General features: G+C 66.1%; 219 protein-coding genes, 5 tRNA genes, 4 pseudogenes and 1 riboswitch (2 of these 229 running past the window's edge). Of the genes and pseudogenes, 104 read left to right on the top strand and 124 right to left on the bottom strand.

What is annotated here, in order from left to right; genetic code table 11:
* The 6 genes from AC1RNQ_RS18570 to AC1RNQ_RS18595 form a co-directional block, all read right to left on the bottom strand.
* Window positions 1–1,168 carry the 5' portion of a hypothetical protein gene (locus AC1RNQ_RS18570; RefSeq protein WP_493173528.1) on the bottom strand. The gene continues 86 nt to the left of window position 1, outside the view, so 1,168 of the gene's 1,254 nt are visible here — the first part of the coding sequence; it begins with the start codon at window positions 1,166–1,168; its stop codon lies beyond the left edge, outside the window.
* A complete protein-coding gene (locus AC1RNQ_RS18575) occupies window positions 1,161–3,383 on the bottom strand; it encodes a GumC family protein (RefSeq protein ID WP_493173530.1) in 2,223 nt (740 codons plus the stop codon). The genes AC1RNQ_RS18570 and AC1RNQ_RS18575 overlap by 8 nt, the downstream gene beginning before the upstream one ends.
* Window positions 3,384–3,409: 26 nt before the next feature.
* Complete coding sequence (locus AC1RNQ_RS18580; protein ID WP_493173532.1) at window positions 3,410–4,120, bottom strand: polysaccharide biosynthesis/export family protein; 711 nt, start codon at window positions 4,118–4,120, stop codon at window positions 3,410–3,412.
* A 105-nt stretch (window positions 4,121–4,225) separates the two neighbouring features.
* Window positions 4,226–5,635, bottom strand: a complete 1,410-nt coding sequence (locus tag AC1RNQ_RS18585) for an O-antigen ligase family protein (RefSeq protein WP_493173534.1) — start codon at window positions 5,633–5,635, stop codon at window positions 4,226–4,228.
* 69 nt (window positions 5,636–5,704) lie between these two features.
* The gene (locus tag AC1RNQ_RS18590) at window positions 5,705–6,973 is read right to left on the bottom strand and encodes a nucleotide sugar dehydrogenase (protein ID WP_493173536.1); all 1,269 of its coding nucleotides are present in this window, start codon (window positions 6,971–6,973) and stop codon (window positions 5,705–5,707) included.
* 36 nt (window positions 6,974–7,009) lie between these two features.
* A complete protein-coding gene (locus AC1RNQ_RS18595) occupies window positions 7,010–8,005 on the bottom strand; it encodes an SDR family NAD(P)-dependent oxidoreductase (RefSeq protein ID WP_493173538.1) in 996 nt (331 codons plus the stop codon).
* Between the two features lie 167 nt (window positions 8,006–8,172).
* Between AC1RNQ_RS18595 and gmd the strand changes: the two genes are divergently transcribed.
* From gmd to AC1RNQ_RS18670, 15 genes are all read left to right on the top strand, one after another.
* A complete protein-coding gene (gene gmd, locus AC1RNQ_RS18600) occupies window positions 8,173–9,258 on the top strand; it encodes a GDP-mannose 4,6-dehydratase (RefSeq protein ID WP_493173540.1) in 1,086 nt (361 codons plus the stop codon).
* On the top strand, window positions 9,251–10,192 hold the full coding sequence (gene fcl / locus AC1RNQ_RS18605; RefSeq protein ID WP_493173542.1) for a GDP-L-fucose synthase: 942 nt from the start codon (window positions 9,251–9,253) through the stop codon (window positions 10,190–10,192). The genes gmd and fcl overlap by 8 nt, the downstream gene beginning before the upstream one ends.
* A gap of 43 nt (window positions 10,193–10,235) precedes the next feature.
* The gene (locus AC1RNQ_RS18610) at window positions 10,236–11,699 is read left to right on the top strand and encodes a protein adenylyltransferase SelO (RefSeq protein ID WP_493173544.1); all 1,464 of its coding nucleotides are present in this window, start codon (window positions 10,236–10,238) and stop codon (window positions 11,697–11,699) included.
* A gap of 120 nt (window positions 11,700–11,819) precedes the next feature.
* A complete protein-coding gene (rfbF, locus tag AC1RNQ_RS18615) occupies window positions 11,820–12,605 on the top strand; it encodes a glucose-1-phosphate cytidylyltransferase (protein ID WP_493173546.1) in 786 nt (261 codons plus the stop codon).
* A gap of 8 nt (window positions 12,606–12,613) precedes the next feature.
* A complete protein-coding gene (gene rfbG, locus AC1RNQ_RS18620; protein WP_493173548.1) occupies window positions 12,614–13,726 on the top strand; it encodes a CDP-glucose 4,6-dehydratase in 1,113 nt (370 codons plus the stop codon).
* A gap of 23 nt (window positions 13,727–13,749) precedes the next feature.
* Window positions 13,750–14,199: a dTDP-4-dehydrorhamnose 3,5-epimerase family protein gene (locus tag AC1RNQ_RS18625; RefSeq protein ID WP_493173550.1), complete on the top strand. Its 450-nt coding sequence runs from the start codon at window positions 13,750–13,752 to the stop codon at window positions 14,197–14,199.
* The gene (locus tag AC1RNQ_RS18630; protein WP_493173552.1) at window positions 14,192–15,106 is read left to right on the top strand and encodes an NAD-dependent epimerase/dehydratase family protein; all 915 of its coding nucleotides are present in this window, start codon (window positions 14,192–14,194) and stop codon (window positions 15,104–15,106) included. Before AC1RNQ_RS18625 ends, AC1RNQ_RS18630 begins: the two co-directional genes overlap by 8 nt.
* Complete coding sequence (locus tag AC1RNQ_RS18635) at window positions 15,103–16,266, top strand: glycosyltransferase (protein ID WP_493173554.1); 1,164 nt, start codon at window positions 15,103–15,105, stop codon at window positions 16,264–16,266. Before AC1RNQ_RS18630 ends, AC1RNQ_RS18635 begins: the two co-directional genes overlap by 4 nt.
* A gap of 221 nt (window positions 16,267–16,487) precedes the next feature.
* Window positions 16,488–18,821, top strand: coding sequence for an autotransporter assembly complex protein TamA (locus tag AC1RNQ_RS18640; protein WP_493173556.1), 2,334 nt, complete (start codon window positions 16,488–16,490; stop codon window positions 18,819–18,821).
* Window positions 18,821–23,047 carry a translocation/assembly module TamB domain-containing protein gene (locus AC1RNQ_RS18645; RefSeq protein WP_493173558.1) on the top strand — a complete coding sequence of 1,409 codons (4,227 nt, stop codon included), beginning with the start codon at window positions 18,821–18,823 and terminating at the stop codon, window positions 23,045–23,047. Before AC1RNQ_RS18640 ends, AC1RNQ_RS18645 begins: the two co-directional genes overlap by 1 nt.
* Window positions 23,047–23,277 carry a hypothetical protein gene (locus AC1RNQ_RS18650; RefSeq protein ID WP_493173560.1) on the top strand — a complete coding sequence of 77 codons (231 nt, stop codon included), beginning with the start codon at window positions 23,047–23,049 and terminating at the stop codon, window positions 23,275–23,277. The genes AC1RNQ_RS18645 and AC1RNQ_RS18650 overlap by 1 nt, the downstream gene beginning before the upstream one ends.
* A riboswitch (yybP-ykoY riboswitch) is annotated at window positions 23,256–23,359 on the top strand. Its footprint overlaps the gene before it by 22 nt.
* A 95-nt stretch (window positions 23,360–23,454) precedes the next feature.
* Window positions 23,455–24,030 carry a TMEM165/GDT1 family protein gene (locus AC1RNQ_RS18655; protein ID WP_493173561.1) on the top strand — a complete coding sequence of 192 codons (576 nt, stop codon included), beginning with the start codon at window positions 23,455–23,457 and terminating at the stop codon, window positions 24,028–24,030.
* A gap of 258 nt (window positions 24,031–24,288) precedes the next feature.
* Window positions 24,289–25,308, top strand: coding sequence for a hypothetical protein (locus AC1RNQ_RS18660; protein WP_493173563.1), 1,020 nt, complete (start codon window positions 24,289–24,291; stop codon window positions 25,306–25,308).
* A complete protein-coding gene (locus tag AC1RNQ_RS18665; RefSeq protein ID WP_493173565.1) occupies window positions 25,305–25,931 on the top strand; it encodes a GTP pyrophosphokinase in 627 nt (208 codons plus the stop codon). Before AC1RNQ_RS18660 ends, AC1RNQ_RS18665 begins: the two co-directional genes overlap by 4 nt.
* 174 nt (window positions 25,932–26,105) lie before the next feature.
* On the top strand, window positions 26,106–26,774 hold the full coding sequence (locus AC1RNQ_RS18670; protein ID WP_493173568.1) for a hypothetical protein: 669 nt from the start codon (window positions 26,106–26,108) through the stop codon (window positions 26,772–26,774).
* Window positions 26,775–27,016: 242 nt separating this feature from the next.
* On the opposite strand, the gene AC1RNQ_RS18675 is transcribed toward AC1RNQ_RS18670, so the two are convergent.
* Window positions 27,017–27,106, bottom strand: a tRNA-Ser gene (locus AC1RNQ_RS18675).
* 87 nt (window positions 27,107–27,193) lie between these two features.
* The gene (locus AC1RNQ_RS18680) at window positions 27,194–28,069 is read right to left on the bottom strand and encodes an FkbM family methyltransferase (RefSeq protein ID WP_493173570.1); all 876 of its coding nucleotides are present in this window, start codon (window positions 28,067–28,069) and stop codon (window positions 27,194–27,196) included.
* Between the two features lie 185 nt (window positions 28,070–28,254).
* On the opposite strand from AC1RNQ_RS18680, the gene AC1RNQ_RS18685 reads away from it, so the two are divergent.
* From AC1RNQ_RS18685 to mazG, 10 genes are all read left to right on the top strand, one after another.
* The gene (locus AC1RNQ_RS18685) at window positions 28,255–29,319 is read left to right on the top strand and encodes a lytic murein transglycosylase (RefSeq protein WP_493173945.1); all 1,065 of its coding nucleotides are present in this window, start codon (window positions 28,255–28,257) and stop codon (window positions 29,317–29,319) included.
* Window positions 29,303–30,301, top strand: coding sequence for a septal ring lytic transglycosylase RlpA family protein (locus AC1RNQ_RS18690; RefSeq protein WP_493173572.1), 999 nt, complete (start codon window positions 29,303–29,305; stop codon window positions 30,299–30,301). Before AC1RNQ_RS18685 ends, AC1RNQ_RS18690 begins: the two co-directional genes overlap by 17 nt.
* A 5-nt stretch (window positions 30,302–30,306) precedes the next feature.
* Window positions 30,307–31,239 carry a D-alanyl-D-alanine carboxypeptidase family protein gene (locus AC1RNQ_RS18695; protein WP_493173574.1) on the top strand — a complete coding sequence of 311 codons (933 nt, stop codon included), beginning with the start codon at window positions 30,307–30,309 and terminating at the stop codon, window positions 31,237–31,239.
* On the top strand, window positions 31,236–31,859 hold the full coding sequence (gene tmk, locus AC1RNQ_RS18700; protein WP_493173576.1) for a dTMP kinase: 624 nt from the start codon (window positions 31,236–31,238) through the stop codon (window positions 31,857–31,859). The genes AC1RNQ_RS18695 and tmk overlap by 4 nt, the downstream gene beginning before the upstream one ends.
* Window positions 31,850–32,830: a DNA polymerase III subunit delta' gene (locus tag AC1RNQ_RS18705; protein ID WP_493173578.1), complete on the top strand. Its 981-nt coding sequence runs from the start codon at window positions 31,850–31,852 to the stop codon at window positions 32,828–32,830. The genes tmk and AC1RNQ_RS18705 overlap by 10 nt, the downstream gene beginning before the upstream one ends.
* Before the next feature lie 47 nt (window positions 32,831–32,877).
* Window positions 32,878–34,452 (top strand): methionine--tRNA ligase, encoded by a 1,575-nt coding sequence (metG, locus tag AC1RNQ_RS18710; RefSeq protein ID WP_493173579.1) that lies wholly within the window; start codon window positions 32,878–32,880, stop codon window positions 34,450–34,452.
* The gene (locus AC1RNQ_RS18715) at window positions 34,452–35,228 is read left to right on the top strand and encodes a TatD family hydrolase (RefSeq protein WP_493173581.1); all 777 of its coding nucleotides are present in this window, start codon (window positions 34,452–34,454) and stop codon (window positions 35,226–35,228) included. Before metG ends, AC1RNQ_RS18715 begins: the two co-directional genes overlap by 1 nt.
* A gap of 142 nt (window positions 35,229–35,370) precedes the next feature.
* Window positions 35,371–36,135, top strand: a complete 765-nt coding sequence (locus tag AC1RNQ_RS18720; protein WP_493173583.1) for an MBL fold metallo-hydrolase — start codon at window positions 35,371–35,373, stop codon at window positions 36,133–36,135.
* Window positions 36,132–36,305 carry a hypothetical protein gene (locus AC1RNQ_RS18725; protein WP_493173585.1) on the top strand — a complete coding sequence of 58 codons (174 nt, stop codon included), beginning with the start codon at window positions 36,132–36,134 and terminating at the stop codon, window positions 36,303–36,305. Before AC1RNQ_RS18720 ends, AC1RNQ_RS18725 begins: the two co-directional genes overlap by 4 nt.
* 138 nt (window positions 36,306–36,443) lie before the next feature.
* Window positions 36,444–37,163: a nucleoside triphosphate pyrophosphohydrolase gene (gene mazG / locus AC1RNQ_RS18730; protein ID WP_493173587.1), complete on the top strand. Its 720-nt coding sequence runs from the start codon at window positions 36,444–36,446 to the stop codon at window positions 37,161–37,163.
* Here the strand turns inward: mazG and hflX are convergent.
* The 8 genes from hflX to dusB all read right to left on the bottom strand — a co-directional run bounded on the left by hflX (window position 37,147) and on the right by dusB (window position 47,500).
* Window positions 37,147–38,451 (bottom strand): GTPase HflX, encoded by a 1,305-nt coding sequence (gene hflX, locus AC1RNQ_RS18735; protein ID WP_493173589.1) that lies wholly within the window; start codon window positions 38,449–38,451, stop codon window positions 37,147–37,149. The two genes, mazG and hflX, sit on opposite strands and share 17 nt — an antisense overlap.
* Before the next feature lie 47 nt (window positions 38,452–38,498).
* Entirely contained in the window at window positions 38,499–39,044 is a 546-nt protein-coding gene (gene hfq, locus AC1RNQ_RS18740; RefSeq protein WP_493173590.1) for an RNA chaperone Hfq, read from the bottom strand.
* A 68-nt stretch (window positions 39,045–39,112) separates the two neighbouring features.
* On the bottom strand, window positions 39,113–40,492 hold the full coding sequence (ntrX, locus tag AC1RNQ_RS18745; protein WP_493173592.1) for a nitrogen assimilation response regulator NtrX: 1,380 nt from the start codon (window positions 40,490–40,492) through the stop codon (window positions 39,113–39,115).
* Window positions 40,482–42,773, bottom strand: a complete 2,292-nt coding sequence (locus AC1RNQ_RS18750; RefSeq protein ID WP_493173594.1) for a sensor histidine kinase — start codon at window positions 42,771–42,773, stop codon at window positions 40,482–40,484. Before AC1RNQ_RS18750 ends, ntrX begins: the two co-directional genes overlap by 11 nt.
* Before the next feature lie 138 nt (window positions 42,774–42,911).
* A complete protein-coding gene (locus AC1RNQ_RS18755; protein WP_493173596.1) occupies window positions 42,912–43,799 on the bottom strand; it encodes an ATP-grasp domain-containing protein in 888 nt (295 codons plus the stop codon).
* A 202-nt stretch (window positions 43,800–44,001) separates the two neighbouring features.
* Entirely contained in the window at window positions 44,002–45,417 is a 1,416-nt protein-coding gene (ntrC, locus tag AC1RNQ_RS18760) for a nitrogen regulation protein NR(I) (RefSeq protein ID WP_493173598.1), read from the bottom strand.
* Window positions 45,414–46,505: a two-component system sensor histidine kinase NtrB gene (locus AC1RNQ_RS18765; RefSeq protein WP_493173599.1), complete on the bottom strand. Its 1,092-nt coding sequence runs from the start codon at window positions 46,503–46,505 to the stop codon at window positions 45,414–45,416. Before AC1RNQ_RS18765 ends, ntrC begins: the two co-directional genes overlap by 4 nt.
* Window positions 46,502–47,500: a tRNA dihydrouridine synthase DusB gene (dusB, locus tag AC1RNQ_RS18770; protein WP_493173601.1), complete on the bottom strand. Its 999-nt coding sequence runs from the start codon at window positions 47,498–47,500 to the stop codon at window positions 46,502–46,504. Before dusB ends, AC1RNQ_RS18765 begins: the two co-directional genes overlap by 4 nt.
* Before the next feature lie 96 nt (window positions 47,501–47,596).
* On the opposite strand from dusB, the gene ispF reads away from it, so the two are divergent.
* The 4 genes from ispF to AC1RNQ_RS18790 are packed head-to-tail and all read left to right on the top strand — an operon-like array spanning window position 47,597 to window position 50,677.
* Window positions 47,597–48,748 carry a 2-C-methyl-D-erythritol 2,4-cyclodiphosphate synthase gene (gene ispF / locus AC1RNQ_RS18775; RefSeq protein WP_493173603.1) on the top strand — a complete coding sequence of 384 codons (1,152 nt, stop codon included), beginning with the start codon at window positions 47,597–47,599 and terminating at the stop codon, window positions 48,746–48,748.
* Window position 48,749: 1 nt separating this feature from the next.
* Window positions 48,750–49,286 (top strand): hypothetical protein, encoded by a 537-nt coding sequence (locus tag AC1RNQ_RS18780; RefSeq protein WP_493173605.1) that lies wholly within the window; start codon window positions 48,750–48,752, stop codon window positions 49,284–49,286.
* Between the two features lie 8 nt (window positions 49,287–49,294).
* On the top strand, window positions 49,295–49,843 hold the full coding sequence (locus AC1RNQ_RS18785; protein ID WP_493173607.1) for a CinA family protein: 549 nt from the start codon (window positions 49,295–49,297) through the stop codon (window positions 49,841–49,843).
* Between the two features lie 21 nt (window positions 49,844–49,864).
* The gene (locus AC1RNQ_RS18790; RefSeq protein WP_493173609.1) at window positions 49,865–50,677 is read left to right on the top strand and encodes an SMI1/KNR4 family protein; all 813 of its coding nucleotides are present in this window, start codon (window positions 49,865–49,867) and stop codon (window positions 50,675–50,677) included.
* Here AC1RNQ_RS18790 and AC1RNQ_RS18795 read toward each other — a convergent pair.
* Window positions 50,648–51,121: a type II toxin-antitoxin system RatA family toxin gene (locus tag AC1RNQ_RS18795; protein ID WP_493173611.1), complete on the bottom strand. Its 474-nt coding sequence runs from the start codon at window positions 51,119–51,121 to the stop codon at window positions 50,648–50,650. The two genes, AC1RNQ_RS18790 and AC1RNQ_RS18795, sit on opposite strands and share 30 nt — an antisense overlap.
* A gap of 8 nt (window positions 51,122–51,129) precedes the next feature.
* On the bottom strand, window positions 51,130–52,065 hold the full coding sequence (lipA, locus tag AC1RNQ_RS18800) for a lipoyl synthase (RefSeq protein WP_493173613.1): 936 nt from the start codon (window positions 52,063–52,065) through the stop codon (window positions 51,130–51,132).
* 62 nt (window positions 52,066–52,127) lie between these two features.
* Between lipA and AC1RNQ_RS18805 the strand changes: the two genes are divergently transcribed.
* The 4 genes from AC1RNQ_RS18805 to AC1RNQ_RS18820 all read left to right on the top strand — a co-directional run bounded on the left by AC1RNQ_RS18805 (window position 52,128) and on the right by AC1RNQ_RS18820 (window position 55,452).
* The gene (locus AC1RNQ_RS18805; RefSeq protein ID WP_493173615.1) at window positions 52,128–52,766 is read left to right on the top strand and encodes a carbonic anhydrase; all 639 of its coding nucleotides are present in this window, start codon (window positions 52,128–52,130) and stop codon (window positions 52,764–52,766) included.
* Window positions 52,767–52,808: 42 nt separating this feature from the next.
* A complete protein-coding gene (locus tag AC1RNQ_RS18810) occupies window positions 52,809–53,387 on the top strand; it encodes a DUF2846 domain-containing protein (protein ID WP_493173617.1) in 579 nt (192 codons plus the stop codon).
* A 98-nt stretch (window positions 53,388–53,485) separates the two neighbouring features.
* Window positions 53,486–54,565 carry a phospholipase effector Tle1 domain-containing protein gene (locus AC1RNQ_RS18815; RefSeq protein ID WP_493173619.1) on the top strand — a complete coding sequence of 360 codons (1,080 nt, stop codon included), beginning with the start codon at window positions 53,486–53,488 and terminating at the stop codon, window positions 54,563–54,565.
* Window positions 54,566–54,747: 182 nt separating this feature from the next.
* Window positions 54,748–55,452, top strand: coding sequence for a DUF899 family protein (locus AC1RNQ_RS18820; RefSeq protein ID WP_493173621.1), 705 nt, complete (start codon window positions 54,748–54,750; stop codon window positions 55,450–55,452).
* Window positions 55,453–55,599: 147 nt separating this feature from the next.
* Here the strand turns inward: AC1RNQ_RS18820 and AC1RNQ_RS18825 are convergent, their stop codons facing one another.
* Together AC1RNQ_RS18825 and ettA are read right to left on the bottom strand one after the other, a co-directional pair.
* Window positions 55,600–56,040 carry a PaaI family thioesterase gene (locus AC1RNQ_RS18825; protein ID WP_493173623.1) on the bottom strand — a complete coding sequence of 147 codons (441 nt, stop codon included), beginning with the start codon at window positions 56,038–56,040 and terminating at the stop codon, window positions 55,600–55,602.
* 8 nt (window positions 56,041–56,048) lie between these two features.
* The gene (gene ettA / locus AC1RNQ_RS18830; protein ID WP_493173625.1) at window positions 56,049–57,728 is read right to left on the bottom strand and encodes an energy-dependent translational throttle protein EttA; all 1,680 of its coding nucleotides are present in this window, start codon (window positions 57,726–57,728) and stop codon (window positions 56,049–56,051) included.
* Window positions 57,729–57,857: 129 nt separating this feature from the next.
* Here ettA and AC1RNQ_RS18835 point away from each other — a divergent pair.
* Together AC1RNQ_RS18835 and AC1RNQ_RS18840 are read left to right on the top strand one after the other, a co-directional pair.
* Window positions 57,858–59,272 (top strand): annotated as a pseudogene (locus tag AC1RNQ_RS18835) (M28 family peptidase).
* 145 nt (window positions 59,273–59,417) lie between these two features.
* Window positions 59,418–59,705 (top strand): hypothetical protein, encoded by a 288-nt coding sequence (locus AC1RNQ_RS18840; protein WP_493173627.1) that lies wholly within the window; start codon window positions 59,418–59,420, stop codon window positions 59,703–59,705.
* Between the two features lie 255 nt (window positions 59,706–59,960).
* On the opposite strand, the gene AC1RNQ_RS18845 is transcribed toward AC1RNQ_RS18840, so the two are convergent.
* Together AC1RNQ_RS18845 and AC1RNQ_RS18850 are read right to left on the bottom strand one after the other, a co-directional pair.
* Window positions 59,961–61,298: a tetratricopeptide repeat protein gene (locus tag AC1RNQ_RS18845; RefSeq protein WP_493173629.1), complete on the bottom strand. Its 1,338-nt coding sequence runs from the start codon at window positions 61,296–61,298 to the stop codon at window positions 59,961–59,963.
* 167 nt (window positions 61,299–61,465) lie between these two features.
* Window positions 61,466–61,762 carry an Hpt domain-containing protein gene (locus tag AC1RNQ_RS18850; protein ID WP_493173631.1) on the bottom strand — a complete coding sequence of 99 codons (297 nt, stop codon included), beginning with the start codon at window positions 61,760–61,762 and terminating at the stop codon, window positions 61,466–61,468.
* A 68-nt stretch (window positions 61,763–61,830) separates the two neighbouring features.
* Between AC1RNQ_RS18850 and AC1RNQ_RS18855 the strand changes: the two genes are divergently transcribed.
* The gene (locus AC1RNQ_RS18855; RefSeq protein WP_493173633.1) at window positions 61,831–64,203 is read left to right on the top strand and encodes a hypothetical protein; all 2,373 of its coding nucleotides are present in this window, start codon (window positions 61,831–61,833) and stop codon (window positions 64,201–64,203) included.
* Window positions 64,204–64,344: 141 nt separating this feature from the next.
* Here AC1RNQ_RS18855 and AC1RNQ_RS18860 read toward each other — a convergent pair whose 3' ends face one another.
* The 25 genes from AC1RNQ_RS18860 to AC1RNQ_RS18980 form a co-directional block, all read right to left on the bottom strand.
* On the bottom strand, window positions 64,345–64,605 hold the full coding sequence (locus AC1RNQ_RS18860; protein WP_493173635.1) for a DUF1467 family protein: 261 nt from the start codon (window positions 64,603–64,605) through the stop codon (window positions 64,345–64,347).
* Window positions 64,606–64,616: 11 nt separating this feature from the next.
* Window positions 64,617–66,251 (bottom strand): ribonuclease J, encoded by a 1,635-nt coding sequence (locus AC1RNQ_RS18865; protein WP_493173637.1) that lies wholly within the window; start codon window positions 66,249–66,251, stop codon window positions 64,617–64,619.
* The gene (locus tag AC1RNQ_RS18870; protein WP_493173638.1) at window positions 66,248–67,030 is read right to left on the bottom strand and encodes a type III pantothenate kinase; all 783 of its coding nucleotides are present in this window, start codon (window positions 67,028–67,030) and stop codon (window positions 66,248–66,250) included. The genes AC1RNQ_RS18865 and AC1RNQ_RS18870 overlap by 4 nt, the downstream gene beginning before the upstream one ends.
* A 1-nt stretch (window position 67,031) precedes the next feature.
* Window positions 67,032–67,832, bottom strand: coding sequence for a biotin--[acetyl-CoA-carboxylase] ligase (locus tag AC1RNQ_RS18875; protein ID WP_493173640.1), 801 nt, complete (start codon window positions 67,830–67,832; stop codon window positions 67,032–67,034).
* Window positions 67,754–69,184 (bottom strand): NADH-quinone oxidoreductase subunit NuoN, encoded by a 1,431-nt coding sequence (gene nuoN / locus AC1RNQ_RS18880; protein WP_493173641.1) that lies wholly within the window; start codon window positions 69,182–69,184, stop codon window positions 67,754–67,756. The genes AC1RNQ_RS18875 and nuoN overlap by 79 nt, the downstream gene beginning before the upstream one ends.
* Window positions 69,181–70,752 (bottom strand): NADH-quinone oxidoreductase subunit M, encoded by a 1,572-nt coding sequence (locus AC1RNQ_RS18885; RefSeq protein ID WP_493173643.1) that lies wholly within the window; start codon window positions 70,750–70,752, stop codon window positions 69,181–69,183. Before AC1RNQ_RS18885 ends, nuoN begins: the two co-directional genes overlap by 4 nt.
* Window positions 70,749–72,800, bottom strand: coding sequence for an NADH-quinone oxidoreductase subunit L (gene nuoL / locus AC1RNQ_RS18890; RefSeq protein ID WP_493173645.1), 2,052 nt, complete (start codon window positions 72,798–72,800; stop codon window positions 70,749–70,751). Before nuoL ends, AC1RNQ_RS18885 begins: the two co-directional genes overlap by 4 nt.
* Before the next feature lie 4 nt (window positions 72,801–72,804).
* Window positions 72,805–73,110, bottom strand: coding sequence for an NADH-quinone oxidoreductase subunit NuoK (gene nuoK / locus AC1RNQ_RS18895; RefSeq protein WP_493173647.1), 306 nt, complete (start codon window positions 73,108–73,110; stop codon window positions 72,805–72,807).
* Window positions 73,107–73,718: an NADH-quinone oxidoreductase subunit J gene (locus tag AC1RNQ_RS18900; RefSeq protein WP_493173649.1), complete on the bottom strand. Its 612-nt coding sequence runs from the start codon at window positions 73,716–73,718 to the stop codon at window positions 73,107–73,109. The genes nuoK and AC1RNQ_RS18900 overlap by 4 nt, the downstream gene beginning before the upstream one ends.
* 168 nt (window positions 73,719–73,886) lie before the next feature.
* Window positions 73,887–74,372 (bottom strand): NADH-quinone oxidoreductase subunit NuoI, encoded by a 486-nt coding sequence (gene nuoI, locus AC1RNQ_RS18905; RefSeq protein ID WP_493173651.1) that lies wholly within the window; start codon window positions 74,370–74,372, stop codon window positions 73,887–73,889.
* On the bottom strand, window positions 74,369–74,851 hold the full coding sequence (locus AC1RNQ_RS18910) for a hypothetical protein (RefSeq protein ID WP_493173653.1): 483 nt from the start codon (window positions 74,849–74,851) through the stop codon (window positions 74,369–74,371). The genes nuoI and AC1RNQ_RS18910 overlap by 4 nt, the downstream gene beginning before the upstream one ends.
* Entirely contained in the window at window positions 74,848–75,900 is a 1,053-nt protein-coding gene (nuoH, locus tag AC1RNQ_RS18915) for an NADH-quinone oxidoreductase subunit NuoH (RefSeq protein ID WP_493173655.1), read from the bottom strand. Before nuoH ends, AC1RNQ_RS18910 begins: the two co-directional genes overlap by 4 nt.
* A complete protein-coding gene (locus tag AC1RNQ_RS18920; protein ID WP_493173657.1) occupies window positions 75,897–76,037 on the bottom strand; it encodes a hypothetical protein in 141 nt (46 codons plus the stop codon). Before AC1RNQ_RS18920 ends, nuoH begins: the two co-directional genes overlap by 4 nt.
* Complete coding sequence (gene nuoG / locus AC1RNQ_RS18925) at window positions 76,034–78,046, bottom strand: NADH-quinone oxidoreductase subunit NuoG (protein ID WP_493173658.1); 2,013 nt, start codon at window positions 78,044–78,046, stop codon at window positions 76,034–76,036. The genes AC1RNQ_RS18920 and nuoG overlap by 4 nt, the downstream gene beginning before the upstream one ends.
* Window positions 78,039–78,731, bottom strand: coding sequence for a hypothetical protein (locus tag AC1RNQ_RS18930; protein WP_493173660.1), 693 nt, complete (start codon window positions 78,729–78,731; stop codon window positions 78,039–78,041). Before AC1RNQ_RS18930 ends, nuoG begins: the two co-directional genes overlap by 8 nt.
* Window positions 78,728–79,429, bottom strand: coding sequence for a hypothetical protein (locus AC1RNQ_RS18935; RefSeq protein ID WP_493173662.1), 702 nt, complete (start codon window positions 79,427–79,429; stop codon window positions 78,728–78,730). The genes AC1RNQ_RS18930 and AC1RNQ_RS18935 overlap by 4 nt, the downstream gene beginning before the upstream one ends.
* Window positions 79,429–79,611, bottom strand: coding sequence for a hypothetical protein (locus tag AC1RNQ_RS18940; protein ID WP_493173664.1), 183 nt, complete (start codon window positions 79,609–79,611; stop codon window positions 79,429–79,431). The genes AC1RNQ_RS18935 and AC1RNQ_RS18940 overlap by 1 nt, the downstream gene beginning before the upstream one ends.
* On the bottom strand, window positions 79,608–80,897 hold the full coding sequence (nuoF, locus tag AC1RNQ_RS18945; protein WP_493173665.1) for an NADH-quinone oxidoreductase subunit NuoF: 1,290 nt from the start codon (window positions 80,895–80,897) through the stop codon (window positions 79,608–79,610). Before nuoF ends, AC1RNQ_RS18940 begins: the two co-directional genes overlap by 4 nt.
* On the bottom strand, window positions 80,898–81,059 hold the full coding sequence (locus AC1RNQ_RS18950; protein ID WP_493173667.1) for a hypothetical protein: 162 nt from the start codon (window positions 81,057–81,059) through the stop codon (window positions 80,898–80,900). It abuts the gene before it with no gap.
* Window position 81,060: 1 nt separating this feature from the next.
* On the bottom strand, window positions 81,061–81,729 hold the full coding sequence (locus AC1RNQ_RS18955) for a complex I 24 kDa subunit family protein (protein WP_493173669.1): 669 nt from the start codon (window positions 81,727–81,729) through the stop codon (window positions 81,061–81,063).
* Window positions 81,722–81,973 carry a hypothetical protein gene (locus tag AC1RNQ_RS18960; protein ID WP_493173671.1) on the bottom strand — a complete coding sequence of 84 codons (252 nt, stop codon included), beginning with the start codon at window positions 81,971–81,973 and terminating at the stop codon, window positions 81,722–81,724. Before AC1RNQ_RS18960 ends, AC1RNQ_RS18955 begins: the two co-directional genes overlap by 8 nt.
* The gene (locus AC1RNQ_RS18965) at window positions 81,970–83,187 is read right to left on the bottom strand and encodes an NADH-quinone oxidoreductase subunit D (RefSeq protein WP_493173947.1); all 1,218 of its coding nucleotides are present in this window, start codon (window positions 83,185–83,187) and stop codon (window positions 81,970–81,972) included. Before AC1RNQ_RS18965 ends, AC1RNQ_RS18960 begins: the two co-directional genes overlap by 4 nt.
* A 35-nt stretch (window positions 83,188–83,222) precedes the next feature.
* The gene (locus AC1RNQ_RS18970; RefSeq protein WP_493173673.1) at window positions 83,223–84,122 is read right to left on the bottom strand and encodes an NADH-quinone oxidoreductase subunit C; all 900 of its coding nucleotides are present in this window, start codon (window positions 84,120–84,122) and stop codon (window positions 83,223–83,225) included.
* The gene (locus tag AC1RNQ_RS18975; RefSeq protein ID WP_493173675.1) at window positions 84,122–84,676 is read right to left on the bottom strand and encodes a NuoB/complex I 20 kDa subunit family protein; all 555 of its coding nucleotides are present in this window, start codon (window positions 84,674–84,676) and stop codon (window positions 84,122–84,124) included. Before AC1RNQ_RS18975 ends, AC1RNQ_RS18970 begins: the two co-directional genes overlap by 1 nt.
* Window positions 84,673–85,047, bottom strand: coding sequence for an NADH-quinone oxidoreductase subunit A (locus AC1RNQ_RS18980; RefSeq protein WP_058809097.1), 375 nt, complete (start codon window positions 85,045–85,047; stop codon window positions 84,673–84,675). The genes AC1RNQ_RS18975 and AC1RNQ_RS18980 overlap by 4 nt, the downstream gene beginning before the upstream one ends.
* A gap of 224 nt (window positions 85,048–85,271) precedes the next feature.
* On the opposite strand from AC1RNQ_RS18980, the gene AC1RNQ_RS18985 reads away from it, so the two are divergent.
* On the top strand, window positions 85,272–85,736 hold the full coding sequence (locus AC1RNQ_RS18985; protein ID WP_493173677.1) for a YbjN domain-containing protein: 465 nt from the start codon (window positions 85,272–85,274) through the stop codon (window positions 85,734–85,736).
* Window positions 85,737–85,823: 87 nt separating this feature from the next.
* On the opposite strand, the gene AC1RNQ_RS18990 is transcribed toward AC1RNQ_RS18985, so the two are convergent.
* The 3 genes from AC1RNQ_RS18990 to AC1RNQ_RS19000 form a co-directional block, all read right to left on the bottom strand.
* Entirely contained in the window at window positions 85,824–86,642 is an 819-nt protein-coding gene (locus tag AC1RNQ_RS18990; protein ID WP_493173679.1) for an inositol monophosphatase family protein, read from the bottom strand.
* Between the two features lie 98 nt (window positions 86,643–86,740).
* A complete protein-coding gene (gene efp / locus AC1RNQ_RS18995; protein ID WP_493173680.1) occupies window positions 86,741–87,304 on the bottom strand; it encodes an elongation factor P in 564 nt (187 codons plus the stop codon).
* Window positions 87,305–87,404: 100 nt separating this feature from the next.
* Window positions 87,405–89,375 carry an OPT family oligopeptide transporter gene (locus tag AC1RNQ_RS19000; RefSeq protein ID WP_493173681.1) on the bottom strand — a complete coding sequence of 657 codons (1,971 nt, stop codon included), beginning with the start codon at window positions 89,373–89,375 and terminating at the stop codon, window positions 87,405–87,407.
* 161 nt (window positions 89,376–89,536) lie between these two features.
* On the opposite strand from AC1RNQ_RS19000, the gene AC1RNQ_RS19005 reads away from it, so the two are divergent.
* Window positions 89,537–89,704 (top strand): hypothetical protein, encoded by a 168-nt coding sequence (locus tag AC1RNQ_RS19005; protein ID WP_493173683.1) that lies wholly within the window; start codon window positions 89,537–89,539, stop codon window positions 89,702–89,704.
* Window positions 89,705–89,824: 120 nt separating this feature from the next.
* Here AC1RNQ_RS19005 and AC1RNQ_RS19010 read toward each other — a convergent pair whose 3' ends face one another.
* The 3 genes from AC1RNQ_RS19010 to thiE are packed head-to-tail and all read right to left on the bottom strand — an operon-like array spanning window position 89,825 to window position 92,239.
* Window positions 89,825–90,430, bottom strand: coding sequence for a M23 family metallopeptidase (locus tag AC1RNQ_RS19010; protein ID WP_493173685.1), 606 nt, complete (start codon window positions 90,428–90,430; stop codon window positions 89,825–89,827).
* Window positions 90,430–91,551, bottom strand: coding sequence for a L,D-transpeptidase family protein (locus AC1RNQ_RS19015; RefSeq protein ID WP_493173687.1), 1,122 nt, complete (start codon window positions 91,549–91,551; stop codon window positions 90,430–90,432). The genes AC1RNQ_RS19010 and AC1RNQ_RS19015 overlap by 1 nt, the downstream gene beginning before the upstream one ends.
* Before the next feature lie 52 nt (window positions 91,552–91,603).
* Window positions 91,604–92,239, bottom strand: a complete 636-nt coding sequence (thiE, locus tag AC1RNQ_RS19020; protein WP_493173688.1) for a thiamine phosphate synthase — start codon at window positions 92,237–92,239, stop codon at window positions 91,604–91,606.
* Window positions 92,240–92,274: 35 nt separating this feature from the next.
* Between thiE and AC1RNQ_RS19025 the strand changes: the two genes are divergently transcribed.
* Window positions 92,275–92,676, top strand: coding sequence for a hypothetical protein (locus tag AC1RNQ_RS19025; protein WP_493173690.1), 402 nt, complete (start codon window positions 92,275–92,277; stop codon window positions 92,674–92,676).
* 104 nt (window positions 92,677–92,780) lie between these two features.
* On the opposite strand, the gene AC1RNQ_RS19030 is transcribed toward AC1RNQ_RS19025, so the two are convergent.
* From AC1RNQ_RS19030 to tkt, 5 genes are all read right to left on the bottom strand, one after another.
* Complete coding sequence (locus tag AC1RNQ_RS19030; protein WP_493173691.1) at window positions 92,781–93,437, bottom strand: O-methyltransferase; 657 nt, start codon at window positions 93,435–93,437, stop codon at window positions 92,781–92,783.
* Window positions 93,438–93,441: 4 nt separating this feature from the next.
* On the bottom strand, window positions 93,442–94,332 hold the full coding sequence (locus AC1RNQ_RS19035; protein ID WP_493173693.1) for a fructose bisphosphate aldolase: 891 nt from the start codon (window positions 94,330–94,332) through the stop codon (window positions 93,442–93,444).
* Window positions 94,333–94,411: 79 nt separating this feature from the next.
* Window positions 94,412–95,608, bottom strand: coding sequence for a phosphoglycerate kinase (locus tag AC1RNQ_RS19040; RefSeq protein ID WP_493173694.1), 1,197 nt, complete (start codon window positions 95,606–95,608; stop codon window positions 94,412–94,414).
* A gap of 17 nt (window positions 95,609–95,625) precedes the next feature.
* Complete coding sequence (gene gap, locus AC1RNQ_RS19045) at window positions 95,626–96,633, bottom strand: type I glyceraldehyde-3-phosphate dehydrogenase (RefSeq protein WP_493173696.1); 1,008 nt, start codon at window positions 96,631–96,633, stop codon at window positions 95,626–95,628.
* 36 nt (window positions 96,634–96,669) lie between these two features.
* On the bottom strand, window positions 96,670–98,637 hold the full coding sequence (tkt, locus tag AC1RNQ_RS19050) for a transketolase (RefSeq protein WP_493173697.1): 1,968 nt from the start codon (window positions 98,635–98,637) through the stop codon (window positions 96,670–96,672).
* A 137-nt stretch (window positions 98,638–98,774) separates the two neighbouring features.
* On the opposite strand from tkt, the gene AC1RNQ_RS19055 reads away from it, so the two are divergent.
* The 4 genes from AC1RNQ_RS19055 to AC1RNQ_RS19070 all read left to right on the top strand — a co-directional run bounded on the left by AC1RNQ_RS19055 (window position 98,775) and on the right by AC1RNQ_RS19070 (window position 100,503).
* Complete coding sequence (locus AC1RNQ_RS19055; RefSeq protein ID WP_493173698.1) at window positions 98,775–98,990, top strand: hypothetical protein; 216 nt, start codon at window positions 98,775–98,777, stop codon at window positions 98,988–98,990.
* Window positions 98,983–99,471, top strand: coding sequence for a cell division protein ZapA (locus AC1RNQ_RS19060; protein ID WP_493173700.1), 489 nt, complete (start codon window positions 98,983–98,985; stop codon window positions 99,469–99,471). Before AC1RNQ_RS19055 ends, AC1RNQ_RS19060 begins: the two co-directional genes overlap by 8 nt.
* A gap of 220 nt (window positions 99,472–99,691) precedes the next feature.
* Window positions 99,692–100,285: a 5-formyltetrahydrofolate cyclo-ligase gene (locus tag AC1RNQ_RS19065; RefSeq protein ID WP_493173701.1), complete on the top strand. Its 594-nt coding sequence runs from the start codon at window positions 99,692–99,694 to the stop codon at window positions 100,283–100,285.
* Window positions 100,282–100,503 (top strand): DUF2842 domain-containing protein, encoded by a 222-nt coding sequence (locus AC1RNQ_RS19070; protein WP_493173702.1) that lies wholly within the window; start codon window positions 100,282–100,284, stop codon window positions 100,501–100,503. Before AC1RNQ_RS19065 ends, AC1RNQ_RS19070 begins: the two co-directional genes overlap by 4 nt.
* A gap of 80 nt (window positions 100,504–100,583) precedes the next feature.
* Here AC1RNQ_RS19070 and AC1RNQ_RS19075 read toward each other — a convergent pair.
* Window positions 100,584–100,660: transfer RNA gene (locus AC1RNQ_RS19075), tRNA-Asp, on the bottom strand.
* A 43-nt stretch (window positions 100,661–100,703) separates the two neighbouring features.
* Window positions 100,704–101,900: an AI-2E family transporter gene (locus AC1RNQ_RS19080; protein ID WP_493173704.1), complete on the bottom strand. Its 1,197-nt coding sequence runs from the start codon at window positions 101,898–101,900 to the stop codon at window positions 100,704–100,706.
* A gap of 286 nt (window positions 101,901–102,186) precedes the next feature.
* Here AC1RNQ_RS19080 and AC1RNQ_RS19085 point away from each other — a divergent pair, with 286 nt between their 5' ends.
* The 4 genes from AC1RNQ_RS19085 to AC1RNQ_RS19100 all read left to right on the top strand — a co-directional run bounded on the left by AC1RNQ_RS19085 (window position 102,187) and on the right by AC1RNQ_RS19100 (window position 109,878).
* Window positions 102,187–103,101 carry a hypothetical protein gene (locus tag AC1RNQ_RS19085; protein ID WP_493173705.1) on the top strand — a complete coding sequence of 305 codons (915 nt, stop codon included), beginning with the start codon at window positions 102,187–102,189 and terminating at the stop codon, window positions 103,099–103,101.
* A gap of 11 nt (window positions 103,102–103,112) precedes the next feature.
* Window positions 103,113–103,577, top strand: coding sequence for a hypothetical protein (locus AC1RNQ_RS19090; protein WP_493173706.1), 465 nt, complete (start codon window positions 103,113–103,115; stop codon window positions 103,575–103,577).
* Window positions 103,578–103,651: 74 nt separating this feature from the next.
* Window positions 103,652–104,707, top strand: coding sequence for a hypothetical protein (locus tag AC1RNQ_RS19095; protein ID WP_493173708.1), 1,056 nt, complete (start codon window positions 103,652–103,654; stop codon window positions 104,705–104,707).
* Between the two features lie 71 nt (window positions 104,708–104,778).
* Complete coding sequence (locus tag AC1RNQ_RS19100) at window positions 104,779–109,878, top strand: hypothetical protein (RefSeq protein WP_493173710.1); 5,100 nt, start codon at window positions 104,779–104,781, stop codon at window positions 109,876–109,878.
* Between the two features lie 100 nt (window positions 109,879–109,978).
* Here the strand turns inward: AC1RNQ_RS19100 and AC1RNQ_RS19105 are convergent, their stop codons facing one another.
* From AC1RNQ_RS19105 to thyA, 4 genes are all read right to left on the bottom strand, one after another.
* Window positions 109,979–111,238 (bottom strand): dihydrolipoamide acetyltransferase family protein, encoded by a 1,260-nt coding sequence (locus AC1RNQ_RS19105; protein ID WP_493173712.1) that lies wholly within the window; start codon window positions 111,236–111,238, stop codon window positions 109,979–109,981.
* Window positions 111,239–111,242: 4 nt separating this feature from the next.
* Window positions 111,243–112,247 (bottom strand): alpha-ketoacid dehydrogenase subunit beta, encoded by a 1,005-nt coding sequence (locus tag AC1RNQ_RS19110; protein WP_493173948.1) that lies wholly within the window; start codon window positions 112,245–112,247, stop codon window positions 111,243–111,245.
* Window positions 112,248–112,264: 17 nt separating this feature from the next.
* Window positions 112,265–113,560, bottom strand: a complete 1,296-nt coding sequence (locus AC1RNQ_RS19115; protein WP_493173714.1) for a 3-methyl-2-oxobutanoate dehydrogenase (2-methylpropanoyl-transferring) subunit alpha — start codon at window positions 113,558–113,560, stop codon at window positions 112,265–112,267.
* Window positions 113,561–113,655: 95 nt separating this feature from the next.
* Window positions 113,656–114,615 carry a thymidylate synthase gene (gene thyA / locus AC1RNQ_RS19120; protein ID WP_493173716.1) on the bottom strand — a complete coding sequence of 320 codons (960 nt, stop codon included), beginning with the start codon at window positions 114,613–114,615 and terminating at the stop codon, window positions 113,656–113,658.
* Window positions 114,616–114,718: 103 nt separating this feature from the next.
* On the opposite strand from thyA, the gene AC1RNQ_RS19125 reads away from it, so the two are divergent.
* Entirely contained in the window at window positions 114,719–115,147 is a 429-nt protein-coding gene (locus tag AC1RNQ_RS19125) for a JAB domain-containing protein (protein WP_493173718.1), read from the top strand.
* Between the two features lie 111 nt (window positions 115,148–115,258).
* A tRNA-Pro gene (locus AC1RNQ_RS19130) sits at window positions 115,259–115,335 on the top strand.
* A gap of 168 nt (window positions 115,336–115,503) precedes the next feature.
* Here the strand turns inward: AC1RNQ_RS19130 and AC1RNQ_RS19135 are convergent.
* Window positions 115,504–116,382 carry an N-formylglutamate amidohydrolase gene (locus AC1RNQ_RS19135; RefSeq protein ID WP_493173720.1) on the bottom strand — a complete coding sequence of 293 codons (879 nt, stop codon included), beginning with the start codon at window positions 116,380–116,382 and terminating at the stop codon, window positions 115,504–115,506.
* Between the two features lie 137 nt (window positions 116,383–116,519).
* Here AC1RNQ_RS19135 and cpdR point away from each other — a divergent pair, with 137 nt between their 5' ends.
* On the top strand, window positions 116,520–116,897 hold the full coding sequence (gene cpdR / locus AC1RNQ_RS19140) for a cell cycle two-component system response regulator CpdR (protein ID WP_493173721.1): 378 nt from the start codon (window positions 116,520–116,522) through the stop codon (window positions 116,895–116,897).
* Window positions 116,898–116,967: 70 nt separating this feature from the next.
* Window positions 116,968–117,042 (top strand) — tRNA-Val (locus AC1RNQ_RS19145).
* Between the two features lie 44 nt (window positions 117,043–117,086).
* On the opposite strand, the gene AC1RNQ_RS19150 is transcribed toward AC1RNQ_RS19145, so the two are convergent.
* Window positions 117,087–117,881, bottom strand: a complete 795-nt coding sequence (locus AC1RNQ_RS19150; protein WP_493173722.1) for an SDR family oxidoreductase — start codon at window positions 117,879–117,881, stop codon at window positions 117,087–117,089.
* A gap of 99 nt (window positions 117,882–117,980) precedes the next feature.
* Between AC1RNQ_RS19150 and AC1RNQ_RS19155 the strand changes: the two genes are divergently transcribed.
* The 4 genes from AC1RNQ_RS19155 (at window position 117,981) to AC1RNQ_RS19170 (ending at window position 122,996) form a co-directional block, all read left to right on the top strand.
* A complete protein-coding gene (locus AC1RNQ_RS19155) occupies window positions 117,981–118,850 on the top strand; it encodes an alpha/beta fold hydrolase (protein WP_493173724.1) in 870 nt (289 codons plus the stop codon).
* A 22-nt stretch (window positions 118,851–118,872) separates the two neighbouring features.
* On the top strand, window positions 118,873–119,619 hold the full coding sequence (locus AC1RNQ_RS19160; RefSeq protein ID WP_493173725.1) for an energy transducer TonB: 747 nt from the start codon (window positions 118,873–118,875) through the stop codon (window positions 119,617–119,619).
* A gap of 122 nt (window positions 119,620–119,741) precedes the next feature.
* Entirely contained in the window at window positions 119,742–122,255 is a 2,514-nt protein-coding gene (locus AC1RNQ_RS19165) for a TonB-dependent receptor (RefSeq protein WP_493173727.1), read from the top strand.
* A 57-nt stretch (window positions 122,256–122,312) separates the two neighbouring features.
* Entirely contained in the window at window positions 122,313–122,996 is a 684-nt protein-coding gene (locus tag AC1RNQ_RS19170) for a Fe2+-dependent dioxygenase (protein WP_493173728.1), read from the top strand.
* Window positions 122,997–123,003: 7 nt separating this feature from the next.
* On the opposite strand, the gene AC1RNQ_RS19175 is transcribed toward AC1RNQ_RS19170, so the two are convergent.
* The 8 genes from AC1RNQ_RS19175 to hutI form a co-directional block, all read right to left on the bottom strand.
* On the bottom strand, window positions 123,004–123,867 hold the full coding sequence (locus tag AC1RNQ_RS19175) for an FAD:protein FMN transferase (RefSeq protein WP_493173729.1): 864 nt from the start codon (window positions 123,865–123,867) through the stop codon (window positions 123,004–123,006).
* 92 nt (window positions 123,868–123,959) lie between these two features.
* The gene (locus AC1RNQ_RS19180; protein WP_493173731.1) at window positions 123,960–124,799 is read right to left on the bottom strand and encodes a DUF4198 domain-containing protein; all 840 of its coding nucleotides are present in this window, start codon (window positions 124,797–124,799) and stop codon (window positions 123,960–123,962) included.
* Between the two features lie 22 nt (window positions 124,800–124,821).
* Entirely contained in the window at window positions 124,822–125,346 is a 525-nt protein-coding gene (locus AC1RNQ_RS19185; protein ID WP_493173732.1) for a DUF2271 domain-containing protein, read from the bottom strand.
* Between the two features lie 10 nt (window positions 125,347–125,356).
* Window positions 125,357–126,004, bottom strand: a complete 648-nt coding sequence (locus tag AC1RNQ_RS19190) for a PepSY-associated TM helix domain-containing protein (RefSeq protein WP_493173734.1) — start codon at window positions 126,002–126,004, stop codon at window positions 125,357–125,359.
* 195 nt (window positions 126,005–126,199) lie between these two features.
* Window positions 126,200–127,855 (bottom strand): urocanate hydratase, encoded by a 1,656-nt coding sequence (gene hutU / locus AC1RNQ_RS19195; RefSeq protein ID WP_493173736.1) that lies wholly within the window; start codon window positions 127,853–127,855, stop codon window positions 126,200–126,202.
* Window positions 127,852–128,640, bottom strand: a complete 789-nt coding sequence (gene hutG, locus AC1RNQ_RS19200; RefSeq protein ID WP_493173738.1) for an N-formylglutamate deformylase — start codon at window positions 128,638–128,640, stop codon at window positions 127,852–127,854. Before hutG ends, hutU begins: the two co-directional genes overlap by 4 nt.
* Window positions 128,637–130,157: a histidine ammonia-lyase gene (gene hutH / locus AC1RNQ_RS19205; RefSeq protein ID WP_493173740.1), complete on the bottom strand. Its 1,521-nt coding sequence runs from the start codon at window positions 130,155–130,157 to the stop codon at window positions 128,637–128,639. The genes hutG and hutH overlap by 4 nt, the downstream gene beginning before the upstream one ends.
* Window positions 130,148–131,335: an imidazolonepropionase gene (gene hutI / locus AC1RNQ_RS19210; RefSeq protein WP_493173742.1), complete on the bottom strand. Its 1,188-nt coding sequence runs from the start codon at window positions 131,333–131,335 to the stop codon at window positions 130,148–130,150. Before hutI ends, hutH begins: the two co-directional genes overlap by 10 nt.
* A gap of 65 nt (window positions 131,336–131,400) precedes the next feature.
* Between hutI and AC1RNQ_RS19215 the strand changes: the two genes are divergently transcribed.
* Together AC1RNQ_RS19215 and hutC (AC1RNQ_RS19220) are read left to right on the top strand one after the other, a co-directional pair.
* On the top strand, window positions 131,401–132,750 hold the full coding sequence (locus AC1RNQ_RS19215) for a formimidoylglutamate deiminase (protein WP_493173744.1): 1,350 nt from the start codon (window positions 131,401–131,403) through the stop codon (window positions 132,748–132,750).
* A complete protein-coding gene (gene hutC, locus AC1RNQ_RS19220; protein WP_493173746.1) occupies window positions 132,747–133,406 on the top strand; it encodes a histidine utilization transcriptional repressor HutC in 660 nt (219 codons plus the stop codon). The genes AC1RNQ_RS19215 and hutC (AC1RNQ_RS19220) overlap by 4 nt, the downstream gene beginning before the upstream one ends.
* Window positions 133,407–133,759: 353 nt before the next feature.
* Here the strand turns inward: hutC (AC1RNQ_RS19220) and AC1RNQ_RS19225 are convergent, their stop codons facing one another.
* The gene (locus AC1RNQ_RS19225; RefSeq protein ID WP_493173748.1) at window positions 133,760–134,065 is read right to left on the bottom strand and encodes a helix-turn-helix transcriptional regulator; all 306 of its coding nucleotides are present in this window, start codon (window positions 134,063–134,065) and stop codon (window positions 133,760–133,762) included.
* 320 nt (window positions 134,066–134,385) lie between these two features.
* Between AC1RNQ_RS19225 and hutC (AC1RNQ_RS19230) the strand changes: the two genes are divergently transcribed.
* Window positions 134,386–135,186: a histidine utilization transcriptional repressor HutC gene (hutC, locus tag AC1RNQ_RS19230; RefSeq protein ID WP_493173750.1), complete on the top strand. Its 801-nt coding sequence runs from the start codon at window positions 134,386–134,388 to the stop codon at window positions 135,184–135,186.
* A gap of 11 nt (window positions 135,187–135,197) precedes the next feature.
* On the opposite strand, the gene AC1RNQ_RS19235 is transcribed toward hutC (AC1RNQ_RS19230), so the two are convergent.
* The 10 genes from AC1RNQ_RS19235 to AC1RNQ_RS19280 all read right to left on the bottom strand — a co-directional run bounded on the left by AC1RNQ_RS19235 (window position 135,198) and on the right by AC1RNQ_RS19280 (window position 144,936).
* Complete coding sequence (locus AC1RNQ_RS19235) at window positions 135,198–135,932, bottom strand: PepSY domain-containing protein (RefSeq protein ID WP_493173751.1); 735 nt, start codon at window positions 135,930–135,932, stop codon at window positions 135,198–135,200.
* Complete coding sequence (locus AC1RNQ_RS19240; RefSeq protein WP_493173753.1) at window positions 135,929–136,633, bottom strand: PepSY domain-containing protein; 705 nt, start codon at window positions 136,631–136,633, stop codon at window positions 135,929–135,931. Before AC1RNQ_RS19240 ends, AC1RNQ_RS19235 begins: the two co-directional genes overlap by 4 nt.
* An 11-nt stretch (window positions 136,634–136,644) precedes the next feature.
* Window positions 136,645–139,347 (bottom strand): TonB-dependent receptor domain-containing protein, encoded by a 2,703-nt coding sequence (locus AC1RNQ_RS19245; RefSeq protein ID WP_493173755.1) that lies wholly within the window; start codon window positions 139,345–139,347, stop codon window positions 136,645–136,647.
* Window positions 139,348–139,542: 195 nt separating this feature from the next.
* Complete coding sequence (locus AC1RNQ_RS19250) at window positions 139,543–140,055, bottom strand: DUF411 domain-containing protein (RefSeq protein WP_493173757.1); 513 nt, start codon at window positions 140,053–140,055, stop codon at window positions 139,543–139,545.
* 2 nt (window positions 140,056–140,057) lie between these two features.
* On the bottom strand, window positions 140,058–140,447 hold the full coding sequence (locus AC1RNQ_RS19255; protein ID WP_493173949.1) for a DUF305 domain-containing protein: 390 nt from the start codon (window positions 140,445–140,447) through the stop codon (window positions 140,058–140,060).
* An 87-nt stretch (window positions 140,448–140,534) separates the two neighbouring features.
* Window positions 140,535–141,722 (bottom strand): copper resistance protein B, encoded by a 1,188-nt coding sequence (locus tag AC1RNQ_RS19260; RefSeq protein ID WP_493173759.1) that lies wholly within the window; start codon window positions 141,720–141,722, stop codon window positions 140,535–140,537.
* Complete coding sequence (locus AC1RNQ_RS19265) at window positions 141,719–143,563, bottom strand: copper resistance system multicopper oxidase (protein WP_493173761.1); 1,845 nt, start codon at window positions 143,561–143,563, stop codon at window positions 141,719–141,721. Before AC1RNQ_RS19265 ends, AC1RNQ_RS19260 begins: the two co-directional genes overlap by 4 nt.
* 106 nt (window positions 143,564–143,669) lie before the next feature.
* The gene (locus AC1RNQ_RS19270) at window positions 143,670–144,254 is read right to left on the bottom strand and encodes an RNA polymerase sigma factor (RefSeq protein ID WP_493173763.1); all 585 of its coding nucleotides are present in this window, start codon (window positions 144,252–144,254) and stop codon (window positions 143,670–143,672) included.
* Window positions 144,251–144,688 carry a periplasmic heavy metal sensor gene (locus tag AC1RNQ_RS19275; protein ID WP_493173765.1) on the bottom strand — a complete coding sequence of 146 codons (438 nt, stop codon included), beginning with the start codon at window positions 144,686–144,688 and terminating at the stop codon, window positions 144,251–144,253. Before AC1RNQ_RS19275 ends, AC1RNQ_RS19270 begins: the two co-directional genes overlap by 4 nt.
* A 2-nt stretch (window positions 144,689–144,690) precedes the next feature.
* Window positions 144,691–144,936 carry a hypothetical protein gene (locus AC1RNQ_RS19280; protein WP_493173767.1) on the bottom strand — a complete coding sequence of 82 codons (246 nt, stop codon included), beginning with the start codon at window positions 144,934–144,936 and terminating at the stop codon, window positions 144,691–144,693.
* 151 nt (window positions 144,937–145,087) lie between these two features.
* Between AC1RNQ_RS19280 and copC (AC1RNQ_RS19285) the strand changes: the two genes are divergently transcribed.
* The 25 genes and pseudogenes from copC (AC1RNQ_RS19285) (at window position 145,088) to AC1RNQ_RS19405 (ending at window position 170,480) form a co-directional block, all read left to right on the top strand.
* Window positions 145,088–145,471: a copper homeostasis periplasmic binding protein CopC gene (gene copC, locus AC1RNQ_RS19285; RefSeq protein WP_493173769.1), complete on the top strand. Its 384-nt coding sequence runs from the start codon at window positions 145,088–145,090 to the stop codon at window positions 145,469–145,471.
* Between the two features lie 3 nt (window positions 145,472–145,474).
* On the top strand, window positions 145,475–146,431 hold the full coding sequence (gene copD, locus AC1RNQ_RS19290; protein WP_493173771.1) for a copper homeostasis membrane protein CopD: 957 nt from the start codon (window positions 145,475–145,477) through the stop codon (window positions 146,429–146,431).
* Window positions 146,432–146,460: 29 nt separating this feature from the next.
* Window positions 146,461–147,153: a helix-turn-helix domain-containing protein gene (locus AC1RNQ_RS19295; protein ID WP_493173773.1), complete on the top strand. Its 693-nt coding sequence runs from the start codon at window positions 146,461–146,463 to the stop codon at window positions 147,151–147,153.
* A gap of 136 nt (window positions 147,154–147,289) precedes the next feature.
* Window positions 147,290–147,967 (top strand): class I SAM-dependent methyltransferase, encoded by a 678-nt coding sequence (locus AC1RNQ_RS19300; protein WP_493173775.1) that lies wholly within the window; start codon window positions 147,290–147,292, stop codon window positions 147,965–147,967.
* 228 nt (window positions 147,968–148,195) lie between these two features.
* A pseudogene (locus AC1RNQ_RS19305) lies at window positions 148,196–148,393 on the top strand (YHS domain-containing protein); the annotation flags it as partial.
* 49 nt (window positions 148,394–148,442) lie between these two features.
* Window positions 148,443–149,534: pseudogene (locus tag AC1RNQ_RS19310) on the top strand (heavy metal translocating P-type ATPase); the annotation flags it as partial.
* A 233-nt stretch (window positions 149,535–149,767) separates the two neighbouring features.
* Window positions 149,768–150,523: a DUF4198 domain-containing protein gene (locus AC1RNQ_RS19315; RefSeq protein ID WP_493173777.1), complete on the top strand. Its 756-nt coding sequence runs from the start codon at window positions 149,768–149,770 to the stop codon at window positions 150,521–150,523.
* A 30-nt stretch (window positions 150,524–150,553) separates the two neighbouring features.
* On the top strand, window positions 150,554–150,934 hold the full coding sequence (locus tag AC1RNQ_RS19320; RefSeq protein WP_493173779.1) for a hypothetical protein: 381 nt from the start codon (window positions 150,554–150,556) through the stop codon (window positions 150,932–150,934).
* An 8-nt stretch (window positions 150,935–150,942) separates the two neighbouring features.
* Window positions 150,943–151,671, top strand: coding sequence for a HupE/UreJ family protein (locus AC1RNQ_RS19325; protein WP_493173781.1), 729 nt, complete (start codon window positions 150,943–150,945; stop codon window positions 151,669–151,671).
* 1 nt (window position 151,672) lies between these two features.
* Window positions 151,673–152,278 (top strand): hypothetical protein, encoded by a 606-nt coding sequence (locus AC1RNQ_RS19330; RefSeq protein ID WP_493173783.1) that lies wholly within the window; start codon window positions 151,673–151,675, stop codon window positions 152,276–152,278.
* A gap of 34 nt (window positions 152,279–152,312) precedes the next feature.
* Window positions 152,313–153,527 (top strand): acetyltransferase domain-containing protein, encoded by a 1,215-nt coding sequence (locus AC1RNQ_RS19335; RefSeq protein WP_493173785.1) that lies wholly within the window; start codon window positions 152,313–152,315, stop codon window positions 153,525–153,527.
* Window positions 153,528–153,841: 314 nt separating this feature from the next.
* Window positions 153,842–155,998 carry a TonB-dependent siderophore receptor gene (locus tag AC1RNQ_RS19340; protein WP_493173787.1) on the top strand — a complete coding sequence of 719 codons (2,157 nt, stop codon included), beginning with the start codon at window positions 153,842–153,844 and terminating at the stop codon, window positions 155,996–155,998.
* Window positions 155,999–156,063: 65 nt separating this feature from the next.
* Complete coding sequence (locus AC1RNQ_RS19345) at window positions 156,064–157,104, top strand: PepSY-associated TM helix domain-containing protein (protein ID WP_493173789.1); 1,041 nt, start codon at window positions 156,064–156,066, stop codon at window positions 157,102–157,104.
* Complete coding sequence (locus tag AC1RNQ_RS19350; protein ID WP_493173791.1) at window positions 157,104–158,030, top strand: 2-hydroxyacid dehydrogenase; 927 nt, start codon at window positions 157,104–157,106, stop codon at window positions 158,028–158,030. Before AC1RNQ_RS19345 ends, AC1RNQ_RS19350 begins: the two co-directional genes overlap by 1 nt.
* 128 nt (window positions 158,031–158,158) lie before the next feature.
* Window positions 158,159–159,547, top strand: a complete 1,389-nt coding sequence (locus tag AC1RNQ_RS19355) for an aspartate ammonia-lyase (protein WP_493173794.1) — start codon at window positions 158,159–158,161, stop codon at window positions 159,545–159,547.
* A 3-nt stretch (window positions 159,548–159,550) separates the two neighbouring features.
* The gene (locus AC1RNQ_RS19360; protein ID WP_493173796.1) at window positions 159,551–160,267 is read left to right on the top strand and encodes a cupin domain-containing protein; all 717 of its coding nucleotides are present in this window, start codon (window positions 159,551–159,553) and stop codon (window positions 160,265–160,267) included.
* A 274-nt stretch (window positions 160,268–160,541) separates the two neighbouring features.
* Complete coding sequence (locus AC1RNQ_RS19365; protein WP_493173798.1) at window positions 160,542–161,222, top strand: haloacid dehalogenase type II; 681 nt, start codon at window positions 160,542–160,544, stop codon at window positions 161,220–161,222.
* Between the two features lie 4 nt (window positions 161,223–161,226).
* Window positions 161,227–162,510 (top strand): NAD(P)/FAD-dependent oxidoreductase, encoded by a 1,284-nt coding sequence (locus tag AC1RNQ_RS19370; protein WP_493173800.1) that lies wholly within the window; start codon window positions 161,227–161,229, stop codon window positions 162,508–162,510.
* A 56-nt stretch (window positions 162,511–162,566) separates the two neighbouring features.
* Window positions 162,567–164,042 (top strand): ABC transporter substrate-binding protein, encoded by a 1,476-nt coding sequence (locus AC1RNQ_RS19375; protein WP_493173950.1) that lies wholly within the window; start codon window positions 162,567–162,569, stop codon window positions 164,040–164,042.
* A complete protein-coding gene (locus tag AC1RNQ_RS19380) occupies window positions 164,027–165,025 on the top strand; it encodes an ABC transporter permease (RefSeq protein ID WP_493173952.1) in 999 nt (332 codons plus the stop codon). The genes AC1RNQ_RS19375 and AC1RNQ_RS19380 overlap by 16 nt, the downstream gene beginning before the upstream one ends.
* A complete protein-coding gene (locus tag AC1RNQ_RS19385; protein ID WP_493173802.1) occupies window positions 165,022–165,846 on the top strand; it encodes an ABC transporter permease in 825 nt (274 codons plus the stop codon). Before AC1RNQ_RS19380 ends, AC1RNQ_RS19385 begins: the two co-directional genes overlap by 4 nt.
* Entirely contained in the window at window positions 165,843–167,657 is a 1,815-nt protein-coding gene (locus tag AC1RNQ_RS19390; protein ID WP_493173804.1) for an ABC transporter ATP-binding protein, read from the top strand. The genes AC1RNQ_RS19385 and AC1RNQ_RS19390 overlap by 4 nt, the downstream gene beginning before the upstream one ends.
* Window positions 167,654–167,962: a (2Fe-2S)-binding protein gene (locus AC1RNQ_RS19395; protein WP_493173806.1), complete on the top strand. Its 309-nt coding sequence runs from the start codon at window positions 167,654–167,656 to the stop codon at window positions 167,960–167,962. Before AC1RNQ_RS19390 ends, AC1RNQ_RS19395 begins: the two co-directional genes overlap by 4 nt.
* The gene (locus AC1RNQ_RS19400) at window positions 167,944–169,320 is read left to right on the top strand and encodes an FAD/NAD(P)-dependent oxidoreductase (protein WP_493173808.1); all 1,377 of its coding nucleotides are present in this window, start codon (window positions 167,944–167,946) and stop codon (window positions 169,318–169,320) included. The genes AC1RNQ_RS19395 and AC1RNQ_RS19400 overlap by 19 nt, the downstream gene beginning before the upstream one ends.
* Window positions 169,317–170,480, top strand: coding sequence for an NAD(P)/FAD-dependent oxidoreductase (locus tag AC1RNQ_RS19405; protein WP_493173810.1), 1,164 nt, complete (start codon window positions 169,317–169,319; stop codon window positions 170,478–170,480). Before AC1RNQ_RS19400 ends, AC1RNQ_RS19405 begins: the two co-directional genes overlap by 4 nt.
* Here the strand turns inward: AC1RNQ_RS19405 and AC1RNQ_RS19410 are convergent.
* Window positions 170,467–171,939 carry an aldehyde dehydrogenase family protein gene (locus AC1RNQ_RS19410; RefSeq protein WP_493173812.1) on the bottom strand — a complete coding sequence of 491 codons (1,473 nt, stop codon included), beginning with the start codon at window positions 171,937–171,939 and terminating at the stop codon, window positions 170,467–170,469. The two genes, AC1RNQ_RS19405 and AC1RNQ_RS19410, sit on opposite strands and share 14 nt — an antisense overlap.
* Window positions 171,940–172,154: 215 nt before the next feature.
* Between AC1RNQ_RS19410 and AC1RNQ_RS19415 the strand changes: the two genes are divergently transcribed.
* The 6 genes from AC1RNQ_RS19415 to AC1RNQ_RS19440 all read left to right on the top strand — a co-directional run bounded on the left by AC1RNQ_RS19415 (window position 172,155) and on the right by AC1RNQ_RS19440 (window position 178,731).
* Window positions 172,155–173,009 (top strand): GNAT family N-acetyltransferase, encoded by an 855-nt coding sequence (locus tag AC1RNQ_RS19415; protein ID WP_493173814.1) that lies wholly within the window; start codon window positions 172,155–172,157, stop codon window positions 173,007–173,009.
* Window positions 173,006–174,466 carry an NAD-dependent succinate-semialdehyde dehydrogenase gene (locus AC1RNQ_RS19420; RefSeq protein WP_493173815.1) on the top strand — a complete coding sequence of 487 codons (1,461 nt, stop codon included), beginning with the start codon at window positions 173,006–173,008 and terminating at the stop codon, window positions 174,464–174,466. The genes AC1RNQ_RS19415 and AC1RNQ_RS19420 overlap by 4 nt, the downstream gene beginning before the upstream one ends.
* A 10-nt stretch (window positions 174,467–174,476) precedes the next feature.
* Window positions 174,477–175,553, top strand: a complete 1,077-nt coding sequence (locus AC1RNQ_RS19425; protein ID WP_493173817.1) for a tartrate dehydrogenase — start codon at window positions 174,477–174,479, stop codon at window positions 175,551–175,553.
* A gap of 109 nt (window positions 175,554–175,662) precedes the next feature.
* On the top strand, window positions 175,663–177,072 hold the full coding sequence (locus AC1RNQ_RS19430) for an aspartate aminotransferase family protein (RefSeq protein ID WP_493173818.1): 1,410 nt from the start codon (window positions 175,663–175,665) through the stop codon (window positions 177,070–177,072).
* Between the two features lie 19 nt (window positions 177,073–177,091).
* Window positions 177,092–177,586 (top strand): Lrp/AsnC family transcriptional regulator, encoded by a 495-nt coding sequence (locus AC1RNQ_RS19435; RefSeq protein WP_493173819.1) that lies wholly within the window; start codon window positions 177,092–177,094, stop codon window positions 177,584–177,586.
* On the top strand, window positions 177,586–178,731 hold the full coding sequence (locus AC1RNQ_RS19440) for a M20 aminoacylase family protein (protein WP_493173820.1): 1,146 nt from the start codon (window positions 177,586–177,588) through the stop codon (window positions 178,729–178,731). Before AC1RNQ_RS19435 ends, AC1RNQ_RS19440 begins: the two co-directional genes overlap by 1 nt.
* Before the next feature lie 36 nt (window positions 178,732–178,767).
* Here AC1RNQ_RS19440 and AC1RNQ_RS19445 read toward each other — a convergent pair whose 3' ends face one another.
* On the bottom strand, window positions 178,768–179,442 hold the full coding sequence (locus AC1RNQ_RS19445; protein WP_493173821.1) for a copper resistance protein B: 675 nt from the start codon (window positions 179,440–179,442) through the stop codon (window positions 178,768–178,770).
* Window positions 179,443–179,648: 206 nt separating this feature from the next.
* Here AC1RNQ_RS19445 and copC (AC1RNQ_RS19450) point away from each other — a divergent pair, with 206 nt between their 5' ends.
* The 4 genes from copC (AC1RNQ_RS19450) to AC1RNQ_RS19465 all read left to right on the top strand — a co-directional run bounded on the left by copC (AC1RNQ_RS19450) (window position 179,649) and on the right by AC1RNQ_RS19465 (window position 183,610).
* The gene (gene copC / locus AC1RNQ_RS19450) at window positions 179,649–180,026 is read left to right on the top strand and encodes a copper homeostasis periplasmic binding protein CopC (RefSeq protein ID WP_493173822.1); all 378 of its coding nucleotides are present in this window, start codon (window positions 179,649–179,651) and stop codon (window positions 180,024–180,026) included.
* Window positions 180,027–180,030: 4 nt separating this feature from the next.
* The gene (copD, locus tag AC1RNQ_RS19455; RefSeq protein WP_493173824.1) at window positions 180,031–180,882 is read left to right on the top strand and encodes a copper homeostasis membrane protein CopD; all 852 of its coding nucleotides are present in this window, start codon (window positions 180,031–180,033) and stop codon (window positions 180,880–180,882) included.
* Between the two features lie 121 nt (window positions 180,883–181,003).
* On the top strand, window positions 181,004–182,971 hold the full coding sequence (gene acs, locus AC1RNQ_RS19460; protein ID WP_493173826.1) for an acetate--CoA ligase: 1,968 nt from the start codon (window positions 181,004–181,006) through the stop codon (window positions 182,969–182,971).
* A gap of 42 nt (window positions 182,972–183,013) precedes the next feature.
* Window positions 183,014–183,610, top strand: a complete 597-nt coding sequence (locus AC1RNQ_RS19465) for an FG-GAP repeat domain-containing protein (protein ID WP_493173828.1) — start codon at window positions 183,014–183,016, stop codon at window positions 183,608–183,610.
* Here the strand turns inward: AC1RNQ_RS19465 and AC1RNQ_RS19470 are convergent.
* A pseudogene (locus tag AC1RNQ_RS19470) lies at window positions 183,594–183,886 on the bottom strand (Arm DNA-binding domain-containing protein). The gene AC1RNQ_RS19465 and the pseudogene AC1RNQ_RS19470 overlap by 17 nt on opposite strands.
* 158 nt (window positions 183,887–184,044) lie before the next feature.
* Window positions 184,045–184,137 (bottom strand) — tRNA-Ser (locus tag AC1RNQ_RS19475).
* 250 nt (window positions 184,138–184,387) lie between these two features.
* On the opposite strand from AC1RNQ_RS19475, the gene AC1RNQ_RS19480 reads away from it, so the two are divergent.
* Window positions 184,388–185,152, top strand: coding sequence for a DUF1134 domain-containing protein (locus AC1RNQ_RS19480; protein WP_493173830.1), 765 nt, complete (start codon window positions 184,388–184,390; stop codon window positions 185,150–185,152).
* Window positions 185,153–185,656: 504 nt separating this feature from the next.
* On the opposite strand, the gene AC1RNQ_RS19485 is transcribed toward AC1RNQ_RS19480, so the two are convergent.
* From AC1RNQ_RS19485 to petA, 4 genes are read right to left on the bottom strand one after another with little or no spacing between them, the layout of a single operon-like run.
* Window positions 185,657–186,211 (bottom strand): adenine phosphoribosyltransferase, encoded by a 555-nt coding sequence (locus AC1RNQ_RS19485; RefSeq protein WP_493173831.1) that lies wholly within the window; start codon window positions 186,209–186,211, stop codon window positions 185,657–185,659.
* Window positions 186,212–186,236: 25 nt separating this feature from the next.
* Window positions 186,237–187,049: a cytochrome c1 gene (locus tag AC1RNQ_RS19490; RefSeq protein WP_493173832.1), complete on the bottom strand. Its 813-nt coding sequence runs from the start codon at window positions 187,047–187,049 to the stop codon at window positions 186,237–186,239.
* Between the two features lie 31 nt (window positions 187,050–187,080).
* On the bottom strand, window positions 187,081–188,361 hold the full coding sequence (locus AC1RNQ_RS19495; protein WP_493173834.1) for a cytochrome b: 1,281 nt from the start codon (window positions 188,359–188,361) through the stop codon (window positions 187,081–187,083).
* Between the two features lie 13 nt (window positions 188,362–188,374).
* Window positions 188,375–188,932, bottom strand: coding sequence for a ubiquinol-cytochrome c reductase iron-sulfur subunit (petA, locus tag AC1RNQ_RS19500; RefSeq protein ID WP_493173835.1), 558 nt, complete (start codon window positions 188,930–188,932; stop codon window positions 188,375–188,377).
* 220 nt (window positions 188,933–189,152) lie between these two features.
* On the opposite strand from petA, the gene AC1RNQ_RS19505 reads away from it, so the two are divergent.
* Window positions 189,153–189,611: a tRNA (cytidine(34)-2'-O)-methyltransferase gene (locus AC1RNQ_RS19505; RefSeq protein WP_493173836.1), complete on the top strand. Its 459-nt coding sequence runs from the start codon at window positions 189,153–189,155 to the stop codon at window positions 189,609–189,611.
* Complete coding sequence (hemF, locus tag AC1RNQ_RS19510) at window positions 189,608–190,468, top strand: oxygen-dependent coproporphyrinogen oxidase (protein WP_493173837.1); 861 nt, start codon at window positions 189,608–189,610, stop codon at window positions 190,466–190,468. Before AC1RNQ_RS19505 ends, hemF begins: the two co-directional genes overlap by 4 nt.
* Before the next feature lie 57 nt (window positions 190,469–190,525).
* Here hemF and AC1RNQ_RS19515 read toward each other — a convergent pair whose 3' ends face one another.
* Both AC1RNQ_RS19515 and AC1RNQ_RS19520 read right to left on the bottom strand, forming a co-directional pair.
* The gene (locus AC1RNQ_RS19515) at window positions 190,526–191,404 is read right to left on the bottom strand and encodes a hypothetical protein (RefSeq protein WP_493173839.1); all 879 of its coding nucleotides are present in this window, start codon (window positions 191,402–191,404) and stop codon (window positions 190,526–190,528) included.
* Window positions 191,405–191,534: 130 nt separating this feature from the next.
* Window positions 191,535–192,353, bottom strand: coding sequence for a hypothetical protein (locus AC1RNQ_RS19520; RefSeq protein ID WP_493173841.1), 819 nt, complete (start codon window positions 192,351–192,353; stop codon window positions 191,535–191,537).
* A 130-nt stretch (window positions 192,354–192,483) separates the two neighbouring features.
* Here AC1RNQ_RS19520 and lipB point away from each other — a divergent pair, with 130 nt between their 5' ends.
* Window positions 192,484–193,137 carry a lipoyl(octanoyl) transferase LipB gene (gene lipB / locus AC1RNQ_RS19525; RefSeq protein WP_493173843.1) on the top strand — a complete coding sequence of 218 codons (654 nt, stop codon included), beginning with the start codon at window positions 192,484–192,486 and terminating at the stop codon, window positions 193,135–193,137.
* A 9-nt stretch (window positions 193,138–193,146) separates the two neighbouring features.
* A complete protein-coding gene (locus AC1RNQ_RS19530) occupies window positions 193,147–193,485 on the top strand; it encodes a hypothetical protein (protein ID WP_493173845.1) in 339 nt (112 codons plus the stop codon).
* Window positions 193,486–193,615: 130 nt separating this feature from the next.
* On the opposite strand, the gene queE is transcribed toward AC1RNQ_RS19530, so the two are convergent.
* From queE to AC1RNQ_RS19560, 6 genes are all read right to left on the bottom strand, one after another.
* On the bottom strand, window positions 193,616–194,248 hold the full coding sequence (gene queE, locus AC1RNQ_RS19535) for a 7-carboxy-7-deazaguanine synthase (RefSeq protein WP_493173847.1): 633 nt from the start codon (window positions 194,246–194,248) through the stop codon (window positions 193,616–193,618).
* Window positions 194,249–194,251: 3 nt separating this feature from the next.
* Window positions 194,252–194,935 carry a 7-cyano-7-deazaguanine synthase QueC gene (queC, locus tag AC1RNQ_RS19540; protein ID WP_493173849.1) on the bottom strand — a complete coding sequence of 228 codons (684 nt, stop codon included), beginning with the start codon at window positions 194,933–194,935 and terminating at the stop codon, window positions 194,252–194,254.
* Window positions 194,936–195,115: 180 nt separating this feature from the next.
* Window positions 195,116–195,520 carry a DUF3617 domain-containing protein gene (locus AC1RNQ_RS19545; protein ID WP_493173850.1) on the bottom strand — a complete coding sequence of 135 codons (405 nt, stop codon included), beginning with the start codon at window positions 195,518–195,520 and terminating at the stop codon, window positions 195,116–195,118.
* Between the two features lie 141 nt (window positions 195,521–195,661).
* Window positions 195,662–196,576: an Hsp33 family molecular chaperone HslO gene (gene hslO, locus AC1RNQ_RS19550; RefSeq protein ID WP_493173851.1), complete on the bottom strand. Its 915-nt coding sequence runs from the start codon at window positions 196,574–196,576 to the stop codon at window positions 195,662–195,664.
* Complete coding sequence (argF, locus tag AC1RNQ_RS19555; protein WP_493173852.1) at window positions 196,573–197,499, bottom strand: ornithine carbamoyltransferase; 927 nt, start codon at window positions 197,497–197,499, stop codon at window positions 196,573–196,575. Before argF ends, hslO begins: the two co-directional genes overlap by 4 nt.
* A gap of 28 nt (window positions 197,500–197,527) precedes the next feature.
* Window positions 197,528–198,715 carry an aspartate aminotransferase family protein gene (locus AC1RNQ_RS19560; protein ID WP_493173853.1) on the bottom strand — a complete coding sequence of 396 codons (1,188 nt, stop codon included), beginning with the start codon at window positions 198,713–198,715 and terminating at the stop codon, window positions 197,528–197,530.
* 153 nt (window positions 198,716–198,868) lie between these two features.
* Here AC1RNQ_RS19560 and AC1RNQ_RS19565 point away from each other — a divergent pair, with 153 nt between their 5' ends.
* Both AC1RNQ_RS19565 and AC1RNQ_RS19570 read left to right on the top strand, forming a co-directional pair.
* A complete protein-coding gene (locus AC1RNQ_RS19565) occupies window positions 198,869–199,315 on the top strand; it encodes a hypothetical protein (protein WP_493173854.1) in 447 nt (148 codons plus the stop codon).
* The gene (locus tag AC1RNQ_RS19570; protein ID WP_493173855.1) at window positions 199,312–200,217 is read left to right on the top strand and encodes a cation diffusion facilitator family transporter; all 906 of its coding nucleotides are present in this window, start codon (window positions 199,312–199,314) and stop codon (window positions 200,215–200,217) included. Before AC1RNQ_RS19565 ends, AC1RNQ_RS19570 begins: the two co-directional genes overlap by 4 nt.
* Here AC1RNQ_RS19570 and AC1RNQ_RS19575 read toward each other — a convergent pair.
* Both AC1RNQ_RS19575 and AC1RNQ_RS19580 read right to left on the bottom strand, forming a co-directional pair.
* A complete protein-coding gene (locus tag AC1RNQ_RS19575; RefSeq protein WP_493173856.1) occupies window positions 200,214–201,200 on the bottom strand; it encodes an LLM class flavin-dependent oxidoreductase in 987 nt (328 codons plus the stop codon). The genes AC1RNQ_RS19570 and AC1RNQ_RS19575 overlap by 4 nt on opposite strands.
* 67 nt (window positions 201,201–201,267) lie before the next feature.
* A complete protein-coding gene (locus tag AC1RNQ_RS19580) occupies window positions 201,268–201,720 on the bottom strand; it encodes an Lrp/AsnC family transcriptional regulator (protein WP_493173857.1) in 453 nt (150 codons plus the stop codon).
* A 73-nt stretch (window positions 201,721–201,793) separates the two neighbouring features.
* Between AC1RNQ_RS19580 and AC1RNQ_RS19585 the strand changes: the two genes are divergently transcribed.
* Together AC1RNQ_RS19585 and AC1RNQ_RS19590 are read left to right on the top strand one after the other, a co-directional pair.
* Window positions 201,794–202,384, top strand: coding sequence for a LysE family translocator (locus tag AC1RNQ_RS19585; protein ID WP_493173858.1), 591 nt, complete (start codon window positions 201,794–201,796; stop codon window positions 202,382–202,384).
* Window positions 202,385–202,433: 49 nt separating this feature from the next.
* Window positions 202,434–203,450, top strand: a complete 1,017-nt coding sequence (locus AC1RNQ_RS19590; protein ID WP_493173860.1) for an aldo/keto reductase — start codon at window positions 202,434–202,436, stop codon at window positions 203,448–203,450.
* Here AC1RNQ_RS19590 and AC1RNQ_RS19595 read toward each other — a convergent pair.
* From AC1RNQ_RS19595 to AC1RNQ_RS19615, 5 genes are all read right to left on the bottom strand, one after another.
* Window positions 203,435–204,019, bottom strand: coding sequence for a hypothetical protein (locus AC1RNQ_RS19595; RefSeq protein ID WP_493173862.1), 585 nt, complete (start codon window positions 204,017–204,019; stop codon window positions 203,435–203,437). The two genes, AC1RNQ_RS19590 and AC1RNQ_RS19595, sit on opposite strands and share 16 nt — an antisense overlap.
* A gap of 17 nt (window positions 204,020–204,036) precedes the next feature.
* Window positions 204,037–204,909 carry a dienelactone hydrolase family protein gene (locus tag AC1RNQ_RS19600; protein WP_493173864.1) on the bottom strand — a complete coding sequence of 291 codons (873 nt, stop codon included), beginning with the start codon at window positions 204,907–204,909 and terminating at the stop codon, window positions 204,037–204,039.
* A 449-nt stretch (window positions 204,910–205,358) separates the two neighbouring features.
* Window positions 205,359–206,033: an HAD family hydrolase gene (locus AC1RNQ_RS19605; RefSeq protein ID WP_493173867.1), complete on the bottom strand. Its 675-nt coding sequence runs from the start codon at window positions 206,031–206,033 to the stop codon at window positions 205,359–205,361.
* Entirely contained in the window at window positions 206,030–206,338 is a 309-nt protein-coding gene (locus tag AC1RNQ_RS19610; protein ID WP_493173868.1) for a type II toxin-antitoxin system RelE/ParE family toxin, read from the bottom strand. Before AC1RNQ_RS19610 ends, AC1RNQ_RS19605 begins: the two co-directional genes overlap by 4 nt.
* Entirely contained in the window at window positions 206,338–206,589 is a 252-nt protein-coding gene (locus AC1RNQ_RS19615) for a type II toxin-antitoxin system ParD family antitoxin (protein ID WP_493173869.1), read from the bottom strand. The genes AC1RNQ_RS19610 and AC1RNQ_RS19615 overlap by 1 nt, the downstream gene beginning before the upstream one ends.
* Window positions 206,590–206,760: 171 nt before the next feature.
* Here AC1RNQ_RS19615 and AC1RNQ_RS19620 point away from each other — a divergent pair, with 171 nt between their 5' ends.
* Window positions 206,761–206,949, top strand: coding sequence for a hypothetical protein (locus AC1RNQ_RS19620; protein ID WP_493173871.1), 189 nt, complete (start codon window positions 206,761–206,763; stop codon window positions 206,947–206,949).
* Between the two features lie 15 nt (window positions 206,950–206,964).
* Here AC1RNQ_RS19620 and AC1RNQ_RS19625 read toward each other — a convergent pair whose 3' ends face one another.
* Genes AC1RNQ_RS19625 through glmU form a run of 9 tightly spaced genes read right to left on the bottom strand, consistent with a single transcriptional unit; the run spans window position 206,965 to window position 213,369 of the window.
* Window positions 206,965–207,564, bottom strand: coding sequence for an Nmad2 family putative nucleotide modification protein (locus tag AC1RNQ_RS19625; RefSeq protein ID WP_493173872.1), 600 nt, complete (start codon window positions 207,562–207,564; stop codon window positions 206,965–206,967).
* Window positions 207,564–209,387, bottom strand: coding sequence for a glutamine--fructose-6-phosphate transaminase (isomerizing) (gene glmS / locus AC1RNQ_RS19630; RefSeq protein WP_493173873.1), 1,824 nt, complete (start codon window positions 209,385–209,387; stop codon window positions 207,564–207,566). The genes AC1RNQ_RS19625 and glmS overlap by 1 nt, the downstream gene beginning before the upstream one ends.
* A 16-nt stretch (window positions 209,388–209,403) precedes the next feature.
* A complete protein-coding gene (locus AC1RNQ_RS19635) occupies window positions 209,404–209,772 on the bottom strand; it encodes a PIN domain-containing protein (protein ID WP_493173874.1) in 369 nt (122 codons plus the stop codon).
* Window positions 209,769–209,993: a ribbon-helix-helix domain-containing protein gene (locus AC1RNQ_RS19640; protein WP_493173876.1), complete on the bottom strand. Its 225-nt coding sequence runs from the start codon at window positions 209,991–209,993 to the stop codon at window positions 209,769–209,771. Before AC1RNQ_RS19640 ends, AC1RNQ_RS19635 begins: the two co-directional genes overlap by 4 nt.
* Before the next feature lie 34 nt (window positions 209,994–210,027).
* The gene (locus tag AC1RNQ_RS19645) at window positions 210,028–210,753 is read right to left on the bottom strand and encodes a putative DNA-mimic protein (RefSeq protein WP_493173877.1); all 726 of its coding nucleotides are present in this window, start codon (window positions 210,751–210,753) and stop codon (window positions 210,028–210,030) included.
* Window positions 210,754–210,789: 36 nt separating this feature from the next.
* Window positions 210,790–211,110 (bottom strand): hypothetical protein, encoded by a 321-nt coding sequence (locus AC1RNQ_RS19650; RefSeq protein ID WP_493173878.1) that lies wholly within the window; start codon window positions 211,108–211,110, stop codon window positions 210,790–210,792.
* Window positions 211,107–211,646 carry a GNAT family N-acetyltransferase gene (locus AC1RNQ_RS19655; protein ID WP_493173880.1) on the bottom strand — a complete coding sequence of 180 codons (540 nt, stop codon included), beginning with the start codon at window positions 211,644–211,646 and terminating at the stop codon, window positions 211,107–211,109. Before AC1RNQ_RS19655 ends, AC1RNQ_RS19650 begins: the two co-directional genes overlap by 4 nt.
* Complete coding sequence (locus AC1RNQ_RS19660; protein ID WP_493173882.1) at window positions 211,646–212,020, bottom strand: DUF6869 domain-containing protein; 375 nt, start codon at window positions 212,018–212,020, stop codon at window positions 211,646–211,648. Before AC1RNQ_RS19660 ends, AC1RNQ_RS19655 begins: the two co-directional genes overlap by 1 nt.
* The gene (gene glmU, locus AC1RNQ_RS19665) at window positions 212,017–213,369 is read right to left on the bottom strand and encodes a bifunctional UDP-N-acetylglucosamine diphosphorylase/glucosamine-1-phosphate N-acetyltransferase GlmU (protein ID WP_493173884.1); all 1,353 of its coding nucleotides are present in this window, start codon (window positions 213,367–213,369) and stop codon (window positions 212,017–212,019) included. The genes AC1RNQ_RS19660 and glmU overlap by 4 nt, the downstream gene beginning before the upstream one ends.
* Window positions 213,370–213,428: 59 nt before the next feature.
* Here glmU and AC1RNQ_RS19670 point away from each other — a divergent pair, with 59 nt between their 5' ends.
* Window positions 213,429–214,097, top strand: a complete 669-nt coding sequence (locus AC1RNQ_RS19670; RefSeq protein ID WP_493173887.1) for an HAD-IA family hydrolase — start codon at window positions 213,429–213,431, stop codon at window positions 214,095–214,097.
* On the opposite strand, the gene AC1RNQ_RS19675 is transcribed toward AC1RNQ_RS19670, so the two are convergent.
* The 7 genes from AC1RNQ_RS19675 to AC1RNQ_RS19705 form a co-directional block, all read right to left on the bottom strand.
* A complete protein-coding gene (locus AC1RNQ_RS19675) occupies window positions 214,094–215,155 on the bottom strand; it encodes a nucleotidyltransferase family protein (protein ID WP_493173889.1) in 1,062 nt (353 codons plus the stop codon). The genes AC1RNQ_RS19670 and AC1RNQ_RS19675 overlap by 4 nt on opposite strands.
* Complete coding sequence (locus AC1RNQ_RS19680; protein WP_493173890.1) at window positions 215,152–216,018, bottom strand: HprK-related kinase A; 867 nt, start codon at window positions 216,016–216,018, stop codon at window positions 215,152–215,154. Before AC1RNQ_RS19680 ends, AC1RNQ_RS19675 begins: the two co-directional genes overlap by 4 nt.
* Window positions 216,015–216,296: an HPr-rel-A system PqqD family peptide chaperone gene (locus AC1RNQ_RS19685; RefSeq protein ID WP_493173891.1), complete on the bottom strand. Its 282-nt coding sequence runs from the start codon at window positions 216,294–216,296 to the stop codon at window positions 216,015–216,017. Before AC1RNQ_RS19685 ends, AC1RNQ_RS19680 begins: the two co-directional genes overlap by 4 nt.
* The gene (locus AC1RNQ_RS19690; RefSeq protein WP_493173893.1) at window positions 216,289–216,735 is read right to left on the bottom strand and encodes a MarR family winged helix-turn-helix transcriptional regulator; all 447 of its coding nucleotides are present in this window, start codon (window positions 216,733–216,735) and stop codon (window positions 216,289–216,291) included. The genes AC1RNQ_RS19685 and AC1RNQ_RS19690 overlap by 8 nt, the downstream gene beginning before the upstream one ends.
* A 206-nt stretch (window positions 216,736–216,941) precedes the next feature.
* Window positions 216,942–218,987 (bottom strand): TonB-dependent receptor, encoded by a 2,046-nt coding sequence (locus tag AC1RNQ_RS19695; protein ID WP_493173894.1) that lies wholly within the window; start codon window positions 218,985–218,987, stop codon window positions 216,942–216,944.
* The gene (maiA, locus tag AC1RNQ_RS19700) at window positions 218,984–219,628 is read right to left on the bottom strand and encodes a maleylacetoacetate isomerase (RefSeq protein WP_493173896.1); all 645 of its coding nucleotides are present in this window, start codon (window positions 219,626–219,628) and stop codon (window positions 218,984–218,986) included. Before maiA ends, AC1RNQ_RS19695 begins: the two co-directional genes overlap by 4 nt.
* 8 nt (window positions 219,629–219,636) lie before the next feature.
* Window positions 219,637–220,251: the 3' portion of an SO2930 family diheme c-type cytochrome gene (locus AC1RNQ_RS19705; protein WP_493173898.1), read on the bottom strand. Its footprint extends 414 nt past the window's final position; only the last 615 of its 1,029 coding nucleotides appear in the window; its start codon lies off the right edge, out of view; its stop codon occupies window positions 219,637–219,639.

Consider the following 220,251-nt stretch of genomic DNA (forward strand, 5'->3'; position numbering starts at 1 on the left):
AATAGTTGCGGCACGCGCCTCCGGTCGTGAAATCGGCCGCCGACGGCACCACGCCGCGCGCAAATTTCACGCTGGCGAGCACGCCGGTGCCGCCCGTTTCGGCGCAGGCGATCTGCCATACCGCCGATGCATCGTCGTTGCTGGTGACGAGCCGTCCCTTCGCGCTCAGCCGATAGGTCCCGGGCGCCAGCTGCACGAGCTGGCGCGCGACGACATTGGGGCGTTCCTCGTCCGAAACGACCACCAGGCGATTGGCCTTCGCGCCCTTTGCGATGTCGGAGCCATAGGCCGATTCGCGGACCAGATGCCAATCGATCGGCGGGAAGGGCCCCTCTTCCTCGAAGCGGGCGTTGTGCATCAACTGCCGGTCGCCGTCGGCCTTGCTGTCGATCGATCGCGCATAGTTTCGCGCGGCGTCGAAATCCTGCTGGCCCACCATCATCCCGATCAGCGTGCGGTCGAGCTCGGCATAACTCGGCGGCAAATCCTTGCGGATCGGCAGGATGACCTGCGCCAGCGGCGCGGCCTTCTGCTTGGTACCGATATAATAGCCGAGGAAATTGGGCAGCCAATCGGGGTTGGCGCGGAACAGGCGGGCGAATTGCGGCCGCATGTCGGGCTCGGACATCGCCTTGCCGAGGATGGGGAACAGCATCGCCTGGCTGCGCAGCGAGGTGCGCAGCGACGCGTCGACGTCGGTCATCGCCAGGTCGATGCGCCCGCGCTTCACCGCATCCTCGATCAGCCAAAGATTGGCGACATGGTCGCGGCGCGTCAGATAGGTCGCGGCCATGATCGCGGGCTTCACCGGCTTGCCGCGGCGCGCATTGTCGAGGCCGATCATCCGGTATGCCGAGGCGATCGTTGCGTTGCCGCCCAGCGCCTCGCGCGCCAGCGCGGCCGCCGCGCCCGTCTGGCGCGCGTCGCCGGTGACATAGACCATGTCGTTCGCGACCTGCGCCTTGGCGCTGGCGTTGAAGGGGTTCAGCGACACCGCGCGCGCGGGATTATAGACCGCCATGACCGTCGACGCCGAGAACAGCGTGACCAACAGCCACAGGAGGAACATCGCCGCACCGTAGAGCAGGAAGCCCCGGGCCGGAAGCCGCGGTCCCTGCCGCGTCCCCGTCCTGCCGATCTTCCTGCCTCCGACTGCGGCCTTACTCACCCGGCTGCGCGTCGGCATAGCCATAGCCATATTCATATCCATAGCCGTAATAGGCGCGCTTCTCGTCGAACTTGGTCAGCACGACGCCCAGCAGGGTCGCCCCGGCGCCGCGCAGGCGCGCGAGCGAGTAGCGGATCGCGTTGGTGCGCGCACCCTCGGCCTCGACGCAATAGACGACGCCTTCGACCTTGCTCGCGAGCAGCGGCGAGTCGGCGAGGCCCAGGACCGGCGGGGCGTCGAGCACGACATGCTGGAAATGCTGCGACAGCGCCGCGATCAGGTCGACGATGCGGTCGCTCGACAGCAGTTCGGCCGCGTTGGGCGGCATCGGCCCCGCGGTGATGAAGGGCAGGTTGTCGGACTCGTCGTGGCGAACCATCGACATGATGTCGTTGTTGCCCGACAGGAAGTTGCTGGTCCCCGCACCGTTGGCGACCCCCGCCAGGCGGTGCACCGACGGCGAGCGCAGGTCGCAGTCGACGACGACCGCGGTGCGCCCGATACGGTGGAGCGACAGCGCCAGCGCATAGGAGGAGGTCGACTTGCCTTCGCCCTTGCGCGTCGAGGTGCACATGAGCGACCGCGGCACGCCCTGCGTGGTCGAGAAGCGCAGCGCGGTCTGCACCGACAGATAGGCTTCCGACTGCGACGACTTGCGGTCGCGCACCTCCTCGATCGCCAGCTCGTTGTCGGTGTCGGGAATGACGCCGAGCAGCGGCAGCTCGGTGACTTCCTGCGCTTCCGCCGGGTCGCGGACCGTGGTGTCGATCTGCGCGAGGATGACGGTGAGCAGCGCGGCAAGCGCAAGGCCGATCAGTAGCGCGGTGAACATATTGTTCATCAGCTTGGGGCTCGACGGTCCGCCGGGTTTCAGCGCGCGATCGACGATCGCGACATTGTTGGTGCCGACGCCGCCGGCGATGCCGACTTCCTTGTAGCGCTGAAGCAGCCCGTCATAGAGTTCGCGGTTGGTATCGACCTCGCGCTGCAGGATGCCGTATTGGACGCTGCGCCGGCGTTCGTCGACCAGGTCGGTCCGGGTGCCGCCGACGCGCGAGCGCAGTTCCTGTTCGCGCGAGACCGCGGCGTTATACGCGGCGCGCGCGGCCGCGATGCTCGATCCGCCGACCTGGCTCTGCTCGGTGGCAATCGCGCGATCGACTTCCTTGATCTGGCGGTCGAGCGCCTGTGCCGGCGGATAGTCGGGCTGGAAGATGACCATCAGCTTGGCATATTCGGCCTGCAGCTCCGACTTGCGCTGGCGCAGGTTGGCGACGCTCGGGCTGCCGCTCGCGGTCGCCGACGCCTGGCCGGTCGCGGCCTTCAACGTACCCTCGGTGGCGATACGTTCGATCGTCGCCTTGTTGAGCGCGTCGTTGAGCGCAACGAGGTCGGTCGCGGTGATCGAGCGCTCGACGCTCGGCGCCTTGGGGTCGGCGCTGTCCGACTGCGCAATGGTGAGGATGCCCTGCCGTTCGGCATAGCTCATCATCTCGCGCTCGGCTTCTTCCATCTTGCGCTTCGTGATCCCGAGCTGGTCCTCGAGGAAGCGGCGGGCGTAGGACGCCGAATCATAGCGGCGCTCGAGATTGGCGGAGATGAAATTCTCCGCCCAGCTGTTCGCGACTTTCGCCGACAGCTCGGGGTCAGGCGTCGATACCGAAATATCGACCAGCGCCGATCCGACGACCGGCTTGACCTGGACGACGCCGCTCAGGCGGCTGGCGACGCTCCGCGTCGCAGCGTCGAGCTCGGCCTTGGACATCACGCGCAGCGACGACGGCGGCGCCTTGCCGCCGAAAGCGGCGAGATAAGCGGGGTCGCGGGCGAGATTCAGGCTCTTCGCCACGCGTTCGGCCTGCGACCGGGCGCGCAGCAGGTTATATTGCGTCTGGTAGAATTCCTGCTCGACACGGCCGCCGCGCTCGGCCTCGACGCCGGTCATGTTGAGCACCTTGGACTCGGTACGCGAAATCTCGATCCGGGCGGTGGCGGTATAGATGCGCTCAGCGAGCATCGTATAGATGGCGCCGGCGACCAGGCAGGCGATGATCGTTCCGATGATCACCCATTTCCAGCGCAGCGCGACGCGCCAATATTGCAGGATCCACGGCATCGCCGTCGCGAAACCGCCGGCCTGCCGAGCGGGATCGCTCTCTGTGGTCTGGCTCGCCGGAACGGGCAACATCGGGGATTTTGGAGTTGCGTCGGTCATGGAATGGGTTCGAACTTCCTGAAAATCTATCGAATGAGGGCGACGAGGGGCGACACCAGCAGCGGGGTCGTCGCCAATATGTCCTTGAACAGGCGGCGCGCCGGCGAATCGCCGACCACCACGACGTCGTTCGCGAAGACTTCGGGATCGTCGTACATGCCGGCCCGGATCGCCTTCAGATTATAGAGTGCCGCCATCCGCTGTCCGCCGACGGTGCGAAAGATCACGACGTCGTCGAGCTTGGCGAACTCGGTCGTTCCCTTGGCGAGCGCGACCGCGCGCATCAGCGACATCTTGCCGACCACCGGATAGAGGCCGGGCTGCATCACCTGTCCATCGACCGTGAGCACCTGGCTCACCGATTCGGTGACATTGACGCTGACGTCGGGGCGTCGGACGAAGCGCGTGAGCCTTTGCTCGATCGCTTCGGCGAGTTCGGCGCTGGTCTGGTTCGATGCCTTGATCTGGCCGACCAGCGGCAACTGGATCATGCCCGCGGCGTCGGTCTGGACCTGCTTGCTGAGGTCGGGGACGCCATAGACGTCGACGCTCAGCCGGTCGAACGGACCGATCAGATAGGGGCGCGTTTCGCCGACCAGGTCGCTGCCCGACGGCGCGGGCAGCGAATTGCCGTCGGTGACCTGGAGCGTCGGTGTGCTCGCGAGTTGCGGGCGGCTGCCACAGCCGGCCAGCAGGCTGGCGGCGAGCAGGCTAGCGATAGCCAAACGAAAGTTCACCGAAACATCTTCCCTTTTTTGTCTGCCCGCTGCCTGCGAGGGACTAGCCCGCCCGCCCGGCAAAGGAAACCGCAAAATCAATCCTGTCGCACCCGCGCCGACGCCTTAGCGAAACCCCGCAGCGCTTCGCTGACCCTTGCGGCGAGCCGTGGGAATGTCGGGGCGGCGATAGAGCAGCACCGTCGCCAGCGTCGCCATCGCTGCGAGCGCAGGGGTGCGCAGCGGATAGTCGACGAGGCTGGCCGCCGCGAAGATCGCGAGCATCATCAGCGCGGCGACAATCCCGACACGGTCGGTCGCCGCCGCCTGTTCGTCACGCCAGCCGCGTGCGGCCGCGCGCCAGACGATGAACCCCCAGCCGATCAGCAAGCCGAGCGCCGGCAGCCCGCCGTCGATCAGCAGCTCCAGATAGTCGTTGTGCGCATGGTTCAGATATTGAAGCGACAACAGGTTCACCGGCTCGGCAATCTTGTACGCGGCCTCGAAGCTGCCGAAGCCGCCGCCGAAGGGCGCATAGTGCCAGATCATCGCGTTCAGCGTCGGCAGCACCGCAAGGCGCAGATCGGCCATCACGTCGCCTTGGTCGAGCCGGTCCATGAAGCCCGCGCCGAAGATCAGCATCGCGATCGCGCCGGCGAGCGTGCCGACGATCGAAGCGAGCAGGGTGATCCGCACGATATTGCCCGCCGACTCGGTGCCGACCGCGGCGCCGCGCATGCGGTAGAGCAGCAGGCTGGCCGCGAGGAAGCTCGCGCCGCCGATCGCGAGGCCCGCGCGCGAGCCGGTGGCCATGATCGCGAGCATCACCGCCACCCCGCCGAGCACGCCGAGCAGGATCGCGGCATGGCTGCCCGCACGGTCGTTGCGGCCGTGGATGAACCACAGGAGCAGCGGCCAGTAGAGCGCGAGAAACACCGCATGATGGTTGCGGTTGGCAAAGAAGCCGACCGCCGCACCGACATTGGTGATGCGATGGAAATAGGGCGCGCCTTCGCCGCCGAGCAGCTGCAGCACGCCCATGACGGCGGCGACGGCGAGGAAGGCGAGCAGCCGCAGCGGCAAGGCCCGCAGGCTCGAATCCGACGTGCGTCCGACGAGCAGGACGACCGCGAGCGGCACCAGCAGGTCGAGCAGCGAATGGATCGCGCGGCCCGGCGACAGCGCCAGCGGCCGCCAGCCGATCTCGATCCCCGCCGCGGTCATCCGCGTCGCGAGCTCGCCATGCCCCGGCAGCGCCGACCACAGCCCCGCGGGCAACGGAATCAGCTGGACGAGCATCCACCCCGCGGTCGCCGCAAGCAGGAGCAGCAGCGGGCGATAGCGGTTAGTGAGGCGGCTCCGCCGGCTCTCGTCCCACCAGCCGGGCAGGGTGATCGCAATGGCGATCACCGCGAGCGTACGCACGATCACGAGCCCGACGCCGTCGACCCGTGCCGAGCCGCCGAACAACAGGATTGCGATCAGGAAAACCGCCAGAAACCAGCGGTCGAACAGGGACTCCCGGGAACGCGACATTCAGACTTCCATTATTTTCATTGCTCGCGGCTTTAGGCAGGAAATGACGGGAGCGCCACCCCCAGAGGGTCAAATCGACCAGTAACGCAGGGCTGTAACGGCTACGTCGCCTTCGGGCTTCCACATGCGCTTGAGGTCGGCGACCAGCCCGCCCGGGCGCAGCATCGCGGCGAGGTCGGCGGATTCGAGCGCACGGAAGCCATCGTGACGCACCGCGCCGACGATGCAGTCATAGGCGGCATCTGTCGGCATCAATGCCAGTTCGAGCCCATATTCGTGCCGCGCCTCGGCGGGGTCGGCGTGCGGATCGTGCACCGCGACACGGTGGCCGCGGCGGCGCAGCGCCTCGACCAGGTCGATCACCTTGCTGTTGCGCAGGTCGGGGACATTTTCCTTGAAGGTCAGCCCCAGGATCAGGATGTCGGCCCCGGCCTTGCCCAAGGCGCGGTCGACCTCGCCCGCCATCCATTTGGCCATGCCGTCGTTGATCGCGCGGCCCGACAGCACGACCTGCGGGTCGATGCCGAGCTCCTGCGCGCGGTGGCTGAGATAATAGGGATCGACCCCGATGCAGTGGCCGCCGACCAGCCCGGGCTCGAAGGGCAGGAAATTCCATTTCGTCCGCGCCGCGTCGAGCACGTCCCACACCGAGATGTCGAGCGCCGAGAAGATTTTGGTCACTTCGTTCATGAAGGCGATGTTGATGTCGCGCTGGGCGTTCTCGATCACCTTCGCCGCCTCGGCGGCGCGGATGGAGCGGGCGCGGAACACCCCGCCGCTCGTCACCTTGCCATAGACCGTCGCGAGCAACTCGGTGACCGCTTCATTCTCGCCCGCCAGCACTTTCATGATCTTGTCGACACTATGTTCGCGGTCGCCCGGGTTGATGCGCTCGGGCGAATAGCCGAGGAAGAAATCGGTGCCGCGCGTAAGGCCCGACAATTCCTCGATCATCGGCCCACAGATGTCCTCGGTCACCCCCGGGTAGACGGTGCTTTCATAGACGATCGTCGGCGTCTTCGCCGGATCGATCAGCGCCGCGACGGTGCGCGTCGCGCTGCGCACCGGCGACAGGTCGGGGCGATTGTCGGCGTCGATCGGCGTCGGCACGGTGACGATATAGAGATCGGCCCCGCGGCAATCGCCGGCATCGCTGGTCAGTGCCAGCGTCGAGGCGCCCAGCGCCGCGGCATCGACCTCGCCGGTGCGGTCGTGGCCGTCCAGCAGCTCGGCGATACGCGCACCATTGCTGTCGAGCCCGACAGTCTCGAAATGTTTCGCGAGCTGGACCGCAAGCGGCAGTCCGACATAGCCCAGCCCGACGACGACGATCTTCATGCTATCCGAGTTCCTTGGGGGAGTTGGGGGCGGGGCTCAGAGCCCGTGATATTCGCGGTACCAGGCGACGAAATTGGGGATGCCGACGTCGATCGGCGTCGTCGGCTCGTACCCCAGGTCGCCCGAGATCGCGCCGATATCGGCATAGGTCTCGGGCACGTCGCCGGGTTGCAGCGGCGCCATTTCCTTGATCGCCTCGCGCCCGCAGGCCTCCTCGATCAGCGAAATCATCCGCGTCAGTTCCTCGGAGCGGTTGTTGCCGATATTATAGAGCCGGTGCGGCGCGACGCTGCCGCCGGCCTTCACTTCGCCGTCGTCGGGCGGCGGATGAGCGATGCACGCCGCGACGCCCGACACGATATCGTCGATATATGTGAAATCGCGGCGCATCGCCCCGGCGTTGAACACCTGGATCGGCGTGCCCTCGAAAATCGCCTTGGTAAAGATCCACATCGCCATGTCGGGGCGGCCCCACGGGCCATAGACGGTGAAGAAACGCAGCCCGGTCAGCGGGATGCGATAGAGATGCGCGTAAGTCTCGCTCATCAGCTCGTCGGCCTTCTTCGTCGCGGCATAGAGCGACATCGGATGATCGACGCGGTCCTCGACGCGAAACGGCATCACCTTGTTGCCGCCATAGACCGACGAGGAGGAGGCATAGACCATCGGCACGCCCCGCTCGCGCGCGACTTCGAGCAGGTTGAGATGCCCGACGAGGTTCGCCTGGACATAGGCGCGCGGGTTCTCGATCGAATAGCGCACCCCCGCTTGCGCCCCCAGATGCGCGATATCGGCGAATTTCAGATCGGCGAGCGCCGCGTCGAGCGCCTCGGCATCGGCAAAATCGACCTGGCGGAAGGCGAAGAGATCGCCATATTCTTCGGACAGCCTGGCCAGCCGCGCGCGCTTCAGCGCCGGGTCGTAATAATCGTTGACGATATCGATGCCGACCACCGGTCGGCCTTCGCCCATCAGGCGCCGGGCGAGGTGGAAACCGATGAAGCCGGCGGCGCCGGTGATGAGCACGGTCAAACCCTGTCTCCTGTTGCCGAGCGCCGCGATAGCCATGCTGGTGCATCGCAACAAGGGCGAAGTTTCAAGAGCAAGGGTGAACAGCCGGTTGACTTCGGACGCGCGGCGCGGAAAGGGGAGGCCGCCCCGAAACGACGCGCGGACCGCCCTTCGGCGCCGCCTCCAATATGAGGACCAACGGCTTGTCCGGACAAGAAAAGATCGCCCTCATCACCGGGATCACCGGGCAGGATGGCGCCTATCTCGCGCGGCTGCTGCTCGAAAAGGGCTATGTCGTCCACGGGCTGAAGCGCCGCTCCTCCTCGTTCAACACCGGGCGGATCGAGGATATCTATCAGGACCCGCATGTCGAAAATGCGCGGCTGCACCTCCATTACGGCGACCTGACCGACAGCACCAACCTGATCCGGATCGTGCAGGAAACGCGCCCGACCGAAATCTATAACCTCGCGGCGCAGAGCCATGTGCAGGTGAGCTTCGAGACCCCTGAATATACTGCGAACAGCGACGCGATCGGCACGCTGCGGCTGCTCGAGGCGATCCGCATCCTCGGAATGGAGAAGACGTGCCGTTTCTATCAGGCCTCGACCTCGGAGCTCTACGGCCTCGTCCAGGAAGTGCCGCAGCGCGAAACCACGCCCTTCTATCCGCGCAGTCCCTATGCCGCGGCCAAGCTCTACGCCTATTGGATCGTGGTCAATTACCGCGAAGCCTATGGCATGCACGCGTCGAACGGCATCCTGTTCAACCATGAAAGCCCGCTGCGCGGCGAGACCTTCGTGACGCGCAAGATCACCCGCGCCGCCGCGGCGATCAGCCTCGGGCAGCAGGACCGGCTCTATCTCGGCAACCTCGACGCCAAGCGCGACTGGGGCCACGCCGCCGAATATGTCCGCGGCATGTGGATGATGATGCAGCAGGACGAACCCGACGATTATGTCCTCGCGACCGGCGAGACCACCCCGGTGCGCGATTTCGTGCAGTGGGCGTTCGAGGATGTCGGCATCGCGCTCGAATGGCGGGGCAAGGGGGTCGACGAGAAGGGCTATTGCACCAGGACCGGCGCCTGCATCGTCGAAGTCGATCCGCGCTATTTCCGCCCGACCGAGGTCGACCTCTTGATCGGCGACCCGTCGAAGGCGCATCAGAAGCTCGGCTGGCGTCACGAAACCTCGGTGCGCGAACTGTGCCGCGAAATGGTCGCTGCCGACCTCGCCGCCTACAAGGCCGGCACGACCCCGGCGCATGACTGAGGCGTTTTCGCTCGCGGGCAAGCGCATCTGGGTCGCGGGGCACCGCGGGATGGTCGGCAGCGCGCTCGTGCGCCGGCTCGCCGACGAGAATTGCGAAGTCCTGACCGCAGGGCGCGACACGCTCGACCTGCTCGACCAGGCGGCGGTGCGTAGCTGGACGGCAAGGGAAAAGCCCGACGCGGTGATCCTCGCCGCGGCGAAGGTCGGCGGCATCCTTGCCAACGACAGTTTTCCGGCGGATTTCCTCTACCAGAATCTCGTCATCGAAACGAATATCGTCGACGCCGCACACCGCGCCGATGTCGCGAAGCTCTGCTTCCTCGGCTCGTCGTGCATCTATCCCAAGTTCGCTGAACAGCCGATCGTCGAGGAGGCTTTGCTCACCGGCCCGCTCGAACCCACCAACATATGGTATGCGATTGCCAAGATCGCGGGGATCAAGCTCGCGCAAAGCTATCGCCGCCAATATGGCGCGGACTATATCTCGGCGATGCCGACCAACCTCTATGGCCCCGGCGACAATTTCGACCTGAATTCGAGCCATGTGCTGCCCGCGCTGATCCGCAAGGCACATGAAGCCAAGGTCTCGGGCGCCAAGACGATGACGCTCTGGGGCAGCGGCACCCCGATGCGCGAATTCCTTCACGTCGACGATTGCGCCGACGCCTGCGTCTTCCTGATGAAGGCCTATTCGGACGCCGGGCATGTCAATGTCGGATCGGGCAGCGATATTGCCATCGCCGACCTCGCGCGCCTCGTGATCGAAGTCGTCGGCGCCGATATCGCTATCGAACTGGACCGGTCGAAACCCGACGGCACCCCGCGCAAGCTGATGTCGAATGCGAAGCTCGCCGCCATGGGCTGGTCGCCGAAGATCGATCTCCGTGAAGGCATCGCCGCGACGTACGACTGGTTCCTCGCGCACCACGCCTGACGCGCGCTTGCAATCGCCGGGCGTAGGATCGACAAAGGCGCCCATGGATATCGCCTTCGACAACAGCTTCCACCGCGACATGGAGGGCTTCTACGCACCCGCCGAAGCCGCCGTGCCCTCGGCGCCGACGCTGCTCGCCTTCAACCACAAGCTCGCCGAAAAGCTCGGCCTCGAAACCCGGTGCACCGACGATGCCACGCTCGCGCGGCTCTTCTCGGGCGAAGCCCTGCCGACGGGGGCCAATCCGCTCGCTTTCGCCTATGCCGGGCACCAGTTCGGCCATTTCTCGTCGCAGCTCGGCGATGGCCGCGCGCTGCTGCTCGGCGAGATCGTCGCGCCCGGCGGCAAACGCTTCGACGTCCAGCTCAAGGGATCGGGCCCGACGCCTTTCTCGCGCAACGGCGACGGCAAGGCGGCGATCGGCCCGGTGCTGCGCGAATATCTGGTCTCGGAAGCGATGGCGGCGATGGGCGTGCCGACCACTCGCTCGCTCGCCGCCGTCGCGACCGGCGACCGCGTCCAGCGCGAGCGCGCGCATCCCGGTGCGGTGCTCACGCGCATCGCGGCGAGCCATATCCGCGTCGGCACCTTTCAGTTCTTCGCCGCGCATTTCGGTGCCGAGCATGTGATCCAGCTGTCGGATTACAGCGTCCGCCGCCATTTCCCCGATCTCGCCGCTGCGCCGAACCCGCATCTCGCGCTGCTCGACCGCGTGATCGGGCTGCAGTGCGACCTCGTCGCGCATTGGCTCGGCGCCGGTTTCATCCACGGGGTGATGAACACCGACAATGTGGCGATCAGCGGCGAGACAATCGATTACGGTCCCTGCGCGTTCATGGACCGCTTTTCGGCCTCGACCGTGTTCAGTTCGATCGACGCCAACGGCCGCTATGCCTATGGCCGCCAGCCGCAGATCCTCCACTGGAACATGGCGCGTTTCGCCGAGGCCTTGCTCCCCGCGATCCATGCCGTCGACCCGGCCGATGTCGAGGCCGCCAAGGCGCTCGTCGACGCGATCCCCGAACGCTTCCGGAGCCACTGGTTCGCGCGGGTGCGCGCCAAGCTTGGCTTCACAAGCGCGCACGACGCCGACGCCGCGCTGATCGACACCCTGTTCGGCGAACTCGAAACGCATGGCGTCGATTTCACCGGCTTCTTCCGCACGCTCGCGATGCTGCTGCGCGGCGAGGCCGGGCCGATGGCGGCGCTGCTACCCGACCCCGAGGCGATGGCGCCGTGGATCGCCGCTTGGTGGGCCGCGCTGGAGCGCGAGGATATCCACCCCCTCGAACGCGCGGCGGCGATGGACCGGGTCAATCCGCACTATATCCCGCGTAATCACCGGGTCGAGGCCGCGCTCAACGCCGCCGAGGCGGGCGATCTCGCGCCGTTCGAGGCGCTGCTCGACGTCGTCCGCCATCCCTATGCAGAGCGCGCCGAATGGGCGGATTATGCGGAGCCCGGTCCCGCCGAGGCCGCCGCCTATGTCACTTATTGCGGCACATGAGGGCCGTTACGGGCTCAAGCGCGTTGCAGCGTCTTGGCTTTGCGGCTACCGAGCGGGCACCCAAAAGCCCAATCGATTCCGCCGCATCCTGACCCAACAGAACGGAATGAACCCAGCCCTATGAAAGCCTTGATTCTCTGCGGCGGTCGCGGGACCCGCCTCCGCGAAGTGTCCGAAACTTTGCCCAAGCCGATGGTGCCGATCGGTGACAAGCCGATCGTCTGGCACATCATGAAAATCTATGCGGCGCACGGGATCACCGACTTCGTCCTGCTGCTGGGTTACAAGGGCGACATCATCCGCGATTTCTTCCTCAATTACGCGAACCAGTCGTCCGACGTCACCGTCGACCTGTCGAAGCGCGGCGAGGACCGGTTGCAGTTCCACAAGCACCAGACCGAGGATTGGAAGGTCACGCTCGCCGAGACCGGCGAAGACGCGATGACCGGCGCGCGCATCCGCCGCGGCGCGCGCTATCTCGACGGCGTCGAGCATTTCTGCGCGACCTATGGCGACGGCGTCGGCGACGTCGACATCACCGCGCTCGTCGATTTCCACAAGGGCCATGGCAAGACCGCGACGCTCACCGGCGTCTACCCGCCGGGGCGCTTCGGCGAACTCGGCACCGAGGGCGGCGTTGTCGCCAGCTTCAACGAGAAACCGCAGGTATCGGGCGGCCACATCAACGGCGGCTTCTTCGTCTTCAACCGCGATTTCGTCGACGACTATCTCGACGACCGCGAGGATCTGATCCTCGAACGCGAGCCGATGGAACGCCTCGCCGCCGACCGCGAACTGATGATGTTCGAACACAACGGCTTCTGGCAGCCGATGGACACGCCGCGCGAATATTCGCTGCTCAACGAGCTGTGGGCCGAAGGGCAGGCGCCCTGGAAGAAGTGGTAAGCGGCCCGATGTTCGGCGACGCCTATCGCGGCAAGACCGTCCTCCTGACCGGCCACACGGGCTTCAAGGGTTCGTGGATGGCCGAATGGCTGCTCACGCTCGGGGCCAATGTCGTCGGTTTCTCGCACAAGGTCGACGACGGACCGACGCATTTCGACAGCATCGGCCTCGCCGGCCGGCTGACCCACATCGTCGGCGACGTACGCGACGCCGATGCGGTGAACGACGTCGTCGCGGCGCACCAGCCCGATTATGTCCTGCACCTCGCGGCGCAGGCGCTCGTGCGCTACAGCTACGACAATCCGGTCGAGACGATGGCGACCAACGTCATGGGCACCGTCCATGTCCTCGACGCGCTGCGCCGCGCCGGGCGGCCCGCGGTGGCAGTCTGCGTGACATCGGACAAATGCTACGAGAATCGCGAAATCCTGTCGGGGTACCGCGAGGACGACCCGATGGGTGGGCACGACACCTATAGCGCGTCGAAGGGCGCCGCCGAGATCGTCGCGCACAGCTATCGCCGCAGCTTCTTCTCAGGCCCGGACAGCCCGGTAAAGATGGCGACCGTGCGCGCGGGCAATGTCATCGGTGGCGGCGACTGGTCGCTCGACCGCATCGTCCCCGACTGCGTGCGCAGCCTGTCGCAGGGCGAGGCGATCCGCATCCGCAATCCGCGTGCGACGCGCCCTTGGCAGCATGTGCTCGAATCGCTCAGCGGCTATCTCTGGCTTGGCGCGCTGCTCGGCGGCGCGGCGACCACCGCACGGGTGAAATCGCCGACCGACGTCACCGAGGCCTTCAACTTCGGCCCCTGGATCGAGGCGAATGGCTCGGTCGAGCGGCTCGTCACCGAATTTTTGAAGCACTGGCCCGGCGAATGGGTGAATGCGGCCGAGGCGGGCGCGGTGCACGAGGCGGGGCTGCTCGGCCTGTCGATCGACAAGGCCTATCACAAGCTCGATTGGGCGCCGACGCTCGACTTCGCGGGCGGGGTCGCGCTGACCGCGGGCTGGTACAAGGCGGTGGTCGCCGACAGCGCCGATCCGCTGGCGCAGACGCGTCACGATATCGCAACCTATGTGGCCGAGGCGCGGGCGAAATCGCTCGCCTGGGCGGCCTGAACCAGACCCAAAGGGGGAAACAGATGATCGACGGCGTCCTGATTACACCGCTGCGGCAGATTCCGGACGAGCGCGGCAAGATCATGCACATGCTGCGCGCCGACGCGCCGCATTTCGAGAAATTCGGCGAAATCTATTTCTCCTGCGTCCAGCCCGGCGCGATCAAGGCGTGGCACATCCATAGCGAGATGACGCTGAACTATGCCGTCGTCCACGGCCGCATCAAATTCGTGCTCTACGACGACCGCGAAGGCTCGCCGACGCGCGGCGAACTGCAGGAAATCTTCATGGGCGAGGATAATTATTGCCTCGTCACCGTGCCGCCCTTCGTGTGGAACGGCTTCAAGGGTTACGGCCAATATCCCGCGATCGTCGCGAACTGCACGACGATCGCGCACCGCGCCGACGAGATCGACCGCATGGACCCGTTCTCCGACAAGATTCCGTACAACTGGGACGTCAGGCATGGCTGACGTCCGGCTGCTGCTCGTCGGCGGCAGCGGATATTTCGGCGCGCGGCTGGCGGAAGCGCTGGCGAACCGATGGGACGTCGCGGTCACCGTGCGCTCGGACACGCCCGCGCGCGCGGCCTGGCTCACCGAACGCGGCATCGCCTCCTTTCGCTATGACAGCAGCCGCAACGCGGCGCTTCCCGGCGGCGACTTTGCCGCGATCGTCAACCTCGCCATGCCCGGCGCGCGCGCCGCGGGCCAGGACGCCGACGCCGCGATGGCGCATGGCCTGAGCACTGCCGATGCCTGCCTCGCGGCGCTCGACGGCGGGCGGGCAGGACGGCTGGTCCATTTCTCGACCTTCCATGTCTATGGCGGCAAGGTCGGCACGCTTTATTCCGAAGACATGGTCCCGGCGCCGCACCATCCCTATGGCCAGGCGCACCGCGCGGTCGAGGAACGGCTGCTCGCCAGCTCCGCGGCGGACCGCATCGCGATCCTCCGCCCGACCAACATGGTCGGCGCGCCCGCGCACAAGGACCTCGGCGAACAGGCGGGACTGATCTTCATCGACCTCTGCCGCCAGGTCGCCGAGAAGGGCGCGATGGAATTGCGCAACGACGGGCAAAGCTATCGCGACATCCTGCCCTTCGGCGATGCCATCGCGGCGGTCGAACTGTTGCTGCGCGCGGAACAGGGCTGGGCGAACCTCTTCAACCTCGGCGCCGGGCGAGCGATCACGATGCAGGCGCTCGCCGAAACCATCGCCGCCGCCGCGCCCCAGCCGGCCACGATGGCCTACGGCGACGGCACCGACGCCTTCCGCGAGCCCTTCACCGTCGACATCTCGCGTCTCGGCGCGCTCGGCTGGACTCCCACCGCCAGCATCGCCGACGAAGCGCGCCGCACCATCGCCGCCTTCTTATGACGAGCCCGCGCCTCCTCGGCATCTCGTTGTCCTGCCACGAGCCGGTGAACCGCGCCTTGTTCCGCGAAATCGGCGCGCTCGGCATTCCCGTCCACCTCGTCGTCCCACGCCGACATTTCGTCGGCGGCAAATGGCGCGACACCCCCGATTTCCCGCCCGAAAATTACGCGCTGACCTTGCTCGACCTCAGCGGCACCAACCAGCGCACCCACACGCTGCAGGGGCTACAGGCCATCGTCGACACCTTCCAGCCGACGCATATCTATTGCGACAGCGACCCCGCGAGCATGATGGTGCAGCAAGCGAAAAAGGTCGCGCCGGGCGCCAAGCTCTGGTCGCTGACCGCCGAGAACATGCCGCAGAGCCTCGGCATCGACCTCAAGAAAGCGTTCGAGACGCGCAACCCCGCGGGCATCGCCTCGGCGCTGGTCAAGGCGTGGCTGCGCCGCGCGGCGAAGCGCAAGGTCGACCGCGTCTTCACCTTGAGCGCCGACGGCACCGCGCTGATCGAAGGCTTGGGCCTCACGGCGACGCAGGTTCCGCTCGGCTTCGACCCGCGCCTGTTCCAGCCTTTGCCCGAGGCCGAGCGCGCCGCGATCCGCGCCGAACTCGGCCTGACGCGCCCGACGATCGCCTATTTTGGCCGCCAGACCCCCGAAAAGGGCATCCATGTGCTTATCGACGCCCTCGACCGGATCCGCGATCGTGACTGGCAGTTCCTGATCGACGATTTCATCGGCGCCTCGGGCTATACGGCGCAATTGCAGGCGCAGATCGAACGCTTCGGCCTCGGCGACCGCGTGATCTTCTTCGAATCGAAGCATGAGGACATGGCGCGCTACATGAACGCCGCCGACATCGTCGTGCTGCCCTCGCTCAGCTCCGCCAAGTGGAAGGAGCAATATGGCCGCGTCATCCAGGAAGTGATGGCGTGCGGGCGCACGATGGTCGGCAGCCGCTCGGGCGCGATTCCCGAGGTGATGGGCGGGCAGGGGCATTTGTTCGACGAGGGCGATGCCGCGGGCCTCGCCACGCTGCTCGCCGAGCTGCTCGACAAGGGCGATTTTGCCGACCCCGCGGCACGCGCTTATGCGCTCTCCAACCTGTCGGTCAATCGCCAGGCGGAAGTCATGATCGACCTCCTCCGCCGCGAAAGCTGAGCGCGCGGAACCACTTGCCCCCAAGCGACGTTGCTTCGGGCAACGGCAGGGGGACATCACCAGTTGCGGACCGCCATCCATCCATCGCATCGGGGCAGAAACTGGTTGCGCCGCCCCTCGCCGCGGGTCAGAACCCCCTGATTGGCGGCCAGCAGATGCAAGATTCTGAAAACCCTCGCATATTGATCCGCCGGGCCGCGGCAGCCGCGCCGCTGCGTCCTATGCTTGCGCTGTCGGTTTCGCTGCTTTCGCTCGCGGCGACCGCCGCCCATGGCCAGGAGGCGCCGCAACCCCCGCCCGTCACCACGACCGTCGCGCCCGAGCCTGCACCCGAGGCCGAGATGGCGAAGCCCACGCCGCCGCCGCCCGACGCCGTCTTCCCCCCGGTCGAACCGATCATCGCGGACGAGGAGTTCGATAAGGCCATCCCGCCGATTTCGGCCGAGGATGACCCCGAACTCGACGTCCCACTGGAATCGATCGCCGAATTCGAGCGCCGCCAGGCGACCAAGGCCGCCTCCGAAAGCGAAGTCGCGCCCGGTTCCGAGCCCGCCCCGACCCCCGCGCTCGCCGACGGCGACGCGGTCGAGGCGATCGGCGACGCGCCCGTGAACGACCCCGAACTCGTGGCGCCGCTGCCGCCGCTCGACAGCTTCAACGTCGAACCTGTCGAATTCGCCGAACCCGAATCCGCCGACGAGGGCGTCAAGGTAACCTACGCGGTCCAGGTCAATGGCCTCGCGCCCGCCGACGACAGCACCGACGCCGACCTCGCCGACCTGTTCGGCGACCTGTCGGCGCTCTACGACGGCGACGGCGAGGCGGCAAACGCCGCGATGGTCCGCGCGCGGCTGACCGCCGACGCCGACCTGATGCGCCGCGTGCTCGCCTCCGAGGGCTATTATGACGCGCGCGTCGATACGCGGCTCGACCGCGGCGGCGGTGGCGACGGACAGGGTGGCGGACGGCGTAGCGACCGCGGCGAAGGCGCCACCGCTCCTGCTGCTGCCCCGGCAGGCGGCACGACGCCCGACACCGTCCCGCGCCAGCGCCGCCCGCTCACCGCGATCATCGATGTCGTGCCCGGCCAGCGCTACACGCTCTCCGACATCGTCATCGACGCCGCCCCCACCGTCCCACCGACCTTGATCAAGGATAATTTCCCGCTCGCCATCGGCGAACCGATCGTCGCCCAGCGCGTGCAGGGGGCCGAAGCGGCGATCGCGCTCAAGCTGCCCGAGGAGGGCTATCCCTTTGCGGTCGTCGGCCAGCGCGACATCCTCCTTGATGGCGCGACCGGCGACGGCGTCTACACGCTCCCCGTCGACATCGGCCCGCGCTCGCGCTTCGGCGGGTTCGAGACCACGGGCAAGCTCGCCTTCGACGTCGAGCATGTCGAGCTGCTCGCGCGCTTCAAGCGCGGCGAGCTCTACGACAGCCGCAAGGCCGACGATCTGCGCCAGGCGCTCGTCGCGACCGGTCTCTTTTCGACCGTCTCGGCCGAGCCGCAAAAGACCGGCGAGAGCGCCGGCGACGACACCGAATATGTGACGATGCTGGTAACGCAGGAAGCCGGCCCGCCGCGCACGCTGGCCGCCAGCGCCGGTTACGGCACCGGCGAGGGCATCCGCCTCGAGGGCAGCTGGACGCACCGCAACCTCTTCCCGCCCGAAGGCGCGCTGATCATCCGCGGTGTCGCGGGCACGCAGGAACAGTCGCTCGGCGCGACCTTCCGCCGCTCGAACGCCGGACGCCGCGACCGAACCTTCGAACTGATCGCCGAGGCGTCGCGCAGCAATTACAACGCGTTCGAAGCGCTCACCGGGCGCGTCGGCTTCCGCGTCAGCCGCGAGTCCACGCCGATCTGGCAGAAGAAGCTGACCTACGCCTATGGCCTCGACCTGATCGCGACGAGCGAGGACGATTACGACTTCCTCCTCGCCGACCGCAACCGCAGCGTCTATTATATCGCGGGCCTGACCGGCCAGCTCGGCATCGACCGCAGCGACAATTTGCTGAACCCGACCAAGGGCTTCCGCGTCACCGGGCTGCTCCAGCCCGAAGGCTCCTTGAGCGGCCGCTTCTCGCCCTATGCCCGCGCGCGCATCGACGTCAGCGGCTATTATCCGGTCACCGACAGCGTCGTCCTCGCGGGTCGCGTTCGCGTCGGCTCGATCCTCGGCGCTGCGCGCGACAATCTCGCGCCCTCGCGGCGCTTCTACGCCGGCGGCGGCGGCTCGGTGCGCGGCTTCGGTTACCAGCAACTGGGGCCCAAGGATCCGAACAACGATCCGATCGGCGGGCGCAGCGTCAACGAGGCCGCAGTCGAAGCGCGCTACCGCTTCGGCAATTACGGCATCGTCGGCTTCGTCGATGCGGGGCAGGTCTATCGCGGCTCGACCCCGACCTTCTCGAACCTGCGCTACGGCGTCGGCATCGGCGGTCGCTTCTATACCAATTTCGGTCCGATGCGCCTCGACATCGCGACCCCGATCGATCGCCAGCCGGGCGAGGGACGGGTCAGCGTCTATGTCTCGATCGGGCAGGCCTTCTGATGGCCGACGGGCCCGCCTTCGACGACGCGCCGCCGCCGAAGGCGAAGCCGTCCTGGCCGCGGCGCATCGCGCGCTGGACGGGCATCGCGATCCTCAGCCTCGTCGCGCTGATCGGGCTGTTCCTGATCGGGCTCAATAGCGACGCCGGGCGGCGCTGGGTGGTCACGCAGATCGAAAAATATGAATTCGAAAACGGGATGAAGATCGGTATCGGCCGCCTCGACGGATCGCTGTTCAGCGCGATGACGATCCGCGACCTGACCCTGTCCGATCCCAAGGGCGTGTTCCTGCGCTCGCCCGAGGTCAAGCTCGACTGGCGGCCCTTCGCCTATCTCTCGAACCACATCGATATCCGCTCGGCCACCGCGCAGACGATTACGATGCAGCGGCTTCCCGCCTTCAAGCCGGTGCCCGATACGGGCGAGCCACTGCTGCCCGACATCGACATCGACGTCGCCAAATTGCAGGTCGAACGTTTCGTTTTCGAAGCGCCCGTCGCCGGCCAGCGGCAGGAAGCGCGCCTGAGCGGCAAGATCGCGATCGCCGACCGCCGCGCGCAGGTTACCGCCGATGCCGAGACGATCGGCAGCGATGCCAGGGGCGACAAGCTCGCGCTCATCCTCGACGCCGTCCCCGAATCGAACCGGTTCGACGTCGATCTCGATATCAACGCCCCGCAGGGCGGTGTCCTCGCCGCCATGGGCGGCTTTAAGGAGCCCCTGACCGCCAAACTCTCGGGCAAGGGCGACTGGAAGGCCTGGAACGGCACGCTCACCGGCAATCTCGGCACGCAGCCGCTCGCGCGCCTCGGCCTAGCCGCGCGCGATGGGACATTCGCGGTCAAGGGCACCGCGCAACCGTCGCGGCTGCTCGCCGCTGGCCCGGTCGCCGATATGCTCGGCACCGAGACCGCGATCGAGCTCACCGCGCGGCTGAATGAACGCAAGGTCGATCTCGACGGCCGCATTTCGTCCGACGCCGCGCGCGTCGGGCTCAGCGGCGGGATCGACCTCGGCGCCAGTCGCTACGATGGATTGCAGGTCGCCTTCGTGCTGCTGAAGCCCGGCGCCATCGCGCCCACTGTGCGCGGCAGCGGACTGCGCGCGCAGGCGCGGCTCGACGGTGAGTTTCGCCTGCCGACGGTCGAATATACCGCCAACGCCACCAGCCTCGCGGTCAACGACATCGTCATCGAGGCGCTCGCCCTCTCGGGCAAGGCGCGCGTCGATCCCGACCAGATCTTCATCCCCGTCGCGGGCCGCGCGACGCGCATCCGCGGGCTCGATGTCGTCGCCGGCGGCACGCTCGTCCAGGTCCGCCTCGATGGCGATCTCGCCTACAAGGACGGCCGCCTGCTCAGCGACAATATGCGCCTGCGCTCGAGCCGCATCGACGCCAAGGCGATCCTGATCGCTGACCTTAATCGCGGCTTTTATACCGGCGCCATCGACGGGCGGATCGACGACTATCGCATCGAAAGCGTCGGCATCTTCGACATCGACACCGACGCCGATTTGAAGACCGCACCGAACGGCGGCTTCGAGATCGTCGGCCGCGTCCGCGCGCGCTCGACCCAGCTCTTCAACTCGGGCGTCCGCAACGTCCTCGGCGGCAATGCCACGGCGTCGAGCGACCTCCGCTACGGCACCGACGGCATCATCCGCTTCGCCAACCTCCGCCTCAACGCGCCGCTGATGCGCGTCACCAGCGGGCAGGGGAGCTACAACCCCAATGGCCAGATCCAGCTGACCGCACGTGCTTCCTCGACCGATTACGGCCCGCTCGGTCTCCAGCTCGCGGGCACGATCACCGATCCGCGCGCGACGCTCACCGCCGACCGTCCCGGCCTCGGCATCGGGCTCCAGAAGCTCGTTGCGCGAATCACCGGCGCGCCGAACGGCTACCGCCTCGCAGCGACCGGCGACACCGACTATGGCCCGCTCGCCGCCGACGTCGTGCTGCTCACCGCCAAGGGCCCGCTCACCATCGACATCGAGCGTGGCGACCTGTCGGGCATCGGCTTCAAGGGCCGCCTCGTCCAGAGCGCCGCGGGTCCCTTCGTCGGCCAGCTCGACGCCTCGGGACAGGGCCTCGGCGGCCTCGTCCGCCTCAGCGCCGCCGGCAAATACCAGGCGGCGGCGATCAACGTCCGCGCCAACAATGTCGTGCTGCCCGGGCCGGCCCAGCTCGCGATCGGCTCTGCGATCGTCGACGCCGACGTCATCCTTTACGAGCGCCCGCGCGTCATCGCCGACATCCAGATCGCGCAGACGCGTATCCGCGAATTCGACATCGCGGTCGGCCGCGTGAAGATCGATTACCAGAATGGCGCGGGCAAGGCGCAGGCGCTGGTCGAGGGCAGCAGCGGCGTGCCCTTCCGCGTTGCCGCCAACGCCGACCTGACCCCCGAACTCTGGCGCGCCTCGGTGCAGGGCCGCGCGACCGGCATCAACTTCCGCACCACCAGCCCCGCGCGCATCATCCCCGGCAAGGACGGTTACGAGTTGCTCCCGACCAACCTCGATTTCGGGCGCGGCAGCAGCGCGCGGCTCGCGGGGCGCTTCGGCGACGGCATCATGGTCCAGAGCCGCCTCGACCGGGTCAACCTGTCGCTGCTCAACGCCGTCTATCCCGACATGGGCCTCGGCGGCCGCGCGACGGGCAGCGTCGATTTCGAGCAGGCGAGCGGCAGCAGCTTCCCGCGCGCCGATGCGCGGCTGACGATCACCGGCTTCACCCGCACCACCGCCGCGACGGTCAGCCAGCCGGTCGACGTCAATTTTGCGGGCAAATTGCTCGCCGATGGCGGCGAGGCGAGCGCGGTGATGCGCAAGCGCGGCAGCGTCATCGGCCGCCTCCAGGCCTCGCTCCGCCCGCTACCGCCGGGCGCCGGGACGTGGATGACACGGTTGCAAGCCGCGCCGCTGTCGGGCGGCATCCGCTACAACGGCCCCGCCGACACGCTCTTCTCCTTCGTCGGCTCGGGCGACCAGCGGCTCGGCGGGCCGATCGCGGTCGCCGCCGACTTCAGCTGCCGCCTCTCGGACCCGTGCCTCGACGGTGTCATCCGCGGCAATGCGCTCAATTACGAGAATCTCACCTATGGCACGCGGCTGACCAACATGGTCGTGAACGGCCGCTTCTCGGGCGACCGGCTCGAGATCGAACAGCTCACCGCCACCGCGGGCGACGGCAGTGTCAAGGCCTCGGGCTACGTCAGCCTCGCCAGCGACAGCGGCTATCCGATGAAGATCGACGCGGTGCTCGACAACGCCCGCCTCGCGCGCAGCGACGACCTGTCGGCGCGCGCCACCGGCAACCTCACGCTCGAAAAGGTCGCGGGCCAGACCGCTTTGCTCTCGGGTGACCTCCGCCTCCCCGAAACGCGCTATCGCATCGTCCGCCAGGGCGCCGCGCAGGTCCCCGTGCTCACCGGCGTCCGCCGCAAGCCGCCCGCGGGCCGCCCACGGATCAGCGGCGACGGCCTCGCCGCGGTCGGCACCAGCCTGTTCGACCTCATCCGCCTCGACATCCGCCTGCGCGCCACCGACGAAATCTATGTCAGCGGTATGGGGCTCGAATCCGAATGGATGGCCGACGTCACGCTCAAGGGCACCACCCAGGCGCCGCGCGTCACCGGCGAGATCGAGCTGGTGCGCGGCACGCTCGGCTTCGCGGGTCGCTCGTTCGAGCTGACCGAGGGGCGGGTGAATTTCCCGACCGGCGACGCCTTTGACCCGTCGATCCGCCTCGTCGCGAGCGACACGATCGAGAATGTCACCGTGACCGTCAATGTGTCGGGCCGCGCGCAGAACCCGCAGATCGCCTTTTCCAGTGTCCCCGGCCTGCCGCAGGACGAGATCGTGTCGCGCATCCTCTTCGGCAGTTCGATCACCGAATTGTCGCCGCTGCAGGCGGTGCAGCTCGCCGCGTCGCTCAACAGCCTGCGCGGCAGCGGTGGGCTCAGCCCGCTCGGTGCGCTGCAATCGGCGACCGGCATCGATCGCCTCCGCGTCCTCGGCCCCGACGATGCGCAGGGCAGGGGCACCGCGCTCGCCGCCGGCCAGCATATCACCAACGACATCTATCTCGAGGTGATCACCGACGGCCGCGGCTATACCGCGACCCAGCTCGAAATCAGCCTGACCCCGGCGCTCTCGATCCTCAGCCAGGCGGGCGGCTCGGGCCAGACCAATTTCAGCATCCGCTACCGCAAGGACTATTGATGCGCGCCGCGCTGCTCCTCCTGCCGCTGCTGCTCGCCGCCTGCGAGAAGGAGCCGAAGTTCGAGGACCGCTACGACAAGGCGGCCAAGGAGATCGAGGCGCGCGCCAAGGCGATGGACGCCGATATCGCCGCCGCCGACAAGGCGGCGAGGGATGCGGGGGAGGTCGAGCCAAAGCCCTTGCCAGCCGAACCCCCGCCCGCTACCGCGCCCCCGTCATCTGGGGAGTAGCCAGCCGTCCGTTCGGGACGGGCCACCGCGTCAACATACTCGGTCGAGAGGCCGTGGTGCGGTGGAAGCGCGACACGCGCTTGGGCGAGACCAATGGCATCGACCCCACGTCCGGGCCGGGCGGCGGGTTTCGATGTCCGTTGGAATCGCAACGCCGCCCGGCCCCGGAGTTCATCCATGGAAGCCCTCTTCACCTCGACCGCCGTCGTCGCGCTTGCCGAGATCGGCGACAAGACGCAATTGCTCGCTATCCTGCTCGCGACGCGATTCAACAAGCCGCTGCCGATCATCCTCGGCATATTGGTGGCGACCCTCGCCAACCACGCGCTCGCGGCGCTGCTCGGCGCCTCGGCCGCCGCCTTCCTCGACAGCCCGGTGTTCCGCACCGCGATCGGCGCCAGCTTCATCGCCATGGCGGCGTGGACCTTGATCCCCGACAAGTTCGACGACGACGACGCGCCGAAACCCCGCTTTGGCGCCTTCCTGACGACGCTGGTCGCCTTCTTCCTGGTCGAAATGGGCGACAAGACCCAGGTCGCGACGATAGCGCTGGGCGCGCAATATCACAGCGTCGCGCTGGTGACGGCGGGCACCACGCTGGGGATGATGATCGCCAATGTGCCGGCGATCTTTCTGGGGCATGAACTGCTCAAGCGCGTGAATCTGAGCACAGTGCGGAAGATCGCCGCCGCGCTGTTCCTCCTAATCGGCCTGTGGGTGCTGGTGCAGACCGCGGGTTGGACACAAGCGTGAGCAATACGGCAAACGCGCTATGCAACAAAATGGGCAATAGGGTTGCACGTGATATTGTTTATTTTCAGTTTCTTAATATCGTGCGGGGGTAAATTTCACAAGAAGCGTTATCCAAAAAAGATTGGCACGCTCGGGCCTTTGCCATGCCTCCAACGGAGTTGATTTGGAGGCCGAACAATGTGGCGCTAAACATGCCAATGAAGTGCAGCCAGCATGAACAAAAAGTGATAGTTGCCGTCTATTACTGGGGGACGTCCAATGGCGATAACGCATCTACAGACATACCTAGTCTATCCCAACCGGGGCCTCCAGATACCTCGTGAGATCGTTGGTGCGGATGTACCACTCACGGGTGAGGTTTTTGACCTCCTCCAAGACGTTTTCGACACTTCAGAACGAGAATGTAAGATCGAGATCTCGTTCAACCGCCGCGCCGACGGGGTAGCTCAAAACGACTGTCGCGACCTATTGCTTGCGTACGCGGCCGCCCCGTCAGTTGCGTCTGGATTGCTCTTAGCGACAAGGCTTGCTTTGTACTCCACCAAGCGATCTGCACTTGGTCTACTTTTTCTAGCAGTAGGTGATGTTGACGGCGAGCGGCGCGTAATTCTCGCTAGATTTGCGGCATACAGCGGGATTTTGGCAGACGAAAATCGGGAGGCTCTCAGCGTCCAATTCGTCGAACGCATCTTTCTCCGCAGTGCTAAATTATACAAGGCCGTCATGTACCAGGATGTTATGTCAGATGCCGCATTCTGGGCAGGAAGGGCTGTAGACCGGCAGGTAACTAGCAAAGAGACTGACGTATCGCAGTACTGGATCAATGAGTTCCTCGCATCAGACTTTAGGACCACGGCTGCGCAGGGAACAAGAGTCTTAGCCGTTGCCATGAAAAATGCATCCAGATCATCCGGCGAGCCGCGCGTAAGGAGTGAGATAGTCGCGGCCGCAATTCTTGGGGAGAACCTTAACGGTGAGATCATGACCACTTCACAGTTTCTAGATCGATTTAATTTGTCTCCGGATGCGCGTAATGCGGTCGTAGGTGAGATGAGACATCACGATTTAGTGAATGATCGATTTCGATTTAGTGCTGAAGAATTTAACAGGCAGCTGTCTTATAGGACGATTGAGCTCAGCAACGGAGCTCTGTTAACAGCAGCTACCGGCAGATTTGATGAGGTGTTCCAGCGCAGCGAGTCCTCGGATGCGGGAGAAGTTACCTATTCTACCACTGGCAAGGTGGTTGGTCAGAAGCTGTCGAAGGCAGTTCGATGACTCTCGAAAAAGATTACGCCGCTCGTCACGAAGCGGTGCTCACACCTTTAGCGAAGGGCCTTGCCGACTTGATCTCAGACTACGTGCACGGAGAGCCTCGAATTGATCGTGTTTCAGCTCGGGCCAAGAGCGTGGAGCGTTTTATACGGAAGGCGGCCATCCTCAACAAAGATGGCACGCCAAAATACCGAGAGCCACTGTTTCAAATACAGGATCAGATTGGCGCGAGGGTAACGGTATTTTATAAAGTTGACGTCGAACGCATCACTGAAATATTGTTGCCATATTTCCGTACAACAGAGGCAAAAGACGTCGTTCCAGACTCCGAATGGAAATTCGGCTATTTCGGCAGGCACTTCATATGCCTTTTTCCGAACGAAATAATAGACAGAACATGGCCTAAGGAGCAGATTCCACTTTTCTTTGAGCTTCAAATTAAAACTCTATTCCAACACGCTTGGTCGGAAGCAGAGCATGACCTCGGCTATAAGCCGGAGAGTGGTAACCTTTCGGCGGATCAGATTCGAATGCTTGCATTTACGTCCGCACAAGCGTGGGGGGCTGATCGCGCGTTCGATGAACTATTCGCTGAATTGGATGCGAAGCCCCAAGCAACACAGTGAGGGCGCGGTTTGCGCTTACGCGCGAATTTTCCCCGCAACCTGTTGCCGATTCTGTGCGACAACAGCTTCCAGGAGTCCGCGGATCGGTCATGGACGGCGCGGATTGAGTCGAAAAGCCGCCGAGTGCCCCGCTCAGTGATTGCGCAGCTTCGCCGAGTCGCGCATCTTATTCCGGTGAAACGCTTCACTCGTTATTGGCAGGACCCACAGTTTCGCGCAGCGGTTGATCGCGAGAAGGTTCGAGCGAAGCTTGAGGGCGAACAGAAGGGGTGGATCACTTATGCGATCCACGATCCCACGACGCCGGACCATGTCGGCGAATTCAACACCCTCATCGTTTATGTGGGCCAATCGAAAGACTTCGCATTGCGCGTAGACCGCAGGTTACGCGAGGCAGGCACGGCGACACGGCGTCCGACGAGCTATGTGGAGGGCCTGATGTACGACATCATGCGGCGCGGCGGCGTGCCACGTTTTCGGGTGATTGAACGCGTCGATGATGCCATCGCGTCGTTCGTTTCGGAAACGAACTGGGCGCAGCACTACATCGCGCAGGGCTATCCGCTGCGAAACAAGTGGGCTGAGCAAAGGCGGCCGGGCGAGACGATGACTCGTGAAAGCGTACCTCACAAATGGCTTTGGCGATTGGCCGTGGAGGACGCAATCGGGGCCAAGTTCACAATCGTCGCTATTGACAAGCTGTCGGGCAAGAGCCTCGAGATCGACTTGACCGCAGAGCGTCCAAAGGAGCTCCTCAGAGTTGTTCGGTCCAAGCTGGAAATGCGTATGCGCGAGCTAGGGGCACAGCCGCAGTTTCGACTTCTGGTCGAGAAGATACTCTAACATAATCGTTGGCCGTCAGCTGCTGGTCTGACTAGGCGTAAAGCTGACAGTCGGCTCACGGCCCAGCTTCGGCCGCTCCGAGGCTCAACCCGCTACACGCCCGAATCGAAAATTTATCTCTGCAACCCTATTGCCCATTTTGTTGCATCAAAAATTGTTCCGATGCCGACGGAAAACGAAGGTCGATATCTCTTCACGGTGCGGGCTGAAAGCACACAGCGTCGGAACCGATCATCCGATGCTGGCGGACAGGGTGGGATTCGAACCCACGGTGAGCTTGCACCCACGGCGGTTTTCAAGACCGCTGCCTTAAACCACTCGGCCACCTGTCCTTGCCCTGCGCCATAGCGAACGCCTCGTGGCCGACAAGGGTAAACCTTGGCGGTCCGATCAAACCTCATCGGACCGCGGCCCAACCTTCACCCCTTTGGCACGACCAGATAATCGGCATTGGTCAGCGGCGCATCCGCATCGCATGCCACCAGTTCCGTCCGGTAGAAAACCCCCGCGACCGGATAGGTTCGGAACCGGAACAGGTCGAATTCGAACGGTACGACGCCGTTGACGCCGCCATAGTCCGCCATCCGCTCGATCGTCGAATCCGACACCTCGAACCACAGCAGCGGCCGGCACCGGCGCAGCGTCGCGCCCAACCCCGCCAGCACCTGCGGCTCGAAACCCTGGACATCAATCTTGATCGCATCGATGCGGCCCGCCAGTCCGGTCTCCTCGACGATCTGGTCGCCGATGCGGATCGGCAGCGAAATCTCGCGGGCATGGGCGGGGGCGAACATCGGATCGAAAGTGCCGGTGCCCTGGTTCGCCTCGGTGGGCTGGTAAAAGAGCAATTCGCCGTCGTTGTCGGCGAGCCCGACGTTCAGCGGGCGGATATTGCCCGTCGACCCGCTCGTGATGTTGCGGACCAGGCGTTCGAAAACCGGCGGATTCGGTTCGACCGAAACCACTTGATCGAAACATTCGGCAAAGGTCAGCGAATGCATGCCGACATTGGCGCCGACGTCCAGGCATGCCCCGGTCTTGCCGCGCCGCCGGGCCAGATCGCAGAATATCCTTTTCTCGTCGCCTTCATAATCGCCGAGGACCAGGACGTTCCATTCGACAAAGGAACCGGGATCGAGGCTCACCTCGCCGCGCGAATAGCGCATTGCGATCTCGCCATGCGCCTGGCGCGCCGGGCCGCTGAGCGCCCGGCACAGGCGCTGCCACCCGCGCAGGCGGCGCAGGGGGGAGAAAAATCTCAATATTCCCGGATCGATACCCATTGCGCCCCTCATGAAAATCCGCACTGCGCGTACCGCCGCCGGGCAACAGCGTCAACGCCGCCCGGCTCGGGTCGCACCGATCGAACTGCCGGAAAGCGCGGCCATTCCATCCGCCGCGCTTATGACTCGACTCGTCTCCCGGCCCCCTGTTCATGACACGTGCATCCGTGCCACATCATCCCTATGGGGTGGACATGATGCGACGCAAAACTTCTGGAATCGCCCGCTTTATAGGGCTGGCGGCGGTGGTCGCCTCGGCCTGGACGATGGCGGCCTCGGCGCCGCTCCACGCGCAGGGCAGCGGCGATCCGGGCTTCGATGCCTATGTCCAGTCGCTATGGCCCAAGGCGCAGGCGAAGGGCGTTTCGCGCGCGACCTTCGACCGCGTCACCGCGGGGCTGCGCTACAATGCGCGCGTCGTCGCGCTCGACCGCGACAATCTCGGCAGCCCGCCCAGCCCGAACACCCCGATCCCCGCCTTCGCGCCCTATAAGGCGAAGCATGTCGACGCCGCGCGCATCGGCGGCGGGCGCCGTGTCCACGACCGGCTGCTGCCCCTGCTGTCGCGCATCGAGCAGCGCACCGGCGTGCCGACCAGCATCATGATCGCGATCTTCGGCCACGAGACCGCCTATGGCCAGGTCACCGGCAATTTCGACCTGCCCGAGGCGCTCGCGACGCTCGCCTATGAGGGGCGCCGCCGCAGCCTGTTCGAGCCCGAATTCCTCGCGACGCTGCAGATGGTCGAGCGCGGCGTCCCGCGCCAGGTGCTCAAGGGCAGCTGGGCCGGCGCCTTCGGCTATCCGCAATTCCTGCCTTCGGTCTATCTCGAGGTCGCCGAGGACGGCGACGGCGACGGCCGCGCAAACATCTGGTCGAGCGAGGCCGACGCGATCGAATCGATCGGCGCCTATCTCCGCCGCGCCGGATGGCGCGCAGGCCAGCCATGGGGCGTCGCGGTGCGCGTTCCCGACGGCTTCAACCGCGCGCGCGTCGCGAGCCGGCTCCAGGCGACGCGCTGCCCGCGCGTGTTCGAACGCCACAGCCGCTGGCGCTCGATGGCCGAATGGCGCGCCGACGGCATCGTCCCCGCCGGCGGACGCTGGCCCGCCGATCAGGTCCAGGCGACCCTGCTCGAACCCGATGGCCCCGGAAAAACCGCCTATTTGCTGACCGGCAACTATCGTGCGATACTCGATTACAATTGTTCCAACTTTTACGCATTGTCTGTGGGGTTATTGGCGGATGAAATCGATCGCTAACGGGGGGTGGCTGGTCGCGGGGGCGATGCTCGTGCTGACGGGTTGCGGAAGTTTCGACGGCAAGCGCGACAGCGGGCCCAGCGCGGCACCCGCGCCGGCGCCCGCCGGCGGCCCGGCGGCCGTCGACGGCTCGCCCAAGCTCGGCGCGCCCTTCACCGTCGGCGGCATCACCTACACCCCCGCCGATATCGCCGATTATGACGATGTCGGCTATGCGAGCTGGTATGGCGAGGAACTCGCGGGGCGCCCGACCGCGACCGGCGAGCCCTTCGACCCCGACGCGATCACCGCGGCGCACAAGACGCTGCCTTTGCCCTCCTATGTCGAGGTCACTGCGCTCGACACGGGGCGCACGGTCCTCGTCCGCGTCAACGACCGCGGGCCGATGGCGAACGACAGGCTGATCGACCTGTCGCGTGGCGCCGCGCAGCAGCTCGGCCTCAATAGCGGGCTCGCCGCGGTGCGCGTGCGCCGCACCAATCCGCCCACCTCCGAAAAGCTCCAGCTGCACAGCGGCCAGCCCGTCGCCGAGCGGCTCGCGACCCCCGACGCCCTGCTCGTGCTGCTGCGCGGCAAGCTCGCGGGCCAGCCCGTTCCCGCGGGCGCCGTCACCGCGACCGCCAGCAAGTCCACACCTTCCGCGCCGTCACCAGGCGGCGACCGTTTCATCGTCGAGGGGCCGGGCGCGTCGAGGCCCGTGCCCGCGAAACCCGCGGCGACCAAGGCGCCCGCGCCGAAACCCGCCGCAGCGCCTGCATCCAAGCCCGCCGCCACCGGGAGCTATGTCGTCCAGGTCGCGGCCTTCAGCGGCGAGACGCGCGCCAAGTCGGCCGCTAAATCGGTCGGCGGCACCGCGATCAAGGCGGGCAATCTGTGGCGCGTGCGCATGGGCCCCTATGCCAGCGAAGCCGACGCGCTCGCCGCCGTCGGCAAAGCCAAGGCCAAGGGATTCCGCGACGCGCAGGTCCAGCGCGACCGCTGATCCCGATGCCGGGTCGCTTCTCCATCGCTGGGGCAGGGGGCGCCGCGCTGGCGCTGCTGCTGCTCGTCCACGGCACGTCGGTTTCGGCGCAGACCAAGGCCGCGCCGCCGAAGGCCGTGCCGACCGCGCCGCAGGCCGCCGCCTATGTGCCGCAGGCGCCGATCGTGATGCTCAAGGATCTCGATTCGGGCGCGATCCTCTATTCGCGCGGCGCCGACCAGCGCTTCTCGCCCGCCTCGATGGCCAAGGTGATGACCGCCTATGTCGTGCTCGACCTGATCAAGGCGGGCAAATTGTCGCGCGATACCCGGTTCACGGTCGGCGAGGCCGAATGGAAGAAATGGCGCGCGGGCAACGGCGGCTCGTCGATGTTCCTCACGCCCGGCGAAAAGGTCAGCGTCGATGACCTGCTCAAGGGGTTGATCACCGTCTCGGGCAACGACGCCGCCGCGGTCCTCGCGGTCGGCATCGATGGCAGCGAGGATAAATTTGTCAAAAGAATGAATGCTATATCGGCCTCACTTGGCATGAAATCGAGTAAGTTCGGCACGCCGAACGGCTGGCCCGACGGCGGAATGACCAAGGTGTCGGCTGCCGACCTCGTCACGCTCGCCGACCGGCTGATCCGCGACCATTCCGCCGCCTATGCGCGCTATTTCGCAATTCCGAAGCTCCAGCACGGCACCGCGCCCGACGGCACGCCGATCGTCCAGCCCAACCGCAACCCGATCCTCGGGCTCGCAGGTGCCGACGGGCTCAAGACAGGGCACACGTCGGAGGCGGGCTATTGCTTCCTCGGCTCGGCCAAGCGCGGCGGGCGGCGGCTGGTGATGGTCGTCGCGGGCCTGACGAGCGAAAAAGCGCGCCGCGAGGAAGCCGCGCGGCTGATCGACTGGGGTTTCGCCCAGCCTTCGCGCCAGCGCGTCGCCGCGCGGTGAGCGGGCGCTTCATCACGCTCGAAGGTGGGGAAGGGGCTGGCAAGTCGACCCAGCTCCGCGCGCTCGCCGCTGCGCTCACCGCGCGCGGCATCGACGTCGTCACCACGCGCGAACCCGGCGGCAGCCCGGGGGCCGAGGCGATCCGCACGCTCCTCATGGAAGGAAGCGACGATCGCTGGGACGCGCGTAGCGAGGCGCTGCTCTTCGCCGCCGCGCGCGCCGACCATGTCGCGCGCACCATCCGCCCGGCGCTTGCGCGCGGCGCGTGGGTGATCTGCGACCGCTTCGTCGACTCGTCGCGCGCCTACCAAGGCGGGGGCGGCGGACTCACCGACGCCCACATCCTCGCGCTCCACGCGGTTGGCTCCGAAGGCCTACTCCCCGACCGCACCTTCCTGCTCACGCTCGGCACCGACGAAGCCGCGCGCCGCCTGTCGGTGCGCGACGCCGCGGGCGCCGATCGCATGGGCAACAAGTCCGCCGCATATCAGGCGCGCCTCGCCGCGCGTTTCGCCGAGCTCGCCGCCGCCGAGCCCGCGCGCTGGCGCGTGATCGACGCCGGCGGCGCCCCCGACGCCGTGACGTCCCGCCTCCTGGAGCATCTCGCGCCATGGCTCTGATCGGCCACGCAGCCCCCGAAGCGGCCTTCCTCGAAGCCTGGGCTGCCGGGCGGCTCCACCACGCTTGGCTGCTCGCCGGGCCGCAGGGGATGGGCAAGGCCGGTTTCGCCGCGCGCGCCGCGCGCTTCCTCGTCACGCACGGTCCGGGCGGGCAGGGGCGGGCGCCGTCGCTCGACGACCCCGGCAACGCCGCCGCCGATCACCTCGTCGATGCCGGCAACCATCCCGAAATCCTCCACCTGGCGCGCCAGGTGAAAGACAAGGGCAAGGATCTCGCGCGCAACATCACGATCGACCAGATCCGCGGCATGATCCGCCGCCTGCACTTCTCGCTCTCGCTGGGCGACTGGCGCGCGATCATCGTCGATGCGATCGACGACCTCGAGACCGACGCCGCCAATGCATTGCTCAAGACCCTCGAGGAACCGCCCGCGCAGACCGTCTTCCTGCTCGTCAGCCATTCGCCGGGCCGCCTGCTCCCGACGATCCGTTCGCGGTGCAGAACGCTGCGTTTTCAACCCGTTGAGCGTGACGTCATGACGGCGTGGCTGCACGAAAAGCGCCCGATGACCGAGATGGCCGAGGTCCGCGCGACCGTCGCCGCGGCGGGCGGCATCCCCGGCAAGGCGCTCGAGCTGGTCGACAGCGACGTCGCCGCGACGGAGAAGAAACTGCTCGCGATCGCCACCTCGGGCGACCCCGACAACCGCCTGCGCGAAGCGCTCGCGCGCGAGGTCGCCGGCACCGGCAACCGCGCGAAGCTCGAACTCGTCATCGACATCGTCCCCGGCCTGCTCGCCCGGCTCGCGCGCGAACGCCCGCTCGCCGAAATCGCGCCGGTGCTCGCGCAGTGGGACCGCGTCCAGCGTACCGTCCGCGATGCGATCCGCGGCTCGTACGACGGCGCGATGGTCGGCTTCGAAATCGGCAATTGCCTCGCCGAACTGGCGCCGAAAGCGGCAGCAAGATAACCGACGACGCGCTTCCCCTGACGCCCCGCACCCGCTAAGGCGCGGCCATGTCCGACACCAAGACCCCCTTCTACATCACCACCGCGATCAGCTATCCCAACGGCCGCCCGCATATCGGCCATGCCTATGAGGCGATAGCGACCGACGTGATGGCGCGGTTCCAGCGCGCGCGCGGCCGCGATGTGCGGCTGACCACGGGCACCGACGAGCATGGCCTGAAAATGTATCAGACCGCGCGCGACCAGGGCCGCCCGACGATCGAGCTCGCCGATGAAATGTCGGGATATTTCCGCGAGATGTATGCCACGCTGAATATCAGTTTCGATCATTTTATGCGCACGTCGGATCCCGCGCATCACGACGCGTCGCAGGCGCTGTGGCGCGCGATGGAGGCCAACGGCGATCTCTATCTCGACCGCTACGAAGGCTGGTATTCGGTCCGCGACGAGGCCTTTTACGACGAAGGCGAACTCCAGGGGGAGGGGGAGGCCAGGCTCTCGCCGCAGGGCACCCCGGTCGAATGGACCGTCGAGGAAAGCTGGTTCTTCCGCCTCTCGGCCTATCAGGACAAGCTGCTCGCGCTCTACAACGAGAACCCCGATTTCATCCGCCCCGAAAGCCGCCGCAACGAGGTACTGCGCTTCGTTGAGGGGGGCTTAAAGGATCTCAGCGTCTCGCGCACCAGCTTCGACTGGGGCGTGCCGGTACCGGGATCGCCGGGACATGTCATGTATGTCTGGGTCGATGCGCTCACCACTTACATGTCCGCGCTCGGCTTCCCCGATCGGACAAGCGAATGGGGCAAGTTCTGGCCCGCCGACATCCATATGATCGGCAAGGATATCGTTCGTTTTCATACGGTTTACTGGCCGGCCTTCCTGATGAGCGCGAAGCTGCCGCTGCCCAGGCAGGTGTTCGGCCACGGCTTCCTGCTCAACCGCGGCGAGAAGATGTCGAAGTCGCTCGGCAATGTCGTCGACCCGATGACCCTCGCCGAGCGCTTCGGGGTCGACGCGCTGCGTTATTATCTGCTGCGCGAAGTCAGCTTCGGCCAGGACGGCAGCTATTCGGCCGAAGCGATCGTGCGCACCGCCAACGCCGATCTAGCGAACAGCTTCGGCAATCTCGCGCAGCGCAGCTTATCGATGATTTTCAAGAATTTGGACGGCAAGCTTTCGGCGGACTATGCGCCCGCGCAGGAAGATGCCGAGCTGCTCGCCGACCTCCACGCGATGGCGACCGAACGCCTGCCGCGCGAATTCGAGCAACTCGCTTTCTCGGTCGGCATCGAGGACTGGATCCGCGCGGTCTTCGCCTGCAACCAATATGTCGATGCGCAGGCGCCCTGGGCGCTGCGCAAGACCGACCCCGAACGCATGCGCGCGGTGCTGATGACCCTGTTCCAGGCGGTGCGCACGCTCGCGATCGCGATCCGCCCGGTCGTGCCAGCGGCGGCGGACACATTGCTCGGCCAGATGGGCATCGCTGAAGACGCGCGCGACTCTGCGGCGCTCGCCGACCCCGACTGGTTTGCGACGCTCGCCGACAGCGGCTTCACCGTCGGCCAGCCGGTCCCGATCTTCCCGCGCCTCGAATTGCCCGAGGGGGAAGGGGAGGCGTAATGCTCGTCGATTCGCACTGCCACCTCAATTACAAGGGTCTTGCCGAACAGCAGGGCGAAGTGCTGACGCGTGCGCGCGACCGCGGCGTGACCGCGATGCTCAACATCGCGACGCGCGAGAGCGAATGGGACGATGTGCTCGCTGCCGCCGAGGCCAATGACGATGTCTGGGCCAGCGTCGGCATCCATCCGCACGACGCCGACCATCATCCCGATGTCGACACCGCGAAGCTGGTCGAGCGCGCCGCGCACCCGCGCGTGATCGGGATCGGCGAGACCGGGCTCGACTATTATTACGACAAGAGCGACCGCGTGCGACAGCAGGACAGCTTCCGCCGCCACATCCACGCATCGCAGCAAACCGGTCTGCCCGTCATCGTCCACACGCGCGATGCCGAGGCCGACACGCTCGCGCTGTTGGGCGAGGAGATGGGCAGGGCGGCCTTCCCCGGCGTCATCCACTGCTTCACCGCGAGCGACGATTTCGCGAAGCGGGCGCTCGACCTCGGCCTTTATATCTCGATCTCGGGCATCGTGACCTTCAAGAACGCCGCCGAGCTTCAGGCGACCGCCAAATGGCTGCCGCAGGACCGGCTGCTGATCGAAACCGACTCCCCCTTTCTCGCCCCCGTCCCGCACCGCGGCAAGACCGGCGAGCCGGCCTTCGTCGCGGACACTTTGTCCTTCCTGGCCGAACTGCGCGGCGACGATCGCGTCTCGTTAGGCGAAGCGACGGGCGCCAATTTCTACGCGCTTTTCAGCAAGGCGACGCCATGACGTCACGCCATGTCGCTGGCATCTCAATCTTTTCCGTTCGCCCTGAGCTTGTCGAAGGGCCGTTCTTTTCTTCGACGCGCCAGGCAGAAGGACGGTGCTTCGACAAGCTCAGCACGAACGGATTGAGTTTGGTCATGAGACCATGAAGGTCCGCATCCTCGGCTGCGGCACCTCGTCGGGCGTGCCGCGGCTCGGCAACGACTGGGGCCAGTGCGACCCCGAAAACCCGCGCAATTTGCGCAGCCGCGCCTCGATCCTGATCGCGCTTGGCGGCTATCGCATCCTCGTCGACACCAGCCCCGACATGCGGCTCCAGCTGCTCGCCGCCGAAGTGGGCGAGGTCGATGCGGTGATCTGGACGCACGAGCATGCCGATCACACCCACGGGCTCGACGACCTGCGCCAGGTCATGCATCTGCGTGGTTCGGCGGTGCCCTGCTATGCGCGCGACCATGTGCTGGACACGCTCAAATGGCGCTTTACCTACGCTTTTGCCGGCAACGCCGGCTATCCGGCGTCGGTCGATCCGATCGACCTCAAGGACCATCAAGCGATCGGCCCGATCGAGGTGTCGGCGATCGAAATGCCGCACGGGCCGATCAAGGCGAGCGGCCTGATCTTCAGCGACGGTGCGCACAAGGTCGGCTATGCCACTGATTTTTCTAAGTTCACTGACGAGATGGTCGACTTTTTCCAGGGCGTCGACCTGTTCGTGATCGACGCGCTGCGCCGCTACCCGCATCCGACGCATCCGCATCTGGCAATGACGCTCGCGGCGCTCGAAAAGGTCGGCAATCCGCGTGCGATCATCACGCATATGGACAATACGATGGACTATGACGACCTTGCCGGTGAATTGCCGCCGGGCGTCGAGCCAGGCTACGACGGGTTGGAGGTGCAGTTATGAGCGACATGACGGTAAGCCTGATCTGGAGCGTCGGCGCGCTGGCCCTTGTGATCAGCTCGCTGCTCGCGCGCCAGCTGCCGCTCAAGGACTGGGTCAAGATGGCGCTCGCATGGGTCGCAATCTTCGGGCTGGTGTTTCTGGTGATCCGGACCTGGCAGGCGGTAACATAGCCGCGGACCACACTGAAACGCGATCCCATCCCTCCAATCCTGTTTCTATATTTAACATAATATATATTATCGGATAAAGTGATGCCAGCAGATGCTCCCGCTTCCCCCGCATCCTCCATCGACCGCTTGCTCTCCGTCATGCGTCAGCTGCGTAACCCCGACGGCGGCTGCGAATGGGATCTGGCGCAGGATTTCGACACGATCGCGCCCTATACGATCGAGGAAGCCTATGAGGTCGCCGATGCGATCGCCGGCGGCGATCCCGCGGCAATCTGCGACGAACTCGGCGATCTGTTGCTCCAGGTCGTCTTCCACAGCCAGATCGCTGCCGACAAAGGCCTGTTCGCATTCGACCATGTCGCCGACGCGATCTCCGCCAAGATGGAACGCCGCCATCCGCATATCTTCGGTGACGTCACGACGTCCGACGTGCGCAAACAATGGGAGGCGATCAAGGCCGACGAGCGCGCCGCGAGCGGCCCCAAGGGCGCTCTCGACGGCGTCGCGCTGTCGCTGCCGGCGCTGCTGCGCGCGCAGAAGCTCCAGTCGCGCGCGGCGCGCGTGGGCTTCGACTGGCCCGATACCGAAGGCCCGCGCGACAAGATCGCTGAGGAGCTTGAGGAAGTCGCCGCGGCGACCAGCGACGCGCACCGCCATGAAGAAGTCGGCGACCTGCTCTTCGCCGTCGTCAACTACGCGCGCAAGCTCGGCGTCGATGCCGAGGGTGCGCTGCGTGACGCCAATTTAAAATTCGCGCGGCGCTTTGCCGCCATGGAAGCCCAGGCCGGCGGATCGCTGCAGGGCCTGTCGCTCGACGCGCAGGAAGCGCACTGGCAGGCGGTCAAGGCGTCGGAGTAGCCTCGCTCGGCCACAGCCGCTCGAACCGCGCGGCATCGGCCGGATCGAGCCGCACCGTCAACACATGCCCCTCGCCCTCGGGCGTATCGCCCAGCACTTCGCCGCGCGCATGAAGCCACGCCGCCGCCTCGCCCTCTTCGTAGCGCAGGAAGATGCGCTGGACCTTATGCAGCGCGGTCAATCGTGACGCCATGAGCGTGCGCGCGCCCTCGACGCCCTCGCCGCTGACCGCCGAGATCAGCGCGACGTCGGAACGCCGCGCCGCCATATCCTGGATCTGCTCGCGGCGTTCGGGGTCGGCGGTGTCGAGCTTGTTCCATATCTCGATCTGCGGGATCACATCGGGCGCATCCTTGCCCCCTTCCCCGCCACCCTGCGGCCCGTTGACGCCCAGCGAATTGAGGATGGCGACAACATCGGCATATTGCGCGTCGCTGTCGGGATGGACGATGTCGCGGACGTGGACGATCAGGTCGGCGGTGGTGACCTCCTCGAGCGTCGCACGGAACGCAGCGACCAGTTCGGTCGGCAGGTCGGACACGAAGCCGACGGTGTCGGACAAGATCGCCTTGTCGATGCCGGGCAGCCGAATCTCGCGCATCGTTGGGTCGAGGGTCGCGAACAACATGTCTTCCGCCATGACGTCGCTTCCCGTCAGGCGATTGAAAAAAGTGGACTTTCCGGCGTTGGTATAGCCGACGAGCGCGACCACCGGCCACGGTGCGCGCTGGCGTTTCGACCGCTGCAGCTGCCGCGTCCGCCGCGCCTCCTCCAGCTGTTTGCGAATACGCGCCATCCGGTTGCGGATCATCCGCCGGTCGGCCTCGATCTGCGTCTCGCCCGGCCCGCCGAGGAAGCCGAAGCCGCCGCGCTGGCGCTCGAGGTGGGTCCAGCTGCGCACCAACCGCCCCGCCTGATAATCGAGGTGGGCCAACTCGACCTGCAGTCGCCCCTCGGCCGTGGCGGCCCGCTCGCCGAAGATTTCGAGAATTAATCCTGTACGATCAATGACTTTGGTCCCAAAAGCCGTCTCCAGATTGCGTTGCTGGATCGCGGTAAGTGCCGCATCGACGATGACGAGCTGCGCGGCACCTTCGCCAACTTCCGCCTTGATCGCATCGACCTGCCCGACGCCCAGCAAGGTCGCCGCGCGCGTCTGCCGCAACCGCAGCGGAAACACCGCCACGACCTCCAGCCCGATCGCCAGCGCGAGCCCCTTCGCCTCCTCGGCGCGCGCGTCGAGGTCGCGCGACAGCCGCTGCCCGTGCCACTCGGGCACGATCAGCACCGCGGTCGCGCCGCGCGTTACCTCTTCGCTTTCGGCTACGATATCGATCAGGCTTCGCCTTCGGGCTCGCTATCGCTCAGGTTGATCGGCCCATTGGGCTGCACCGTCGAAATCGCGTGCTTGTAGACCAGCTGCACCTGCCGCTCGCGCTCGAGCAGCATGCAGAACAGGTCGAACGCGACGATATCGCCCTGCAGCATCACGCCGTTGACGAGGAACATCGTCACCGATTCGTCGGATTTGCGCACCGCGTTGAGGAACACGTCCTGCAACGCCTTGCCCTTGCTCGCCGGTGCCTCGCGGATATCGTTGCCGAGCGACGCGAGGTCGAAATCATGCGACGGCATCACCGTCGAGATCGCGTGCTTGTAGACAAGCTGCGACTGTCCGTCGCGGCGCAGCAGCAACGAAAAATTGTCGAACCAGGTGATGATTCCCTGCAATTTGACGCCCTTGACGAGGAACATCGTCACCGGTGTCTTGCTGCGACGCAGGGCGTTGAGGAAGAGATCCTGGAGATTCTGGTTTTTATCGGACACATTGGCCTCCTGTTCTTGGCGGCAGAAACCGCTTGACGGCCCTTTGCGGACCATTGCCTTCGCCTTGGCGTGGCCAATATGCGACAAAGCACGCCGCAGGTCTAGCGCAAAGCCATGGCGCGCTAGACTTCATTCTCCGAATTATCGGTCAAACCCAAAAGCTTCAGCTTTCGATGCAGCGCCGAGCGCTCCATGCCGATGAAGGTCGCGGTGCGCGAAATATTGCCCGAGAAGCGGTTGATCTGGATACGCAGATATTCGCGCTCGAAATTCTCGCGCGCCTCCTTGAGCGGGATCGCGGTGATCGATTCGGCGTTGGGCAGGATGTCGGCGCCGCCGCGCACCAGCTCGGCGGGCAACATGTCGGCGTCGATCCGTCCCAGCCGGTCGCTGGGGGCGAGGATCATCACGCGTTCGATCACATTGCGCAGTTCGCGGACATTGCCCGGCCAGTCGTGCGCCTGGAGTGCGGCCATGGCCTCGCCGCTGATCTCGGGCGGCGGTGCATGACGATCGGCGGCGTAGCGGCCAACAAAATGTTCGCACAGCGACGCGACGTCGTCGCGCCGCTCGCGCAGCGACGGGATGTGGACCGGCACGACGTTGAGCCGGTAATAAAGATCCTCGCGAAAGCGCCCTTCGGCGATCTCGATCATAAGGTCGCGCGCCGAGCCCGAAATGATGCGGACATCGACGCGGATCATCGTGCGCCCGCCGACGCGGGTGAAGCTCTGATCGGTCAGCACGCGCAGGATCTTGCCCTGTGTCGTCAGCGGCATGTCGGCGACCTCGTCGAGGAACAAGGTGCCGCCATGTGCCTGTTCGAGCAGGCCGACGCGGATCGTGCCGTCGTCGCCTTCGGCGCCGAAGAGTTCGGCCTCGACCGTCTCGGGATCCATGCGCGCCGACGAGATGACGCGGAAAGGTGCGGTCTGGCGCCCGCTCCAGCCGTGGAGCACGCGCGCCGCGACTTCCTTGCCGACCCCCGCAGCGCCGGTGATCAGGACGCGGCTGCCCGTGCCGGCGACGCGCTTCAGCGTCGCGCGGACGTTGTTGATCGCGGCGCTGCTGCCGGTGAGTTCGTCGGCGGGGCCGGCGCGCTCGCGGAGGCGCTCATATTCGAACTTCAGCCGCTCGCTCTCGGTCGCGCGCGCGACGAGGTGGAGCAGGCGTTCGGCCTCGAACGGCTTTTCGATGAAATCGAAGGCGCCGCGGCGGATCGCCGCGACCGCCGTATCGAGCCCGCCATGCCCCGAAATGACGATGATCGGCAGCGTCGGGTCGAAGGCCTTGATCGCCTCGACCAGGCCCAATCCGTCGAGGCGCGAGCCCTGCAGCCAGACGTCGATCAGCGCCAGCGACGGCCGCCGCTGGCGGATCGCCTCGAGTGCGGCATCGCTGTCCGACGCCGTGCGCGCTTCATAGCCTTCGTCTTCCATGACGCCGGCGACCAGCTCGCAAATGTCGCGCTCGTCGTCGACGATCAAAATATCAAGCGCCATATTCTTCTCTGTCCTGGCGGTTTCGGAAGCGCCCGGGAACCGTTTCAGCCTGCCCTGTCGTCGTGTCCGCGCCGCGTCCCATCAACGGGCGCAAGCGATCGGGATGGAGCGTCAGCGTGACGCGCGTCCCCTGCCCCGCGGGGTTGTCGGCGAATTCGAGCTCGCCATAATGTTGCTCGACGATTTTCTTGACGATCGCGAGGCCGAGGCCGGTGCCGCCCTGGCGAGTGGTCATATAGGGTTCGGCGATCGTGTCGCGCGCGTCGGGGAGGCCGATGCCGTCGTCGGTGATGCTGATCGCAATTTCTCGATCTTCACCCATGTCGAGGATCGCGCGGATGTGACCGATGGGTGAAGTTTCCGAGCTTTGCGATTTTTCTTCAATAGCTTCCACCGCGTTTTTGACGATGTTCGTCAGCGCCTGCGACAGGAGGCGGCGGTCGCAGACGAGCGGCTCGATCTCGTGGGGAATCGTCACGCTGAATTCGATGTCGGGCTTGGCGACCTCGAAGAGGAAAACCGCCTGCTTCAATATGTCGCGGACGTCTTCGACGCCGAAGGTCGGCTTGGGCATGCGCGCGAAGCTGGAGAATTCGTCGACCATGCGGCGCATGTCGTGGACCTGGCGGATCACCGTGTCGGTCAGCTTGCGGAAGGTCGCCCGATCGCCCTCGACCTTGTCGCCGAAGCGCCGCTGCAGGCGTTCGGCGGCGAGCTGGATCGGGGTGAGCGGATTCTTGATCTCGTGCGCGATGCGGCGCGCGACGTCGGACCAGGCGGCGCGGCGCTGATCGAGCAATTGCTGGGTGATATCCTCGAAGCTGAGCACGAAGCCATCGCCCTGCGCGACCGCCTTCGCGGCGAGGGTCGCGGGCTCGGCCTCCTTGCGCGCGAGCTGGACCACCGCCTCGCGCTCTTCGCCGGTGATCAGCCGGGCGAGTTCGGGTGCGACCTCTTCGAGCGGACGCCCGGTAAGTTCGTCGGCACGGCTGCCGATCAGCCGCTCGGCGGCGGCGTTGACCAGAAGGACGCGATGCTCGGCATCGACCGACACCACCGCCGACGACACGCCGCTGAGTACCGCCTCGATGAAGCTGCGCCGCGCCTCGATCTGCTCGTTGGCGCTGACCAGTGCGTGCGTCTGGCCCTGGATCTGCTCGGTCATGCGGTTGAACGCGTTCGCGAGAACCGAGATTTCGTCGTCGTGCGCCGACGGCGTGACGCGCACTGACAGGTCGCCGCCTGCGGCGGTGCGCGTCGCCCCGACGAGTGTGCCGAGCGGGCGGACGATACGGTCCGCGACGACGATCGCCGCGATCACCGCGAGCGCGAGCAGTAGCAAGGCCCCGAGATAGAGCGCGCCGTTGAACTGGAGCTGGAGCAGCTGCGAACGCTGGAACAGCGCATTATAGTCGGCGAGCACGGTGCCCGCACGCACCGACTGCTGAAACCCCGGCACGTTGAAGTCGCGTGAGGCATAGACATAAACACGTTGCGCCCCCGGCAGCTTGGTCGCCGCCTCGATCCGGTCCGAGCGGCGAACGACGACGACATCTTCGCCGGCGTCGAGCCGCTTGATCATTTCGGGCTGCAGACGGTTTTCCGCTGCACGGTTGTCGGGGTCGACGCCTGCCGCGGTCCGCGCGATGCCGTCCGCGCCGATCTCGATCACCGCCGATTCGTTGAGGTTCCGGACAACGACCTGCTGGAAATAATAGCTTGAGAAATTCGGATCGTCGGGGGGCACCTTTTCGAGGAAATTGCCAAGATCCTTCGCCATCGCGATGGTGTTCGCCCCTACCTCGCGCTGGTTTTCCTGATAATAGCCCTCGGCGAGACTCGCGGCGTTTTCGAACATGCCGCGCGAACGGTCCGAGAACCAGAAGTCGACGCCGAACTGGAACAGCAAGGACGCGAAGATCACAACGAGCATCGTCGGTGCCGCGGCGATCAGCGAGAAAAGCGCAACGAGGCGGACGTGCAGCCGGCCGTTGCCGCCCGCCATCGAGCTGGTCGCGCGCGCGCGCGCGACGCGACTGCCCACCAGAACTATCAGGGTCATCGCGGGCAGCAAGTTCGCGACCATGATCGCCGCGACGAGCGCGGGGGTGAGCAGCCGCTCGCTCTGCGCATCGCCGGTGACGAAGATATAGGTCGCGATACCGACGCTGAGCATCACCGCGAGCGCATAATATTCGGGAACCGCGAACTGCCAAGCCTTGGCGCGCGTGTTCTGTCCGCCGGAATCGCTGTCGTTCGCCAAAGGAGCGCTGGTCGCCATTGTGACCTTGCTACGACAATGTTGTTGCATAGAAAACACACAAAGTGCGCGAGGGCCACAGTTTGGTGCGGAAAGCGGGTCGGTTGGGCTTGGTTTTGAGGCAACCGCCGGAAGCCAATTATCGACGCTGGAACGCGGTCAGCTCAGAAGGGGCGCCAAGGCTTCAAAAATCGGAGACGCGGCGTCTGCTTTGGGAAGGCCCGACACCTGGCCGTCGCCCACCTCGAGCAGCCACCAGCGCCCGTCGCCATCCCGCGCGAAATCCGCCGAGGCAAAGGGGCTCGGCACGTTGTTCGCAACCGATCGGAGCAGGTCGGCGGGCGGAGATCCGATCATGCTCGCGGCTTCGGATCGCGGCCAACAGCCCACGACCCGATTGTCGACCAAAAACGCCCGATATTCATGGGCCGGCTCGCCAAGCGGGAGTAGCGGAACATAAGCCTTGAATATAATCCCACCCACAAGGCTATCGCCCTGAAGCTCGCGAAAGCGATCCACCACGCGCGCGACTTCCGCGGCATCGGATGCGTCGTTTATGTAGCAGGCTTCGTGCCAGTAACCCGAGGCCTGGGACTTCACATAATCCTTTATGATAAGCGGGGAGTTCCGAAAATCGGCGAGAACGTCCTTCCGCCTATCCGGATCGTCGAGCTCATCGAGCCCAAGCCATCGCGTGGACGGCATCCAGGGCGCCAAACTGGCATAGGAGCCCGGGGCATGGTGGCAGGCGTCATATTGATCCGGGGTCGTCAGGAGCAAAACGCCCCGATCGGCCAGTTCGGCGTAGAGCGCGGCGTAAGCCTCGCTTTTCAGCATCCAGCCGCGATAGACCGCTTTCCCGTCATCCTCGAAGCGCGCCCTTCGCAGCGCGCGAACCGGGTCTATTCGCTGATCAAGCTCGTCGTGGTCGAGCCGCGCGATCCGAAGGCCCGCCGATTCTGCCCTGCTGACCTCGCCCACGAAATCGGGTTCGACCGAGCGCGGATCGAGCGGATCGGCGCAAAAGAGGACGACGGGCGCAGACATGCCTCCACTATGCGGCGCCGGGGGGCATCTGAAAAGGCCGGTTTCGGCCTTGGTTGCGAGAGGTGTCGGGTTTGGGGTGGAGGCGGACGTCCGCCCTACCCCGTTCCCCGGCGAAAGCCGGGGCCCAGGATGCAAGGGCTGTGCTTGCCATCTGGACCCCGGCTTTCGCCGGGCAACGGCAACTAACACGCGAAACCCGCCCCTATGCCCGCGTCGGGTCGATATCGAGTTGGCCGAGCCTTTTGCGCAGGGTGTTGCGGTTGATCCCCAGCCGCCGGGCCGCCTCCAGCTGGTTCCCGCGCACGTCGCGGAGAACGCGGCGGAAGAGCGCGGCTTCGACGATCGCCTCGAGGCGTTCGTGGAGGGTGCCGTCATGATCGGTCGCCAGCTCCTCGCGCGCCCAGTCGTCGACCGCGCGGCCGATGGCGTCCTCGGGAGCGACGATCGAGATCCCGTCGCCGCTTTCGTGGAGCACCGCCTCGACATCGCGCACCGACACGATCGTGTCGCGCGACAGCACCGCGAGGCGCTGGACGACATTGCCGAGTTCGCGAACGTTGCCCGGCCAGTCGTAGCGTTCCAGCATCTGCATCGCGTCGGGCGCGAACTGGCGGTCGGGAAGCCCCGACTTGCGGCCGTTGTCGACGAAATGACGCACGAGCGCGGCGATGTCGCTGCGGCGGTCGCGCAAGGGCGGCAGGGTCACGGGGATGACGTTGAGCCGATAGAAGAGATCCTCGCGGAAGCGGCCGTCGGCGATCAGCATCCGCATGTCCCGGTGCGTGGCGGCGACGACGCGGACGTCGGCGCGCAGTGCCTGGCTGCCCCCGACGGTCGAATATTCGTTGCTTTGCAGCACGCGCAGCAGCCGCGTCTGCGCGTCGAGCGGCATGTCGCCGATCTCGTCGAGGAAGAGCGTGCCCCCCGCCGCCTGTTCGAAGCGTCCGGCGTTGCGACTGGTCGCGCCGGTGAAGGCGCCCTTTTCATGGCCGAACAGCTCGGCCTCGATCAGCTCGCGCGGGATGGCGGCCATGTTGATCGCGACGAAGGGCCCGGCGCGGCGGAGGCCCGTGGCGTGGACCGCGCGTGCGACGACTTCCTTGCCCGTGCCCGATTCGCCGAGGATCAGCACCGCGAGGTCGTTCGACGCGAGGCGGGCGATGGTGCGATAAACCGCCTGCATTGCAGGCGCGCGGCCGACGAGCCCGTGGCTGTCGGCGGCGCCCGGGTCGGGCTGCGTCGTTGGCTCGCTGCCGCGGCGCGCGAGCGCGGCGCGGACGCTGGCGATCAGATCCTCGAGATCGAAGGGCTTGGGCAGATAATCATAGCTGCCGATGCCGGTCGCGCGCACCGCGGTGTCGAGCGTGTTCTGCGCCGACAGGATGATCACCGGGACGTCGGGGGCGAGCCCCGCGCCGGGGAGCGAGTCGATGCCGTCGCCGTCGGGAAGCACGACGTCGGTGATGACGAGGTCGGGCCGGTGCGCGGCGAGCCAGGCGTTGCGTTCGGCGACGGTGGTCACCGCGGCGAAACTGCCGCATTCCTCGGCGAGGGTTTCGCGGATGATCAGCGCGATCGTCGGATCGTCCTCGACGAGCAAGATCGTGTTGCCGATCATGCGCTGCGCCCCTGCTGCGCGGCGGGGAGGTGGACGCGGAAGCGCGTCCATTCGCCGTCGCGCATATGCTGGACGGTGCCGCCCATGTCGCGCGCGAGCTTGGCGACGAGCGCGAGGCCGAGCCCCCTGCCCTCGCGCTTGGTGGTGACGAAGGGGTCGAAGACATCGCCGCGGATCTCGGCGGGGACGCCGGGACCGTTGTCGCTGACGCTGACCTCGATCGGTAGCGCGATGCGCCCGCGCCCGTCGCCATTGTCGATCGACAGCCCGTGGCGATAGGCCGTGGCGAGGCGCACGACGCCGTCGTCGCGGCCGACGAGCACTTCGGACGCGTTGGTCAGCAGGTTCTGCAAAATTTGCACCATGGCGTCATGGTTGCCGAGGACGAGCGGCAGCGAGGGGTCGAAATCCTCGGAAAAGCGGATGCCGGGCAGCTGGCGCGCGCGCACCGCCTCCATCGCCTGGTGGATCGGCTGGTAGAGGTTAAGCGCATCGCAAGCGATCGGCTGGCCGCGCGAGAAATGCTCCATCTGGTCGATCAGCGTCGCGATGCGGTCGACCTCGGCGACGATCAGCTCGGTGAAGCGCGCCTTGCCGGCGTCGGCGCCCCGCGCGAGCAACTGCGCCGCGCCGCGGATGCCGGCGAGCGGATTCTTGATCTCGTGTGCAAGCATCGAGGCGGCGGCGCCGGCGGCGCGGCCCGAGCGGCCGATCGACCCGCCCATCAGTTCGGCCTCGCGCTGCGAGGGGACGAGCGCGAGGATGCGGTGGCCAGTGCCGCCATAGGGCACCATCTGCATGTCGACCGAAATCGCCTTGCGCCCGCCGACCGAGATGTCGGCGCCGTGCGCAAAGAGCGCGGAGTAAGCGGGGTCGCTCATCCGCTGGCGGTAGTTGCGGTCCATGCGAATGACGTCATAGACGACATGGCCGACCATCGCGGCGCGGCCGGTGTTGCAGAGCTGTTCCGCAGCGGCGTTGACGAAGAGGATCACGCCGTTGCGGTCGATGAGCAGCGTCGCGACGGGGTGCGACTGGATCAGCTCGTCATGGTCGAAACTCGGGATGCTCGACGTCAGCGCGCTCACGCAGCGGCCCTGGTCAGGTGCGGACCGTAAAAGGCCTCGAGAGCGCCCAGCACGCCCCTGCTGTCGGGGATCTGGTTGACCTTGTTGCGGAATTCGGCCGAGCCATGGAGGCCCTTGACGTACCAGCCGAGGTGCTTGCGCGCCATATTGACCCCGGTCATTTCGCCATAATGGTCGATCATCGCGCGATAATGCGATGTAATGACGTCATATTGTTCATCGAGGCCGGGGTCGGGACGCTCAGCCTCGCCGCGCAGCGCCGCCATCACCTGCCCGAGCAGCCACGGGCGGCCATAGGCGCCGCGGCCGATCATGACGCCATCGGCGCCGCTCTGCGCGAGTGCGATCCTGGCGTCACCGGCCGAGCAGATGTCGCCGTTGACGATGACGGGGATCGAGACCGCGTCCTTGACCGTGCGCACGAAGCCCCAGTCGGCCTCGCCGCGGTACATCTGATTGCGCGTACGGCCGTGCACGGTGATGAGCTTCGCGCCCAGATCCTCGGCAATATGCGCTAGTTCGGGGGCGTTGAGGCTGTCGTGGCACCACCCCATGCGCATCTTGACCGTGACGGGCACGCTGACCGCCTTGACGCAGCTGTCGATGAGCGCCGCGGCGAGCTTCAGGTCGCGCATCAGCGCCGAGCCGGCGTCGCCGTTGGTGACCTTGCGCACCGGGCAGCCCATGTTGATGTCGATGATCGACGCGCCGCGGTCCTCGTTCAACTTGGCCGCCTCGCCCATCTCATAAGGCGTGCAGCCGACGAGCTGCATCGACACGGGCTCCTCGACGGGGTCCCAGGCCGCTTTCTGGATCGACTGGCGCGTTTCGCGGATAGCGGCTTGGCTGGCGATCATCTCGGTGACGTTGAGCCCCGAGCCGTAATAGCGCACGAGCTTGCGGAACGGCAGGTCGGTGACGCCGGTCATCGGCGCGAGGATCACGGGATCCGCGATGGTGATGTTACCGATCTGGATGGGGCGCAACGCCGCCATGGGGGAGACTTTCGTGCAAATTGCCTAAAATTTGTGCACGCCCCTACACGCTAAGCGGCTTTCCCGCAAGCCGGGGCTGCGCTACCCGCCTTGGCGATGGACGAATCCTCGGGCCTTTCCGATCAGCCGAAAGTCGTGGCGATCCTGCTTGCAGGCGGGCGCGGGACGCGTGCGGGTTTTGCCGCGCCCAAGCAGCGTGCATTGCTGGGCGGCAAGCCGGTGCTGCAATGGAGCCTCGACGCGCTCGCGGACTATCCCGGCGTGCTGGTGAGCGCGGACGAGATCGCTCTACCCGCCGGCTGGTCGCGCGCGGCGCCGGGGGCCGAGCGGCAGCAGTCGGTCGCGAATGGGCTGGCAGCGCTAAGCGACTGGCCCGACGATGCGGTGGTGCTGGTGCACGACAGCGCGCGGCCGGGAGTCGACACCGAGGTGATTGCGCGGCTGGTCGCAGCGATTACGGGCGGCGCGGCGGCGGCGATCCCCGTGCTGCCGGTGGCGGACACAATCGTGCGGCAGGTCGATGCGAGCGTGGTCGACCGGTCGGAGCTGGCACGGGTGCAGACGCCGCAGGCGTTCCGGCTGGGCGTGCTGCGGCGGGCGCATGCGGCGTCGGCCGAGGGCGAGGCGGCGAGCGACGATGCGCAGCTGGTGCGGCGGCTGGGCGCGGAGGTTGTCGCGGTTACGGGCGATGCGCGGCTGCACAAGCTGACCTTTGCCGAGGATCTGTCAATGCTCGAGAGCCTGCTCGGCGTGCGGAGAGAGACGATGCGGATCGCGACCGGGATGGGATATGACGTGCACCGGTTGGTGGCGGGCAAGCCGCTATGGCTGGGTGGCATCCGGATCGAGCACAGCCACGGATTGTCGGGGCACAGCGACGCTGACGTCGCGCTGCACGCGATCACCGATGCGGTGCTCGGCGCAGCGGCCGACGGCGATATCGGCAGCCATTTTCCGCCGTCGGACCCGCAGTGGAAGGGCGCCGAATCCTGGCGCTTCCTGGACTATGCGGTGCAGCGCGTGAGGACACGCGGCGGCGATATCCAGCATCTCGACCTCACCATCGTCGGCGAGGCGCCGCGCGTCGGGCCGCACCGCGAGGCGATGCGATTGCGCATTTCGGAAATTGCGCGCCTCCCCCTTTCGCGGATAAGCGTGAAGGCGACGACGACCGAGGGGCTGGGCTTTACCGGGCGGCGCGAGGGGCTGGCGGCGCAGGCCGTCGCCACGATCCTGTGGAAGGAATGAGATGAAAAACAGGGGTTTGCTGGCCGCGGGCGCGGCGATGGCGATGCTGGGATTGCCGGGCCAGGCCGCGGCGCAGGCGTGCATCACGCGCGCCGAGATTGCCGGCATGATGGGCTATGCGATGCCGTCGGTGATCGGCGCGATGCGCGACACTTGCCAGACGCACCTGCCGACCGACGCCTTTCTCGCGAGCGGGGTCGAAGCGATGATTGCCGACTATCGCGCGGTGCAAGCGGACAATTGGCCCGTCGCGCGCGCAGCCTTCATGAAGTTCGGCGCGGACGACGGCGAGAAGGACGCCGCGGTGATGGAGAAATTGCCCGACGAGCTGCTCCAGCCGCTGGTCGAGGCGATGATCCCCGCGATGATCGAGGGCGAGATCAGGCCCGGGTCGTGCCGCGACATCGACACGCTGCTGGCGTCGCTGGCGTCGATGTCGCCGCGGCAGGCGAGCGACTTCATGGCGGCGATCATGGCGCTGGCCGGTGGTGACAAGCCCGCCGAGAAGCAGCGCCAGCCCGCCGTCTGCGCCGAATAGGGTTCGCCGTGTCGGAACAGGACCGTATCACGGCGCGCGGCGCCCTCGCCGAGGCCGTGCTCGCCGCCAATCGCGCGGCAGGGCGCAAGGTCGCGGCGGCCGAAAGCTGTACGGGCGGTATGGTGTGCGTCGCGCTCACCGATATCGCGGGAAGCTCGGACGTCTTCTCGGCGGGCTTCGTCACCTATTCGGGCGACGCCAAGCAGCGCCAGCTCGACGTGAGCAGCGAGATTTTGGAGACCTTCGGCGAGGTTTCGCTCGCGACCGCCTGGGCGATGGTCACGGGTGCACTGGCGAACAGCGACGCCGACGTCGCGGTCGCGGTCACCGGCATCGCGGGACCGGGCGGCGGGTCGGAGAAGAAGCCCGTGGGCCAGGTCGTCTTCGCACGCGGGCGGCGCGGACAGGATCCCGACGAATATTTCACCCAGCGTGTGCAGTTCGGGGGCGGCGACCGCGCGTCGATCCGCCAAGCCGCGACGCTCTTCGCGCTCGACCTGCTGCTGCCCGAGCGGGACGCGCTGCGCCCGTCGGAAGATATTGCGCTGCCGGCGTGAAGTCGGCAAAGTCCTGACGACATGGACAAAGACAGGCGAAAACTGCTGATTGGCGGTTCCCTCGCAGGAATCGCTGCGCTGATGGCGACTCTCATTTTTTCAGGTTCGATGGCGCAACGAGGAGGGCAATCGAACGCTGCGTCCGTCAGGCCGCCGGGCCGGCCGAAGCCGTTGCTGGAGGAAGATATCGCGCCCGTTCTGGCTCGGCTGGACAAATGGTATTCTGCCCATCTTCCCGCGGACAAATATGTCTTCAATCCGCCTGCAAACAAGGCAGCTCTCGACCATCTGGAGCGCCTGGTCGGCGTCGATTTGCCACCCTCCTGGCGCCAGCTATACCGGTGGCACGACGGCGAGAACGACGATCGGCTGGGGCATATCTACGGACTGCCGCTGCTTCCGCTGGCAGCTGTCGAATCCCAGTGGCGGAGCTGGGCCGAGATTCTCGCCTACTTCAAGGGCGATCGCTACCCGATGCCCGGCGGCGCCTGGCCCAAGGACGCCATCGACCCGGCTTATATCAATCCGCGCTGGATACCGCTGACCCACGATGGTTCGGGGAATCATATCGGACTCGATCTCGACCCCTGGCCGCAGGGCCGGGTCGGACAGGTCATCCTGTTCGGCCGCGACGAGGATGTGAAGATCGTGCTCGCGGAATCGCTCGGAAAATTCCTCGGCTGGATCGCGAACCTGCTCGAAAGTGGCAATTTCCGGCTGGAAGTGGAAAGCGGCGAACAGCGGTTGCGGGAATTCGCGTTGCGCGACCCCCCGTCGGACCATTTCCACGACGGCGCCCGCAAGCTACTCGGGGCGCCCGGCCCCTATCTTTGAGGCAGCTCCCGCCATCCCGTAAAGCTGATCGGCGCGCGTTTCGAACGCCGCGATCATCTTCCTGAGCGCCTTGTCGAACATCTGCCCGGCCAGCGCCTCGAACATGCGGCTGCGGAAGGAAAAATCGACCATGAAATCGACGCGGCAGCCGCCGTCTTCCGTCGGCACGAAATGCCATTCGTTGGTGAGGTGGCGCATCGGGCCGTCGATATAGCTCACCGAGACGCTGTCCGGGCGCTGTTTGTGGACGCGGCACGAGAAGCTTTCGCGCAGCCCCTTGAAGCCGACGATCATGTCGGCGACCGCCTCATGCTCGCTGTCGCTGCGGATACGGAGCGCGACGACCCAGGGCAGGAAATCAGGATAATGCGCGATATCCGCGACCAGCGCGAACATCTGTTCGGCGCTGTACGGAAGCAGACGGCTTTCCTGATGCCTCGGCAATTCGGTCGTCAGTCCGCCGCGGCGCGGGCGAGCTGCGCTTCGCGCGCCGCGCGCATCCGTTCGAAATCGTCGCCGGCGTGGTAGGAGGAGCGGGTCAGCGGCGACGCCGCGACCTGCAGGAAGCCCTTGGCGCGCGCGATCTGCGCATAGGCGTCGAACGCCTGCGGGGTGACGAAATCGATCACCTTGGCGTGGCGCGGGGTCGGTTGCAGATATTGGCCCATCGTCATGAAATCGATGTCGGCGCTGCGCATGTCGTCCATCACCTGGTGGACCTCCATGCGTTCCTCGCCGAGCCCCATCATGATGCCGGACTTGGTGAAGATCGACGGATCGCGGCGCTTGACGCTTTCGAGCAGGCGCAGCGAGGCATAATAGCGCGCGCCGGGGCGGATCGTCGGATAGAGCCGCGGCACGGTTTCGAGATTATGGTTATAGACGTCGGGGCGCGCGTCGACGATCGCCGCGACCGCGCTTTCGGGTTTGTTGCGGAAATCGGGGGTCAGAATCTCGATCGTCGTCTGCGGCGTTTCGCGGCGCAGCGCCTGAATCACCTTGACGAACTGGCTCGCGCCGCCGTCGGGCAGATCGTCGCGGTCGACCGAGGTGATGACGATGTGGCTGAGCCCCATCTTCGCTGCCGCGATCGCGGTATGCTCGGGCTCGAACGGGTCGACCGCGCGCGGCATGCCGGTCTTGACGTTGCAGAAGGCGCAGGCGCGGGTGCAGGTGTCGCCGAGGATCATCACCGTCGCATGCTTCTTGGTCCAGCATTCGCCGATGTTCGGACACGCCGCTTCCTCGCACACCGTGTGCAGGTTGAGTTCGCGCATCAGCTTGCGCGTTTCGGCATAGCCGGGGCTGGTCGGCGCCTTGACGCGGATCCAGTCGGGCTTGCGCGTGCGCTGGCCGGGCGTCGATACGGGTTGTGCGGGAGCGTTCATGGCGCCCACATAGTCTTGCTCGCGCCTCTTCTCAACCTCTCTACCTATGCTAAGGCGCCTGCATGACTCGCTTTGTTGACATGATCGAAGGATATCGCCGTTTCCGTAACGGCGGTTGGGCGGAACAACGCGAACGCTGGGAGCAGCTGGCCGAGGGCCAGTCGCCCAAGGTGATGGTGATCGCCTGTTCGGACAGCCGATCCGAACCCTCGCAGATTTTCGATACCAATCCGGGCGAAATCTTCGTCGTGCGCAACGTCGCCGCGCTGGTGCCGCCGTTCGAGACGACGCCGGGGCGCCACGGCGTGTCGGCCGCGCTCGAGTTCGCGGTGCAATTCCTGCACGTCGAGGAAATCGTCGTGATGGGCCATGGCCTGTGCGGCGGCTGTCACGCCGCGCTGCACCGGTCGATGGCGGGCGCCGAGCCGGGGCGCGGCGGCTTCATCGCCGACTGGATCGCGATGCTCGACGACGCCAGCGCCGCGGTGCGCGCCGAGCATGACGACATCGACAACCGCGAGGCGGGGCGCGCGATGGAAATGGCGGCTGTGCGCGTGAGCATAGCGAATCTGCGCACCTTCCCCTGTATCCAGGAGAAGGAACGACGCGGAACGCTGACATTGCGCGGTGCCTTTTTCGCGATCGGCGACGGGGTGCTGCACATATTGGACGACGCGACGGGAGATTTTGCACCGGTCTGAGAGTTTCAAAGACGTCTTGGGCCGCCAGACAGGGGAACGGACATGAGCAAGAATGCGATGTGGCTGACGATCATTTTCTTCGCGGCCATCGTCGGGGCTTTCATGGGGCCTTCGATCGCCAGCCTGGTCGGCGAAGGCACGATGATGGTCCTCGCGCCTTTGTTCCTGATCGGTGTCGTCGGCTTCTGCATCTGGGCGCTGTCGAGCAACAAGAGCGGGCAAAAGGCCGATCCCGCCGCGCTCGCCGAAGCGCGCGCGATGCAGGCGCCGGCGGGCAAAGGGCGCATCTATATCACCCGCCGTGGTTTCGTCGCCGCGCTGCAGGGCATGAACGTGACGCTCGACGGAGCGGCGCAGGGGCAGATCAAGTCGGGGCAGATGCTGATGGCGGATGTCGAGCCCGGCAAGCATCATATCCAGGTCGGTACCGCCAAGGCGAAGCTGGCCCGGCCCGACGAAATCGAGGTCGATGTCGGCGCGGGCGGCGTGGTGGTGATCGACGCGATGATCGAGATGGGGGCGCTCAAGGGCGGGGTGAAGCTCAGCCGGTCGGATGCGACGAAGGCGCGCGAGGACGTGCACGCGACCAAGCTGATCCTGTGGGAAGTGGCGCCGGCCTGACGCTTTTTGCCCTATTTTTGCGGCGACGGCCGTACCCCCGGTGAATGGTTGACTTGCGTGCGGCCCTTCCGCAAGCATCCGCTTCGGGGGAGATGCGCATGAGTCGACATCTTATTTTCCTGATCGACGGCACCAGAGTATCGGCGAGCAGCGGCGATGCCTATCAAACCTATTCGAACGTCTATGAGCTTGCTTATATGCTGCAGCTCAAGGATCGGTCGGAAGACGGGCGACCGCAGATCGTTTTCTATTCTTCGGGAATCGCGTCGCAACCGGGCAAGCGCGACTATTGGTCGGCCGCGACCGGCAGCACGCTGCGCGCACAGATACTCGATCAATATACCAACCTGTGCTCCAACTATAATTTCGACGCCCATGACCGCGGCGCGGTGAAGGACAAAATCTACTTCTTCGGCTTTTCGCGCGGCGCGATGTCGGCCCGCGCGCTTGCCGCGCTGGTGATGACCTATGGTCTGCTGCGGCCGCACGAGATCCGCTACGCCCCGCTGGTGGTCGCGGCGTGGGAAGAAGGACAGCCGCAGCCCGAGAATTACGAACTCGTCCCGGTCGATATCGAGTTCATCGGCGCGTTCGACTCGGTCATGGGCGGGGTCGAATGGATGTCGACCTTCAACCCGATTCGCTTTCCGCATTACGATCTCGACAGCCGGTGCCGCACCGGGGTCCATATACTGGCGATCGACGAAAATCGCCGGCTGTTCCAGAACCGCTCGTGGGACGGCCACGACGGCGACGCGGGCACGCTGCGCCAGATCTGGATGCCCGGGGTCCATTCGGACATCGGCGGGACCGGCGGCGCCTTCTGGGGCCGCGTCTCTTTCCTGACGATGGCCTATTATATCGACACGCTGACATCGTTGAAGCTCCACGAGGATTTCATCCGGATCAAGGCCGGAAAATATGCCGCCGACCTGAAAAACCGGACTTTCGAGATCCGGCAGCACCGGCTGCCGCCACTGTTCTCGACCGTCCGCACGCCGTGGAAGCGGCAGGAGGCCGAGGAGCGGCTCCATCCGATCGTCGACCTGGTCGGCGAAAGTTTCCGCTACAACGGCAAGTCGCAATATCCGTGGAAGCAATCGCGGCTTCGGAAACATTATCCCGATGTAGAAATCGACGACGACCTGCGCGGCTATTTCCGCAGCCTGTCGCAATAGGGCGAAACGCCCTTCACAGCGCAGTGCGGCGCGGAATAAAATCGCGGTTGCTGCGCCGCGCGGCAACTCGTCGCCGATATCGGGCGTTTCCCGGTCGAGGCGCCCCGCATTTGCGGGCGGCCGATTTTGCGCTTTTCCACCAAAATGGCAAAGCGATGACAGTCGCAATCAGGGAGACATGAATGGCCCTTCGCCAACCTTTATTGGCCGCCCCGGCGCTCGCGTCGCGGCGGCGCGCTATTCCCGGCGAAGACGATGATTATGCCAAGGCCCGAAAATCGCTGCTGGCCGAGGAGATCGACCTCCGCCGCAAGATGACCCGCGTCGCCGAACAGCGCCGCGCGCTGCCCCCCGGACCGCTGATGACGGCCGACTACCGGTTCAAGGACGCCGATGGCGCCGAACTGGAGCTGACCGAATTGTTCGGCGAGCATGACACGCTGGTGACCTATTTCTGGATGTACGGCCCCGAGCGCGAACGCCCCTGCCCGATGTGCACCAACTGGCTGGGGTCGGTGAACGGCAATGCCAACGACATCAAGCAGCGGGTAGCGCTGAAAATCCTGGGGCGCAGCCCGGTCGAGCGGCAACAGGCGTTCGCGCTGGAACGAGGGTGGCAGGCGCTCGATTTCATGCAGACCGTCGGCGACGATTATGCGCGCGACTTCCGTCTGCTCAACGCGGACGGCAGCGAAAATCCGGCCCTCGTCGTCTATAAACGCAACGGCAGCGGCATCCGGCTGTTCTGGAAGAGCGAGATGACCGCCGACATGGCCGACCCCGGACAGGATCCGCGCGACGCGCCCGATATCGCGAGCCTGTGGAACATTTTGGACCTGACGCCCGGCGGGCGCGGGACGAGCTGGTATCCGGCGCTGGAATATTGAAGGCCTAGATCCTCCCCGACACGGGGAGGGGGACCATGCGAAGCATGGTGGAGGGGCACAGGCGGTTTACGCTTCGCTGAACGGAGGATTACCTGCCCCTCCACCACCTTCGGTGGTCCCCCTCCCCGTTCCGGGGAGGATCGAGCTTCACGGAATCGCGTAGGTCACTTGCGCCTGCCCGACCGGTTTGTCCGCATCGTCGGTCCAGATGCGCACATCCATCACCGCGAGGCGCTTGCCCAGCCGCAGCATCGTCGCGTCGGCGAACAGCGGTCCCGGGCGGCAGGGGCGCAGGAACTGATAGTTGAGCGCGCTCGTCACCGCCATCGCCACGGGGCCGATATGCGCGAGGACCAGCGCATAGGCGGCCATGTCGGCGAAGCCCATCTGCGTGGGCCCCGAGATCAGCCCGCCGGGGCGGAGCGCCTTGTCGTTCGGGTCCATCCGCGCCTGGACATGGCCGGGCGCAGCGGAGACGACATGGCCGCGCGTGCCCGGCTGGGCGTGCGGGAAGGCCTGCTCCATGAAGGCGTTGAGCGCGTCCGCGTCCAGGCGGATCGCGCTCGACGAGACAGGCGCCTCCCCCATCTGCAGGCTCAGCGTGTCAGCTTCTTGTACGACGTCGCGTGCGGGCGCGTCGCGTCGTCGCCGAGGCGGCGGATCTTGTCTTCCTCATAGGATTCGAAATTGCCTTCGAACCATTCGACATGGCTGTCGCCCTCGAACGCCAGGATGTGCGTCGCGAGGCGATCGAGGAAGAAGCGGTCGTGGCTGATGACCACAGCGCAGCCCGCGAAATTCTCGAGCGCTTCCTCGAGCGCGGCCAGCGTCTCGGTGTCGAGATCGTTGGTCGGCTCGTCGAGCAGCAGGACGTTGCCGCCCTCCTTGAGCATTTTGGCGAGGTGGACGCGGTTGCGCTCGCCGCCCGACAGCTGGCCGACCTTTTTCTGCTGGTCGACGCCCTTGAAGTTGAAGGCGCCGACATAGGCGCGCGTCTGCATCTCGTGCTTGCCGATGTTCATCAGCTCGTGGCCGCCGGAGATTTCCTGCCAGACATTATTGTCGGGCTTGAGGTCGTCGCGGCTCTGGTCGACGAAGCCGAGGCGCACGGTGTCGCCGATCGTGACGTTACCGCTGTCGGGGGTTTCCTGGCCGGTGATCAGCTTGAACAGCGTCGACTTGCCCGCGCCGTTGGGGCCGATGACGCCGACGATGCCGCCCGGCGGCAGCGTGAAGGACAGGTCTTCGAACAGCAATTTGTCGCCATAGGCCTTCGAGATGTTCGCGACCTCGATCACCTTGCCGCCGAGGCGCTCGGGGATCTGGATGACGATCTGCGCCTTGCCGGGAGTGCGCTTTTCCTGCGCCTCGACGAGCTGGTCGAAGCTCTTGATACGCGCCTTCGACTTGGCCTGGCGCGCCTTGGGCGACTGCCGGATCCATTCGAGCTCGTCCTTGATCGCCTTTTGGCGGCCCTGGTCCTCGCGCGCTTCCTGTTCGAGGCGCTTGCCCTTCTTTTCGAGATAGGTCGAATAATTGCCTTCGTAGACGAAATAGCGGCCGCGATCGAGTTCGAGGATCCAGTTCACGACATTGTCGAGGAAATAGCGGTCGTGGGTGACGAGGATGACGTTGCCCGGATAGTCGACGAGATGCTTTTCGAGCCAGGCGACGCTTTCGGCGTCGAGGTGGTTTGTCGGTTCGTCGAGCAGCAGGATCGAGGGCTTTTCGAGCAGCAGGCGGGTGAGCGCGATGCGACGCTTTTCGCCGCCCGACAGATTCTCGACGCTCCAGTCGCCCGGCGGGCAGCGCAGCGCTTCCATCGCGATTTCGAGCTGGTTGTCGAGCGTCCAGCCGTCGACCGCGTCGATCTTTTCCTGGAGCGTGCCCATTTCCTCCATCAAAGCGTCGAAATCGGCGTCTTCGGGCGGGTCGGCCATCAGCGCGCTGATCGCGTTGAAGCGGTCCATCATGTCGGCGACGGGGCGGACGCCGTCCATGACGTTCTCCTTGACCGTCTTGGTCGGGTCGAGCTGCGGCTCCTGCGCGAGGTAACCGACGCTGATCCCCTCGCCCGGCCAGGCCTCGCCGGTGAATTCCTTGTCGATGCCGGCCATGATCTTCATCAGCGTCGATTTACCCGTGCCGTTCGGGCCGACGATGCCGATCTTGGCGTCGGGATAGAATTGCAGGCTCAAATCCTTGAGCGTCGGCTTTTGCGCGCCGGGATAGGTCTTGCTGAGACCCTTCATCACGAAACTATATTGGGCGGCCATGGGATTTGCTCCGATGTCTGGCTGGGCCGCAGCGCGCGGCCGGGAGAGATGTTGCGCGCCGGTTAGCGAATGGGCGCGGTGTTGGCAATCGACGCTTGCGCAGGCGGTGCGGGCGGTTACGACGGCGGCATGAAAATCACCGCCCCCCTCGCCCGCGTCGCCGGGCTGACCGCCGCCCTGCTGATCGCCACCAGCGCCTTTGCTTCGCTTCCGCCACCGCCGAGCGCGACCGAGCTGGCGCAGCGGGGCGAGGACATCGCGTGGAGCATCACCGAGGACCTGACCACCGAGATCGGCCCACGCATGGCGGGGACCGAGGCCGAATCCGCGGCGCGCCGCTGGGCGGTCGCGCGACTGCAGGCAATGGGCTTCGCCAATGTCCGCGAGGAACAGTTCGACATGAAGGTGTGGGTGCGCGGCGCCGAAGAGGCGTCGCTGACCGGCCCCTTCCTGCCGCAGGCACTCCACATCGCTGCGCTCGGCAACAGCGCCTCGACCGGCCCCAAGGGGATCGAGGGCGATGTCGCTTATTATCATAGCTATGACGCGCTGCTCGCCGCCCCCGATGCTGAGGTGAAGGGCAAGATCGTCTTCATCGACAACCAGATGGAGCCGGCGCAGGACGGCAGCGGCTATGGCCAATATGGCCGCGGGCGTTTCACCGGCGCCAATGCCGCGTCCAAGAAAGGTGCGATCGCGGTGGTGATCCGCTCGATCGGCACCGACAATCATCGCGGGCCGCACACCGGCGGCACCAATTTCGAGGCCGGGGTGAAACCGATTCCCGCAGGCGCGCTGTCGAACCCCGACGCCGACCAGCTGGTGCGCCAGTGGAGCCGCGCGCAGGCGATGCACACCAAGAAAAATGAGACGGGGCCATAGTGCCGCTGCGCATGAAGCTGGTGCTCACTCCGCAGAATCTGGGGACGAAGCATTCGGGCAATGTGATCGCCGAGGTGCCGGGCAGCGATCCCGCGGCTGGCCCCGTCATTATCGCCTGCCATCTCGACAGCTGGGACCTTGGAACCGGCGCGATCGACGATGCGGCGGGCTGCGGCATCGTCACCGCAGCGGCGAAGCATGTGATGAGCGCCGGCCAGCCGCGCCGCACGATCCGCATCCTGTGGGCAGGCGCCGAGGAGGTCGGTGTGTTCGGCGGCAAAGCCTATTTCGAGAAACACGGGACCGGGAAGCATGCGGTCGCGCTCGAATCCGATTTCGGCGCCGATCGCGTGTGGCGCGTCGACTTCAAGCTGCCCGCAAGCGCCAAGCCGCTCGAGGACCGGATCGCGGCGGCGCTGGCGCCCTTCGGCATCGTGCGCGGCAAGACGCCGGCGAGCGGTGGCGCCGACATCGGCGCGCTCGTCGCGGCGGGGGTGCCGGCGATCGACCTGCAGCAGGACGGCACGCGCTATTTCGACCTGCACCACACCCCCGACGACACGCTCGACAAGGTCGACCCGGCGCAGCTTCGGCAGAATGTCGTCGCCTGGACCGCGACTCTGGCGATTCTGGCGAACAGCAGCGATACTGAGCTACCGTGATACTCAACCAAAACAGTAGGATTTCCGCCGCACCCGCTCCAACTCAATTATTTTTGTTGACGATTGGCACGGAACGGCTAAATCCCGCGGCTCGCGTGACGGGAATTTCCCCACCGCGGAAAGGCATTTTAGGGAGCCACACATCATGAAGAAGTTTGCTGCTATCGCCGTTGCTGCCAGCATGTTCGCCCTCGCCGCTTGCGGTGAAAAGGCTGCTGAAGAACCCGCCGCCACCGAAGCTCCGGCCGCAGACGCGACCGCCGAAGCCGGTGCCGACGCCGCCGCTGCTGGCGCCGACGCCGCCGCTGAAGGCGCCGAAGCCGCTGCCGCTGGTGCCGACGCTGCTGCGACCGCCGCTCCGGCCGACGCCGCTGCTGCTCCGGCCGCCGACGCCAAGGCTGCTCCGGCCGCTCCGGCTGAAGAAAAGAAGTAAGTCACAACCCTTCGGGGCATTGACCGAAACGAAAGAGGCGGTCTTCCTTCGGGAAGGCCGCCTTTTTTCGTTGGGGAATTGTGTCGTTCGGGATGATGGCCGGTTTCGGGCGGTTGCGGCCCTAAGCGATCTTCCCCAACAGGAGGAGGATCGGCACCGTCCACTCCCCACCCCAAAGCGGAACTTAGTTCCCGGCCACAAGAAAAGGGCGCCGATCCTTTCGGACGGCGCCCTTTCGCTTGGTTTTGCGATCGATCAGGTCGTCGGTGCGGCTGCTGTCGCGGGAGCGGCCTCGGCAGCGGCGGGCGCCGCGGCGGGAGTGTCGATCTTGACGGTCCAGAGCTGCGCGAGGCGCTTGCGCGGGCCGGTGACGCCGGCGAGCGTCGCCTTCGCGCTCGCGCCATCGCCGGCGAGCGCCTGCGCAACGCCCTTGCGATAGGTCCACAGCTCCTTGTCGCCGCCCGCCGCGAGCGCGGCGTCGTAGAGCTTCACCGCGTCGGCGTAGCGACCATAGCCGACCATCGCGTCGCCGGTCGCACCCGCAACCTTGGGATTCGACAGCGTCGAAGGCTTGGCGGCATAGGCGGTGAGCGTGGTTTCCTCGTCGCCGATGCGTTCGCCCTGTGCTTTGGCGATCTCGTCGAACTTGGCGTCCTTGTCGGGGATGACTCTGGCGGTCTTGCCCGCCTTGATCACCGAGACGACCTCGCCCGGCAGCGCGGCTTCGGTCGCGAGCGCGGCATATTCGAGATATTCGGGGCGCTGGAGCATCGAGTTCGTCGCGCGCATCAGGCGCAGCGTGTCGAGCGCGACCTCCTTGTTCTCGCCGCTCTGCTGGAGCAGGATGAACAGGGTCTGGCGCCACACCTGCGGCTGCGGATAGTCGCGCATGCGCAGCGCCATCAGGTCGAGCACTTCGTCGTTGCGGTTCGCGGCCTGGAGCGCGCGGATCGGGCGGACATAAAGCTCGTCCGACGGACGCTGGCCCGCCGCGCGGGTCGCCTCGATCGCTTCCTTCGCAAGGGTGATGCCCTTGTCGACCTGGCCGCTCGCGAGATAGCTGTCCATCAGCAGCGTCGCCAGCGGCGCTTCCTTCGACCCGCCGGCCCTCGCCGCCTCGAGCCGCTCGATTGCCTTCGCGTAGTTCTTTTCGTCATAGGCGAAGCTGCCGGTGTAAAAATTATAGAGCGCTGCGCTTTCGGGCGGGGTCTTGCCCGACGCCAGCATCGCCTCGAGCCCCTTGCCCTGCGTCGCCTTGTCCTTGGTCAGGATACCGAGCTGGAGCGTGAAGTGGCCGAGCCAATATTTGTCCTCGGGGGTGGTCGCCTGCGGCTCGCCCTCGGCTAGCGCGGCCTGCAGCAGCGCCGCATCCTTGGCGTTGGCAGCGTCCTGGATCTTCTTCACCGTCGGGCCGAAAGCCTTGCTGGGCGTGATCGCAATCTGGCCCGTCGCGGCCGCTTCTTCCTTCTTGCCCTTCTTTTCCTTCTTGGGCTTGTCCTGCGCGGCGGCGGGAACGGCGGCGGTCGCCATCAGCGCGCAGCCGAGCACGGCGGCCATCGCCGTTGCGGGCATCGAGCGAAAACGGGTGAACATCTGAAATCTCTCCTTCGATTCGGCCCCGCGTTCCGGACACGCCGTGGGAAGCCGCTGTCGGAAAACGCGGCTAAACCTCTAGCGTTGCCAAGGCAAGACAGGGTGTTGAAAATTGCTATGGTGCGAGGCGGGTGAACGGCAATTGAACCGGCGCCGCGGCGGGCCGGTCAGGCGACTTCGTCGATCGCCCGGTTGATGTCGCGCAGCACCGCGGGATCGCCCGGGGCGCCGGCCATCGCCGCCTCGGCGAGCTGGATCAGCGGGATGATGCCGAAGGTCGCGGCGAGCCCCTTGAGGCGGAGCGCGGCGACGTTCCAATTGGCGTCGCAGCGCGCGCGGCGCATCAGGTCGGCGAGGTCGCGCGCGCTGCCGGTGAAGGCGCTCCGCAGGTCGGCCGCCATCGCCGCATCGTCGCCGATTGCGGCGGTCAGATACCGGTCAAGGGGGCCACTGTCGAACGACATTCCACAGCCTTGTCACGCCATAGTTAAGTTTCCGTTTCGTGGCGGGCATTTGCTGCTATGATGGGGCTATGACGGGGGACAAGAAAATCGTCGGTTTGTGGCGGGATTCCGCGGCGAACGGAGACCAGGACGGCCAGACGGCGGAGCCCGAGGCCGCGAGCGCCGCGCCCATCGAAGCGGCAGCGCCCGAACCCGCGCCTGTGCGCGCCGAACGCGACTGGCTCGACAGGAGCGCGCTCGACGACGCCGATGGCGCCGAGGAAGAGGCGGCAAACCCCTCGGCCTTCCGCGACCGCATCGCCCCTGCCCTGCTGATCCTGCTCGGTATCGGCTGGACCGGCTTCGCCGCGGCAGTGGCGACCGACGGCTTCGCGCATATGCCCACGACGGCCGAATGGCCCGGGGTGATCGCAACGATCGCGATGCCGCTGACCCTGCTCGCGGTGCTGTGGATGGCGCTGCTGCGATCGAGCCGGTCGGAGCAGGCGCGGTTCGCGCGCGTCACGGCGGCGCTGCGCGCGGAAAATGCCCAACTCAACCAGTCGATGCATTCGCTGGGGCTGCATATCGCCGATGCGCAGCGCCAGCTCGCCGAGCAGGCGAATATCGTCCAGCAGCTGGGGCTCGATACGGTCGCGCGGCTGACCGAGAGCAGCGACAAGCTGGCGACCAACGCCTCGGTGATCGCCAATGCGCACGACCAGCTCGCGCGCTCGGGCGACGTCGCGCTGCAGCGGATGGACGGGCTGCTCGCCGGGCTGCCGCGGATCGACGATGTCGCGCAGCGGCTCGCGGGCAATTTCCGCGAAGCGGGGCTCGTCGCGCACCAGCAAGGCGCCAGCCTCGAGGCCAAGCTCGCGGCGCTCGCCGAGGAAGCGGTGAAGGCGGCGCAGACCGGCGAAGCGTCGGCGGCGACGCTCGACGCGGCGATCGGCTCGCTCGAGGCGCGGACGAAGCAGGCCGAGACCGAATTGCTCGCGGCATCGGCGCAGGTGACCGGCGCGCACGACGCGACGCTGGCGCAGGTCACGCAGGTCGCGACGGCGCTGCACCACGAACTGACCTCGACCGTCGAGGCGATGAGCGCGCGGCTGGGCGAGACCTGGCAGGCGTTTCGCGACGGCGTGGCGACCTCCGCCGGCCAGCTCGACGACCGGCTGGCGGTCGCGCGCGGGGCGAGCGACGATATCGGCGCGCGGCTCGCCGAGCATGGCGTCGCGAGCGAGGAGCTGGCGACGCGGATTTCGGGCCATGTCGGCGAGATCGAGGAGCGCCTTGCGGCGCTCGATACGGTGGTGGCCGGACGCGCCGACGTCATCGGCCGCGCGATCGGCGACACCAAGGCGCAGCTCGGCGCTTTCGCCGAGCAGGTGACGAACGGCAATGCCTCGGCGCAGCAGCTGGTCGGCCATGCCGAATCGCTGCTGCTCGCGCTCGATGCGGTGACGCGCGAGATGGACGAAACGCTGCCGCACGCGATCGACCGCATGGCGGCGCATGGCAAGGCGACCAAGGCGTCGCTCGGCGACCTGAAGCCGCTGCTCGAAGCGTCCGAGATGGTCGCGCAATCTACTTTGTCGCACGTCCATGCGGTGCAGGCGACGCTCGCGTCGAACGAAGCCCAGATGTCGGATCATGCCGACAGCCAGCGAGCGCTGGTCGAGCGGATCAACGCCTCGCTCGCCGAGGCCGATGCCGCGCTCACGAAGCTGCGCGACGGCGCCGACCAGTTCGCCGAACAGGGCGGCGCGAAGATGATCGCGACGCTGGGCGAGGTGCGCCAGACCGCCGATTCAGCGGCGGAACAGGCACAGGCGACGCTCGAACGGCTGGTCGAGGGCGCGCGCGAGGCGATGCAGTCGACCGCGACCGAGGCGATCGATGCGGCCTTCCGCACCGAGATCATGGCCCAGCTCGACGCGATCGGCGAAGCGTCCGAACGCGCGGTCGCGGCGGCGAACAACGCCACCGACCGGCTGATGCGTCAGCTGATCACAATCATGGACACCAGCGCGAGCGTCGAGGCGCGCGCCGCCGAGGCCGAGGCGGCAATCGCGGCGTCGGACCGCGATTCGCTGGCCAAGCAGGTCGGGCTGCTCACCGAATCGCTCAAATCGACCGCGATCGACCTGACCAAGATCCTGTCGGCCGAGGTCAGCGACACCGCGTGGGACGCGTATCTGAAGGGCGACCGCGGGGTGTTCGCGCGGCGCGCGGTCAAGCTGGTCGAGAATAGCGAGGCGAAGGAAATCCTGCGCGTCTACCAGAATGACGACGGCTTCCACGCCTCGGTCAACCAGTTCATCCACGATTTCGAGGCGATGCTGCGCCTGCTGATGAACACCCGCGACGGATCAGCGATCAGCGTGACCTTGCTGTCGTCGGATATCGGGAAGCTCTATGTGGCGCTGGCGCAGGCGATCGACCGGTTGCGGGGGTAAACGACATCCGCCCTACCCTTTAGGGGAGGGCAGCGAGACTTGGCAGCTTGCTGCCTAGTCGCAGCGGGTGGGGGCCAGCAGCCTCGCGCAATCTCGACAGCCCCCACCCCAACCCCTCCCCTAAAGGGGAGGGGCTTAAGATCAGGACCGCCCGCCCAGCACGTCGGGATCGGCCCAGCCGCTCACATAGGCCACATAATAGATCACGAAGGCGATCGTCGCGACGATCGTCATCTGGAGCAGGATGCGGACCGGGCGGAAGCGCGCGGGGGCGCCGCGGTCCTGGCCGGCGATCAAAGGCTCCGCATCATCCCCGACGCGGCGGCCATGGAAGGGCAGCACGAAGAAGGTGCTGAACGCCCAGAAGAGCAGGTAGATGGCGAGCGCCGAGGTCCATTTCATGGGCTCGCTCCCTACAGGTCGACGAGCATGACGTCGACCACCGGCTTCTTGCCGGTCCAGTCGGTCGCGATGCGGCGGACGCCGAGGCGGATCGCCTCGCGCATCTTCTCGACATCCTTCGAGGGCGCGAGCGCGGCCAGTTCGGCAGCTTCGCGCATCTCGTCGACGAACGCTTCGCGATCGTCCTCGACGGGCACGCCGCGATAGCTGACCGCGCTTTCGGTGAACTTGCCGTTCGTGAAGATCGCGGCGACAGTGATATGGCCGTTGATCGACAGCTTGCGCCGCTCGTTGATCGTCTCGCCGTCGGCGGGCAGGATCACGTCGCCGTCGAGGATCAGGCGGCCCGAACGGACACGCTCGACGATCTTCGCGGGGCCGGGGGCAAGGCGGACGAGGTCGCCATTTTCCTGGATCAGCGCGTCGGGGACGCCGCGTTCGAGCGCGAAGCGCGCCTGTTCGTGCATATGGCGGATCTCGCCGTGCACCGGCACGACGAGCTTCGGCCGCAGCCAGCCGTAGAGCGCGGCGAGTTCGGGCTGGCCGGGGTGGCCGCTGACGTGGATATGCGCCTGCTTCTCGGTCACGGTCAGCACGTCCTTGGCGGCGAGCTGGTTCATGATGCGGCCGATCGCGACCTCGTTGCCCGGGATCTGCTTCGACGAGAAGACGACGGTATCGCCGGGCTCGAGCTTGATCTGGTGGATGTCGGCGGCCATGCGCGCGAGCGCGGCGCGCGGTTCGCCCTGCCCGCCGGTCGCGATCACCATGACCTTGTTCCGCGGCAGGCGCATCGCCTCGTCGAAATCGACCGTGGCGGGGAAGTCCTTCAAATAGCCGACCGAGCGCGCGACACCGATGATGCGGTCGAGCGAGCGGCCCGCGACGCACAGGCTGCGCCCCGTCGCCTTCGCGACCTCGCCGAGTGTCTTGAGGCGCGCGGCGTTCGACGCGAAGGTGGTGACGATCACCCTGCCCTTTGCCGCGCCGACCGCGGCGAGCAGCCCGTCCATCAGCCCGCCCTCGCTGCCCGACGCCTCGGGGTTGAAGGCGTTGGTCGAGTCGCCGACTAGGACATCGATGCCCTCGTCGCCGAGTGCGGTTAGCGCCTTCGCCGACGACGGCGTGCCGAGGACCGGATCGTCGTCGAGCTTCCAGTCGCCGGTGTGGAAGACGCGTCCGTAAGGCGTGTCGATCACCGCCGCGCTCATCTCGAGGATCGAGTGCGCGAGCGGCATCAGCCGGATGCCGAACGGACCGAGCTGGAATTCGGCGTCGATATCGACGGTCTTGATCTTGACCTCGTCCTGCAGCCCCTCTTCGGCGAGCTTGTGCGCGATCAGCCCCGCGGTGAAGCGGTTGGCATAGAGCGGCACGCCGAGTTCGGCTGCAAGATAGGGCAAGGCGCCGATATGATCCTCATGCCCGTGGGTCAGGACGATGCCGAGCAGGTCCTTCTTGCGATCCTCGATGAATTCAAGGTCGGGCATGATGATATCGATGCCGGGATAGTCGTGCGTGCCGAAGGTCACGCCCAAATCGAGCATGATCCATTTGCCGTCGCAGCCATAGAGATTGGCGTTCATGCCGATCTCGCCCGAACCGCCGAGCGCGAGAAAGAGCAGTTCCTTGCCGGGTTTGGTCATGCGGCATTCCGTTGGTTGTACAAATGCATTAATCCATTGAGCGTGAGGTCGGGGTCGATCCGGTCGAAGAGGTGCGCCTGTTCCTGGAACAGGGTCGCGAGGCCGCCGGTGGCGATGACGGTGAGCGGCTTGGCGATTTCGGCCTTCATCCGCGCGATCAGCCCCTCGATCATCGCGACATAGCCCCAGTATACGCCGATCAGCATCTGGCTTTCGGTGGTGCGGCCGATGACGCTGGTCGTCGCAGGAGCTTCGATCGCGATACGCGGCAGCTTGGCGGCGGCGGCGACGAGCGCTTCGAGCGAGAGGTTGACGCCGGGGGCGATGATGCCGCCGAGATAGGCGCCGTCGGGGCCGATATGGTCGAGCGTCGTCGCGGTACCGAAGCTGATCACGAGCTTGTCCCTGCCCGGCTCGAGCGCCTGCGCCGAGATGGCGTTGACTGCGCGGTCGGCGCCGACCGATTGCGGCTCGTCGACCTTGAGCGCGATGCCCCAGGTCACGGGCTCGCGCCCCGCGACCAGCGCATCGACGCCGAAATATTTATGCGCGAGCAACTGCAGATTGTGGAGCGCGCGCGGCACGACGGTCGAGATGATCACCGCCTCGACCTCTGCGCGGTCGCGGCCCTCGATGCGCATCAACTGGTCGAGCCACACCATATATTCGTCGGCGGTGCGGCGGTCGTCGGTCGCAATGCGCCAGCGCGCGAGCAGCTCGGTGCCCTTGAACAGCGCGAATTTGGCATTGGTGTTGCCGACATCGATCGCGAGCAGCATCTCAGTTCCCCTCCACGGGCCGGCGGAGTTCTACGTCACCCGCATAGATCAACATGGTCTCGCCGCCCTCGCGGCGCAAGCGCAGCGCGCCGTCGGGCGCGAGGCCGTCGAAAAAGCCGTCGATGCCCTGTTCGGAGACGCGGAGCGGTGTGCCGACCGGGTGCGCCTGCGGCAGCCAGGCGGCGATGATGCGCCCGATGCCCTCCTGCCGCCAGGTCCAGAGCGCATCGGTCATCGCGATGGCCAGCGCATCGGCAAAGCGGTCGCGGTCGAGGGCCGCCCCCTTGTCGGCGAGCGAAGCGGTCGGGCGATCGGGCAGTTCGGGCGCGGCGACGAGATTGACGCCGATACCGATGACGATGCTGTCGCGTCTGCGCTCCATCAGGATGCCCGCGCATTTGGCGTCGTCGACGAGCAGGTCGTTGGGCCATTTGAGCTGCGCGCCGAGCCCGGGAGCCAGCGCCGCCACCGCCTTCGCCAGCGCCACCCCGGCGACCAGCGCCAGTGTCCCGGGCGACGGATCGCCGGCGGCCAGATGGACGACGGTCGAGCCCATGAAATTGCCCTGCCCGTCGTTCCAGTCGCGCCCGAGGCGGCCGCGGCCCGCCGTCTGGCGGTCGGCGACGAGCCAATGCCCCTCGCCCACATGCTCGCCGCCAGCCAGCCGCGCCAGCAGGTCGGCGTTGGTCGAACCTGTCTCCGCGATCCGCTCGATCGGCGGGATCAGAACAGCACCGACGCGGCGGCGGCCGAGGCGACGCCCAGCATGGGAATGAAGAGATAGCCGACGATCGACAGCCACAAAGCGCTGACGGTCATGATCGCGCCTTCGACCATGTTGCCGCCGCCGCTGATCTCGACCTCCGACTTGTCGTCGAAATACATCGTCTTGATGATCATGATGTAATAATATGCGCCGATGACGGAGGCGACGATGCCCGCCACCGCGAGCGGCACGAGGTTCGCATTCACCGCAGACTGGAACGCGAGGTATTTCGGCCAGAAGCCGAACAGCGGCGGAATGCCCGCGAGGCTGTACATGAACACCGCCATCGCCGCGGCGAGGCCGGGGCGACGCTCCGACAGGCCAGCGAGGGCGGGGATGCTCTCGATCTGGTTGCCGTCGGCATCGCGCAGCTGGAGCACGACGAGGAAGGCGCCGAGGGTGGTCACGACATAGACGAGCAGATAGGTCAGCACCGCCTCGACCCCCGCCTGCGTTCCCGCGGCGAGGCCGATGAGCATGAAGCCGACATTGTTGATCGACGAGTAAGCGAGCAGGCGCTTGATATTCTTCTGCCCGATCGCGCCGACCGCGCCGAGGATGATCGAGGCGAGCGCGAGGAAGATGATGATCTGCTGCCAGGCGCCGACCGCGGGGCCCATCGCGTCGATGACGACGCGCGTCATCAGCGCCATCGCCGCGACCTTGGGGGCGCTGGCGAAGAAGGCGGTGACCGGGGTTGGCGCGCCTTCATAGACGTCGGGGGTCCACATGTGGAACGGCACCGCGCTGACCTTGAAGCCAAGGCCGGCGAGCACGAAGACGATGCCGAAGATCAGCCCGATGTTGAGCTCGCCGCCCATGCGCGTCGCGATGGTCGCGAAATCGGTCGATCCCGCGAAGCCGTAGAGCAAGGAGATGCCATAGAGCAGCATGCCCGAGGCGAGCGCGCCGAGGACGAAATATTTGAGCCCGGCTTCGCTCGACCTTTCGTCGGTGCGCATGAAGCTGGCGAGCACATAGGCGGCCAGGCTGTTGAGCTCGAGCCCGACATAGAGCGTCATCAGATCGCGCGACGAGGCCATGATCCCCATGCCGAGCGCGGCGAAGAGGATCAGCACCGGATATTCGGCGCGCATGCCGCTGGTGAAGAAGCGCGGCGCGACGAGGATCGACACGGCGCTGGCGCCGTAGATGATCAGCTTCGCGAAGCCGCCGAAAGCATCGACCGACAGCGTGTTCGAGAAGACCGTGGCGTTGGTGCCGAACAGCGCGACCACGGCGACCGCGGCGGCGCCGAGCGTGAGCAGCGCGGCGAGCTGGTACAGCCCGACCTGGCGATCGCCGAGAAAGGTGCCGAGCATCAACGTGATCAGCCCGCCGATCGTCAGGATCAGTTCGGGCCAGATGAGGGCGAGATCAGCGGTCATTGGCTGCCTCCCGCATGATGCGCTTCGCCGGCGGGTGCCTCACCATGGCCCTCGCCATGCTTTTCAGCCGCCTTGGGCTTGCCCGCGCTGACATGCGCGTCGCCCGCGGGCTTCGCGGGGGCGAGGCGCGCGACCACGGTGGTCACGTCGCCGCGCATCGGCGCGAGGAAGCTTTCGGGATAGACGCCCATCCACAGCGCCACGGCGGCCAGCGGCGCCATGATTGCCCATTCGCGGGGGTTGAGATCGGGCATCGCCTTCACATCGTCCTTGGTGAGTTCGCCGAATACGACGCGGCGGTAGAGATAGAGCATGTACGCGGCGCCGAGGATGATGCCGGTGGTGCAGATGAAGGCGACCCAGCTGGAGGCTTCGTAAATGCCAGCGATGCTCAGGAATTCGCCGACGAAGCCGCTGGTGCCCGGCAGACCGATCGACGCCATGGTGAACAGCATGAAGAACAGCGCATAGGCCGGCATGTTCACCGCGAGGCCGCCGTAACGGTCGATCTCGCGCGTATGGAGCCGGTCGTAGATCACCCCGACGCAGAAGAAGAGCGCGGCCGACACCACGCCATGGCTGAGCATGACGATCATCGCGCCCTCGATGCCCTGCTGGTTGAAGGCGAAGAGGCCCGCGGTGACGATCGCCATATGCGCGACCGACGAATAAGCGATCAGCTTCTTCATGTCGCTCTGCACCAGCGCAACGAGGCTGGTGTAGACCACCGCAACCATCGACAGGCCGAAGACGATCCACATCAGCTGCGCCGATGCCTCGGGGAACATCGGCATCATGAAGCGGATGAAGCCGTAGCCGCCCATCTTGAGGAGCACGCCCGCCAGGATCATCGAGCCTGCCGTGGGCGCCTGCACATGCGCGTCGGGAAGCCAGGTGTGGACGGGCCACATCGGCATCTTGACCGCGAGGCTGGCGAAGAAGGCGAGCCACAGCCAGGTCTGCATATCGACCGGGAAGTTGTAGCTCATCAGCGTCGGGATGTCGGTCGTGCCGGCCTCCGCGATCATCACGATCATCGCGATGAGCATCAGCACCGAGCCGAGCAGCGTGTAGAGGAAGAATTTGAACGCCGCATATTTGCGGTTCGCGCCGCCCCAGATACCGATGATGAAATACATCGGGATCAGGCCGGCCTCGAAGAAGATGTAGAAGAGCAGCAAGTCCTGCGCCGCGAAGACGCCGATCATCACGACTTCCATCGCGAGGAACATCGCCATGTAGAGGCCGACGCGCTTGGTGATCGCCTCCCAGCTCGCGAGGATGCAGAGCGGCATCAGGAAGGTGCTGAGCACGATCAGCAGCAGCGCGAGGCCGTCGATGCCGAGCGCATAGTCGAAGGGACCGAACAGCCCCTTGTGCAGTTCCTGGAACTGCCACTGCGCGCCGCCAATATCGAACTGCGACCACATGACGAGGCTGAGCGCGAAATTGACCAGGGTTGCACCGAGCGCGACGAACTTCGCGTTGCGCTCGCCGACGAACAGGCAGGCGACGGCCGCGACCGCGGGAACCGCAAGCAGCAGCGAGAGGAAAGGAAGCCCGCTCACAGGAAATTCACCATGGCCCAGCTGGCGAGGCCGACAAGCCCGAGCAGCATCACGAACGCATATCCATATACATAACCCGATTGCAGCCGCACCGCGAGCCGCGTTCCCCCTGCGACGAGCGTCGCCGCGCCATCGGGACCGAAGCGGTCGATGGTCTGCTCGTCGCCGCGCTTCCAGAAAAAGCGGCCGATCGCGAAGGCCGGCTTGACGAAGATCGCGTCGTAGAGCTCGTCGAAATACCATTTGTTATAAAGGAACTGGTGGAGCAGCTTGAACTGCGCCACGAAGCGCCCCGGCAGCGTGGTGTTGCGGATATAGCTGTTCCACGCGAGGAACAGCCCGATCGCCATCACCGTGAACGGCGTCCATTTGACCCAGGTCGGCACCTCGTGCGCGGCGTGCATCAGATGCTCGTCGAACGCCAGCATGCTTCCATGCCAGAAGGCGGCGCCTTCTTCCGCGTAGATGAATGGGTGCGAGAAGACGAAGCCCGCGAACACCGCGCCGATCGACAGCATGATCAGCGGGATCAACATCGTGACCGGACTCTCGTGCGGGTGATAGCCCGCGGTGCCGTCGCCGTGCGCATCGTGGTGGTGGTGCGCATGCTCGTCGGCGGCGTGCTCGTCCGCCGGATGATCGTGGTGATGATCGTGCACCGCGTGCTGGATATGCTCGCTCTGCTCCCAGCGCGGCTTGCCGTAGAAGGTCAGGAAGACGAGGCGCCACGAATAGAAGCTGGTGAGCAGCGCAGCGAAGATGCCGACCCAGAAGGCGATCGTGCCGCCGCCGCCCGCAGCGAAGGCCGCCTCGAGGATGCCGTCCTTCGAGTGGAAACCCGCGAAGCCCGCGACCCCGGCGATGCCGACGCCGGTGATCGCCAGCGTGCCGAGCGTCATCGCCCAGAAAGTGATGGGGATGTGCTTACGCAGGCCACCATAATAGCGCATGTCCTGTTCGTGGTGCATCGAGTGGATGACCGAGCCGGCGCCGAGGAACAGCAAGGCCTTGAAGAAGGCGTGGGTGAACAGGTGGAACATCGCCGCACCATAGGCGCCGACGCCCGTGGCGAAGAACATGTAGCCGAGCTGCGAACAGGTCGAATAGGCGATGACGCGCTTGATGTCCCACTGCGTCGTGCCGACGGTCGCGGCGAAGAAGCAGGTCGCGGCGCCGACGAAGGTGACGACGCCGAGCGCGATCGGCGCGGTCTCGAACATCGGCGACAGGCGGCACACCATGAAGACGCCCGCGGTGACCATCGTCGCGGCGTGGATCAGCGCCGACACCGGGGTCGGGCCCTCCATCGCGTCGGGAAGCCAGGTGTGCAGCCCGAGCTGCGCCGACTTGCCCATCGCGCCGATGAACAGCAGCAGGCAGAGGATCGTCATCGTGTCGAGGCGCATGCCAAGGAAGCTGATCGACGAGCCCGCCATGCCCGGCGCCGCTTCGAGGATCGTCGGGATCGAGACAGTACCAAACACCAGGAAGGTGCCGAAGATGCCGAGCATGAAGCCGAGGTCACCCACACGGTTGACGACGAACGCCTTGATCGCCGCGGCGTTGGCGCTCGGCTTCTTGTACCAGAAGCCGATGAGCAGATAGGAGGCAAGGCCGACGCCCTCCCAGCCGAAGAACATCTGGACGAGGTTGTTCGCGGTCACGAGCATCAGCATCGCGAAGGTGAAGAGCGACAGATAGGCGAAGAAACGCGGCTGGTCCGGATCCTCCTCCATATAGCCCCAGCTATAGAGGTGGACGAGCGCCGACACCGTCGTGATCACGACGAGCATCACCGCGGTCAGCGTATCGACGCGCAGCTCCCAGTTGAACTCGAGCGCGCCCGAGCTGACCCAGTGGAGCACGGTCACGACCTCGGTATGGCCGGTGCCGAACACGAAGGACAGGAAGATCGGCCAGCTCAAGGCACAGCTGGTGAACAGCGCGCCGGTGGTGACCAGCTTCGACGCGAAGGGGCCGATGGCCCGCTGGCCCAGCCCTGCGACAAGTGCCGCGAGCAGCGGCAGGAAAACGATCGCCTGGATCACCGGCTTACCCCTTCATCCGGTTGGCGTCATCGACCGCAATGGTGCCGCGGCCGCGGAAATAGATCACGAGAATGGCAAGGCCGATCGCCGCTTCGCCTGCGGCGACGGTCAGCACGAACATCGAGAACACCTGCCCGACGAGATCGCCGAGCGCGGCGCTGAACGCGACGAGGTTGATGTTCACCGCGAGCAGGATGAGCTCGATCGCCATCAGGATGACGATGATATTCTTGCGGTTGATGAAGATGCCGAGCACGCCGATCGTGAACAGCACCGCCGAAACGGCGAGATAATGGCCGACCGAAATCACAGCTGGACCCCCTGCCCGACGCCCGGATCGACGAGGCGCGTCGCATCTTCGGGCCGGCGTTGGTTCTGCGCCGAGATATTCTGGGTGCGCACGCCGCCGCGGCTGCGGTGCGTCAGCACGATCGCGCCGATCATCGCGACGAGAAGCACGATGCCCGCCGCCTCGAACAGGAAGATATACTTCGTGTAGAGCAATTCGCCGATCTGCTGGATATTGCTCTTGTCGGTCACCGCGGGCGCGGCGCGCGCAGCGAGGTCGATGCCCCCCGCGCTCCACGCGCCGACCGCGAAGACCAGCTCGGCCGCGAGGATGACCGCGACGAGCGCACCCAGCGGCAGATAGCGCACGAAACCGGCGCGCAACTCGGCGAAATCGATGTCGAGCATCATCACGACGAAGAGGAACAGCACCGCGACCGCGCCGACATAGACGATGACGAGCAGCATCGCGATGAACTCCGCCCCCGCGAGCAGCATCAGCCCCGCCGCGTTGAAGAAGGCGAGGATCAGCCACATCACGCTGTGGACCGGGTTGCGGGCAAAGATCACCATCGCCGCCGAAGCGACCATGAGGGTGGCGAAGAGCCAGAAAGCAGCGACCTGAATCACGATCCGATCCTCCCCCAACGGGGGAGGGGGACCATGCGAAGCATGGTGGAGGGGCACAGGCCCGCATCCACAGCGTTCGACACCGCGTGCCCCTCCACCACCCTGCGGGTGGTCCCCCTCCCCGTTCCGGGGAGGATCATTTCACCTGAATCACACATCGCGGCGCCCTTATCGATAGGGCGCGTCGGCGGCAAGATTCGCCGCGATCGCGCGTTCCCATTTGTCGCCATTGGCGAGCAGCTTGGCCTTGTCATAGAGCAGTTCCTCGCGCGTTTCGGTCGCGAATTCGAAGTTCGGCCCCTCGACGATCGCATCGACCGGGCACGCTTCCTGGCAGAAGCCGCAATAGATGCACTTCGTCATGTCGATGTCGTAGCGCGTCGTGCGGCGCGACCCATCGTCGCGCGGCTCGGCCTCGATCGTGATCGCCTGCGCAGGGCACACCGCCTCGCACAGCTTGCACGCGATGCAGCGTTCCTCGCCGTTGGGATAGCGGCGCAGCGCATGCTCGCCGCGGAAGCGTGGGCTCAGCGGGTTCTTCTCGAACGGATAGTTGATCGTCGCCTTGGGCTTGAAGAAATATTTGAGCGTCAGCCAATGGGCTTTGACAAACTCCCACAGCGTGAAGCTTTTGATGAGATGGGTGACACTCATTGGCCAGCCTCGTTTTCGTTACTAGTTGGAGAGCAGAAACCCAGCGCTTGCTGCGTATTCGGAATACCACCGGATTCGGATGTGTGACGCGCGATAAAGGATGTGGATTTCAGCACGCCCTGCCCGAATGCCTGTGTGATTTGGACGTAGGCGCCATTTTCGGCGTCAAAATAGAGGTGCCTCAACATAAAGTTTGGACCAGGAAGAGGAAGAGAAGGAGCCAACCCAGCACTGACAAAACCGTTCGTATTGAAACCGTGCTGATCATCTCCGGAAATCTGGACTCGATCTAACCCATCGTCATTATTCAGAGTCAGGGCAAAGCGCCCGCGCCGCATTGTGCCGTCAGACACATCGCATTGCAGCGAATAGTCCCGATTCGTCCAAGGCGAATCCGGAACAGGTCCTGCAGCGTCATCCCGCACATCTCGCAGTACAGGCGCCTGAACGGCAAAAAGGGCCATCGCCGTGACGATCACGCCCCATACCTCGTCAGCATCAGCCAGCCCGAGATCAGGAATATCCAGATCAGCGAAATCGGCAGGAAGATTTTCCAGCCCAGCCGCATCAGCTGGTCGTAGCGGTAGCGCGGGACGGTCGCCTTCACCCAGCTGAACACGAAGAAGAAGAACAGGATCTTGCCGAACAGCCACACCCAGCCCGGGATGTCGAACCAGGGGATCAGGTCGATGTTGAGCGGCGGCAGCCAGCCGCCCCAGAAGAGCACCGCGTTGAGCGTGCACATCAACAGCACATTGGCATATTCGCCGAGCCAGAAGAGCGCGAAGCTCATCGACGAATATTCGGTCTGGTAGCCCGCGACGAGTTCGCTTTCGGCCTCGGTCAGATCGAAGGGCGCGCGCGCGGTTTCGGCGAGCGCCGAGATCAGGAACATCACCGCGAGCGGGAAAAGCAGCAGGTTGAAGCCGAAGGCGTTGACAAGGCCGAAGCCGTGGCCCTGCTGCGCCTTGACGATCTCATTCATGTTGAAGCTGTCGGCGTAAAGCACGACGCCGATCAGGATGAAACCGATCGAGACTTCATAGGAGATCATCTGCGCCGAGGCGCGCATCGCAGAAAAGAAGGGATATTTTGAATTCGACGCCCAGCCCGACAGGATCACGCCGTACACCCCGAGCGACGAGATCGCGAGGATGTAGAGCAGCCCGACATTGATGTCGGCGAGCACCGCGCCCGAATTGAACGGGATCACCGCCCACGCCATCAGCGCGACGGAGAAGGTTATGATCGGCGCGATCAGGAACAGCCCGCGGTTGGCCGAGGTGGGTATGATCGTTTCCTGCAGGAACACTTTCAGGCCGTCGGCGAAGCTCTGGAGCAGGCCGAAGGGGCCGACGACGTTCGGGCCGCGGCGCAGCGCGATCGCCGCCCAGATCTTGCGATCGGCATAGATGATCATCGCGACGCTGAGCATCAGCGGCAGCGCGATGAGCAGGATGCCACAGATCGTCGCGACGCCCCACGCCCATGTCGGGTCCATGCCCCACGAGATGAAGGCCTCGGTCATTTCTTCGCGCCGTCCTGGTTGCGCCAGCCGTTATGCGGGCCGGGCCGATCCGACTTGCCCTTGGGGTTGAAACCCCGCCAGACCGAATAGCCCATCCCGACGAACAGGATGCTGGCAATGGCATGTACCGGGGTCATTCCGCGGCCTCCGCAAAGTCGACGCCATGGATCAGCTCTTCCGAGCAGCGCAGCATCGTCGGCGACGCGCGGCAGATGGCATTGGTGAGGTAGAAATCCTTGATCGGCGACGGGATCGCGCGCGCCTCGGGCTTGGCGGGCAGCTTGGGCACCGTCCAGCCATAGTCGGCGAGCCCCTCGACACCGAGCGCGGGTACCGCGGCGATCATCGCGGCGCGGCATTCGGCGAAGCTGTCGAAGCCGAGCGAGACGCCGAGCGTGTCGGCCAAGGCCCTGAAAATGCTCCAGTCCTCGCGCGCGTCGCCCGGCGCGAAAACCGCCTTGTCGCTGCGCTGGACGCGGCCCTCGGTGTTGACCGTGGTGAAGTCCTTTTCGGTCCACGCGGCCGCGGGCAGGATGACGTCGGCGGCATGCGCGCCCTTGTCGCCATGATGGCCGACATAGACCTTGAAGGTGCCCGGCAGCGCCGCGAAATCGACCTCGTCGGCGCCGAGGAAGAAGGCGAGCTTCGGCTTGGCCGCGATGACGTCCTTGATGCCGCCGGGCAGGCCGTAGCCGAGCATCAGCGAACCCATGCGCGCGGCCGAGAAATGCACGACATTATAGCCGTTCCAGCCGTCCTTGACCGCGTTCACGGCCTTGGCGAGCGCGAGGCCCGCTCCGTGGACGCCGGGCACCGACAAAGCGCCGCCGCCGAAGATCAGCATCGGCCGCTCGGCGCCCTTCAGCGCGTCGGTGACATGCGCGGGCAGCTTCGCGACGAGCGCGGCATCGTCGCCGAGCCATTCGGTCTTGTAGGTGAGGTCGGTTTCGGGGCCGATCGCAAAGACCTTCGCGCCCTTCTTCCACACTGCCTTGCGGACGCGGGTGTTGATCAGCGGCGCTTCCCAGCGCAGGTTCGTCCCGACGAGCAGGATGACGTCGGCATTCTCCGCCTCGGCGATGCCCGTGTTGAAATTGACCGCCGACAGGCTCGTCACGTCGTAATCGAGCCCGGTCTGGCGCCCCTCGAGCAGGCTGCCGCCGAGCGCGGTCACCAGCGCCCTGGCCGCGAACATCGTCTCGCAATCGGCGAGGTCGCCGGCGATCGCGGCGACCGACGCACCCGCATTCACCGCCTTGATCGCGGCAAAGGCCTCGGCCCAGCTCGCTTCGACCAGCGCGCCGTCCTTGCGGACATAGGGACGGTCGAGGCGGCGGCGAACGAGGCCGTCGACATGGTGGCGCGTCTTGTCGCTCGCCCATTCCTCGTTCACATCGTCGTTCACACGCGGCAGCACGCGCAGCACCTGGCGCCCGCGCGCGTCGATGCGCACATTGGTGCCGACCGCGTCCATCATGTCGATGCCGAGCGTCTTCGAAAGCTCCCACGGGCGCGCTTCGAACGCATAGGGCTTGCTGGTCAGCGCGCCGACGGGGCAGAGGTCGACGACATTGCCCGACAGCTCGCTCTGCACGGCGTTCTCGAGATAGCTCGTGATCTGCATATTCTCGCCGCGATAGATCGCGCCGATATCTTCGACACCCGCGACTTCCTCGGCAAAGCGAACGCAGCGCGTGCACTGGATGCAGCGGGTCATCACCGTCTTGACGATGGGACCCATATATTTCTCGGTCACCGCGCGCTTGTTCTCGTCGTAACGCGTCGCGCCGCGGCCATAGGCGACCGACTGGTCCTGCAGGTCGCACTCGCCGCCCTGGTCGCAGATCGGGCAATCGAGCGGGTGGTTGATGAGCAGGAACTCCATCACCCCTTCGCGCGCCTTCTTGACCATCGGGCTGTCGGTCTTGATCACCTGCCCCTCGGCGGTCGGCAGCGCGCACGACGCCTGCGGCTTCGGCGGCCCGGGGGCGACCTCGACCAGGCACATGCGGCAATTGCCGGCGATCGACAGGCGTTCGTGATAGCAGAAGCGCGGGATTTCCTTCCCTGCCAACTCGCACGCCTGCAGAACGGTGGCGCCCTGCGGAACGTCGAGTTCTACGCCGTCAACGGTAACTTTAGGCACCCGACACCTCACTCATTCGATACAATGCGTCGGCGATGTGATTGCGCACGTCGCGCACGTCGACGCCATATTTCGCACCCTCGGGCATGCAGCCCGACAAGGCGGTGCCCATCGCCCGGATGGCGGCAACCTCTTCGCGCGAACCAAGCGCCGTGCCGAGCAGCGCGAGCGACCCGGCGGGGTCGGCCGAAGCGATGCAGCTCGAAAAGCTGGCGACGAAGCTGCGGCCCTTGGCGATGGCCACACGGGTCGCGGCAACGGGCGCCAACGCACCAAGCCGCGCCTTGCGGCCCTGATCAGCGTGGAGTCCGCTCTCCGCCAAGGCCCCGCGGAATTCGCCGCTATGGCCGCTGATGTACGGCGCGTCGCTGCAGGCATCGAACGCGGCCACCGAAACGAGCGCGTCGCGCTCCGCGGGGGTGTCGATCGCGGTACCAAGCGCGGCGCGCGCGCGGTCGGGCGACTGGCGCCAGATGCACGCGGCGAAATCGTTCATCACCTGCTGCTTGGGCACGAGCTGCTGCGCCGAAGCCGAGCGCGTCTTGTCCTGCCGATCCATCTTCTCGCGAAGCTCGCGATGCTCGTCCCAGCGTCCCATGCTTGACGGCGGGGTCACCGATGGCGCCGACCTATTGTCCTGCGGCGCCTGCGCTGCGGCAAGAAGGGCAAATGCAAGCATGATCATTGCGTACCTCCCACTTCGACAACCGGTTGAAAACGATGGACGATCGGTTCGGCCACGGCGAAGCGCAGCACCTCCGGCGTGATTTCGATTTCCTGTCCCGCCACCACGCAGTGCGACAGGTGCGGAATCAGCTTGCGCATCGCCGGCCCCTGCCCGCCCTTGCCGGGTTCGGACATGACGAGTTCCATCGCGCCCGCGCTTTCGCGGCTGACGAGGCAGTCACCCATTTCGAACAGCGCGAGCAGCGGCGTATCCAGTTCCGCGCCCTCGGGCACGGCATCGAGCGCCTCTGCGAACCAAGGCTTGTCGCTGGCCTGCACCGTAGCGGCACCATTGCTGTCCGCGATCAATTGCCGCGCGACCGCCACGCCGAGCGACGGCCGCAGGGCCCGTCCGGTGAATTCGAGCTTCTTGCCGTCGAGGACAAAACGCTCGTCGTCCATGCAAATGCCGAGCGGCCCCTCGCTGCGCAGCATCACGCGATATTCGGCGTCGGTGCCGGGCAGGGTCGAGAGAATCTCGCGTGAAATCGCATTGCGCCGCTCCGCCATGCAGGCGGTGACCAGCGTCATCGTCTCGTTTGTATCATATTTGGTCGCGGTCTTGCCGATACGCGTTCCGGTGCGCTGCGCCGACGCGTCGGTCGGCATCGCGCCCGCAACCATAGCGGCCACCGCCAGAAGAGAGGCGGCGCGCATCAGTCGTTTCCCCCGACACCTGGCTCGTCGAACCAGCGTCCCGAGGTCTTCGGCGGCACCTTGCGCCAGCCGTTCTTCGCCGACGGCTTCGGCTCCGACGAACCCCATAGGGCCCGCACGCCGAACGCCAGCATCGCCACGACGACGATCAGCAACAGTCCAAGGCGCTCGGCCTCGCTCACTCCGCCGCCTCCAGCGCACCGCCATTGTCGCGGATGCGGCGTTCGAGTTCGGGGCGGAAGTGCTTGATCAGCCCCTGGATCGGCCAGGCTGCCGCATCGCCCAATGCACAGATCGTGTGGCCTTCGATCTGCTTGGTGACGTCGTAGAGCGTGTCGATCTCGCTGATGTCGGCGTCGCCGGTGCGCAGCCGCTCCATCACGCGCCACATCCAGCCGGTGCCCTCGCGGCACGGCGTGCACTGGCCGCAGCTTTCATGCTTGTAGAAATAGCTGATCCGGCTGATCGCCTGGACGACGTCGGTCGACTTGTCCATCACGATCGCCGCAGCGGTGCCGAGCCCCGAACCGACGGCTTTCAGCCCGTCGAAGTCCATCGGGCAGTCGATGATCTCGGCCGCGGGAACCAGCGGAACCGACGAACCGCCGGGGATCACCGCGAGCAGATTGTCCCAGCCGCCGCGGATGCCGCCGCAATGCTTGTCGATCAGTTCGCGGAAGCTGATGCTCATCTCTTCCTCGACGACGCACGGCTTGTTCACATGGCCGCTGATCTGGAAGAGCTTGGTGCCCTTGTTGTTCTCGCGCCCGAAGCTGGAGAACCAGGCCGGACCGCGGCGCAGGATCGTCGGGACGACCGCGATGCTCTCGACATTGTTCACCGTCGTCGGGCAGCCATAGAGGCCTGCGCCCGCGGGGAACGGGGGTTTCAGGCGCGGCTGGCCCTTCTTGCCCTCGAGGCTTTCGATCATCGCGGTTTCTTCGCCGCAGATATAGGCGCCGGCGCCGCGGTGGACGAAGACGTCGAAATCATAGCCCGACTTGGCGGCATTCTTGCCGAGCAGGCCGGCGTCATAGGCCTCCTGCACCGCGGCGAAGAGCGTCTCGGCCTCGCGGATGAATTCGCCACGGATGTAGATATAGGCGGCGCGCGCGCGCATCGCATAGCCGGCGATCAGCGCGCCCTCGATCAGCTTGTGCGGATCGTGGCGGATGATGTCGCGGTCCTTGCACGAGCCCGGCTCGGACTCGTCGGCGTTGATGACGAGGAAGCTCGGGCGGTCGGCGCGCGGCTCCTTCGGCATGAACGACCATTTGAGCCCCGTGGGGAAGCCCGCGCCGCCGCGGCCGCGCAGGCCCGACGCCTTGATCTCCTCAATGATCGCGTCCTGGCCGCGCTTCATCAAATCCTTGGTTTTGTCCCAGTCGCCGCGCATTTGCGCCGACTTCAGGTTCCACGGCTGGAAGCCGTAGATATTGGTGAAAATGCGGTCCTTGTCGGCGAGCATTTAGCGTCCCCCGCCGTGCTTTTGCCACGCGCGATAGGCGAAATAGCCGATCGCGATCAGGACCAGCGGCCCCAGCAGCGCAAAGGTGACGCGCAGGATGAAGCCGAGGATGGCGAGCGCACCGATCACGGCGAGGATCAGGATGATGTCCTTTTGCGTCATCTCACCATTCCTTCCGGTAGTCATGGTTCGCCGACACCATTTCCTTGAGCGTCGTCGGGCCGCCTTCGGGCTCGCTGGTGTGGCGCTGCGGATTCTGCGTCCCCGCCTTGGGCGTCTCGCCCGCGGCGAGCGCGTCGAGGATGCGCGTGGTGCTGTCGTAGTCGAGGTCTTCGAAATTATCGTCGTTGATCTGGACCATCGGCGCGTTGGCGCAATTGCCCATGCATTCAACCTCGGTCAACGTGAACAGCCCGTCCGGCGTGGTCTTGCCCTTGGCCATGCCGCGGTTCTTGCACGCCGCCATCACATCGTCCGAACCGCGCAGCAGGCACGGCGTCGTGCCGCACACCTGCACATGATAACGGCCGACCGGCGCCATATTGTACATGGTGTAGAAGGTCGCGACCTCATAGGCACGGATGAAGGGCATATCGAGCTGGCCCGCGACGAACTCGATCACCGGCACGGGCAGCCAGCCCTGGGTGTTCGTCTCGGCCCCGACCTGGCGCTGCGCGAGGTCGAGCAGCGGCATCACCGCCGAACGCTGGCGCCCCGCGGGGTAGCGCGCGACGACGGCCTTCGCCTTGTCGGCATTCTCGGCGGTCCAGGCGAACGCGCCCCAGCGCGCGCGGGTTTCGGCTTCGTCGGGGATTTGGGGTGCGTCAGCCATTGGATCCAAGTCCATAATTGTCACGAAGTTCTTGCTTCTTCTCATCGGGATTGAAGCCCACAACGCCCAGAACAGCAATTACGAGGCCCACCACGATCGGCCACCACACCAGCTTGACGCCCTTTTTCTTGCCCAGCGACCGAGCGAAATAGAAACCGCCGGCGAGCACCGCGACAATCGTGCCAAAGTAGCCGACCAGAAAGCCCTGATATTCGGCATGGGCCAATTCAGCTGGAGAACTCACCGGTCGCACTCCCCGAACACGACGTCGATCGCGCCAATGATCGCGGTGGTGTCGGCGAGCATGTGGCCCTTGCACATGAAGTCCATCGCCTGGAGGTGGCTGAACGCCGTCGGGCGGATCTTGCAGCGGTACGGCTTGTTGGTGCCGTCGCTGACCAGATAGACGCCGAATTCGCCCTTGGGGCTTTCGGTCGCCACATAAACCTCGCCGGCGGGGACGTGGAAACCCTCGGTGTAGAGCTTGAAGTGATGGATCAGCGATTCCATCGACTGCTTCATCTCGCCGCGTTTGGGCGGGACGACCTTGCGGTCGAGGCTGGCGATCGGGCCGCCCGGCATGTCGCGCAGGCACTGTTTGATGATCTTCGCCGACTGATAGACTTCCTCGACGCGCACCATGAAGCGGTCGTAGCAGTCACCGCGCGTGCCGACGGGGATGTCGAAGTCCATCTGGGCATAGGCGTCATAGGGTTGCGACTTGCGCAAGTCCCACGCGATGCCGCTGCCGCGGATCATCGGGCCCGAGAAGCCCCATGCGAGTGCGTCTTCCTTGCTCACCGTCGCGATATCGACGTTGCGCTGCTTGAAGATGCGGTTGTCGATGACCAGGCTCATCGCGTCGCCGAACAGCTCCGGCAGCCGCTTGTCGCACCATTCGCCGATGTCGACGAGCAGCTTTTCGGGGACGTCCTGATGCACGCCGCCCGGACGGAAATACGCGCTGTGCATGCGCGCGCCCGAGGCGCGTTCGAAGAAGTTGAGGCAATCCTCGCGCAGCTCGAAGATCCACAGGTTCGGGGTCATCGCGCCGACGTCCATGACGTGGCTGCCGATGTTGAGCATGTGGTTGCAGATGCGCGTCAGCTCGGCGAACAAGGTGCGGAGATACTGCGCGCGCGCGGGAACCTCGAGGTCGAGCAATTTCTCGATGGCCAGCACGTATGAGTGCTCCATGCCGAGCGGCGAGCAATAGTCGAGCCGGTCGAAATAGGGCAGCGCCTGGAGATAGGTCTTGTACTCGATCAGCTTCTCGGTGCCGCGATGCAGCAGCCCGATATGCGGATCGACGCGCTCGATGATCTCGCCGTCAAGCTCCATCACCATGCGCAGCACGCCGTGCGCCGCGGGGTGCTGGGGGCCGAAGTTGATCGTGTAGTTGGTGACGGTCTGGTCGCCCGCGGTGTCGGCGGTATCGACCGGATAGCCCTCGAACATGTCGCTGCCGTGGTGCTTCACATAAGGAGAGTCGGTCATGCGTCGCCTCCTTTGGGCTTGCGCGGCGCGCGCGGCTTCGCGGGCGCCTTTTCGGCCTTGGTCGTCGCGGGCGTCTTGGCCTCCTTGGTCGCGACTTTGGCTTTCGCGCCGTCGCGGCTGGTCTTGGCGGCCTTCAGGTTCGCCTTCGCGCCAGCACCGGTCTGCTCGGGCTTCTCGGTCGTCTTGGGGGTCGGCGGCGGTGGCGCCTTCGCCTTGTCGTCGGCGGCCTTGACCTCTTTGGCGGTCATCGGCGTCGGCGCGCCCTTGCCCGGGGCCTCGCCCGTGCCGCCGGCCTTTTCGTCGCCGGGCAGCACATAGTCGGCGCCTTCCCACGGCGACATGAAGTCGAAGTTGCGGAAATCCTGCGCGAGCCGCACGGGCTCATAGACCACGCGCTTGTCCTCTTCGCTGTAGCGCAGCTCGGTATAGCCGGTCAGCGGGAAGTCCTTGCGCTGCGGATGGCCCTGGAAGCCGTAATCGGTGAGGATGCGGCGAAGGTCGGGATTGCCCGCAAAGAGCACGCCGTACATGTCGAACACCTCGCGCTCGAGCCAGCCGGCGTTCGGCCACACGGGAACGATCGTCGGCACCGGCGTCGCCTCGTCGGTCGACACGCGGACGCGCAGGCGATGGTTCTTCGTGACGCTGAGCAGATGATAGACGACCTCGAAGCGCTCGGCGCGCTCGGGATAGTCGACCCCGGCGATCTCCATCATCTGCTGATATTCGAGATTGTCGCGCAGCGCGATCATCACCCCGGCGATCGCGTCGCGATCGACGGTGATGCTGTCCTCGTCGGCGGCAAAATCATGCGCGAGCAGGTCCTTGCCGAGCAGTTTCTTGAGCGCGGCGGCAAGGCCCGACTGCGGGGCGACCAGAGGAGCAGGATGGCCCATCAGCGTTCGATCGTGCCGGTGCGGCGGATCTTCCGCTGCAATTGCATCACGCCGTAGAGCAGAGCTTCGGCGGTCGGCGGGCAGCCGGGGACATAGATGTCAACGGGCACGATACGGTCACAGCCGCGCACGACGCTGTAGCTATAGTGATAATAGCCGCCGCCATTGGCGCAGCTGCCCATCGAGATGACGTACTTCGGGTTCGACATCTGGTCGTAGACCCGGCGCAGCGCCGGCGCCATCTTGTTGCAGAGCGTCCCCGCGACGATCATGACGTCGCTCTGGCGCGGCGAAGCGCGCGGCGCGACGCCGAAGCGCTCCATGTCGTAGCGCGGCATGTTGACGTGGATCATCTCGACCGCGCAGCAGGCGAGCCCGAAGGTCATCCACCAGAGCGAGCCGGTGCGCGCCCAGTTGAACAGATCCTCGGTCGAGGTGACGAGAAAGCCCTTGTCGCCGACCTCGCTGTTGAGGTCGTCGAAAAAACCCGCATCGGGATTGGTCCCGGGCGCCACCGGCAGCTGGCCGGGCATCAGGATGCTCGAATTGCTCATTCCCAATCCAGCGCCCCTTTCTTCCATGCATAGACAAGGCCGAGCGCGAGTTCGGCGAGGAAAATCATCATCGTGGCCCAACCGGCCCAGCCGATTTCCTCGAGGCTGACCGCCCAGGGAAAGAGGAAGGCCGCTTCGAGGTCGAAGATGATGAAGAGGATCGCGACGAGATAGAAACGCACGTCGAACTGGCTGCGCGCGTCCTCGAATGCGGGAAAGCCGCATTCATATTCGGTCAGCTTCGCCGGATCGGGCCTGTGCGCGCCGGTCAGGCGCGACACGCCCATCGGCAGGAACACAAATGCGGCCGAAAGGCCGACAGCCACGAACAGGAAGATCAGGATCGGCAGATATTGCGTCAGGTCGACCATGGGAGCTCGCAGTCTTTTTGGGGCGCTTGGGCGCCCTGTTGTTGCGGGCGCTTTAGGCCAGCAACGCGCGCCTCGCAAGCGCCGCGGGCAGGAAAAATGGTCCCCCCTGTGACCAAAAGCACAGGCCGTGCTGGCGGCATCGGCGAAGGACGTGATAGACCGCTTATGGGGTCGAGGGTGCGACGCATCGCGCGGCGCGGGAAACGGGGGCTGATATGCGAAAAATGGCGAGATATTGCGTCGCGGGACTCGCGCTGGCGATGGCGTCGCCGGCGAGCGCCGAACTGATCGACGCCAAATCGCCCAATGTGATCGCGACGCTGATCGAGTCGCACGGGTGGAAGACCGCGATCGATGCCAGGGCCGGCGAATCCCCCGTGCTGAAGGCGAGCCGCAACGGCGAGCTGTTCGTCGTCGGCTTCATGAACTGCACCGACGGCAAGAATTGCAAGACGCTACAATTCTTCATGGGCTTCACCGACGCGAAGGAGGTCACGCTCGAACGGCTCAACGAGTGGAACCGCGACAAGCGCTTCGCGCGCGCCTATCGGGACGACGAGGGCGACCCGGTGCTGGCGATGGATGTCGACCTCGACTTCGGCGGGCTGCCGCGCGAGAATGTCGGCGAACTGGTCAACACCTGGACCGGGCTAATGGGCAGTTTCCGGACGTTCGTGCGGGGGGAATGATTGCCGCATAAACCGTAGCCCTGAGCCTGTCGAAGGGCGCCTCTCGGATAGGCGCCCTTCGACAGGCTCAGGGCTACAGTGCTTAATTCAGGCGTTGCGCAATGCCCCCGCGACGAGCTTCTGCAGCTTCGAATGCACCGCAGCGCTGCCGGCGATGAACTCGCTGCGCTCGATCGCGCGGTCGCCGCCGCGAAAATCGCTGACGAAACCGCCCGCCTCGCGCACCAGCAATATGCCCGCCGCGACGTCCCAGATATTGAGCTGGCTCTCCCAGAAGCCGTCGAAGCGCCCCGCCGCGACCCAGGCGAGGTCGAGGCTGGCAGCGCCGAAGCGGCGAATGCCGGCGACTTCGGGCGCGACCGCGCCGAAGATGCGGCTCCACTGCGCCATGTCGCCATGGCCCATGAAAGGGATGCCCGTCGCGACCAGGCATTCGTTGAGATGGCGGCGCGACGCGACGCGCAGGCGCCGGTCGTGCAGCCAGGCGCCGCGGCCGCGCTCGGCCCAATAGCTTTCGTCGGTCACCGGCTGGTAGATCAGCCCCGCGGTGACGTCGCCCCAGCCGCCGCCGGGCTTGGGTTCCTGCACCGCGATCGAGATCGCGAACTGCGGGATCGCGTGGAGGAAGTTCGAGGTGCCGTCGAGCGGGTCGATGATGAAGCGCGGCTTGCCGGGATCGCCCTCGATCTCGCCGGCCTCCTCCATCAGGAAGCCCCAGCCCGGACGCGCGTGGGTCAGTTCGTCATAGAGGGTGCGCTCGGCGGCCTGGTCGGCCTTCGAAACGAAGTCCGCGGGCCCCTTTTGCGAAACCTGCAGATGCTCGATCTCGCCGAAGTCGCGGCGCAGCTTGGTGCCCGCCTTGCGCGCGGCGCGTTCCATGACGGTGATGATGCCCGATACGGCCATTGTTCGATCTCCAACGCGTCGCCCCCGCAAAGGCGGGGGCCGCTATCAGCGTAGCGCAAGGTTGCCAGCGGCCCCCGCCTTCGCGGGGGCGACGTTATTCAGTCCGCGCGGCGGACATATTCGCGGTCGTAGACGTGCACGACGATGCGGGTGCCGGAAGTGATGTGCGGCGGCACCATCACGCGCACGCCATTGTCGAGGATCGCGGGCTTGTACGACGAGGAGGCCGTCTGCCCCTTCACCACCGCATCGGCCTCGACGATCGTCGCTTCGATCGTTTCGGGCAGCTCGACCGAGATCGGGCGCTCTTCCCACAGCTCGAGCACGACGTCCATGCCGTCCTGCAGGAACTCGTGCGCTTCGCCGACGACGTCCTTGGCGATCGTGATCTGCTCGAAGCTGTCCTTGTCCATGAAGACCAGGTCATCGCCCTCGGCATAGAGATACTGGAAATCCTTGGTGTCGAGACGGACCTTTTCGACCGTATCGGCGCTGCGGAAACGGTTGTTGAGCTTGCGGCCGTCGATCAGGTTCTTGGCTTCGACCTGCATATAGGCGCCGCCCTTGCCCGGCTGGGTGTGCTGGATCTTGGTGACCTTCCAGATCCCCTTTTCAAATTCGATAATATTGCCGGGACGGATTTCAACGCCGGTGATTTTCATCGCGCACACTCGCTACACAAGGATGGAAAGAGCCGCCGGCATATCTGGATATGCCGGTCACAGGAGCGCGCCTTTAGCCGCCGATGCGGCGAAGGGCAAGTCAAGGCGTGGCGGTGACCATATCGCGCGTGCGCTTGTAGCTGAGCCACACGAGGGCGACGAACAGCAGCAGGCCGATCCACGGCGCATAGGGCGCATAGCCGTCGCCGACGACCGCGAGCGGCGTGTCGCTACCCGTGCCCGCGACGATGCCGGCATAGAGCACGCCGAACAGGCTCTCGCCGACGATCATCCCGGTCGCGGTGAGCACGCCCATGCGGTGCGCGAAGCCGGCGTTGGGGCGCCGCGACGCCCAGCGGTCGTAGAACCAGCCGCCGACCGCGCCGATCACCACGGGCAGGATCACCGCCATTGGCAGGTAGATGCCGATTCCGATGGCCAAGGGGGGAAGCCGCAGCTTGCCCGCGCGGCCAAGCAGCGCATCGACGATGATGAAGCCGACCCCGGCGAGCGCGCCATAGCCGAGCATCGTCCAGTTGAGGTCGCCGCCGAGCACGCCCTTTGCCAGCGACGAGATCAACCCGGCCTGCGGCGCGGCGAGCGCCTCGGGGCCCGCACCGGGGACGCCGACAAAGCCCACGGTCTCGTTGAGCACGTTGAGCACCGGCGGCACGACGAGCGAGCCGAAGATCACGCCGATGATCAGCGCGACCTGCTGCTTCCACGGCGTCGCGCCGACGAGCTGACCGGTCTTCAGATCCTGGAGGTTGTCGTTCGAGATCGTCGCGATGCCGAAGACCAGCCCGGTGACGATCAGCGCATAGGCGACCATCGCGCTCACTTCGGCCTCGCCCCCGCCGCGGCCGAGCAGGCCGAGCAGCAGTAGCGATGAGGCGATGATCGCGAGGATGCCGATCCCCGACACCGGCGAGTTCGATGCGCCGATCAGTCCGGCCATATAGCCGGTGACCGAGGCGATCATCAGCCCGACGATGATGATGAAGAGGATCGCGCCGGCGATCAGCGCGAAGGACGCGTGCGCCAGCGGCCCGCCCGCCAGTTCGGACCAGAGCAGCACGCCGATCGGCAGCATCAGGAACAGCGAGCCGCCGAACACCCAGGTGATCGACATATCCTGTTCCTCGATTGCGAGCGCCTGCCCGCCCTGGCGTGCACGGCTTGCCGCCATCGCCGAACGGATGCCGCCGAGCACCGGGCCGGCGATCTTGACCAGCGTCCAGATCGCGGCGACCGCGATCACCCCCGCGCCGAAGAAGCGCACATCGGCGCGGAACACGGTGTTGGCAAGCGTCTCGGGGTCGCCGGGTCCGCCCCCCAATCCGCCTTGGGTCAGGATCGGTAGCAGCACCCACCAGCCGGTGATCAGCCCAACGAGCTGCGCCATGCCCACCGACAGGCCGACGAGATGGCCGACGCCGAACAGCGCGAAGGCGAGCCCGCCCGCGATCCCGGTTGCGCCGCTGCCGACCGCGAACCAGCGCGCGACTTCGGCGCCTGCGAGCTTCATCTGGGTGAGCAGGGTAAAGGCTGCGGCGACGATCGAATTCCACAGCAGCGCCGACAGGCCCGCTTTATTCTCTGCCGCGCCCTCGGCGCTCGCGGCGCCGACCTGCAGCACTTCGGCGGCCGCGCGGCCTTCGGGATAGGGCAGGTCCGAATCGACGACGAGCGCGCGGCGCAGCGGGACCGAGAAAAGGACACCCAATATGCCGCCGAGCATCGTGATCGCGGTGGTCTGGATCAGCGGGAAGCCCTGCCAGTAGCCCACCATCACGAGCCCGGGGAGCACGAAGATGATCGCCGCGAGCGTGCCCGCCGCGCTGGCGATCGTCTGGACGATATTATTTTCGAGGATCGTCGAACCCGCCATATAGCGCAGCAGCGCCATCGAGATCACCGCCGCGGGGATCGAGGTCGCGAAGGTCAGCCCGACCTTGAGCCCCAGATAGACGTTCGCCGCGGTGAACATCAAAGTGAGCAGGCCGCCGAGCAGGATCGCGCGCAGCGTGAGTTCGCGCCCGCGGGTGGTCGGCGTGGTGGTTTCGGTCATCAAATATCTCCCCGGTCGCTGTCTTGCGGGGCGCCGCGTCCAGCGCAAGCAAAAAGCCACGAACCGAAGCCGTTGGACCGAAACGCCAAAAACGACGGGCCGACGGTCTTTTGACGCAACGATCCAATATGGCCGCCACACGCGGTGGCAGAGGAGCCGCCATGATGACGTGGAAACTTTCAGATGAGCTGCGCCCCTCCCGGCGCGTGCGCAAAGCCCTGCCCCGCCGCGAGGCGCCCTGTGCCGGACTATTCGGCTGGCGCAAGGAAGGCGACGACAAACCGTCCAAAGACAAACCCGCGCCGGGGCGCGACTCTCCGGCGAGCTAAAGCGGCGCCCTGTCTTTATAGACCGTAGCCCTGAGCCTGTCGAAGGGCGCCTCTCCGCGAAGCGCCCTTCGACAGGCTCAGGGCTACGGTAACGAATTGCGCATCCAGACAGCGCGGACCTTAGCGCCGCGCCTTTCCGGCGAGCAGCGGATAGGGATTGATCGGCTCGCCGGCATTCCAGTCGGCGCCGGGTACCGTCCGCAGCATCTGGAAATGGAGGTGCGGAAAGGCGGGATCGGCATTACCGCTCGCGCCGACGGTCGCGATCACCTGCCCGCGCGTGACCGCCTGTCCCTCGGAGAGGCCGCGACGATAGCCCTGGAGATGCGCATAATAGAGCATCAGATGGCCGTCATCGGCGCGCTGGTAAATGGTCAGGCCGCCGCGATCCGAATTGAACAGCTTCTCGACCCGGCCATCCATTGCGGCGAGCACCGGGGTGCCGACCGGCGCTGGGATGTCGATCGCGCGATGCAGCCGGCCCTCGGCGCGGCTCTGATCCCAGCTGTTGATCAGTTCGGAGGCCTTGATCCCCTCGACCGGGATGGCGATCGCGATATCGGTTCGCCGATCGGCCACTGCCTCGGGGCGCCATACCGACCCCACCGTCGATGCGGCGGCGGGGCGACCCAGCAGATCATAGGTCGTGATCCAATAGAGCGAGGTCAGGATCGCGGTGACCAGCGCCGTCCACAGCATCGGCTTGATGGCGACCTGCCAGCGCATCAGGCGACGAAATCCACCTTGGTGCCGGGCGCGACCATCTGTGCGAGCCGCGCCGCGTCCCAATTGGTCAGCCGCACGCAGCCGTTGCTTTCGCTGCGCCCGATATGCTGCGGCTCGGGGGTGCCGTGCAGGCCGTAATGTTCCTTGTCGAGGTCGATCCACACGACGCCGACCGGGCTGTTCGGCCCCGGCGGCAACCGGTGCTTGCCCTCGCTCGCCGCGACGCCGCGGAGCAGCGCGGGATCGAAGGCATAATCGGGATTGCGCCCGACGCCGCGGACCTTCCAGCTGCCGAGCGGCAGCGGGTCGTGCGCCGAGCCGGTGGTGACGGTGAACAAGGCGATCAGCTTGCCGGCGGTGTCGAAGACCTTCATCGTGCCGGCCTTCTTGGACACTTCGATCTTGCCCGCCTTGGGCTGGGTGCTGCCGACGCCAAGCGTGGCAAGCGTCGCCAGCCAGCCTGGATTGTCGACATCGGCGGCGACAATCTTGTCAGCACCAACATTCGGAACACGAAGCGTCGCGCCCGCCTTGATGGTCGGCGTCGGCGCAATCGTGCCCGCGGCCGGGTCGGCGGCGACGTCGAGTTCGGGGTTGAGCGCCTTCAACACCTCGGGCCTCGTGTGGAAGCGCTCGGAGAGTTGTTCGAGAACCGTCTCATAACCCATCCTCATCAGCTTCGCCTGCTCGGCGGGCTTTTCGGGGAGCGGCGTATAGCTTCCCGACGTATAGCTTTCGGGCACGGTCACCATGCGTGTCGCGGGGATGGCGTTCCGCTGCGGCAGCGCGGCCTTGGTCGCCTCGTCCCAGTCGCCGGTGACGGTCAGGCCCTTCGCCTCCTGGAAACCCTTCAGCGCATTGGTCGTCGACAGCCCCATCTTGCCGTCGACGACGCCGGGCGAGAAGCCGAGGCGGTCGAGCACGACCTGCAGTTGCATTTCGGGCCGCGCCACATCGTCCTTCGTCGCTTCGCCGTCGCGTGACGTCATGCCGTCGCCCTTCCATTCGGGCTGTTTCGGCGCGGTTCGGGTGGCTTTTTCGGCGTCGGCCGTGCCGATGCCGTCGCCGCATGCGGCAAGCGGGAGCAGGGCGGCGGCGAAGAGCAGAGCTGAGAATTTCATGGCAATTCCTGCAATTGGACCTGGCTATCCAACGCCCGGAACGCGATGCGGTTCACCCCGCGAGCAGCCTTTCGAACCGCTTGACCGCGGCCGCTGGACCGTCGGGATAAGCCCAGACCCCGCCCGACACCGCAAGGAAGTCGGCGCCGGCCTCGACCAGCTCGGCGGCGTTGTCCACGGTGATCCCGCCGATCGCCACGCACGGCAGCTCAAACATGCCCTGCCACCAGTGCAAGATTTCGGGGTCGGCGTGATGTTCGACGGCCTTGGTAGTGGTCGGGAAGAAGGCGCCGAAAGCAACATAGTCGGCCCCCGCCTCGCCCGCTTCCATCGCGAGGTGGCGGCTGGCGTGGCAGGTCACGCCGATCTGAGCGTCGGCGCCGAGGATGCGGCGCGCGTCCTTGGGATCGCCGTCGCCCTGCCCCAGGTGCACGCCGTCGGCGCCGAGCCTTTTGGCGAGCGCGACATCGTCGTTGACGATGAACGCGGTATCGTGCGCGGCGCAGATCGCCTGCAAAGGCTCGGCGAGCCGCGCGGCCTCATGCTGGTCGATCCCCTTGACGCGAAACTGGAAAGCCGCGACCGGCGCAGCGCTCAGCGCCTCCTCCAGGCGCGCGGGAAAGTCGCCGCCGACGTCGAGCGGCGAGACGAGGTAAAGCTGGCACGGAACGCGGGTCTCTTGGGTCATGGCGGGTTCATAGCGATGCGCATAGGTCCCGGCAAATGCAGAACTTGCCCCCCCTCGCCGCCCTCTCGCTGGGCACCGCCCTCGCCCTCTCCGCCTGCGCTGCGACCGGCGCGGCCACGCCGCTGCAGGACGGCCGCGATGTCGGCCTCGGCCAGCGTGCGATGGTCGACGGCCCGATCGTCCAGCCGGTCGAGGTGCTCGAAGACAGCCGCTGCCCGATGAACGCGCGCTGCATCTGGGCGGGCCGCGTGCGCGTGAAGATGATCTGGTGGCGCGGCAATGGCGAGAAACAGCCGTTCGAGGTGACGCTGGGCGAAGCTACCTCGCTCGCCGACGGCGCGATCCGGCTGGAGTCGGTGCGGCCCGAGAAGATGACCAATGTGACGTTGAAGCCATCCGACTATCGATTCAGCTTCCGGTTCGACGGCGGGATTTAGGAATCTCCATGTCCCCGCGAAGGCGGGGACCCATCACCGGTGGGCGCAAGGTGGCACCGCGGGAGATGGGCCCCTGCCTTCGCAGGGGCACGCGGACCCGCTGGCTAGCGCACCCGCGCCAGCACGAAGCCGTCCCAGCCTTTCGCGCCCACCGTCTGCACCGCAGTCGCGTCGAGCCGCGGGTCGGTGCTTAGCATGTCGAAAAGCGCGCGCGTGCCGAGGATGCCCTCGTCGGAACTGCCCGCATCGAGCACCCCGCCCTCGCGCACGACATTGTCGACGATGATCGTCGTGCCGCTGCGGCCCAAGCGGATCGCTTCGGAGACATAGAGCGCGTTGCTCCGCTTGTCGGCGTCGATGAAGACGAAGTCGAACGGGTCCCCCGTCGCCATTGCGGCAAGGCTGTCGGCGGCCGGGCCGGTGCGGATGTCGACCTTTTGCGACACCCCTGCCCGCTCTAGATTTCCGCTCGCGACCGCGGCGTAATGCGGCTCGAGCTCGAGCGTCACCAATCGGCCATCTGCGGGAAGCGCCCGCGCCAGCCAGATCGTCGAAGTGCCGCCGAGCGTCCCGACTTCGAGGATGCGCTTCGCCCCCGCCAGCTGCGCGAGCAGGAACAGCATCTTGCCCTGCGCCGGCGACACGTCGATCGGCGGCAGGCCCTGTTTTTCGTTGTTCGCGAGAGCGGCGGCAAGCGCGTCGTCGGCACCGAGCAAGTGGTCGGCGATATAGTCGTCGACGGCTTGCCACCTCTCTCCCATCACATCAGGCTACGGAAGCCGCGTGAATTTCGTCTATCGCGCCGCCAAGCGAGGCGTTGAATTCCTCGTCGCTCATCTGGTGGCGCAGATCCTCGAGCAGCGCGCGGCTGAAGCTCGCGATGATGCCGGGATTCTTGGCAAGTTCGACGCAGGCTTCGGGACGTGCGAAGCCGCCCGACAGCGCGACGACGCGCAGCACCTTGGGATGATCGACCAACGGCTGGAACAGGCCCGCCTCGGTCGGCAGCGACAGCTTGAGCATCACCGGCTCGCCGGTCCAGGCATCGAGCCCGGCAAGGGTTTCCTTGAGCAGCAGGCGGTCGGCGGCGTCGCGTTCGGCGCTCTTGATGTTCACTTCGGGCTCGATAATCGGCACCAGCCCATGCGCCGCGATGCGCGCGGCTTCGGCGAACTGCTGCTCGACGATCGCCTTCACGCCCGCTTCGTTGGCGAGGTTGACGACGCTGCGCATCTTGGTGCCGAACACGCCCTTGGCGACCGCGCGGGCGCAGAGATCGTCGAGGCCGGGGTTGGCCTTCATCAGCTGGACGCCGTCGGCTTCGTCTTCGAGCCCCTTGTCGACCTTCAGGAACGGCACCACGCCGCGATCCCAGAGCAGTGCGGGAACGGGTTTGCCGTCCGCGTCGCCATCCATCGTGCGTTCGAACAGGATCGCGCCGATCACCTTCTGCCCGTTGAAGCAGGGCGCGGTGACGATGCGGCTGCGCATATCGTGGATCAGCGCGAACATTTCCTCGTCGTTGGAAAAGGCGTCCGCCTCGATGCCATAGCCCTTCAGCGCCTTGGGCGTCGAACCGCCGCTCTGGTCGAGCGCGGCGATGAAGCCCTGCCCCGATTTGATCTGTTCCAGCATGGCGGCGTTGGCGGTGGTCATAAGGTCTCCATGGCTTTGCATAGGTATGCGATGGCGCGCATAGCGACCCGGCAAGCGGGATGCAAATGCGCGCAGGAAATCAGATTTTGAGCGCGTCCACCCCGGGAAGCGGCTTGCCTTCCATCCATTCGAGGAAGGCGCCGCCCGCGGTCGAGACGAAGGTGAAGTCGGCGGCCGCGCCCGCGTGGTTGAGCGCCGCGACGGTATCGCCCCCGCCCGCGACCGAGATCAGCGTGCCCTCACGGGTCAGCGCCGCGGCGGTTTTCGCCAGCGCGACGGTCGCCGTATCGAACGGCGGGGTTTCGAACGCGCCGAGCGGGCCGTTCCACACGAGGGTACGGCAATTCTTCAGCACGTCGGCGAGCGCCTCGGTCGCGGCGGGGCCGATGTCGAGAATCATCTCGTCGGCGGCGACCTCATGGACATTGACCGTGCGTGTCGGCGGATTGGCGGCGAACTGCTTCGCCACAACGACGTCATAGGGCAGATGGATGGTGCAGCCCGCCTTGTCGGCGGCGTCGAAGATCGCGTTGGCGGTCTCGACCAGATCATGCTCGCACAGCGATTTGCCGACATCGACCCCGCGCGCGGCGAGGAAGGTGTTCGCCATGCCGCCGCCGATGATCAGGTGATCGACCTGGCCGACGAGATTGCGCAGCACGTCGATCTTCGACGACACCTTGGCGCCGCCGACCACCGCCGCGACCGGATGCGCGGGATTGCCGAGCGCCGCGTCGAGCGCGTTGAGTTCGGCCTCCATCGCACGGCCGGCATAGGAGGGAAGCCGGTGCGCGATGCCCTCGGTCGAGCCATGCGCGCGGTGCGCCGCCGAAAAGGCATCGTTGACATAGAGGTCGCCGATCTCGGCCAGCGCATCGGCAAAGGCCCGGTCGTTGGCCTCTTCGCCGGGGTTGAAGCGCGTATTTTCCATCACCGCGACATCGCCCGCGGCGAGCACCGCGATGCCCGCCTTGGCGCCTTCGCCGACGCATTCGGGGATGAACATCACCGAATGGCCGAGCACATCCTCGAGCCCGCCCATGACGAGGCTCAGCGACTGTGTCGGGTTCTTCGCGCCCTTCGGCCGCCCGAAATGGGCAAGCAACAGCACGATCGCGCCCTTGTCCGACAGTTCGCGGATCGTCGGCATCGCCGCCTCGATCCGCGTCCGGTCGCCGACCGCGCCGTCGATCATCGGGACATTGAGGTCGACGCGCACCAGCACACGCTTGCCGGTGAGGTCGCCGATGTCGTCGAGGGTCTTGAACGCGGTCATCGCTGCTTTCCTTCGGGTCAGAGGAACTTGGCGATCACGCCCGCGGTGTCGATCATGCGGTTCGAGAAGCCCCATTCATTGTCGTACCAGCTGAGCACGCGCACCAGCTTGCCGTCGATCACCGCGGTTTCGAGGCTGTCGATCGTCGAACTGTCGGCATTATGGTTGAAGTCGATCGAGACCAGCGGCTCCTCGGTGTAGCCGAGTACGCCCTTCAGCGGGCCTTCGGCGGCGGCCTTGAGCACCGCGTTGACCTCTTCCTTGGTGGTGTCGCGCAGCGGCGTGAAGGTCAGGTCGACGACCGACACATTGGGGGTCGGAACGCGGATCGACGAACCGTCGAGCTTGCCCTTGAGCTCGGGGAGGACCAAGCCGACTGCCACCGCCGCGCCGGTCGAGGTCGGGATCATCGACATCGCGGCGGCGCGCGCACGGCGCGGATCGTCGTGGATCTGGTCGAGGATCTTCTGATCATTGGTGTAAGCGTGGATCGTCGTCATCAGGCCGCGCTCGATCCCGATCGCCTCGTGCAGCACCTTGGCAAAGGGCGCGAGGCAGTTGGTGGTGCACGACGCGTTCGAGATGATCCGATGATCGGCGGTGATCTTGTCGTCGTTGACGCCGTAGACGACAGTCAGGTCGACTTCCTTGGCCGGCGCCGAGATCAGCACGCGCTTCGCGCCGGCGTCGAGATGCTTCTGGCCGCCGGCCTTGTTGGTGAAGAAGCCGGTGCATTCCATCACGATGTCGATGCCGTTCGCGGCATGCGGCAGCGCGGCGGGGTCGCGCTCGGCGGTCACCTGGATGCGCTTGCCGTTGACGACCAGGTCGTTGCCGTCGATTTCGACGCTGCCGTTGAAGGCGCCGTGGACCGAGTCATGGCGAAGCAGGCGGGCATTCGCCTTGGCATCGCCCAGGTCGTTGATCGACACCAGTTCGAGATCGTGATCTTTACGCTCCAGAATCGCGCGCGCCACATTGCGGCCGATGCGTCCAAAACCGTTGATTGCAACCTTCACTGCCATGTCGAAACTTCCTTTCTGCGTGGGGTGGCCCGGTCCTTATGCGCCGAGCTTTGCCAGGATCTGGGGGGTGATAGCGTCGACGGTAAGGCCGAAATGCTTGAATAGGTCTTCAATCGGTGCCGAGGCCCCGAAGCTGTCGATGCCGAAGCGCAGGCCGTCGCGGCCGGTGTAGCGTTCCCAGCCGAAGGTCGTGCCCGCCTCGATCGACACGATCAAAGCGTCGCGCGGCAGGACATCGTCCTGATAGGCCCCGTCCTGTTCGTCGAAGAGTTCGGTCGAGACCATCGAGACGACGTCGGCGCCACGGCCCGCCGCCTCGAGCTTGTCGGCGATTTCGACCGCGAGCGACACTTCGGAGCCGGTGGCGACGAGCACGACCTTGCGGTCGGTACCGGCCTCGCGAATGCGGTAACCGCCTTTCGCGCAAAGATTTTCCGTGACGTCATGACGCAGCGGTGGCAGGTTCTGACGGGTCAGCGCGAGCAGCGACGGGCGGTCCTTCTGCGCCAGCGCCAGCGCCCAGCATTCAGCGGTCTCGACCGCGTCGGCGGGGCGCATCACGAGCAGGTTGGGCATCGCGCGCAGCGATTGCAGATGCTCGATCGGCTGGTGTGTCGGGCCGTCCTCGCCGAGGCCGATGCTGTCGTGGGTCATGACATAGACGACGCGCTGCTGCTGCAGCGCCGACAGACGGATCGCGGCGCGGCAATAGTCGGCGAAGACGAGGAAGGTACCGCCATAGGGGATCACCCCGCCGTGCAGCGCCATGCCGTTCATCGCTGCGGCCATGCCGAATTCGCGAATGCCATAATAGATGTAGCGGCCCGAATAATCGTCCTTGGTCAAGGGCTTGGTCGACGACGTTTTGGTATTGTTCGAACCGGTGAGGTCAGCGCTGCCGCCGAGCATCGCCGCGATATCGGCGGTGAGCGCGCTCAGCGTGTTCTCCGACGCCTTGCGCGTCGCGACCTTGGGCGGTTCGGCGACGAGGCCGTTCAGATAAGAGCCGAACGCGACGCCGGGCTTGACGTCGCCAGCTATCCGTGCCGAAAATTCATCCTTCTTTTCGTCATTTGCAAGGCGAAGCTTCCACAGTGTATGACGCTTCTTGCCTTCCTCGCCGAAGGCCGCCCAGGCGGCGGCGATGTCGGCGGGGATATCGAAGGGCTCGGCGGTCCAGCCGAGCGTCTCGCGTGCGGCGGCGATCTCGTCGACGCCAAGCGGCGCGCCGTGGGTCGCCGAGGTGCCCTGCTTGTTCGGCGCGCCGAAGCCGATGATCGTGCGGCACGCGATCAGCGAGGGACGCGGATCGGCGAGCGCGGCGTCGAGCGCGCGGCGGATGTCGGTGGGATCATGCCCGTCGCAGCTTTCGACATGCCACCCGGTCGCCGCGTAGCGCGCCGCGACATCTTCGCTGGTCGACAGGTCGGTCGAACCGTCGATCGTGATCTTGTTGTCGTCCCACAGCACGGTCAGGCGGCCGAGGCCGAGGTGGCCGGCGAGGCCGATGGCTTCGTGGTTGATGCCCTCCATCAGGCAGCCGTCGCCCGCGACCACCCAGGTCCGGTGATTGACCAGGTCGTCGCCATAGAGGCTGTTGAGGTGGCGCTCGGCGATCGCCATGCCGACCGCGGTGGCGAGCCCCTGCCCCAGCGGGCCGGTAGTGGTCTCGACGCCTTCGAGCTCGAAATTCTCGGGGTGGCCGGCGCAGGGGCTGTTGAGCTGGCGGAAATGGCGGATATCGTCGATCGTCGGGCGGGCATAGCCCGCGAGGTGCAGCGTCGCATAAGCGAGCATCGAGCCATGTCCCGCCGACAGCACGAATCGGTCGCGATCGGGCCAGTGCGGATCGGTGGGGTCGAAGCGCAGATAGTCGGCGTAAAGCACGGTCGCGACATCGGCCATGCCCATCGGCATCCCCGGATGGCCGCTGTTCGCGGCCTGAACCGCGTCCATCGCAAGCGCGCGGATCGCGTTGGCGAGCTGACGTTCGGGCAGTGTCATATTTCCCCCGGGAAAGGATGTGCAGGTGGCGGGATTCGGTGGGGACAGCCCTTTGCGGGGGGATGCCGCAGAGTCAACCGCCAGCACAAAGAAATGCGTGCTTGAGGGCCGAATATACGGCTGCTACGCCTAGTCCCATGGAACTCGACGAAGCCAGCCTCGCCATCGGCCGCATCGAGCGGGCGCTCAGCCGGATGGAAAAGACGCTCACCGACCGCGCCGCGCGTCCCGCCCCCGCTCCGAGTGTTTCGGCCACCGCCCTGCCCGCCGCCGACCAGTCGGCGCTGAAGGCCGAGGTCGCCGCGGTGATCGGCGAACTCGACCGGCTGATCGCGGAGGCCGAACGTGGCTGACGTCAAGCTCACCATCGCCGGGCGCCCCTATGACGTGCATTGCGAGGACGGGCAGGAAGCGCAGCTGATCCAGCTCGCGGGTATCGTCGACGCCAAAGCGCGCGGCATCCATGGCGGCACCGAGGTGCGGCAATTGCTGTTCGCAGCGCTGATGCTCGCCGACGAGACGCAGGACGCGCAGAACAAGGCGGGCCATGCCGAGCCCCAGCTCGACTCGCTGCGCGCCGCGGTGGCGCTCGCCGAAAGCCGCGAAGCGGCGGCGCGCGACGAACTGCGCGCGGCGGTGTCGCGCGAGTCGGCGGCGCTCGACCAGGCGTCGAAGGCCGCCGAGCGCGAGGCGGCGCTGACCGCGGAGCTGGAAAAACTGCGCCAGGGCGCGCCCATCGTGCCCGCGCCCGCGACGCTCGACCACGGCCGCGCGCTCGGCCAGATCGCCGACCGGATCGAGGAACTCGCCGCGAAGGTCGAGCAAATCCCTTGAGGAAGCGCGGCCGCGCCCCTACATAGGGGGCGGCGGGTACTGCCCGGCACGAGCTTTTGCGAAAATCCCTGAGGCGATACATCATCCTAGGGAGCTGTCCCTGCCCGGACCCTGGTCCGACGTACATGGTTCCCACCTGACGTTACTGGCGTCAGAGGATCTTCCAGCAAACGACCCACGGTGGGCCCGCCAACCCCATGATGAAGGCAGCGACAAGGCGATGACCGATCCGTCCGCCGACCTGCCGAGCCAGAAACAGCATCTGCGCGAGAAATTGCGCTTTCGCCGGCGCCATTTCGCCGCACACCTCGACGAGTTCACGCGCTTTGCGGCGTTTCGCGCGCTGCCAGCGCCGCTCGCCGAGCTGCTCGACGCGCAGCCGCTGATCGGCGCCTATGCCGCGTGGGGCGACGAGCCCGATATATTGCCGATGCTTGGCGATCATGCCGCGGATGGAAAGCTCGCCCTCCCCCATCACGAGGGTCGCATCGAAACGATGGGCTTTCGGCGCTGGAACCCTGGCGATCCGCTCATCAAAGGCCCGTGGAGCACGCGGCAGCCTGCCGACGAGGCCGAATCGGCCGCTCCCGCGCTTATCTTTTGCCCGCTCGTCGGGTTCGACCGCCGCGGCGGGCGCGTCGGCCAGGGCGGCGGCCACTACGACCGCTGGTTCGCCGCGCATCCGGATGCGCTGCGCATCGGAATCGGCTGGTCGGTGCAGGAAGTCGATGCCATGCCGCTCGAGCCCACCGACATGCCGCTGGACGCGGTGCTGACCGAACAGGAATTTATCGTGACCGGAGAGAGATTGTGAATCCCCAGCCGCAGCCCAGTTGGCGCAAGCCCGCGGGCATCCTGCTCATCATCGCGCTGATCGTCGTCTGGGCGGGGCTGGTCGCCAGCCTGTCGCCATGGGTCGGCGAATGGCCGGTGTTGGTGCAGGGCGTGTTTTACGTGATCGCGGGGATCGTCTGGATCATGCCGCTGAAGCCGCTGCTGCGCTGGATGGAGCTGGGGCGGTGGCGCGGCTGAAAAGCCGCGCCAATCCAAATATTGCTTGCTGAAAAGCGTCCCAAGCTGCGGTGGCCATTCCGTCCCGAGGGACCGAGGAATGGCGCGAGTGACGGGGCTCGAACCCGCGACCTCCGGCGTGACAGGCCGGCACTCTAACCAACTGAGCTACACCCGCGTGTGCTTGGGAGCAGCGCCAATATGCGCCGCGTCCCGACCTGTCAACCGTCGCCGTGGGGCGGCGTGCGATTTAATCGATCGCGCACTTCGTCGGTGGTCGTCAGCGTGCCGTGCTCGAACAGGAAACCCGCCAGATCCGGGGTTCCGGTCGACTGCAGCACGGTCTGGAGGATCAGCAGCAAGGGCACCGCGAGCAATGCCCCAGGGGCGCCCCACACCCAGCCCCAGAAGCTCAAGGACACGAGAATCAGCAGCGGATTGACCGTCAGGCGGCGGCCGAGAACCAGCGGCGTCACCAGATTCGCCTCGATCGTATGCACCGCGATGAAGATCAGCGCGGGCAGCAGCGCGAGGCCCACCGCGTCGAAGGTCATCAGCCCGCCGAGCCCCAGCAAGGTGGCGGCGACGATCGGCCCCAGATAGGGCACGAAATTGCACAGCGACACGATCCCCCCCCACATGAAGGGCGACGGCATGCCGAGCGCCCACAGCAACAGCGAGACGAGCAGGCCGAGGATCGCGTTGATCATCGTGATCGTCGCGAGATAGTCGGCGGTCGCGTCGACGACATTCTGGATCACGCGCGCGGTCTGCATCGCGCCGTCGAAGCTGCCGCGGCGGCGAATCGTGCCGCGGCGGAGCCGCGTCCAGCCGGCGAGGAAGAAGAAGATCACCAGCACCGCGAAGAAGAGCTGGATCGCCGCCGCGGGTGCCGCCGAGATGAAATAGTCGACCACCGACGACGGCGCCTGCGCCGCGACCGCCTGCGCCGTCGCTTCGGTGCCGCTGGCGACCGACATCAAGGTGCGATCGACGAATTTCTGCAGCGTCGAATAGAAATCGATCAGCGGCGCGAGGTTGCTCTGGATGCGCGGGATCGATTCGGGCAGCCGCGCGAACCAGCCCGTCGCGGGCACGACGATGATCGCGAGCGCGGCATTGGCGAGCATCAGGAAGGCCGAGAGCGACAGGAAGGAGGCGAGCGCCGACGGCACGCCGCGCCGCTCGAGCCATTCGAGCAGCGGCACCAGCGCGATCGCGATGACGATCGCCGCGGTCAGCGGCAGGAAGAATTCGGCGCCGGCCTTCAATGCGAAGGGAAAGGCGAGGCAGAAGGCCGCGCCGATGATCAGAGTGAGCGCCGCGAGCAGCCGATCGCGGCGAAAATCGTCGATCTCGATCTGCGCGAGGGGATCGAGGCGCGCCTGCGCATCCTTGTCCCCCTTCTTCTCCGCCACGCCGCCGTCTCCCTGTTAATCCTCTCGTCTTACGCGAGCTTGCTGCGGGGCGCCAGACGGCGCGGGAGCCGAGCGCGCCACATCATTTGTGTCCGGTTCTGGATCAGAATCGCGCGTGGTCACCAGCGTCTTAACCAGAAATTTCTCTTTTTCGGCGATTGAAGGGTCACGGACCAGCCAATCGGAGTCAAAGATCATGGTGAATGCGCCTGTGGGGGGCGCGCTGCATCAGTATCGCATCCCTGCCATTTCTACCCTTGCCCTTGCGTTCGCGCTGGCCCTGCCGATGCAGGCTCAAGCCGCCGGAACGCGCGCGGGTTCGACCATCAGCAACACCGCCAGCGCCAGCTACGACACCGGCGGCGGCACGCAGACGGTCGATTCGAACCAGGTCGACCTGCGCGTCGACGAATTGCTCGACGTCACCGTCGATTCGAGCGACCCCGCCGACGTCCCGACGACGCCCGGCGCGACCGCGCAGCTGCTGACCTTCTCGGTCACCAACAACGGCAATGGCGAGGAAAGCTTCGCGCTCTCGACCGTCGCGAACGGCGGCGGCGACGATTATGACCCGACCGTCACGCAGATCTACATCGACAATGGCGACGGCGTTTTCGACGCCAATACCGACACGCTCTACACACCGGGCACCAACGACCCGGTGCTCGATCCCGACGAAAGCGTCACGATTTTCGTGCTGTCGACCACCCCGGGCGGCGTCGCCGACGGCGATCGCGGCACGGTGAGCCTGGTCGCGGCATCGCGGACGGGCACCGGCGCACCGGGCACCAGCTTCACCGGCCAGGGCGAAGGCGGCGGCGACGCCGTCGTCGGCTCGACCGGTGCCGACGGGCAGGACCAGGGCGCTTATGTCGTCTCGGCCGCGACCGTCGCGCTCGTCAAATCGGCGGTCGTCGTCGATCCCTTCGGCGGCAGCGAGCCCGTTCCGGGCGCGACGATCACTTACACGATCGTCGCCACCGTCGCAGGCAGCGGGTCGGTGAACGGCCTCGCGATCACCGACACCATTCCGGCGGACACCAGCTATGTCGCGGGTTCGATCACGCTGGGCGGCACCGCCCAGACCGACGCGGCCGACACCGACGCCGGCGATTACAACGGCACGCGGATCAACGTCGCGCTCGGCACCGTCGCCGGCGGCCAGACCCGCACCGTCACCTTCCGGACCACAATCGACTGATGGAGCAGAACATGCGCCTGTTTTTCCTAGCATTTGCCGCGGCGATCCTGCCCGGCCAGGCCCTGGCGGCCAATCAGGTCGCGCTCGACAACAATGTGTTCGTCGAACGCGTCTCGACCGACGCCAGCGGCAAGCAGCGCGTGCTGCTCGAAGAGCCAAAGGTCGTCGTTCCCGGCGACCGGCTCGTCTTCGTGCTCAACTATCGCAATGCGAGCGCGCAGCCGGCCGACAAGTTCGTCATCACCAATCCGATGCCCGCGGCGGTCAGCTTTGCCGACGCCGGGGACACGCGCCCGTTCGTTTCAGTCGACGGAGGCAAGACGTGGGGTCTGCTTTCGGAAATGACCGTGCGGATGACTGACGGATCGGCGCGCGCGGCGCAGCCGGCCGATGTCACGCACGTCCGCTGGGCGTTCCAGAAGCCGATCCCGGCGGGCGGAACGGGCAAGCTGATGTTCCGGGGAATTGTCAAATAACTCAATAGAATAAGCCGCCTGAAGGTTGCCGGCGGTGGGGAAAGGCAACCAACCAAAGCCTAGGAGTTCAGCTGATGACCAAGCTGACGAATATGGGCACCTTGGGTCTGGCGGCGATTGCAACTTTCGCCTCTGCGCCGGCGTTCGCCGCCGGCACGACCGCAGGCAGCTCGATCACGAATACCGCCACCGTCGACTTCCAGGTCGGGGGCGTGAGCCAAGTTCAGCAAAGCGCGTCGGACACCTTTGTGGTCGACCGCAAGATCAACCTGCTCGTCGAAGAAGTCGGCACCGTCACGACGACCGTCGTTCCGGGGCAGACCAATGCGATCACCACCTTCCAGGTGACCAACACGTCGAACGAAGGGCTCGACTTCCTGCTCGCCGCCACCCAGATCACGGGCGGCACCGCGGCGCATGGCGGTACCGACAGCTTCAACGCGGCGAATATCCGCGTCTATCGCGACAATCCGACGACCGGGACGGTCGGCAGCTGGGACGTGGGCGACGCCCTCGTCGCCTATGTCGATGAACTGGCAGCCGACGCGACAGCGCGCATCTTCGTGCTCGCCGACATCCCCACCGGCCTCGCCAACGGCTCGATCGCGGGTGTGCAGCTGCGCGCCACGGCGCGTGAAGGCGGCACGGCGAGCAGCCAGGGTGCGGCGATCTCGCAGACCGCGGGGGCCAACACCGCGGCCAAGGACACCGTCTTTGCCGACGGCATCGGCGTCAACGATGCCAATCGCGACGCGTCGCACAGCGACGACGACGATTATACGGTGCAAACGGCGACGCTGACGGTCACCAAGATCAGCCGCGTCATCTCCGACCCGTTCAACCTGACCTCGAACCCCAAGATGATCCCGGGCGCGACGGTCGAATATTGCATCGCGGTGGCCAATACCGGCGCCGCCGATGCGACGAGCGTGTCGATCAGCGACAGCGTGCCTACGCAGCTGACCTATACCGCGAGCACGATCCTGCTCGGCGGAACGGTCACCGGCGTCACGTGCAACACCGATGGCTCGGCGGGTGGCAGCTATGCCGCGCCCGTCGTGTCGGGGACGATCGCCACGGTGGCGGCGGGCGCGACGCGCACGTTGGTCTTCCGCGCCACCGTCAACTGATCGCGGAAAAAGGAAAGGGCAGCGACGCCGGGTCATTCCGGCGGCGCTCCCCCCCCCTTGCCTGAGCGCCCATGACCTTCCTCCCGAAATGCCTGGCATTTGCGACCGCGCTGGTCGCGGCAGCGGCGCTGCCCGCGGGACACGTGCACGCGCAGGTCATTTCCAATACCGCGTCGGCCGAATGGACCGCGAGCGGCGGCACGACGCAGGCGCAGTCGAACCGCGTCGACGTGACCGTGACGCCCCTGCCCCCCGAGCGGCCGACGATCAGCACTTACCGGCTGACCAATAATCTCGGCTCCAGGTCCGCGCCGGTCGTCCCGACCCGCTGCCAGGGCAGCGACGGCCCCAGCCTGATCGAGCCGGGCGGCGTTTTCGCCTCGCTGCCGACCGACCCCGCCTCGCTACAGCCCACGGGGCGTTTTCACGCCGGCGAAGTTCTGGTGGTGGGCGTCACGCTCGCCAGCGCCAACGCCGATCCCGCTGCCCGCGACACGCTCGACGTGACGCTCGAGCTCGAAAATGGCGATCGCGAGCGTATCACCCTGTCCGAAACCGCGAACAACAGCGGTGAATTCATCGGCATCATCAACACCAGCAGCATTCCGCCCACACCGCTAGCCGGTGATTGCCGCCTGTCGGTCGAGCCCGGATCGACTGTGACGATGCGCGTCGCGGATGCCAGCAACGCCAGCCTGGTGGCAACCGCCCAGATGAGCTTCCTCGTCGATCCTTTCGGCATCATCTTCGACAGCGGCGACGGCGCACCCGTGGCGGGCAGCCGCGTGACGATCGTCGATGCCGCGACCGGCCAGCCCGCGGCCGTGTTCGGCGACGATGGCGTGTCGACCTATCCGTCGAGCGTGATCACCGGGCAGAGCGTCACCGACAGCGGCGGCGCGGTCTATAATTTCCCGCCCGGGGACTATCGTTTCCCCTTTGTCGCGCCCGGCACCTATCGGCTGGTGGTGGAGCCGCCCACGCCCTTCACCGCGCCGTCGACCGCCGATCCCGCGGCGCTCGCGGGTTTCCGCAGGCCCGACGACGGCCTGCCCTATACGATCACCGCAGGGAGTTATGGCACCGCCTTCACGCTGAGCGATCCCGCGCCGGTGCGGATCGACATTCCGGTCGACCAGCCCGGCGGCGAGCTTGTCCTGCGCAAGACGACCTCGACACAGGTCGCCGTGCCCGGCGACGTGATCCAGTACCGGATCGAGGTCTCGAACCGCGACGCGCGGCGCGCCAGCGGTGTGGTGACGGTGCGCGACGCACTGCCCAGGGGGATGCGGTTGCGGCTCGATACGGTGCGCGCCGATGGCATGCGCGTCGACCCGGTAGTCGCCGAAAACGGCCGTGAATTCAGCGTCACCCTGCCCGCCCTCGCCGCGGGACAGCGGGTTCTGCTCACCTATCTCGCCGAAGTCATCGTGTCGGCGCAGCCCGGAAACGCGCTGAATCGCGCGACGGCAACCGACAATCGGGGCGCAACGAGCAATGTCTCCGAGGCGACGGTGTCGATCAAGCGCGACCAGCTCGGCGACCGGATGACGATCATCGGCCGCATCACCGACGGCGGCTGCGGCGTCAATCCCGGCAAGGCCGACGGTATCGGCGGCGTCCGCGTGATGCTGCAGGACGGCAGCTATGCCGTGACCGACCAGGACGGGCGTTATCATTTCGAGGGCGTGCGTCCCGGCCTGCATGTGGTGCAGATCGATCCCTCGACGCTGCCGCTCGACCGCGTGCCGATCGACTGCGCGCGCTCGACCGCAAGCGCCGGCAGCGCGATCTCGCGCTTCGTGCAGGGCCTCAGCGGTTCGCTGAAACGCGCCGATTTCCGCGCCATCGCCAGCGCGCCGCGCGCCGCGCCCGACGTCAAGACGGTCGAAGCGCCGGTGGTGCTCAGCGATCCCGATGCCGCGGGTGCCAACCGCGACTGGCTGGCGGGCGAGGGCCCCGGCATCGCCTGGCTCTTCCCCGCCCCCGACCATAACCCGCGCGCCAAGGCGGTTCGCGCCGCGATCAAGCACGCGCCGGGACAGACGGTCACGCTCACGATCAACGGCAAGCCCGTCGATCCGCTCGCTTATGAGGGCGCGCGCAAGTCGGGCGACGGCCAGGTCGCGGTCAGCATCTGGCGCGGGATCGAGATCCGCGAGGGCGAGAACCGCCTCGTCGCCACGGTCAAGGATGCAAACGGCGTCACCGTTGAAACGCTCGAGCGGGGCGTCCATTATTCGATCACCCCGATGCGCGCGGCGCTGATCCGCGAAAAATCGGTGCTGATCGCCGACGGTGTGACGCGCCCGGTGCTCGCGGTGCGGCTGACCGACCGCGACGGCAAACCCATTCGCAGCGGACTGACCGGCGATTTCAGCGTTCCCGCGCCCTATTACCCCGCGGTCGAGGCCGATGCGCAGCAGGCGCGACAGCTCTCGGGCCTCGAACGCGCGCGGCCGGTGTGGAAGATCGCGGGCGACGACGGCATCGCCTATATCGAGCTCGAGCCGACCACCGCCTCGGGCACGCTGACGATCGATTTCGCCTTCCGCGACGACAAGGTCACGCGCAATCAGACGATCGAAACCTGGCTCGATCCCGGCAATCGCCCGTGGACCGTCGTCGGTTTCGCCACGGGGACGATCGGCTACAATATGCTCGACGACCGCATGGAGCCGGTCGCCGAAACGCTCGACCACCTCAACGGCGACGCGCGCCTCGCGCTCTACGCCAAGGGCCGGGTGCGCGGTAAGTGGCTGATGACGCTGGCTTATGACAGCGACAAGGACAAAGACGATACGCGCTTCGGCGGCGTGATCGACCCGCGCGCCTATTATACGATCTACGCCGACCGCAACGAAACGCGCTACGACGCCGCCTCGGTGCGCAAGCTCTACCTGCGGCTCGAACGTCCGCAGTTTTACGCGATGTTCGGCGACTTCGAGACGGGCATTTCGGAACCCCAGCTCGCGCGCTACCAGCGCGCGCTGAACGGCGGCAAGGCCGAGTATCGCGGCCCGAACGTCGCCGCGACCGCCTTTGTCGCCGATACGCCCTACCGCTTCCGCCGCGACGAGATTCAGGGCAACGGCCTGACCGGTCCGTACCAGCTCGGCGCCAAGGATATCCTGCCGAACAGCGAGCGGATCATGATCGAGACGCGCGACCGGCTGCATAGCGAGCGCATCGTCGAGACGCGCCAGCTGACGCGCCATATCGATTACGACATCGACTATTTCGCCGGCACCTTGCGCTTCCGCGAGCCGGTGCTCAGCCGTTCGTCGGGGCTGGACCCGCAGTTCATCGTCGCCGAATATGAGACGGGCGGCATCGGCGAGCGCGTGCTCAACGCCGGCGGCCGCGTCAGCTATCAGTCGAGCGACGAGAAGCTCCGCGTCGGCGCGACCTTCATCCACGACGAGGACAGCGACGCCAAGACCAACCTCGGCGGGGTCGATGCGCGCTATCGCCCGAACGTCGATACCGAAATCCGCGCCGAGCTCGCGGTCAGCGATGCCTCGGCCAAGGGCGGCAGCGCGGTCGCCGCCGCGGGCCGCGCGACCGCCTGGCTGGTCGAGGCCGAGCATCACAGCCGCACGGTCGACGTGCTCGCCTATGTCCGCGAGCGCCAGACCGGCTTCGGCGCCGGCCAGCTCAACCGCGGCGAGGACGGCACGCGCAAGTTCGGGGTCGATGCGCGGCTGCGCGCCACGCGCACGCTGTCGCTGACCGGCAGCGCTTGGCAGGAAGATTATCTCGACGTCGGCTCGCGACGCCGCGCCGCGCGCGCGCTGGTCGAATATGACAATGGCACCACCGTCGCGCGTGCCGGCTTGACCCATGCCGACGACCGGCTGAGCGACGGCACGCGCAACACGTCGAATATCGTCCAGTTCGGCGCGACGCAGCGGCTATTCGAAAAGCGCCTCGAATTCGATGCGCAGACCGAATTCGCGCTGGGCGGCAAGGATGCCAGCGTCGATTTCCCGACGCGCCACCGCCTCGGCGCGCGCTTCGCGATCACCCGCGACGTCAACCTCGTCGGCAGCTACGAAATCGCCGACGGCGACAGCATCAAGGCACGCACTGCACGCCTCGGCTTCGATCTCGCCCCTTGGGCCGGGGCGCGGCTGCTCGCGACCGCGAACCGGCAGGATATCGGCGAATATGGGCCGCGCAGCTTCGCCGCCTATGGCCTGTCGCAGTCGCTACGGCTCGGCAAGAAGCTCACGGTCGATCTGTCGGTCGACGGCAACCGCACGCTCGGCGGCATCCGTGCGGGCGATGTGCTCAATGTCGAGCAGCCGGTCGCCTCGGGCGGCTTCCTCGGCGGGAACGGCACGCTGACCGAGGATTTTGTCGCGATCAGCACCGGCGCGACGTATCGCACCGAACGCTGGACGCTGACCGGCCGCGCCGAATATCGCGATGGCGAGCTGGCCAATCGTTACGGGCTGACGCTCGGGGGCCTGCGCCAGCTTGGTGAAGGCCGCGCCTTGGGCGCGCTTTTCACTTACGCCAAAGCAAGCGGTGCGGGCACCGTGCCGACGACCGAAGTGATGAGCTTCGAGATGAGCTGGGCGCATCGCCCCGCCGAATCGCGCGTGTCGTGGCTCAACAAGACCGAGTTCCGCTCGGACAAGGTTCGCGATGCGATCGCCGGCCAGCCCGGCCCGATCGGCGGCGGCGCGCTGACGATCGACGGCGACGCGACGAGCCGCCGCGCGCTCAACAGCCTGTCGGTCAACTGGACCGCGATGGGCAACCGCGAGCTCGATGGCCGCCGCGGCGGGGACCGCATGTGGTACGAGCGCGCCGAAGTCGGTTTCTTCTGGGGCACGCGTTATAATTTCGACAAGTTCGGCGCCGACGATGTGAAGGGCTGGTCAAACCTGCTCGGCGCCGACTTCCGCTTCAACCTCGGCGAGCACGTCGATGTCGGCGCGTCGGGCACCGTGCGCGTTGGGACCGGCGGCGACACGATGAGCTGGGCGGGCGGGCCGACGGTCACGCTGTCGCCGATGAAGAATGCGAATGTGACGCTCGGCTATAATTTCGCCGGCTTCCATGACCGCGATTTCGAGGACAGCCGTTATGCGCGCTCGGGCGCCTATGTGACCTTCAAGCTGAAGTTCGACCAGACGAGCTTTCAGGGGTTGGGGTTGTAACCAACCGTCGCCCCCGCGCAGGCGGGGGTCGCTGTCGGTTCATTCCAACCGCGCTGCGTAAACTGCTGGCGGCCCCCGCCTTCGCGGGGGCGACGGTTTATCAATCCGCGAACAGCAAAACCGGCGTCTCGACCAGCTTCTTGAGCGCCTGGACGTAGCTCGCGGCGTCCCAGCCATCGACCACGCGGTGGTCGCAGCTGATCGACAGGTTCATCAGCTTCGCGCGGCGGATGTCGTCGCCGTCGAAGACCGGCCGTTCGACGATCTTGTTCGGGCCGATGATCGCAACCTCGGGCCGGTTGATCACCGGTGTCGTCGCGATGCCGCCGAGCGGGCCCAATGAGGTGACGGTCAGCGTGCCGCCGGTCAATTCCTCGACCTTCGCCTTGCCGGTGCGGGCGGCCTCGGCCAAGCGCGTAATCTCGCTCGCCAATTGCCAGACATTCTTGTCCTGCGCGTCGCGGATCACCGGGACCATCAGCCCCGCGTCGGTCTGCGTTGCCATGCCGAGATGCACCGCGCCGTAGCGCGTGACCACGCCGCCCTCGTCGTCGTAGCGCGCGTTGATCATCGGGAATTGCGGGACCGTGCGGCAGATCGCGACGATCAGGAAGGGCAGCATCGTCAGCTTGGGACGGCCGCCGCGGTTGGCGTTGAGGTCGGCGCGCATGTCCTCGAGCGCGGTGACGTCCATTTCCTCGACATAAGTGAAATGCGGGATCGCGCGCTTCGACGCCGCCATATTCTCGGCGATCTTGCGGCGCATGCCGATGACCTTGATCGGCTCGTCGGCGCGCGCGCGGCTCGCCCCGGGGACATAATAGCCCTGCCCGCCGCTGTAGCGCAGGAAGGCGTCGAGGTCGGCGTGGCGGATGCGGTCGCCTTCGGCATGGACCTGGCCCAGATCGACGCCGAGATCCTTGGCGCGCGCACGGACCGCGGGCGATGCGAGGACCTGGCGGTCGTGCGCGGGCGCAGCAACCGGAGCCGGAGTGGGCGCGGGAGCCGGCGCGGGCGCGGCGACGTCGGCCACCGACACCTCTTCAGTCCCCGGCGTTTCCGCGACAATCTCTTCCTCGACCGGCGTGTCCACGGGCGGCGCTTCGACCTCGCCGTCGCCATTGGTCTCGATCACCGCGAGCGTCGAACCGATCGGGATCAGGTCGCCGACCTCGCCCGCCAGTTCGACGACGATCCCCGACACGGGCGATTCCATTTCGACGGTCGCCTTGTCGGTCATCATGTCGGCGAGCTGCGCGTCTTCCTCGACGCGCTCGCCGATCTTGACGTGCCAGGCGACGATTTCGGCCTCGGCGATGCCTTCGCCGATGTCGGGCAGACGGAATGAATAGCGGGCCATGACGTCAGTCCTTCAAAATCTTGGTGAGCGCGGTCGCGATGCGCACCGGGCCGGGGAAATAGGCCCATTCGAGGCTGTGCGGATAGGGCGTGTCGAAGCCGGTGACGCGTTCGACCGGCGCCTCGAGATGGTAGAAGCAGCGTTCCTGGACGAGCGCCGCGAGTTCGGCGCCGAAGCCCGAGGTGCGCGTCGCTTCGTGAACGATCAAACAGCGGCCGGTCTTCTTCACCGACGCCTCGATCGCGTCGATGTCGAGCGGGAGTAGCGTGCGCAGGTCGACGATCTCGGCGTCGATGCCCATTTCCTCGACGATCGTCTTGGTGACATGGACCATCGTGCCATAGACGAGGATCGTAAGCGCTTCGCCTTCGCGGACGGTGGCAGCCTTGCCGAGGTCGATGCGGTAATAGCCTTCCGGCACCGCGCTCGCGTCATGCTTCGACCAGGGCTCGACCGGGCGGTCGTAATAGCCGCTGAACGGGCCGTTGTAGATGCGCTTGGGTTCGAGGAAGACGACGGGGTCGTTATCCTCGATCGCCGCGATCAGCAGGCCCTTGGCATCATAGGGGTTCGACGGGATCACCGTCTTCACGCCGCAGATATGCGTCATGATGCTTTCGGGCGACTGGCTGTGCGTCTGCCCACCGAAGATGCCGCCGCCGAAGGGCGTGCGCACCGTCATCGGGCAGATGAAGTCGTTCGCCGAGCGGTAGCGTAGCCGTGCCGCCTCGCTCACGAGCTGGTCGAGGCCGGGGTAAATGTAATCCGCGAACTGGATCTCGGGGACCGGGCGCAAGCCGTAAGCGCCCATGCCGACCGCGACCCCGATGATGCCGCATTCGTTGATCGGCGTGTCGAAGACGCGGGTCTTGCCGTGCTTTTTCTGGAGGCCAGCGGTCGCGCGGAACACGCCGCCGAAAAAGCCGACGTCCTCGCCCATCACCACCGTGTTGGGGTCTCGTTCCAGCATGACGTCCATGGCGCTGTTGATCGCCTCGATCATGTTCATGGTCTTGGTGTCGGCCATCATTCGGGCTTCCAATTGGGGCCGAATTTGGCCTCTTGCTCGGCGAGCATCTGGTCGCATTGTTCCTTGAGGTGCCAGGGCATTTCCTCGAACACGTCCTGGAACATCGTCTCGAACGGCTGGTGCATGCCGTGACCCAGAATACCGAGCTTTTCTGACTGCTTCTGGGTCGTCTTGACCAGCTCGTCGAGCTCCTTGGCCTGCGCGGCGTGACGGTCCTCATCCCATTCGCCGAGCGCGATCAGATGCTGCTTGAGCCGCGCGATGGGATCGCCGAGCGGCCAGGCGGTCGCTTCGTCGGCGGGGCGATACGCACTGGGATCATCGGACGTGCTGTGCCCTTCGCTGCGATAGGTGAAATGTTCGATCAAGGTCGGGCCGTTGTTGGTGCGGGCGCGATCGGCGGCCCACTGCGTCGCGGCATAGACCGCGAGCGGATCGTTGCCGTCGACGCGCAGCCCGGCGATGCCATAACCCACCGCGCGCGCCGCGAAGGTCGTGCGCTCGCCGCCGGCAAAGCCCGAGAAGCTCGAGATCGCCCACTGGTTGTTGACGATATTGAAGATCACCGGCGCATTATAGACGGTCGCGAAGGTCAGCGCCGAGTGGAAGTCGCCTTCGGCCGACGAACCCTCGCCGCACCACACGGTCGCGATACGGCTGTCGCCTTTCGACGCCGAGGCCATCGCCCAGCCCACCGCCTGCGGATATTGGGTGGCGAGATTGCCCGAGACGCTGAAGAAGCCGTGTTCGGGCGCCGAATACATGATCGGCAGCTGGCGGCCGAGCAGATGGTCGCCGCGGTTCGAATAGATCTGGTTCATCATCTGGATCAGCGGATAGTCGCGTGCGATCAGGATGCCCTGCTGGCGATAGCTGGGGAAACACATGTCGGCGCGATCAATCGCCATCGTCGAGGCGATCGAGGTCGCCTCCTCGCCGGTGCACTTCATGTAGAAGCTGGTCTTGCCCTGCCGCTGCGCGCGGAACATGCGGTCGTCGAACGCGCGGGTGAGCATCATGTAACGCAGCATCACGCGCAGCCGCTCGGGGGTCAGCTTGGGATCCCACGGGCCCTTGGCGACGCCGTCGAAATCGAGCACGCGGACGAGGCCGTAGCACAGGTCACGCATCGCATTGGGCTTGCTGTCCTCGCTCGGCCGCGGGGTCGCGCCGACCTCGGGCACCGCGATATCGCCGAAATCGGGGGTGTCGCCGGGGCGATAGCGCGGCTCGGGAATATGGAGCGACAGCGGCGGCAGGTTGCTCGCCGGGCGCCCGGGCGTGTCAGACATATCCTCGTCCTTCGAAGGCGCGAATCGATGCGCCTAGTTATATTTCACCATGGCGACATATTATTTCGGTCGCCATAGGAATGCAACGGCGGCGCTTAGACCGCGACGGGCGCGGAAATATGCGACTGCGGGGCATAATCCTCGACCGCGAAATCCTCGAACCGATAGTCGAAAATGCTCGAAGGCCGGCGAAGGATGCGCAGCCTTGGTTCGCCTTCGGGCACACGGCGCAACTGCTGTTCGACCAGATCGGCGTGGTTGAGGTAGAGATGCACGTCCCCGCCGGTCCACACGACTTCGTGCGCGTGGAGCCCGGTCTGCTCGGCGACCATGCGGGTGAGCAGCGCCGCCTCGAAGATATTGAAGGCGAAGCCCAGCCCGAGGTCGCACGAGCGCTGGAAGAGCAGGCACGACAGCCCGCCGTCGCTGCGGACATGGAATTGATAGGTCATGTGGCACGGCGGCAGCGCCATCTGATCGATATCCGCGACGTTCCAGCCGGTGAAGATGTGCCGCCGCGATCCCGGGTTGTTTTTGAGCGAGTCGATCAGCGCCGCGATCTGGTTGTGACCCTGCTCGGCGCGGCGGAAAAGCCCCTCGCCTGCCGGCTCGTAGCGCGGCCAGTTGACCCATTGATGGCCGTAGACGGGACCAAGATCACCCCACTTGGCCGCGAAATCGGCGTCGGCGATAATCCGCGCCTCGAAATCCGCGGCGCGGATATCCTCGCCGGTCGCCTTGCGGTATTTTTCGAGCGGCCAGTCGGTCCAGATCTTCACCCCCTGCGCCACCAGCGCGCGGATATTGGTGTCGCCGGTCAGAAACCACAAAAGCTCGCGCAGCGCGGTCTTCCAATAGACGCGCTTCGTCGTGAGCAGCGGGATCGCGTCGTCTTGCAGCGAGAAGCGCATCGTCTCGCCGAACAGCGAGCGCGTACCGACGCCGGTGCGATCGACGCGTTCGTCGCCCTCGATCCAGATGCGGCGCATCAGGTCGAGATATTGCAGTTCATAATGGATGGACTCAGGCAAGATTCGCTCCCTGCTTTGCGCCATTGCTAGGCTTGGTATGGCGACGCGGCAAGCGCCGCGGGCGATCCTCCATTGCGGGCCAATCCCCGCTTTGGCTTTGCCGCGCGGCAGCGCATGAAGGCGCCCCATGACGCGATACGACCCCATCGAAACGCCCGGCGCTACGCCGGCATCGCCCGGCTTTGTGCCGCGGAGCGACGAGGAGGAACTGGCGCGCCTGCTGCTGCGCCCCCTCTTCCCCGCCGAGGACGAAATGCTGCTGATCGCGGGCTTCGACGCCTTCGACCGGCTGCTGTGCATCGAATATGCCGAGGGCGATCGCAACGGCCGCTGCGTCGTCCCGCCGCATGTCTGGCGCGCGGCGCTGGGCGCGCGTCCCGCGCATATCCTGCTCGCGCACAACCACCCGTCGGGAATCGCGCGGCCCAGCGACGCCGACATCGCAACCACGCGCGAATGTGCTCGCTTCCTGGCGCCGCTCGGCATCGCCCTGTCGGACCATATGATCTTTACCGCGGAGGGACATTTCAGCTTCTGGCGTGCCGGATTGCTCTAGGATCGGCAATCGTCACCACTATGCCGATTGGCGCTTGAAGTTCGCAAGATGCGCGTCTAGGGGACCGCTCTGCCTTCGCGGCGGCCCATGCGGTCGTTCGCCAAGATCGGTCGGGGAGTAGCTCAGCCTGGTAGAGCACTGTCTTCGGGAGGCAGGGGCCGGAGGTTCGAATCCTCTCTCCCCGACCAGTTTCTTTTGCAATCAACACCCCTTGTAACCTGCGGGCAGAACACCTAGGTTGGTGTCACGCCGCTATGGTTTTCCCCCTTTCCATCGCGGCGCAGTGTCCCACCGAAAGGTGCGGGCGCGTCCTCCCTGGACCCTGGCCACCTCGTACTTCGGTACGAGGTGGTTTTTTATTCGGCAGCTTGGGGCAACGCCGCAGCGCCCGGCCAGGCTGCGGAAACTTCCTGTAAAAGCCCATAAAACCAGTCCGATAAGGGCTTCAGCTTGTCACTGTCAGGGGTCCGGTCGCGGCGGAGATAGAGGCTGCGGTCGATCTCGATCTGCACCGCCTGCACCCCGCGGTCCGGGCGCCCATGCGTACGCACGATATGCCCGCCGGCATAGGGCTGGTTGCGCGAGACGGGCACGCCGAAGCGTTCCGCCGCCGCGACGACCGTATCGACCAGCCACGGATCGGCGGTATCGCCGAAGCGGTCGCCGACGACGATTTGCGCGCCATGCCCCGCCTGCCCCGGCGGAATCGAGGGCATGCTGTGCAGATCGACAAGAATCGCATGCCCGAAACGGATACGCGCGGCCTCGAGCGCGTCGGCAAGCGCCGCGTGAAAGGGGCGATGCAGCGATTCGAGCCGCCACGCGAGCGCCGCGCGGTCGAGCGGCTTCTTCCATAGGGGCCCGACATCGGCGAGCCGGGTCGGGATCACGCCGAGCCCCGCGCGCTCCTTACGCCCCGGCGCCGAAAATTGCGCGCGCAGTTGCGGCGCGACCTCGCCCGGTGCCATCTGACCCTCGCCGCGGTTGCAGTCGGCGACCGCGCGTGCCCACAAAGCCTGGACGACGGTCGCCCCCGCCTCCGTAGCGCGCGTAGCGATCAGGTCCGACCAGCCATCCTCGAGCCGCTCGAGTTCGGGCCGCGTTGCCCGCGCAACCTCGAGAATCTCGGGCGGATAGATGCGCCCGGCGTGCGCCAGCGACACCACCACCGGCCCCGCGCCGGTAGCCGGGCGGTCGACGGCGATCGCGGCGGAAAGGTCAGGACGGCGGCGCATCGGCATGACGTGGCAAAAATCGGCCGGGGAATCCAGCGCCGCCGAAATTTGTTAAGTTTGTCGCGCTATGAGACGGTTTCGACTATAGCCCCGATGCCCAGAGGCGCGGTGGCGGGACCATGGGGGCGACGATTGGCATGATTCGCATATTGCTGGCGGAAGACGATGATGTGATGCGCGAATATCTCGCGCGCGCGCTGACCAGCGCGGGCTATCACGTCACCGCGGTCGACCGCGGGACCGAGGCGGTGCCGCTGATCGATTCGGGCACGTTCGACCTGCTGCTCTCGGACATCGTCATGCCCGAAATGGACGGGATCGAACTCGCGCAGCACACCGCGAAGGTCGCGCCGCAGACCCAGGTCATGTTCATCACCGGTTTCGCCGCGGTATCGCTGCGCGCCGAGGAAAATGTGCCGCAGGCGAAACTGCTGTCGAAGCCCTTCCATCTGAAGGATCTGGTGCGCGAGGTCGACACTCTGTTCGGCCGCGCCGACCGCTCGCACCAACAATAAGGACATTCCCGCACCGAAGGGCTTGCCAAGCGGTGCGGGGGATATTAGGGGGCGCGTCACCCCAAGGGATGGGCGTGTAGCTCAGTGGTAGAGCACTGTGTTGACATCGCAGGGGTCGCAAGTTCAATCCTTGCCACGCCCACCACTAAAAAGGCCGCGGACCCGCCGGGTTCGCGGCCTTTTTGGCGTTCAGGCCATGCCGCGCGCCAGGTCGCCGCGCGAGGCGTCACCGATCTGGCTGCCGCCGTCGCAGTCGAGGATCGTCCCGGTGATATAGCCCGCCGCGGGCGAGCAAAGGAACACCGCCGATTCGGCAACTTCTTCGACCTCGCCCCAGCGCTTCATCGCGATGCGGTCGAAATGCGACTGCCGCGTTTCGGCGTCCGGGGCGAGGCGCGCCATGCCTTCGGTTCCGGCGATCGGTCCCGGCGAGATGCCGTTCACCCGCACCTCGGGCCCCCATTCGAGCGCGAGCACGCGGATCAGCTGGTTGATCCCCGCCTTAGCCGCGCAGGCATGCGCCTGCAACGCCGAGGCGTTGATCGCCTGCCCCGCGGTGATCGCGATCAGCGAGGCGCCGGGGCGATTGAGCAGATCGTGGCAGCCGCGAAAGACGTTGAAGGTGCCGTTGAGGTCAATGTCGACCACGGTGCGGAAGGCGTTCGCCGACATGCCGAGCACCGGCGCGAGGAAATTGCCCGCCGCGCCCGAAATGACGATGTCCATCGGGCCGAACTTGTCGACGACGGTCTCCATCACCCCGCGAATCGCGGCATAGTCGCGCACGTCGCCCGACAGGCCGATCGCGTCATGCCCGATTTCGGCGGCGGCGCGTTGGGCCTTGTCGGGATCGCGCCCCGCGACCGCCACCTTTGCCCCCAGCTCGGCGAAGCGCTTGGCGATGCCCAGGTTGATGCCGCTGGTGCCGCCGGCGACGAACGCGGTCTTGCCCGCCAGCAGATTGTCGCGAAACGCACTCGTCATATTCTTCTCCCCATTCGGCTTTCTCCCTTCCAGACCCGCATGGGGTTGACGGAATGGAATCGGTGGCCTTTTGAAACCCGACAAGACAGCAAGGATCATATGATGGCAAGCGGCCCCACCTCGAACAGCTTCATCTCGCAGCGGCTGAAGCTCCATTATGCCGATTGGGGCAATGAAGACGCCCCCCCGCTTTTGCTGGTGCATGGCGGGCGCGACCATTGCCGCAGCTGGGATTGGGTCGCCGAGAAGCTCTGCGACCGATACCATATCATCGCCCCCGACCTGCGCGGTCATGGCGACAGCGCCTGGTCGCCCGACGGCAATTACGAGATGGGCGCCTTCGTCTACGACCTCGCGCAGCTGATCCACCAGCTCGACCTTGCGCCGGTGACGATCGTGTCGCACTCGATGGGCGGCAATATCTCGACGCGCTACACCGGCCTGTTTCCCGACAAGGTCAAAAAGCTGGTGTCGATCGAAGGGCTCGGCCCCTCGCCTGCGGTGCAGGAGGAGCGCAGCAAGACGGCGTTCGACGAGCGCATGCGCCAGTGGATTGAGGACAAGCGCCAGGCCGCGGGGCGCCAGCCCAAGCGCTACAAGACGCTCGACGACGCGCTGGCGCGGATGGCGGCGGAGAATGCCTATCTGACGCCCGAGCAGGCGCGCCACCTGACGATCCACGGCATCAACCGCAACGAGGACGGCAGCTGGAGCTGGAAGTTCGACAATTATCTGAACATCTGGACGATCTTCGACATGCCGCAGGAGGAGTTGCACAAGCTCTGGTCGAACATCAGCTGCCCAACGCTGCTGCTCTATGGCGCCGACAGCTGGGCATCGAACCCCGAAAAGGACGGGCGAATGGAGCATTTCAACAACGCCAAGGTCATCGAGTTCGAAAATGCCGGCCACTGGCTGCACCACGACCAGTTCGACCGGTTCATGTCCACGCTAGACGATTTCCTCTAAAGGCCGTCGGGTTCGCGCGCATATGCGCGGTCCGGATGGCGCGATGACTTACACGGGGCAGATTTCGAACGGACAGCGCGCGATCGCCGGCGGCGGCGCCTTGCTCGGCCTGCTCGTCGTCGGGCTGGGCCTCGCGAGCGGGCTCGACCTGGCGGCGGTGCGCAAGGCGAGCGAAGCGATCAGCGCGATCGCCCTTCCCGCTCCCGAGCCGCCCGAGCCGGCGTCGGTTCCGGCCGAGCGCCCACCGCAAAAAGTCGCAGGCGCCGCTTCGGCCGCTAACCGGCACGCCAAGGCCGCAGCGGTCATCGCACCCGAGCCCAGGCTCCCGCCACCCGTCCCGCCGCCAGTCTCCGCGGCGCCCAAGCCGGGCAGCGGCAGCGAGGCGTCGGCGGGTGCAGCACCCGTCGCAGGTCCGGGATCGGGCGCGGGCGGACGCGGCGACGGGCTCGGCGCGGGCGGATCGGGGAGTGGGAGCGGCGGCGGCACCCGCCCTGCCTGGCGCAGCGGCACGATCGAGGATCGCGACTATCCGGGGAAAGCGCGGCGCGCGCGGGTCGGCGGCGAGGTCGAGGTACGCTTCACGATCGAAGCGACGGGGCGCGTCACCGGCTGCCGCGTCAGCAAATCGAGCGGCGACGCTGCGCTCGACACGACGACCTGCCGCCTGATCGAGAAGCGTTTCCGCTTCAAGCCCGCGACCAACGCCGCGGGACTCGCGGTCGCCAGCAGCTACGGTTGGCGCCAGACCTGGTGGCTCGAACGTCGATAGCGCGCTATTTCGCTCAAAACGCCACAAAATGCGACAATATCGCGAATGATTATCAATATGGATTGACACTGAGAACGACTCTCAATAGCGGCCCCCTCGAACAAAGCAAAAGGGGGTTACTCGTGAAGCCATCGACGTCCGCATCATTCCTCGCGCTCTCCTGCGTCGGAAGCCTCATCAGCGCGCCGGCGCTCGCCGCCGAAGCCGACGCCGGACAGGACGCGCCAGGCGGCCGCAGCGACATCATCGTCACCGGCACGCTGGCGACCGAGGTGGAATCGCCCAAATCGACCGCCCCCATCGTCGACACCCCGCAGACGGTCACCGTGATTTCGCAGGAAACCCTGCGCCAGCAGAACCTCCTCACCCTGCGCGACGCGTTGCAGACGATCCCCGGCATCACCTTCGGCGCGGGCGAAGGCGGCGGCGGTTATGGCGACTCGATCAACCTGCGCGGCTATTCGGCGAACAACGACCTGACCGTCGACGGCGTCCGCGACAGCGCGCAATACAGCCGCACCGACCCCTTCAACCTGCAGCAGATCGAGGTCTATAATGGCGCCAATTCGGTGTTCAACGGATCGGGCAGCGTCGGCGGCACGATCAACCTCGTCAGCAAGATCCCCTTCGCGCGCAACGCCACGACGGTGCAGGCTGCGGTCGGCACCGACAATTATTACCGCGCCTCGGTCGACAGCAATTACCGGCTGAACGAATTGATCGCGGTGCGCATCAACGCGATGTACCATGAAAATGACGTGCCCGGCCGCGATGTGGAATCCTATCAGCGCTGGGGCGTCGCGCCCTCGATCACGCTTGGCGTCGACAGCGATACCAGCCTGACGCTCGCCTATCTCCACCAGGACGACGACAATACGCCGATCTATGGCGTTCCCTATTTCCTCAGCACGCTCAACGACGGGCCGCTGCCGGGGGTCGACGACAGCGACTATTTCGGCATCGTCAACCTCGACGAGCAGAAGACCAAGGTCGACCGCCTGACCGCAACCTTCCGCCATGCGTTCAACGACAACGTCTCGATCCGCAACCTCACCCGCTGGCAACGCGTCGGCCAGTACAGCCAGACCAGCGCGCCGCAGGGCACCTTCTGCCTCGCCAACAACCAGCAACCGATCGGCTCCGGCCCGAACCCTTCCGCGGGCAGCGCCTGTACCGTATCGCTGACCAACGTCGTCGATTCGAACGGGGTGTTCCGTACCAGTGCCAATCCGCTCGCGATCACGGTGGCGTCAGGCTTTTATCAGCCCAACGGACCGCGCGGGCTGGTCCGCGATCAGGTCAACAACCTGATCCACAACCAGACCGACGTCACCATCGAAAGCGGCTCGAAGGGCGGCATCCACAATATGCTCGTCGTCGGCGCATCGATGAGCTGGGAAGATTATAGCATCACGACCGCCAGCCTGGCACGCAATGCCCTGGGCCAGGCCGTCGTGCTGCCGCAGATCGACCTGTCCAACCCCGACACCGTCTATACCGGCCCGGTCAACTTCACCGTCACCGCGCGCTCGCAGGGCAAGAGCCGCAACATGGCGATCTATGCGTTCGACACGCTCGAACTGGGCACGATGTTCGAACTGAACGCCGGCGTCCGCTACGAAAAGAACCGCGCCGAATTCCGCAACATCCCGCTTGGCGTCTATCCCCCGGGCACCACGCCGCTGACGCCGTTGCAGTTGCCGACACAGGTCAGCGACGAAAGCCTCTTCTCCTATCGCGTCGGCGCGGTCTTTCACCCGATCGAGAATGTCAGCCTCTACGCCGCCTATGGCAATGCCAAGACGCCCTCGTCGGCGACAGTGCGGCTCGGTTGCGGAACGCTTCCGGCATCGGGCGCCGCAGATCCGTGCGCGGTCGCGCCGGAAAAGGCACGGACCTATGAAATCGGCGCCAAGGCCGAACTCATGGACAAGAAGCTGCTGTTGACCGCCGCGCTGTTCCGCAACGAGCGCAGCAACTTCCGCACGCCCTCGAACGACCCGTCGCTGCCCAACTCGCTGCAGGTTCTCGATGGCAAGTCGCGCGTCGATGGTGTGGCGCTCGGCGTTACCGGCAACGTCACCCCCGAATGGGCGATCTTCGCCAACTACACCTATCTCGACAGCACGGTGAAGCAGAGCGTCTCCGACTTTTGCCTTGCCAACCCCGGACCGGTCGCACCGATTCCGCCGGCCACAGCGATTACCAACCCCTGCGCCAACAGCGTGGCGATCCCCGATCCGCAGCGCGGCGACCGGCTGATCCAGACGCCGAAGCATTCCGGCAGCCTGTTCACCACCTACGTCTTCCCGTTCGGACTGCAGGTCGGTTATGGCCTGACCTATCAGGGCAAGTTCGCGACCAATCAGCGCAATCTGCTGCAGCGCACGCAGTTCATCGTCGATGACTATCTGATCCACCGCGCCTTCGTGTCGTACGACTTCAAGAACGGCCTCGTGGCGCAGCTCAACGTCAGCAACCTGACCAACGAGGATTATTACACCGGCGTGCGCAACAACGTCGGCGCGGTCACCACCGCCGCGAACGGCACGGTCTCGGGCGGCGCGGTGAGCGGCGGCTGGGCGACCCCCGGCGACGCACGCTCGGCGGTGTTCAGCCTCTTCTACAACTTCTGATCGACCGGGCGGGCGCGGCGATTGCCGTTCCCGCCCTTTTCGCTCTAGAAGCGCCGCATGATCCGGATCATTCCCGATGTGCTCGACGCCGATGGTGTCGCCAAACTCCGTGCCATCCTCGACGCCGCGTCGTGGATCGACGGCAACGAGACCTCGGGCCCGCAGGCCGCACTCGCCAAGCGCAACGAGCAGCTTCCCGAATTCAGCGATGCCGCGGCCGAGGCCGGCCGGATGGTCCTCGATGCGCTGGGGTGGACGCCGCTGTTCATAGCATCCGCGCTGCCGCTCAAAATCTATCCGCCCTATTTCAACCGCTACGCAGGCGGCGACAAGTTCGCCGACCATATCGACAATGCCATCCGCATGCGCCGCGGCAGCGATTTTCGTATCCGCAGCGACCTGTCGGCGACGCTGTTCCTCTCCGAACCCGACAGCTATGAAGGCGGCGGGCTGGTCGTCGAGGGCATGGCTGAAGCGCCGGGGATCAAGCTACCCGCGGGGCATATGGTCCTCTACCCCTCGTCGACCGTGCACCGCGTCGAGCCCGTCACCGCGGGAACGCGTGTCGCCAGCTTCATGTGGATCCAGTCGATGATCCGCGACCAGGGGCAGCGCGACCTGCTGTTCGACCTCGACATGGGGGTGCAGGGCGCCGCCGCCCGGCTGGGTCAGGGCGATCCGGCGGTCGTCCGCCTGACCGGCGTCTATCACAACCTGCTGCGCCGTTGGGCCGACGCCTGACCGCTGTCTAGTCGAGCATTTCCCGCCAGGCGCGCGAGACATGTTCGCGGCCGTTGGCGAGGATGCAGGCGGCGAGCCCCTGCTCGTCGGCGAGCGCGATACCGGCGTCGGCGCCCATCACGGTGAGCGCGGTGGCCCAGCCGTCGGCCATCATGCAGCTGCGGTGCAGCACCGTGACCGAGCGCACGCCATTGGCGATCGGGCGCCCGGTGCGCGGGTCGAAGCTGTGCGAATAATGCTGCCCGTCGATGTCGAGCCCGCGGCGGTAGTCGCCCGAGGTCGCGACCGACAGGTCGTGGAGCGCGACGCGCCAGCTCGCGCCGGGCCAGGACGGGGGCAGCTCGACATCGACCCACCAGGGCTGGCCGTCCGGGCGGATCCCCTCGCCGCGCAGTTCGCCGCCGACCTCGAGGAGGAAATGGCGTACGCCGTTCGTGAGCAGCCATTCGGCTGCGAGGTCGACACCATAGCCCTTGGCGATGCCAGACAGGTCGAGCAGCGCGCCTTCGCTGCGGCGAATACGGCTTGCACCAGGATTGAGTTCGATACCGCCGTTAGTCGGCACGGCGGCTTCGGGAACGGCATCGACCGGACCGCGCGCGCCAAAGCCCCACGCCTCGCTCAGTTCGCCGAGCGTCAGGCTGAACGCGCCGCCGCTGAGGTTTCCGATATCGAGCCCCGCCGCCACGACGTCCGCGAATTCGGCGGGGATCGCCTGCCATTCCCCTGCAGGCGCACGGTTGAAGCGCGAGAGGTGGGACTCCACCTCCCACTGGCTCATCTGCGCGACGACGCGGTCGAGCGCCGCCTGCACGCCCTCGCGCGTCCCCGCGGGCGGCGCGACGGCGTGCAGGGACCAGTCGGTCCCCATCGTTTCGCCGACAAAGGTCTGAATAATCGCCCCGGCGTTACGCCCGGCAAAAGCAGCGGGCGTGAGCGCGCGGGGGATCAGGATGCGGTCGGTCAGGGCGCCAACACTTCCAGCGTTGTGACATAGCTCGCGCGGCGCTGCGGCGCGGCGTTCGCCGGCGGCGGGCCTTCGCCCTCGCCTTCGGCGCGCGGGGTGGTGACGTTGACCCAGTACATACCGGGCTCCGCCCAGTTGAGAATGACCTTGCCCTCGCCGTCGGTCTTGAGCGTCTCTTCGCCCAGGTCGTCGCGGTAGCGGATGCCGCCGCGGATCACGGTCACGGGCAGGCCCGCGCCGGGCTTGCCGTCGAGCAGGAACCGGAAGGTCGCCGCTTCGCCCGCGATCAGGTCGTTTGGGTGCGTCACCGGAACGAGTTCGATGCCCTTGCCGGTCGGCTTGAACAAAGTGTCGGTCGGCTCGCCCACGGTCACGAAAATCTCGTTGCGATTGCTCGATTCGGCGGTCTGCACATTGGTCGCGCCCGCCGGGATGCGCTCGGCCAGGTTGGCGGTCGTGGTACCGCGCGGCAGGCGTTCGGTCTTGCCGCCCAGGTCATAGCTGCCCATCACGCCGTCGACCGCCGAGGCGATCTTCCACGTTCCCTTCTGCGTGAGATGGACGTCGAAGGTGCTGCGATAGCGCCCCGTGGCCTTGTTCTCGATCCTCGCTTCGGTGCCGTCGGGCGCCCAGGCCTTCATCGCGTCGAGGCGCAGCGGCTGGTGCTCGAAATAGAAAAGGTCGTTCGACACCGCGGCGTCGACGGTGACCCACACATCGTCGCCCGACAGCACGGTCGAGGACGGCATCATCCACTGGCGGTGCGCGTTGGCGGGTGCGGCGGCGACAGCGGCGAGCGCGACGGTCGCGGCCAGAGTCCATAATTGCTTTTTCATTGTCCTGCCCTTTTCTGGTCGATCAGCGGAAAGAAATCGAAACGGCGCCGAGCTCGGCCTTGCCCGCGGCCTTGCCACCTGCGCCCGCCTTGCCCGGCCAGGTGAAGGGGATACGGAGCATTTCGCGGCCGCCAACTTCTCGCGCGGCCTCGACCACCAGCACATAGTCGCCCGCCGCCATCGCGCCGAGCTGGGCGCGGGTGAAGCTGATCTTGTGCGCCCCCGGCGCGCGCGTTGCGCCGGTGATGCCGTTGACGGGAAAGGTCATTGCGCGGCCCGAAACGCGCCACCACTGGCGCACGTCGCGCAGCCATTTGGTGCCCTCGTTGGCCTTCATGTCATGGTCGTACCAGACCGCGACGGTCTTGGCCTTCGACCCCGCCTTCTCGACCCAGAAGGCCACGTACGGCTTGTGATATTCGGCGACCTTGAGCCGCGGGATGTTGACCGTGACGTCCATCGTCGCCGGCGCGGCGGCGAGCACGGGCACGGCGAGCGCGGCGCTGATCGAACCGCCGATCACGAGCGCGCGGGGAGAAGGCTGCATGGTCATACTCCTAGTGAATGAAGACGATGGCGATGGCGGCGGGGATCGCGAGCCCGGCGCCGACGAGCGGCCAAGTGCTCTTGCGCTTGGCGGCGTGGAGCCACAGCAGGAACAGCCCGGTGACCGCGAAGACGAGGCAGGCGAAGGAGAAGATGTCGATGAACAGGCTCCACTCGCCGCCCGAATTGCGGCCCTTGTGGAGGTCGTTGAGATAGGAGATCCAGCCGCGATCGGTGACCTCGCCGGTCACTTCGCCGGTCGCGCGATCGATATCGACCCAGGCGTCGCCGCCGGGGCGCGGCGCGGGCAGGTAGACATTCTCGGGCGCCCATTCGGCCTCGCCCCCCGCCTTGACCGGGAAATTCGCCTCGACCCAGTCGGCGACGGGTTTGGGCAGCGGCCCCTTGGCGTCGGCGGGTTCGGCTTTCGTCAACGCGGCGAGCAGCGCGCGCGGAATCTGCGCGGTCTTCTCGGTGACGACGGGCGATCCCTCGATGTCGGCGGCGTGATTCAGCGTGAAGCCGGTGATCGCGAACAGCACCAGCCCGATCAGGCTGATCGCCGAACTCATCCAGTGCCACATGTGCAGCTGCTTGAGCCAGAAGGTCTTGCGGCTCTTCTTCGTCGGGGCCGGACGGGAGGTCGAGGGAGCGTGCATCGTGGCGCCGCCACTATCGAGAACGATTCTCAATTACAACAACTAATCCCGATTTTCCCATGCAAAGCCCCTCCCCTTCAGGGGAGGGGTTGGGGTGGGGTCTGTTGGGACGCGCAAGGCTTCTGGACCCCACCCGCTGCGACTAACGAACAAGTTCGTACGTCTCGCTGCCCTCCCCTGAAGGGGAGGGAGGATTTAGGAGAGGCTTGGCAGGTCGAGGCCCTTTTCGCGTGCGCAGTCGATCGCGATGTCATAACCCGCGTCGGCGTGGCGCATCACCCCGGTGCCGGGGTCGTTCCACAGCACGCGTTCGAGCCGCTTCGCCGCCTCGGCCGTGCCGTCGGCGACGATCACCATGCCGCTGTGCTGCGAATAGCCCATGCCGACGCCGCCGCCGTGGTGCAGCGACACCCAGGTCGCGCCCGAGGCGGTGTTGAGCAAGGCGTTGAGCAAGGGCCAGTCGGACACGGCATCGGTGCCGTCCTTCATCGCCTCGGTCTCGCGATTGGGGCTCGCAACCGACCCCGAATCGAGATGGTCGCGGCCGATCACCACCGGCGCCTTGAGCTCGCCCGAGGCAACCATCGCGTTGAACGCGAGGCCCAACCGGTGGCGGTCGCCGAGCCCGACCCAGCAGATGCGCGCGGGCAGGCCTTGAAAATGGATGCGCTCGCGCGCCATGTCGAGCCAGCGGTGGAGATGCGCGTCGTCGGGCAGCAACTCCTTCACCTTGGCATCGGTCTTGTAGATATCCTCGGGATCGCCCGATAGCGCCGCCCAGCGGAACGGACCGACGCCGCGGCAGAACAGCGGGCGGATATAGGCGGGGACGAAGCCGGGGAAGTCGAAGGCATCGGCCACGCCCTCGTCGAAGGCAACCTGGCGGATGTTGTTGCCATAATCGACGACGGGCAGCCCCGCCGCCTTGAAATCAAGCATCGCGCGGACATGCACCGCCATCGACGCCTTGGCCGCCGCGGCGACCGCCGCGGGATCACTCTCGCGCTTGGCGAACCAGGTGTCGAGGCTCCAGCCCTGCGGCAGATAGCCGTTGACCGGGTCGTGCGCCGAGGTCTGGTCGGTGACCAGGTCGGGTCGCACCCCGCGGCGGACGAGCTCGGGATAGACGTCGGCGGCGTTGCCGAGCAGCCCGACCGATACGGGTTCCTTGGCGGTAGTGACGATCTCCAGCGCCTCGTCGAGGCTGGTCGTCATCCGGTCAACATAGCCCGTCTCCAGCCGCATCTCGATCCGGCTCGGCTGGCATTCGACCGCGAGGCACGAGGCACCCGCCATCGTCGCGGCGAGCGTCTGCGCTCCGCCCATCCCGCCGAGGCCCGCGGTCAGGATCCATTTGCCGCTCAGGTCGCCGCCATAATGCTGGCGCCCCGCCTCGACGAAGGTTTCATAGGTGCCCTGCACGATCCCCTGGCTGCCGATATAGATCCAGCTGCCCGCGGTCATCTGGCCGTACATCATCAACCCGGCCTTATCGAGTTCGTGGAAATGCTCCCAATCGGCCCATTTGGGAACGAGGTTCGAATTGGCGAGCAGCACGCGCGGCGCGTCGGCGTGGGTCCTGAACACGCCCACGGGCTTGCCCGACTGGATCAGCAAGGTCTCGTCGCCCTCCAGCCGCTTCAGCGTCTCGACGATCCGGTCGTAGCTTTCCCAGTCGCGCGCGGCGCGGCCGATGCCGCCATAGACGACCAGCTCCTGCGGCGCCTCGGCGACGCGGGCGTCGAGATTGTTCATCAACATGCGCAGCGGCGCTTCGGTCAGCCAGCTTTTGGCGGACAGCTCGGGTCCGGTGGCGGCGCGGATATGGCGGCTGTTGTCGAGACGGGTCATGGGCGTCCTTTCGCAAAATCGAGCACCGCAGCGAGGATGCGGGCGAGGTCGGTGCGCAGCCCGGCAGCGCGGTCGTCGTCCCACGCCGGAGCCTCGCCTTCGGTGAGCGGGCTTTCGTCGAGATAGGCGCGCATCGCGGTCTCCATCTGGATCGCGTGCACGCCGCTGGCGGGCTGGCCATAGTGGCGCGTCGTCCAGCCGCCGCGAAAGCGCCCGTTGAGCACAGACCAGCGCGGGCGGCATTCGGCCATCACGGCATCGCTCAGCGCTGTGTCACAGGTGGTGCCGTTGTCGGTACCGATATTGAGCTCGGGCAATTCGCCGTCGAACAGGCGCGGCACGACGCCGCGGATCGAGTGGCAATCGTAGAGCACGATGCGCGGATGGCGCGCGCGCAGACGTTCGATCTCGTTGGCGAGCGCGGCGTGATAGGGCTGGTGAAAGGCGGCGCGCCGCGCTTCGACGTCGGGGGCCTCGCCCTCGTTGTAGAGCGGTTCGCCGTCGAAGGTCTCGGTCGGGCAGAGCCCGGTCGTCGCCTGCCCCGGATAGAGCGAGGCGCCCGACGGGTCGCGGTTGCAGTCGACGACGCTGCGCGAAATATCGGTCCAGACGAAGGTCGCATCGACCAATCCGTCGTAGAGTCGGCGGATGTGCCAGTCGGTGTCGAGCAGCGCGAGGTCGCGCGAGCGGAAGGCGGAGAGATATTCGTCCGGAATCTCGGTGCCGCCGTGCGGGAAGGCGAGGATCAGCGGCGTGTCCGCGCGTTCGACATGCAACCAGCTCATACCGCGATCCCCGGCAGGTCGCCGACCAGATCGACGAGCTTTCCGCTACGCACCAGGCCCTGCGCCGCGGCGATGTCGGGCGCCATGTGGCGATCCTCGTCGAGCGTCGGCACGGTCGCGCGGAGCAGGCCGCGCACGCGCTCGATCGCCGCGCTCGATTTCAGCCCGCCATGGAAATCGCACCCCTGCCCCGCCGCGAGCAACTCGATCGCAAGCACCGCGTCGACATTCGCCGCCATCTCGGCCAGCCGCCGCGCGCCATGCGCCGCCATCGAGACATGATCCTCCTGGTTCGCCGAGGTCGGGATCGAATCGACGCTGGCGGGATAAGCGCGCTGCTTGTTCTCGGACACCAAAGCCGCGGCGGTGACCTGCGGGATCATGAAGCCCGAATTGAGCCCCGGCCTGGCGACGAGGAAGGCAGGCAGTCCCGACAGTGCGGGATCGACAAGCATCGCGGTGCGCCGCTCGGACAGGCTACCGATCTCGCACAGCGCCAGCGCGATCATATCGGCGGCGAAGGCGACGGGCTCGGCGTGGAAATTGCCGCCCGACAGCGCCTCGTCGGTGTCGGGGAAGATCAATGGGTTGTCCGAGACGCCATTCGCTTCGACGAGCAAGGTCGCCGCCGCCTGCCGCAGCAGGTCGAGCACCGCGCCCATCACCTGCGGCTGGCAGCGCAGGCAGTACGGGTCCTGTACGCGCACATCGCCGAGGATATGGCTGGCGCGGATTTCCGAACCCTCCATCAGTCCCGCGAGGGCCGCGGCGGTCTCGATCTGTCCCTTGTGCCCGCGCAGCGCGTGGATGCGCGGGTCGAAGGGGGTGTCCGAACCCTTCGCCGCTTCGGTCGAGAGGATGCCGGTAACCAGCGCGCTGCCGTAGAGCCGCTCGGCCTCGAACAACCCGGCGAGCGCATAGGCGGTCGAAAATTGCGTGCCGTTGAGGAGGGCGAGGCCTTCCTTGGGGCCGAGGACCAGCGGTTCCAGCCCGGCATCGGCGAGCGCGATGGCAGCCGGGACGCGCGCGCCTTCGACAAAAATCTCGCCCGCGCCGATCATCGCCGCCGCCATATGCGACAGCGGGGCAAGATCGCCCGACGCGCCGACCGAGCCCTGCGCGGGGGTCACCGGGATGAGATGGCGATCGATCATCGCCTCCAGCAGTTCGATCGTCGCCGGGCGCACGCCCGATGCCCCGCGCGCGAGGCTCGCGAGCTTCAGGGCCATCATCAGCCGGGCGATGCGCTCGGGCATCGGCGCGCCGACCCCCGCGGCATGGCTGAGCACGATATTGCGCTGGAGCGTTTCGAGATCGCCCGCCTCGATCCGCACCGTCGCGAGTTTCCCGAAGCCGGTGTTGATCCCGTACACCGCCTCGCCGCGCGCGAGGATGCGCTCGACCGCGGCGGCGCTCTCGGCGATCGCGGCGCGGCATTGGGGCGCCAGCCGCACCGGCGCGCCATGATAGATCGCGCGCCAGTCGGCGAGGCTGATCGAGCCGGGGGTCAGGTGCATGTTCCGTCCTTGATGCGCATATGAAGCGGGTTGAAGCCGATGCGATAGACGAGCTCGGCGGGTTCGCTGACATTCCAGACCGCGAGGTCGGCCGCCTTGCCGGGTTCGAGCGTGCCGATTTCGCCTTGCAGGCCGAGCGCGCGCGCAGCGTTGACCGTGACCGCGCGCAGGCATTCGGTCACCGACAGGCCGAACAGGGTCGCGCCCATGTTGAGCATCAGCAGCAGCGAAGTCGTCGGCGAGGTGCCGGGGTTGCAATCGGTGGCGAGCGCCATCGAGACGCCGGCGTCGCGGAGCGCCTGTACCGGTGGCTTCTTCGTCTCGCGCATGAAGTAAAAGGCGCCTGGCAGCAGCACGGCGACCGTCCCGGCGTCGGCCATCGCCGCGATATCGGCACCGTCGATATGTTCGAGATGGTCGGCGGAGAGCGCGCGGTAGGAGGCTGCTAAGCTGGCGCCGGCGAGGTGCGAAAGCTGCTCGGCGTGGAGCTTGACCGGCAGACCGGCGGCTTTTGCGGCGTCGAAGACGCGCGCGATCTGCTCGGGCGAAAAGCCGATGCCTTCGCAAAAGCCGTCGACGGCGTCGGCGAGGCCTACCGCGGCGGGGATGATCTGCTTGCAGACCAGCTCGACATAGACGTCGGCATCGCCCTTATATTCGGGCGGTACGGCGTGCGCCGCCAACAGCGTGGTGGCGACGCGCACATCGCGCGCGCGCCCGAGAGCCCGCGCCGCGCGCAGCATCTTGATCTCGTCGTCCTCGGTCAGGCCGTAGCCCGACTTGATCTCGATCGTCGTGACGCCCTCGGCGAGCAGTGCGTCGAGCCGCGGCAAGGCGCTGGCGACCAGCGCCGCCTCGTCCATCTCACGCGTCGCGCGCATCGTCGAGACGATGCCGCCGCCCGCGCGCGCAATCTCTTCATAGGTCGCGCCTTCGAGCCGCATCGCCCATTCGTTCGCGCGGCTGCCGCCGTGGACGAGGTGCGTGTGGCAGTCGATCAGGCCGGGGGTGATCAGCCGGCCCTCGCAGTCGACGACTTCGGCCGCGGCGGGCGCTTCGCTGGCGGGTCCGACCCAGGCGATGCGCCCGTCGTTTGCGCCGATCGCGCCCTGTTCGACCAGCCCCAGGCCGTCGCCGGTGAGGGTCGCGAGTCGCGCATTGGTCCAGATTCGATCCATGCCGCCAACTTGCCAGCTTGGATTATTATGTCTAGACATAATATCGGACAGGCAAGGAGCGAGGCATGACGACACTCTGGTTCGAACGGGCGCTTCTCTCCGAAGGCTGGGCCGAGAGCGTCCGCTTGACGCTCGATGCGGGGCAGATTTCTGTGGTCGAAACCGGCGCCGCGCCGCAGCCCGGCGACGCGCGCCACGCCATCGCCCTGCCCGGCCTCGCCAACCTCCACTGCCACGGTTTCCAGCGCGGCATGGCGGGCCTTTCCGAAACGCGCGGGCGGCCCGATGATGATTTCTGGAGCTGGCGCGAGATCATGTACCGCTTCCTCGACCGGCTGACACCCGAGGATATCGCCGCGATCAACGCGCTCGCCTTTATCGAGATGATGGAGAGCGGCTTCACCCGCGTCGCCGAATTCCACTATCTGCATAACGATGCCGAAGGCCGCCGCTACACCGATCCCGCCGAGATGGCGGGCGCGGTGGTCGCGGCGGCGGACGAGAGCGGTATCGGCCTCACCCTCCTCCCCGTCTTCTACGCGCATGGCGATTTCGGGGGTGCGCCGCCGGTACCGGGCCAGCGCCGCTTCCTGTCCGACGTCGACGGCTTCGCGGCGCTCGTCGAAGCGAGCCGCGCCAAGCTGCCCGCCGACGCCGATTTCGGCATCGCGCCGCATTCGCTGCGCGCGGTGACCGCCGAGGAACTCGCCGCGATCCTGCCGCTCGCGGATGGCGGCCCGATCCACATCCACGCCGCCGAGCAGATGCGCGAGGTCGAAGCGTCGCTCGCGTGGAGCGGCCAGCGCCCCGTCGAATGGCTGCTGAACAACGCCGATGTCGATGCGCGCTGGTGCCTCGTCCATGCGACGCACCTCACCGACGCCGAATGTGACCGCCTCGCCGCGAGCGGCGCGGTCGCGGGGCTGTGCCCGGTGACCGAGGCGAACCTCGGCGACGGCATCTTCCCGGCGGATCGCTATCTCGCGGCGGGCGGCAAGATCGGCATCGGGACCGACTCGAACATCCTCATCGATGCCGCGGGCGAGCTGCGCGCGCTCGAATATAGCCAGCGCCTCCGCGACCGCCGACGCGCGATGCTGGGCAGCGACGCGATCCCGTCGATCGGCGAGCGGCTGTTCCGCGAGGCGCTCGCGGGCGGCGCGCGCGCGGCGCGCGCGGGCAGCGGCATCGCGGTCGGCCAGCCCGCCGACCTGTTCAGCCTGGCCGCCGACGACCCGGTCTTCGCCGGCGCCAACGACCGGACGATCCTCGACCGCTGGATCTTCGCCGCGCGCGCGCCGGCGATCGACAGCGTCTGGCGCGGCGGGCGCCAATGGGTCGCGGGCGGGCGCCATATCGCGCGCGACGCCGTCGCCGCGCGCTATCGCGCAGTGGTCGCGGCGCTGCTCGCATGAGCTTCGACGCGCGCATCCGCGCCGCGATCGAGGGCGATATCCGCAGCGGCGCGCTGCGCCCGGGCGACCGCCTGCCGTCCGAGCACGAACTCGCGGCGCTCCACGGCTGCGCGCGGGCGACGGTGAGCAAGGCGATGGCCGCGCTGCACCGCGCCGGGCTGATCGAGCGGCGCCGCAAGGCGGGGTCGTTCGTCGCCGACCAGCATGTCCATTCGGCGGTGCTCGAGGTTCCCGACCTGGAGCAGCTCATCACCGCGCGCGGCCATGCCTATCGCTGGGCGTGCTGCGAACGCCAGCAGGATGGGCAGGAGTTGCTCGTCGAAGGACTCCACTTCGAAAACGACACCCCCCTCGCCTTCGAAACCCGCGCGATCACGGTCGCGACCGTCCCCGATGCCGTCGCCGAATCCTTCGCCGACGTCGCGCCGGGAACGTGGCTGCTCGCGCATATCCCCTGGACCTCGGCGCGCCACCGCATCCTCGCGGCGGGTGCGAGCGCGGCCGAAGCGGCGGCGCTCGGAGTCCCCGTCGGCACCGCCTGCCTGATCCTCGAACGCAGTACCTGGCGCGGCGATGCGCCGGTTACCACGGTGCGCCAGGTGTTCCGCGGCGACATGTTCGACATGGTCGCCCATTTCGAGCCGAGCCGCGCCTAGCGCATCGCCCGGGTCTAGCGGTCCAGCGACATCAGGCAAGGCAGGTGGTGGCAGACGGAGGGATTCGAACTGAGCTTCAAAGGCGTTGGATTTCCGCCAAAAAATCGCTCTTTTTTATCGTCCGTCGAACCACGAAAACGACCACGCGAGAGCCGTCCCAAAAACCTAATAAAATCAGAGGTTCGCGGCGTGAGCTCGAATCCCGGCGTGGGATTCGAACCCACAGGATAGGTAGCATAAGAGACTGATTTTTAAAGTGTTTTTTGGCTCATTTTGCTGCAGATTGCCCAACGGAGCGGCGGTCGAGATAAAATACTGAAAACAAGTCGAAATTTCAACCGTCGCGATCTTGGTCAAACCACACGCCGCTTGCCTTCGAAGCCATCTTTCACATCATCGATCCAGGCGACGATCTCGTGCTCGCTCCATCGCGCGGCGAAAGGCGATATCTTATAAGGCGCAGGAAAACGGCCCTCACGGATCATGGCATAAATCATCGTCTTTCCCGGGCCAACGCGGCGGGAAACCTCATCGAACTTGATCAACCGCTCCGGTGACCTGGGCTTGGCGGCTTGCTCGCTAAGATCTTCCGGGATGTTCGACGTTGTCGATGTCATTGCCTTGTGTCCGCTCGCTTTCGACCAGGCAGTGGCGAACACTCGCTCCCGCGCGCATTACGGCGATAATCGCCGCAGCACGGCACAATTTCGAGCGACGCAACCGCGCACCGAGCCCCACCTCCGACGCAAGCCGGACGCAATCGCCTTCCTTCCAACGGGGCATAGAGCCGGCCTGTCGGATTTGATGCCTGTTCAACCAGGGCGGGGACCAAAGAGGATGTCCGCCCCGTCCTGCAATCAAGGCGGCGCGGCGCTTGAAAGACACCGACCGAACGCGCTGACTCGCGACCGCACGGGCCAGCTCGATTTTTCTGTCCGAACGCTTGGAAAACGACCGCTCCAACCTGTATAGACGGGCGATGGATTCCGTCACGCGCACGCCCGGTAGTGGTTCAAGCATTTCAAATGGTTCAGCCCTCGCCCGGCGCAGTGGACCCGATGACGAGGTCGGCCGGACAGCGCCCCGCTATGCGGCGATCAAGCAAAGCATTTGCGACGCCGTTCGAGACGGCCTTCTGAAGCCTGGCGACCGGGTGCCGTCAGAAGCCGAATTGGTGCAGCAGTTCGATGTTTCGCGCATGACCGCGAACCGGGCGCTTCGCGAGCTTCAGGCCGCGGGCGTTCTTGTGCGCCGGGCGGGCAGCGGATCGTTTATCGCCGAGCCGAAGCCAATCGGCCAGATGATCGAGATCCGGAACATCGCCGAAGAAATCCGTGCGCGCGGCCATGTCTATCGCGCGCGCGTCGTGCAGAATGAGGAGATACGGGCGAACGCCGAGACAGCGGCCCTGCTCGAGGTTCCAGTCGGTGCGAAACTGTTCCACTCGATCATCGTCCATCACGAAGCCGAGTTCCCGATTCAGCTCGAGGAGCGGTATGTGCTCGCGTCCGCCGCTCCCGACTATGGCAAGATGGACTTCACGCAAATGACACCGAACGAATATCTGACGCGCACCGCACCGCTCGAGCGGGTCGAGCATCGTGTCCGCGCCGAGGTCGCCGACGCGCGGACACATAGCATGCTCGGCCTGTCGGACGGTGAGCCCGTGCTGCGAATGACGCGCCGGACGTGGAGTCACTCGCGCCTCGTCAGCCATGCGTGGCTGACGCATCCAGGCTCGCGCTTCGAACTGTCGGCCGCCTTCTCGATCGACGATTGACGGCCGGCGCCTCAGGCCGTGCTGCGCGTCACGACGGGCTTGCGGCGACCGCGGAGCCAGCGGAAATCGGCGCGGCTGAAGCTTTTGAAGAGCAAATAGAAGCCCGTTCCCGAAAGCCATAGCGCGCCAAAGGCGACAAAGATGATCAGCGGGTGATTGAAGCTCTTCCGGTTCACATAGTCCATGTTGTGAAGCATCCAGAAGAAGTCCCACGTCCGCCAGGTGTCGCCGCGCATCACGAGGAAGCGAGCGGTGTCGAGCGAGACATAGGCGCTGCTGTTCTCGGCATCGGCGAAATCCACCCGCCACATCGCGCCTTCATGATCGCGCGCTTCGAGGTTCGGCTTGGCGAGCACGCTGACCTCGCGGATCGGCGCATCGTTCATCATCGCCGCAACCTCGCGGGCGAGCGCCGCATCGACGCGAATATCCGCGCCGGTCGTCGCGTCGACAAGGCGGACGCCCTTGGTCGATTGCACCTCATAGACGGGCCGCGCACCCAGATCGCGCAGCAGGATTCCGGTGACCGGCTCGCCGCGCTGCAAGGCCGCGACGTCGAAATAGGCCCCCGCCGGCAGCGGGTGGGCATGGGTCATGCCGCCGCCGTGACCGCCGACCTCGTCCTTGTCGAGCAGCGCCATCACCGAGCCGCTGAGGGCCCAGAGCAGGAATTGCAAGCCGAGGATCAGCCCGACCCATTTGTGAATGCGCCGGAAGAAGAGCGGCGTCAGCCGAATAGGTTTCATGCCTTGTTCCTCTTGCGGCGCTTGAAGGCCCAGATCAGCAGCCATGCCCCCGTCAGCGCCATGGCAAAGACGCTCCATGTCGCGACGCGCAGCAGCGGATTATTGACATCGGTGCGCTCATCATAGTCCATGATGTGGAGCATCCAGGCGAAATCGAAGACGCGCCACAGCGCATGCCGCCGCGAGATCAGTTCGCCGGTCGCGGGCGACAGGTAAAGCGTCGGACGATTCCAGCCCTCGAACTCGACCTGCCAATAGGGGGGCTTGCGCGATTGCATTTCCTGCGGCGCTTTGGTCAGCAGGCGCACCGACACGATCTCGCCATCGCCGGTGTAGATGCGCCGCGCCTGCTCGCGAACCTGGGACTTGGTAAGCGCAGGCAGCGGCGCACCCGAGCGGGCATCGAACAGCCGCGCCCCCTCGGGCGTTTCGGCGCGCCAGACGGGGCGATCGAAGAACCGCTGCAAGCGAACCTCGGACGCACCGGGCGCGGCCGCAACGATCCGCGACGGCGGCGCCAGGCCCGCCAAGTCGTATGGTTGGGTCACCGGCGCGCGCACGAGATGGTCGCCATGGATGGTATCGATGTGCACGACCACCATGTAGAAGCCGGTCAGCGTCCAGAGCAGAGCCTGGACGCCGACCACCAAGGCCAGCCATTTATGCGTTCGCCGGACGAGCAGCGGCCAACGGATCGCCATATCGATTACCCTCAGAAAGCCGTCCGGAAGCCGACGTAGAAACGCCGTCCGAGCAGATCATAGGTCATCGTGTCGGTGTTCGCATCGGTAAAGCTCTGGATATAGGGCGCCTTGCGATCGAAAAGATTGTCGACGCCGACCTGGAACCGGGTCTTCTCGTCGATCTCGAATGCGACCTGGAGATTGTGGTAGAAGACGTTGGGCGTGCTGTAGCCGATCTCTCCGGGCGCCGCATTGAAATCGGTCGCCTTGCCGATCCACTGGGTCGACCAGGTCGCGCTGACACCGTCCTTCTCCGCGGTCAGCACGCCATAGCCGCGCCACTTCGGATAGCCACCGTTGCCGCCGCCGATGAAGCCGTCGAAGTCGATCGGCGCGCCGCCCGGGAAGGGCAGGACGACATATTTGTTGAGATAGGTCAGGTTGACGTCGAGCGAGATGTTCACACTGCCGATGCCGCCCGCGTAAACGAGCCCCAGGTCGAGGCCGTTCATTTCCTCGCGCCCGGTGTTAATCGGCTGAGCGGAGAGGAAAGTCACCTCGCCGGTCAGCGGGCTGCGCGTAAAATCGTCGCAGAAGGGATGCGACAGGTTCGTGCTGGCATAACAAATGGCAAGCTTCGTCGAACCCGGGATTGCGCGGATCGCGTCCTTGATCTTGATGTCGAACCAGTCGGCGGTCAGCGACAGGCCCGGGATCAGCCCCTTGGGGGCGATGACCGTGCCGACCGTCCAGGTCGTCGAACTTTCGGGCTTCAAATCCTCGTTGCCGCCGACCGTGGTCAGGATCGTCGTACCGAGCTGGACATAGTTTGCCGGCACGCCCGACGCCTGACAATTGGCGATCAGCCCGGCATTGCCGCTCGTCGAATAACGCGAGCAGGGATCGGTGGTCGTGAGATTGCCTTCGGACACGCCGCCGAACAATTCGGGGACGTTCGGAATGCGAAAGCCCGTGCCGTAAGTGCCGCGCAGCCGGAAGCTGTCGCTGATCATCCAGTCGAGGCTGGCCTTGTAGTTCCAGTCGCTGCCGAACAGATCATAATCGGAATAGCGGACCGCGCCATCGAGCGTCAACGCTTCGAAGAAGGGCTTGTCGGCCAGAATCGGCACCGACAGTTCGAGATAGGCTTCTTTGGCGATGCTCGTCCCCGAAATCGGGCTCTGCTGGTTGGTGTTAGCGATCCCCAGCACGGTCAGCGGATCAGGATCGCGCCAGCCCTTTTCCTTGCGATAGACAACGCCCGCCGCGAAGGAGACGGGTCCCGCAGGCAGCTTGAACAGATCGCCGTTGAGGTCGGCGGTGACCGTCGCGAGCTCGTTCCCGCCGCGGTCGCGCGAGGTGAAGAGGATATAGTCGAGTACCTCGGGGGTCAGGTCGCCGAAGCCGAGATAGTCGGCACACGGGATCGAAGCGCCTGCGGCCAAGCTGCACTTGGTCGTGTCGAGCGTGTTGCGGACGCGTTCGAGATTGGCGATGTTCGTGGAGCCATCAACCGCAGTATTGCGGCCAAAGGCGCCCGCGACTTCCCATCCCCAGTTGTTCGAAAGCTTGCCGCGAAGGCCGAAGGTCCCCTGCCAGGTGTCGGTTTCCTGGAAGAATTGGCGCGGCCCCGGCTCGGCGAGCCGGCGCTGGATCAGGACGATGTTCTGCCCCGTCGGGTTGGTCGGATTGCTCGCCGCAATCGAGAGGTTGCGCAGCGTACCCGGCGTCGCGATCTGGTTCGACTTGCGGAAGGTGTAGAGGAACTCGCCGAAGGCTTCGATATTGTCGGTGATATCATAGTCGGCAAAGAAAGCCGTGCTGACGCGTTCGACCGGGCTCACCGCATTGAGAAACGGAGCCGAATTGAAATTATGCTTCGCCGCGTTGTAGGGCTCGAAGAAATTGCCGTTGCCGCCGGGCGTCTGGTTGAAATTGATCTGCTGGCCGTTCGGCAGCACCGCGCGGCCACCAATCGTCGAGGCGCTGTTGATGCAGCCAAGCGTTCCCGGCGTGGTTTCGGCCAGCGAGCAAGGCGCCCGCGATGCCATGTTGACCGCCTTGGTCTTCTGGTAAGTGACAGCCGCCATGAAACCGCCGCGGTCGTTGCGAACGCCCCAGAGCAGATCGGCAGTGAAATCCGATCCGTCGCCCTTTTCGGTGATGCCCTGGCGCACGCTGAGGCCGAGACCTTCATAGTCCGTGCGTGTCACGAGGTTGACGACGCCCGCCATCGCGTCGGCGCCATAGATCGCCGAAGCGCCGTCCTTGAGGACATCGGTGCGCGCGAGCGCCGCGACGGGGATCATGTTGAGGTCGGGCGAGGAGTTCGCCCCGGTGCCGCCCGCGACGAGGCGGCGGCCGTTGAGCAGGACGAGGGTGCGCTTGATGCCGAGGCCGCGCAGGTTCACCTGCGCGGTGCCATAGCCATTGTTTGCCCAATAGGCCGAGGTCTGGTTGCCCGCAAAGCCGGCGTTGGCTGGCAGTCGCTGGAGCACCGTCTCGATATTGACGACGCCGGTGTTTTCGATCTGCTCGGCGGAGACGACGGTTGCCGGTCCGACACCCGCGAGATCCTGACGGCGGATGCGCGACCCGGTCACCACGATATCGCTGCCGCTGCTGGCGCTGTCCGTTCCGGTATCGGCCGGCGACTCGGTCTGCGCGAATACCGGCGTGGAAAGACCTGCAAAAGCTGCGGCGCCGGCGAGCAAAACTGTCCTGATCTTCATCGCGAAACCCCCTTCTGGTTGCGTTACCCACCTCAGAGAGCATCAAATGTATATACAGGTCAATAAGAAATTACATTGAAGATCAATATCTTAGATACGTGACAGCGATGCGCAACCGGTTCTTATAATACGCATGCGAAGCATCTACCCCTCACCCCTGCGTGACATTTTTTGAATTTATTTCGCGCCCGCCGGCTAAGCGGAAAAAACCGACACGCGCCCATCGCGATCGAAGGCCATCACCTCGAAGTCGCCCCTGCTCCCGTCGGGCATTTCCATCCCCGGCGAGCCGTGCGGCATGCCCGGGACGGCGATACCCTTTATGTCTCGGGGCCTGTCGCGAAGGAGTCGTGCGACATGCGGCATCGGCACATGGCCTTCGACCGCATAACCCGCAACGATCGCGGTGTGACAGGATGCCAGGTCCGGCGGAACACCATAGCGCGCCTTCACCGCGGCCATATCGGCGCGGTTCTCGACCGTCACTGCATAGCCGGCCTCGCGGGCAATCTCGGCCCATGCTTCGCAGCAGCCGCATTCGGGATCGCGGTAAACGAGAAGCGCAGCGCTCTTGGCGGGTGCGGGCGAATTCGCCTTCTCCGACTGCGTCGGCTTGGCCGCGGGGCCGCGGTCGCATCCGGACAGGATCGCGCCGCCCGCGGCAGCGACCAGTCCGAGCAGGCTTCGCCGGCTCCATTGCGATTTCATGCTCATTCCCGATCCAATATCAGTTTCATCTGGTCGATCTCGGCCTTCTGGCCGGCAATGATGTCGCGGCACAAGCCAAGGACCTCGGGATCGGTCAGGCTGGCCTGCTCGCACATGAGGATGGCGCCCGAATGATGCGGAATCATCGATCGCAGGAAGGCGTTGTCGCCGATCGTCGTCTGGGTGCGGATGAGCGCGAAGCTGCCGAAAAACGCGAGGGCGGCGCCGGCGAGAATGACGATGTTGCGGCGCCGGTTCGGAAACATGCCGGGCATGGCGACGATCATCAGCACCACCATCGGCGCGACCATCATCAGCGTCATATAGGCCATGTTGAGATTGTTGTAGAAGCTCGACAGGCGGTCGATCATGACGAACATCACCAGATACATGATGATTGCGCTGATCAAAGTTTGCCACGCTAGGCTGCGATACGCTGGTTTCACGACGCTTCTCCTGGCCGTTTCGCCGCCCCGCAGCTAGAACCAGACCCGGACCCCCGCGACCAGGCTGACTTTGCTCGCATCGTCGCCCGCGGCCCGCGCGAAGCGCGCGGTGTCGCCGACCTTGCGCGCCCATTCGACCCCGACATAGGGCGCGAACTCCTTGACGATCTCGTAGCGCAGGCGGAGCCCGAGCTCGACGTCGGACAAGCCCGAGCCGATCCCGATTTCGGGGATGTCCTGCACCGAAAGATTGAGCTCGGCCATCGGCTGGAGGATCAGCTTCTGCGTGATGCGCTGGTCATAATAGCCTTCGATTCGGCCGAGCAGGTGGCCCTTGGTCGACAGGAAGAGCGCGCCTTCGACCTCGAACCAGTAAGGCGCGAGTCCCTCGAAGCCGATCGTCGCATAGGTCCGGTCGGGTCCCGGTCCGAAATCCTGCCTTATGCCGGCTTGCGCGTTGAAATAGGGGCCAACCACGCGACTGTAGAGCAATTGCGTTTCGGTTTCTTCGATGCCCTCGCCGAAAACGCCTTCGCCTTCGCTCTTGACGGTCAGCCGGTTGATGTCGCCGCCATACCAGGCCTCGCCGTCCCAGCGATAACCGTTGCGGCCCTTCCTCGCCTGATATTCGGCAAGATTGAAGCTGATGAAGGCAATCTTCTGCGCGCCATTCTCCGCCATCATCGCATGGCGCGAATGCTCCATTTCGTCTTTCGGATAAATGCGGTCGGCGTACCAGTCGCTCGGCGGAGCCGGCGCGGCAGCGTCGCCCGGCGGCAGGTCGGTGCCACTGGCCGCGCCGGTTCCGGCACCCGACGGTGCGGCCTTCGGCGTGCAATGGCCCTTTTGGGCATGTTCGCGCGGACAGTCGGGATCGGACGGCGGCGCAGTGCCATGATCCATCGTCCCCATGTCCGACGCGACTTCGCTCGTATCCTTATTTGGAGCCTCGGGCTCGGGCGTGCAGTGACCCATTGCCGCATGTTCAGGCGAGCAGCTTGAAGCCTCGGGCTCGATGTCCATGCCCTGCATGCCGCCATGGTCCGTCTGCTCCATCGATCCGTCCGCGGGCGCCTCGGGCGCGGGCTGCGTTACCGGCGCGGGCGTGGGAGCAGGAGTCGGCGCCGAGCCGTGCATCGAATGATCCATCGATTGGGCTGCGGCGGGGGCTGCGAAGGCGAGCGGCGCGATGCTCGAAAGGAGGAGCGCGATGCGGGTCATTGCGCGTCTCCCTTCGGGCGAACGCTGACCACGCGCATCATCCCCGCGTGCATATGGTAAAGCATATGGCAATGGAACGCCCAGTCGCCGAGCGCGTCGGCGGTGAAGTCGAAACTCGCGGTCCCGCCCGGCTGGACGAGGACGGTATGCTTGCGCGGCGAGCGGTCGCCCTTCCCCGTGACCAGTTCGAAGAAATGGCCGTGCAAGTGGATCGGGTGGCTCATCATCGAATCGTTGATGAGGTTGATCCGGACCCGCTCGCCCTCGATGAAAGGGATCGGCTCGTGGTGATCAGACATCTTCACCCCGTCGAACGACCACATGAAGCGTTCCATGTTGCCGGTGAGGTGGATGTCGAGCGACCGCTCGGCAGCGCGCACGTCGGGGTTGCGCTCGAGTGCCACGAGATCATGATAGGTCAGCGCCTTGTGGCCGGCATCCTCAAGACCCTGCCCCGGCTCGCCCATGCGGTCGACGGGCATCGGCGAGATCGTCTGGACGCTGGGGTCGCGCTTGACCTGCGGCGCGACGCTGAAGTCGCGCATGCTGTGCTGCATTCCGCCGCCCGAACCATGATCCATTCCCGCCATCGCACCGCCGTCGCCCGCGGGCGTACAATGGCCCATCTTGGCATGTTCGGGAGAGCAGGTGGGATCGCTTGCGGGCATCGGCATGGCGCCAGCGGTGGCGGCGCCCGAATGATCCATGCCCGCCATCGAGCCGCCCGACATATCGCCCATGCCCATGTCCTTCATCGTCGCAAGCGGCCGTTCGCGCAGCGGCGGGACGTCGGCGATCATGCCGGCGCGCGGGGCGAGCGTCGCGCGTCCCATGCCCGAGCGGTCGTTGGCCTCGGCGACGAGCGTATAGGCGCGGTCCTCGACCGGGGTCACGATGACATCATAGGTTTCGGCGACGGCGATCTGGAACTCGTCGATTTCGGTCGGCACGACGTTGAGCCCGTCGGCCTGAACGACGGTCATCCGGAGGCCTGGAATGCGCAGGTTGAAGATCGTCATGGCCGAGGCGTTGACGATCCGCAGCCGCACGCGCTCGCCGGGATTGAAGAGCGCGGTCCAATTGTCGCGCGGACCGTGGCCGTTGACGAGGAAAGTGTAGGTCGATCCGTTGACGTCGGCGATGTCGGTCGGGTCCATCCGCATCGCCCCCCATTCGACGCGCTCCTTCAGCGACTGGTCCTTGCCGGCAAGCAGCCCCGACAAGGTCTGGCGCTGCATGTTGAAATGGCCGGGGTTGACCTTGAGCTTGCGAAAGATCACCTCGGGCGACAGCTGGCTGTGGTCCGACAGAACGACGACATGTTCGCGGTCGTAGCCGATCGGGTCGGCGCCGGCGGGGTCGATGACGATCGGGCCATAATGGCCGAGCTGTTCCTGCAAGCCCGAATGGCTGTGATACCAATAGGTGCCCGACTGGACGACCGGGAATTCATAAACGAATTTCGAGCGCGGTTTGATGCCGGGAAAGCTGACCCCGGGGACGCCGTCCATCTGGAACGGCAGGATCAGGCCGTGCCAGTGAATCGAGCTGTCCTCGTCGAGGTCGTTGACGACGGTGAGCTTCGCCGTCTGCCCTTCCCTGAGGCGCACCAGCGGTGCCGGCACCGTGCCGTTGACGCCGATCGCGCGGCTCAGCTTGCCGTCGATGCGCATCGTCTGGCGTGCGATGCGCAGGGTGATGTCGTTACCCGTTACTGTCGGGATAGGCGCTGTAATGCCGGACGACACCGGCTGCGCCCAGGCCGGAAACCATGCCGCCGCAGCCGCGGCCGCGCCGCCGCCCAGAGCTCCGCTCACGAACTGTCGCCTGTGTATCTGCATGTTCTTCCCGACTGTTGCTGTCTGTTCCTAATGCCATACGCAGGCGAGGCCTTTGCCCCTCATAAAAATGCCGCAAATTGTGGATCGTGGGGACGCGAACGACACGTCAACTCCGCGCGTCATCGCTTGTTCCGGCCAGCAAGGCCTTGAGACGGGCGCGGGCGCGGTAGAGTCGCGTCTCGATCGTCTTTTCACTGACATGCAGAATCGCGGCCGCCTCGGACTGACTCGCCTCATCCAGTCCGCGAAGGAGAATGACCTCCCGCAGATTCTGCGGCAGTTCGGCTATCGCCGCCCGCACTCTCGCAAGCTCCAGCCTGTCGCCGGTTTCCATATCGGGGGACGGGATGTCGCTGGCGACATGGTGCGCACTCTCGAGCGGGAGCGCGCGGGCAAAAAAGGCGCGCACCTTGCGTCGACGCGCCCAGTCGCGGCATTTGTTGATTGCGATGCCGCTTATCCAAATGCGAAAGGGGCGATCGCCATCGTATCGATCGAGCGCCGAGAAACCGGCGACGAAGCTTTCCTGCGTCAGGTCCATCGCCTCCTCGGCATCGCCGATCTGCCTGACGATAAGCCGGTAAACCGAAGCCTTGTAGCGGCTCAGCAGTTCGCGATGCGCATCTTCGCGGCCGACACGCGCGGACGCGGCCAGTTCCCGGTCGCTACATTGCGATAGATCGGGGTTCACCGCGCATCGGCGGTCAGCGCCTTGACCACGGTCTTGTCGAACATCGCCGCCTGGTCGCGGTTGAGCACGCCGCGCATGGCGAACAGATGCTGGAGCGTTTCTTTCTGCAATGTCCCCATCACCTCATGGGTATGGTCGATCGCCTCGGTAACGCGCGGCCCGTAGCCATGCTCGGCTTCGATCGCCTGCGCGAGCCGGACATTGGCGGCGCGCATTTCCGTCTCGAGGGCCCGCCGGCGCCCGGCGAATTCGGTTTCGATCCGCTCGAGTTTCGCCGCCTGCTCCGCGGTCAGGTCGAGTTCGCTGTGAAGAAGCGCGTGCAATTCGGTTTCGCTCGCTTTCGGCGCGTCCGACACAAAGCGCCCGACAAAGACGCCCGCGATGGCGGCGGCGAATGCAATGAGCCCGACAAGAAAAAGGCGGCGCGACGGCATCGTTACTGCGCGTCGAGCAAGGTGGAGGGTGCCAGTGCGCTCGGCGGACCGAACGGGGTGAGCGGACTGGCCGCCACCGCCGGTTGGGAGATCGCGCTGCCCGCGACAATCCCGCCGCCCAGCGAAACAAAGGCCGCCAGCGCCATCAGGCGCCGCATCGCTACCGCCTCGCGCCGGCGAACCGCCAGCGCACCCATGATGCGATCGTCGAGCGCATCGAGCGCTGCGGGCAGGTCGATCCTGTTCAATATGCGAAGCTCTTCATCCATCGACCGTCTCGTCAAATCCTTCTATTCTTGCATATACGCAGCCGAGCGCTTCATCCCTCAAGCCAGAATGTTTGAGGGCTATGCCGATGTCCTGCGTATTAGCAGGACAGATACGCAATTGGAGGTCTTTATGTTCAAATCGCTTCTCCCCTCTGCGGCGGCGGCTTTCGCCCTGCTCCTCATGCCGGCCGCGGCGAGCGCGCATACCAAGCTCGTTGGTTCGACGCCCGCGGCCAATTCGACCGTATCGAAAGTGACATCGGTCAGCCTGAAGTTCAACGAGAAGGTGATCGCCTCGACGGTCAAGACCGAGCTCGTCATGACCGGAATGCCGGGCATGGCCAATCACGCGCCGATGAAAATTCGCTACACCTCGGCGATGGGTAAGGACGGCAAGTCGATGACGCTCGCGCTCAAGCGGGCACTGACGCCCGGAACCTACAAGGTGAAATGGTCCGCCGCCGGCGCCGACACCCACCGCATGGGCAGCGAATTCAGCTTCACCGTCAAGTAACCGGTGGGCGATCCCGTCCTGATCGGCATCAGGTTCGCGCTCTACGCGGACCTGATGCTCGTCGCCGGCCTTGCCGCGTTCCCGCTCTATGCGCTGACGCGTGAGGAGCGCCGGAGACCGGAACTCACCGCGATGGTCTGGCGAACGGAGCGATGGCTTTGCAGTGCCGGCCTGCTCGTGTCGACCTTGGGGATGGGCATACTCGCCGCTTCGATGCAGGGCGTGGGTCTCCTCGAACTGGAGCTTCAGTCTTTCCGGGATTTGGTGCAGCAGACCGACGTCGGTGCCGCATGGATATACCGGAGCGCCGCGCTCCTTGTCGCGCTGGCAGCCTCGATCTGGATGACACGGCGGCCGACGCTTGCAGCCGCCGTGCTGGCGGTCGCGGGAGCCTTGGCTGTCGCGACGCTCGTCTGGTCAGGTCACGCCGGCGCGACCGAAGGCGCAGCGGGGACGTTCCACCGGGTAAGCGACATATTGCATATGCTTGCAGCCGCCGTCTGGATCGGGGCAATCGGCGCCTTCATCCTCCTGCTGTCTCCCGAACGCGCCGGTCGGTGGTCCGACGGTCTGCAGATTGCGTCGCGCAGCCTCGATCAATTTTCTGTCATCGGCACGGTCTGCGTCCTCGTCATCGCCGCGACCGGCCTCGTCAACAGCCAGATGATCGTCGGGGCGGAGAATATCGGCCAGTCCTGGGCGTCGCTCTACGGACAGTTGCTCGTTGCGAAGCTCGCGCTCTTCGCCTTGATGCTCGTGCTTGCCGCCGACAATCGCTGGCGGCTGACACCCGCGCTTGTCGCGGCCGTTGACCCGGAAGCCGTCGCATCCGACCCGGCCAGGCCGCTCGGGGCAATGCGGAGGAGCTTGATGATCGAAGCATCCGCGGCGCTCGCGATCCTCGCGCTGGTCGCCTGGTTCGGCACCCTCGAACCTTTTCTCAGCGCCGAACCCATGTGACGCCGAACACCTCAGCCTGGTCGGGTTCGATGATGCTCGCCGAAGGCTGGGCCTTGATCGACGCGCGCATTGGGACCAGTCGGCCGCATAGCCACCTCGCGCATCAGATCAGCCTCGCCGCCGAACAGAATCTGGAGATCTTTGGCGAAACCAACCTGACGATCCCGGCGGGATATGCGGTGGCCATACCCTCTCATGTTCGCCACCGGCTGGGGCCGACCGGGGCGGCCGTGCGATCCTTGTATCTCGACCCGCTCTTTCGCACCGGCGTCCGGATTTCGAGCCAGGCGGTGCCCGTTGTTCTAGCCCCTGACGAAACGGCCGGGCTCGCCGGCATTGCGAGTGCCGCAGACGCAAGGCGCTGGGCGTCGGACTATCTCGACCGATCGAGACGCAGCGCAGTGGACAAGAGGATAACCTCGGCGCTCGCGCTCCCCTCAAGCCTCGGAAGCGTGCACGCTCTTGCCGACGCGGCTTGCCTCTCTCCTTCGCGCCTGCGCGAAATCGTCAACCAGGACTTCGGCGTGCCCCCGGCGAAGTTGCTGCAATGGCGGCAACTCCAGCGCGCTCTGCGCGCGCTGGTCGACAGCGGCAACCTCGCCGACGCGGCAGCGGCGGGCGGATTTGCCGATCAATCCCATTTCACGCGGCGCTGCGCCCAATGGCTCGGCGTGACGCCCTCTGCCGGCATCCAGGCCTTCTCGTGCGAAATCATAGCCTGAGCGAAATCTTTGCGCCGCGCCCGGCGAAACATTCAAGACCAGATCTCCGCAGGCTCCTATGCGACGGTTCGGCGCGCGCCCGGCGGGCTTGCTTGCTCGCTGGGCGCCGGGCCCGAGATAGGCAGAGGAGTGGAAGATGACCGAAACAATACCGACGCCGCCTTCCTATACACCGGCGGCTGGCTATCATTTCCTCACGCCCTTCTACGATTTCGGCGTCGCCATTGCGACCCGCGAGCGGATCTGGCGCGCCCGCCTCGCCCGGCATATGACCCTCGCCCCAAGCGACATCCTTCTCGACATCGGCTCGGGCACGGGCAATCTTGCACTGGCAATCGCCGCCCGGGCTGAAGGCATCCGCTATTTCGGCATCGATCCCGATGAAGCCGCCACGCAAATCGCCCGCCGCAAGACCGGGCGGCTTGCGTCGCCGCCGGAATTTCGTGTCGGCTTCTTCTCGGCTGCCGCCGTCCAGGACTGGCCTTCCCCTGCGAAGATCGCGATCTGCCTCGTACTGCACCAGGTCGGGCTCGAGGAAAAGGCACGGTTGCTGCGCGAAGCCTGGCTGACCCTCGCGCCCGGCGGCGAACTCTATATCGCCGACTATGGCGAGCAACGCGGCCGGCTGATGCGGTTGCTGTTCCGCCTGACGATCCAGCAGCTCGACGGCATCGATGATACCCAGCCAAATGCCGACGGTGTGTTGCCGGTGCTGATCAAAGAGGCCGGCTTCCACGACATTCGCGTGCTTGAAGATTTCCGCACGCCCACCGGCGCGATCGGCATCATCCGGGCGCGCAAGCCTGACATCTAAATCGCGCCTGTCCATAAATCTGAGGGCAGCGGCCGTTTCTTGCGTATCAATAGGAGCGGGCTCCTTCTGCAGCCACGAAGAAATTGGGGCGTCCGGGGCGATCCCGACCGGGAACCCGGGCGGCGCGCCTTTTCCGGTGGCGCCAGGACAATGACAGGAGCGGTGGCGATGCACGATCATCACGACGCAGCAGAAGCCGGCGGGGCTACGGACGACCCGGTCTGCGGCATGACCGTCGACCCTGCGACGACGACGCATGTCGCGACGCATGGCGGCGTGCATCACTATTTTTGCAGCGCGGGCTGCCTGGCAAAATTCGAGGCCGATCCCGACCATTACGCGTCAAAGGCAGGGGTGATCGCGGCCCCCGAAGGCGCGATCTGGACCTGCCCGATGCACCCCGAGATCCAGCGCCCCGGCCCGGGACACTGTCCGATCTGCGGGATGGCGCTCGAACCCGTCATGCCGGCCGCCACTCGCGGCCGTGTCGGTGCTGATCATCGCCTGTCCATGCGCGCTCGGCCTCGCGACGCCGATGTCGATCATGGTCGGCGTCGGACGCGGCGCCGAAGCCGGGGTGCTGATCAAGAATGCCGAGGCGCTTGAGCGGATGGAGAAGGTCGACACGCTCGTCGTCGACAAGACCGGAACCCTCACCGAAGGCAGGCCCTCGGTCGTCGCAATCGAGGTCGCCAACGGGTTCGAGCAGCAGGATTTGCTCCGGATCGCGGCGAGCCTCGAGCGGAGCAGCGAACATCCGCTTGCGGCCGCGATCGTCAAGGCGGCCGAGGATCGCGGACTCGCGCTCGTCGAACCATCGGGGGTCGACCAGCCCGTCGGCAAAGGCATTGTCGGGGTCGTCGACGACAAGGTGATCGTTCTCGGCAATGCCGGCTTCCTCGAGGAAAATGACGTCGATTTTGGCGCGCTCGCCGAAGCGGCCGACCGGCTTCGCGCCGATGGCGCAACGGCGATCTACATTGCGGTCAACGGCAAGGCGGCCGGTGTCATCGCCATCGCCGATCCGGTCAAGGCGACGACGGGCGAAGCGCTCGCGGCGCTCCGCGAGGCCGGAATCACCGTCATCATGCTGACGGGCGACAATCGCGTCACCGCCGAGGCGATCGCCCGGCGCGACGAGGTCGAGGCCGACGTCCTGCCCGACCAGAAAAGCGCGGTCGTCCAGCGGCTGCGCGAGCAGGGACGGATCGTCGCCATGGCAGGCGACGGGGTCAACGACGCCCCTGCGCTCGCCGCCGCCGATGTCGGCATCGCGATGGGTTCGGGAACCAACGTCGCGATCGAGAGCGCGGGTGTGACGCTGCTTCGCGGCGACCTTCTCGGCATCGTGCGGGCGCGCCACCTCAGCCATGCGACAATGACGAATATCCGCCAGAATCTCTTCTTCGCCTTCGCTTATAATGTCGCGGGCATTCCTGTGGCAGCGGGCGTGCTCTTTCCGACCTTCGGGCTCTTACTATCGCCGATCATCGCTGCCGCCGCGATGGCGCTCTCGTCGGTGAGCGTAATCGCCAATTCGCTGCGGCTGCGGTTCGTGAAAATCTGATCGAAGCGTCGCCGCGCCGTTCGGCGGCGGGTACGGAGAAAGGGAGAATGGGGATGAGAGGTTTCACTGCAGCGGCGATCGTTGGGGAAAAGGGCTGAACGCATGAATCATGCTTCGATCGGCACGAAGGCAGAACAATAGTTCCGTACGGCGGCATCGATTTGGCACGATCATTTGCCCCTGGCGTGTAGGCTGCGATCGATCCGCGATCCAACCCGCAAGGAGGGAACCCCATGAAACGCTCTTGCCGCATGTTTGCCACGGGATTGTCTGTTGCCCTTGTCGGGTCAGGTCTCGCGATATCGGTCGATGCCAGTGCCCACGGCATCTGGTTCGCGCAGCGCGCGCGCCAGATCGCTCTAATCTATGGTGTCGGCGCCGACGACCTCGACGCAGTGAAGCGGCTGCCGCTGATCCAGTCGACGACCGGTTATGACGCTGACTGGGCACCGGTCGAGACGCGGCTGCGCGTCGCGGGCCCCATCCCCGTGGTCGACAGCGACGAGCCTGTCGCGGCGGTCGCGGCATCGATGGATTATGGCCTGTGGAGCAAGACGCCCGATGGCGAATGGCATAACAAGGGCCGCGACGAGGTGCCGACCGCCACATTGGCCGAGCATAACTGGAAATATGCCGTCCATCTCGAAAAGATGCCAACGAAGCAGGTGCCGCTGCTCGCCGGACACACGCTGCAGCTGGTGCCGGTTGGCATCGCGATTCCGCAAACGAAGGGCGAGGCGATCACGGTGCGCGCCTATTATATGGGCAAGCCCATCGAAGGCGCGAGCATCCTGTCCGATTATGTGAACGACCCGGACGAGGCGGCGGTCAAGACCGCCGCCGATGGCACCGCGACCATCAAGATACGCAATCAGGGCCTCAACGTGCTGATGGCGATCTATGTCGGTCCCAGCAACGACAAGGCAAAGGCCGATCATTCCGAATATCGCGCCTCGCTTTCCTTCGTTCTGCCGCATGCACCCGAATGATCCCGCGCTTCAACCAGAAGGATGCCGTTCATGAAATTTGACCTTTTGCGCACCGGCCTTGCCGCACTTGCCCTGATCGCCGCTCCCGCCATCGTCCAGGCGCACGGAAGCATGAAACCCAAACATGGCGGGCTGGTCCAAATGTCCGGCGAGACCATGATCGAACTGGCGACGACCTCCAAGGGCGTCGATATCTACCTCAGCGAAGAGGACAAACCGACCCCGACCGCGGGTTTCACGGCCAAGCTGGCCCAGACGGCCGCCGGCAAGCGGACCGAAACCGCGCTCAAGCCGTCGGGCGGCAACAAATTGTCCGCACCGGGTTTCAAGCCGGCGCGCGGCGCGAAGCTGGTCGTCGCCATCGTCGACAAGAGCGGCGCCAAAATCTTCGCAACCTTCCAGACCAAATAGGGATGGCGATGCCCAAGGCGCTTTCTTCCGCATTTTTCGGTTCCCGGCTGCGGCAGGTCGCACCGCCGCTTGCCGGGCTGGCTTTCCTGCTGACGAGCGCGACGCTTTGGGCGCATGGCGTCAACGAGAATGACCAAGCCTTCATCGAAGGCGCGTCGGGCGTCAACATCATCCCCTATATGTATCTGGGCGCCAAGCACATGGTCACGGGTTACGATCATTTGCTGTTCCTGGCAGGCGTGATCTTCTTCCTTTATCGGATGAAGGACGTCGCCGCCTATGTGACGCTCTTTGCGATCGGCCACAGCACGACGCTGCTTCTGGGCGTTCTGCTCGACATTCGCGCCGATCCGTTCATCATCGACGCGATCATCGGCCTGTCGGTGGTCTACAAAGCCATCGACAATCTCGACGGCTTTCGCACTTGGCTCGGCGTTGCTCCCAATCCCAAGGCGGCGGTATTGTTCTTCGGATTCTTTCACGGCTTTGGCCTCGCCACCAAACTGCAGGACCTGACGCTCGCCAAGGATGGGCTCGTCCCCAACCTCATAAGCTTCAACGTCGGGGTCGAACTAGGCCAGCTCATGGCGCTGACCCTTATCCTGATCGCGATGAACCTATGGCGGATGAGCGACAGCTTTCGCCGCAGCGCGCTTGTCGCCAATACCGCGCTGATGGCGGCCGGTTTCGTTCTGATCGGTTACCAGTTGACCGGCTATTTCACCAAAGGCGCCTGACATGAACACGCAAAGTCTTTCCGCACTTCCGACCGGAATCAAGCCGTCGCCGGCGACGCTCGCCAAGGCGACGGGGGGCGCCGTGATCGCCGCTGCGGCGATCCTGACCTTGTTCGTGCTGCCGGCCGAATATGGCATCGATCCGACCGGTGTCGGCACATCGATGGGCCTCAACGGCATGCTGACCAGCAAGGCCGAGGCCATGCCCGTCGCCAAAGCAGCTCCGACCGGTGGCGCGATACCGACGAAGGCCAGCATCTCGAAGTCCGCCCCCTGGCGTCAGGACGAAATGACGATCACGCTCGAACCGCACAGCGGCCAGGAAGTGAAGGCGCATATGACCAAGGGCGACAGCTTCATCTTCCGGTGGTCGTCGGCCGGCGGCCCGGTGAAAGCCGAGATGCACGGCGAGAAGGTCGATGCCGCCGAGGGCGAATTCACCGACTATTGGAATGAACTGGAACTGACCGGCGGCCAGGGCGATTTCACCGCGCCGTTCGACGGCACGCATGGCTGGTATTTCCGCAACAAGGGCGACACGCCCGTCACCGTCTCGGTCAAGACGGTCGGCTTTTACAAGGACCTCTTCCAGCCAAAAGGCGAATGAGGACGACTATAATGATCGGGACGGAGGACGAACGATGAGCAGTACGGCATATCAGGCCCCAGTCGGCGGGCTCGGAGCCGCGACTTCCGCCATCGAGGCGGCAAAGGTCCGTACGCGCCTGGTCGCGATCGACGCATTGCGCGGGCTGGTGATGCTGTTCATGCTGGTCGATCACGTCCGCGAGACCTTTTTCCTGCATTTGCAGGTGTCCGACCCGGTCGATGCCAACACAACCGATCCGGGTCTGTTCTTCACCCGCCTGCTGTCCACCTTCTGCGCCCCGACCTTCGTCGCGCTGACGGGCCTGTCGGCGTGGCTCTACGGCCAGTCGCACACCAAAGCGGAGGTGTCCGAATTCCTGCTGAAACGCGGCCTGTTCCTGCTCTTCCTCGAACTGACGGTGGTCGGCTTCGCCTGGCCGACCCAGCCGCTGATCTTTCCGCCGCCGAATTTCTGGCTGCAGGTGATCTGGGCGATCGGCGTCAGCATGATCGCGCTCGCCGCGCTGATCCACCTGCCCCGCGTCGCCCAGTTTGCCGTCGGCCTCGCGATCGTCTGCCTGCACAATCTGCTCGACCCGATCCAGCTGACGCCCGAATCGCCCTGGTACACCGCGTGGGCGATGATCCATCAGCGCGCGGTGATCGATATCGGCGGCGGCATGATCGCGAAGACAACCTATCCGGTGCTGCCGTGGATCGGCGTCATCCTGCTCGGCTATGCCTGCGGCCCGTGGTTCGCCAGGGGCAGCGACCCGGCGCGCCGCATCCGGCGCCTCGTTATCGTCGGCGCCGCGCTGATTGTCGGGTTCGTCGCGATCCGTTACCTGAATTTCTACGGCGACAAGCCCTGGTTCGACGCCGAAACCCCGCTGCGCACGGTGATGAGCTTCCTGTCGCTCACCAAATATCCGCCGTCGCTGCTGTTCCTGATGCCGACCGTCGGCACCGGCTGCCTGTTGCTCGCTCTGTTCGAAACTTACGAGGACAGCCACGTGATGCCGGCGCTGGCGCTGTTCGGCGGCGCGCCCATGTTCTTCTACATCGTCCACCTCTATGTGCTGAAGGGCGTCTATAATGTCGCATTGCACCTTTACGGCCCAACCAAGGGCGCGGTGTTCGGTGTCGACAATCTGTCGACGGTGTGGATCTGGGTCGCGATCCTGATCCCGGTCCTCTACTTCCCGACCCGCTGGTTCGCGCGGCTCAAGCAAAGCCGCCGCGACATCTGGTGGCTCAAATATCTCTGATCTTCAGCGGCGCCCTGCGGTTGAAGTCCACTGGCGGGGTCGGACCGATGGTCCGGCCCCTTCTTTCTTGGCGCCGCATCCGGACCGCCCGCGCCGCCCGGCGGCATATTTCGTGGCTGTCATCACATTTTCACAATAATCAGCCGAGCGGCTTGCCCGCTTCGACGCAAGATTCCTTCGCCGACGCGTAGCCTCGGCAATCAAAGGTGAGCGAGACGGGTCGATTTCGGAACTTTCTTTCCGGCACAAAACACCGTCATGACATCGCCGATCATTCGCAGGGCCCGGAACGACGCGAGTTTAGGGGAAGTAAAATGAAGAGTCTGTCTGCGTTTCGCATCATATTGGCCACCGGCGTAGCGCTGACCGCGCTTCCTGCGACGGGCTGGGCCCAGGATACCGCCGCCTCCGACGCCGCGCCCGGCGATACCATCGTCGTTTCCGGCCAGCGCCAGCAATATCGCGGCGACGTCCCGCTCAAGGAAATTCCGCAAAGCATCCAGGTCATCGGGTCCGAGTTAATGACCGAGCTTAACGTCACGCGCCTCGATTCCGCGCTTGAACTTGCGAGCGGCGTATCGCGCCAGAATAATTTCGGCGGCCTGTGGGACGCTTTTGCCGTGCGCGGCTTCGCGGGCGACGAGAATTTTCCGAGTGGTTTCCTCGTCAACGGGTTTAATGGCGGCCGCGGTTACGGCGGCCCGCGCGATGCGTCGAACATCGAGCGTATCGAAATACTGAAAGGCCCGAACGGCGCGGTTTTTGGCCGCGGCGAGCCCGGCGGCACGGTGAATATCATCACCAAGAAAGCGACCGTGAAGGACACGTTCGGCAGCGCATCGGCGTCTTACGGCAGCTATGATACCTATCGCATCGAGGCCGACGCCAATCTCGCGCTGAACGAGAATATCGCGGTGCGGGTCAATGGCGCCTATCAGGAAGGCGACAGCTTCCGCGACACGCTGCATAGCAAGAAACTCGTCCTCTCGCCGTCGGTATTGTTCAAGCTGACCGACCGGACCAGCCTCACCTACGAACTCGAATATGTGGACCAGGAGGTTCCGTTCGATCGCGGCGTCGTCGCCGTGAACGGGCAGCTTGGCCTCATCCCGCGCTCGCGGTTTCTGGGCGAGCCCGGCGATGGCCCGACGAAGGTCAAGGTGGTCGGCCATCAGGCCCAGTTCGAGCAGGATCTGGGCGGTAACGACTGGGTGCTCATCGCGGGCTTCGGCTATCGCGACACGAGCTTCAAGGGCTTTTCGAGCGATGCCGAACTCGCGCTCGGCCGCCAGATTCTGGACAATGACGGCACCAACCTGTCCCGCCAGCGCCGCTTGCGCGACTATCAGACCACCAACACCGTGCTGCGGGCGGAAATTTCAGGCGAAGTCCATCTGGGCAGCCTCGTCAACCATGTGCTGGTCGGTGCCGACTGGGACCGGTTCAAGATCGACACGCTTCAGCTGCGCTATCGTCCGCCGGTCTATGTCGCGGGCAGCCCGGTCACGCCCGCCAACAATGCCGTCAACATCTTCAACCCGGTTTACGGGCAGTTGCCCGTCCCCACCGCGACCGTCCAGAATATGGTCGAACTGCAGAAATCCTATGGCATCTATTTCCAGGACCAGATGGACCTGACCGACCGGTTGAAACTTCGCTTTGGCGGACGTTTCGACCATTTCCGTCAGCAGATCACCAATCGCGCCGGCGCCTCGCCGACGCCGGCGGTCAAGGAACGTTTCAGCCCCACGGCGGGCATCCTCTATGAGGTCACCGACACGGTCGGCGTCTATGCCGGCTATGGCACGGGTTTTCGCCCCAACAGCGGCCTCGATGCCGCCGGCAACCCCTTCCGTCCCGAGACGAGTCAATCTTACGAGATTGGCGTTCGCTATACGTCGCCCGGCGAAGGCATCACGGCAACCGTGGCCGCCTATTCGATGAAAAAGACCAATATCCTGACCGCCGATCCGACCAATGCCGGCTTCAGCATCGCGGGCGGCAAGGCGCGCAGCCGGGGGCTGGAAGCCGATGTCAACGCGAACCTGCCGGGCGACTTCACGGTTCTTGCGACCTATTCCTATACCGACGCCCAATGGACAAGTTCGTCGCTCGATCCGAATTTCGCGGCGCTGATCCGCGCCGGCGATCCGCTGATCAACATCCCGAAGCATCAGGCGAGTCTGCTCGCGACCAAGAGCTTCGAGCTGGGCAGTGCGGGCAAGCTGACGATCGGCGCCGGTCTCAACTACACCGGCCGCCGCCTCGGCGAGACGGCGAGCAGTTTCTACCTGCCCGGCTATACGCTCGCGAGGGCGCTGGTCAGCTATGAACCGAGCGAGAATATCCGGATCGGGGTCGATGTGACCAACCTGTTCGACAAGACCTATTATGCGAGTTCCTATTCGCAGTTCTGGGTCCAGCCGGGCACGCCGCGCACCGTCACCGGCCGTGTGACCTTTTCCTTCTGATCCGGACAGGCTTCGGATCGCGCGTGCCCCCGTTCCGGCGCGATCCGAAGCCGACTTTTCGTCCGATGATCTCCCGGCCCAGCCTGCTGATCTTCCATCGCCGACTGGCGCTGGTTGCGGCGCCGCTCCTCCTGCTACAGGCGATGACGGGATCCGTCCTGCTGTTCCGTACAGAAATCGCGCGCCTGATCGACCCGCGCGCGATGGCGCGGACCGGCCCGGCTCGCGATGTGGCGGTCTCGGCAATGACGGCGCGGGCGGAAGCTGCCCTGCCCGGCTTTCGCATCGCCCGCCTCCATTTGCCGGCGACGCCGCGCGACACCGCCTTTGCCCAGCTCGCCGACCCCCAAGGGGCGCTCCGTTACGCCGCGATTGACCCCGGTAACGGCCGTCTGCTGGCCGCGGGAACGATATGGCGCTTCCCGGTCGAAGCCGCATTGCAGCTTCATTACAGGCTGATGGACGCCAAGGCGGGCATGGCGGTGATCCTCGCCAATGCGCTGGCGCTGATTTTCCTGGCGGCGACCGGAACCGCCTTTTGGTGGCCGGGCCGCAAGCGAGCGGCAAAGTCGCTCGCCATCCGCACCGGCGCGCCGCCGCGTGCCCGCCTGCGCCAATGGCATCGCAGCACCGGGGTCTTGCTGTCATTGCCGATCCTGTTCAGCGCGACAACCGGCGCGCTGCTGATCATCCCCGACCTCGCCGAACCAGCCGGAGCAGCGTCGATCGCCATGCCAGCGCCCGGCGCGGCCGCGATCGACCGGGCCGTGGCGCGCGCCGCTGCCGCCTTTCCGGGCGAACGGCTGCGCGACGTTCGCTTTCCGCAGGCCGATCGCATCGACGTCAATTTCTTCGCGCCGCGTCAGGGTCCGCGCGCCGTCGATGTCGCATCGGTGTCCTTGTCGGATGGACAATTGCTCAAACGGATTCCGGCGACCGAAAACCCGGCGCTCTGGATGACGATCCTACCCCTTCACGCGGGCGACAGCTTTGGCATCGGGGGACGAATCCTACTCCTCGTCGAAGCCATCGCCCTGATTTTTCTGGCCTGTTCGGGGCCGCTGATGTGGTGGCACGCGCGGCGCCCCAAGCGAAGGAAGCCATGATGAACCTTCTCCACCACGGCGACGAAACGCGTGGGATATTTTGGCGCGACACCGTCTCGCGAGCCTTGCCTCAGGTCGATTTCCGCTGCTGGCCCGACGTCGGAAACCCGGCCGACATCGAACATCTAGTGGCCTGGACCGTGCCCGGCGCACTGATCACGAGCCTGCCCAACCTGAAAACCCTGTTCAGCATCGGCGCCGGCGTCGATCAGCTCGATCTCGACCGGTTGCCGCCGAATCTCCGCATCGTCCGGATGATCGAGCCGGGAATCACCGACACGATGGCCGACTATGTCGCGATGGCCGTCCTCGCGCTGCACCGCGACCTGCCTTTCCACATCGCCGGGCAGCGCGCCGGGCGCTGGAGCTGGCGCGATGTCCCGCCGGCACGCGAACGCCGCGTCGGGGTGATGGGCCTCGGCGAACTCGGCCGCGCGGCGCTGGCGGCGCTCGCACCGCACGGATTCCAGCTGGCGGGATGGAGCCGGTCGCCGCGGACGATCGACGGCGTCGATTGTTTCGCCGGTGACACGGGCCTCGCGCCCTTTCTCGCGCATAGCGAAATCCTCGTCTGCCTGTTGCCGCTGACCGATGACACGCGCCATATCCTCAATCGCGTGACCTTCGCCGCGATGCCGCGCGGCGCGCGCCTGGTGAATGCCGCGCGCGGCGGGCATCTGGTGCAAGACGACCTGCTCGAGGCGCTGGACAATGGACGGCTGTCGGCCGCGATCCTCGACGTCACGGATCCCGAGCCCTTGCCTGCCGGCCATCCCTTTTTCTCGCACCCCGCGATCCTGCTGACGCCCCATGTCGCCGGCATCACGCGCACCGACAGCGCCGTCCACGCGCTGATCGACAATCTGCGGCAGATGAGCGCGGGCCTTCCGCTGGCCGGCGAAATCGATCGCCGCCGTGGCTATTGATCGCCGGCACAGCATGCCGAGCCGGCGGCGATCGGTGGAAGCAAGCGTCGCAGTTCTGCCGCGGAATGACAGCACGCCCCGACGCGAGCGTGGCATAACGGCAGGGCAAGAATAGAGGGAGGTCCGGAATGGAAGAAGCTGGCGCGGTCCGCACGGTACGGCTGGAGCGCGATCCGCTTGGCATCGTGCCGGTCGACGCCGGCCGCCTATACGGGCCGCAGACGGAACGCGCGCGCGCCAATTTTCCGCTCACGGGCATCGTCATCAGCGACTTTCCCGAACTCCTCGTCGCGCTTGCGCAGGTCAAGAAGGCGGCTGCACGCGTCAACGGCCGCATCGGCGACCTGCCGGCCGATCTCGCCGATGCGGTAGCCCAGGCCTGCGACGAGATCATCGCCGGGCGGCACCACGATCATTTTCCCGTCGACGCCTGCCAGGGCGGCGCGGGTACATCGACCAACATGAACGCCAACGAAGTGATCGCGAACCGCGCCCTGCAACTTCTCGGCCATGACACGGGCGATTATGCCCGCGTGAACCCCAACGACCATGTCAATCGCAACCAGTCGACCAACGATGCCTATGCCACCGCCGTCCGGCTTGCCGTCTTTGCGCTCAATAGCCGGTTGATGGCGGCGAGCGAACGGCTGGCGGACGCCTTCGGCGAACGGAGCCTGGCGTTCGATGCGGTGCGAAAGCTTGGCCGGACGCAGCTTCAGGATGCCGTGCCGATGACGCTGGGCGAAGAGTTCGGCGCCTATGCGACGACGCTGCGCGAGGATGTCCAGCGTGCGGGCGAAATCGCAGCGCTGTTGCTGGAAGTCAATCTGGGCGGCACCGCGATCGGCACGGGCATCGCCGCAAGCGCCGCCTATCGCGAACAGGTCTGCGCCGAACTGTCTCTGGTCACCGGCTATCCGGTCGTCCAGGCCGCCAATCTGGTCGAAGCGACGTGGGATATGGGCGCCTTCCTGCTCTATAGCGGGATGCTGAAGCGGGTCGCTGCCAAGCTATCCAAGATAGCCAACGATCTTCGCCTGCTGTCGAGCGGTCCCGCCGGCGGCATCGGCGAAATCGCGCTGCCGCGCCGCCAGCCGGGGTCGTCGATCATGCCGGGCAAGGTCAACCCCGTCATCCCGGAGGCGATGAACGCCGCCGCCTTCCGCGTCTTTGGCCTGGACCTTACCGTGACCTTCGCCGCCGAGGGCGGGCAGTTGCAGCTCAATCCGTTCGAGCCCGTGATTTATTGGTCGATCCATGAAGCGGTCAAGCTGCTGGAAAATGCGATGGACATGCTCGCCGACCATTGCGTCGCCGGGATCGAAGCCTGCGCGGAGCGCTGTAATGCCAATTTGCTCCACAGCACCGCGCTCGCCACCGAACTGGTCCCCCGCATCGGTTATGCCCGCGCCGCCGCGGTCGCCGCGCACGCGCAGGAAAGCGGCAGCCTGCTCGCGGCCGTCGAGGCCCTCGAACCCGCGCAGACCGATTTTATTCGCCTCAGAATTACGGAGTAGACCATGACCGTCACCATCGATTGCCCAAGCTTCATCGATCTGCGCGCCTTCGCGGCCGAACCGCACGACGAGGTGGGAGCGGACCCGTTCGGCGAGGACCGCCGCCTCGTCCCCCTGCGCGGCGGCCCGATCGAGGTCGGCTCGATCCATCTGCCCGCCGGAAAGGGCACGGTTCCCGCCGCGGCCGGCGATTGCTGGATGATCCTTGCCGACGGCGCGGTGACCCTTTCCGTCGATGGCGCGGCCCGGGACCATGCACCGGGCGACAGCTGGGTCGTCACGGCCGGGACCGCTTTCGACTGGACGGCGCCCGCCCCCGCGACGATCGTCTTCCTGCGTTACACCAAAGGATCGGACAGCCCGGTCGGGATCGTCCCGATCGACATCGCCGCGGACCTCGCGCCCTCGGGCGCTCCGCTCGCCGACCTGCTGGTCGGCGAGACGCCCGCATGCCGCAATTTCAGCAGCTTCCGCTCGGCCGACGGCGAATTCACCTGCGGCATCTGGGATTCGACTCCCTATCACCGCCGACCAATGCGCTATGTCCATTTCGAGCTCATGTATCTGTTGCAGGGAGAGGTGACGTTCGTCGACGAAAACGGCCGGTCCGGCACCTTTGCACAGGGCGATATCTTCCTGGTCGAACAGGGCGCGAGCTGCAGCTGGGAAAGCCGCAACCATGTCGCCAAAGTCTATGCAATCTTTCGGCCGCTGGCATGATTCCCCAGCCCGCAGCCTCGCAGAGCGGCATTTTATGCTGGCTTGCGAAAATTATCGCCCCGAACATCGGTGGCGCCGCGACGGCGAACCCGGCTAAACATGCGGAAAGGCGTAAGCGAGGGCGCGGCACGCTATGCCGAAACGGGCAAGCGAAACGTGGCGATACGCTTGCGCGGCAAGGCCAATCGGGGACAAGTTCCGACGGTCAGATGGCCATATGGTCGGCAGAGCAGCGGGGCTATGGTGCGGCCGCGCCAGGAGGGTAATCCAAACGATGAGCAATGCCGGTCCCATCTTCACTCCCAAATATATCAGCTTCGACTGTTATGGGACGCTGACCCGTTTTCGCATGTCGGAAATGGCCCGCGAATTTTTCGCCGACCGCATCCCCGCCGAGGCGATGGACGCGATGTGCCGGGATTTCTCCGCCTATCGCCTGGACGAGGTGCTGGGGGCGTGGAAGCCCTATCGGGACGTCATTCGCAATGCGGTGGAGCGGACGGCCAGAAAATATGGCGTCGCCTATCGCGAGGAAGACGCCGATTCCATCTATACGACCGTGCCGACCTGGGGACCGCATCCCGATGTTCCCGGCGGACTGTCGAAGATTTGCGACAAGATTCCGCTCGTCATCCTCTCGAACGCGATGAACGACCAGATCCATCACAATGTCGCGCTGCTTGGCGCCACCTTCCACCGCGTCTATACCGCCGAAAGCGCGCAAGCCTATAAGCCGCGCATGCAGGCGTTCGAATATATGTTCGACCAGCTCGGCTGCGGCCCCGAAGACATGATGCACGTCTCTTCGAGCTTCCGTTACGACCAGAATACGGCGACCGACCTCGGCTTCGGCTGCCGCGTGTTCGTCGGTCGCGGCCATGAACCGTCGAACGCCAATTATCGCGATGTCGAAATCCCGCACATCGGCTGCCTGCCCGCCGTCGTTGGCCTCTGACATCATGCCAGCGCCCGCCCCCTCCTATTGGCAGGCGAGCGCCCCCGATTTCGATGGCGGCCGCACCGATGCCGTGGGCGGTGCGTTCGACGTTGTCGTAATCGGCGGGGGATTTACCGGCCTGTCGGCCGCCCTGGCGCTTGCCCGGTCGGGCGCGCGCGTCGCGCTGCTCGAGGCCGGACGGGTGATCGGCGCGGCCTCGGGGCGCAACGGCGGGCAGTGCAACGCCGGGACCGCGCATGACTTCGGCGCGCTCGCGTCGAGCTTTGGCATCGACCGCGCCCGCGCCTGGTATCTGGCGCATTGCGACGCCGTCGACACAGTCGAACGCATCGCCGCCGACGAACACATCGACTGCGACTTCATCCGCTGCGGCCGCGCCAAACTGGCCGCGAAGCCCGAACATTATCCGAAACTGGAAGCCGCCTACGCCCTGCTGACCAAGGAGGTCGATCCGCATGTCGAACTGGTTCCCCCGGGCCGGATCGGCGACGAAATCGGTGCCAGCGAATTTCACGGCGCGCTGATCCAGACGACGAGCGCGCAGCTGCATCCGGGCCGGTTCGGCATCGGCCTTGCCCATGCCGCCGCGCGCGCCGGCGCGGCGATCTGGGAAAATGCCCCCGTGACACGGCTGCTGAACGGGGCGGGCGGCTGGGCCGTTGACACGCCGCGCGGAACACTCGCGGCGCGGCAGGTGCTGGTCGCGACCGGCGGCGCGAGCCCCTACGCGCCCTTTGGCTGGTTCCGCCGCCGCATCGTGTCGGTCGGCAGCTTTGCCATCGCCACCGAACCGCTCGACGCGGCGCTGGTCGCCCGATTGTTCCCGACCCGCCGCAATTATGTGACGAGCCGGATCATCGGCAATTATTTCCGCCTCACCCCCCACAATCGCCTGATCTTCGGCGGCCGCGCCCGCTTCGCGCTGTCCAACCCGAGCGCCGACCTGAAGGGCGCCCGCGTCCTCGAACGGACGATGCGCCACCTCTTCCCGGCGCTGTCCGATGCGCGGGTCGACCATATCTGGGGCGGCACCGTGGATCTCACCGCGGACCGCCTGCCCCGCGCCGGCGAGCATGACGGGCTCTATTATGCAATGGGATACAGCGGTCATGGCGTCCAGATGGCCACCCATCTGGGCGAACGCATGGCGCGGGTGATGGGCGGCGATGCGGCGGCAAATCCCTTCGCCGACCTCGCCTGGCCCGCCATTCCCGGCCATCTCGGCAAACCCTGGTTCCTGCCGATGGTCGGCGCCTGGTACAAGCTGCAGGACCGCCTCCATTGACCAGCGACCTCTTCACCCGCCGCGGTCTGATCGCCGCCGGCGTCGCGGGGGCCGGGATGCTCGTGCTGCCCGGCCCGCGACCGGCCTTCGCGGCCCCGCGCCGCGGCGGCAGCATCCGCATCGCCACCCAGTCGAGCTCGACCGCCGACACGCTCGATCCCGCAAAGGGCGCGCTGTCGACCGATTATGTCCGTCATTTCATGCTCTACAGCGGGCTGACCAAGACCGGTCCCGATCTGATCCCGCGCCCGTCGCTCGCCGAAAGCATCGAGACGTCCGACCGCATCAACTGGCACCTCCGGCTGCGCCGGGGCGTGCGCTTCCATGACGGCGCCGAACTGACGAGCGCGGACGTCCTCTGGTCGCTGCGCCGCCATTCGGATGCCAAGCTCGGGTCGAAGATGGCGACGATCGCCGAGCAATTCGCCGAGATCCGGGCTGATGGCCGCCATGGCGTCCTGATCCGGCTGACCGGCGCCAATGCCGACCTGCCGGCGATCCTCGCCCAGTCGCATTTCCTGATCGTCCGCAATGGCGCAACGAAACCCGACGGCAACGGCACCGGACCCTATCGGCTCGCCCAGTTCAAACCGGGGGTGCGCACGGTCGTCACGCGTAATCCCGATTATTGGGTGGAGGGGCGTCCCTATCTCGACCGGATCGAGCTGATCTCGATTCCCGACGAGGTCAGCCGGGTGAACGCGCTGCTCGCCGGCGACGTCCAGTTGATCAACGCGGTGAACCCGCGGTCGACGAAGCGCATCGACGCCTCCGCCGGGCATGGCCTGCTCGCAACGCCGTCGTCGCTCTACACCGACCTGATCATGCGGCAGGACCGGCTGCCGACCGGCAATCCCGACTTCGCCGCGGCGATCAAGCATCTGATCGACCGGCCGCTCGTCAAGCGCGCGCTGTTCCGAAACTATGCGACGATCGGCAACGACCAGCCCATCCCGCCCTTTCATCCCTATTATAATCCCGAAGTGTCGCAGACGACGCTCGACCTCGACCGCGCGCGCTGGCATCTGAAGCGCAGCGGACTGACCGGGGTGCGCATTCCCGTCTATGCGACGCCGGCGGCCGAAGGGTCGGTCGACATGGCGTCGATCCTGCAGGAATATGGGGCGCGTGTCGGGCTCGACCTCGCGGTCAACCGGGTTCCCGCGGACGGTTACTGGTCGACGCACTGGATGAAGCATCCGATGGGCTTCGGCAACACCAACCCGCGCCCGACCGCCGACCTGATCTTCAGCCTGTTCTTCAAATCCGACGCCGACTGGAACGAAAGCGGGTGGAAGAACCCGCGCTTCGACCGCCTGCTCGTCGAGGCACGCGGCGAGGCCGACGAAGCGCGGCGCAAAACGCTCTATGGCGAAATGCAGGCGCTGGTCCACGGCCAGTGCGGCGTCGCCATTCCCGTTTTCATCACGTTGATCGATGGTTTCGACCGCCGGCTGAAAGGGCTGCAGCCCGTCGCGCTCGGCGGTTTCATGGCGTATCAGTTCGCCGAATATGCCTGGTGGGACGACTGATGGCTGCGACCACCGCTCCCCGTTCCGCCTTTGCCGGCATCATGCAGCTGGTGCTGCGCCGCACCGGATCGGCGCTGCTGACGCTGTTCCTCGTGTCCGCCGTCATCTTCACGATCAGCGGCCTGCTGCCCGGCGACGCCGCGCAGGAAACGCTCGGCCAAAGCGCGACGCCCGAACAGGTCGCCGCGCTGCGCCATGAAATGGGCCTCGATCGCCCGGCGCTGACCCGCTACGCCGAATGGCTCGGCGGCATCGTCCAGGGCGATCCGGGCCAATCGCTCGTCGCCAATATGCCGGTGCGCGACATCATCGCCGAGCGCCTGCCCAATTCGTTGATGCTGGCGGGCATTACCGCGCTGCTCGCCGTTCCGCTCGCGCTGCTGATCGGCATCGTCTCGGCGGTGAACCGCGGCGGCACGCTCGACCGCTCGCTCAACATCGCGACGCTGTCGATGGTCGCGGTGCCCGAATTTCTGGTCGCGACGATCGGCGTCCTTATCTTTTCGGTGAAACTGCTCTGGCTGCCGTCGATCGCGCTCGTCTCCGACGAGGCGACATGGGGCGAGTTGCTGCGCTCGATCGCGCTGCCCGCGCTGACGCTGACCGTCGTCGTGGTGGCCCAGATGGCGCGCATGACGCGCGCGGCGGTCGCCGACCAGCTCGATCGCCCCTATGTCGAGATGGCGCGCCTGAAAGGCCTGCCCTTTCGCCGCATCGTCCTGTCGCATGTCCTGCCGAACGCGGTCGGCCCGATCGTCAACGCGATGGCGCTGTCGCTATCCTATCTGATGGGCGGCGCGATCATCGTCGAGACGATCTTCAACTTCCCCGGCCTCGCCAGCTTGATGGTCAATGCGGTGACCAGCCGCGACATGCCGCTGCTGCAAGCCTGCGCGATGATCTTCTGCACCGCCTATCTGGCGCTGATGCTGTTTGCCGACATCGTCGCGATCCTCGCCAACCCGAGGCTTCGCGCGCAATGAGACGCTTCGCCGCCTTCGCTAGGTCGCTGTCGCTCTCGGGCCGCATCGGTCTCGGGCTCGTCCTCTTCTGGCTGCTCGCCGCCGTTGCGGGGCCATGGCTCGCGCCTTATTCGGTCGGTGCCTTTGTCGATTATGAGGTTTTCAGCGGGGCGTCGCGGCGGTTCTGGCTCGGCAGCGACTATCTGGGCCGCGATGTGCTGAGCCGCCTGCTGTGGGGCGCGCGCTATACCGTCTTTCTCGCTTTCGGTGCGGCGCTGGCCGCCAGCATGACCGGCACCGCGCTCGCGCTGTTCGCCGCGATCAAGGGCGGCTGGGTCGACGAGCTGCTCGCGCGTGCGATGGATACGCTGATTTCCATTCCGTCGAAGATTTTCGCGCTGGTCCTCGTCGCCGCGTTCGGATCCTCGCTCGGCCTGTTGCTGCTCATTTGCGCGGTCACTTACGTCCCCGGCAATTTCCGCATCGCCCGCGCCCTCGCGATGAACATCGTCGCGCTCGATTTCGTGCAGGTCGCCCGCACCCGCGGCGAAGGGGCCTTTCATATCGCGCTGCGCGAGGTGCTGCCCAACATGATCCACCCCTGGCTCGCCGACCTCGGCCTCCGCTTCATCTTCATCGTCCTGCTTTTGTCGGGGCTCAGCTTCCTCGGCCTCGGTGTCCAGCCGCCCTATGCCGACCTCGGTTCGCTGGTGCGCGAGAATATATCGGGCCTCACCGAAGGTGCGCTGGCCATCGTGATGCCCGCGATCGCCATCGCGACGCTGACCGTCGGGGCGAACCTCGTCATCGATGCGCTGAAACCCGCGGACGACGGCAAGTGAGCGCTACGGCCCCCTCCCCCCATGTCGAGGTCCACGGCCTGCGCATCACGGTGCGCGCACCCGATGGCGGCGAACGCGCGATCGTCGACGATATCAGCTTTTCGGTCCCGCGCGGCGAAGTGCTGGCGCTGATCGGCGAATCGGGGTCCGGCAAGACGACCATCGCGCTGTCGCTGATGGGCTATACGCGCAGCGGCGCCCGGATCGCGGGCGGCCGCATCCGCGTCGGCGATCGGGCGATCGACGCGCTTGGCCCCGCCCAGCTCAATGCACTGCGCGGACGCAGCATGTCCTACATCGCGCAGAGCGCCGCCGCCGCCTTCAACCCGTCGCGCACCATCATGTCGCAGGTCGTCGAGCCCGTCCTCGTGCACCGCCTCGGCACCCGCGCCGAGGCCGAGGCCAAGGCCATCGCGCTGTTCGGGGCGCTGTCGCTGCCCGACCCCGAAATGATCGGCGCACGCTATCCGCACCAGGTGTCGGGCGGCCAGTTGCAGCGGCTGATGGCCGCGATGGCGCTGATCACCGGACCCGAACTGGTGATCCTCGACGAACCCACGACCGCGCTCGACGTGACCACCCAAGTCGAGGTGCTGAAGGCGTTCAAGGCCGCGCTCGCACACAGCAAGGCCACCGCCGTCTATGTCAGCCACGACCTGGCCGTCGTCGCCCAGATGGCCGATCGCATCGCGGTCCTTCAACATGGCAAGCTGTGCGAAGAAGGCGCGGCAGCGCAGATATTGGCCGCACCCACCGACGATTATACGCGCACGCTGCTGGCGGCGGCGCGACCCGCGGCGCGGCCCGTGGCGGCCGTCGACGACGCGCCGATCCTGTCGGTTTCGCATGTCACCGCGGGCTATGGCCGGGTGCGCGGCGAAGTTCCGGCCATCCCGGTGCTGCACGACATCGGCTTCACGCTCGCGCGCGGCGCGACGCTGGGCGTCATCGGCGAATCGGGGTCGGGAAAATCGACGCTCGCGCGTGTCATCGCGGGCCTGTTGCCGCGCGCATCGGGTTCGGTCGCGATCGACGGCGAGGAATTGCCGCCCGGACTGAAGGGCCGCAGCCGCGACCAGTTCCGCCGGGTCCAGCTGGTATTCCAGAACGCCGACACAGCGCTCAATCCGGCGCATAGCGTCGGCGAGATCCTCGCCCGACCGCTGGCGCTGTTCAAGAGGCTGAAGGGCGCGGCGGCGGACGCGCGGGTGGCCGAACTGCTCGACCTGATCCGCCTGCCGCGCGACATCGTGCGGCGCAAGAGTGCGGACCTGTCGGGCGGGCAAAAGCAGCGCGTCAACCTGGCGCGCGCGCTCGCTGCCGAACCCGAATTGCTGCTCTGCGACGAAGTGACCTCGGCGCTCGACACCGTCGTCGGCGCCGCCATTCTCGAACTCATCGACGATCTGCGCCGCGAACTCGGGATCGCGACCATCTTCATCAGTCACGACATCTCGACGGTTCGCGCCTTTTGCGACCAGATACTCGTCCTCTATGGCGGCACCGCCGTCGAGCAGGCCGATCGGGCCGAATTCGCAGCCGGGCCGCACCATCCCTATACCCGCCTGCTGATGGATTCGGTCCCTGCGATGCAGGCAGGCTGGCTGGAAACCCTTCCCCGGCAGGCAAACCCCGCACTCCCCGGCGCCGAGGCGGCTGGGCTCTGCCGCTTCCTGCCGCGCTGCCCGGTCGCCATCGCAGGTTCATGCGACGGCACCGTGCCGCCGCTGCGGGCGCAGGGCGATCACCAATGGCTCTGTCATCACGAGTCCGCGGCCCTGGCTGCCCAGCGCGAAAGGATCGCCCCATGACCGGCCGGTTTCGTCGCCTCGCCGAAACCGGCCGCGCCGACGTGCGGTTCACCGTCGATGGCCACCCGGTCACGGCGCTCGCGGGCGACACGTTGATGGTGGCGATGCTGACGGCCGGATCGGCACTTCGCGACAGCGAATTCGGCGACGGACGGCGCGCGGGCTTCTGCCTGATGGCGGCGTGCCAGGATTGCTGGGTCTGGACGGCCGCCGGCGAGCGGCTGCGTGCCTGCTCGACCGAAGTCAGCGAAGGCCTGTCGCTCCTCACCACCCAGCCGGAGGCGTCATGGCCGAACGTCGGATAATCGTCATCGGCGCCGGGCCGGCCGGGGTGCGCGCGGCGGAAGCGCTGGTCGCGGCCGGCGTCCGGCCGCTCGTCATCGACGAAGGGCGCCGCGACGGCGGCCAGATCTATCGGCGTCAGCCCGTGGGTTTCAAGCGCGGCTATAAGGCGCTCTACGGCACCGAGGCGGCGCGCGCCAAGGCAGTGCACGAGACCTTCGACCGGTTGCGCCCGGCGATCGATTATGAACCCGAAACATTGGTGTGGAATATTTCGGAAGGCGCGGTGTGGACGAACTGCGCCGGCGAAGCGCGGTCCGTGCCCTATGACGCGCTGATCGTGTGTTCAGGTGCGACCGATCGGCTGATCCCGGTCAAGGGCTGGAACCAGGCGGGCTGCTATAGCCTCGGCGGCGCGCAGATCGCGCTCAAGGCGCAGGCGTGCGCGATCGGGCACAAGGTCGCCTTTCTCGGCACCGGGCCCCTCCTCTATCTGGTCGCGCATCAATATGCGAAGGCCGGCGCCGATGTCGCCGCGGTGCTCGACACGTCGCCGCTCGGTGGCCGCCTTGCCGCCGCCGCCAAGCTCGCCGCGCAGCCCGACCTGCTCTGGACGGGCACAAAGCTGACCTTCGACCTCTGGCGCCGCGGCATCCCCGTGCTGACCGGCATCACCCCGACCGAAATTCACGGCGATGCGGGCGAAGGCGTCAGCGGCATCAGTGTGGCAACCCAAGGCGGAAGCATCCGCCGGTTCGACTGCGATGCGGTCGGCATGGGCTGGCACCTCCGCCCCGAAACGCAGATCGCCGATCTGGCCCGCTGCCGCTTCGCCTTCGACACGCCGACCGGCCAATGGCTTCCCGAAACCGACGACGACGGCCGCGCCAGTGCGAAACGCATCTATCTGGCCGGCGACGGCGCCCGGGTTCTCGGCGCGCGGTGTGCCGAAGTGACGGGCGAGTTGGCCGCGCTGGCCGCGCTCGCGGACCTGGGCTTCGCCGACAAAGCGGACCGGCGTCGCGAGCTGGCGGCGCAAAAATCGCGCTATCGCCGCTTCGCCGACGGGCTGGCGCAAGCTTTCCCCTGGCCGCATGCCCTTGCGGCGCGCGTTGCCGACGATACGATCGTCTGCCGCTGCGAAAGCATCACCGCCGCGACGCTACGCGCCAGCGTCCTCGATTCGGGCGCGACGGAGGCCAATCGCGCCAAGGCCTTCAGCCGCGTCGGCATGGGCCGCTGCCAGGGTCGCTATTGCGGCAATGCCGCCGCCGAAATCGTTGCCGCGGCGCGCGGCGAAACGGTCGAGGCCGCGGGGCGGCTGCGCGGCCAGGCGCCGGTCAAGCCGATCGGCATCGGCACGGCAAGGCGCGATTCGTGAGTTCAGCGCCCCTCCACAGCGACGTCGCGATCATCGGCGGCGGCATCATGGGCTGTTCGGCCGCCTTCTTCCTTCGCCAGCGCGGCCTGTCGGTGACGCTTATCGAAACCGACAAGGTCGGGCGCCAGGCGAGCGGCACCAATTTCGGCAATGTCCGCCGTCAGGGCCGGCCGATCTCCCAGCTGCCGCTGGCCAATCGCGCGAGCCGCATCTGGCGCAGCGCGAACGAACTGCTCGGCGCCGATGTCGAATATCTGCAGGGCGGTCACATGCGCGTCTGCTTTCGCGACCGGCACGAAAATGTCGGCGCGATGGAGGATTATGCAGCAAAGGCGCGCGAGGAAGGGCTCGACCTCGAGCTGCTGAGCGCCAATGTGCTGCGCGACCGCTTCCCCTGGCTCGGCCCCGATGTCCTTGCCGGCTCCTATTCGCCGCTTGATGGTCACGCCAACCCGCGCCTCGCCGCCCCTGCCTTCGCCCGCGCCGCGGCTAGGCTGGGCGCGCGCATCGTCGAGGACACAAAGATCGTCGCGGCGAGCAAGCCGGGCGAGGATTTCGAACTGGTGGCCGAGGACGGCCAGGTTTTTCGTGCGCCGATTCTGCTCGTCACCGCCGGCGCCTGGGCGGGTCCGATCGCCGGCTGGTTCGGCGAACCCGTACCGCTGACGCCGCGCGCGCCGACGATGACGGTGACCGAACCCGTCCCCTATGCCATCGCCCCTTCGGTCGGCGTGATGACGCCCGAGGAGATCGAGACCGTCTACTTCCGGCAAGTCGCCCGCGGCAACATCGTCCTCGGCGGCAGCACGCGCGCGCCATCCTATCCCGACGAATATCGTGCCTATGTGATGCCGCAGAATACGTTGACCCAGCTCGAACATATCCGCCGCCTCGCGCCCGGCCTCGCTCCGCTGCAGATCATCCGCGTCTGGTCCGGGATCGAGGGCTATACCGACGACAGCCTGCCGGTCATGGGTCTGAGCGCCAAGGTGTCCGGCTTGTTCCATGCTTTCGGCTTCTCGGGTGCGGGCTTCCAGATCGGGCCCGGCGTCGGCGAAACCATGGCCGAATTGATCGCGACCGGCGCGACCGATATTCCGGTGGCGCCCTATTCGATCGCGCGCTTCGCCGAACAGGGGCCGGCGCCTAGAACTGGATAAGCGCAGTCTTGCTCTTGCAATTGGCTAGATAGGCCTCGCGGCCCAAATCCTTGCCGATACCCGATTCCCCATAGCCGCCGGTCGGCAGGATGAAATCGTCGCTGCGGCCATAGCGATTGACCCATATCGTCCCGGCCTGGAGCGCGCGGGTCGCGCGCAGCGCGCACGCGACGTCGCGAGTATGCACGCCCGCGGCAAGGCCGTAGCGCGTGCCATTGGCGAGCGCGAACGCCTCGTCTTCGTCAGCGAAGGTCTGGACGGTCAGCACCGGCCCGAAAATCTCTCCTTGCACGGCCTCGTCATCTTGGGCGACGCCCGCGAGCAGCGTCGGCGCATAATAGCTTCCCCGCTGCGGCGAAGCGGCGCGGCCACCCCCGGCCAGCGCCTCGGCCCCGCCCGCCAGCGCGCGCGACACGATGCCGTCGATCGTCTCGAGCTGCCGTTCGGACGCGATCGGCCCCATCGTCGTTTCGCTGTTCCAGGTTTCACCGATGCGATGCGCGGCAAAGGCGCGGACAATGCGGTCGATGACGGGCTCGGCGACGCTTTCGTGCACCAGCAGGCGCGAGCCGGCGACGCAGACTTGTCCGGCGTTGAGCGTGATCGCCTTAGCGACAATGGCTCCCGCCTTGTCGAGATCGGCATCGCCAAAGATGATCTGGGGACTTTTGCCGCCGAGTTCGAGCGTGACCGACTTGGGTCCGGTTTCGGCACAGGCCGCCATGATTGCGCGTCCGGTGCGCGTCGAACCGGTGAAGCTGACCTTACCGATGGCATCCGCGCGCACCAGCGCGTCGCCGATATCGCCGCCGCCGCCCTGCACGATGTTGAAGATACCGGCGGGCATCCCCGCTTCGAGCGCCAGTTCGGCGAGACGAACGACGCTGAAGGGCGTCAGTTCCGAAGGCTTGAGGACGACGGCATTTCCTGCCGCCAGCGCCGGCGCAATCTTCCAGGCCGCCATCACCAAGGGCAGGTTCCACGGAGCAATGGCCGCAACGACGCCATAAGGTTCGGTCAATGTGAAGCCGAGTTTGTCAGGCGTCGTTGCCCCGACTTCGCCGCCATGCTTGTCGGTAAACTCGGCAAAGAAGCGGATGCACTCTGCGGTATAGGGAATGTCCCACGCGCGGATTTCGGCGAGCATACGCGTCGAACCCACCGCCTCCAGCGGGGCCAACCAGTCGGCGTCGCGTTCGATCAGATCGGCCCAGCGGCGCAGCAAGCGCATCCGGCCGCGCGGCTCCATCGTGCCCCAGCCGCTGCGCTTCTGCGCCGCGGCGGCATCGGCAACCGCTTCCTCCAACTGGGCGGTATCCGCCGCAAGAAGCAGCGCGAGCGGCTCGCCGTCCGATGGGCGCAGAACCTCGAAAACGCGACCGCGCCCTTCGACCTTGCGGCCGCCGATGAAATTGGCGGCGGAATCGGGACGAAACCGGTTGGCGTCGAATTCGGACATGGCACAGAGTCCTTTGTTGCGGATCACGGCAGCTTATTCGGTGCGCCCGATATTCGCGCCGCGCACAGGCGCGGTCCAACGCGATATTCTTCTATTATCGACTAAAAACCGGCATCCCATGCCAGCGGTCGGCGGTTAGATAAAAATGGGAGGCGGGCGAGCCCCGGACCGAAATGGGCCCGGATGCGTATTTCTTGAAGCAGGAGTATTCCCCGATGGCGACACAATTGGCTGCTTCGCTGGTTCTCCGGCCGATGACGACCGCCGACCTGGAAGCCGCGACCGAGCTTTCGCGCGAGCAGCAGTGGCCGCACCGCGACGAAGATTGGGCGCTATTCCTCAGCCTTGGCGAGGGGCTCGTCGCCGAAGCCGGCGACAAGCTGGTCGGCACCGTCATGGCGTGGCGCTTCGGTGAAACCATGGCGACGATCGGGATGGTGATCGTGAGCTCCGCCGCGCAGGGGCAAGGCATCGGCCGCAAGCTGATGGAGGCGATGATCGAACAACTCGGCGCTCGCACCATCGTGCTTAACGCCACCGAAGAAGGGTTGCCGCTGTACCTCAAGCTCGGTTTCGTCGAAACCGGCCGTATCTATCAGCATCAGGGATCCGCGCCCGACGTTCCGCTCTCCGAATTGCATCCGGGCGAGCGGGTGCGGCCCAAAGGCAAGGCCGACGGCGCGCTTGGCGCGCTCTACAGCAAGGCCGGCGGAATGGACCGGCAGGCCTTGTTCGATGCGCTGGCCGCCGACAGCCGCACCGTCGTCCTGTCGCGCGACCAGCATCCCGTCGGCTTTGCGATGCTGCGCCGTTTCGGTCGCGGCTGGTCGATCGCCCCGGTCGTCGCGCCCGACGCGGCAGGCGCGAAAGCCCTGATCCTTCACTGGCTTGCCGTCAAACAGGGGCGCTTCTGCCGGATCGACATCACGGCCGAAAGCGGCCTCGGCGACTGGCTGGAAGAACTTGGGCTGCCGCGCGTCGGTTCGGTGCGCACGATGGCGCGCGGCCCGGCGCCCGTCGCGGCGCCCTTTCCCGCGGTCTTCGGGCTCGCGGCGCAGGCACTCGGATGACCCTCCTCCTCAACGACCCCAGCCTGCTGCGGCAGGCCGCGCTGGTCGACGGCGCATGGATCGCGGCCGCCGGCCGCGCCAGCCTGACCGTTACCGATCCGGCCACAGGCGCCGCGATCGGCGACATCCCCGACTGCTCGGCCGCCGAAACCGAAGCCGCGATCGCGGCGGCCGAAGCCGCCTGGCCCGAATGGCGCGCGCGCACCGCGGACGAGCGCGGCGCGCTGCTCGAGCGCTGGCATGCGCTGGTCCTCGAGAACCTGGACGACCTCGCGCGGATCATGACCGCGGAACAGGGTAAACCGCTGGCGGAGGCACAGGGTGAAATCCGCTACGCCGCGACCTTCATCAAATGGTTCGCCGAGGAAGGCCGCCGGGTCGGCGCCCGCAATGTCGCCTCGCCCGAACGCGATCGGCGCATCATCATATTGCAGGAACCCGTCGGCGTCAGCGCCGCGATCACGCCGTGGAACTTCCCGGCGGCGATGATCACGCGCAAATGCGCGCCGGCCCTCGCCGCGGGTTGCCCGGTCGTCATCAAGCCGTCCGAACTCACCCCCTTCTCTGCCACCGCCCTCATCGAACTGGCGGTGCGGGCGGGTTTCCCCAAGGGGACGATCAACCTAGTGACCGGCCTGCCGCAGGCGATCGGCGAGACGATTACCGCGAGCCCCGTCGTGCGAAAATTGTCGTTCACCGGATCGACCCGGGTCGGCGCGCTGCTGTTCCGGCAGAGCGCCGATACGATCAAGCGCCTCAGCCTCGAACTCGGCGGCAACGCGCCGCTGATCGTTTTTGACGACGCCGATCTCGACCTTGCGGTGCGCGCGGCGATGGCGAGCAAGTTCCGCAACGCAGGCCAGACCTGCGTCTGCGCCAACCGCATCCTCGTCCAGGCTGCGGTCTACGACGAATTCGCCGCGCGGCTGGGGCAGGCGGTCGCCGCCCTGCACAGCGCGCCGGGGACCGAAGACGGCACGACGATCGGCCCGCTGATCAACGCCGCCGCGGTCGACAAGGTCGCGGCACATGTCGACGATGCGATGGCGAAGGGGGCGAAGGCGCTCGCCGCCGGGTCGGGACGCCGCGACGGAAATTTCGTCCGCCCGCTGCTGATCGGCGATGCGACACCCGACATGCGGCTTGCCGAAGAAGAGACGTTCGGCCCGATCGCGCCACTGTTCCGCTTCGGCGACGAGGCGGAGGCGATCGCGATGGCGAATGCGACGCCCTATGGCCTCGCGAGCTATTTCTATACCCGTGACCTCGCCCGCTCCTTCCGCGTCGCCGAACGGCTCGAAGCCGGGATGGTCGCGCTCAACACGGGATCGATCGCGATGGAAATGGCGCCCTTCGGCGGCGTGAAGCAGTCGGGCATCGGCCGCGAAGGCGGCGAAGCCGGCATCGCAGAATATCTGGAAACCAAGGCCTTCCACATCGGCGGGCTCGATATTTAAGGAGCAGGCCGTGACCGGCAAGCGTCGCTACACGATCGCCGTTCTTCCCGGCGATGGCATCGGCAAGGAAGTCATGCCCGAGGGGATTCGCGCGCTCGAGGCGGCCGCGAGCCGCTTCGGTTTCGAGATCGACCAGCAATGGCATGATTTTGCGAGCTGCGACTATTATGCGCAGCACGGCCAGATGATGCCCGACGACTGGAAGGCGCGCATCGGGCGCCCCGACGCGCTCTTCTTTGGCGCGGTCGGCTGGCCGGCGACGGTGCCCGACCATATTTCGCTGTGGCAGTCGCTGCTGCAGTTCCGCCGCGAATATGACCAATATGTCAATCTGCGCCCGGTGCGGCTGATGCCCGGCGTTCCCTGTCCGCTGGTCGGCCGCGAGCCTGGCGACATCGATTTCTGGGTCGTGCGCGAAAATACCGAAGGCGAATATAGCTCGGTCGGGGGGCATATGTTCCCCGGCACCGACCGCGAAATCGTGATCCAGGAAACGGTGATGACGCGCATCGGGGTCGACCGCGTGCTGCGCTTCGCCTTCGACCTCGCAAGCCAGCGCGAGCGGCGCCATGTCACCTCGGCGACCAAGTCGAACGGCATCGCAATTACCATGCCCTTCTGGGATTCGCGCGTCGAGGCGATCGCCGAAGAATATCCCGATGTCAGCCATGACAAATATCATATCGACATCCTGACCGCGCAGTTCGTGATGAACCCCGATCGCTTCGACGTCGTCGTCGCATCGAACCTGTTCGGCGACATATTGTCCGATCTCGGCCCCGCCTGTACGGGCACGATCGGCGTCGCGCCATCGGGGAATATCAATCCCGACGGCACCCATCCGTCGCTGTTCGAGCCCGTCCATGGCTCTGCCCCCGATATCGCAGGCAAGGGTATCGCCAATCCGGTGGGCCAGATCTGGTCGGCGGCGATGATGCTGGAACATCTGGGCGAAGCCGACGCCGCGGCGGCGATCATGCGCGCGATCGAAGATGTGTTGTCGACCCCCGCGGGCCGGACCGGCGACCTGAAGGGCCGCGCCGACACGGTCGGCTGCGGCAAGGCGGTTGCCGCTGCCATCGGCTAAAGATGGGCGCCAGCATAATATGCCGCGCCCGCTTTGCAAAAGCCGTTCACACGCACCCGATCGGACAATTTCGGCGCAACCGGCTATCGCCCCGCGCTAGCCTGACCCCATGCAAAGCGCCCTCAAGCCCGAGCCCGTCCGGTCCAATCGCTCGCTTGTCGAGATCGATCGCGACCATCTGATCCACCCCGTCAGCTCGTTCCGCGGGCACGAACGCCACGGCGCGCGTATCCTGACCGAAGGGGACGGCATGTGGCTGACCGACAGCGACGGCCGCCGCATCCTCGACGCGTTCGCGGGATTGTGGTGCGTCAACGTGGGCTATGGACAGGACAGCATCGTCGAGGCCGCGGCCGAGCAGATGCGCCGCCTCCCCTATGCGACCGGCTATTTCCATTTCTCGAGCGAACCCGCGATCCGGCTCGCCGACGAGCTCACGACGCTGGCCCCTGCGGGCCTCGACCATATCTATTTCACGCTCGGCGGATCGGACGCGGTCGATAGCGCGATCCGCTACATCGTCCATTATTTCAATGCTATCGGCCAACCGCAGAAGAAGCAGTTCATCGCGCTCGAGTGGGGCTATCACGGATCGAGTTCGAACGGCGCGGGCTTGACGGCGCTGGCGAACTTCCACCGCGGCTTCGACCTGCCGCGCCCCTGGCAGCATCATATCGCCTCACCCTATCCCTATCGCCACCCGCAGGGCCATGAGGACGCCGCGGTGATCGCGTCGTCGGTCGCCGCGCTCGAAGCGAAGGTCGCCGAGCTCGGCGCCGACAGCGTCGCCGCCTTTTGCTGCGAACCGATCCAGGGCTCGGGCGGCGTGATCGTCCCGCCGAAGGGCTGGCTGAAGGCAATGCGCGAGGCCTGCACCCGGCTCGGCATCCTGATGCTGGTCGACGAAGTCATCACGGGCTTCGGCCGCACCGGCCCGATGTTCGCGTGCGACGACGAAGATGTGTCCCCCGATTTCCTGACGCTCGCGAAGGGACTGACCAGCGGCTATGCGCCGATGGGGGCGGTGCTGATGGCCGATCATGTCTATCAGACGATCGCCGACAGCGCGCCCGAGGCGCTCCCCGTCGGCCATGGCTTCACCTATTCGGGTCATCCGGTCAGCGCGGCGGTGGCGCTGGAGGTGCTGCGTCTTTACCGGCACGGCGGCCTGCTCGAAAATGGGGCGGTCGTGGGCGAGCGCTTTGCCGTGCGGCTCGAGGCGCTGCGAGCGCATCCGCTCGTCGGCGATGCGCGGGGACGCGGGCTGCTCGGCGCGATCGAACTGGTAACGAACAAGCAGACCAAAGCCGGCTTCGATGCCGCGCTCGACGTCGGCGGCAGGCTGTCGCAATTGACGTGGGACAATGGCGTGATCGTCCGCTGCTTCGCCAATGCGGTGATCGGCTTCGCGCCCGCATTATGCTGTTCGGAAGACGAAATGGACCTTATATTTGACCGGGTCGAAAAATCGCTCGATCAACTGCTCAACCAGCCCGATATCCGGGCGGCGCTCGGTTGATCGCGTAAAGGATAATGACATGATGCCAGGCCCGAAGCTCGACCGGATCGACCTCAAGATCCTTGCGAAGCTGCAGCAGATGGGCCGCATCACCAATGTCGAATTAGCCGACGCGGTCTGCCTGTCGCCCAGCCCCTGCCTGACGCGGGTAAAGCGGCTCGAAAAGGCCGGCTACATCACCGGCTATGGCGCGCATATCAACCTGCACAAGCTCGGCGAATTCCTTACCGTCTTCACCGAGGTGACGCTGACCGAGCATCGTCATGGCGACTTTTCGCGCTTCGAAACCCGCATCGCCAAGCTCGACGAGATCGTCGAATGCCATCTCGTCAGCGGCGGCTATGATTATCTGCTGAAATTCGTCGCACGCGGCGTCGCCCATTATCAGTCGATCATCGAGGGCATGCTCGAAAGCGACTATGGGATCGAGAAATATTTCAGCTACGTCGTGATCAAGTCGCCCTTCATCAAGCATCATTTCCCGATCCAGAACCTGTTCGGCAACCAGAGCTGATGAGCGACCTCACCGACCTGCTCGAGCCGCTCGTCGCACTGCGCCGCGACATTCATGCGCACCCCGAACTCGGCTTCCAGGAACATCGGACCGCCGCACGCATCGCCGCCGAGCTTCGGTCGGCGGGGATCGAGGTCCATGAAGGCATTGGCGGGACCGGCCTCGTCGGCGTGCTGCGCGTGGGGGACGGCGCCCGCACCCTGGGCCTGCGCGCCGACATGGATGCGCTGCCGATCGACGAGCAGACGAATCTGGCCTGGGCCAGCACCGCACCGGGCTGCTTTCATGGCTGCGGCCACGACGGCCATGTCGCGATGCTGCTCGGCGCGGCGCAATATCTGGCCCGCGACCCCGGCTTTTCGGGCACGCTCCACTTCATCTTCCAGCCGGCCGAGGAAGGCCTGGGCGGCGCGCGGCAGATGATCGAGGACGGCTTGTTCGAACGCTTTCCCTGCGACCGCGTCTATGCGCTGCACAATTGGCCGGGCCTGCCGGCGGGGGTGATTTCGACGCGCGCCGGCGCGATCATGGGCGCCGCGGACAAATTCGCCATCCTGATCGAAGGGCGCGGAGGGCACGCCGCGCTGCCGCAGGACACGCCCGATGCGCTGCTCGCCGCGGCCAGCCTCGTGCAGCAGCTCAACACGATCGTCGCGCGCGACGTGCCGTCATCGGCGTCGGCCGTCCTGTCGGTCACCGAAATCCACGGCGGTCATGCGCATAATGTCCTTCCCGCCGACGTTCGTGTCGGCGGCACGGTCCGGACCTTCGACCCCGTGGTGCAGGACCGTATCGAGGAACGGATGCGCCAGATGCTGCGCGGCATCGAGGCGTCGTTCGAGGTACGCGCGACGCTCGATTATGACCGCTATTATCCGGCAACGATCAACGACCCGGCCGCGGCCGAAGATGCGCTGGAGATCGCCGCAACCGTCGCGCATGCCGCACGGGCGCCCGAGCCGGCGGCGACGTCGGAAGATTTCTCCTTCATGCTCCAGCAGCGGCCCGGCGCCTATATCTGGCTGGGCCAGGGGCAAGGCGACAATCCCGCGCCGCTCCACAATCCGCGGTATGATTTCAACGATGATGTCCTGGAAACCGGCATGCGGTTGCACATCGCCCTCGCACGCCACTGGCTGCGCTGACGCGGGCCGGCGCCCTCCCGCAAACCCCGACCGACGCTAAAACGAAAGTCCGATGCCGAAAATGGCGCGCGTGACTCTGGCCGTTTCGCCATGCGCGGTTGCGATGTCGCGCGTGCCGCCGAGCAGACGCTCGTGGATGACACCCGTATAGATGTTGAGGTTTTTGCCAAGCGCCCTGCGCAAGCGCACCGACGCCTCGACATCGGTCAGACCCCGGCCAAGATCCTCGGCCGGAACCGCCTGCCCCGACCAGCCCAGCGCCAGTCGCGGTTCGAGCGTCAAGCGCGGCGTGATCGCCCAGCGGGCGAGCAACTGGCCGCTTCCGGTCAGGTTCCCGTGCTGCGACATAAAGGCATAATGCTCGGCCTCGATCCCGGACCCGAGGTCCACGGTGATCCCCAGCGACGCATGGGCCAGATTCGATGCGTCGCGAATATCGTACCGAACGCCAGCCAGGATTGCGACGCGGTCCGAAAGCGTGCGCGAATAAAGCGCCTGGATTTCGATATCGTCGAAGCTTGTGCGCGTGTCGCTGCCGCCTGCGAGCTTGATCACGAGTTGGTCGGCGCCCGCACCGACGGTCATGCCGCCGTCGAGCACGAGGTGATCATGCCCCTTCCCGACATGCACCTCGAGCAGGTCGATATCGGCGGCAAACCCATCTTGAGCGAAAGCTGCGACGGGAAAGGCGGCAAGGCCGGCGAGAAGCATGAACCAGCGGGTGACAGCCGAATATCGCATGCCCCCATGTGCCATGCCCGCGCTTGCGATTATCGCCGATCCGGCGCCTCTTTCCGGCACATCCTGTCAGAAACGAGCCGGATTCCGGATATGGATGCGGCCGCGAGGCCCTATAGGATAAGACGCCGCGGCGCCGCGGCGCCGCTGCACCGCAGCTCCAAGGACTGGAGACACAGATGCGCAGACATGCTTTCATCGCCCTCACCATTCTCATCGCAAGCCTGCTGCCTGCGTCGGCAATCGCCCATCCCCGCCTGCTCTCCTCTTCACCCGCCGCCAACGCCAGCGTCGCGAAACCGGCAGCGATCACGCTCGCTTTTTCCGAAACACTTGTCGCACCGCTCTCGGGGATCGAGCTGACGATGACCGGCATGCCGGGCATGGCCAAGCATGCACCCGTTGCAATCGGCGGCCTTACGACCAAGGTCAACGGCAAGGTGCTGACGGTCAAGCCCGCGCGTCCGCTCGCTGCCGGCACCTATGCGCTGAAGTGGCATGCCGTGGCCAGCGACCAGCACCGCATCCAAGGCAATTTCAACTTCACCGTCCGGTGACCGGTTGACCGAGCCAGGCCTCCTCGCTGCGCGCGCGCTGGGTTATGCGGCACTCCTGCTCGCGGCGGGCGTGCCTCTCTATATGCTCGTCGCGGGACGCGAACTGGTCAGCGGAAGGCGAAGCCTGCCAGCCGTCGCGGTGGCCGCGGTGGTTGCCCTCGCCGCATCGGCGTGGGGAATGCTCGAAAGCGTCACGTCGATGCTCGCCGTACCGCTTGGCGAGATCGACCGGGCGACGCTGCAAACCATCCTCGCGGAGACGCCGCTCGGCATGGTGTTCGCCATTCGCGGCCTTGCACTGTTGCTCGCGGCATTCGCCGCCGCACGCCGGAAATGCGGCCTCGCCGCGATCGCCGGTTCGATCGCACTCGCCACGAACGCCTGGACCGGCCATGCCGGCGCCACCGAAGGCGGCCTCGGTACTCTCCATCGCCTTTCCGACATCGTCCATCTGCTCGCCGCCGCGATGTGGCTCGGCGCCCTCGTCGTCTTTCTTGGCGCGTTGCTCGGCCGGAGCGACCGCGATGCCTTCATCCGCAGCCTCGCTGGCTTCGCCGCGACGGGCACGATCCTCGTATTGCTGCTGCTCGCCACCGGCATCGTCAACATGATCGCCATCGCGGGCTGGCCGCCAGCGTTGACCAGCGACTGGGCATTTCTGCTGATGGCAAAACTCGGCCTGTTCGCCGCGATGCTCGGCTGCGCAGCGCTCAATCGCTGGCGCCTCGCGCCCGCGCTCGCCGCGGACGCGCCGGGATCCGACCGCACGCTGCGCCGCTCGCTCGCCGCCGAAACCGCCGCCGGGTTCGCAGTCGTGCTGGTGGTCGCCTTGCTCGGCACCCTCTCGCCCAGCTGAGCAAAACCTGTCGCCAAATGCCGATTTTCCGGCATTCGCGACCGTTTGCACGGCAACTTCGGCGGCGCCTTTTCGCTCCACGATCCTAAGCGAGGGAAGAGAGACCGAGGGAGCGAAGAAAATGGGCGACGCCGAAATCTATCCCGTGCCGCTATGGTGGCGAGAGAATGGCCGCGTCGATGCGGCCGCGCGGCGCGCGCTCTATGACCGGTCGCTGGCCGACGCCGACGCCTTCTGGCTTGAACAGGCGCGGCGGCTGGACTGGACGAGCTTTCCCAAGACTGCCGGCGATTGGTCGTTCGATGCCGAGGATTTTCACATCGCCTGGTTTGCCGACGGCGAATTGAATGCCTGCGTCAATTGCGTCGATCGCCATGCAGCGAAGCGCCCCGATGCCACGGCGATCATCTGGGAACCGGACGACCCCGACGAGCCGTCGCGGTCGATCACCTATTCCGATCTGCTCGCCGAGATATGCCGCTTCGCCAATGTGCTGAAGGCGAACGGGGTCGGGCGCGGCGACCGCGTCACCATCTATATGCCGATGATCCCCGAAGCCGCCTTCGCCTTGCTCGCCTGCGCACGCCTGGGCGCGATTCATTCGGTCGTGTTCGGTGGCTTCTCCCCCGAAGCGATCGCCGGCCGCATCAACGACTGCGGATCAACCGTCGTTATCACGGCCGACGCGGGGCGGCGCGGCGGCAAGCATGTCCCGCTGAAGCCGAATGTCGACGCGGCGCTCGCGCATGCGCCGGGAGTCGAGCGCGTCATCGTCGTGCGGGCCACGGGCGCCGACACGGCGATGACGCCGGGACGCGACATCTGGTATCACGACGCCGCCACCACGGTCGGCGCCGATTGCCCCGCGGTTCCGATGGGGACGGAAGACCCGCTGTTCATTCTCTACACCTCGGGCTCAACCGGCAAACCGAAGGGCGTGATGCACACCACCGGCGGCTATCTTCTCTGGGCCGCCCTGACGCACGAGCTTGTCTTCGATTATCGGCCAGGCGAGACATTCTGGTGCGCCGCCGACATCGGCTGGATCACCGGGCACAGTTACATCCTTTATGGCCCGCTCGCCAACGGCGCGACCACATTGATGTATGAAGGCGTTCCCAACTGGCCGACCCCGTCGCGTCTGTGGGAAATTTGCGACCGCCACCGCGTCACCACGCTGTTCACCGCCCCTACGGTGCTACGCGCGCTGATGCGCGAGGGTGACGAGCATGTCGCGCGCACCAGCCGCGCCTCGCTTCGCCTCCTCGGTTCGGTCGGCGAACCGATCAACCCCGAAGCCTGGCGCTGGTATCATGGTGTCGTCGGCGAGGCGCGCTGCCCGATCGTCGACACCTGGTGGCAGACCGAAACCGGCGGAGCGATGATCGCCCCCCTGCCGGGGGCGACCGATCTCAAACCCGGTTCGGCGACCCTGCCGCTGCCGGGGGTCGAGCCCCGGCTCGTCGACGCCGATGGCGACGAAGTCCTAGGCGCCGGCGCCGGGAACCTCGTTATTTCGCGGAGCTGGCCGGGGCAGATGCGGTCGGTCTGGAACGATCACCCGCGCTTTTTCGAAACCTATTTCACCGCCTATCCGGGACGCTATTTCACCGGTGACGGTGCCCGCCGCGATGCGGACGGATATTGGTGGATAACGGGCCGTGTCGACGACGTCATCAACGTCTCGGGTCACCGCCTGAGCACCGCCGAGATCGAATCCGCGCTCGTCCTCCATGAAAAGGTCGCCGAAGCCGCGGTGGTGGGCAGCGCCCACGACATCAAGGGGCAGGCGATCCACGCCTATGTCGTTCTGAACGCCAGCGAGACGGCCTCGGACCTGCTCGAACGAGACCTCGCACAATGGGTCCGCCGCGAGATCGGGCCGATTGCCACACCCGAACGCGTCCGGATCGTCCCCGGTCTGCCAAAGACGCGTAGCGGCAAGATCATGCGGCGTATCTTGCGAAAGATTGCCGAAGGCCATGCGGACGATCTTGGCGATACATCGACGCTGGCCGATCCGGCGATCCTCGACATATTGCTGGGGACACCCATCACAGGCAGCGAACCCGGCGGCGGCGGCGCATGACCAAATGCCCTCCCCATTCTTCTGCCTGCCGGCGTTCGATCGGTGAATGGGATTATCATAGCGCCGGGCCGCTCGGCGCGGCAGTCGAGTTGGGTCGATTTCGACAATGACGGCGACCTCGACCTCTTCGCCGCCAACCGCGCCGGACCCAATGCGCTATTCCGCCAGGATGCGGCGCGTTTCGTGCGCGTCGGCATCGAACAGGCGGGCGATGACGCGCGCCCGACCGTCGGCGCCTGCTGGCTCGACTATGACCGCGACGGGGCGCTCGATCTCTCGGTGACGCGCGGTTACACCGACACCGGCGGCCATTTCCTCTTCCACAACGATCTCGGCAAGCCGGCCGCGCGCCGCAGCATCACGGTGCGCGTCCTCGACAAGGCTGGGCGCTTCACGCGCATCGGCGCCGAGGTCCGGCTCTACGACGACGCCGGCACGATCGTCGCGACGCGTCAGGTCTCGACCGGCGAGGGCTATAATTCGCAAGGAACCCAGCCGCTTCACTTCGGCCTTGCCTCGATGGCGCCGGTGACCGTCGAGGTCACCTTCATGGACAAGGCCGGTCGCAAGACTCAGCGCCTCGAACGCGTCCGTCCGGAGCGCTACGCCGGTAAAGACCTCGTCATCCGCCAGCGCTAGGCGCATGGACCTTGACCTTGCGGATAACGGAGGGATCATTGCCCTCGTCGAGATCGAGGCGCGCCGCGTCACGTTTCGCGCGCGCATCGCGAAGGCTGATCCTCGGATAATCCCCGAAGGACAGGTCTTCTGCTTGCCGTCAAATTGATAGTTCCATTTCCAGAGCTTAGATCCGTTCGGCGTCACCAGCAGGTAAAGCCGATGACTGTCGGAGAGCTTCCAGGACTTGGCGCGCGGCCTGGCTACGCGGATTTTTGCTTCGTTCAACATTCCCATCTCCGGACCACGTTTTTGGGCGCCGAAACCACGCGGCGATACCACGACCGAACACGGACGGGGATGAACCGCTGCGGACGAACGAATCCGAAAAGTTCAGGTTTTCTGGGAGAAACTCAATCTCGGTGGACTGATACGCACCCCTGCGAAAGGGGTGGTGGCGGAGACGGAGGGATTCGAACCCTCGGTACCGGATTTACCAGTACGACGGTTTAGCAAACCGTTGGTTTCAGCCACTCACCCACGTCTCCGCATGGTCCATCGCGCTAACGACGGGCTGGCCTAGGCGGGTCGCTATAGCCAGCACGCTCGCGCCCCGCAACGCCTAACATTGCCCTTTTTTGACGCCGCCCCATCAGCCGGTCGCGCAATATGATTCGGTCTGGCGCAAAATCGACTCGGGTCATCGCCGGTTCATTGCCCGCGCGCCAATCCGGGAGTCATGGTAAACGCGTGCCGGGACAGGGTTTCGCGTCCACGGCCCGAGATTTGGGGGATATTATGCGTTCATCGATCACCACCTTCGTCCTGGCGGCGACCGCGTCGCTCGGCCTCGCGCTGTCGCCGCTGCCCGCGGCGGCGCAGATGACCGAGATCGATCCGAACACCGCGATCGACGTCGACCTCAACAATCCCACCCCGCCGCCTCCGCCGGTCACCGAAACGACGACGAGCGGCGACGCCTCGCTCGACAGCGACCTCGCCACCGGCGACGCGCAGGTCACCGGCGACACCACGGTCACCGCCGACACCGGCACGGCCGTCAGCGCCGCTCCCCCGGGTACGACCTACAAGAAGGACGATCTGATCGGCGCCGCCGAGGGCGTGTTCGGCAAGGGTGCGCAGGGGCTCGCCGGGCTGATCGAGGATGTGCTCAAGAAGCAGGGCGAACCCAATGCCTATATCGTCGGCCGCGAAGCCGGCGGCGCGCTCGTGCTCGGGCTGCGCTACGGTTCGGGGACGCTGTTCCACAAGATCGAGGGCGAAAAGCCCGCCTATTGGACCGGTCCATCGATCGGCTTCGACGCGGGCGCCAACGCCGGCAACACCTTCGTCCTCGTCTATAATCTCTTCGACAGCGAGGATCTCTACAAGCGCTATCCCGCGGGCGAAGGCGCCGCCTATCTGATCGGCGGTTTCAACGCCTCCTACCTCCGCCGCGGCGACGTGGTGCTGATCCCGATCCGCGTCGGCGTCGGCGCGCGGCTCGGCGCCAATGTCGGCTATATGAAGTTCCGCAAGAAGCAGAGCTGGGTGCCCTTCTAAACCGATCCCAGGGCGCCGTCCCCCGGCGCCGGAAGTCCGCGCCCGGACCGGCGCGGGCTCTTTTTTTGGAAGGATAGCGGCGAGTTTCCGGCGAAACGCGACACCCGCTTAAACCACAATCGTCACCCCGGGCTTGACCCGGGGCCTGCCTTGTCTTGAAGAAAAAGGCGGATCCCGGATCAAGTCCGGGATGACGAAGTGAAGAACGGCAACGGCAGCTCCCCACCCCAAAGCGGCAAACGCCTTCAAAAAAAGCCTTTCCTACATTATCCGGCTGTGCCAGCTTTCATTCGGTGGACAAAAGCGGGTCGCTCCCCGGCTTGCCGATGCGACCCACGGCGCGCCGCGCCGGACGCGTCGAGCTCTCCGCGAGGTCCAAAGCGGGGCGCGCGCAGGGCTGAACTTTACTGAACTTTGGAATGTCACGCGGCCCTCATGTCGACCGGATCCGACCCGGGACGACGCAAGAAGGCCATGCTCCCTCCCCACCCCGAGACCGCCCCGCTAGTCGCCGTCGAACGCAATCAGCGTCTCGCAGGCGAGGCCCGCCGCGGCCAGTCGCTGCGATCCGCCCAGATCGGGCAGGTCGATCACAAACAGCGCCGCCGCGACCTCAGCCCCGGCGCTACGCATCAGCGCGGCGGTCGCGAGGATCGTGCCGCCAGTCGCGAGCAGGTCGTCGACGAGTACCACACGGTGGCCGGGCAGCACCGCGCCCTCGTGCAGTTCGAGGCGGTCGGCGCCATATTCGAGCTCATAATCGACCCCGATGGTCACGCCTGGCAGCTTGCCCGCCTTGCGCACCGGGACGAGGCCGAGCCCCATCATCGTCGCCATCGCGGCGCCGAACAGGAAACCGCGCGCCTCGACCGCGACGATCAGATCGGGACGATAGTCGGCCGCTCGAACGGAAAGACGCCGCGCGGCTTCGGAAAAGCCGGCGGCGTCGCCGATCAATGTCGTGATATCGCGGAACTGGATGCCCGGCTTCGGAAAGTCGGGGATGGTGCGGACGAGCCCCGCGAGGTCCAGTTGCGGAGCGGGGGGAAGGGCGATCATGGGTGCCGCTCCCTTCCCTGCCCGATCAATGCTTCTTGTCGGCCCAGATGTTGCGGTACGACAAATAGGTCAGCGTGGTGAACATCGCGATGAAGAGCAGCACGGCCCAGCCGGTCCACACGCGCTTCACCAGATTGGGTTCGGCGGTCCAGACGAGGAAGGCACTGACGTCGCGCGCCATATGCTCGACGTCGTTCTTGCTGCCGTCGGCGAAGGTCACCTGACCATTGGCCAGCGGCGGCGCCATCGCGAGGTTGAGGTTCGCGAAATAGGGGTTGAAGTGCAGCCCAGTGCCCGGCTGAAGCTCCTTGGGCAGGTCCTTCGGCGGGGCCTTGTAGCCGGTCAGCAGCGAATAGACATAGTCCTTGCCGCCTTCGCGCGCCTTGGTGATCAGCGACAGGTCGGGCGGCAGCGCGTTGTTGTTCGCGGCGCGCGCGGCGACTTCGTTCGGATAGGGCGACGGGAAATGATCCGACGGCAGGCCGGTGCGCGTCGCCGGCTCGCCCGTGTCGGGGTTGAGCGACGGAATATTGTCATAGCTCTTGGCGAAGCTCTTCACCTGACCCTCGGTATAGCCGAAGTCCGCGATGTTGCGGAACGCAACGAGGTTCAGGCTGTGACAGGCCGAGCAGACCTCCTTGTACACCTGCATCCCGCGCTGCAGTTGGGCCTTGTCCCAATGGGGGAACAGGCCGTCGCTGCTGAGCGCGAGGTGGCGCGGATGCTTGTGGATCTCATGCGCGGCGTTGGGCTCATTCTTGAGCGGCGTCGTGAAGATCGCAAACACCAGCGCGGCGATGAAGCCGAGGCCGACGAGAAAACCGAGCGGGCGAACCATGGCTGTATCAGCTCCTATTAAAGTCCGGCGCTCAGGCCGTGGCCGCCGACTTGTCGTCGGCATGCTTTGCGAGGACCGCTTCCGTGATCGAGTTCGGCATCGGCAGCGGTCGTTCGATCCGCGAGATGATCGGCAGGATGATCAGGAAGTGCGCGAAATAATAGATCGAGCCAATCTGGCTGAGGATCACATAGGGCTGCTCCGCCGGGCTCTTGCCGCAATAGCCCAGGATGAACACGTCGGCGACGAGGATCCAGAAGAAGATGCGGTTGAGCGGGCGATAGGTCGACGACTTCACCGGCGAGCTGTCGAGCCACGGCAGGAAGAACAGCAGCGCGATCGACGCGAACATAGCGATGACGCCCCACAGCTTCGCATCGATCCACAGGAAGTTGAAGGTGAAGGCGCGCAGGATCGCGTAGAAGGGCCAGAAATACCATTCGGGAACGATATGCGCGGGCGTCGAGAGCGGGTTGGCTGCGATATAATTGTCGGCGTGGCCCAGCAGGTTCGGCGTGAAGAAGGTCAGCGCAGCGAACACGAACAGGAAGACGCCAAGCCCGAAGCCGTCCTTCGCGGTGTAATAGGGGTGGAACGGGACGGTGTCCTGCTCGTCCTTCACCTCGATGCCGGTCGGGTTCGACGAACCCGGGATGTGCAGCGCCCAGATGTGCAGGATGATGACACCCGCGATCACGAAGGGCAGCAGATAGTGCAGCGAGAAGAAGCGGTTGAGCGCGGCGTTGTCGGGCGCGAAACCGCCGAGCAGCCACTGGCGGATCGGTTCGCCGACCATCGGTATCGCCGAGAAGAAGCCGGTGATCACCTGCGCGCCCCAGAAGCTCATCTGACCCCAGGGAAGGACGTAACCCATGAAGGCGGTCGCCATCATCAGGAGGAAGATCACGACGCCGAGCAGCCACACCATCTCGCGCGGCGCCTTGTACGAACCGTAATAAAGGCCGCGGAAAATGTGCAGATAGACGACGATGAAGAACATGCTCGCGCCGTTCATATGCGCATAGCGGATGAACCAGCCGGCGTTCACGTCGCGCATGATATGCTCGACCGAGTTGAACGCGACACCCGCATTGGCGGCATAATGCATCGCCAGCACGATGCCGGTCACGATCTGGATCGCCAGCGCGGCCCCGGCGAGGACGCCGAAGTTCCAGAAATAGTTGAGGTTGCGCGGCACCGGATAGCCGGCGCCGACGGCGTTATAGACGAGGCGCGGCAGCGGCAGCTTCTCGTCCAGCCACACCATCAGCGGCTGCTTGGGTTCGTAATTCTTGGCCCAGGGAAAGCTCATCTTATCTCGCTCCTCAGCCGATCGTCACGACGGTGTCGCTGTTGAATTCATAAGGCGGCACGACGAGGTTGGTCGGCGCCGGGCCTTTGCGGATGCGCGCCGCGGTGTCGTAGTGCGAGCCGTGGCACGGGCAGAAATAACCGCCGAAATCGCCGCGATTCTCGACGCTGGTCGCGCCCAGCGGGACGCAGCCCAAGTGGGTGCAGACGGCGAGCGTGATCAGCCACTCTTCCTTGCCGGGCTTGGTGCGCTCGGCCAGCGTCTGCGGATCGCGCAGCTCCGAAGGCGGCACGGCATTGGCGGCCGCGATCTCTGTCGGGGTCAGCTTGCGGATGAACACCGGCTGCTTGCGCCAGCTGGTCTTGATCCCCTGGCCAAGTTCGATCGTCGAGATATCGACCTCGGTCGACGACAGCGCGAGCACGTCGGCGGAGGGATTCATCTGGTTGACCAGCGGCAGCACCACCGCGACCGCGCCGACCCCGGCGAAGCTGACCGCCGCGATATTGATGAAGTCGCGGCGCCGCACGCCATCTTCGACGACTGCGCTGTGTTCGGATTCACTGGCCATTCGATTGCCCTTGCATGGCTGAACTGACAATTTTCCCGGAAAATTCGGCCGCCCGCAGCGCGCGCACGAAAGGACGCGTCCCGGCGGCCCCTCCGGGAATTGCGGGCCTGATAGCCGCACATCCGGGGCTTGCCAACAGGCAATTTCCGCTTCTTCGACTGTACCAAGACATCGCGCCGAGGCGCTCGATTCCGCGCGCGACCCCGGCTATGACTGGCCCATGGAAATCGCCCTGTTTCAGCCCGATATCGCGGGCAACGTCGGCACGACGCTGCGCACCGCCGCGTGCCTCGCCGCGCCTGCGCATATCATCGAGCCGTGCGGCTTTCCCTTTTCGGATGCTGCGCTGAAGCGTGCGGGCATGGATTATGCGACGCGCGCCAATGTGACGCGCCACGCCGATTGGGCTGCGTTCACGGCTTGGACTGCCGCGGCGGGCAAAAGGATCGTGCTGCTGACCACCGCCGGGGCGACGCGCCTGCCCGACTTCGATTTCGGCCAAGGCGACGTGCTGCTGCTCGGCGCAGAATCCTCGGGGGTTCCATCCCATGTCCATGAAGCCGTGGCGGCGCGGGTCGCGATTCCGATGCACCGGGAGTTTCGCTCCTTGAATGTCGCGGTCGCGGCTGGCATCGCGCTCGCCGAGGCGCTCCGGCAGACGAAAGGCTTTCCCGCATGATTTCGCTCGACCCCCAGCAACAGGCCGCGCGCGACTGGTTCGAATCGCTGCGCGACCGGATATGCGCCGAGTTCGAGGCAATCGAGGCCGAAGCCGGCAGCGACGCGCGCTTCGCCTATACGCCGTGGGATCGCGAGGCCGAGGGGCTGGAGCCCGGCGAAGGCGGCGGCGGCATGCGCGGGGTGATGACCGGCGCGGTGTTCGAAAAGGTTGGGGTGAATGTCTCGACCGTCGCGGGCCAGTTCGCCCCCGACTTCGCGCAGTCGATCCACGGCGCGGGCGAGGACCCGAGCTTCTTCGCGACCGGAATCAGCCTCGTGGCGCATATGGCCAACCCGCATGTGCCCGCGGTGCATATGAACACGCGGTTCCTGGTCACGACGCGGCGCTGGTTCGGCGGCGGCGCCGACCTCAACCCGCCGATTCCCTATGCCGAAGACACTGACGCGTTTCACGCCCGGCTGCGCGCGGCCTGCGCGCCCTTCGGCCCCGATGTCTATCAGCGCTACGCCAAATGGGCCGAGGATTATTTCTATATCCCGCACCGCGGCGTGCATCGCGGGGTCGGCGGTATCTTCTACGACCATCTCGAATGCGGCGACGATGCCGAATATGACCGCAATTTCGAGCTGACCCGCGCGGTCGGCGAAGCGTTCCTCGACATCTTCCCGCAGATCGTGCGGCAGCGCATGGGGCTGCCCTTCAGCGAGGCCGAGCGCGACGAACAGCTCATCTGGCGCGGCCGCTACGCCGAGTTCAACCTCGTCTACGACCGCGGTACTTTGTTCGGGCTCAAGACCGGCGGCAATATCGACGCGATCCTGATGAGCCTGCCGCCGCTCGCCAAATGGAGCTGAACGAAAAAGGGCGCCCCGTCTTCGGAGCGCCCCTTTCCTCGTTGCACACGTTTCCGGTCAGGCGAAGACGTCCGACCCGCTCTTGGCGCTGATGCAGCGATAGACCGCCGCCGGCATCGACACCGAAACCAGCACCACCGGCACATAAACGAGCAACGCGACGATCAGCGCCCCGATCATCGCTCCCGCACCGGCGTCGGGCGACGACATCGCCGAGCCCATGACCCCGCCGAGCACCATCGAGACGACGAAGAAGAAGACGAAGAACAGGATCGCCATCACGATGTTGAAGCCGACGATCGTCCATTGCGAAGCGCTGGTCATCCGCCACGAATCGGCGAAAGCCGTGAACGGATTCGACGAACGATTGACCGCCATCAGCGGACCCGCGACCGACAACCGGCCGAAGAACCAGGTGAAGAAGATGATGATCGCGGCGTAGATCAGGATCGCGAAGACGATCAGGCCCGCCGAAGCGCCGCCCGTTGCCAGGCTTTCGATCGACATCCCGCTGGCCCCGAACACCGCGAAGGCGAGCAGCCCGACGATCAGAAGCACGATATACATCAGGATGACCGTCGCGATGTAGACGACGAACATCGCGAACATATAGGCCGCCCCGGCGCCAAGGCCCCAGCCGATATCGCTCGCCGGTTCGCCACCGACAAGGCCCGATCGCCAGATCAGCAGGCTGGCCGCCGTGACGATCGTTCCGGCGATGATCGCGAAGAGGAAAAACGACCCGAGCGCCCCGAAGGCTGCCGAGGGATCGCCCTGTGCCATCATCATGGTCATCATCGCGTTGCGCAGCAACAGCCAGCCCAAAAGGCAAACGATCACCACCGCACCGCCGAGCCACATCAGCATCTGCATCCAATTGGCCTTCAGAAACGCAAATGTTTCCGAAATGGCCGCACCGACACTCATCTTGACCATGATTTTTCCCCCTTTTGTTGAACCTGCTTTCAATCCTTCTTTTGCGTCCCGATGTTTCTGGTTAACCGATTACCGTCCGGTTTGCGATATTTTCCTGCCGCTACGGAAAGCCCGGGCTTCGCGCCGAGCGTCAGGAAAAAATGTCCTTGCCACCGCGGATCGCGAGCTGACGATAGGCGGCCGCCGTGATCGCAACCCCGACGATGCCGCTGGCCGCCTCGGCGAGCCCTTCCGCAACCCCGGTGATCAGCCGCCCGGCCCCCTCGCCGGTTCCCGCCACCGCGCCGACCACGAGGACCAGCAACCCGAAGGTGATGCCGATCACCAGCATGACGAGAATCAGGAAGAGCGCAACGCGCCAGCCATTGTCCTTGGTCAGCTTCCAGCTGTCCCCGATCGCGGTGAGCGGATTGTAGATCGCACGGTCGGCGATCGCTGGCGAAACCAGCGCGAGCCGGCCCCACAGATAGACCGCGATGCCCAGGAAGGCGAACAGGCCGATCACGAGCAGCAGGATCCCAACCGCGCCGGCACCGGCCGCCAGCCCGGGCATGACGCAAAGCGCGCCGATCACGAGCATGCCGAGCGAGAGGATCACCTGCACCGCGATCATCGTCGGGATCATCTTGAGCGCGAACACCAGTGCCTCGCCGACGCTGATGCCGATCCGCGATAGCCAGAGCCGCAGGATACCGACGCCGCCGATCGCGCCGATCATGCTGACCAGCAATTCATAGGGAAGGATCTGGCGCATGCCTGCGCTCATGGCCGCCATGGCCTGCTCGAAGGTCGCGCTGTCGGCGGGCTCGATCGGTACCGGCCCGAACCAGCTCACCGCCAGCCTGGGCAGGAAAAAGAAGACGGCAACGATCGTACCGGTCAGCGCGCTGTGCGAGCGCAGCAGGACCATACAGTCGTCCCACGCCGCGCCCATGTCGAATTTCGGCATCGATACCCCGTTACTATTCTGGTTTCGTGGCGCGGGAGAGTGGCCCCGTTGACGTCTCTTGTCCAGCCCTGTCAGGGATTTAGCCGCCGCCCCTTGCAACGCGCCGCGCACGGGGGCAACAGGCGGCGCGATGAATGCCCTCCCCGCACCCCTATGGACCGCCTCGCCGGGCCTGACCGACTATCCCGCCGCGCTCGCCGACATGGAAGAACGCGCGGCCGCGATTTACGCGGGCGAAGCCGGCGAGCGTATCTGGCTGCTCGAGCATCCGCCGCTCTACACCGCGGGAACCAGCTCGGATCCCGCCGAGCTGCTCGACCCGCGCTTCCCCGTCTATGCCGCCGGGCGCGGCGGGCGTTACACCTATCATGGCCCCGGCCAGCGCGTCGGCTATGTCCAGCTCGACCTGTCGAAACGCGGCCGCGACGTGCGCGCCTATGTGGCGGCGCTCGAAGGCTGGGTGATCGATGCGCTCGCCGGGTTCGGCGTCGAAGCGCGCCGCGCCGAGGGGCGGATCGGCATCTGGACCGACGATCTGGACGGCCGCGAGGCGAAGATCGGCGCGATCGGCGTGCGCGTGAAGCGGTGGGTGACGCTGCACGGCTTCTCACTCAACGTCGCGCCCGACCTGGCACATTTCGGCGGCATCGTGCCCTGCGGCATCGCCGAATTTCCGGTGACCAGCCTCGCCGCGCTCGGCAAGGCAGCGGGCTTCGCCGAGGTCGACGCCGCACTAGAAACCGCCTTCCCTGCCTTTCTCGACAAGCTGTCGGCCAGCGACTAAGAAAAAGTCATGACCCGTATCGCGCTCGCTTCGCTGCTGATCCTCGCCCTCGCCGCCTGCGGTAACGAACCATCGGGCAAGACCACGACCAAGCTCGACGCGGTCGAGGTCGAGCCGGGCACGATCAGCGATTCGATGATCATCCTCGACGATGCCAGCGGCGACGGCACCGCGGTCGACAACAGCGTCCCCGACGACGGTACCGCCAAGCCTGCCGAGAAGAAGGACGAGGAAGCGACCGAAGAGGGCGCCGGGTCAGAAGCCGAGGGCGAAGGCGAAGCCATTTCGACGCCCGTCGGCAAGAAGACCGAAACCCCGGCCCCGGTGGCCAAGAAGGCCGGCGAATGAGTCGGGGCGCCGCGGCGCCGTTCGTAGCCATCATCCGTTCGTGCTGAGCTTGTCGAAGCACCGCCCTTTTCTTTGAAGCCGCAAGAACAAGAACGGCCCTTCGACAAGCTCAGGGCGAACGGCTTTGGGTTCAGCGCAGCCCCAGGCTCTTGTGCGTCTGCAGCGACAGGCGCCAGCGCGGGTCTTCCATCACCAGGTCGATGCACGCCTGCACATTGGCCGCAGCGTTCGGGTCGTCGAGCGGCTGGACCAACCGGTGGGCGAAGTCGAGTTCCGCGAGCCGTTCGACGTCGCTGCCCGGCTGCGGCCACACCAGCTTCAATTCGTCGCCGCTCGTCTGCACCAGCGCGCTGCCCGCCTTGGGGCTGACGCAGATCCAGTCGATGCTGCGCGGGATAGCCAGCGTGCCGTTGCTCTCGATCGCGATGGTGAAACCCTCGCCATGCAGCGCCTCGATCAATGCATTGTCGACCTGCAGCATCGGCTCGCCGCCGGTGAGCACGACATAACGGTCATCCGTCCCTTCACCCCAGCTTGTCGCGATCATCCCAGCGAGCGCGGCGGCGTGCTTATATTTGCCGCCCAGCGTGCCGTCGGTACCGACGAAGTCGGTGTCGCAAAAGCGGCAGACCGCCTCGGCGCGGTCCTTCTCGCGCCCCGTCCACAAATTGCAGCCGGCGAAGCGGCAGAAGACCGCGCGGCGGCCCGCCTGCGCGCCCTCGCCCTGCAGCGTGAGGAAAATCTCTTTGACCGCATAAGCCATGGCTCAGGCGTAGCACGTCGGGTCGGCGAGGCCGGCGTCGGCGAAGCCCTTGCTGCGCAGCCGGCAGCTGTCGCACGCGCCGCAGTGCAGCCCCTCGGGGGTCGGGTCGTAGCACGACCAGCTCATCCCCGCGTCCATGCCCAGCCGCGCGGCCTCGGCGGCGATATCGGCCTTGGTCATATGCTGGAGCGGCGCGTGGATGCGGAAATCGACGCCCTTGTCGCCGTCGCGTGTCGCGAGCCGCGCGAGCTTCTCGAACCCCGAAATGAATTCGGGGCGGCAGTCGGGATAACCCGAATAGTCGAGCGCATTGACCCCGATGACGATGTCCTGCGCCTGCCGCGCCTCGGCCAGCCCGAGCGTCAGCGACAGGAAGATCAGGTTGCGCGCGGGAACGTAAGTGACCGGCACCTCGTCGCCGACACCGTCCTTGGGCACCGCGATATCGTCGGTCAGCGCCGAGCCGCCGAAGCGGCGGAGGTCGAGCGGCAGGACGATATGCTCGGCCGCGCCGACGATCTTCGCGATGCGCGCCGCCGATTCGAGCTCGACGCGGTGGCGCTGGTTATAGTCGATCGTCAGCGCGACGATGCGCGCGCCGGCCTCGCGCGCGAGGCCGGCGCAGACCATCGAGTCGAGCCCGCCCGACAGGAGGACGATCAGGGTCTTTCCGGCCACATCGCGCATCGGCGCCAGATAGGCGTGCGCCGCCGGGGGCGCAAGTGTTGCGCCGCACCGAAGAAAACGGGCCGCACGGCAGGTGCCGTACGGCCCAGTTCGGCATGAAAGCCGTTAGGGAGAAGGACACACATCGGTGCGTCGTTCCCTCTTCCTACCAGCGCATGGTTAACAAGTTGTTACGCTCGTTCAGCGCCCGCCGCCCGCGGGGCAAGCACCCATGCGCCGCGCCTCGATCGCCTGCGAAAAGGGCTTGCCGTCGGCGATCCCCTGCGTGTCGATCTGGACGAGGCGGTTGGTTTCGGAGCGGATCGTCGTGCGGCCGTGCCCCGCGCCGGGGCAGGTATATTGGACGGTCACCGACTTCGCGCCGTCCTCGATCACGAAGCGCGAGCAACTGCCGCGCGGATGATAAATCTGGATCATCCGCCGCGCGTCGCCGACGCACAGCGACTGGACGATCGTCGCGCCGTCGCGTTCCTTGAGCTGCCACTGCCCCTTTTCGAGCCGGTCGAGCATCGCCAGCGACGGCGCCTGCGCGGGCACCGCGGTCGCGCCGGCGAGCGCGCACGCCGCCAGGCCATATTTCGTCATGGGAGAAAAGATCGCCATTATACCCTATCCATCGGCTGCCCTTATCGCGGGCAAATGCGACCCTGTGGATGGAAGGTAGCGATTCGGGCGCGCGATTTCAACCATTTGGCGCCGAAACGCTTCGCTTCGTCGCCGCCGGGTTCAATCGGGGCGGGCGATCTCTTCGAGCGGGATCGGGAAAATCCGCGAGCAGAAGGCGCAATCGACGACGATATTGCCCGCCGCGTCGGCCATGTCGATCCGCTCGGCCTCGGGGAATTGGCGCAGCACCCCGGCATAATAATCGGCGTTGCAGCGGCACCCGCGCGATACAAGCACGCCGGGCTCGATCCGCACCTCATCCTCGTGGAACAGCCGCCAGGCCAGGGTTTCGAGCGAGTTGGCCGGGTCGGTCAGTTCCTCTGCCTTCAGCGTTGCAGCGATGGTGCGCGCATGCTCCCATTCGGGATGGTCGTGGCGGATGTGCAGCCGGTCGCGCCCGACCTCGCCTTCGGGCAGGTGCTGGAGCAGCAGCCCGCCGGCGACGCAGCCGGCCTCGGCATCGTGGCGCGCGGCGAGCCGGACGAGGCTGGGAATCTGCTCGGACTGCTCGAAATAATGTTCGGCGGCGTTACCGATCGACGATCCTTCGAGCGGCACGATCCCCTGATAGCGTTCGGCCGTCGCCTCCTGGTCGAAGGTGATCGCGAGGAAGCCTTCGCCGAACAGTGCGAACAGCGTCGGATCGGAACCGACCTCGGCGAGCCGCTCGGCGTCGAATTTCAGGTAACCGCGCAATTCGCCGCCGCGATAGTCGCACACGAGCAGCTCGATCGGCCCGCCGCCGGTCTGCGCCTGCAACGTCAGTTGCCCGCCGTCGGCCTTGAGCGTCGAGCCGAGCAGCACCGTCAGCACCAGCGCCTCGGCGAGCAGTTTCTCGGCCACCGGCGGATAGCTGTGTGCGCCGAGGATCGTGTTGAGCGTCGGCCCCAGCCGCACGAAGCGCCCGCGCACATGGCGCTCGGCGATGGTGAAGACCAGGGGCTGGTCGAACCAGGTTTCCACAGTCTCGCTCACAACTTCCCTAGCGCCCACAGCAGGACCGATTTCTGCGCATGAACGCGGTTCTCGGCCTCGTCCCAGACGCGCGACTGCGACCCGTCGATCACCGCGTCGGTCACTTCCTCGCCGCGGTGCGCGGGCAGGCAGTGGAGGAACAGCGCGTCGCCCTTCGCCGCGCTCATCAGCCGTTCGTCGACCTGATAGGGCGCCATCGCCGCGAGCTTGTTGTGCGCATGCTCCTGCCCCATCGACACCCAGGTGTCGGTGACGACCAGATCGGCGCCCGCCACCGCTTCGCGCGCGTCGCGGACGATGTCGATGCGCGCACCCTTGGCGCGCGCCGCCTCGACGAAGGCCGCCTCGGGCTCATAGCCCTGCGGCACGCCCGCGCGAACATTGAAGCCGAACAGCCCCGCCGCCTCGATCAGCGACGCCAGCACATTGTTGCCGTCGCCGAGCCAGGCAAGTTCGAGCCCGGGCAGCGCCTTGCCGCTCTCGACGATCGTCAGCAGGTCGGCGACGATCTGGCACGGGTGCGACAGGTCGGTCAGCCCGTTGATCACCGGCACGCTCGCGAAATGCGCCAGTTCCTCGATCTTCTCATGATGATCGGTGCGGATCATGATCGCGTCGGCGTAACGCGACAGCACGCGCGCGGTGTCGGCGATCGTCTCGCCGCGGCCGAGTTGGCTCGTTCCCGCGTCGAGGATCATCGGCACCCCGCCAAGCTGGCGGATGGCGATGTCGAACGAGGCGCGCGTGCGCGTCGAATTCTTCTCGAACACCATCGCCAGCACATGGTCGGCGAGCGGCTTGTCGGCGTCGGGCTTCGCCTTCGGCCAGCCGGCGCGCGCCGCCTTGCGATCGATCGCGTCCGACAGCATCGCCGCGATCGCATCCCCGCCCGCGTCGGACAGGTTGAGGAAGTGCCGCATCATGCCCTCCGTTCCACGGGAACGGAAAACATCAGGATTCAGGCGGCGTATAGCTCGCCGCGCCCGCCGACAGTTTCTCGATGCACTCGTTGATGTGCGATTCCTCGATGTTGAGCGGCGGCAGGATGCGGATGACATTGTCGCCCGCCGCCACCGTCAGCAGTCCGTGATTATCGCGCAGATGCGCGACGAAGGCGCGGCTGTCGCTCTTCATCTTGACGCCGAGCATCAGCCCCATGCCGCGCACGCTCTCGAAGAGATTGTCGTGGTTCGGGATCAACTGCTCGAGCGCGCCGCGCAGCCGCTCGCCGGTCGCCTTGACGCCCTCGAGGAACCCGTCCTCCAGCACGACGTCGAGCACCGCCTGCCCCGCCGCCATCGCCAGCGGATTGCCGCCATAGGTCGAGCCGTGGGTGCCGATCACCATGCCGCGCGCGGCCTTTTCGGTCGCGAGGCACGCGCCCATCGGAAAGCCGCCGCCGATGCCCTTGGCGCTGGCGAGGATGTCAGGGGTGACACCGAACTGTTCATAGGCATAGAGCGAACCGGTGCGCGCGACGCCGCACTGGACCTCGTCGAACACCAGCATCAGATCGCGCTTGTCGCAGATATCGCGCAGCGCCTGGAGGAAGGGCTGCGACGCCGGACGGATGCCGCCCTCGCCCTGCACGGGTTCGAGCAGGAAGCCTGCGGTGTTGTCGTCGACCAGATCGAGCGCGGCGTTGACGTCGTCGAACGGCGCATAGGCGAAGCCGGGCAGCAGCGGATCGAAACCCTTGCGCAGCTTCTCCTGGTTGGTCGCCGAGATCGTGCCGAGCGTGCGGCCGTGGAAGGCGTTGTTGAAGGTGATCAGATTGTGCTTGTGCGCGTTGCCCGCGCTCGAATGATAGGCGCGCGCGGTCTTGATCGAACATTCGACCGCCTCGGCGCCCGAATTGGTGAAGAAGACGGTGTCGGCGAAGGTGTTCTCGACGAGCCGCGCCGCATAGGCTTCACCCTGCGGGCTGCCATAGAGGTTCGACACATGCATCAGCGTCGCGGCCTGGTCCTGGATCGCCTTGGTCAGATGGGGGTGGCCGTGGCCGAGCAGATTGACCGCGATGCCGCTCGCAAAGTCGAGATACCGCTCGCCACGCTCGCCGATCAGATAGGCGCCCTCGCCTCGCACCGGACGCACACCGCACCGGGGGTAAACGGGCATCAGCGGCGTGATCGACATGTCGGGCACCTTTCCTTAAACCAAAAAGACCGGCCAAAGCAAAAAGGCGACCCCGTACGGGCCGCCCTTGGGTCGGGCGGCCCCTATACTGCCCGCGGCTTGGCCGCGTCAACATGGGCGCGGTCCCCCGCAACCAAGGCGCAGGCGCGGAGTATGAGCGGGATGCGATACCCGTTCGCCCTTCCGATCATGGCGCTGCTGCTCGCCGGCTGCGACGGCCTCCCGCGCGATGCGGCCGGCACGACCGAAAGGATCGAGCGCACGCACGAGATGCGCGTTACCGTGCTGCCCGGAACGCCCGACGCACGCACCGCGCTTTCCTTGCTCGAGGCATATGCCCGCGACCATGGCGCGCGGCTGGCGCTCGTCCCGATCCACGGCGAACATGCGCATAACGCGCTCGAGGACGGCGAGATCGACGCGCTCGTCGGAAATTTCGCCAAGGCCTCGCCCTGGCAGGCCGATATCGCGCTGTCGAAACCGGTCGCGCGCGGCGAACCCGGCGACAAGGAACATCCGGTGCTGCGTATCGCGCGGCGCAATGGCGAGAATGCGCTGATCCTCGCCACCGACCGGTTGATCGCCGAGGCGACGCGATGAGCCTGCACGGCGGCATCCCGGCGGTGATCGAGGCCGATGTGCGGCGCGGCGAGCGGCTCGAATATTGGACGCTCGGCTGGATGGCGAGCGTCGTGCTGGTGATGTGGCTCGTCATGGGTGCGAGCCAGGCGATGAAGGCCGCCGTATTCGAGGACCTGTTGAGCCTGATCCCCGCGATCGTCTTCCTGCTGTCGGCGCGCTGGGAGCGGCGACAGCCCAACGCCCGCTTTCCCTTCGGCTATCGCCGCGCGAACAGCCTCGCCTTCCTCGTCGCCGCGACCGCGCTGCTCGCGGTCGGCAGCCTGCTCGTCCACGGCAGCGTCACGACATTGCTGCGGCAGGAGCATCCGAGCGTGGGTGGCATCACGCTCTTCGGCCATACTATCTGGCTCGGCTGGCTGATGATCGGCGCGCTCGCTTATTCGATCGTGCCGCCGATGATCCTTGGCCACAAGAAACACCCGGTCGCCGAGCGGATCAAGGACAAGGTGCTCCACACCGACGCGCTGATGCAGAAGGCCGACTGGCAGACGGGGCTGGCGGGGATTGCGGGCATCATCGGCATCGGACTCGGCTGGTGGTGGGCCGATGCGGGCGCAGCTTTGTTCATCGCGCTGTCGATCATCAAGGACGCGGTGGGGGCGCTGCGCCAGGCGGTCGCCGAGCTGCTCGACGGCACGCCGCGCGCGCTGGACTCGAACGAGATCGCCGATGACGCCGAGGCGTTGATCGCGGCGCTGAAGGCGCGCTTTGGCGGTGTCGAGGTACGGCTGCGCGAAACCGGCCGCTATATCGCCGCCGAGGTCGACTGCGCGCCGCCCGAGGTCGTTCCGATCGCCGCCGAACTGCTGGGCGAAAAGGAAGCGTGGCGCCTCGCGAGCCTCAGTTTCCGCCCCGACTAGAGCGACTTCGCGGCTTCCATCGCCAGCGCTACCGAATGTTTGCGCTCGTCATGGTCGTACATCGAGGACGCCACGACGACTTCGTCGACCCCGGTGCGCGCGACAAAAGCCTTCAGCCCGTCGCGGACATCATCGACCGTGCCGATCGCCGAGCATTGCAGCACATGGTCGAGGATCGCGCGCGCATTGGGCGGCAGGCTGTCCTTGTAGCCCGCAAGCGGCGGCTTCATCTTGCCGGGGTTGCCGGTACGCAGCGCGACGAAAGCCTGTTGCTGCGACGATGCGAGCAGTTCGGCCTCCTCGCGCGTATCGGCGGCGAAGATGTTGAACGCCGCGGCGGCATAGGGTTCCCGTAGTTGTTCCGACGGCTTGAACTGGCGGCGATAGACATCGAGCGCTTCGTCGAGCGCGTCGGGCGCGAAATGGCTGGCGAAGGCGTAGGGGAGCCCCAGCATCGCAGCGAGTTGCGCGCCGAACAGGCTCGACCCCAGAATCCAGATCGGCACATGCGTCCCCTCGCCCGGCACCGCGCGGATACCGAGCCGTTCGTCGCCGGCAAGAAAAGCCTGCAATTCGACGACATCCTGCGGGAACTGGCGCTCGTCGCTGGCGAGGTTGCGGCGGAGCGCGCGCGCGACGACGCCGTCCGAACCCGGCGCGCGGCCGAGCCCGAGGTCGATGCGGCCGGGGAACAAGGCTTCCAATGTGCCGAACTGTTCGGCGATCACCATCGGCGCATGGTTGGGCAGCATGATCCCCGCCGAGCCGATCCGGATGCTCGACGTCGCATGGCCGATATGCGCAAGCACGACCGCGGTCGCGGCGCTGGCGATCCCGGCCATGCCATGATGCTCGGCGACCCAGTAGCGGCCGTAACCGAGCGCCTCGGCGTGCTTTGCGAGATCGGCGGCGTTGGCGAGCGATTGGGCGATCGATCCGGTGTCGGTGACGGGGACGAGGTCGAGCAGGGAGAGTTTCAGCATGAAACCGATATGCGATTGCGCGTCGCGCGGTTCAACCGCAGCGCTTCGCGGACCCGCCCAAGAAAAACTACGCCCGCTCGTCCTTCGGCGACTCCATCAGCACGTAGGTCGTGATCGAATGAACCTGCGGGAGCACGCCGAGCACCTCGGTATGGAAATGCTTGTACGCCGCGAGATCCGCGGTCTCGATGCGCAACAGATATTCGATGGCACCGGTGATGTTGTGGCATTCGCGCACCTCGGGCGCGAGCGCCATCGCCGCCTCGAAATCGGCCTGCGATTTCTTGGTGTGCGACGACAGCCCGACGGTGACATAGGCGAGAAAGGTCAGCCCCAGCTTCGCGGGGTCGATCACCGCGCGATAGCCCTTGATCACCCCGCTGCGTTCGAGTTCCTGCACGCGGCGCAGGCACGCCGAGGGCGACAGGCCGACGCGCTCGGCGAGTTCGAGATTCGAGATTCGTCCGTCGCGTGACAATTCCTGCAATATCTTGCGGCCAATGGCGTCGATCCTGGTCATAGATTGCATATTCTAGTCGATTGTGACCCATCTTTGCAATCCATCGCGCATCGAAACGCATATGTTGCGCCGCATGGAACAGACCACCCTCGCCGCGCTCTCTGCCTTCGCGCTCGTCTCGTCGATCACGCCGGGACCGAACAATATGATGCTGATGGCATCGGGGGCCAATTTCGGCCTGCGCCGCACCGTGCCCCACGCGCTCGGGGTCGGCATCGGCTTCACGCTGATGATCGTCCTCGTCGGGGTCGGGCTGATGGGGCTGTTCGACCTCTTCCCCGTGCTCAACACCATACTCAAGGTGGTGAGCGTCGCCTATCTGCTCTGGCTCGCGTGGAAGATCGCCAATGCCGCGGCACCCGGCGAGGGCGACAGTCCGCGCGGCAAGCCGATGACCTTCGTCCAGGCGATGCTGTTCCAGTGGGTCAATCCCAAGGCCTGGTCGATGGCGTTGACTGCGATCGCGCTCTACGCGCCCGACCGCAATTTGGCGGCGGTGCTGCTCGTCGCCCTGATCTTCGGGATCATCAACCTGCCCTCGACCAGCCTGTGGGCGGTGATGGGGCAGGTGCTGCGCGGCTGGCTGTCGAGCCCGGCGCGGCTCAAGGCCTTCAACTGGGCGATGGCGGCGCTGCTCGTCGGATCGCTTGCGCTTCTGATCTGATCGCCTATGCACCGGCGCGACCCTCCCCTCGCGACCGGAGAAGAGAAGCATGCAAAGCCGCCGCCTCGGCAAAAGCGCCATCCATGTGTCCGACATCTGCATGGGAACGATGACTTTCGGCAGCCAGACCGACGAAGCCGAAGCGTTCCGCGTCCTCGACCGCTGCTTCGACGAGGGCATCAACTTCTATGACACGGCCGAGGGTTATCCGGTGCCGCCCGACGCCAAATGGGTCGGGCGCACCGAGGAGATCGTCGGGCGCTGGCTGAAGACCAAGCCGCGCGACGCGATCATCCTCGCGACCAAGGTATCGGGACCGAGCCATGTCTGGTTCAAATCGCCATGCCGGAACGGCATGACCGCGCTCGACCGCAAGAATATCGTGCAGGCGATCGACGACAGCCTGACGCGGCTGCAGACCGACTATGTCGACCTCTACCAGACCCACTGGCCCGACCATGACGCGCCCTATGACGAGATCATGGACGCGCTCGACGAACTCGTCCGCGTCGGCAAGGTCCGCATCCTCGGCTGTTCGAACGAGACGAGCTGGGGGCTGATGAAATCGCTCGCGGCGTCCGAACGGCTCGGCGTCCATCGCTACCACACGATCCAGAATAATTTCAGCCTCAATAACCGCCGCTTCGAGGACGAACTCAAGCAGGTGTGCCGGCAGGAATGCGTGAGCCTGATCCCCTATTCGCCACTCGCCGGCGGGGTGCTGTCGGGTAAATATCAGGGCGGCGCCAAGCCCGAAGGCGCGCGTTTCTCGCGCTACCTGGGCATGGAGGGCCGGCAGGCGGCGATGGGCCGCCGCTTCGTCAACGACAAGAGCCTCGCCGCGACCGAGCGCTATCTCAAGATCGCCGAAGAGGCCGGACTGCACCCGGTGACGATGGCGACCGCCTGGTCGAAGCAGCATGATTTCGTCGCCTCGACGATCGTCGGGGTCAGCGCTTACGATCAGGTCGATCCGATCCTTGCCGCAAAGGATCTGGTGCTGAGCGACGAGGTGATGAACGCGCTGCATCAGGTGAGCCGGGATATTCTTTACCCGATGGGGTGATCGATCCGCCGCAGCGTCGGCCATTCGAGGATCAGCGCCTCGCCCACGCGGAGCGCGCGCCAGTCGAGCGCCAGCCGGTCGAACGCCGCGAACACCGCGGGGCGCGCTGCATCGAGCGCGGCGCGTTCCTCGGCACTCAGCGTCGCCCGCACCCGCTCGGCCTCGCCCAGCGCGGCGCGTTGTCCGGTGCTGTCGGGGCGCTGCCCGCTGCGCCAGCCGATGTCGAAGAGAAACGCGGCCAGCTCGGACAATTCGCCCTCGCGCCCCTGCGTCTCGACCAGCTTCCTGCCCTTGGCGACCTGCTTGCGCACGGTCCGCCGCTGTTCGCGGGCATCGACCCTGCCGTCTGCCGCCGCGACATGGAAGGACCCGGCGGTCCCGCCCGCGGCGATCTGGCCGAACACCCCGCCCTTCAGTCCCAGCACCGCCTCGACGACGAAGTGCACCATGTCGTGCGGGACGTCCGGGTCGAACCCCGGCGCCGGGTCCATGACCAGCACCGGCAGCCCGGCGCGTTCGATGCGCATCGAATAGCGGCGTTCGCCCGAGCGGATGAAATGGACCTTCATCGCCGTGGGCCCCGCCGTCAGGCGAGTTCGGCCTTGAACAGCTCGAGCATCCGCCCCCACGCCTTTTCGGCCGCCGCCTCGTTATAGGCGCGGCCGTCGGGCGGGCACCAGCCGTGCATCGCGCCGGCATAGACCTCGACCTCGTGCCATGGCTTGCGCGGCTCGAGCACCGCCTTGAGCAACAGCTTCTCGTTCGGGGTTTCCTTGTCGTCATTGTCGGCGATCGCGAAGAGATAGCCGGCATTGCTCGAAGGGATCAGCAGGTGCGGGCTGTCGGGCTTGTCGGTGCCGACCCCGCCGCCATGGAAGCTCGCTGCCGCGCCGACGCGCTCGGGCCTGAGCGCCGCGGTGTAGATCGTCATCGCGCCGCCCATGCAATAGCCGGTCGTGCCGATCCGGCGCCCCGTATCGACCTCCTTCTGCGCGTCGAGGAAGGCGAGATGCGCCCTGGCGTCACTCTCGACGATCGGGCGCGTGAGCTGCTTCAGATAGCCGAACAATTTTTCGCGCACCGCGGGATCGCTCCAGTCGTTCGCCGCGTCGACCACCGGCGATTTCTGCCAGCGGTAGAAGGGGTTCACGGTCAGCACCGCAAAGCCCTCGCCCGCGAGCCGGTCGGCCATCTGGCGAAAGGCGGGGCGCAGCCCGCGAATGTCGGGCCACACCAGCACGCCCGGATGCTTACCTTCTGCGGGCGCGACGAAATAAGCGTCGCAGGTGCCGTCGGCGGTGGTGATGGTGACGTCGCGCCGGACCAGCGCCCTGCCCTCGATCGCGCGCGCGGGCAGCGCCGCCATCAGCGCGCCCGCCCCCGCGAGCGCGGCAAAGCCGCGCCGCCCGACGGGCAGCCCGGCGCGGTCGAGGTCGGCTTCGGTATCGTGGGTGCACATGGCGTCTCTCCTTGGGGACTTTTTGAAAGCGGCGGAAAACCGCCGAACTTCATTCGCAATTCACATTTCCAGCCAGTGTTCCCCGGCGAAAGCCGGGGCCCATGGAGCGAAGGGCGCGCCGGTTCGGCTGGACCCCGGCTTTCGCCGGGGAACACAATGTCGCACGCATGGGAAATGGCAGAAAACTGCGCAACTTCATTCGCGATCGGCCTTTTCGGCGCTGCCCGGGGATGCCGGGCGGAGCGTGGAATCGCCAGCACGCTAATATAGCGATGTTTTTTAGGACAGCGCTTTTTACGCCTCAAATGCGGTCCGCGGCTTGGCCCTCTTTGTGGCTTCGTGGGGGTGTGGGGGCTTTGTGCGCGTTTCCTATTTCTCGCACAAACCCACGAAGCCACAAAGAAGGTCAGAATGTTGGGGTCCCGCGCGCCCACTACGCCGGGCAGACGTCAGGCGATCGCTCTGATTTCCTCGAAGCTATGCGCGACATGATGCACGCCGACCTCGCGCAGCATCGCGCCATGCGCGGCACGGTCGACGATGTGGCCGGCGCCGCAGAAACCGATCACGGTCATGCCCGCCGCCAGCGCCGCGCGCGCGCCGGTCGGCGAATCCTCGATCGCGAGGCACGACGCCGGGTCGACGCCGAGCCCCTGGGCGGCGGCAAGATAGATGTCGGGAAAGGGCTTGCCGCGGTCCCAGCCGTCGGCGCTGTAGACATGGCCCTCGAAATGATGGCCGAGCCCGAACAGCCCGAGCGCCCAGCCGATATATTCGGCGCGGCTCGACGAAGCGATCGCGCGCGGCATGGCGCCGAGCGTATCGAGGAAGGCGGGCGCGCCGGGCACGGCATCGAAGCCCTCCATGAAACGGGCGCGGGCGCGCGTGCGATGTTGCTCGCGGAAATCTGGCGGCAGCGCGCGACCAAAGCGCGCCTCGATCCGCCGCTGCGTCTCTTGCCAATTATGGCCGTAATAGTCGCGCAGGCTCTCGTCATAGGTCACCGGCATGCCGACCGCGGTCAGGCTTTCGGCGAGCGACAGGTTCGCGCGCACCTCGCTGTCGGCGATGACGCCGTCGAAGTCGAAGATGATGGCGGTGAGCAAACCGAATAGGGAAGTCATCGGTCGTCCGCGAAATAGCCGGAAATGTCGCGGCTGCCATGCAGCACACCGACAACCTCGAGCCTATCGTCGTGGTACCGGAAGAAGATCATATAGCCCTTGTGCGGCGTCGAGCGCACGCCCTCGAACAATTCGCTTCGATCGCTGCCCAGCGTCCCCGGCAGCGTCGCAATATGGCTGCACCGCTCGACAAGCTGCGATAGGAAGGATTCGGCGACATCCTCGCTGCCGCTCTCGTCCGATATAAAGTCCGAAATCTCGCGAAGATTTCTGCGCGCCCGCGCCGTGAACTGCAGACGGCGCATCAAGCCGCGGCTTTGCCCGCCCGGCGCCGGTCGAGATTTTCGCGCACATGTGCCATCACCTCGTCTCCCGTGTAGGCGCCGCCTTCCTCGATCGAGGCCCTGATGGTCTCACGCAAGGCCTCGAGCTTCTGTTCGCGCTCTTCGACCAGCCGCAACCCTTCGCGCACGATTTCACTGGCGGAGCCGTAGCGTCCGGTCTTGAGCAATTCCTCGATATAGGCGTCCCAGCGCGAACCGACGGATACGTTCATGACCTTCTCCTTTAGCAAAGCCATTGTATCAGAATAACAAGAATTGCGCAATTTATGTCATCGTTTCATCGGACATGCCGAAGCCTATGGCGGCGGGGTCATGGGCGGGCGTCCTGTTTATGCGAATGCAACCTGTCGGGCCTAAAGGCGAAGGCGACAGGAGACGCAATCATGAAGTTCATCGAGCTCAAATCGCGCGGCGGCAATTATCTGCTGGTGGCCGAGAATGTCGCGTGGCTGCGCGATTATGAGAACGGCCAGACGCAGGTCGGCATGGTCGGCGGTGCGCCGCTGCTGATCGTCGGCAAGATGGAGGACATCGCGGCGTCGATTCTGGAGCAGACGAATGCGCGGGAGTGAGATGACCGGCAAGCATCAGCAAGTTCTCGACTTCTTCGACTGAACTGGGCCGCATCCCGATCCGCAATCGCTCGAAGGAACGGAGCGCGGCCGTCCGTGAAGACCCGGTTCGGCGATGCCCCTTAGCCATTCGAGTAGCTCGGCAACATCACCTGCCCGCCGCAAATTTACGCGATGGCCCTGCCCGGCGGGTTTCAGAAAATCCAACAGCAGGGGCGGCTGAACGGGCCGATGACCAAAGTACCAAGTCGCCGTCGGATCAAAGAGCAGTATTTTGGCCGAGAGATCCTTGCGCTGTTGGTCTGCATCTGGGTGATAGCCAGGATGGACGCGCTGAATCTTTCCAGTCGGCATCAAGCGATATTGAGCGTCTTTGCGCCCTCGAAACTGCTGCTCATATTCGGTTGGCGACATAACCCGCTCCACGCGACCAACCCAAGTTATGAGGCCCTCACCCAACGCTTTGGGCATATAGCCCGCCACAAAGTCGCCTATGCCGGCGGCGGCCCTTATCCTTGGTTTACAGGTCGCGAGGCTAACCAAACTGTTATCGGTACATGGCGCCCGACCATCATCATCCCGATGAATATATCTGTAGAACCGAGGCTCATCCATCACTCCACCGTCACCGACTTCGCCAAATTCCTCGGCTGGTCAACGTCGGTCCCCTTCGCCACCGCCACATGATAGGCGAGCAGCTGCACCGGCACGGCATACACCAGCGGCGCAATCAGCGGGTGGACCTTGGGCATTTCGATCGTCGCCATGCAGCCGTCGCCGGCTTCGGCGAGGCCTTCGGCGTCGCTGATCAGGACGATCTTGCCGCCGCGCGCCATCACCTCCTGCATGTTGCTGACGGTCTTTTCGAACAAGGGGCCGCTGGGCGCGAGGACGATCACCGGGACCGCTTCGTCGATCAGCGCGATCGGGCCGTGCTTCATCTCACCCGAGGCGTAACCCTCGGCGTGGATATAGCTGATTTCCTTGAGCTTGAGCGCGCCTTCGAGCGCGAGCGGATAGTCGGGGCCGCGGCCCAAATAGAGCACGTCGCGCGCGGGGGCGACGAGGTGCGCCATCGCCGCGATCTCCTCGTCATGCGCGAGCGCGGCGTTGAGCGCCGCGGGCGCCTCGATCAGATGTTTGACGATCTCGCGCTCTTCCTCGGCGCTCAGCTTGCCCTTCTTGAGTGCGAGATGCGCGGCGAGCGCGGCGAGCACCGCGAGCTGGCAGGTGAAGGCCTTGGTCGAAGCGACGCCGATCTCGGGACCCGCGTGGGTCGGGAGCAGCAGGTCGGCCTCGCGCGCCATGCTGCTGGTGGGCACGTTGACGACGACCGCGATCGTCTGGCCGTTCGCCTTGCAATGGCGCAGCGCCGCGAGCGTGTCGGCGGTCTCGCCCGACTGCGAGATGAAGAGCGCGAGCCCGCCGGGCTGGAGCACCGGGTCGCGGTAGCGGAACTCCGACGCCACATCGATGTCGACGGGCACGCGCGCGAAGGTCTCGAACCAATATTTGGCGACCATGCCGGCGTAGAAACTGGTGCCGCAGGCGACGATGGTGATGCGGTCGATCGTGCTGAGGTCGAAGTCCATCTGCGGCAGCGCGACGGTCTGTTCGAGCGGGCGGATGTAGGAGGAAAGCGTCTGCGCGACGACGGTCGGCTGCTCGAAAATCTCCTTCTGCATGAAGTGGCGGTAATTGCCCTTCTCGATCGTCGCCGCGGTGACGCCGCTGGTCGTGATCTCGCGGGTCACCGGGTTGTTGGCGCTGTCGAAGATCTGCGCGCCGTCGCGGGTGATGACGACCCAGTCGCCCTCCTCGAGATAGGCGATTTTCTGCGTCAGCGGCGCGAGCGCGAGCGCGTCCGACCCCAGATAGGTTTCCCCTTCGCCATAACCGACGACGAGCGGCGAGCCGAGCCGCGCGCCGATCAGCAGGTCGGGGTGCCGGCGGAAGGCGATGGCAAGCGCGAAGGCGCCGCGCAGTTGCGGAAGGACCGCCTGCACCGCCTCGGTCGGTGACTTGCCGGCCTCGACCTGTTCGCTCACCAGATGCGCGACGACCTCGGTGTCGGTCTCGCTTTCGAAGCTGCGGCCGCGCGCCTGCAGCGCCTCGCGCAGCGGCTTGAAATTCTCGATGATGCCGTTGTGGACGAGCGCGACTTCGTCCGTCGCATGCGGGTGGGCGTTGCTCGTCGTCGGCGCGCCGTGGGTCGCCCAGCGCGTGTGGGCGATGCCGACGAGGCCGGGCGCGGGGTTACCCGCGAGTTCCTTCACCAGATTGCCGAGCTTGCCCTCGGCGCGGCGGCGGACGAGCTGGCCGTCCTGAACGGTGCAGACACCCGCCGAATCATAGCCGCGATATTCCATGCGCTTCAGGCCATCGACGAGGCGATCCGCGACCTGGTCCTTGCCGACGATTCCGATGATTCCGCACATGGGTCTTTGCTTTCTGTCAGAGCGTGTAGGGGACGCGAATACCCGGCATCGCTGCCGGAAACACCTTGATATTGCGTGTAACGAGGATGCGCCCCGAAATCTGCGCGGTCGCCAGCACGAGCGCGTCGCAGAGCGTCAGCCCCTTGCGCTCGGCACGCAGCGCGGCGGCGCGGCGCGCGACGGCGTCGCCGACCTCCTCGACCGCGAAGCAACCGAGAAAGGCTTCGACCGCCTTCACCGACGCGGGGTCGGCGGCGGTCATCACCTCGGTCCAGCTGATCCGGCTGACGCTCTTGCGCCCGGCGCGGCGAATCTCGCTGCGCCCGGCCTCGACGCCGTTCAGCGCATCGATCAATATGTCGGAGTCGAACTGCGCGTCGATCATTCGCGCTTGCCCCGCAGGCGGCGCTGATATCTGAGCCCGTCGCCGATATCGGCGCGGTCGCGCCAGATGCCGAAGGCATTGTCGATGGCATCACCCGAGGCATCGGCGCGATAGGATGCGACCGCGCGGCGCACGAGTTCGGCGCGCGACACGCCCTGCTCGGTGGCCAGGCTATCGAGCCATTCGACGTCGGAATCGGGAATGTCGGCGAGGAAACGCATGAGGCATTGATATCATATCATGATATCAAGTCAATCAGGTGAATTGAACGACCGCTCCTGTCTCCAAAGAAGCGCGACAGGCTCCCATAAGGTTGAGGACGCTATGCGCTTCCACCGGATAGGCTTGCCATACCGGTCCTTCCCTATTGGGTGCATCCATCAATTCAAGAAAATCATCAGATTCTGGATCGACATCCTCCGGCAAATGAAGCGCTGCGGCGAGCTCGCTGCACTCTTCCAGCAGCGCGGCGGAAGAACCGATCATCATGCCGAGTCCAGGGCGCTGCGGTTGCGTAAAGTCGACGATCACCTCTTTAAAGGGCCGCGGCAGGTAAAACCCCTCCGCATCGGAATGCAGCACCAAGTGCTGAAACTTCGGGCGCGACGGCGGGCCGCCAAACAGGCCTAGGACTTTTCGCTTGTCGCGGTTGAGCAGATAATGTTCATGCACTCGTCCGAATTGCACGGAAAGCGGGTCGTCGGTATAGCTTTCATAGCTTGCCCCGGGAGGCGGCAGCACGCCCTTGAGCGCCCAGAAAGCAGCCAATCGCCGTAGCGCATGAAGTCCGCCATAGCCCCACATCTGGGCTTCGAAATATCGGTCGTGCGGCATCGACTTGGGCTCATTGTGGGCCGCCATTCCCTGTTCGGCTAGGACCGCATTAAGCGCCTGGAACGGCTCGTCGAGAAACTCGGCTTCTCCCTCATCCTCGGCAAGGTTCTGCGCATACAAGCCTACCGCTACCGTGAGCCCCATCATATCCCTCCCGCGATTGTTTCGCCAATGAGCAACAATTTAGCCAGCGGCAGAACCGAATTTCCGGTCCACAAAAATCATCGCGAACTGCACCGGATCGGCCGCCTCGCCCTGCCCCGCCGCGAAGCGCGCCTTGCCCTCGGCCCAGATTTTCAGGACCTGCGCGGGGAAATCGGGTGCGAAGCCCATCTGCTGCGCGACGATCTGCGGCCAGGTGCCTTTCAGCCCGAAGCTCTTTTCGAGGCTGGGCACCATCGCGGTGCAATAGGCGTCGGTCGCTTCGTCGAGATGCCCGATCGCGCGCAGCACATAGGCGTCGACGAAGCGCAGGAAAGGCTTGTCGGTGTAGCGGTCACTCATCTTGTCTTCTCCAATATCCATTCATCGCGGAGCAGGCCATAGATCAGCGAATCGCGGACGCCGATATGCGTTTCCCACTCGCTGCGCAGCCGGCCCTCGCGCTGGAATCCCAGCCGTTCGAGCAATCCGATCGAGCCGGGGTTTTCGGGGTCGGTGTCGGCAAAGATACGGCGCAGGCCCATTTCGCCGAAACCATGGTCGATCACCCGCGTCACCGCTTCGCGCGCGATGCCGTCGCCCCAGCGATCGCGGCGCAGGATATAGCCGATCTCCTTCACATCGGGTTTTCCGTCGATCAGGATCACCCAACCGAGCGCCGCGTCATCCCCCGCGGTGATCGCCCAGCACAGATAACCCTGCCCTTCGGCGGCATTGCCTTTGACATAGTCCGCGGTCTCGGCAAGCGATGCGTGCGGCCCGCTCGACCACCACATCATGACTTCGGGATCGGACAGGGCCTTGAACAGCGCCGGGGCATCGTCCTCGCGCAGCTGGCGCAGCACGAGGCGCGCGGTCGTGAGCGTCGGCGCGGGCATCAGGGCGCGCTGGCGCCGAGCGACTGGAGACGCACCCAGATTTTCTCGTCGATGCTATACTGCCACATATAGCCAAGGATCGTACGAAATTTAGGGCTAGCGGCAGCCAGTGCTTCGACCTCTTCGATATAATCCGCGCCGAAATTCCCTAGCAGATGCTCCAGCGGACCCGCTGCAATCGCGCCGAACTGCTCGTCGGTCCCCGCATCATCGACGCACGCGTGGATGAACGCCCATTGCGTCGCGGAGGAAGCCGTGAAGTTCATCAGGACGACCTGCGTGCCTACCCCGTCGCCGTCCGCGCCGCCCCGCAGTTCGGCCATCCAATCGCCCGCAAGCCTTTCGATGCGGTCGGCCGCCCAATCCTTCTTCACTTCTTCTCCGCCGCCTTCTTCTTGCGCATCGCGTCGTGGAAGCGGTCGGCCCAGCCCGGCTTGATCAACTGCTCGCCGCGCACGAGGCGGAGCTCGCCGTCGGCGACGTCGCGGGTCACCGCGCTGCCCGCCGCGACGATCGCGTCGCGGCCGATCCTGACCGGCGCGACGAGCGCGCTGTTGCTGCCGATGAAGGCGTTTTCGCCGATCACCGTCTGATATTTGAAATAGCCGTCGTAATTGCAGGTGATCGTGCCCGCGCCGATATTGGCGTTCGCGCCGACATTGACGTCGCCCAGATAGGTCAGGTGGTTCGCCTTGGCGCCCTTGCCGAGCACCGCCTTCTTCGCCTCGACGAAATTGCCGATCTTGGCCTTTTCGCCGAGGATCGTGCCGGGGCGGAGCCGCGCGAAGGGGCCGACCTCGCAGCCCGCGCCGATCGTCGCGCCCTCGATATGGCTGTTGGCGCGGATCTTCACATGGTCCGCGACGGTCACGCCGGGTCCGAAGAAGACATTGGGCTCGATGAGGACATCACGGCCGAGCGCCGTATCCCAAGCGAACCAGACGGTATCGGGCGCGATCAGGCTAGCGCCGCCCGCCATCGCCTGGACGCGGCGGCGGGCCTGCCATTCGCCCTCCATGGCGGCGAGTTCGCCGCGGCTGTTGATGCCCGCGACGTCATAGGGGTCGGTCACCACGACCGCGCAATGCCGCCCGTCGGCATTGGCGATATTGACGATATCGACGAGGTAATATTCCTTCGCCGCATTGTCGTCGGTGACGCGCGCGAGCAGCGCGAACAGGTCGGCCGATTTCGCCGCCATCAGCCCTGAATTGCAGAGCCGCACCGCGCGCTCCTCGGGCGTCGCATCCTTATGCTCGACCATCTTGGTGACGCGGTCGCCTTCGGTGATGACGCGGCCGTACTGCTGCGGATCGGCGGGCTCGAAGGCGAGCACGACCACCGCGGGCGCGTCGGGGGCGTTAAGCCGGTCGATCATCGCCTGCATCGTGGCCGTGGGCACGAAGGGTACGTCGCCGTAGAGGATCATCACGTCGCCGTCGAAGCCGGCCAGCGCCCCCTCGGCCTGCTGCACCGCATGGCCGGTGCCGAGCTGCGGCTCCTGCACCGCGAGGTCGGCGCTGCCCGCCAGCGCGGCTTCGAGCTGCTCGGCCTTGTCGCCGACGATCACGACCTTCTTCGCGGGATTCAAAACATCGACGCTCGCCATCAGATGCAACAGCATCGCTCGCCCGGCGATCGGGTGCAGCACCTTGTGCAGGTCGGACTTCATGCGGGTGCCCCTGCCCGCGGCGAGGATGACGGCAGCGATCGGATTGCTCATGCGCGTGGCCATGCCAGCAAATCGTTGCGGTTTCCATAGTGAGGCGCCATGCGCACCGCATGACCACCTTCCCCTTCGCCATCGCCGGCTTCGATCTCGACGGCACCTTGCTCGACACCGCGGATGACCTGACCGCGGGGGTCAACCATGCGCTGAGCCTCGCCGGCCGCGCGCCGCTGCGCGTCGAACGGGTGCGCCCGATGATCGGGCTGGGCGGGCGGCATATGCTCGAACAAGGGCTGCTGGCGACCGGCGGCGTGCCCGAAGGCGATTTCGAGCGGCTGTTCGGCGAATTCCTGACCTATTACGAAGCGCATATCGCGGTGCACAGTCGGCCCTTTTCCGGGCTGGTCGACGCACTCGACCGGCTCGACGTGCTGGGCGTGCAGACCGCGGTGGTGACCAACAAGACCGAACGGCTCGCGCGCCTGCTGCTCGGCGAACTCGGCCTTGCGGATCGGTTCGCGACGATCATCGGCGGCGACACGCTGGGGCGCGAGAATGCCAAGCCCTCCCCCGCCCCGATCCGCGAAATGATCGCGCGCTGCGGCGGCGGGCGCGCGGCCTTCGTCGGGGACAGCATCTATGACGTCATGGCCGCCAAGGCCGCGGCGGTACCGAGCATCCTCGCCGGCTTCGGCTTCCTCGACCGACCGGCCGACGCCTACGACGCCGATCATGTCATCGGCCATTATGACGAACTGGTCGCCCTTCTCGAAACTCTCTAGCCGGCGGCCGCCCGGCCTTTGCGCCACTTGGTCCACAAATGGCGCGCGAGCATCAGCGGCGGCATGCGCAGCCAGTGCGAGCGGATGTAGAAGGCGAGGCGCAGCAAGGGCCGCGTATCGCGTCCCCAATCGTCGCGCGCCAGCAGCCGCGCGAGGAACAGGCGGTCGCTGAGGCTGAGCCGGCGATAGCCGCCGTCGCCCTCGAACAGCGCCGCCGAGAGATGCGCGGCGCGGCGCACCGCGGGGCCGAGCCCCCACAGCTTTGCGCGATAACCCATGTCGCCGATCCACTCGTCGTAACCGAGCGCGCCGTCGGGGGTGTCGCTGTCGCAATCGCCGCGCGCCCGGAAATCGGACATCAGGCAGTGAAAGTCCCAGAGGTTGCGCAGGCCGCCGGCGAGGTCGCCGTCGGCGAAGAGATGCGCCGCGCAGTGGATCAGGCGGTCGAAGGGATGCAGAACCTTGAATCCGTCGGGCAGCGCGATCGCGCGATCGAGCATGCTCGCCGGATCGGGGTTGGGCCGCGCGGTCGGCGGGACGATCGTATGGTGCACGTCGATCATCCGGTCGCGCAGCTTGTGGATCAGCGGCGGCAGCTCGTGCATATGGTCGCGGTAATAGGCGTCGTCATAGGCGTCGTCCTTGACCCACTCCCACCCCGCGGCGAGCAGCGCCGCCTCGGCCGCGGGCAGCGCCGCGCGCTCGACGAGGATGTCGAGGTCGCCGATCTGGCGCCCCGGCGCGCAGGGCAGCCCCGCCGCGGCATAGGCCGCACCCTTCAGCAGCACGAAATCGATCCCGGCGGGTCCGAGCGCGCGGCGCGCCATCTCGGCCTCCCACAGCGCCTGCGCAGTCGCGACATCGGCGGCGGCGCGCGCATCGGCGAGCAACTGCGCTACGGGTTCGGGGAGCGCGGCGCCATCGACCCGGTGCGCGAGCGTGGCGAGCAGCGCCTCGGCGCGCGCGACCGCGATCACGCCGTCCCATTCGCGCGGGGCGAGATCGACCGCGTCGCGGCGCCCCGCGAGCAGGTCGACGAGGGTAGCGATCGCGCTCATCGCCGCGCCTCGGCCCAGAGCTGCTCGACCAGCGCCATACCGGTGACACTGTCGGGATAGGCGATGGCGAAGGCCGGGGTTTCGCGCACCAGCCGGGTCAGCGCAGCAAAGCCCGCCTCGCCGAGCGCGACATAGTTGGTCGAGGCTTCGGTCAGGCGGACGAAGGCCTCGCCCTCGCCGATCCGCTCGATGGCGGGCGGCCCGCCATATTGCGGGAAGAGCAGCAACGCCGGGCGCGCGGGGTCGTGCATCGCGGCGACCGCGTCGGCGCGCGGGATCAGGTGGCGGATGTCGCCCTTCGGCGTGCCCGCGAGCAACGGCCCGAGCCGCGCGACGTCAACGCGCGCTTCGACCTCGGCGATCGCTTCATTCTTCAGGCTGACCGCGCGCGGAAAGGCCAGCGCGTCGCCGCTTGTGGGGTCGATCAGTATGAACTCGTCGCCCATCAGCCGCCAGCTGCCTTCGCCGAGCAGCGCGGCGAGGGTCGACTTGCCCGAGCCCGAGGCGCCCGACATGATCAGGCTGCGGTCGTCCCTTGCCACCGCGCTCGCGTGGAGCAGCAGGTGCCGCCGCCAGCCGAGCGCGACCTGCAGGTTCATCCCCATCTCGGCCGCGAGCAGCCCCATCGACAGCGGCAGCGGCAGCGCGTCAGGGACGATATAGTCGCCGCCGATATGCGCTGACGGGCGCAGCCAGCGGCGCCAGGGCCGGTTGGCATAGAGGCGCACGGTGGCGTCGGCGGGGCGGTCGTCGTCCTGCGGATAGCCGGCATAGAGGCGATCGAGCGCCGCGATGGGCTCGCCCCAGTCGCTGCCGATGCGGAACTGGACGGGGCCGACCGCGATGCGCGTGCCGTGCCTCACGCGGGCTCCACCAGCCCCATCGCCGCGAGTTCTTCGAGCCGTTCGGCAAGGATCACCGCGGCATCGCCCGCGCCGTCGAGATCGAAGGCGTCGGCGAGCCGCACCGCGAGCGCCTTCGCGTCGCACGGGCCCGCCGCGAGCGCGGCGAGGATTTCGGGCATCGGCTGGGTGACGAGATGCGTCTGCATCGAGCGCCGGTCGAAGATCGCGGCGAGCTCGCCGAGCGGCTCGATGCGCAGCGCCCCCTCCCCCGCCGCGCGATAGGCGCGATCAGCCATAATCTTCGGCGGCGGCGGTCAATTTGCCGAGGATCGCGAGCAGGGTCGCGCGCTCGGCGGCGGTGATATTGGTCTCCAGCCGCGCCTCGCTGGCGAGCGCCGCCGGGACGATCGCGTCATAAAGTTCGCGGCCGGTGGCGGTGAGTTCGAGATGGTGCGAACGGCCGTCGGCCTCATGCGCCTGGCGCGCGATCAGCTGGCGGTCGGCGAGCGCCTTCGCCGCGCGGTTGACGGTGACCTTGTCCATGCGCGTCGCCTGCACCAGCTCGCGCTGGGTCTTGGGCTTGCCCTCGCCGAGAATTGCCATCAGCCGCCACTCGGGGATCTTGAGCCCGAAGCGATTCTGATATTCGGCGGCGATCCGCTCCGACAGCGCGTTCGATGCGATCGAGAGCCGGTATGGCAGGAAATTGTCGAGGTTGAGTTTCTTGGCGGCCATATTTTCCTATACCCCCACGCGAGCCCCGGCGCGGCGAACCTAGACAGCCCGATTTCGCTGCGCAATCCCGGCGTGGATAGGATTTCTGTGCGCCAACGAAGGCGAAGGCGGGTTCGGGGGTGGGTTTAAGACATCAAACCCCTCCTCTTCAGAGGAGAGGGCTTAGGAATGGCAGCTCCCGCCCGAAACCCGTCGTTCCCGCGACGCTAAAACGATGCCCGTACCCCCACCCAGAGCGTGCGCGGCGCGGCGCGTTCGACGATCCCGGCCGAGGAAATCGCCGCGGGAACGAGTTCGTCGAACAGATTTTCGCCGCGCGCCTCGATGCTTATCGCGGCCGAGAAACGCCACGACAGCCCGGCGTCGAGCGTCAGCGCGTCGCCCAGCACGAGCAGCCCCAGGTCGTCCTCATTCTGCTTGCCGATATAGCGCAGGGTCGCGAAGCCATCGAGCGGTCCGTCGCCGTTGCCGCGCAGCGATACGCTGCCGCCGTGCCTCGCGATCTGCGCGGGGCGGCGGCCGTCGAGCGCAGCGGCAGCGCCCGCAGCGTCGACCTTTGCATCGGTGAAGGCATAGGTCGCGCGCAGCGTGGCCGGGCCGATCCGCTGCTCGGCGGCGAGTTCGATCCCCTTGCTGTTGATCGCACCCAGATTCTGCCGCTGGTTGAGGTTCGTCGCCAGCGTCACATTGGCGATGGCGTTCGACAGATGGTTGGCGAAGAGCGTCGCCGACAGCCTGGTCGCGTCGGTCGTCCAGTCGATCCCGACCTCACCGCCCCACAATCGCTCGGGCTCGAGCATCGCGTTCGCGGTGGTCACCTCGGCGCCAACGCGGAAGGGGCGGTAGAGTTCGTTGAGCGTCGGCAGGCGCCAGCCGCGATAGGCCGCGGCGCGCATCGACAGCGCGTCCGAGGTCCAGCGCACGCCCGCGCGCCCACTGCCTTCCCAACCCTGCCGCGCGGCGAAGCGGAGGTCGGTGATCGTCGTGCCGCCGATATTGCGCTCGAGCCGATACCCCTCGCCCAACCACCAATGGTCGACGCGGCCGCTGAGCGTCCAGAGCAGACCGTCGCCGGCGTCGCCCGCGGTCCATTCGGCGAAGGCGCCGACGGTGTCGCTGCTGCCGCCCGCGATGCGGTGGCGGCCGGGTGTCGTGCCGCTGAAGAAGAAATCTTCCTCGGTCCGCCCCGTCGTGCGGCGCCAGTCGGCGCCGACGCGGAGCGGGTTCGCCCCGTCGATCGCCGGGCGCAGCTCGAAGCGCGCGCCGAGGCCGGTGGCGGGCACGCGCTGGAACAGCGCCGGGGCGACGCTGTTCCGCCCCGCGGCGACGCTCGCGAAACCGCTCTCGAAATCGCGGAGCTGGACATAGGCGAGCGCGAGCCACTGCGTCGCGGCGACCGGGTCGTGGACGAAGCGCAGGCTGGCGTCGAGCCCGTCGGTCTTGCTGGCGGTGAAGTCGGTGCCGCGGTCGCGGCGGTCGGCAAAGCCGCGCAGGCTCGCCTCGATCCGGCTACTTTCGCCGGCGTCGAAACGCAGCCGCACGCCGAGCCCGCCCTGTTCGTAGGGCGCGGCGCGGTCGACCGTCCCGCGCTGCCCCTCGGCCACGGGCACGAAACCGTCGCCGCGGCTGTAGCGGCCGTCGACCGCGACCTCGCCACTGCCGAGCTTCGTTCCCGCCGAGAGCGACGCGTCCCACCCGTCGCGGCTGCCATAAGCCGCGCTCGCGGTGACGCCGCGGGTGATTTCCGAATGGAGGCCGATCGTCCCCGCGAGCGCGCCCGGGCCGTCGGCGCCGCTGCCACCGCCACGGGTCACGACGATGCCGCCGAGGTTGATCGCGTCATAAGCCGACCACGCCACCCAGCCGCCGAAGGGGTCGGCCTGCGGCACCCCGTCCAATGTCACCAGCGCGCGCGCCGAGGCGTTGCCGCCGAGCCCGCGCAGCGTCACGCCCTGGCTCGTCGGATGCGCGCTGCGCCCGTCGCTGCGGCGGAACTGGACGATGCCCGCCTCGTCGCGGAGGCGGTTCTCGATGCGCGCGCCGAGGCCGGGGTCGAGGTCGACGATCGTCGTTACACCCTCTACCGAATTGCCGTCGTCCAAAGGGAGCAATCCCGACCCGGTTACGATGATGATCCGCGGATCTCTCGGATAGCTTGCGAGCACGATGGGCGCTTGCGGCTGGCTTGCCTCCTGCGCCATCGCCGCCGCCGGCATCGCCAGCAGCGCAGTCCCCGTCAGCAGCCGGATCACGCGGGCTTGACCGCATCGGGATGCGCCTTCCGGAACGCGTCCAATTCCATACACGCCGCATCGATCGCGACGAGCCGCGGATAAGCATCAAGCGGCACCTCGAAGCGGCGCGCGTTGTACATCTGCGGCACCAGACAGCAGTCGGCGATTCCCGGCGCGTCGCCGCCGAGATATGTCCCCGCGCCCGCCATGGCCTCGAGCGCCTCGAATCCCTGCGCGATCCAGGTCGCGATCCAGCGGTCCTTGGTCTGCTCGTTGAGCCCCAGATCCTTGGTCAGATATTTGAGCACGCGGAGGTTGCCCAGCGGGTGGATGTCGCTCGCCACGACCTGCGCCTGCGCCAGCGCGACCGCGCGGGGCATTGCTTCCTCGGGGATCAGCCGCGGTTCGGGAAAGGCGCGGTCGAGCCAGTCGATGATCGCCAGGCTCTGGATGATCGTCTCGCCATCGGCGACCAGCAGCGGGACGAACCCCTGCGCGTTGAGCTCGAGATAGGCGTCGCTGCGCTGCTCGCCCGCGATCAGGCTGATCTCGACGCGCTCATAGGCGAGCCCTTTAAGGTTCAGCGCAATGCGCACGCGAAAGCTCGCCGAGGAGCGGAAATAATCGTGGAGGACGAGCCGGGGCGCTTGCTGAGTCATGGCGCAGCCTAATGCGACGCTTTCAGCATCTCCGCAATCCATTGCCTGAGCAGCGCCGCGCCTTCCTTGTGCACCGTCGAGCGCCCGACCTCGGGCATCGCGATGCCGGGGTCGGTGCTTTCGAGGCGGTAGATCATGAAGCTGTGATCGGGATCGCCCGGTTGAATCGCGAAATCCATGCCCCCGCTGCCGCGCCCCGCCGCGGTCGGGCGCTTGCCGATGCCGTAGTTGACGCCGGCCGGATCGTCGGTCCAGCGCAGAAACAGCCCGCTGTTCGACGCGCTGCCCGCCGGATTGTGGCAATGCGCGCAATTGACGTCGAGATAGGCGCGTGCGCGCTCGGCGACGCTGCCCGACTTGGGGTCGTCCCACTGCGGCATCACCGGTTTGAGCGCCGCCGGGTCCTCGAAATAAACGCTCTGAAAATGCGCCGAGCCCGGCGGATCGAGCACGAAATTGCGGACCTTCGGCCCGATCGGCACGATCGCGCCGTTCAGGCCGTGGCATTCCTTGCACTGATTCTTGTTCGGCACCGCATAGCGGATGCTGTGCGTCTGCCCGTCGGCGGTCCGGAACGTCACAGGCACGCGCCGCCCGCCGAGCGCCAGCGTCGCATCCTGCCC

This window comes from Sphingopyxis sp. GW821-FHT12F08, assembly GCF_058806755.1.

What these genes read in the sequence shown, in the direction of transcription:
- AC1RNQ_RS18575 (WP_493173530.1), bottom strand. Translation starts at nt 3,383, where the DNA reads ATGACCGACGCAACTCCAAAATCCCCGATGTTGCCCGTTCCGGCGAGC.
- AC1RNQ_RS18585 (WP_493173534.1), bottom strand. Translation starts at nt 5,635, where the DNA reads ATGTCGCGTTCCCGGGAGTCCCTGTTCGACCGCTGGTTTCTGGCGGTT.
- AC1RNQ_RS18590 (WP_493173536.1), bottom strand. Translation starts at nt 6,973, where the DNA reads ATGAAGATCGTCGTCGTCGGGCTGGGCTATGTCGGACTGCCGCTTGCG.
- gmd (WP_493173540.1), top strand. Translation starts at nt 8,173, where the DNA reads ATGAGGACCAACGGCTTGTCCGGACAAGAAAAGATCGCCCTCATCACC.
- fcl (WP_493173542.1), top strand. Translation starts at nt 9,251, where the DNA reads ATGACTGAGGCGTTTTCGCTCGCGGGCAAGCGCATCTGGGTCGCGGGG.
- AC1RNQ_RS18610 (WP_493173544.1), top strand. Translation starts at nt 10,236, where the DNA reads ATGGATATCGCCTTCGACAACAGCTTCCACCGCGACATGGAGGGCTTC.
- rfbF (WP_493173546.1), top strand. Translation starts at nt 11,820, where the DNA reads ATGAAAGCCTTGATTCTCTGCGGCGGTCGCGGGACCCGCCTCCGCGAA.
- rfbG (WP_493173548.1), top strand. Translation starts at nt 12,614, where the DNA reads ATGTTCGGCGACGCCTATCGCGGCAAGACCGTCCTCCTGACCGGCCAC.
- AC1RNQ_RS18625 (WP_493173550.1), top strand. Translation starts at nt 13,750, where the DNA reads ATGATCGACGGCGTCCTGATTACACCGCTGCGGCAGATTCCGGACGAG.
- AC1RNQ_RS18630 (WP_493173552.1), top strand. Translation starts at nt 14,192, where the DNA reads ATGGCTGACGTCCGGCTGCTGCTCGTCGGCGGCAGCGGATATTTCGGC.
- AC1RNQ_RS18635 (WP_493173554.1), top strand. Translation starts at nt 15,103, where the DNA reads ATGACGAGCCCGCGCCTCCTCGGCATCTCGTTGTCCTGCCACGAGCCG.
- AC1RNQ_RS18640 (WP_493173556.1), top strand. Translation starts at nt 16,488, where the DNA reads ATGCTTGCGCTGTCGGTTTCGCTGCTTTCGCTCGCGGCGACCGCCGCC.
- AC1RNQ_RS18645 (WP_493173558.1), top strand. Translation starts at nt 18,821, where the DNA reads ATGGCCGACGGGCCCGCCTTCGACGACGCGCCGCCGCCGAAGGCGAAG.
- AC1RNQ_RS18650 (WP_493173560.1), top strand. Translation starts at nt 23,047, where the DNA reads ATGCGCGCCGCGCTGCTCCTCCTGCCGCTGCTGCTCGCCGCCTGCGAG.
- AC1RNQ_RS18655 (WP_493173561.1), top strand. Translation starts at nt 23,455, where the DNA reads ATGGAAGCCCTCTTCACCTCGACCGCCGTCGTCGCGCTTGCCGAGATC.
- AC1RNQ_RS18660 (WP_493173563.1), top strand. Translation starts at nt 24,289, where the DNA reads ATGGCGATAACGCATCTACAGACATACCTAGTCTATCCCAACCGGGGC.
- AC1RNQ_RS18665 (WP_493173565.1), top strand. Translation starts at nt 25,305, where the DNA reads ATGACTCTCGAAAAAGATTACGCCGCTCGTCACGAAGCGGTGCTCACA.
- AC1RNQ_RS18680 (WP_493173570.1), bottom strand. Translation starts at nt 28,069, where the DNA reads ATGAGGGGCGCAATGGGTATCGATCCGGGAATATTGAGATTTTTCTCC.
- AC1RNQ_RS18685 (WP_493173945.1), top strand. Translation starts at nt 28,255, where the DNA reads ATGCGACGCAAAACTTCTGGAATCGCCCGCTTTATAGGGCTGGCGGCG.
- AC1RNQ_RS18690 (WP_493173572.1), top strand. Translation starts at nt 29,303, where the DNA reads ATGAAATCGATCGCTAACGGGGGGTGGCTGGTCGCGGGGGCGATGCTC.
- AC1RNQ_RS18695 (WP_493173574.1), top strand. Translation starts at nt 30,307, where the DNA reads ATGCCGGGTCGCTTCTCCATCGCTGGGGCAGGGGGCGCCGCGCTGGCG.
- AC1RNQ_RS18705 (WP_493173578.1), top strand. Translation starts at nt 31,850, where the DNA reads ATGGCTCTGATCGGCCACGCAGCCCCCGAAGCGGCCTTCCTCGAAGCC.
- metG (WP_493173579.1), top strand. Translation starts at nt 32,878, where the DNA reads ATGTCCGACACCAAGACCCCCTTCTACATCACCACCGCGATCAGCTAT.
- AC1RNQ_RS18715 (WP_493173581.1), top strand. Translation starts at nt 34,452, where the DNA reads ATGCTCGTCGATTCGCACTGCCACCTCAATTACAAGGGTCTTGCCGAA.
- AC1RNQ_RS18720 (WP_493173583.1), top strand. Translation starts at nt 35,371, where the DNA reads ATGAAGGTCCGCATCCTCGGCTGCGGCACCTCGTCGGGCGTGCCGCGG.
- AC1RNQ_RS18725 (WP_493173585.1), top strand. Translation starts at nt 36,132, where the DNA reads ATGAGCGACATGACGGTAAGCCTGATCTGGAGCGTCGGCGCGCTGGCC.
- mazG (WP_493173587.1), top strand. Translation starts at nt 36,444, where the DNA reads ATGCGTCAGCTGCGTAACCCCGACGGCGGCTGCGAATGGGATCTGGCG.
- hfq (WP_493173590.1), bottom strand. Translation starts at nt 39,044, where the DNA reads ATGGTCCGCAAAGGGCCGTCAAGCGGTTTCTGCCGCCAAGAACAGGAG.
- ntrX (WP_493173592.1), bottom strand. Translation starts at nt 40,492, where the DNA reads ATGGCGCTTGATATTTTGATCGTCGACGACGAGCGCGACATTTGCGAG.
- AC1RNQ_RS18750 (WP_493173594.1), bottom strand. Translation starts at nt 42,773, where the DNA reads ATGGCGACCAGCGCTCCTTTGGCGAACGACAGCGATTCCGGCGGACAG.
- AC1RNQ_RS18755 (WP_493173596.1), bottom strand. Translation starts at nt 43,799, where the DNA reads ATGTCTGCGCCCGTCGTCCTCTTTTGCGCCGATCCGCTCGATCCGCGC.
- ntrC (WP_493173598.1), bottom strand. Translation starts at nt 45,417, where the DNA reads ATGATCGGCAACACGATCTTGCTCGTCGAGGACGATCCGACGATCGCG.
- dusB (WP_493173601.1), bottom strand. Translation starts at nt 47,500, where the DNA reads ATGGCGGCGTTGCGCCCCATCCAGATCGGTAACATCACCATCGCGGAT.
- ispF (WP_493173603.1), top strand. Translation starts at nt 47,597, where the DNA reads ATGGACGAATCCTCGGGCCTTTCCGATCAGCCGAAAGTCGTGGCGATC.
- AC1RNQ_RS18780 (WP_493173605.1), top strand. Translation starts at nt 48,750, where the DNA reads ATGAAAAACAGGGGTTTGCTGGCCGCGGGCGCGGCGATGGCGATGCTG.
- AC1RNQ_RS18790 (WP_493173609.1), top strand. Translation starts at nt 49,865, where the DNA reads ATGGACAAAGACAGGCGAAAACTGCTGATTGGCGGTTCCCTCGCAGGA.
- lipA (WP_493173613.1), bottom strand. Translation starts at nt 52,065, where the DNA reads ATGAACGCTCCCGCACAACCCGTATCGACGCCCGGCCAGCGCACGCGC.
- AC1RNQ_RS18805 (WP_493173615.1), top strand. Translation starts at nt 52,128, where the DNA reads ATGACTCGCTTTGTTGACATGATCGAAGGATATCGCCGTTTCCGTAAC.
- AC1RNQ_RS18810 (WP_493173617.1), top strand. Translation starts at nt 52,809, where the DNA reads ATGAGCAAGAATGCGATGTGGCTGACGATCATTTTCTTCGCGGCCATC.
- AC1RNQ_RS18815 (WP_493173619.1), top strand. Translation starts at nt 53,486, where the DNA reads ATGAGTCGACATCTTATTTTCCTGATCGACGGCACCAGAGTATCGGCG.
- AC1RNQ_RS18820 (WP_493173621.1), top strand. Translation starts at nt 54,748, where the DNA reads ATGGCCCTTCGCCAACCTTTATTGGCCGCCCCGGCGCTCGCGTCGCGG.
- AC1RNQ_RS18825 (WP_493173623.1), bottom strand. Translation starts at nt 56,040, where the DNA reads ATGGGGGAGGCGCCTGTCTCGTCGAGCGCGATCCGCCTGGACGCGGAC.
- ettA (WP_493173625.1), bottom strand. Translation starts at nt 57,728, where the DNA reads ATGGCCGCCCAATATAGTTTCGTGATGAAGGGTCTCAGCAAGACCTAT.
- AC1RNQ_RS18840 (WP_493173627.1), top strand. Translation starts at nt 59,418, where the DNA reads ATGAAGAAGTTTGCTGCTATCGCCGTTGCTGCCAGCATGTTCGCCCTC.
- AC1RNQ_RS18845 (WP_493173629.1), bottom strand. Translation starts at nt 61,298, where the DNA reads ATGTTCACCCGTTTTCGCTCGATGCCCGCAACGGCGATGGCCGCCGTG.
- AC1RNQ_RS18850 (WP_493173631.1), bottom strand. Translation starts at nt 61,762, where the DNA reads ATGTCGTTCGACAGTGGCCCCCTTGACCGGTATCTGACCGCCGCAATC.
- AC1RNQ_RS18855 (WP_493173633.1), top strand. Translation starts at nt 61,831, where the DNA reads ATGACGGGGGACAAGAAAATCGTCGGTTTGTGGCGGGATTCCGCGGCG.
- AC1RNQ_RS18860 (WP_493173635.1), bottom strand. Translation starts at nt 64,605, where the DNA reads ATGAAATGGACCTCGGCGCTCGCCATCTACCTGCTCTTCTGGGCGTTC.
- AC1RNQ_RS18865 (WP_493173637.1), bottom strand. Translation starts at nt 66,251, where the DNA reads ATGACCAAACCCGGCAAGGAACTGCTCTTTCTCGCGCTCGGCGGTTCG.
- AC1RNQ_RS18870 (WP_493173638.1), bottom strand. Translation starts at nt 67,030, where the DNA reads ATGCTGCTCGCGATCGATGTCGGCAACACCAATGCCAAATTCGCGCTG.
- nuoN (WP_493173641.1), bottom strand. Translation starts at nt 69,184, where the DNA reads ATGACCGCTGATCTCGCCCTCATCTGGCCCGAACTGATCCTGACGATC.
- nuoI (WP_493173651.1), bottom strand. Translation starts at nt 74,372, where the DNA reads ATGAGTGTCACCCATCTCATCAAAAGCTTCACGCTGTGGGAGTTTGTC.
- nuoH (WP_493173655.1), bottom strand. Translation starts at nt 75,900, where the DNA reads ATGACCGAGGCCTTCATCTCGTGGGGCATGGACCCGACATGGGCGTGG.
- AC1RNQ_RS18920 (WP_493173657.1), bottom strand. Translation starts at nt 76,037, where the DNA reads ATGACCCCGGTACATGCCATTGCCAGCATCCTGTTCGTCGGGATGGGC.
- AC1RNQ_RS18930 (WP_493173660.1), bottom strand. Translation starts at nt 78,731, where the DNA reads ATGATCATGCTTGCATTTGCCCTTCTTGCCGCAGCGCAGGCGCCGCAG.
- AC1RNQ_RS18935 (WP_493173662.1), bottom strand. Translation starts at nt 79,429, where the DNA reads ATGCGCGCCGCCTCTCTTCTGGCGGTGGCCGCTATGGTTGCGGGCGCG.
- nuoF (WP_493173665.1), bottom strand. Translation starts at nt 80,897, where the DNA reads ATGCTCGCCGACAAGGACCGCATTTTCACCAATATCTACGGCTTCCAG.
- AC1RNQ_RS18950 (WP_493173667.1), bottom strand. Translation starts at nt 81,059, where the DNA reads ATGACGCAAAAGGACATCATCCTGATCCTCGCCGTGATCGGTGCGCTC.
- AC1RNQ_RS18955 (WP_493173669.1), bottom strand. Translation starts at nt 81,729, where the DNA reads ATGGCTGACGCACCCCAAATCCCCGACGAAGCCGAAACCCGCGCGCGC.
- AC1RNQ_RS18965 (WP_493173947.1), bottom strand. Translation starts at nt 83,187, where the DNA reads ATGTTCGAGGGCTATCCGGTCGATACCGCCGACACCGCGGGCGACCAG.
- AC1RNQ_RS18970 (WP_493173673.1), bottom strand. Translation starts at nt 84,122, where the DNA reads ATGGGCCATCCTGCTCCTCTGGTCGCCCCGCAGTCGGGCCTTGCCGCC.
- AC1RNQ_RS18975 (WP_493173675.1), bottom strand. Translation starts at nt 84,676, where the DNA reads ATGAGCAATTCGAGCATCCTGATGCCCGGCCAGCTGCCGGTGGCGCCC.
- AC1RNQ_RS18980 (WP_058809097.1), bottom strand. Translation starts at nt 85,047, where the DNA reads ATGGTCGACCTGACGCAATATCTGCCGATCCTGATCTTCCTGTTCGTG.
- AC1RNQ_RS18985 (WP_493173677.1), top strand. Translation starts at nt 85,272, where the DNA reads ATGGCGAGATATTGCGTCGCGGGACTCGCGCTGGCGATGGCGTCGCCG.
- AC1RNQ_RS18990 (WP_493173679.1), bottom strand. Translation starts at nt 86,642, where the DNA reads ATGGCCGTATCGGGCATCATCACCGTCATGGAACGCGCCGCGCGCAAG.
- efp (WP_493173680.1), bottom strand. Translation starts at nt 87,304, where the DNA reads ATGAAAATCACCGGCGTTGAAATCCGTCCCGGCAATATTATCGAATTT.
- AC1RNQ_RS19000 (WP_493173681.1), bottom strand. Translation starts at nt 89,375, where the DNA reads ATGACCGAAACCACCACGCCGACCACCCGCGGGCGCGAACTCACGCTG.
- AC1RNQ_RS19005 (WP_493173683.1), top strand. Translation starts at nt 89,537, where the DNA reads ATGATGACGTGGAAACTTTCAGATGAGCTGCGCCCCTCCCGGCGCGTG.
- AC1RNQ_RS19010 (WP_493173685.1), bottom strand. Translation starts at nt 90,430, where the DNA reads ATGCGCTGGCAGGTCGCCATCAAGCCGATGCTGTGGACGGCGCTGGTC.
- AC1RNQ_RS19015 (WP_493173687.1), bottom strand. Translation starts at nt 91,551, where the DNA reads ATGAAATTCTCAGCTCTGCTCTTCGCCGCCGCCCTGCTCCCGCTTGCC.
- thiE (WP_493173688.1), bottom strand. Translation starts at nt 92,239, where the DNA reads ATGACCCAAGAGACCCGCGTTCCGTGCCAGCTTTACCTCGTCTCGCCG.
- AC1RNQ_RS19025 (WP_493173690.1), top strand. Translation starts at nt 92,275, where the DNA reads ATGCAGAACTTGCCCCCCCTCGCCGCCCTCTCGCTGGGCACCGCCCTC.
- AC1RNQ_RS19030 (WP_493173691.1), bottom strand. Translation starts at nt 93,437, where the DNA reads ATGGGAGAGAGGTGGCAAGCCGTCGACGACTATATCGCCGACCACTTG.
- AC1RNQ_RS19035 (WP_493173693.1), bottom strand. Translation starts at nt 94,332, where the DNA reads ATGACCACCGCCAACGCCGCCATGCTGGAACAGATCAAATCGGGGCAG.
- AC1RNQ_RS19040 (WP_493173694.1), bottom strand. Translation starts at nt 95,608, where the DNA reads ATGACCGCGTTCAAGACCCTCGACGACATCGGCGACCTCACCGGCAAG.
- gap (WP_493173696.1), bottom strand. Translation starts at nt 96,633, where the DNA reads ATGGCAGTGAAGGTTGCAATCAACGGTTTTGGACGCATCGGCCGCAAT.
- tkt (WP_493173697.1), bottom strand. Translation starts at nt 98,637, where the DNA reads ATGACACTGCCCGAACGTCAGCTCGCCAACGCGATCCGCGCGCTTGCG.
- AC1RNQ_RS19055 (WP_493173698.1), top strand. Translation starts at nt 98,775, where the DNA reads ATGGAACTCGACGAAGCCAGCCTCGCCATCGGCCGCATCGAGCGGGCG.
- AC1RNQ_RS19065 (WP_493173701.1), top strand. Translation starts at nt 99,692, where the DNA reads ATGACCGATCCGTCCGCCGACCTGCCGAGCCAGAAACAGCATCTGCGC.
- AC1RNQ_RS19085 (WP_493173705.1), top strand. Translation starts at nt 102,187, where the DNA reads ATGCAGGCTCAAGCCGCCGGAACGCGCGCGGGTTCGACCATCAGCAAC.
- AC1RNQ_RS19090 (WP_493173706.1), top strand. Translation starts at nt 103,113, where the DNA reads ATGCGCCTGTTTTTCCTAGCATTTGCCGCGGCGATCCTGCCCGGCCAG.
- AC1RNQ_RS19095 (WP_493173708.1), top strand. Translation starts at nt 103,652, where the DNA reads ATGACCAAGCTGACGAATATGGGCACCTTGGGTCTGGCGGCGATTGCA.
- AC1RNQ_RS19100 (WP_493173710.1), top strand. Translation starts at nt 104,779, where the DNA reads ATGACCTTCCTCCCGAAATGCCTGGCATTTGCGACCGCGCTGGTCGCG.
- AC1RNQ_RS19105 (WP_493173712.1), bottom strand. Translation starts at nt 111,238, where the DNA reads ATGGCCCGCTATTCATTCCGTCTGCCCGACATCGGCGAAGGCATCGCC.
- AC1RNQ_RS19110 (WP_493173948.1), bottom strand. Translation starts at nt 112,247, where the DNA reads ATGAACATGATCGAGGCGATCAACAGCGCCATGGACGTCATGCTGGAA.
- AC1RNQ_RS19115 (WP_493173714.1), bottom strand. Translation starts at nt 113,560, where the DNA reads ATGTCTGACACGCCCGGGCGCCCGGCGAGCAACCTGCCGCCGCTGTCG.
- thyA (WP_493173716.1), bottom strand. Translation starts at nt 114,615, where the DNA reads ATGGCGCAAAGCAGGGAGCGAATCTTGCCTGAGTCCATCCATTATGAA.
- AC1RNQ_RS19125 (WP_493173718.1), top strand. Translation starts at nt 114,719, where the DNA reads ATGACGCGATACGACCCCATCGAAACGCCCGGCGCTACGCCGGCATCG.
- AC1RNQ_RS19135 (WP_493173720.1), bottom strand. Translation starts at nt 116,382, where the DNA reads ATGCGCCGCCGTCCTGACCTTTCCGCCGCGATCGCCGTCGACCGCCCG.
- cpdR (WP_493173721.1), top strand. Translation starts at nt 116,520, where the DNA reads ATGATTCGCATATTGCTGGCGGAAGACGATGATGTGATGCGCGAATAT.
- AC1RNQ_RS19150 (WP_493173722.1), bottom strand. Translation starts at nt 117,881, where the DNA reads ATGACGAGTGCGTTTCGCGACAATCTGCTGGCGGGCAAGACCGCGTTC.
- AC1RNQ_RS19155 (WP_493173724.1), top strand. Translation starts at nt 117,981, where the DNA reads ATGATGGCAAGCGGCCCCACCTCGAACAGCTTCATCTCGCAGCGGCTG.
- AC1RNQ_RS19160 (WP_493173725.1), top strand. Translation starts at nt 118,873, where the DNA reads ATGCGCGGTCCGGATGGCGCGATGACTTACACGGGGCAGATTTCGAAC.
- AC1RNQ_RS19170 (WP_493173728.1), top strand. Translation starts at nt 122,313, where the DNA reads ATGATCCGGATCATTCCCGATGTGCTCGACGCCGATGGTGTCGCCAAA.
- AC1RNQ_RS19175 (WP_493173729.1), bottom strand. Translation starts at nt 123,867, where the DNA reads ATGGGGACCGACTGGTCCCTGCACGCCGTCGCGCCGCCCGCGGGGACG.
- AC1RNQ_RS19180 (WP_493173731.1), bottom strand. Translation starts at nt 124,799, where the DNA reads ATGAAAAAGCAATTATGGACTCTGGCCGCGACCGTCGCGCTCGCCGCT.
- AC1RNQ_RS19185 (WP_493173732.1), bottom strand. Translation starts at nt 125,346, where the DNA reads ATGCAGCCTTCTCCCCGCGCGCTCGTGATCGGCGGTTCGATCAGCGCC.
- AC1RNQ_RS19190 (WP_493173734.1), bottom strand. Translation starts at nt 126,004, where the DNA reads ATGCACGCTCCCTCGACCTCCCGTCCGGCCCCGACGAAGAAGAGCCGC.
- hutU (WP_493173736.1), bottom strand. Translation starts at nt 127,855, where the DNA reads ATGACCCGTCTCGACAACAGCCGCCATATCCGCGCCGCCACCGGACCC.
- hutG (WP_493173738.1), bottom strand. Translation starts at nt 128,640, where the DNA reads ATGAGCTGGTTGCATGTCGAACGCGCGGACACGCCGCTGATCCTCGCC.
- hutH (WP_493173740.1), bottom strand. Translation starts at nt 130,157, where the DNA reads ATGCACCTGACCCCCGGCTCGATCAGCCTCGCCGACTGGCGCGCGATC.
- hutI (WP_493173742.1), bottom strand. Translation starts at nt 131,335, where the DNA reads ATGGATCGAATCTGGACCAATGCGCGACTCGCGACCCTCACCGGCGAC.
- AC1RNQ_RS19215 (WP_493173744.1), top strand. Translation starts at nt 131,401, where the DNA reads ATGACGACACTCTGGTTCGAACGGGCGCTTCTCTCCGAAGGCTGGGCC.
- hutC (WP_493173746.1), top strand. Translation starts at nt 132,747, where the DNA reads ATGAGCTTCGACGCGCGCATCCGCGCCGCGATCGAGGGCGATATCCGC.
- hutC (WP_493173750.1), top strand. Translation starts at nt 134,386, where the DNA reads ATGGATTCCGTCACGCGCACGCCCGGTAGTGGTTCAAGCATTTCAAAT.
- AC1RNQ_RS19235 (WP_493173751.1), bottom strand. Translation starts at nt 135,932, where the DNA reads ATGAAACCTATTCGGCTGACGCCGCTCTTCTTCCGGCGCATTCACAAA.
- AC1RNQ_RS19240 (WP_493173753.1), bottom strand. Translation starts at nt 136,633, where the DNA reads ATGGCGATCCGTTGGCCGCTGCTCGTCCGGCGAACGCATAAATGGCTG.
- AC1RNQ_RS19245 (WP_493173755.1), bottom strand. Translation starts at nt 139,347, where the DNA reads ATGAAGATCAGGACAGTTTTGCTCGCCGGCGCCGCAGCTTTTGCAGGT.
- AC1RNQ_RS19250 (WP_493173757.1), bottom strand. Translation starts at nt 140,055, where the DNA reads ATGAAATCGCAATGGAGCCGGCGAAGCCTGCTCGGACTGGTCGCTGCC.
- AC1RNQ_RS19255 (WP_493173949.1), bottom strand. Translation starts at nt 140,447, where the DNA reads ATGTATCTGGTGATGTTCGTCATGATCGACCGCCTGTCGAGCTTCTAC.
- AC1RNQ_RS19260 (WP_493173759.1), bottom strand. Translation starts at nt 141,722, where the DNA reads ATGACCCGCATCGCGCTCCTCCTTTCGAGCATCGCGCCGCTCGCCTTC.
- AC1RNQ_RS19265 (WP_493173761.1), bottom strand. Translation starts at nt 143,563, where the DNA reads ATGCAGATACACAGGCGACAGTTCGTGAGCGGAGCTCTGGGCGGCGGC.
- AC1RNQ_RS19275 (WP_493173765.1), bottom strand. Translation starts at nt 144,688, where the DNA reads ATGCCGTCGCGCCGCCTTTTTCTTGTCGGGCTCATTGCATTCGCCGCC.
- copC (WP_493173769.1), top strand. Translation starts at nt 145,088, where the DNA reads ATGTTCAAATCGCTTCTCCCCTCTGCGGCGGCGGCTTTCGCCCTGCTC.
- AC1RNQ_RS19295 (WP_493173773.1), top strand. Translation starts at nt 146,461, where the DNA reads ATGATGCTCGCCGAAGGCTGGGCCTTGATCGACGCGCGCATTGGGACC.
- AC1RNQ_RS19300 (WP_493173775.1), top strand. Translation starts at nt 147,290, where the DNA reads ATGACCGAAACAATACCGACGCCGCCTTCCTATACACCGGCGGCTGGC.
- AC1RNQ_RS19315 (WP_493173777.1), top strand. Translation starts at nt 149,768, where the DNA reads ATGAAACGCTCTTGCCGCATGTTTGCCACGGGATTGTCTGTTGCCCTT.
- AC1RNQ_RS19320 (WP_493173779.1), top strand. Translation starts at nt 150,554, where the DNA reads ATGAAATTTGACCTTTTGCGCACCGGCCTTGCCGCACTTGCCCTGATC.
- AC1RNQ_RS19325 (WP_493173781.1), top strand. Translation starts at nt 150,943, where the DNA reads ATGCCCAAGGCGCTTTCTTCCGCATTTTTCGGTTCCCGGCTGCGGCAG.
- AC1RNQ_RS19330 (WP_493173783.1), top strand. Translation starts at nt 151,673, where the DNA reads ATGAACACGCAAAGTCTTTCCGCACTTCCGACCGGAATCAAGCCGTCG.
- AC1RNQ_RS19335 (WP_493173785.1), top strand. Translation starts at nt 152,313, where the DNA reads ATGAGCAGTACGGCATATCAGGCCCCAGTCGGCGGGCTCGGAGCCGCG.
- AC1RNQ_RS19340 (WP_493173787.1), top strand. Translation starts at nt 153,842, where the DNA reads ATGAAGAGTCTGTCTGCGTTTCGCATCATATTGGCCACCGGCGTAGCG.
- AC1RNQ_RS19345 (WP_493173789.1), top strand. Translation starts at nt 156,064, where the DNA reads ATGATCTCCCGGCCCAGCCTGCTGATCTTCCATCGCCGACTGGCGCTG.
- AC1RNQ_RS19350 (WP_493173791.1), top strand. Translation starts at nt 157,104, where the DNA reads ATGAACCTTCTCCACCACGGCGACGAAACGCGTGGGATATTTTGGCGC.
- AC1RNQ_RS19355 (WP_493173794.1), top strand. Translation starts at nt 158,159, where the DNA reads ATGGAAGAAGCTGGCGCGGTCCGCACGGTACGGCTGGAGCGCGATCCG.
- AC1RNQ_RS19360 (WP_493173796.1), top strand. Translation starts at nt 159,551, where the DNA reads ATGACCGTCACCATCGATTGCCCAAGCTTCATCGATCTGCGCGCCTTC.
- AC1RNQ_RS19365 (WP_493173798.1), top strand. Translation starts at nt 160,542, where the DNA reads ATGAGCAATGCCGGTCCCATCTTCACTCCCAAATATATCAGCTTCGAC.
- AC1RNQ_RS19370 (WP_493173800.1), top strand. Translation starts at nt 161,227, where the DNA reads ATGCCAGCGCCCGCCCCCTCCTATTGGCAGGCGAGCGCCCCCGATTTC.
- AC1RNQ_RS19375 (WP_493173950.1), top strand. Translation starts at nt 162,567, where the DNA reads ATGCTCGTGCTGCCCGGCCCGCGACCGGCCTTCGCGGCCCCGCGCCGC.
- AC1RNQ_RS19385 (WP_493173802.1), top strand. Translation starts at nt 165,022, where the DNA reads ATGAGACGCTTCGCCGCCTTCGCTAGGTCGCTGTCGCTCTCGGGCCGC.
- AC1RNQ_RS19395 (WP_493173806.1), top strand. Translation starts at nt 167,654, where the DNA reads ATGACCGGCCGGTTTCGTCGCCTCGCCGAAACCGGCCGCGCCGACGTG.
- AC1RNQ_RS19400 (WP_493173808.1), top strand. Translation starts at nt 167,944, where the DNA reads ATGGCCGAACGTCGGATAATCGTCATCGGCGCCGGGCCGGCCGGGGTG.
- AC1RNQ_RS19410 (WP_493173812.1), bottom strand. Translation starts at nt 171,939, where the DNA reads ATGTCCGAATTCGACGCCAACCGGTTTCGTCCCGATTCCGCCGCCAAT.
- AC1RNQ_RS19415 (WP_493173814.1), top strand. Translation starts at nt 172,155, where the DNA reads ATGGCGACACAATTGGCTGCTTCGCTGGTTCTCCGGCCGATGACGACC.
- AC1RNQ_RS19420 (WP_493173815.1), top strand. Translation starts at nt 173,006, where the DNA reads ATGACCCTCCTCCTCAACGACCCCAGCCTGCTGCGGCAGGCCGCGCTG.
- AC1RNQ_RS19430 (WP_493173818.1), top strand. Translation starts at nt 175,663, where the DNA reads ATGCAAAGCGCCCTCAAGCCCGAGCCCGTCCGGTCCAATCGCTCGCTT.
- AC1RNQ_RS19435 (WP_493173819.1), top strand. Translation starts at nt 177,092, where the DNA reads ATGATGCCAGGCCCGAAGCTCGACCGGATCGACCTCAAGATCCTTGCG.
- AC1RNQ_RS19440 (WP_493173820.1), top strand. Translation starts at nt 177,586, where the DNA reads ATGAGCGACCTCACCGACCTGCTCGAGCCGCTCGTCGCACTGCGCCGC.
- AC1RNQ_RS19445 (WP_493173821.1), bottom strand. Translation starts at nt 179,442, where the DNA reads ATGCTTCTCGCCGGCCTTGCCGCCTTTCCCGTCGCAGCTTTCGCTCAA.
- copC (WP_493173822.1), top strand. Translation starts at nt 179,649, where the DNA reads ATGCGCAGACATGCTTTCATCGCCCTCACCATTCTCATCGCAAGCCTG.
- acs (WP_493173826.1), top strand. Translation starts at nt 181,004, where the DNA reads ATGGGCGACGCCGAAATCTATCCCGTGCCGCTATGGTGGCGAGAGAAT.
- AC1RNQ_RS19480 (WP_493173830.1), top strand. Translation starts at nt 184,388, where the DNA reads ATGCGTTCATCGATCACCACCTTCGTCCTGGCGGCGACCGCGTCGCTC.
- AC1RNQ_RS19485 (WP_493173831.1), bottom strand. Translation starts at nt 186,211, where the DNA reads ATGATCGCCCTTCCCCCCGCTCCGCAACTGGACCTCGCGGGGCTCGTC.
- AC1RNQ_RS19490 (WP_493173832.1), bottom strand. Translation starts at nt 187,049, where the DNA reads ATGGTTCGCCCGCTCGGTTTTCTCGTCGGCCTCGGCTTCATCGCCGCG.
- AC1RNQ_RS19495 (WP_493173834.1), bottom strand. Translation starts at nt 188,361, where the DNA reads ATGAGCTTTCCCTGGGCCAAGAATTACGAACCCAAGCAGCCGCTGATG.
- petA (WP_493173835.1), bottom strand. Translation starts at nt 188,932, where the DNA reads ATGGCCAGTGAATCCGAACACAGCGCAGTCGTCGAAGATGGCGTGCGG.
- AC1RNQ_RS19505 (WP_493173836.1), top strand. Translation starts at nt 189,153, where the DNA reads ATGGAAATCGCCCTGTTTCAGCCCGATATCGCGGGCAACGTCGGCACG.
- hemF (WP_493173837.1), top strand. Translation starts at nt 189,608, where the DNA reads ATGATTTCGCTCGACCCCCAGCAACAGGCCGCGCGCGACTGGTTCGAA.
- AC1RNQ_RS19515 (WP_493173839.1), bottom strand. Translation starts at nt 191,404, where the DNA reads ATGGTCAAGATGAGTGTCGGTGCGGCCATTTCGGAAACATTTGCGTTT.
- AC1RNQ_RS19520 (WP_493173841.1), bottom strand. Translation starts at nt 192,353, where the DNA reads ATGCCGAAATTCGACATGGGCGCGGCGTGGGACGACTGTATGGTCCTG.
- lipB (WP_493173843.1), top strand. Translation starts at nt 192,484, where the DNA reads ATGAATGCCCTCCCCGCACCCCTATGGACCGCCTCGCCGGGCCTGACC.
- AC1RNQ_RS19530 (WP_493173845.1), top strand. Translation starts at nt 193,147, where the DNA reads ATGACCCGTATCGCGCTCGCTTCGCTGCTGATCCTCGCCCTCGCCGCC.
- queE (WP_493173847.1), bottom strand. Translation starts at nt 194,248, where the DNA reads ATGGCTTATGCGGTCAAAGAGATTTTCCTCACGCTGCAGGGCGAGGGC.
- queC (WP_493173849.1), bottom strand. Translation starts at nt 194,935, where the DNA reads ATGCGCGATGTGGCCGGAAAGACCCTGATCGTCCTCCTGTCGGGCGGG.
- AC1RNQ_RS19545 (WP_493173850.1), bottom strand. Translation starts at nt 195,520, where the DNA reads ATGACGAAATATGGCCTGGCGGCGTGCGCGCTCGCCGGCGCGACCGCG.
- argF (WP_493173852.1), bottom strand. Translation starts at nt 197,499, where the DNA reads ATGATGCGGCACTTCCTCAACCTGTCCGACGCGGGCGGGGATGCGATC.
- AC1RNQ_RS19560 (WP_493173853.1), bottom strand. Translation starts at nt 198,715, where the DNA reads ATGTCGATCACGCCGCTGATGCCCGTTTACCCCCGGTGCGGTGTGCGT.
- AC1RNQ_RS19565 (WP_493173854.1), top strand. Translation starts at nt 198,869, where the DNA reads ATGAGCGGGATGCGATACCCGTTCGCCCTTCCGATCATGGCGCTGCTG.
- AC1RNQ_RS19570 (WP_493173855.1), top strand. Translation starts at nt 199,312, where the DNA reads ATGAGCCTGCACGGCGGCATCCCGGCGGTGATCGAGGCCGATGTGCGG.
- AC1RNQ_RS19575 (WP_493173856.1), bottom strand. Translation starts at nt 201,200, where the DNA reads ATGCTGAAACTCTCCCTGCTCGACCTCGTCCCCGTCACCGACACCGGA.
- AC1RNQ_RS19580 (WP_493173857.1), bottom strand. Translation starts at nt 201,720, where the DNA reads ATGACCAGGATCGACGCCATTGGCCGCAAGATATTGCAGGAATTGTCA.
- AC1RNQ_RS19585 (WP_493173858.1), top strand. Translation starts at nt 201,794, where the DNA reads ATGGAACAGACCACCCTCGCCGCGCTCTCTGCCTTCGCGCTCGTCTCG.
- AC1RNQ_RS19590 (WP_493173860.1), top strand. Translation starts at nt 202,434, where the DNA reads ATGCAAAGCCGCCGCCTCGGCAAAAGCGCCATCCATGTGTCCGACATC.
- AC1RNQ_RS19595 (WP_493173862.1), bottom strand. Translation starts at nt 204,019, where the DNA reads ATGAAGGTCCATTTCATCCGCTCGGGCGAACGCCGCTATTCGATGCGC.
- AC1RNQ_RS19600 (WP_493173864.1), bottom strand. Translation starts at nt 204,909, where the DNA reads ATGTGCACCCACGATACCGAAGCCGACCTCGACCGCGCCGGGCTGCCC.
- AC1RNQ_RS19605 (WP_493173867.1), bottom strand. Translation starts at nt 206,033, where the DNA reads ATGACTTCCCTATTCGGTTTGCTCACCGCCATCATCTTCGACTTCGAC.
- AC1RNQ_RS19610 (WP_493173868.1), bottom strand. Translation starts at nt 206,338, where the DNA reads ATGCGCCGTCTGCAGTTCACGGCGCGGGCGCGCAGAAATCTTCGCGAG.
- AC1RNQ_RS19615 (WP_493173869.1), bottom strand. Translation starts at nt 206,589, where the DNA reads ATGAACGTATCCGTCGGTTCGCGCTGGGACGCCTATATCGAGGAATTG.
- AC1RNQ_RS19620 (WP_493173871.1), top strand. Translation starts at nt 206,761, where the DNA reads ATGAAGTTCATCGAGCTCAAATCGCGCGGCGGCAATTATCTGCTGGTG.
- AC1RNQ_RS19625 (WP_493173872.1), bottom strand. Translation starts at nt 207,564, where the DNA reads ATGGATGAGCCTCGGTTCTACAGATATATTCATCGGGATGATGATGGT.
- glmS (WP_493173873.1), bottom strand. Translation starts at nt 209,387, where the DNA reads ATGTGCGGAATCATCGGAATCGTCGGCAAGGACCAGGTCGCGGATCGC.
- AC1RNQ_RS19635 (WP_493173874.1), bottom strand. Translation starts at nt 209,772, where the DNA reads ATGATCGACGCGCAGTTCGACTCCGACATATTGATCGATGCGCTGAAC.
- AC1RNQ_RS19640 (WP_493173876.1), bottom strand. Translation starts at nt 209,993, where the DNA reads ATGCGTTTCCTCGCCGACATTCCCGATTCCGACGTCGAATGGCTCGAT.
- AC1RNQ_RS19645 (WP_493173877.1), bottom strand. Translation starts at nt 210,753, where the DNA reads ATGATGGGGCTCACGGTAGCGGTAGGCTTGTATGCGCAGAACCTTGCC.
- AC1RNQ_RS19650 (WP_493173878.1), bottom strand. Translation starts at nt 211,110, where the DNA reads ATGAGTGACCGCTACACCGACAAGCCTTTCCTGCGCTTCGTCGACGCC.
- AC1RNQ_RS19655 (WP_493173880.1), bottom strand. Translation starts at nt 211,646, where the DNA reads ATGCCCGCGCCGACGCTCACGACCGCGCGCCTCGTGCTGCGCCAGCTG.
- glmU (WP_493173884.1), bottom strand. Translation starts at nt 213,369, where the DNA reads ATGAGCAATCCGATCGCTGCCGTCATCCTCGCCGCGGGCAGGGGCACC.
- AC1RNQ_RS19670 (WP_493173887.1), top strand. Translation starts at nt 213,429, where the DNA reads ATGACCACCTTCCCCTTCGCCATCGCCGGCTTCGATCTCGACGGCACC.
- AC1RNQ_RS19675 (WP_493173889.1), bottom strand. Translation starts at nt 215,155, where the DNA reads ATGAGCGCGATCGCTACCCTCGTCGACCTGCTCGCGGGGCGCCGCGAC.
- AC1RNQ_RS19685 (WP_493173891.1), bottom strand. Translation starts at nt 216,296, where the DNA reads ATGGCTGATCGCGCCTATCGCGCGGCGGGGGAGGGGGCGCTGCGCATC.
- AC1RNQ_RS19690 (WP_493173893.1), bottom strand. Translation starts at nt 216,735, where the DNA reads ATGGCCGCCAAGAAACTCAACCTCGACAATTTCCTGCCATACCGGCTC.
- maiA (WP_493173896.1), bottom strand. Translation starts at nt 219,628, where the DNA reads ATGACTCAGCAAGCGCCCCGGCTCGTCCTCCACGATTATTTCCGCTCC.